At 65.2% G+C, this 169,044-nt stretch carries 147 protein-coding genes and 8 pseudogenes; 59 read left to right on the top strand and 96 right to left on the bottom strand.

Annotation, left to right across the window (positions count from 1 at the left end; all coding sequences use genetic code 11):
• Positions 1 to 205 precede the first annotated feature (205 nt).
• From OP498_RS06135 to OP498_RS06115, 5 genes are all read left to right on the top strand, one after another.
• A complete protein-coding gene (locus OP498_RS06135) occupies positions 206 to 679 on the top strand; it encodes a TRAP transporter large permease subunit (RefSeq protein ID WP_280552960.1) in 474 nt (157 codons plus the stop codon).
• A gap of 7 nt (positions 680 to 686) precedes the next feature.
• Entirely contained in the window at positions 687 to 2,045 is a 1,359-nt protein-coding gene (locus tag OP498_RS06130; protein WP_280552959.1) for a hypothetical protein, read from the top strand.
• Between the two features lie 17 nt (positions 2,046 to 2,062).
• Positions 2,063 to 3,454 (top strand): biotin carboxylase N-terminal domain-containing protein, encoded by a 1,392-nt coding sequence (locus tag OP498_RS06125; RefSeq protein WP_280552958.1) that lies wholly within the window; start codon positions 2,063 to 2,065, stop codon positions 3,452 to 3,454.
• 246 nt (positions 3,455 to 3,700) lie between these two features.
• Entirely contained in the window at positions 3,701 to 5,272 is a 1,572-nt protein-coding gene (locus tag OP498_RS06120) for an AMP-binding protein (RefSeq protein ID WP_280552957.1), read from the top strand.
• 162 nt (positions 5,273 to 5,434) lie between these two features.
• Complete coding sequence (locus tag OP498_RS06115) at positions 5,435 to 6,235, top strand: enoyl-CoA hydratase-related protein (protein ID WP_280552956.1); 801 nt, start codon at positions 5,435 to 5,437, stop codon at positions 6,233 to 6,235.
• 504 nt (positions 6,236 to 6,739) lie between these two features.
• Here OP498_RS06115 and OP498_RS06110 read toward each other — a convergent pair.
• The 11 genes from OP498_RS06110 to OP498_RS06060 all read right to left on the bottom strand — a co-directional run bounded on the left by OP498_RS06110 (position 6,740) and on the right by OP498_RS06060 (position 16,495).
• Positions 6,740 to 7,057 (bottom strand): carboxymuconolactone decarboxylase family protein, encoded by a 318-nt coding sequence (locus OP498_RS06110; protein ID WP_280552955.1) that lies wholly within the window; start codon positions 7,055 to 7,057, stop codon positions 6,740 to 6,742.
• Positions 7,058 to 7,130: 73 nt separating this feature from the next.
• A complete protein-coding gene (locus OP498_RS06105; RefSeq protein ID WP_133481940.1) occupies positions 7,131 to 7,517 on the bottom strand; it encodes a SirB2 family protein in 387 nt (128 codons plus the stop codon).
• Positions 7,518 to 7,604: 87 nt separating this feature from the next.
• Positions 7,605 to 8,819 carry an NnrS family protein gene (locus OP498_RS06100; RefSeq protein ID WP_280552954.1) on the bottom strand — a complete coding sequence of 405 codons (1,215 nt, stop codon included), beginning with the start codon at positions 8,817 to 8,819 and terminating at the stop codon, positions 7,605 to 7,607.
• Positions 8,820 to 8,915: 96 nt separating this feature from the next.
• Positions 8,916 to 10,499, bottom strand: a complete 1,584-nt coding sequence (locus OP498_RS06095) for a nitrite reductase (protein ID WP_280552953.1) — start codon at positions 10,497 to 10,499, stop codon at positions 8,916 to 8,918.
• Positions 10,496 to 11,344, bottom strand: a complete 849-nt coding sequence (gene cobA / locus OP498_RS06090) for a uroporphyrinogen-III C-methyltransferase (protein WP_280552952.1) — start codon at positions 11,342 to 11,344, stop codon at positions 10,496 to 10,498. Before cobA ends, OP498_RS06095 begins: the two co-directional genes overlap by 4 nt.
• A gap of 19 nt (positions 11,345 to 11,363) precedes the next feature.
• Complete coding sequence (gene nirJ, locus OP498_RS06085; RefSeq protein ID WP_280552951.1) at positions 11,364 to 12,581, bottom strand: heme d1 biosynthesis radical SAM protein NirJ; 1,218 nt, start codon at positions 12,579 to 12,581, stop codon at positions 11,364 to 11,366.
• A 51-nt stretch (positions 12,582 to 12,632) separates the two neighbouring features.
• Positions 12,633 to 13,232: an Lrp/AsnC family transcriptional regulator gene (locus OP498_RS06080; protein WP_280552950.1), complete on the bottom strand. Its 600-nt coding sequence runs from the start codon at positions 13,230 to 13,232 to the stop codon at positions 12,633 to 12,635.
• Positions 13,207 to 13,665, bottom strand: a complete 459-nt coding sequence (locus tag OP498_RS06075; protein WP_280546941.1) for an AsnC family transcriptional regulator — start codon at positions 13,663 to 13,665, stop codon at positions 13,207 to 13,209. Before OP498_RS06075 ends, OP498_RS06080 begins: the two co-directional genes overlap by 26 nt.
• Complete coding sequence (locus OP498_RS06070; RefSeq protein WP_280546940.1) at positions 13,662 to 14,195, bottom strand: AsnC family protein; 534 nt, start codon at positions 14,193 to 14,195, stop codon at positions 13,662 to 13,664. The genes OP498_RS06075 and OP498_RS06070 overlap by 4 nt, the downstream gene beginning before the upstream one ends.
• Entirely contained in the window at positions 14,192 to 14,707 is a 516-nt protein-coding gene (locus OP498_RS06065) for an Lrp/AsnC family transcriptional regulator (RefSeq protein ID WP_280546939.1), read from the bottom strand. The genes OP498_RS06070 and OP498_RS06065 overlap by 4 nt, the downstream gene beginning before the upstream one ends.
• A gap of 57 nt (positions 14,708 to 14,764) precedes the next feature.
• Positions 14,765 to 16,495, bottom strand: coding sequence for a nitrite reductase (locus OP498_RS06060; protein WP_280546938.1), 1,731 nt, complete (start codon positions 16,493 to 16,495; stop codon positions 14,765 to 14,767).
• 362 nt (positions 16,496 to 16,857) lie between these two features.
• On the opposite strand from OP498_RS06060, the gene OP498_RS06055 reads away from it, so the two are divergent.
• The gene (locus tag OP498_RS06055) at positions 16,858 to 17,193 is read left to right on the top strand and encodes a cytochrome c (RefSeq protein WP_280546937.1); all 336 of its coding nucleotides are present in this window, start codon (positions 16,858 to 16,860) and stop codon (positions 17,191 to 17,193) included.
• A 30-nt stretch (positions 17,194 to 17,223) separates the two neighbouring features.
• Entirely contained in the window at positions 17,224 to 18,432 is a 1,209-nt protein-coding gene (locus OP498_RS06050) for a cytochrome D1 domain-containing protein (protein WP_280552949.1), read from the top strand.
• Positions 18,433 to 18,499: 67 nt separating this feature from the next.
• Here the strand turns inward: OP498_RS06050 and OP498_RS06045 are convergent.
• Positions 18,500 to 19,102 (bottom strand): annotated as a pseudogene (locus OP498_RS06045) (IS1595 family transposase); the annotation flags it as partial.
• On the opposite strand from OP498_RS06045, the pseudogene OP498_RS06040 reads away from it, so the two are divergent.
• A pseudogene (locus OP498_RS06040) lies at positions 19,100 to 19,342 on the top strand (integrase core domain-containing protein); the annotation flags it as partial. The pseudogenes OP498_RS06045 and OP498_RS06040 sit on opposite strands and share 3 nt — an antisense overlap.
• Positions 19,343 to 19,395: 53 nt before the next feature.
• Here OP498_RS06040 and OP498_RS06035 read toward each other — a convergent pair.
• The 5 genes from OP498_RS06035 to OP498_RS06015 all read right to left on the bottom strand — a co-directional run bounded on the left by OP498_RS06035 (position 19,396) and on the right by OP498_RS06015 (position 26,370).
• On the bottom strand, positions 19,396 to 21,648 hold the full coding sequence (locus tag OP498_RS06035; protein WP_280552948.1) for an FTR1 family iron permease: 2,253 nt from the start codon (positions 21,646 to 21,648) through the stop codon (positions 19,396 to 19,398).
• A gap of 14 nt (positions 21,649 to 21,662) precedes the next feature.
• Entirely contained in the window at positions 21,663 to 23,204 is a 1,542-nt protein-coding gene (locus OP498_RS06030) for a multiheme c-type cytochrome (protein ID WP_280552947.1), read from the bottom strand.
• A 15-nt stretch (positions 23,205 to 23,219) separates the two neighbouring features.
• Positions 23,220 to 23,702: a hypothetical protein gene (locus OP498_RS06025; protein WP_280552946.1), complete on the bottom strand. Its 483-nt coding sequence runs from the start codon at positions 23,700 to 23,702 to the stop codon at positions 23,220 to 23,222.
• Between the two features lie 142 nt (positions 23,703 to 23,844).
• The gene (locus OP498_RS06020) at positions 23,845 to 24,930 is read right to left on the bottom strand and encodes an imelysin family protein (RefSeq protein WP_280552945.1); all 1,086 of its coding nucleotides are present in this window, start codon (positions 24,928 to 24,930) and stop codon (positions 23,845 to 23,847) included.
• 258 nt (positions 24,931 to 25,188) lie between these two features.
• Complete coding sequence (locus tag OP498_RS06015) at positions 25,189 to 26,370, bottom strand: cytochrome P450 (protein ID WP_280552944.1); 1,182 nt, start codon at positions 26,368 to 26,370, stop codon at positions 25,189 to 25,191.
• Positions 26,371 to 26,508: 138 nt separating this feature from the next.
• On the opposite strand from OP498_RS06015, the gene OP498_RS06010 reads away from it, so the two are divergent.
• Positions 26,509 to 26,631, top strand: coding sequence for a hypothetical protein (locus tag OP498_RS06010; RefSeq protein WP_280546933.1), 123 nt, complete (start codon positions 26,509 to 26,511; stop codon positions 26,629 to 26,631).
• A 63-nt stretch (positions 26,632 to 26,694) separates the two neighbouring features.
• Positions 26,695 to 26,979: a hypothetical protein gene (locus OP498_RS06005; RefSeq protein WP_280546932.1), complete on the top strand. Its 285-nt coding sequence runs from the start codon at positions 26,695 to 26,697 to the stop codon at positions 26,977 to 26,979.
• An 82-nt stretch (positions 26,980 to 27,061) separates the two neighbouring features.
• Here OP498_RS06005 and OP498_RS06000 read toward each other — a convergent pair whose 3' ends face one another.
• The 4 genes from OP498_RS06000 to OP498_RS05985 form a co-directional block, all read right to left on the bottom strand.
• Entirely contained in the window at positions 27,062 to 27,766 is a 705-nt protein-coding gene (locus OP498_RS06000) for a succinate dehydrogenase iron-sulfur subunit (RefSeq protein ID WP_280552962.1), read from the bottom strand.
• 95 nt (positions 27,767 to 27,861) lie between these two features.
• On the bottom strand, positions 27,862 to 31,005 hold the full coding sequence (locus OP498_RS05995; protein WP_280552943.1) for an efflux RND transporter permease subunit: 3,144 nt from the start codon (positions 31,003 to 31,005) through the stop codon (positions 27,862 to 27,864).
• The gene (locus OP498_RS05990; protein ID WP_280552942.1) at positions 31,002 to 32,402 is read right to left on the bottom strand and encodes an efflux transporter periplasmic adaptor subunit; all 1,401 of its coding nucleotides are present in this window, start codon (positions 32,400 to 32,402) and stop codon (positions 31,002 to 31,004) included. The genes OP498_RS05995 and OP498_RS05990 overlap by 4 nt, the downstream gene beginning before the upstream one ends.
• Positions 32,399 to 33,016, bottom strand: coding sequence for a TetR/AcrR family transcriptional regulator (locus tag OP498_RS05985; RefSeq protein ID WP_280552941.1), 618 nt, complete (start codon positions 33,014 to 33,016; stop codon positions 32,399 to 32,401). Before OP498_RS05985 ends, OP498_RS05990 begins: the two co-directional genes overlap by 4 nt.
• A 219-nt stretch (positions 33,017 to 33,235) precedes the next feature.
• Between OP498_RS05985 and OP498_RS05980 the strand changes: the two genes are divergently transcribed.
• The 8 genes from OP498_RS05980 (at position 33,236) to OP498_RS05945 (ending at position 41,416) form a co-directional block, all read left to right on the top strand.
• Positions 33,236 to 34,438: an aminotransferase class I/II-fold pyridoxal phosphate-dependent enzyme gene (locus OP498_RS05980; protein ID WP_280552940.1), complete on the top strand. Its 1,203-nt coding sequence runs from the start codon at positions 33,236 to 33,238 to the stop codon at positions 34,436 to 34,438.
• A gap of 208 nt (positions 34,439 to 34,646) precedes the next feature.
• The gene (locus tag OP498_RS05975) at positions 34,647 to 35,642 is read left to right on the top strand and encodes a peptidase U32 family protein (protein ID WP_280552939.1); all 996 of its coding nucleotides are present in this window, start codon (positions 34,647 to 34,649) and stop codon (positions 35,640 to 35,642) included.
• Between the two features lie 10 nt (positions 35,643 to 35,652).
• Positions 35,653 to 36,573: a U32 family peptidase gene (locus tag OP498_RS05970; protein ID WP_280552938.1), complete on the top strand. Its 921-nt coding sequence runs from the start codon at positions 35,653 to 35,655 to the stop codon at positions 36,571 to 36,573.
• Positions 36,574 to 36,578: 5 nt separating this feature from the next.
• Positions 36,579 to 37,319, top strand: coding sequence for an anaerobic ribonucleoside-triphosphate reductase activating protein (locus tag OP498_RS05965; protein WP_280552937.1), 741 nt, complete (start codon positions 36,579 to 36,581; stop codon positions 37,317 to 37,319).
• A gap of 24 nt (positions 37,320 to 37,343) precedes the next feature.
• The gene (locus tag OP498_RS05960) at positions 37,344 to 38,486 is read left to right on the top strand and encodes an AraC family transcriptional regulator (protein WP_280552936.1); all 1,143 of its coding nucleotides are present in this window, start codon (positions 37,344 to 37,346) and stop codon (positions 38,484 to 38,486) included.
• A gap of 218 nt (positions 38,487 to 38,704) precedes the next feature.
• Complete coding sequence (locus OP498_RS05955) at positions 38,705 to 38,938, top strand: heavy-metal-associated domain-containing protein (RefSeq protein ID WP_169956356.1); 234 nt, start codon at positions 38,705 to 38,707, stop codon at positions 38,936 to 38,938.
• 61 nt (positions 38,939 to 38,999) lie between these two features.
• Entirely contained in the window at positions 39,000 to 40,859 is a 1,860-nt protein-coding gene (locus OP498_RS05950) for a cation-translocating P-type ATPase (protein WP_280552935.1), read from the top strand.
• A gap of 62 nt (positions 40,860 to 40,921) precedes the next feature.
• Positions 40,922 to 41,416, top strand: coding sequence for a hypothetical protein (locus OP498_RS05945; protein ID WP_280552934.1), 495 nt, complete (start codon positions 40,922 to 40,924; stop codon positions 41,414 to 41,416).
• 98 nt (positions 41,417 to 41,514) lie between these two features.
• Here OP498_RS05945 and OP498_RS05940 read toward each other — a convergent pair.
• Positions 41,515 to 41,625 (bottom strand): annotated as a pseudogene (locus tag OP498_RS05940) (ribonucleoside-diphosphate reductase); the annotation flags it as partial.
• 64 nt (positions 41,626 to 41,689) lie between these two features.
• On the opposite strand from OP498_RS05940, the gene OP498_RS05935 reads away from it, so the two are divergent.
• The gene (locus OP498_RS05935; protein WP_280552933.1) at positions 41,690 to 42,283 is read left to right on the top strand and encodes a DUF6448 family protein; all 594 of its coding nucleotides are present in this window, start codon (positions 41,690 to 41,692) and stop codon (positions 42,281 to 42,283) included.
• A gap of 142 nt (positions 42,284 to 42,425) precedes the next feature.
• On the opposite strand, the gene OP498_RS05930 is transcribed toward OP498_RS05935, so the two are convergent.
• From OP498_RS05930 to OP498_RS05920, 3 genes are all read right to left on the bottom strand, one after another.
• On the bottom strand, positions 42,426 to 42,752 hold the full coding sequence (locus tag OP498_RS05930) for a hypothetical protein (RefSeq protein ID WP_169956375.1): 327 nt from the start codon (positions 42,750 to 42,752) through the stop codon (positions 42,426 to 42,428).
• Between the two features lie 341 nt (positions 42,753 to 43,093).
• Complete coding sequence (locus OP498_RS05925) at positions 43,094 to 44,419, bottom strand: HAMP domain-containing sensor histidine kinase (RefSeq protein WP_280552932.1); 1,326 nt, start codon at positions 44,417 to 44,419, stop codon at positions 43,094 to 43,096.
• A complete protein-coding gene (locus OP498_RS05920; RefSeq protein ID WP_169956371.1) occupies positions 44,416 to 45,075 on the bottom strand; it encodes a response regulator transcription factor in 660 nt (219 codons plus the stop codon). Before OP498_RS05920 ends, OP498_RS05925 begins: the two co-directional genes overlap by 4 nt.
• A 166-nt stretch (positions 45,076 to 45,241) precedes the next feature.
• On the opposite strand from OP498_RS05920, the gene OP498_RS05915 reads away from it, so the two are divergent.
• From OP498_RS05915 to OP498_RS05905, 3 genes are read left to right on the top strand one after another with little or no spacing between them, the layout of a single operon-like run.
• On the top strand, positions 45,242 to 45,643 hold the full coding sequence (locus OP498_RS05915; protein ID WP_280552931.1) for a PepSY domain-containing protein: 402 nt from the start codon (positions 45,242 to 45,244) through the stop codon (positions 45,641 to 45,643).
• 58 nt (positions 45,644 to 45,701) lie between these two features.
• Positions 45,702 to 46,178: a DUF2271 domain-containing protein gene (locus OP498_RS05910; RefSeq protein WP_280552930.1), complete on the top strand. Its 477-nt coding sequence runs from the start codon at positions 45,702 to 45,704 to the stop codon at positions 46,176 to 46,178.
• 22 nt (positions 46,179 to 46,200) lie between these two features.
• Positions 46,201 to 48,426, top strand: a complete 2,226-nt coding sequence (locus OP498_RS05905) for a PepSY domain-containing protein (protein ID WP_280552929.1) — start codon at positions 46,201 to 46,203, stop codon at positions 48,424 to 48,426.
• A 143-nt stretch (positions 48,427 to 48,569) separates the two neighbouring features.
• On the opposite strand, the pseudogene OP498_RS05900 reads toward OP498_RS05905, so the two are convergent.
• Positions 48,570 to 48,683: pseudogene (locus OP498_RS05900) on the bottom strand (ribonucleoside-diphosphate reductase); the annotation flags it as partial.
• Between the two features lie 223 nt (positions 48,684 to 48,906).
• Here OP498_RS05900 and OP498_RS05895 point away from each other — a divergent pair.
• A complete protein-coding gene (locus OP498_RS05895) occupies positions 48,907 to 50,193 on the top strand; it encodes a ferric reductase-like transmembrane domain-containing protein (RefSeq protein ID WP_280552928.1) in 1,287 nt (428 codons plus the stop codon).
• A gap of 22 nt (positions 50,194 to 50,215) precedes the next feature.
• Here the strand turns inward: OP498_RS05895 and OP498_RS05890 are convergent, their stop codons facing one another.
• The 3 genes from OP498_RS05890 to OP498_RS05880 all read right to left on the bottom strand — a co-directional run bounded on the left by OP498_RS05890 (position 50,216) and on the right by OP498_RS05880 (position 54,807).
• Complete coding sequence (locus tag OP498_RS05890; protein WP_280552927.1) at positions 50,216 to 50,968, bottom strand: ribonucleoside-diphosphate reductase; 753 nt, start codon at positions 50,966 to 50,968, stop codon at positions 50,216 to 50,218.
• A 75-nt stretch (positions 50,969 to 51,043) separates the two neighbouring features.
• Positions 51,044 to 54,286, bottom strand: a complete 3,243-nt coding sequence (locus tag OP498_RS05885; protein WP_280546886.1) for an LAGLIDADG family homing endonuclease — start codon at positions 54,284 to 54,286, stop codon at positions 51,044 to 51,046.
• Between the two features lie 35 nt (positions 54,287 to 54,321).
• Positions 54,322 to 54,807: an SCP2 sterol-binding domain-containing protein gene (locus OP498_RS05880; RefSeq protein ID WP_280546884.1), complete on the bottom strand. Its 486-nt coding sequence runs from the start codon at positions 54,805 to 54,807 to the stop codon at positions 54,322 to 54,324.
• A 478-nt stretch (positions 54,808 to 55,285) separates the two neighbouring features.
• Between OP498_RS05880 and gdhA the strand changes: the two genes are divergently transcribed.
• Positions 55,286 to 56,638, top strand: coding sequence for an NADP-specific glutamate dehydrogenase (gene gdhA / locus OP498_RS05875; protein WP_280546883.1), 1,353 nt, complete (start codon positions 55,286 to 55,288; stop codon positions 56,636 to 56,638).
• 79 nt (positions 56,639 to 56,717) lie between these two features.
• Here the strand turns inward: gdhA and hemN are convergent, their stop codons facing one another.
• Both hemN and OP498_RS05865 read right to left on the bottom strand, forming a co-directional pair.
• Entirely contained in the window at positions 56,718 to 58,103 is a 1,386-nt protein-coding gene (gene hemN / locus OP498_RS05870; protein WP_280552926.1) for an oxygen-independent coproporphyrinogen III oxidase, read from the bottom strand.
• Between the two features lie 115 nt (positions 58,104 to 58,218).
• Positions 58,219 to 59,385: an NnrS family protein gene (locus tag OP498_RS05865; protein WP_280552925.1), complete on the bottom strand. Its 1,167-nt coding sequence runs from the start codon at positions 59,383 to 59,385 to the stop codon at positions 58,219 to 58,221.
• Positions 59,386 to 59,534: 149 nt separating this feature from the next.
• On the opposite strand from OP498_RS05865, the gene OP498_RS05860 reads away from it, so the two are divergent.
• From OP498_RS05860 to OP498_RS05820, 9 genes are all read left to right on the top strand, one after another.
• On the top strand, positions 59,535 to 59,996 hold the full coding sequence (locus OP498_RS05860) for an Rrf2 family transcriptional regulator (protein ID WP_280552924.1): 462 nt from the start codon (positions 59,535 to 59,537) through the stop codon (positions 59,994 to 59,996).
• 172 nt (positions 59,997 to 60,168) lie between these two features.
• Entirely contained in the window at positions 60,169 to 60,486 is a 318-nt protein-coding gene (locus OP498_RS05855) for a cytochrome c (RefSeq protein ID WP_280552923.1), read from the top strand.
• 84 nt (positions 60,487 to 60,570) lie between these two features.
• Positions 60,571 to 62,733, top strand: coding sequence for a NosR/NirI family protein (locus tag OP498_RS05850; RefSeq protein ID WP_280552922.1), 2,163 nt, complete (start codon positions 60,571 to 60,573; stop codon positions 62,731 to 62,733).
• Positions 62,734 to 62,736: 3 nt separating this feature from the next.
• Positions 62,737 to 64,623 carry a TAT-dependent nitrous-oxide reductase gene (gene nosZ, locus OP498_RS05845; protein ID WP_280552921.1) on the top strand — a complete coding sequence of 629 codons (1,887 nt, stop codon included), beginning with the start codon at positions 62,737 to 62,739 and terminating at the stop codon, positions 64,621 to 64,623.
• Positions 64,624 to 64,708: 85 nt separating this feature from the next.
• A complete protein-coding gene (locus OP498_RS05840) occupies positions 64,709 to 65,998 on the top strand; it encodes a nitrous oxide reductase family maturation protein NosD (protein ID WP_280552920.1) in 1,290 nt (429 codons plus the stop codon).
• The gene (locus OP498_RS05835; RefSeq protein ID WP_280552919.1) at positions 65,995 to 66,915 is read left to right on the top strand and encodes an ABC transporter ATP-binding protein; all 921 of its coding nucleotides are present in this window, start codon (positions 65,995 to 65,997) and stop codon (positions 66,913 to 66,915) included. Before OP498_RS05840 ends, OP498_RS05835 begins: the two co-directional genes overlap by 4 nt.
• Positions 66,912 to 67,736, top strand: a complete 825-nt coding sequence (locus OP498_RS05830; protein WP_280552918.1) for an ABC transporter permease — start codon at positions 66,912 to 66,914, stop codon at positions 67,734 to 67,736. Before OP498_RS05835 ends, OP498_RS05830 begins: the two co-directional genes overlap by 4 nt.
• Positions 67,737 to 67,778: 42 nt before the next feature.
• Positions 67,779 to 68,336, top strand: coding sequence for a nitrous oxide reductase accessory protein NosL (locus tag OP498_RS05825; protein WP_280552917.1), 558 nt, complete (start codon positions 67,779 to 67,781; stop codon positions 68,334 to 68,336).
• Positions 68,337 to 68,543: 207 nt separating this feature from the next.
• Positions 68,544 to 69,110: a hypothetical protein gene (locus OP498_RS05820; RefSeq protein WP_280552916.1), complete on the top strand. Its 567-nt coding sequence runs from the start codon at positions 68,544 to 68,546 to the stop codon at positions 69,108 to 69,110.
• Between the two features lie 77 nt (positions 69,111 to 69,187).
• Here the strand turns inward: OP498_RS05820 and OP498_RS05815 are convergent, their stop codons facing one another.
• The 15 genes from OP498_RS05815 to ltnD form a co-directional block, all read right to left on the bottom strand.
• Positions 69,188 to 69,979: an EAL domain-containing protein gene (locus OP498_RS05815; RefSeq protein ID WP_280552915.1), complete on the bottom strand. Its 792-nt coding sequence runs from the start codon at positions 69,977 to 69,979 to the stop codon at positions 69,188 to 69,190.
• Positions 69,980 to 70,106: 127 nt separating this feature from the next.
• Entirely contained in the window at positions 70,107 to 71,678 is a 1,572-nt protein-coding gene (gene ahpF / locus OP498_RS05810) for an alkyl hydroperoxide reductase subunit F (RefSeq protein WP_280552914.1), read from the bottom strand.
• A gap of 173 nt (positions 71,679 to 71,851) precedes the next feature.
• The gene (ahpC, locus tag OP498_RS05805; protein ID WP_280552913.1) at positions 71,852 to 72,415 is read right to left on the bottom strand and encodes an alkyl hydroperoxide reductase subunit C; all 564 of its coding nucleotides are present in this window, start codon (positions 72,413 to 72,415) and stop codon (positions 71,852 to 71,854) included.
• Positions 72,416 to 72,551: 136 nt separating this feature from the next.
• Positions 72,552 to 72,944 carry a ribonucleotide reductase subunit alpha gene (locus tag OP498_RS05800; RefSeq protein WP_280552912.1) on the bottom strand — a complete coding sequence of 131 codons (393 nt, stop codon included), beginning with the start codon at positions 72,942 to 72,944 and terminating at the stop codon, positions 72,552 to 72,554.
• Between the two features lie 140 nt (positions 72,945 to 73,084).
• Entirely contained in the window at positions 73,085 to 74,017 is a 933-nt protein-coding gene (locus OP498_RS05795) for a DMT family transporter (protein ID WP_280552911.1), read from the bottom strand.
• A 13-nt stretch (positions 74,018 to 74,030) separates the two neighbouring features.
• Entirely contained in the window at positions 74,031 to 74,909 is an 879-nt protein-coding gene (locus OP498_RS05790; RefSeq protein ID WP_280552910.1) for an NAD(P)-dependent oxidoreductase, read from the bottom strand.
• A 14-nt stretch (positions 74,910 to 74,923) separates the two neighbouring features.
• Entirely contained in the window at positions 74,924 to 76,384 is a 1,461-nt protein-coding gene (locus OP498_RS05785; RefSeq protein WP_280552909.1) for an aldehyde dehydrogenase family protein, read from the bottom strand.
• Positions 76,385 to 76,426: 42 nt separating this feature from the next.
• Positions 76,427 to 77,701 carry a TRAP transporter large permease gene (locus OP498_RS05780; protein WP_280552908.1) on the bottom strand — a complete coding sequence of 425 codons (1,275 nt, stop codon included), beginning with the start codon at positions 77,699 to 77,701 and terminating at the stop codon, positions 76,427 to 76,429.
• Complete coding sequence (locus OP498_RS05775) at positions 77,698 to 78,318, bottom strand: TRAP transporter small permease (protein WP_280552907.1); 621 nt, start codon at positions 78,316 to 78,318, stop codon at positions 77,698 to 77,700. The genes OP498_RS05780 and OP498_RS05775 overlap by 4 nt, the downstream gene beginning before the upstream one ends.
• A 64-nt stretch (positions 78,319 to 78,382) precedes the next feature.
• Entirely contained in the window at positions 78,383 to 79,384 is a 1,002-nt protein-coding gene (locus OP498_RS05770; RefSeq protein WP_280546864.1) for a TRAP transporter substrate-binding protein, read from the bottom strand.
• Positions 79,385 to 79,444: 60 nt separating this feature from the next.
• Positions 79,445 to 80,407 carry a D-erythronate dehydrogenase gene (denD, locus tag OP498_RS05765; protein ID WP_280552906.1) on the bottom strand — a complete coding sequence of 321 codons (963 nt, stop codon included), beginning with the start codon at positions 80,405 to 80,407 and terminating at the stop codon, positions 79,445 to 79,447.
• Between the two features lie 60 nt (positions 80,408 to 80,467).
• Positions 80,468 to 81,274, bottom strand: coding sequence for a 2-oxo-tetronate isomerase (otnI, locus tag OP498_RS05760; protein ID WP_280546860.1), 807 nt, complete (start codon positions 81,272 to 81,274; stop codon positions 80,468 to 80,470).
• Positions 81,275 to 81,298: 24 nt separating this feature from the next.
• Entirely contained in the window at positions 81,299 to 81,946 is a 648-nt protein-coding gene (gene otnC / locus OP498_RS05755; RefSeq protein WP_280546858.1) for a 3-oxo-tetronate 4-phosphate decarboxylase, read from the bottom strand.
• The gene (gene otnK / locus OP498_RS05750; RefSeq protein ID WP_280552905.1) at positions 81,943 to 83,238 is read right to left on the bottom strand and encodes a 3-oxo-tetronate kinase; all 1,296 of its coding nucleotides are present in this window, start codon (positions 83,236 to 83,238) and stop codon (positions 81,943 to 81,945) included. Before otnK ends, otnC begins: the two co-directional genes overlap by 4 nt.
• A gap of 2 nt (positions 83,239 to 83,240) precedes the next feature.
• Positions 83,241 to 84,176, bottom strand: a complete 936-nt coding sequence (ltnD, locus tag OP498_RS05745; protein WP_280552904.1) for an L-threonate dehydrogenase — start codon at positions 84,174 to 84,176, stop codon at positions 83,241 to 83,243.
• Positions 84,177 to 84,300: 124 nt separating this feature from the next.
• Here ltnD and OP498_RS05740 point away from each other — a divergent pair, with 124 nt between their 5' ends.
• Positions 84,301 to 85,341, top strand: a complete 1,041-nt coding sequence (locus OP498_RS05740) for a LacI family DNA-binding transcriptional regulator (RefSeq protein ID WP_348533475.1) — start codon at positions 84,301 to 84,303, stop codon at positions 85,339 to 85,341.
• Positions 85,342 to 85,485: 144 nt separating this feature from the next.
• Here OP498_RS05740 and OP498_RS05735 read toward each other — a convergent pair.
• From OP498_RS05735 to OP498_RS05705, 7 genes and pseudogenes are all read right to left on the bottom strand, one after another.
• Positions 85,486 to 85,644 (bottom strand): annotated as a pseudogene (locus tag OP498_RS05735) (formyltetrahydrofolate deformylase); the annotation flags it as partial.
• An 80-nt stretch (positions 85,645 to 85,724) separates the two neighbouring features.
• A complete protein-coding gene (soxG, locus tag OP498_RS05730) occupies positions 85,725 to 86,375 on the bottom strand; it encodes a sarcosine oxidase subunit gamma family protein (protein ID WP_280552902.1) in 651 nt (216 codons plus the stop codon).
• Complete coding sequence (locus OP498_RS05725; protein ID WP_280552901.1) at positions 86,368 to 89,418, bottom strand: sarcosine oxidase subunit alpha family protein; 3,051 nt, start codon at positions 89,416 to 89,418, stop codon at positions 86,368 to 86,370. The genes soxG and OP498_RS05725 overlap by 8 nt, the downstream gene beginning before the upstream one ends.
• Complete coding sequence (locus OP498_RS05720) at positions 89,415 to 89,771, bottom strand: sarcosine oxidase subunit delta (protein ID WP_280546849.1); 357 nt, start codon at positions 89,769 to 89,771, stop codon at positions 89,415 to 89,417. The genes OP498_RS05725 and OP498_RS05720 overlap by 4 nt, the downstream gene beginning before the upstream one ends.
• 10 nt (positions 89,772 to 89,781) lie before the next feature.
• Positions 89,782 to 91,032: a sarcosine oxidase subunit beta family protein gene (locus OP498_RS05715; protein WP_280552900.1), complete on the bottom strand. Its 1,251-nt coding sequence runs from the start codon at positions 91,030 to 91,032 to the stop codon at positions 89,782 to 89,784.
• A gap of 46 nt (positions 91,033 to 91,078) precedes the next feature.
• Complete coding sequence (gene glyA, locus OP498_RS05710) at positions 91,079 to 92,386, bottom strand: serine hydroxymethyltransferase (RefSeq protein ID WP_280552899.1); 1,308 nt, start codon at positions 92,384 to 92,386, stop codon at positions 91,079 to 91,081.
• A gap of 148 nt (positions 92,387 to 92,534) precedes the next feature.
• On the bottom strand, positions 92,535 to 93,641 hold the full coding sequence (locus tag OP498_RS05705) for a hybrid-cluster NAD(P)-dependent oxidoreductase (protein ID WP_280552898.1): 1,107 nt from the start codon (positions 93,639 to 93,641) through the stop codon (positions 92,535 to 92,537).
• 325 nt (positions 93,642 to 93,966) lie between these two features.
• Here OP498_RS05705 and OP498_RS05700 point away from each other — a divergent pair, with 325 nt between their 5' ends.
• On the top strand, positions 93,967 to 95,253 hold the full coding sequence (locus OP498_RS05700; RefSeq protein ID WP_280552897.1) for an aromatic ring-hydroxylating dioxygenase subunit alpha: 1,287 nt from the start codon (positions 93,967 to 93,969) through the stop codon (positions 95,251 to 95,253).
• A gap of 63 nt (positions 95,254 to 95,316) precedes the next feature.
• Here OP498_RS05700 and OP498_RS05695 read toward each other — a convergent pair whose 3' ends face one another.
• The 7 genes from OP498_RS05695 to OP498_RS05665 all read right to left on the bottom strand — a co-directional run bounded on the left by OP498_RS05695 (position 95,317) and on the right by OP498_RS05665 (position 101,677).
• Positions 95,317 to 97,344, bottom strand: a complete 2,028-nt coding sequence (locus OP498_RS05695) for an ASKHA domain-containing protein (RefSeq protein ID WP_280552896.1) — start codon at positions 97,342 to 97,344, stop codon at positions 95,317 to 95,319.
• A 100-nt stretch (positions 97,345 to 97,444) separates the two neighbouring features.
• Positions 97,445 to 98,359 (bottom strand): dihydropteroate synthase, encoded by a 915-nt coding sequence (locus tag OP498_RS05690; RefSeq protein ID WP_280552895.1) that lies wholly within the window; start codon positions 98,357 to 98,359, stop codon positions 97,445 to 97,447.
• A gap of 55 nt (positions 98,360 to 98,414) precedes the next feature.
• Positions 98,415 to 99,479 carry a methylenetetrahydrofolate reductase gene (locus tag OP498_RS05685; RefSeq protein ID WP_280552894.1) on the bottom strand — a complete coding sequence of 355 codons (1,065 nt, stop codon included), beginning with the start codon at positions 99,477 to 99,479 and terminating at the stop codon, positions 98,415 to 98,417.
• Complete coding sequence (locus tag OP498_RS05680; protein ID WP_280552893.1) at positions 99,476 to 99,958, bottom strand: methylenetetrahydrofolate reductase C-terminal domain-containing protein; 483 nt, start codon at positions 99,956 to 99,958, stop codon at positions 99,476 to 99,478. The genes OP498_RS05685 and OP498_RS05680 overlap by 4 nt, the downstream gene beginning before the upstream one ends.
• 74 nt (positions 99,959 to 100,032) lie before the next feature.
• Entirely contained in the window at positions 100,033 to 100,338 is a 306-nt protein-coding gene (locus tag OP498_RS05675) for a virulence factor (protein ID WP_280552892.1), read from the bottom strand.
• Positions 100,326 to 100,961 carry a DUF1638 domain-containing protein gene (locus OP498_RS05670; RefSeq protein ID WP_280552891.1) on the bottom strand — a complete coding sequence of 212 codons (636 nt, stop codon included), beginning with the start codon at positions 100,959 to 100,961 and terminating at the stop codon, positions 100,326 to 100,328. Before OP498_RS05670 ends, OP498_RS05675 begins: the two co-directional genes overlap by 13 nt.
• A gap of 17 nt (positions 100,962 to 100,978) precedes the next feature.
• Positions 100,979 to 101,677 carry a B12-binding domain-containing protein gene (locus OP498_RS05665; RefSeq protein WP_280552890.1) on the bottom strand — a complete coding sequence of 233 codons (699 nt, stop codon included), beginning with the start codon at positions 101,675 to 101,677 and terminating at the stop codon, positions 100,979 to 100,981.
• A gap of 320 nt (positions 101,678 to 101,997) precedes the next feature.
• Between OP498_RS05665 and purU the strand changes: the two genes are divergently transcribed.
• The 4 genes from purU to OP498_RS05645 all read left to right on the top strand — a co-directional run bounded on the left by purU (position 101,998) and on the right by OP498_RS05645 (position 107,443).
• On the top strand, positions 101,998 to 102,876 hold the full coding sequence (purU, locus tag OP498_RS05660; protein ID WP_280552889.1) for a formyltetrahydrofolate deformylase: 879 nt from the start codon (positions 101,998 to 102,000) through the stop codon (positions 102,874 to 102,876).
• 15 nt (positions 102,877 to 102,891) lie between these two features.
• Positions 102,892 to 103,815: a bifunctional methylenetetrahydrofolate dehydrogenase/methenyltetrahydrofolate cyclohydrolase FolD gene (gene folD, locus OP498_RS05655; protein ID WP_280552888.1), complete on the top strand. Its 924-nt coding sequence runs from the start codon at positions 102,892 to 102,894 to the stop codon at positions 103,813 to 103,815.
• 79 nt (positions 103,816 to 103,894) lie between these two features.
• Positions 103,895 to 105,451, top strand: coding sequence for a trimethylamine methyltransferase family protein (locus OP498_RS05650; RefSeq protein ID WP_280552887.1), 1,557 nt, complete (start codon positions 103,895 to 103,897; stop codon positions 105,449 to 105,451).
• 177 nt (positions 105,452 to 105,628) lie between these two features.
• Complete coding sequence (locus OP498_RS05645; protein WP_280552886.1) at positions 105,629 to 107,443, top strand: BCCT family transporter; 1,815 nt, start codon at positions 105,629 to 105,631, stop codon at positions 107,441 to 107,443.
• Positions 107,444 to 107,643: 200 nt separating this feature from the next.
• Here OP498_RS05645 and OP498_RS05640 read toward each other — a convergent pair whose 3' ends face one another.
• From OP498_RS05640 to fdhA, 4 genes are all read right to left on the bottom strand, one after another.
• Positions 107,644 to 107,991 (bottom strand): hypothetical protein, encoded by a 348-nt coding sequence (locus tag OP498_RS05640; protein WP_280546843.1) that lies wholly within the window; start codon positions 107,989 to 107,991, stop codon positions 107,644 to 107,646.
• A gap of 158 nt (positions 107,992 to 108,149) precedes the next feature.
• The gene (locus OP498_RS05635; RefSeq protein WP_280552885.1) at positions 108,150 to 111,134 is read right to left on the bottom strand and encodes a molybdopterin-dependent oxidoreductase; all 2,985 of its coding nucleotides are present in this window, start codon (positions 111,132 to 111,134) and stop codon (positions 108,150 to 108,152) included.
• Positions 111,135 to 111,145: 11 nt separating this feature from the next.
• Entirely contained in the window at positions 111,146 to 112,891 is a 1,746-nt protein-coding gene (locus OP498_RS05630; protein WP_280546840.1) for an NADH-ubiquinone oxidoreductase-F iron-sulfur binding region domain-containing protein, read from the bottom strand.
• 130 nt (positions 112,892 to 113,021) lie between these two features.
• Positions 113,022 to 114,215 carry a formaldehyde dehydrogenase, glutathione-independent gene (gene fdhA / locus OP498_RS05625; RefSeq protein WP_280552884.1) on the bottom strand — a complete coding sequence of 398 codons (1,194 nt, stop codon included), beginning with the start codon at positions 114,213 to 114,215 and terminating at the stop codon, positions 113,022 to 113,024.
• A 253-nt stretch (positions 114,216 to 114,468) separates the two neighbouring features.
• Here fdhA and OP498_RS05620 point away from each other — a divergent pair, with 253 nt between their 5' ends.
• The gene (locus OP498_RS05620; protein WP_280552883.1) at positions 114,469 to 114,993 is read left to right on the top strand and encodes an invasion associated locus B family protein; all 525 of its coding nucleotides are present in this window, start codon (positions 114,469 to 114,471) and stop codon (positions 114,991 to 114,993) included.
• A gap of 74 nt (positions 114,994 to 115,067) precedes the next feature.
• On the opposite strand, the gene OP498_RS05615 is transcribed toward OP498_RS05620, so the two are convergent.
• The 12 genes from OP498_RS05615 to OP498_RS05560 form a co-directional block, all read right to left on the bottom strand.
• Positions 115,068 to 115,874, bottom strand: a complete 807-nt coding sequence (locus OP498_RS05615) for an electron transfer flavoprotein subunit beta (protein ID WP_280552882.1) — start codon at positions 115,872 to 115,874, stop codon at positions 115,068 to 115,070.
• Positions 115,864 to 117,156: an electron transfer flavoprotein subunit alpha/FixB family protein gene (locus tag OP498_RS05610; protein ID WP_280552881.1), complete on the bottom strand. Its 1,293-nt coding sequence runs from the start codon at positions 117,154 to 117,156 to the stop codon at positions 115,864 to 115,866. Before OP498_RS05610 ends, OP498_RS05615 begins: the two co-directional genes overlap by 11 nt.
• A complete protein-coding gene (locus OP498_RS05605; protein ID WP_280552880.1) occupies positions 117,153 to 119,213 on the bottom strand; it encodes a (Fe-S)-binding protein in 2,061 nt (686 codons plus the stop codon). Before OP498_RS05605 ends, OP498_RS05610 begins: the two co-directional genes overlap by 4 nt.
• A gap of 94 nt (positions 119,214 to 119,307) precedes the next feature.
• A complete protein-coding gene (gene dgcA, locus OP498_RS05600; RefSeq protein ID WP_280552879.1) occupies positions 119,308 to 121,380 on the bottom strand; it encodes a dimethylglycine demethylation protein DgcA in 2,073 nt (690 codons plus the stop codon).
• 12 nt (positions 121,381 to 121,392) lie between these two features.
• On the bottom strand, positions 121,393 to 121,941 hold the full coding sequence (locus OP498_RS05595; RefSeq protein WP_280552878.1) for a DUF5943 domain-containing protein: 549 nt from the start codon (positions 121,939 to 121,941) through the stop codon (positions 121,393 to 121,395).
• Between the two features lie 195 nt (positions 121,942 to 122,136).
• On the bottom strand, positions 122,137 to 123,114 hold the full coding sequence (locus OP498_RS05590; protein WP_280552877.1) for a dipeptidase: 978 nt from the start codon (positions 123,112 to 123,114) through the stop codon (positions 122,137 to 122,139).
• A 198-nt stretch (positions 123,115 to 123,312) separates the two neighbouring features.
• Positions 123,313 to 124,449 (bottom strand): GlxA family transcriptional regulator, encoded by a 1,137-nt coding sequence (locus OP498_RS05585; RefSeq protein ID WP_280552876.1) that lies wholly within the window; start codon positions 124,447 to 124,449, stop codon positions 123,313 to 123,315.
• Positions 124,450 to 124,679: 230 nt separating this feature from the next.
• Positions 124,680 to 127,055, bottom strand: coding sequence for a diguanylate cyclase (locus OP498_RS05580; RefSeq protein ID WP_280552875.1), 2,376 nt, complete (start codon positions 127,053 to 127,055; stop codon positions 124,680 to 124,682).
• A 215-nt stretch (positions 127,056 to 127,270) separates the two neighbouring features.
• The gene (locus OP498_RS05575) at positions 127,271 to 129,586 is read right to left on the bottom strand and encodes a heavy metal translocating P-type ATPase (protein ID WP_280552874.1); all 2,316 of its coding nucleotides are present in this window, start codon (positions 129,584 to 129,586) and stop codon (positions 127,271 to 127,273) included.
• 104 nt (positions 129,587 to 129,690) lie between these two features.
• Positions 129,691 to 131,031, bottom strand: a complete 1,341-nt coding sequence (locus OP498_RS05570) for an APC family permease (protein ID WP_280552873.1) — start codon at positions 131,029 to 131,031, stop codon at positions 129,691 to 129,693.
• A 16-nt stretch (positions 131,032 to 131,047) separates the two neighbouring features.
• Complete coding sequence (locus OP498_RS05565; protein ID WP_280546826.1) at positions 131,048 to 131,206, bottom strand: hypothetical protein; 159 nt, start codon at positions 131,204 to 131,206, stop codon at positions 131,048 to 131,050.
• A 203-nt stretch (positions 131,207 to 131,409) separates the two neighbouring features.
• Positions 131,410 to 131,901 (bottom strand): plastocyanin/azurin family copper-binding protein, encoded by a 492-nt coding sequence (locus tag OP498_RS05560; RefSeq protein ID WP_280546825.1) that lies wholly within the window; start codon positions 131,899 to 131,901, stop codon positions 131,410 to 131,412.
• 211 nt (positions 131,902 to 132,112) lie between these two features.
• Here OP498_RS05560 and OP498_RS05555 point away from each other — a divergent pair, with 211 nt between their 5' ends.
• The 4 genes from OP498_RS05555 to OP498_RS05540 all read left to right on the top strand — a co-directional run bounded on the left by OP498_RS05555 (position 132,113) and on the right by OP498_RS05540 (position 133,835).
• A complete protein-coding gene (locus OP498_RS05555) occupies positions 132,113 to 132,745 on the top strand; it encodes a Spy/CpxP family protein refolding chaperone (RefSeq protein ID WP_280546823.1) in 633 nt (210 codons plus the stop codon).
• Positions 132,746 to 132,862: 117 nt separating this feature from the next.
• On the top strand, positions 132,863 to 133,165 hold the full coding sequence (locus tag OP498_RS05550; protein ID WP_280546821.1) for a hypothetical protein: 303 nt from the start codon (positions 132,863 to 132,865) through the stop codon (positions 133,163 to 133,165).
• Positions 133,166 to 133,242: 77 nt separating this feature from the next.
• Positions 133,243 to 133,398 (top strand): hypothetical protein, encoded by a 156-nt coding sequence (locus OP498_RS05545; protein WP_280546819.1) that lies wholly within the window; start codon positions 133,243 to 133,245, stop codon positions 133,396 to 133,398.
• A complete protein-coding gene (locus OP498_RS05540) occupies positions 133,395 to 133,835 on the top strand; it encodes a DUF411 domain-containing protein (protein WP_280546818.1) in 441 nt (146 codons plus the stop codon). Before OP498_RS05545 ends, OP498_RS05540 begins: the two co-directional genes overlap by 4 nt.
• Before the next feature lie 34 nt (positions 133,836 to 133,869).
• Here OP498_RS05540 and OP498_RS05535 read toward each other — a convergent pair whose 3' ends face one another.
• From OP498_RS05535 to OP498_RS05465, 15 genes and pseudogenes are all read right to left on the bottom strand, one after another.
• Entirely contained in the window at positions 133,870 to 134,325 is a 456-nt protein-coding gene (locus tag OP498_RS05535) for a thioesterase family protein (RefSeq protein WP_280546817.1), read from the bottom strand.
• Positions 134,325 to 135,281, bottom strand: a complete 957-nt coding sequence (locus OP498_RS05530; RefSeq protein WP_280546815.1) for an L-carnitine dehydrogenase — start codon at positions 135,279 to 135,281, stop codon at positions 134,325 to 134,327. Before OP498_RS05530 ends, OP498_RS05535 begins: the two co-directional genes overlap by 1 nt.
• Complete coding sequence (locus OP498_RS05525) at positions 135,278 to 136,198, bottom strand: 3-keto-5-aminohexanoate cleavage protein (protein ID WP_280546814.1); 921 nt, start codon at positions 136,196 to 136,198, stop codon at positions 135,278 to 135,280. The genes OP498_RS05530 and OP498_RS05525 overlap by 4 nt, the downstream gene beginning before the upstream one ends.
• 265 nt (positions 136,199 to 136,463) lie before the next feature.
• Positions 136,464 to 137,246: a ZIP family metal transporter gene (locus OP498_RS05520; RefSeq protein ID WP_280552872.1), complete on the bottom strand. Its 783-nt coding sequence runs from the start codon at positions 137,244 to 137,246 to the stop codon at positions 136,464 to 136,466.
• 31 nt (positions 137,247 to 137,277) lie between these two features.
• A complete protein-coding gene (locus OP498_RS05515; protein ID WP_348533474.1) occupies positions 137,278 to 137,826 on the bottom strand; it encodes a helix-turn-helix domain-containing protein in 549 nt (182 codons plus the stop codon).
• Between the two features lie 132 nt (positions 137,827 to 137,958).
• Positions 137,959 to 138,376 (bottom strand): annotated as a pseudogene (locus OP498_RS05510) (ATP-binding protein).
• 32 nt (positions 138,377 to 138,408) lie between these two features.
• Positions 138,409 to 138,750, bottom strand: a pseudogene (locus OP498_RS05505) (transposase); the annotation flags it as partial.
• A 231-nt stretch (positions 138,751 to 138,981) separates the two neighbouring features.
• Entirely contained in the window at positions 138,982 to 140,478 is a 1,497-nt protein-coding gene (locus tag OP498_RS05500) for a CoA-acylating methylmalonate-semialdehyde dehydrogenase (RefSeq protein WP_280552871.1), read from the bottom strand.
• A gap of 57 nt (positions 140,479 to 140,535) precedes the next feature.
• Entirely contained in the window at positions 140,536 to 141,438 is a 903-nt protein-coding gene (iolE, locus tag OP498_RS05495) for a myo-inosose-2 dehydratase (protein ID WP_280552870.1), read from the bottom strand.
• Positions 141,439 to 141,519: 81 nt separating this feature from the next.
• Positions 141,520 to 143,367: a 3D-(3,5/4)-trihydroxycyclohexane-1,2-dione acylhydrolase (decyclizing) gene (gene iolD / locus OP498_RS05490; protein ID WP_280552869.1), complete on the bottom strand. Its 1,848-nt coding sequence runs from the start codon at positions 143,365 to 143,367 to the stop codon at positions 141,520 to 141,522.
• Positions 143,364 to 145,316 carry a 5-dehydro-2-deoxygluconokinase gene (gene iolC / locus OP498_RS05485; protein WP_280552868.1) on the bottom strand — a complete coding sequence of 651 codons (1,953 nt, stop codon included), beginning with the start codon at positions 145,314 to 145,316 and terminating at the stop codon, positions 143,364 to 143,366. The genes iolD and iolC overlap by 4 nt, the downstream gene beginning before the upstream one ends.
• Positions 145,317 to 145,413: 97 nt before the next feature.
• Positions 145,414 to 146,211, bottom strand: a complete 798-nt coding sequence (locus tag OP498_RS05480) for a TIM barrel protein (RefSeq protein WP_280552867.1) — start codon at positions 146,209 to 146,211, stop codon at positions 145,414 to 145,416.
• A gap of 64 nt (positions 146,212 to 146,275) precedes the next feature.
• Positions 146,276 to 147,130, bottom strand: coding sequence for an ATP-binding cassette domain-containing protein (locus OP498_RS05475; protein ID WP_280552866.1), 855 nt, complete (start codon positions 147,128 to 147,130; stop codon positions 146,276 to 146,278).
• Position 147,131: 1 nt separating this feature from the next.
• The gene (locus OP498_RS05470) at positions 147,132 to 148,262 is read right to left on the bottom strand and encodes an ABC transporter permease (RefSeq protein ID WP_280552865.1); all 1,131 of its coding nucleotides are present in this window, start codon (positions 148,260 to 148,262) and stop codon (positions 147,132 to 147,134) included.
• Between the two features lie 52 nt (positions 148,263 to 148,314).
• Complete coding sequence (locus OP498_RS05465) at positions 148,315 to 149,259, bottom strand: sugar ABC transporter substrate-binding protein (protein ID WP_280552864.1); 945 nt, start codon at positions 149,257 to 149,259, stop codon at positions 148,315 to 148,317.
• 203 nt (positions 149,260 to 149,462) lie between these two features.
• Between OP498_RS05465 and OP498_RS05460 the strand changes: the two genes are divergently transcribed.
• The 11 genes and pseudogenes from OP498_RS05460 to OP498_RS05410 form a co-directional block, all read left to right on the top strand.
• On the top strand, positions 149,463 to 150,326 hold the full coding sequence (locus OP498_RS05460; RefSeq protein ID WP_280552863.1) for a MurR/RpiR family transcriptional regulator: 864 nt from the start codon (positions 149,463 to 149,465) through the stop codon (positions 150,324 to 150,326).
• Positions 150,327 to 150,371: 45 nt separating this feature from the next.
• A complete protein-coding gene (iolG, locus tag OP498_RS05455; RefSeq protein WP_280552862.1) occupies positions 150,372 to 151,367 on the top strand; it encodes an inositol 2-dehydrogenase in 996 nt (331 codons plus the stop codon).
• 40 nt (positions 151,368 to 151,407) lie between these two features.
• On the top strand, positions 151,408 to 152,211 hold the full coding sequence (gene iolB, locus OP498_RS05450) for a 5-deoxy-glucuronate isomerase (protein WP_280552861.1): 804 nt from the start codon (positions 151,408 to 151,410) through the stop codon (positions 152,209 to 152,211).
• A 46-nt stretch (positions 152,212 to 152,257) separates the two neighbouring features.
• Positions 152,258 to 152,392 carry a hypothetical protein gene (locus OP498_RS05445; RefSeq protein WP_280552860.1) on the top strand — a complete coding sequence of 45 codons (135 nt, stop codon included), beginning with the start codon at positions 152,258 to 152,260 and terminating at the stop codon, positions 152,390 to 152,392.
• A complete protein-coding gene (locus OP498_RS05440; RefSeq protein WP_280552859.1) occupies positions 152,389 to 152,523 on the top strand; it encodes a hypothetical protein in 135 nt (44 codons plus the stop codon). The genes OP498_RS05445 and OP498_RS05440 overlap by 4 nt, the downstream gene beginning before the upstream one ends.
• Before the next feature lie 129 nt (positions 152,524 to 152,652).
• Positions 152,653 to 153,675 (top strand): substrate-binding domain-containing protein, encoded by a 1,023-nt coding sequence (locus OP498_RS05435; RefSeq protein WP_280552858.1) that lies wholly within the window; start codon positions 152,653 to 152,655, stop codon positions 153,673 to 153,675.
• A 103-nt stretch (positions 153,676 to 153,778) separates the two neighbouring features.
• Positions 153,779 to 154,513 carry a sugar phosphate isomerase/epimerase gene (locus OP498_RS05430; RefSeq protein WP_280552857.1) on the top strand — a complete coding sequence of 245 codons (735 nt, stop codon included), beginning with the start codon at positions 153,779 to 153,781 and terminating at the stop codon, positions 154,511 to 154,513.
• Positions 154,514 to 154,539: 26 nt separating this feature from the next.
• Complete coding sequence (locus tag OP498_RS05425) at positions 154,540 to 155,514, top strand: sugar kinase (protein ID WP_280552856.1); 975 nt, start codon at positions 154,540 to 154,542, stop codon at positions 155,512 to 155,514.
• A gap of 10 nt (positions 155,515 to 155,524) precedes the next feature.
• Positions 155,525 to 156,514: a D-glycerate dehydrogenase gene (locus OP498_RS05420; RefSeq protein ID WP_280546781.1), complete on the top strand. Its 990-nt coding sequence runs from the start codon at positions 155,525 to 155,527 to the stop codon at positions 156,512 to 156,514.
• Positions 156,515 to 156,603: 89 nt separating this feature from the next.
• Positions 156,604 to 157,287 carry an HAD-IA family hydrolase gene (locus tag OP498_RS05415; RefSeq protein WP_280552855.1) on the top strand — a complete coding sequence of 228 codons (684 nt, stop codon included), beginning with the start codon at positions 156,604 to 156,606 and terminating at the stop codon, positions 157,285 to 157,287.
• Positions 157,274 to 157,369, top strand: a pseudogene (locus OP498_RS05410) (2-deoxy-D-gluconate 3-dehydrogenase); the annotation flags it as partial. The gene OP498_RS05415 and the pseudogene OP498_RS05410, both read left to right, overlap by 14 nt.
• 158 nt (positions 157,370 to 157,527) lie before the next feature.
• On the opposite strand, the gene OP498_RS05405 reads toward OP498_RS05410, so the two are convergent.
• The 4 genes from OP498_RS05405 to OP498_RS05390 all read right to left on the bottom strand — a co-directional run bounded on the left by OP498_RS05405 (position 157,528) and on the right by OP498_RS05390 (position 164,728).
• A complete protein-coding gene (locus tag OP498_RS05405) occupies positions 157,528 to 158,697 on the bottom strand; it encodes a cation diffusion facilitator family transporter (RefSeq protein WP_280550394.1) in 1,170 nt (389 codons plus the stop codon).
• 256 nt (positions 158,698 to 158,953) lie between these two features.
• Entirely contained in the window at positions 158,954 to 160,753 is a 1,800-nt protein-coding gene (locus OP498_RS05400; protein WP_280552854.1) for a restriction endonuclease subunit S, read from the bottom strand.
• Positions 160,750 to 162,234 (bottom strand): class I SAM-dependent DNA methyltransferase, encoded by a 1,485-nt coding sequence (locus OP498_RS05395; protein ID WP_280552853.1) that lies wholly within the window; start codon positions 162,232 to 162,234, stop codon positions 160,750 to 160,752. Before OP498_RS05395 ends, OP498_RS05400 begins: the two co-directional genes overlap by 4 nt.
• A 46-nt stretch (positions 162,235 to 162,280) precedes the next feature.
• On the bottom strand, positions 162,281 to 164,728 hold the full coding sequence (locus OP498_RS05390) for a DEAD/DEAH box helicase family protein (RefSeq protein ID WP_280552852.1): 2,448 nt from the start codon (positions 164,726 to 164,728) through the stop codon (positions 162,281 to 162,283).
• Between the two features lie 523 nt (positions 164,729 to 165,251).
• Here OP498_RS05390 and OP498_RS05385 point away from each other — a divergent pair.
• The 4 genes from OP498_RS05385 (at position 165,252) to OP498_RS05370 (ending at position 168,390) form a co-directional block, all read left to right on the top strand.
• Positions 165,252 to 165,464 (top strand): type II toxin-antitoxin system HicB family antitoxin, encoded by a 213-nt coding sequence (locus OP498_RS05385; protein ID WP_280550391.1) that lies wholly within the window; start codon positions 165,252 to 165,254, stop codon positions 165,462 to 165,464.
• A gap of 273 nt (positions 165,465 to 165,737) precedes the next feature.
• Complete coding sequence (locus OP498_RS05380; protein ID WP_280552851.1) at positions 165,738 to 167,225, top strand: AAA family ATPase; 1,488 nt, start codon at positions 165,738 to 165,740, stop codon at positions 167,223 to 167,225.
• Between the two features lie 220 nt (positions 167,226 to 167,445).
• Positions 167,446 to 167,955 (top strand): hypothetical protein, encoded by a 510-nt coding sequence (locus tag OP498_RS05375; RefSeq protein WP_280550389.1) that lies wholly within the window; start codon positions 167,446 to 167,448, stop codon positions 167,953 to 167,955.
• A 99-nt stretch (positions 167,956 to 168,054) separates the two neighbouring features.
• A complete protein-coding gene (locus OP498_RS05370) occupies positions 168,055 to 168,390 on the top strand; it encodes a hypothetical protein (RefSeq protein ID WP_280550386.1) in 336 nt (111 codons plus the stop codon).
• A gap of 309 nt (positions 168,391 to 168,699) precedes the next feature.
• Here the strand turns inward: OP498_RS05370 and OP498_RS05365 are convergent.
• On the bottom strand, positions 168,700 to 169,044 hold a 345-nt coding region (locus tag OP498_RS05365; protein ID WP_280552850.1), incomplete at its 5' end, for an ATP-binding protein.

The following is a 169,044-nucleotide window of genomic DNA, read 5'->3' as shown; positions in this document are numbered from 1 at the left end:
TTCACACTGACTGAGCAGCCCCTGAATGTAGCGTAGGGCACGATCGCGCGTCTCAGAACGTGGGAAGAGCGGGCCTAATCGCGCTGCCAAGTCATCCATTAATGCTGAGACAGAGAGATCCAGCTCTTGCATCCTTCACCTTATGATCGCTTCCATATCAGTCACATGAATTATAGCGCATTCAGTTACGGCTGTAGTACTAGGCTTGGACCCGCTGGTGGCTCACTTCTTCGTGTTCTACTCAGCTCTCTTGTCGGCGCTCACACCGCCTGTATGTACCGCAGTATTTACCGCTGCTGCGATTGCCCGAACACATTGGTGGCCGGTGTGCGTAGACAGCATGCGACTGGCGCTGATGAAGTATCTGCTGCCCTTCTTCTTCGTGTTCCGCCCTTCAGTGTTGCTGGAGGGTGCTTGGCAAAACATTGCCTGGACCGCCATTATGGCTTTTGTGGCATCCTGGCTACTGGCGGTGGGCTCTGGCCGTTTCTTCCGCCGACGCATCCCGACGCTCGTCGCCCTGGTGCTGGTGCTAGCAGGTATAGGAGTAGCAGCGGACTACATGCTAGCCGACGCGTTCGCGTTGGCTGTTGCCATAGCTACCGTGACGGTACAGCTGCTGAAGAAGGCCCCGGACGATGCGGAGCTTGGCAAGCCCTCCCGCGCTAGGGGGTTGTGAGACCGTCATGAGCTTCGCGACCTCCAGCCTAGCTTGGCAGCCCAGTCCGGTGATCACCGGACTGATGGGGCGGCTGCTTTTGGTGCTATGGCCAGCGGAGCTGATCCGCCTCCTGTTCGATCCACCTTGGTTGGGCGGCATGGCAATCTTCGGTTTCTCGATATATCTACTGCTGGCCTTCGCAGCGACTGGCTGGGCCAACCGGATCCTCGGGTTTGCCCTGCTCCTGGCCATCGCCGCGCTGGTGGCGGTGGATGAGGCCTGGCCGGCGCTGCTGGCCGGGCTGCAAGCCTCACTGGTGTTCGCTGCCTTCCTTCCGGCGGTATATCTGCTGCGCAACGTCTTGGCCTCCGACGAGAGCGTGCTTTCCTACCGCAGCCGGGTGATGGCGGCGCCACTGGCGGAGCGGCCGGGCTGGATGCTAATCGGTTCGCATGCATTAGGCGCGGCGCTATCAGTCGGAGCTTTGGCCATCATGTCTCCGATACTGGAGGCAGACGCCGATGCCGAAACCCGCCGTGCCACCGCTTTGGCCACCGTCTCCGGCATCGCTCTCTCGCTGCTGTGGTCACCGATGTTCGTGGCCATGGCCGTCGTCTCGGAGTTCATGCCGCAGGTGCCGCTGTGGCAAAGCGTGCTGTTAGGCCTCGGGATGGCTATGATCGGCCTGTTGGTGGCCCTGCTGCTGCTGGGCCTGCGCAATAAGCGTCGCGTGGTGCTGCGGGCGGTAGCGTCGCTGAGGCCCATCATTCCCATGGTGCTAGTGGCCTCTGCTAGCGTGGTGGCGGTACGGAGTCTGACCAGCCTGTCCACCCTCGAATCGGCTTCTTTGACGCTGCTGCCGCTAGCGCTGCTGTTCTTGTTGAAGCAGCCGGGGGGCGGCCGCGCTCAGGCTATCGCGGTTACCCGTCGCGGGCTGGATGGGCTGGGCGCGGAGATCACCATCGTAGCACTTGCCTTCGCGCTGGGCGCCGTTATGCGTGCTAGCCCAAGCGTGGAAGGGCTGGTGGAGGGACTGCTCGGGGCGGGGCTGCCGCTGCTGCTACTGATAGCACTTGTCGTCGGCGGCATGATCGCGGCCGCCGCCGCCGCTATCCACCCGATCGTCGCGGGCTCAGTACTCCTGGCGGTGTTTACTTCTGCCGACACTGGTATGGCGGACCTGATCCTGGCCGGCGCCGTGCTACTCGGCTGGTCTTGCGGCGCCATGGTGGCCGTGGCCGGCCTGCTGTTAATGGTGGCCGCCGACATGCTTTCTATCACGCGCCAGGAAATGATTCTCGGCCGAAACATGGTGCTCGTACTGCTGTTCGCGGCCACGGGCACGCTCATCCTGGCGGCACTCAACGGCGTCTTCACTACTTGAAAAGTTTGGGAGTTTTCATGCCTACTATCGACAAACTGTTAATCGCTAACCGTGGTGAGATTGCGTGTCGTATCATTCGTAGCTGCCGCGCCTTGGATATCCAGACTGTAGCTGTCTATTCCGAGGCCGACCGCGAGGCGATGCACGTAGATATGGCCGACGAATCCGTGGAGGTTGGTCCGGCTGCAGCCCGTGATAGCTATCTCAAGGCCGAGGTGATCCTGGACGCCGCCCGCCGCACCGGTGCCGATGCCATCCACCCCGGCTACGGCTTTCTCTCTGAAAGCGCCGATTTCGCCCGTGCGGTGATGGCCGCCGAACTGGTCTGGGTGGGGCCGGCGCCCATCTCCATTGAGGACATGGGTGATAAGGAGCGGGCGCGAGATATCGCCAAGGCCGCGGGCGTGCCGATTCTGCCGGGCAGCCCGCGCTTCGCCCTCGGCGACATGGCCGGTCTGGCGGAGGCCGCCGAGGAGGTGGGCTTTCCGCTGCTTGTTAAGGCTGCCGCGGGCGGTGGCGGCATCGGTATGCGGCGGGTAGACGATCCGGCCCAGTTACAGAACGTGGTGGAAGCGACGCAATCCATGGCCGGCAAGTCTTTCGGTGACTCCAGCGTTTATTTGGAGCGCTACGTGGCTAACGCTCGACACATCGAGGTGCAGGTGTTCGGCTTCGGCGACGGCCAAGGCGTGCACTTGTACGATCGCGACTGCTCGGTGCAGAGGCGCTTCCAAAAGATCATCGAGGAAGCCCCGGCACCGAATGTTCCCGTTGCGGTGCGTGACGAGCTCTTCCGTGCTGCTATCTCGCTGGTGCACAAGCAGCGGTACAGCGGTGCCGGCACGGTTGAGTTCATCTACGACACTGACCGGGAGCAGGCCTATTTCTTGGAGATGAACACCCGCATCCAGGTCGAGCACCCCTGCACCGAGTTGATCACCGGAGTGGACCTCGTGGCCTGGCAAATTCAGCAAGCCGCCGGCACCTTGAAGCCGGTGCCACAGGAGCGAATCGAGGTGCGAGGTCACGCCGTTGAGTGCCGGCTGTATGCCGAACGCCCAGAGAAAAACTTCCTGCCCTCGCCGGGGTTAATCGCGGGCCTACATTGGCCGAACCAGGACGACGCGCTGCGGGTGGATACCGGCGTGCGTGCTGGCGATCGAATCACGCCGTTCTACGATCCGATGGTTGCCAAGCTGATCGCCCACGGCGCCGATCGGGCACAGGCGATCACTCGGCTCAGGCAAGCACTGGATGAGTTGGTGGTAGAGGGTCTGTCCACCAACGCACACTTTCTCCGCGAGGTGCTAGAGGACAGCCGTTTAGGCACAGGTGGCGTGACGACCGGCTTCGTCGCCGAGTTTCTGGCAGATCGCCAGGCGGCTCCTATGAGCAAGGTTGGCAGCTGAGGAGCGGGGGCGGTTCTGTGTCCATGTGTAGGGGCGCGGAACTGTCTCACCGCTTTGCTAACGCGTGGGGCCGCCGCGTTCTGCGGCCCCCGTCGTGGCCGCTTTTCATAGGAGCGCTTTGCAGCGCCAACTTTCGGAAAACTGGTACAGGTAACGTCGACCTCCGTGATGAACGGACGGGTCTCAATACCCTTGAGAATACTATCGTATCGTGGTGTTCGGCGCCTCGGTGTGGAGGCCTAAAAAATGGTGAGCGATCTGGAGCGTAATCTTATCGAACGGGTAGCGGTAGGCGACATTCTCACCCGCAGTGCCGACCTCTTTCCCGATCGTCCGGCCCTGATCGAGGCCAGCGGCACCTTGAGCTATCATGAGCTTGCTGCACGCTCCGACCACTTGGGGCACGCGCTGCTCGCGGTGGGCTTGAAGCGCCAAGACGTGGTGGCGATCATGGCCGGAAATTGCTGTGAACTGCTGATCAGCTACTTCGCCTGCGCCAAGGCTGGGCTCGTCTGCGCGCCGATGAACTTAGGTCTGCGCAGTGAGGAGATCGCTTACTGCCTGAACGACGCGCGGGCCAAGCTGCTGATTGCCGAGGCCGACCTAGTCAAGATAGCTCGGTCGTTGCCTAAGCAGGCGCCCTCATTACAGGCCGTGTACTGGATCGGTGACCCGCCGACGAAGGGGGACAAATGTGCCGGCTCCTTCGAGGATCTGCTGGCCAGTGGCTGCGATAGAGAGTTGGGGGTTGTGATAGGTGATCGCGACCCGGTGCAATTGCTCTATACCAGCGGAACCACTGCCATGCCGAAGGGCGTGCTCACCAGCCACTTGGCGGTGACGTTGACTGCCATGTCGAATGCGCTGGTTAACCGGATGAGTCACGAGACCAGTGCTCTGGGGGCGCTGCCGCTTTTCCACGTCGCCCAGCTCAATGCCACCAGTCTGCCGGTACTGCTCGTCGGCGGAATGCTGGTGCTGGAGCGACGCTTCGAGGCAGCACGGGCAGCGGAGCTGATCGAGTGTTATGGCATCAACATGCTGGTGCTCCTGCCGATGATGTACGCTGCCCTGCTGACGACGCGAGGGGACCAGCAACTACCCACAGTGACCCGTGCTATCTATACCATAGCTACCATGCCGGTAGAGCGGCTGGAAGCCATCCACACTCTATTTCCCCGAGCCGACGTGGTGTCGGGCGCTGGCATGACCGAGCTGCCTCGCAGCACCTATCAGCGCCCCGAACACCAATGGAGCAAGGCTGCCTCTTGGGGCACGGCTACCGCCGTTACTCGCATCTCTATTATGGACGGTGAGGGACGGCATTTGCCCCGCGGCGAGATCGGCGAGATCGTCTACCGTGGACCGCAGGTGATGAACGGCTATCTAAATTTGCCCGAAATGACCGCCAGCGTGTTCACCCATGGCTGGTTCCACAGCGCTGACCTAGGCTGGATTGATGATGATGGCGCCGTGTGGTTCACCGATCGTAAGAAAGACTTGATCAAGACCGGTGGCGAAAACGTCGCCTCGGTGGAAGTCGAGCGCTGCCTACTGAAGCATCCGGCGGTATCCGAGGCCGCCGTGGTGGGCGTGCCACATCCACGTTGGAGTGAGGCGGTGGTGGCCGCAGTCATCCCCAAGCCGGGCGAGCAGGTGGACGAGGCAGAGTTGATCGCCCACTGTCGCGAGCATCTGGCGAGTTTTAAGGTGCCCAAGGCAGTACGGGTGACGGATAACCTTCCTCGCACTGGCAATGGCAAGATGCAGAAGCATCGGATCCGTAGTGAGTTGTTTGCACTGTTCGCGGGCGCCTAGACGGGTGGCCGCCACCGAGTCCTGCGCCTAAAAGGCTTCATACCGTTCCAATGAACGGAGCCGATAGGCAAACACCCGGCGTGACAGCTATCACAAGAGTACATCCAGTCGACGAAAGTTGCCGCTAATCAAACAAAACTAACAACTAACAAAGAGGTACATATGAGCCACGAGACCAATGAATATTCCACCATAAACGTTCAGCGACACGATGACAGTATTGCAATTTTGACCCTTGACCGTCCTGAGGCGCTCCATGCGCTTAATAGTGTGATGGCCACTGAGCTGGTTCGACAGTTCAGCGACTGGGTAGTAGACACCCAGCTGCGCTGTATAGTGATCACAGCTACTGGGACTCGGGCTTTCTGTGTGGGGGCCGATCTCAAGGAGAGAAATCACCTGGACGATGATGGTATCCGGCGCCAGCATGCTCTTTTCCGGTTGTTTCTGACGATTCGTCAGAGCTTGGACGTTCCGGTAATAGCTGCAGTTCAGGGAGTGGCACTTGGAGGCGGTGCGGAATTAGCACTGGCCTCTGACATTGTGCTTGCGGCAGAGGAAGCAGAATTCGGCTTACCGGAAATTGGCCTTGGCATTATGTCAGGACTCGGTGGAACTCAATTCCTACCTCGAATTATTGGACGCGGTAGGGCTCTTGAGATAATGCTGACTGGCGACAGGTTAAATGCGGAAGAGGCTCGGGAGTGCGGTATCGTTTCGCGAATTTTTCCTCGGGCAGACTTGCTCAACCACGCATTGGAGAGAGCTGAGCAGATCGCCTCGATGCCGCCCTTGGCAGTCCGCTCGATACGGCGGGCTGTACAAATCGGAGGCGAGCTCGATCTCAATAGTGGGCTCGCTTATGAACTTGCGCTGCATCAGCGACTGATGGCTAGCGAGGACCGAGCAGAAGGGGTGCGCGCTTTCGTCGAGAAACGCCCGCCCACATGGAGGGGTCGATGATGGGCGGTGGACACCCCTGCAGCCTATGAAATTTGGTAGCTGTTAGGGGGTGTTAACAATTAGGCCAGCCATATAAAGAGGACCCCATCGTCAAGACAGAAAACGAGTGAGTTTAAGTTATCGTCTCGGCCATGATTGTAGCAGCACAGCGCTGCCCTGTGTTCTGGTCTTGAACGGTATCCCGCTGATGACCAAAGTGGTCAGGAATGGAGGCACCACCGCCGAGACCCGACTGGTAAACGGTACAGTGGACCCCATGGTCAACAGCAGCGCTACCAGAGCAACAGTATCCGGCACCGGAACGTGCTGTCCGTGTGGCGCCTGGGACTGGAGTGGCTTCGGCGTCAACGGCCCGGCGCCGTGCCTTGGCCCTCCTGGAAAATTCTCCGAGAGAGCCTTCGCGAAGAGGTCAAGGAGCAGGCATTATGCGGCGAATAGCACAGAATTCGTGGGGATCCCCCAGGATTAAACGCTTGTCCCAGCCGCCCCTGGGCCTACCGGGGGTCAGGACTCGGTGATGTCCTCGATCCAGGTCAACGCCGCGACGCCGCTGGGCAGGCCCAGGGTAGGGATGGCCAGCATGGCCACCTGCTTGAGGGCCTGGGCAGATTCCCCCTCCTCCAGGCCACGCCGTACATGGGAGTGCACGGCACCCTCGGAACGCGCGCCCACCGCCAGCGCCAGCTTGACCAGGCGCCGCGTGCGCGCGTCCAGCGGGCCGGACTCGGCACAGGCCCGGCCCAACTCAGCGTAGGCTTCCCAGATCTCGGGATACTGCTCGGCTACCTGGCCGGCGCCGGCGGGAAGTTCCTGTTTCGACATGAGATCGTCCTTCTGAACAAGAGTGGCCGGGACAGTATAGGCCAGCCATGGTCCAGCACGCTCATCCCTTGCGTCAGGCCAGCCAGGAAAGCGCGCTATGACGGATCGCCGCGCCCAGCATGTAGGCGAAGGTGAGTACCGCCGCCAGGGCGGCAATGGCTCTTGCCCGCGGTGTCCGGCCGCGCTTGATCGCCACCGTGCCCAGGCCGATGTAGGCCAGCAGGGCGATCAGCTTGGCGGCCAGCCAGGGATGCTGGTGGGGCCATAGCGAGAGCATCACCATCAGTGTCACGCCCAGCGCCAGCAAGGTGCTATCGATGAGGTGGGGCAGCACCTTCACCCAGCGACGCTGCAGCAGGGGGATCTCCCTCACCGACCACCAGGCCCGGAGCATGAAGAACAGGATGCTCAGGCTGGCCGCCGTGACATGCAGCTGCTTGATCAGGACATAGTGTTCCAGCAAGTCTGCCTCCTTGCGTCGGGTAACGGCGGAATCATCGGTGCGAGGCGCGACGCCTGCGGCGCGCCGCTGGCATGAGGCGTCCGGCTAGCCATCCTTGCCGTCGGGACGCGCCGAGAGCAGCGGCCCCGTAAAGTGAAACAGGAAGATGACGTAGGCCAGGCACCAGAAGATGATGCCCAGGTTGTAGGTCCAGTGGGTGATCTGCGGGAAGAGCGCCAGCACCGGCGAGCGCAGCAGCGCCGCGGCCACCATCAGCCCCAGGGCCACGCCGATGCCCGGCAGGGTGCGGATGGGGCGCGCGGTATGGCCCAGCGAGACCCGCGACATCATCGCCAGCATCATGGTGCCCATGCCGCCGATGGTCAGGGCGTGTACCGCCAACTCGGCCCGAAAGGCCCCCAGCAGCGCCAAGGCCCACATGGCCAGGCCCACGGGAATGAAGGCGTAGCTCAGATGCAGTGCCCAGAGCAACGGCTCGCGCCAGCTGTGAAGGCCTCGCCAGCGCGACAGCCGCACGGCATTGGCCAGGGCGGCCAGGCCCATCAGCGCGGCCAGCAGGACGCCGGGGACCGCCACGCCGAGCACCACCAGCAGCTGGCCCAGCACCACCGCCATGACGCTGCCCAGGCTCAGGGTTTCGAGGGCCGGGATCGGTGGCTTACGGGCCAGCCCCAGGCGGTTGGCGGTAAACATGGCGATCACCCGGCCGCCCACCACCACCATCAGCAGGGTGAACAGCAGCACCGCCAGGTAGGCGGCCTGGCGAATCAGCTCGGCGTCGCCGGTCAACGCCCCCAGGTGCATGGCCAGGTTGGCCAGGGTCAGCAGCGCCAGGGTCGGCAGGAAGACCAGGTTGCGCCAGCGCTTCGCCTCGATCACCAGCATGGCCATGACCCCCGCCACCACTGGCAGGAAGGCCAGGTCGACCAGCATCGGCAGCCAGGCCGGCAGGCCCAGGGGAAAGGCCATTAACACCCGCCCGGCCAGCCAGAGCCCGACCAGCGCCAGCAGCCGCCCCCCCTTGAGGCTGGGCAGCCCGGTCCAGTTCTGCACCGCGGTGAGCAAAAAACCCGCCACCACGGCGGCGGCGAAGCCGAACAGCATCTCGTGCTGGTGCCAGAACATCAGGCCACCGACGGGACGCAGCAGGATATCGCCATGCCAGAAGGCGAACCATACCCCCATGGAGAGCACGCTGAACAGCGCGGCCAGCAGGAAGAAGGGCCGGAAGGCCAGCCGCGCCACCGGCAGGCGCGACAGCGTGGAGGAGCGGACGGAAGAGGAAGAGCTCGATTGCATGGTGCCATACCCGACTAAAACGCTTGGTTATGGCCATTGTGCCCCACTCCCGGCGCGCCTTCCATGACAGGCATCAAGAATACTTCTTATGATACCTCAGTGGCTGGTGCCTTCCTCATAGTGTGTCTTGTTCCAGACATTGTACTTGCCCGACGGCTTGCTCATGGGAATGCGCTGGAGCTCCTCCAGGGTATCGGCGTCATAGACGATCACCGCGCCGTCGTCCTCCCAGAGGCTCAGCAGCAGCTTCTCGCCATAGCGATCGAACTCCACGTGGGCGGCGGTCTGGCCGGGTTCGGGGATCAGCGTCTCGACGATCTCCAGGGTGGCCTTGTCGATCACGTGTACCCGGTCGCGGTTGGGGCCGAAGAAGACATCCACCCAGGCGTAGGGCGAATTGGCATGGCTGCGCATGAAGAAGCCGGGGCCATCGGTCTCGAGGGTCTTGATCACTTCCCAGTTCGTCATGTCGATGATCGATACCGCCGCCTTGCCCAGATGGGGAAGGGCCATCACCCGGCGACCCTGATACTCCCAGGTGATGCCCGAGCCGAGGTGGGGCATTCCCTCCAGCGGCAGGTCGGCCACCTTTGCGCCGCTATCCAGGTTGATCACCATGCCGCCCTGGCCGTCACTCTCCCCACCTCGGGAGGCGCCGATGACGTGTTCATATTCGAGATCGAAGAAGAAGTCGTCCAGGTAGTCGGGTACCGGGATGCGCCGCACCCGGAAGTTGGGCGTGTCATGCCCGCGGTGCTGATCCAGCGGCGTCGCCATATGGCCGGTGGCGACCACTGGCTCGGTGGGCAGTGGCCAGGGAATCTCCCACACCTCCTTGAGGTCCTTGAGGGCGGCGATGAAGCTGCCCCGCGGCGGCGCGGCATAGACGGCACTGACCCGCGAGCTCTCGCCATCCTCGCCCACCGCCGGGTAGACCTTCATCATGTCGAGGTTGTGCGCGTCGAACAGCACCAGGCTGTGGGGCAGGTAGTTGGCGGCCATCACGTAGCGGCCATCGGCGGAGACGGCGATGTTGCGCATGTTGATGCCGGCGCGTACCTCGGCCACCACCTCCAGGTTGTAGAGGTCGACCTTGGTGATCCAGCCGTCCCGGGAGCCGAAGAAGACATGGCGCCCACCGGGGGTGAACTTGGGCCCGCCGTGCAGGGCGTAGCGGGTCTCGAAGCGGTGGATGCGCTCGAAGGTGTCGCCGTCGAGCAGGCTGGCATGGTGATCGCCGGTCTCCACCACGATGAACAGGTTGAGCGGGTCGGCATCGAAGCGGGGCTCGTCGGGCAGGCTGCCATCCGGGTGGGTAACCTCCTGGCTGGCGAGGATCTCATCACGTCCCCAGGTGGGTTCGACCTCGGGCGCGCGGTAGATCCACTCGGCCAGCGAGGCGATCTCGGCCTCGTCGAGCTGCGCGCCGAATGCCGGCATCTGGCTGGCCGCTCGCCCGTCGCGGATCACCGCCTCGGCGGCCTGCGGCTTTAGCCGCGAGAGGTTGCCCGGCAGCAGCGCCGGGCCGATGCCGCCCAGGCGCTCCTCGCCATGGCAGGACGCGCACTGGGCCTGGTAGAGCGCGCGGGTGTCGTCGGCAATGGCGGGTACCATGGCCATGGCCAGCAGCGCCACGGCGAGAGACTTCAGGGCGGTCTGGAGGGAAGCGACGCATCTCACAGGGCAATCCGCTCCCGCACCAGTTCCAGGGTCTCGCCCTCGGCGAAGGTCGCCTCCTTGGGGGCCGGCTGAGCCAGGATGTTAGCCAGGCGCACCACCTCGCCGACCACGATCAGAGTCGGCGGCTTCAGCCCTTCCCGCGCGATGGTCTCGACCAGCTCACCCAGGCAAGTGATCACCTGGCGCTGCTCGGGGGTGGTGCCACGCTCCACCAGGGCCACCGGATGGTCCGCGGGCAGGCCGTGGTCCTGCAGTTGCTGGCTGATCAGCTCGGCGTTGGCCAGCCCCATGTAGAAGACCGCCGTGTGATGCGGCACCGACAGGGAGGTCCAGTCCAGGGCCAGGTCGCCGTCGCCCTTGCAGTGACCGGTGACGAAGGTAACGCTCTGGGCGTAGTCGCGATGGGTCAGCGGGAAGCCGCCGTAGGCGGCACAGCCCTGGGCCGAGGTGATGCCCGGCACCACCCGGAAATGGATGCCGTGGCCGATCAGCACCTCGGCCTCCTCGCCGCCGCGACCGAAGATGTAGGGGTCGCCGCCCTTGAGCCGCACCACCCGCTTGCCCTCCTCGGCCAGGCGCACCAGCAGGGCATTGGTCTCGTCCTGGGTCAGGGCATGACAGCGCGAGGCCTTGCCCACGTAGAAGCGCCGGGCCTTGGGGCTGGCCAGAGCCAGGACCTCCTTGGAGACCAGGCGATCGAAGACCAGGCAATCGGCCTGTTCGAGCAACGACAGGGCGCGCAGGGTGAGAAGCCCGGGGTCGCCGGGCCCGGCACCGACGATGGCCACCTCGCCGGGCGCCAGAGGTGACTCGGCGAGGTCATAGGAAACGCGACGTGACGGCATGGCGGAATTCCTCGCAAGCCTACGGAAGTTCGACGGCCTGGATGGCCTCATGGGGTGGGGAGACATAGGGGGCAAAGATACGGCGCTCGCCCGCGTCGGCGACCCCGATCTCGCCGTTGGTCAGGTAGCAGCCGGGATCCTCTTCCCAGGGGTCGCCGCTGACCTTCCAGGCCCGCACCCGGGTGTTGCCGTTGCAGATCGGCAGGTAGCGGCACTCGCCGCAGCGCCCCTTCACCGGCCGCGGTCTCTGGCGCAAACCCAGCATCAAGGGGTCCCGGGTGTCGCGCCAGATCGCGGAGAAGGGCCGCTCCCGGACGCTGCCCAGGTCGTGGTCCCACCAGAAGGTGTCGGGGTGGACGTGGCCCAGGTTGTCGATGTTGGCGATATGCTCGCCGGAGGCGTTGCCGCCCCAGTTGATCAACCGCCGTTCCAGGGCCTCGGCCTGCTCGGGGAAGTGCTCGCGGGCCCACATCAGCAGGAAGGGGCCGTCGGCGTCGTTGTTGCCGGTGACGTACTCCCGCTCCACCCCGCGCTCGAGCTCCTCGCGGCAGTGGTCGAACAGCCGGGTCATGGCGTCGCGGGTCATCTGGTGCCAGGCGTCCTGCTTGCTGTGGCGTCGGCCGCGGCCGCCGTAGTTGAGGTGCGAGAGGTAGAACTTGTCGACGTCGTGTTCGTCGATCAGCGCCAGGATGTCGCCGAGCTGCTCGTAATTCTCGCGGGTCAGGGTGAAGCGCAGGCCGACCTTGATGCCGCGCGCCTTGCACAGCTTCACCGCGTGCATCGACTCGCGGAACGCCCCCTGGCGCTGGCGGATGACGTCGTGGGTGGCCTCCAGGCCGTCGATGCTGATGCCCACGTAGTCGTAGCCGACCTCGGCGATCCGATCGATGTTCGCCTCGGTGATCAGGGTGCCGTTGGTGGAGAGCCCGGTGTAGATACCCAGCTCACGTGCGCGGTGCGAGAGCTCGAAGATGTCGGGGCGCATCAGCGGCTCGCCGCCGGAGAGGATCAGCGCCGGCACCCGGAAGGCGTGCAGGTCGTCGAGCACGGCGTGGGCCTCGGCGGTGGAGAGCTCGCCGGCGAAGTCGATGTCGGCCGAGGTGGTATAGCAGTGCTTGCAGGTCAGGTTGCAGCGGCGGATCAGGTTCCAGATCACCACCGGACCGGGCGGCTTGCGAGCGGAAGGGATGGGGCCCGGCTCGAGCAGCGACTTGATATAGCGGGTGACGCGGAACATGGCGTTCTCCTGCTGGGTATTGCTGGGCTGAGGAATACAGGCGGACGCGACTCAGCCCCGCCGTTCGGTGTCCGTCGAGGCGGCGTCCGGCCGGGCACCGGCCAGGCGCAGCCCGGTCTTCTTGAGGATGCGCGAGCTGTAGAGGATGCGATGGTCACGGCACGCCTCGCCCAGGTGCTCGCGCAGCACCGCGGCCTGGCGCTCGACCTCATCGACGCTGTGGCCGTGGAGCATGGCGAACAGGTTGTAGGGCCAGTGGGGCAGGTGCCGCGGGCGGCGATAGCAGTGGCTGACGCCCTCGATGGCGGCCACTTCGCGGCCCAGGCGGGCGATCTGGGCGTCGTCCACGTCCCACACCGTCATGCCGTTGGCCACGTAGCCGAGCCGATAGTGGTTGGGCACCGCGGCGACCCGGCGGATCACCCCGCTCGCCTGCATCGCCTGCATGCGCTCGAGCACCGCCTCGCCGCTCATGCCCACCTCGCGACCCACCGCGCCCCAGGGATCGGGCACCAGCGGCAAGCCGGCCTGGGTGGCCAGCACGATGGCGCGGTCGGCGGCGTCGAGCCCCTGGACCCCACGGTCAAGGGCCTCATGATTCTTCTCGTCGCCTGTCGGGGCCGAGCTAGACGGGCAGATGGAGACGGACATGGAACTCCTCCTCCTTGGGCATGTTGAAGACGGGCAGGCCGGTGGCCGCCTCGATGCCGGCGATGGTCTCGGCGATGCGCTCGGGGGTCTCGGTAGCCAGCACGAACCACATGTTGAGTTCGTGCTCGCGGCGGTAGTTGTGGGCCACCTCGGGGAAGGCGTTCACCACCTCGCTGACGCGATCAAAGTCGGGCTCGGGCACCGCCAGCGCCGCCAGAGTCAGGCCACCGCCCAGCCGCTCGGCGTGGTACATGGGGCCAAAGCGGCTCAGCACGCCGCCATCGCGCAGACGCGAAAGGCGCCCGAGCAGGTCGTCCTCGGCGATACCCAGCGCCTCGGCCACCGCCGCATAGGGGCGCGCCACCAGCGGCAGGCCGTCCTGCAGGCGGTTGATCAGGTGACGGTCGGTAGCGTCCAGGTCGTCGAGGGTCATGCTGCGCCCTCCCGCACGTAGCGGCCACCGCACTGACGATAGGCGTGGGTACTGAACAGCACCCGGTGCTGCAGGTCATCCAGGCCCAAACGCTCGACGATGGCCGCGAGCTCCGCCAGCACCCGCTCGCGACGGGTGCCATGGATCATGCAGAAGAGATTGTAGGGCCAGTCGGGCAGGCGCCGTGGCCGTCGGTAGCAGAGTGTGACCGCGGTCTCCCGGGCAAGCCGGCGCCCGACCAGGGCGACCCCCTCGTCCGGTACGTCCCACACCACCATGGCATTGGCCTGGATCCCCAGGCGGCGATGACGCACCACCAGGCCCAGACGCTTGATCAGCCCCTCGGCCTGCCAGCGGCGCACACAGGCCATCACCTCCTCCTCGGCCATGCCTGCCTGCTCGGCCAGGGCCTGCCAGGGCCGCGGGGTGAGCGGCAGCCCCTGCTCCAGCAGGGCGCGCAGGCGGCGGTGGGCATCCGGCTCGCCGGGCGCGCGGGCGGTATCGAGGGACAGCGGGGTCACGGTGCTCATATGCGCTCCAGTTCGGCCCAGGGAATGGGGAAGGAGAGGTCGATATGGAAGCCCTCCAGCATCGGCAGGCGCAGGAGCGGCACACCCAGACGCGCCTCCAGGGCCCCCAGCCGCGCCTCGAGCTCGGGCGCGTCCGGCGCGGTCATCACGAACCAGAGGTTGTAGCCGTGTTCACGGGCCTGATCTTCACGAGCATAGTTGTGGTTGACGCCGGGGGCGGCGTTGATGAGCTCTGCGAAGGCATCGCGTTCGGCCTCGGGCACGGCCACGGCGGCGAGCAGACTGGCACCGGCTCGAGAATGGTCGAAGACCGGCCCCACGCGGCTGAGCACGCCCAGCGACTGCAGCCGCTCCAGCCGCGCGATCACCTCGGCCTCGGAAGTGCCCAGGCGTTCGGCCACGGTGTGGAAAGGGCGGGTGCGGACCGGCAGGCCACGCTGGTAGCTGTCGATAAGGCGACGGTCCAGCGCATCGAGGTCTTGGGCTTGAAAATACGGGGCTCGGCAATGCATCGGCACAGCTCACTTGCGGCGGGTGGCGGCGGGCTTGCGCCCGCCGCCGGTTCCCGATCAGTAGATGTCTTTCTGGGTGTTGAGCACGTTGAACTTGCCGGTCGGGGTGACCAGGCGCTCATCCTTGATCACATGCTTCAGCTCTCGGGTCTCGTCGTCGACGACCACGATCGCGGAGGTGTCTTCCATGGTGTTCCACACCGAGAACCACACCTCGTCGCCGGCCTGGTTGTACTCGGGTTGGACCACGCGCTTGGGACCTTCGCCCACATCGGCCCACTCGGCGATCGGCAGCACTTCGAAGCCGGCCTCCAGGTCGTTGATGTCGAAGACTGCCACGCTCTGGCTGATCGCTTCGGTGGGGTTGAGCGCGGTGTCGACGTAGAGGTTCTCGGACGCCGGATGGGTCTTGATGAACAGCGAGCCACCGCCCTGACCCTCCAGGGTGCGCACTACTTTCCAAGCATTGTCGGCATGCCCTTCCGGGTCGGTGCCGATCAGCGAGATGGTGTTGTCACCGAGGTGGCTCGTCGCCCACACCGGACCGAACTCGGGATCGACGAAGTTGGCGCCACGGCCCGGGTGCGGGATCTTGCCCACATCGATGATCTTCTCGAGTTCACGCTCCTTGGCATCGATGACCACGATCTGGTTGGACTCGTTGGCCGCGGTCAGGAAGTAGCGGCCCGAGGCATCCCAGCCACCGTCGTGCAGGAAGCGGGAGGTGTCGATCTCGACGGTGGAGAGGGCATTGAGGTTCTCGTAGTTGACCAGCTGGACCTTGCCGGTCTCCTTGATGTTGACGATGAACTCGGGGTGCTGGTGGGAGCCGACGATGGCCGCCACCCGGGGTTCGGGATGGTATACCTGCTCGTCCACCGTCATCCCGCGGGTGCTGACGATCTTCAACGGCTCCAGGGTCTGGCCGTCCATGATCACGTACTGGGGCGGCCAGTAGGCACCGGCGATCGCATACTGGTCTTCATAACCCTTGTACTTGGAGGTCTCGACGGAGCGCGCCTCCATGCCGATCTTGAGCGTCGCCACGATGCTCGGCTCTTCCATCCACAGGTCGATCATGTCGATCTTGGCGTCGCGGCCGATGACGAAGATATAGCGACCGGAGGCGGACATGCGCGAGATGTGTACCGCATAGCCGGTGTCGAGGACCTTGACGATCTCCTTGGTGCCACCGTCGATCAGGGCCACCTGGCCGGCGTCACGCAGGGTAACCGAGAACAGGTTCTCGAGGTTAAGATCGTTCATCTGCTCGGTGGGGCGGTCCTCCGGCGCGACCGCCACCTCCCAGGTCTCCATCATCTTGGGCATGCCGAACTCCGGCGGCACCGGCGGCTCGTGCATGACGTACTTGGCCATCAGCTCGACCTCATCCTCGGTCAGATCGCCTGAGGTGCCCCAGTTGGGCATGCCGGCGGCGGAGCCGTAGGTGATGAACGCCTTGAGGTACTCCAGGCCGCGTTCCTGGGTGATGTCGGGGGTCAGCGGCTTGCCTGTCGCCCCCTTGCGCAGCACGCCATGGCAGCCGGCGCAGCGCTGAAAGTAGATCTGCTTGGCCTTCTGGAACTCGGCGTCGGTGAGATCCGGGGCACCGGGAGAACGCACCACCTTGGCGGCCTGCGGATCGACGGTCGAAGGCGAGCCCTGATAGGCCCCCTGGGATTCGTCGACACCCTTGTGGCCATCCTGTGCCTGAGCCGCGCCGATGCCCAGCGCGACGGTGGTCACCGCCACTGCCAGGGGCTTGAGATACCAGTCTTTCTTCATCATCGTTCCACCTCTGTCATGATCCTTGAGTGCGCTGTCGCCAGGACATGGGCGAGTCGTTGTTGTCGTTCGCCGGATGGCCACCCTGCGTTGCACGGCCGATGACCTTCCTCGACGAAGAGTGGCCCAATAACGCGTATAATTCATGCATCTTTAACGGGTCTCGCGCCGCTTTCCCCGACAAGATTGACCTGTGTCAAAGGGGCTCAGGCCTACCTCCAAAGAGACATTGCGAGTCTGGAGGGATCATGTTTCATGGGCCCTGCAGGACGACGCTTTGACCCCCGTCAAGGCATACCCGGCCGCCAGCAGTGACACTGCCACCAGCCACGACACCGGACCCCGCCGCGCCCCGAGGAGATGCCATGTCCCTGCCCGCCCCCCGCCATTTGCTGCTGGCGCTCTGCTGGCTGCCGGTGGCCGCCCTGGCCGACGGCTCGCTCTCCGCCGAGCGCGAGCAGGCGCTCGAGACACTGCTCTACCAGGACTGCGGCTCCTGCCACGGCATGACCCTGCGCGGCGGCCTGGGCCCGGCGCTACCCGAGTCACGCATGAACGCCTACAGTCGCGACGGCCTGGTCGCGCTGATCCTCAACGGCGTTGCCGGCACCGCCATGCCCGGCTGGGCCGGCCTGTTGACCGAGGAGGAGGCCCGTTGGCTCGCCGACCACCTGCAGAACGACAACCCCCTGGATGAGTGAGCAATCTCGATGACCCCACAAGGAAGGAGAATGGCCGTGCGTCCCCTAGCCCTTCGCAAGCCCCTCGCCGCCGTCGCGCTGCTCGCCCTGCTGGCCGGCTGCCAGGTCACCCCCAACGCGGAACTGCGCGGTACCGGCGACCTCGGCGTGGTGGTGGAGCGCGCCACCGGTAGCCTGGCGGTGGTGGATACCAGCCACCACCGGATTCTCGAGCGGGTGGAGGGGCTGGGTGACCTTTCCCACGCCTCGGTGAAGTTCTCCCGCGATGCCCGCTACGCCTTCGTCTTCGGCCGCGACGGCGGGTTGAGCCGCGTCGACCTGCTCACCGGCGAGATCACCCACCGGGTGATGCAGTCCGGCAACAGCATCGGCGGCGCTATCTCCCAGGACGGTTCGCTGGTGGCGGTGGCCAACTATGAACCAGGCGGGGTGCGCATCTTCGACAGCGCGACCCTCGCGCCGGTGGCCGACATTCCGGCGACTTACCGGGACGAGAACGGCCAGACGCAACGCTCCAAGGTGGTGGGCCTGGTCGACGCCCCCGGCAACCGCTTCGTCTACAGCCTGTTCGATGCCGGCGAGATCCAGCTGGTCGACATGAGCGGGGGCGCGCCCGAGGTGACCCGCTTCACCGCCATCGGTGAGCAACCCTACGATGCCCTGATCAGCCCCGAAGGGCGCTACTACATCGCCGGGCTGTTCGGAGAGGACGGCCTGGCGCTGCTCGACCTGTGGCACCCGGAGCAGGGCGTGAAACGCATCCTGCCGAACTACGGCCGCGGCGAGGAACGCCTGCCGGTCTACAAGATGCCCCATCTGGAGGGCTGGGCGATGGCCGATGACGCGGCCTGGCTACCGGCGGTGGGCCGCCACGAGGTGCTGGTCGCCGACGCCGATGACTGGTCGCTACTCGACCGTATCCCGGTCCATGGCCAGCCGATCTTCGTGATGAGTCGGCCCGACGAGCGCCAGGTGTGGGTCAACTTCGCCCATCCCGACAACGACGTGGTGCAGGTGATCGACACCGAGCGCCGCGAGATCGTCGCCACCCTGGAACCGGGCGAGGCAGTGCTGCACATGGAGTTCACCCCGCGGGGCGAGCAGGTATGGATCTCGGCCCGCGACAGCGACCGGGTAGTGGTCTACGACACCCGCACCCTGGAGGAGGTCGCCCGGCTGCCGGCCGAGTCGCCCAGCGGCATCTTCTTTACCGACCGGGCCCATCGCATCGGGTTGTGAGCAGGGCTATCGCAGTGACAGTAAGCATCCCCCGGCAAAGCCGGGGGGTTACCTTATTTATTCCTGATTACGCATAAGGCTCAGCCATCTTCAGGAACCGGTATGGCATCGGCGGCGTTCTCGCTGCTACCGAGAGAAAGCGCGGGATCATGGCCTTGAGGTCATAGCGCCGATTGAAGCGATACTCGAATTCGGCCAGGTAGCGCGGGGCATGCTGCCCGCGGATGGCATGGTACGTGCCGGTGATCGCGGTCTTGACGTTGCCCAGCACCGTGTTGACCCAGTTGAACTCGGGGTTCGCCACACTGGCATGCCCACCGCCGGTGATATGGCGCTCATATCCGAGGCCGTCGCTGATGACCTGGCTGCCAGGCACAATGGCCTGTTAGGCATAGCGACGCATCTCGTCAAGGGTAAAGCCGCTCACACGGCGCAGCTGAACCCGCTGCGGATGGCCTTCCTCATCGGTTTGCACGGCGGCGACAAACGGGAACTTGTGCTCAGCGCCGCGCCCGCGCTTTCCGGGCCGCTCACCGCCCAGGTAGGCGTCATCGATCTCAATGCGCCCGGAGAGCCTCTCGCCCTGGTTGCGCTCGTGCATGACCTGCAGCAGCTTGTGCTTGAGCTTCCAGGCGGTGTTGTAGGCGACGCCGAGCTCCCGGGACAGCTGGCCGGGCATGGATTCCAGGCTTCGATAAGCCGCAAGGGGAACTGCTGGGACAATGCCGTCATGAAGCGCTTCTTCGGCTCACTGAAAAGCGAGTGGCTGGCGGGCCAGCGGTATATGAGCCGACAGGCAGCACGGCGGGACGTGATCGACTACATCGAGATGGAGTACAACAGCTGCCGGCTCCACTCTACCTTGGGGTACCAGACGCCGAGGGAGATTGAATTGGCAGCTGCGGCTTGAAAATGTGTCCGCTCTGACTTGACCAGAACATCTGCCTCGGAACCAATGTGCGTTCACGTCTTGGCTGGGGCCACAGTTCGGTACCCCAGTAGCAGGTTGCCCAGGTACAAGGCGATGACTGCCCCCTGAGCTGCCAGCGCCTCGGCGATGGGAAACAGGCCAAGCCAGAGCTGCAGCCCCTCCCGGTCTGGGAACCAGCTGACCGGTGTCGCCGGCAACAGCGCGGCCGTCTGCAGGCCGCGAACGCCCACACCGACCAGCATCACCGAGAGCAGTGCCAGCAGTACGCCGGTAATGCGAAAGAACGGCTTGAGAGGCAGCCTGAGGCCCAGCCCGAATACCAGCCAGCCGACAAATAGCGCCACTGCACCGCCCAGGGCAAGGCCGGTGAACACGCTCCCCGAAGGCGCATCGACCAGCAGGGCCTCGTAGAACAGCACGGTTTCGAAGCCCTCGCGGAAGACGACGAAGAACGCCAACACGAAGATGCTGGTAACCGAAAGACCGCTCTGGCGCAGTGTGCTGCGCAGCCGCTCGAGGTGACCGCCCCGGGCGCGCGAAAGCAGAGTCTGCGTGACCCAGATCAACACCGCCGCGGCAATCAGCGCAGTGACGCCCTCGAGCAGTTCGCGCTGCAGGGTGGAGATGGTGATGAGCTGGCGGGCGGCGAACCATAGGGCGAAGCTACCGGCGACCGCCAGTGCCACACCGGCAATCACCGGACGGCGCCAGGCGCGCGAGGGCACACCCTCGGCGCGCAGCGCGCCCATCAGGGCGGCCAGGATCAGTACCGCCTCGAGCCCTTCGCGGAGAATGATGCCGCTCGATTGTACCAGCGCGCCCAAGGCGGAAAGCGGGGTCTCGATGCGCTTGCGAGCGTCACCGAGCCCTGCCTCGATGGCCGCCACCTGGTCGGCCAGGGCGTCGACGGGCCCTTCGCTGGCAATGATCTGACCTAGGCCAGGCAGCGCCGCGCTGCCCTCCCAGAAATGTGCCTCCAGACGCAAGGCCTGACCCGGGGCACGTGGTATCAGGCGCTGCTCGATGTCCGGGTCGAACCAGGAGTAGGCCTCGAGGCGCTTCATCTCCGCTTCCTCCCAGTCGCCCGAGCGGGCCATGAGCAGCATTTCATCGAGTACTGCCGGCAGCGTTTCGATGGCCAGCTCATAGCCGCCCTGAGCGGTTTCGGCGCCGAATGTCCGGTCGATGAGTGTGAGTGCCTCGTTGGTCAGCCCCCGGATCCGTTCGGGGTCGCCCTTGGCAGCCATATGGGTGCCCATCTCACTCAGAATGTCGGCCAGCCGTTCGGCAGCGTCAGGGGCGGCCTCGGCCAAGGTCGGGCGCAGGTCGCCGAAGATCATGGCCGCGCGACCACGAAACAGCAGAGCCTCGTGGTACTCCATGGGAATCGAAATTTCTCCATTGCGCACGCCGTCCTGGTATTCGATCCACACCAGGTCGAGAAAGCGGCGCAGCAGCCGTGCGCGACGCAGGCGTTCGGCGTCGGACAGCGAGACCGGCGCATAGTTGGCCAATGCCGCCCGTAACGGCTCGATCGCTGCCGCCGAGCGTGCTTCGCGAGCGGCGGCGAGATCGGCCTCAAGCCGTTGCGTCGCTTCGACGCCCAGCTTGTCTTCGAGGCTTTCGCGTAGAATCGTCATCAGGCCCTCGGCACGGCCCAGCTCACCGGCCAGCTGGATCCGGTGGTTGGCCTTGGCGTCTTCGGCGGCACGGGCCAGTGAAAGGCGCAGCTCGGCGGCGTGGATGCCCAGCAGCTCACGGCGCACGATGGGCAGTGCCTCGCTCGCCTCGAGGCGGCCGGCGAGCAGCTCGGCCATGGCCAGTTCGGCGGCGGTATCGCCGGAGGCACGGGCGTATTCGCGAATGTTTAGCCACTCGGTCGCGGTATCGGCGTCACCCTGCTCCAGGGCGCGGAAGGCGTGGCGCTGGGCACCATTCAGCAGGCGTGTCCACAGCAGTTCCCGTGCCCGGGCGGCCTCCTCGGCATCACCGCACCGGGCAGCCGTGTCGAGTGCCTCGAGCGCCGTCGTGACCGGCTCGGCAGTGTCCTGGTAAGCCGCCTCGGGACCGGCGTCCCAGGTGGCATGGAGGCGTGCCAGCCGCGCGTCGATGGCTGCGTCTCGCTCGGCGGAGGGGGCGCGGTAGAGCAGCCGTCCGAGGCGTGCAGCGTCGCTGCGCATTGTCTCTGCCGACAGCCAGGGAACATCGGCACTCGCCAGGCCGCTGGATAGCCACATCAGGATGGTGACGAAGAGTGTCAGGGTGGAACGGGAGGCGAGTGGCATCGTGGAAGCTCTCGTCATGGGCGGGAAATCTCGGCCGAGAAATCGGCCAGCTCGAACGGCGGTACCGGCATTTCGACGCGCAGGTTGTTGAACAGCAGCTCGGGCAGTGCGACGGTGTACCAGAGGTGTGCTTCGATCGCGTAGGGGCCGGTGTCGCCCTCGGGAAGGGGGATGTCGTAGCCGACCACGTCCTCGCCTCGCGGCGGAATGGTCTTGCGCTCCCAGTCGATGGCGGCCGTGCGGAAGGTGAGATGGTCGAGGATGGGCTGGCCGTCGCGGTTGCGGAATACCTCCATCCAGCGCACCGCGGCTGCGTCCACGTTGCCCGTGTCGGCGTCGTAGGCGCCGGAGTGGTACACGACCCGGCCCTCGGTGTTGCGCAGTTGGACCTCGAGCCACATGTGCTTCTGATCAAGCACACCGGTAGGCAGATTGTGCCCGGCGCCGAGGTTCTGCACGGCGATATCGACGTGCAAGGCGCCGTCATCCCGGCGCGCGTTTCGCAATTCGAGGCCGGCAGCGGCGCGCAGCAGCGCACGCGTGGCTTCGCCCTGCTCTTCGATCAGTTCGAGTTGGCGCTCCTGGCTCATGCCGGGCAGGAAACCGCCGCGCAGGAATGCCAGATTGGAGCCCAGCGAGGTATCGAACAGCAGATAGTTGGCGCCGACGAAGCGGTGTGTATAGCGCTCGGGCTTGGCGATATGGCCGTTGCGCAACTGCTGTACGTAGCTAGCGGGATCGGGCGCCATGTGGCAGTCCTGGCAGGTAACGTTGTTCTTCTCGTACCAGCTGCCCTGCCACTCCTGGAAAGTCGCCTGAGCGTAGTGTGATTCGCTCGATTGCGACATCGAGGCATCGAGGATCTCGGTGTGGCAGCTGCCGCAGAACTCGGGGGTCTTGATCAGTGCGTTGGTGCGCTCGGCGCCGAAGGCGTGGGCGTGATCCCGTGGAGCGGCGACCAATAGCGGCCCGGACAACTGGTCGAGGCTGCTCTCGAGGGTCAGCGTCAGCGCGCCGTTGCCCTGCTCGGGATCGGCATGCACGGCGGTGTGGCAGGCGATGCAGTTGACCCCCTCCGCCGCGGCATCCGATGGCATGACCGAGGCGAAGCGATTGGTGCGGCCGGTCAGCAACTCGGCGGGGGAGTGGCAGCCCTCGCAGAAGCGCCCCTGTTCGACGCCGTGGCGCAACAGGTCTTCGTTGGCCTCGACGGTTTTCTCGTAGACGTTGTCGAGTCCGGCGTAGGCATGTAGCGACGGCAGCCATTCGTCAAATTCCTGCTGGTGACAGGTGGCGCACTCCGCCGATGAAGAGATCGCTTCGGGGTCGGCGAACCGGCCGGAGGCCGTCTGCATGCGCGATGGCCAGAAGGGGCGGGGGTCGCCCGCCGCGTCGGGGCCGAACGGCAACTGGTAGTAGGGTACGTCCTCGAGCGCCACCCCGGGTTCATCTGGGGCGGATAGCGTGAGCGAAAGGCCGGCGATCACGATGCCGGACAGTATGAGGCTCAACACGATGGGGCGGGCATGGTAGCGAAATTGAGACTTGAAGGGCATGACGACGTGTCCTGTCTATGGCTGGCCCTGAGGGCGGTGTTCGCCGATCGGCAAGGCGGATTGCTGCCAGTGACGGAGGTTCAGGTGGAATGCCAGTCCCATCCCGGCGGCGATGGAGAGCCATAGGTGAAGAAAGGTCAGTAGATGCGTCGTCTCGAAACGCCAGAACCAGATGTGGCCCAGCAGGTAGAGCGCCGCCGGGAGTGCCATCAGCAGCCCGGTGGCGATGACGAGAAGGTAGTTGCCCAGTAACAGCCAGCCGAGCAGGGTGAAACGTCGGCGTTGGCTGCGTACCGGTCCGCTGCGGACGTGGCTCACCAGCCAGGGCGTGAGCGCCAGAGTGAAAAGGACGCCACCCAGCAGGTGCAGGATGAGTATCGGCTTGCCGGCATGCCAGTGGCTGGCCGCGAAGAACTCGAGGTACAGGCCGCTGCACAGCAGCAGCGTAAACGTCGCGGTAAGCGTGGCCGAGTAGACGCTGCCCCCTCGATGGGGCATGGTTTTGCGATGGCTCGACTCGACTAGCGGTGTCGTGAGCGAATGCCTGTTCATGTCGTTCCTCATGGCGAGACCCGATGGCACGCCATCACTCGGGAGCGGAGTCCAGGGCGATGGCGGAGTGCCAGGCGGCCAGCGATGATCAGCCGCGGATGGTCACGTCATTCTTGGCCGCCGCTTGCAGCACCATGGCGACGATGCGGTCGGCGATGTCCTGGGCGTCGTTGCCCAGGGCATCGGCTTCCTCGGCGGTGAAGCGCTCACCAGCCCGTTCGCGCTGGTAGGTCTCTTCCACCAGGCCGAGCAGCTCTTCGAAGCCATGACGAATCGAGGTGTCGAGGGCGGCGTCGCTCTCGGCGACTACCGGAGAGATGGCCTCGAAGTACATCTTCCGGCAGCCGCCCATGATGCCCTGGACGTCCACCAGGCGGCTCTGGGCGACGAAGGCGCCGATCTCGCCATCGATGAACTGAGACTCCTTCCACTCTCCGAAATAGTCGCCCACGGTGGGCGTCATGGTAACGACGGCGGTGAAGGCGTCGTCGCGATTCGGCACCCAGGCCGACATGTCCTTCTCCAGCTCTTGGGACCAGTGGACGATGGCTTGGGTAGCGCCGAGAGCGAGGTTGGCGTCGAAGAGAACCTCGCCGCGGGTGATCGTGCCGTTGCCGTCGAGATCGGCTTCCAGCATCACGTGTTCGGGGTCGGTTCCCCAGAACATGGGCTCGGTGATGCCATGGAAGAGGTTGCCCGGGCGCTCGAGTACGCTTCCGTCGGGTAAAGTCAGGTCGTATTCGGCCACTTCCTCGTCGGCCGAGCCAGGATTGCCCGCATCGAGGATCAGGTCGTACTTGGCGGTCTCGGGAATGCCGGCGACGATCCCCTCGATGGTTTCGTACTCATTGGAGGTATCCAGCCAGACCGCTCGGATCTCCTGAACCGTTGCGGCCAGCGTCTTGCCCTCGGCCTGCCAGGCGGCGGCATAGTCGCCGTCATGGGCCGCGATCACATCGGCATAGGTCTCCACCGCGTCGAGGAGCTCGCTGGCCTGGTCGATCAGCTGGGCATTGTGGGTCAGAGTGAACTGCTTGACTTCCTCGAGCCCCCGTTGCTCATCGCCGGTAGCAGCGAGCGCTGGCGAGGCGAGAAGGCCGGCGGTGACGGCAGTGACGGCAGTGACGGCAGTGACGGCAGTGACCAGAAGCGTGCGGGCATGATGATGAAGCATGGACCTCTCCTCGTTCTTCGGTTCGGCAGCGCTCGAACATTGGGCGAAGCAGCAGGAGCGCCACGGGGCATTTGCCATTCTCCTTCACTTCCCCTTCTTGAACAAGAAGGATTTTTATTTGTATTCACAATTTTTTGATCTAGTGCAAGTTTTCGAGCCCCCACACGGCTGGCCCAGGTTATAACCGCACCATGGCATCACGCGCGGCAAGACCTTTGCTTGCCCGAGGCCGACAGGAGCCTTTTTAACGGAACATGTTCAGCGTGCCCTGCCAGCGGGCTTGCGAGTGTAGACTCTCAGCGGCACCTCGGCGTAGCCGCCGGCAGGATAGCGGGCGCGCACCGCGGGATGGCCGGGCAGCAGGGCGATATCGACCGTGGCATCGAGCAGCGCCACCATGAAGTCCCTGAGTTCCATGCGCGCCAGGGGCGCCCCGGGGCAGATGTGGATGCCGGCGCCGTAGAGCAGGTTATCCCCGGGGTCACGATCCAGGCGCACTTCGTCGGGGTTGCCGAACACCGCCTCGTCGCGGTTGGCCGAGCCCCACAGGAGCGTCAGGCGCTCGCCGGCCTCGAGGCGACGGCCGCCGATCTCTACCGGGCAGGTGGTGATGCGCCGGTTGGACATCAGCGGGGCGTCGAGGCGCAGGATCTCGTCGATGGCCGCCGGCAGCAGGTCATGGTCGGCGCGCAAGCGAGCCTGCAGTTCGGGGTTGGCCGCCAGGTAGCGCATCAGGATGCCGATGCTCGCCGAGATGGTGCCGAGCTCGCCTACCGTCCAGTTGCGCAGAATGCTGACGATCTCCTCGTCGCTGAGTGCGCGCCCTGCCACCGTCTCGTTCATGATCCGCGTGGTCACGTCGTCCGGGGCGCCGTCGCCGGCCTCGCGGCGGCTTTCCAGCAGCTCGCGGATCACCCCGTCGAACTCGAGCGCCAGCTCGCCCAGCGCCTCGCGGTCGCCCGCCAGGGTGGCGGCCTGCTGGCGCTTCACCCAGGCACGCAGCGGCTCGTGCAGGCTGGTCGGCCAGCCCATGAAGGCGCACTGGATCTCCAGGGCGAAACCCTGACCCATCTCGGTGATCGCCTCCACCTCGCCGTCGGCGGGCAGGCGGTCCACCACGCGCTGGGCGATGGCCTGGCACTGCGGGGCAAAATCGGCCATGGCGTCGGGGCCGAAGTAGGGCTCGATGAGGCGGCGAAAGCGGGTATGCTCGGGCGGATCCATGGCGTTGGGTACCGACAGGTGACGGCTCGCCGCGTTGCTGAAGGTCTCATGATCCTCGAGCACGCGCCTCACGTCCGCATGGCGGAAGAGCGACCACTGCAGGTAGTCGCTGAAGGCCACCGGGCAGCGGCGGCGCATCTCGTCGTAGGCGACTATTTGGTCATTAAGCACGCTCTCGGCGCGTGGGTCCCAGTCCTGTGCTTGTCTATCGCTCATGCCGTCTCCTGAATAAGGGGATTCATGGCTGCCTAGGAGAGCAGAAGCCGCCGAAAGTCGCATTGACCCAAGTCAGTGGCTTCTGCAGGCGGCTCAAGAAAATTCGGGCCAGCCGATCAGGGGGAACGCCTCCTGCCGGTGACGCAGTTCCGGCTGATGCAGCTCGGCGATGCGCCGCGCAAGCTCGGCACCGCGAGGCAACAGGTGCACCTCGATACGTCGACGGTCGCCGCGGCTCGCGCGGCGTTCCACGAGGCCTAGGGTCGACCCGCATCACAGTGCCGTGGTGCTTGGTATGGAGCCGCTCGGCCAGCTCACCTATCGATGCCCATTCGCGCCCATCGAATCCGATCAGGTGCAGCAGGAGCCTGCAGCCTGGTCTACCACGGCCTGCAGGCGTTGTGTGAGCGCGGCGATGAGGCCGACCTTAGCGGCCGGATCGGCCGCGAGCTGCTCGCCAGCCTGCTGCCCGAGGATGCCCGCTGCTACTTTGTGGGCCCACAGGGCTTCATGACCGCCATTGACCGGGCACTCGCCGACCTAGGCGTGCCCGGCGAGCGTCGCCACTACGAGCACTTCGGCCCCTCGCGCCCCCTCGACGCGGCCTGAGACCCGCCCCACACCTACCACACCCACGACGCCCCGGCATGGCCGGGGCGTCGTCGTGCTGTCTGGGTGCTGGAAATGGGTCTTAGCTGCCGCGCGCCAGCAGCATTGCCTTGATATGGCCGATGGCGCGCATCGGGTTGAGCCCCTTGGGACACACCCAGGTGCAGTTGGCGATCTGCCGGCAGCGGAACACGCTGAAGGGGTCGTCGAGCTCGGCCAGCCGCTCGTCGGTGGCGGTATCGCGGCTGTCGATCAGGAAACGGTAGGCCTGTATGAGGCCGGCCGGGCCGATGTACTTGTCCGGGTTCCACCACCAGGAGGGGCAGGCCGAGCTGCAGCAGGCGCACAGGATGCATTCGTAGAGGCCATCGAGCTTCTCGCGATCCGCCGGGCTCTGGCGTCGCTCCGTGGCAGTGGGTGGCTCGTCGTTGATCAGCCAGGGGCGGATCTTCTCGAACTGGCGGAAGAACAGCGTCTGGTCGACGACCAGGTCGCGGATCACCGGCATGCCGGGAAGCGGACGCAGGGTCAGGGTATCGCCGCGTCCCAGCACCTCCACCACCGGCGTGATGCAGGCCAGGCCGTTCTTGCCGTTGATGTTCATGCCATCGGAGCCACACACCCCCTCGCGGCAGGAACGCCGATAGGCCAGGGTGGCATCGCGCTGCTTCAGGTGCTCAAGCACGTCGAGCACCATCGCCTTGCGGAAGCGCTCCTCGACCTCCAGCGTCTCGAGGCGTGGCCGGTCATCCTCATCGGGGTGGTAGCGATAAAGCTCTACCTTGATCATCACGCCCCCCCGCTTGGCCTCGACTCGACCCTAAGAGTGATACTGCATGCATCTTTCAGACTAGTCCTGATGCCGCTTCCGTCAAGGTCCCGTCATCCCCGGCCGCCACTAGCGGGATCATTTTCCGACGGGCTCTCCGCCCCACGGGTCCAGCCCCAGTCGTCGAACAGCACGTAGAGCGGCGGAATTATCAACAGCACCAGCACGGTAATGGTCAGCAGCCCGAACACGACCGACACCACGAGCGGCTTGATGGCGTCCGCCTGGGTGCTGGTCTCCAGCAGCAAGGGCAACAGGCCAGCAATGGTGGTGGCCGAGGTGATCAGGATGGCGCGGAAGCGGTCACGGCTGGCCTGACCGGCGGCCTTTGCGGCCGCCATTCCCGATACGCGGTTCTCCTTGATGAACTGAACCAGCAGGATGGCGTCGTTGACCGCAATACCGGCGAGGCCGGCGGCGCCGATAAGCGAGGGCATCGACAGGTAGTAGCCCATGACCACATGCCCCCAGATGGCGCCGATGAAGGTCAGCGGGATCGCCAGCATGACGATCACCGGCTCCACATAGCTGCGGAACTGGAACGACAGGATCACGAAGATACCCACCAGGCCGATCAGCAGGGCACGGCCGATGGAACTTCCTGTCTCGGCGGAGCTGGCCACCTGCCCCTCGAAGGTAACCGCCACCTCGGGATGGCGCGCCTCGAAGTCGGTCAGCCAGCCGCTGTCGATCAGGTCGTCGACGATGGCCTGGCCACTGGCCTGGCGGGCGTCCACATTGGCCTCCACCGTGACCGTGCGCCGCCCGTCGATGCGGGTGATACGCGCCCATTCGCGGCGCTCGGCCACTTCTGTCACCACCGAGAGCGGCACCCGGCTGCCATCGGGAAGCAAGAGCGTCTGGTCTGCCAGGTCATCGAGACCATCGCGGTCGGTCTCGATCTGACGCACCAGTACCTCGACCTCCTGCTCGCCGATGCGCTGGGTATCGGCGATCTGGCCGAGCAGGGCAGCGCGCAGCTGGCTGGCCACCTCCTCGGCGGTCAATCCAAGGCCATGGGCGCCCGAGGCCAGGGAGTAGGCGCGCTGAGGCTTGCCCAGGCGCTGGTCATCCATGACGTTGTAGACCGCCGAGTAGCCCACGAGCTGCTCGGACAGCTCCCGTGCCGCCGCCTTCATGGCCTCGAGGTTCTCACCGGTCAGGCGCACCGCTATCGGCACCCCGGCGGGGCCGAAACCCGGCTCCTGGATGATCAGGCGCTGCACCCCGGCGATATCGCCAATCGCCTCTCGCCACTCGGCGGTCAACGCATCCAGGGTCAGGGTGCGCCGCTCGGCGGTGAGCAGGTCGATGCTGACCGTGGCCACATGGGGACCCGCCTCGCCGGCACTGAGGTTGTGATTGAACCGCACCTGGATTGCCTCGACCAGCGCCGCGCCCTCCGGCTGCCCGGGCGAATGGCGTTCATCGAGCTCGCGCATCGCCGTCTCGATGCGCTCGGCCACCGCCTCGGTGCGCTCGAGTGGTGTGCCCTGGGGCATCAGGATGCGCGCCTCGAGCACATCGCCGTCGATGTCGGGCATCGCCTCGCTGCCGACATGGCCACCGGCCATGAAACCGACGGAGGCCAGCATCACGGCCAGCACCGCCCCCAGCACCAGATGGCGGAAGCGGATCGCCCGATCGGCCAGCTGCCCCACGCCTTCACGGAAGCGCTCGAAGCCACGGTCGAAAGTGGTTCGAAAACGGGACTCATGGCCCTGCTGCAGGTGTTTCACGCTGCCCTTGAGACTGCCCTTGAGATGGTGAGGCAGGATCCAGAACGCCTCGACAAGGCTCGCCGCCAGCGCGGCGATCAGCACCACCGGCAGCACCTCCAGCACCGCCCCCAGCTCGCCGGCCAGGAAGGAGAGCGGCACGAACACCGCGGCAGTGGTCAGGAACGACGACAGCACTCCGGGCAGTACCTGTCGAGTCCCCTCCACCACCGCCTCCAGTGGTGTGGCACTCTCACCGGCATGGGCGGCGATGTTGTCGGTGATCACGATGGCGTCGTCCATGACGATACCGATGGCCATCAGCAGCGCCACCAGGGTGATCATGTTCAGCGAGAGGCCGGCAAGCCCCATGACCAGGAAGGCCCCCATGAAGGCCGCGGGCAGCCCAAGCACCGCCCACAGCGCCAGACGCGGGCGGAAGAACAGGCTCATCACCAGCACCACCAGTGCCAGCCCCATGACACCGTTGCCCACCAGCATCTGCAGGCGATCGCGCACGATGCGGGTCATGTCCTGGGTCAGGGTCAGCGTGATGCCATCATCGAAGCGGCGGCGCTCTTCCTCGATCAGCCCCTCGAGGCGCTCCTTCACCGTCAGGGAGTCGTCGCGCAGGCTCTTGCTCACCTCCAGCACCAGCGCCGGTTCGCCGTTGAAACGAAGCTTCTCCTCGTCGCGTTCACCGGCCTCGCTCAGGCGGGCAATGTCACCCAGGGTCAGCTCGCCGCCGGCCGGGTCGGAGATCACCACCAGGCGCGACAGCTCCTCCAGCGAGCGGCGCTGGTCGGTGAAGCGCAGCAGGAGTTCGCGCTCGGGGGTCTCCAGAGTGCCCAGCGGCAGGTCCAGGCTCTGAGCCGAGATCCGCCGAGCCAGCTCGCGGGCCGAGAGGCCATGCTGGCCGAGCACCTCGCCGGGCACCTCCACCTGCCACTGACGCTGGGACATGCCGTGGATCGCCACGTCCGCCACGCCGGGCAGCGCCATGATGCGCTCTTCCAGGCGCAGGGCGTACTCCTCGAGCTGGCCGGCGGGCATGTCGGCCGACACCGCGACCGCCGCCACCGCGTCGCTGCGGTGCAGCTCGCGCACCACCGGTGGGTCGGCACGCGTCGGCAGCTCGCTGATGGCGGAGACCTCGGTGTCGATCTCGCCGAGAAAGCGCAGGGGATCCCCTCCGGCCTGCATGGTGGCGGTGGCGCTGGCCAGGTTGTCCTGGGCCACGCAGACGAACTCGTCGAGGAACTCCACCCCCTTCACCGCCTCATGCAGGCGGCGGCAGACGGCATCCTCCACGTCCGCGGCGCTGGCCCCGCGGTAGACCACCTCGACACCCACTTCCACCGGACGGTAGTCAGGGAAGGTCTCGCGCTTGAGCGACGGGGCGGTGAAGAGGCCGGCGGCGAGCAGCAGTACCAGCAGCAGGTTGGCGGCGGTGGGGTGGGCGGCGAACCAGCGGATCATGGCCGGGCTTCCTCATGTCCCTGGCCCAGCGCCTGCTCGGCGACTCGCGCCTCCAGGGCCTCGTCGCGACGCGGGTCGAGGGCCATCCCGGCGATCGCCGCGGGCAGATCATCGACCACCAACCGCTCGCCGGGCTCGAGACCGTCCGCGACCACCGCCAGGTTGCCCTGCTCGAAGGCCACGCTCACCGCGCGCCGCTCGAGGCGATCCTCGCTATCCACCAGCCACACCTCGCCCTGATGCACCGCACTGGCCGGTATCACCAGGCGAGGCTCGGGGCTGGGCGCGGACAGCCGCGTGCGCACGTACATGTCGCGCTGTAGCGGCGGGCGATCCGGCGGCCGCGCATCGCGATAGGGATGCTCGACCCGCACCACCGCACGCACGGTACGGGTGGCGGGATCCAGGCCGCTGGCCACGCGCACCAGCGTCCCCGTCCAGCCGACGCCCTCGGCGCCGGCCAGGAAGAGTTCGGTCTGCACCGCCGGGAAGTCCAGCCGCTCCGCCAGGTCCAGCCCCTCGGCCAGGACCGGTGCCGCATCGCTGGCCCCCGCCGGCATGGCCGCGGCCAGCAGGCGGCGCATCATGGCGATGGGGATATGGGCCTCCACCTCGGCGGCGGCCAGGCTCTCGGCTTGGAACAGCCGCTGCCCGGTGCCGACAAACTGGTGCAGCTCCACCTCGACATCGGCCAGGCGCAGGTCGTAGGGCGCCTCGAAACGCGTATCGGCGAGGTCCTCCCGGGCCTGGGCCAGGCGCACCGCGGCCCGCTCGCGCTGCGCCTCGAGTACGTCGCGCCGCGCGGGCAGCAGTGCCAGGCTGTTCTCCAGCGAGGCGACCGCCTGACGCTGACCCAGGGTGCTGCGGCGCTGCTCGTCGCGTCGTGAGCTGGAGACCGAACCGCTGGCCGCCAGGCGCTCGATGCGTGTCAGCTCCTGCTCGGCCAGGGCGAGTGCCTGCTGCTCCAGCCCCAGCAGGCGACGGGTGTTCTCCTCTTCGGCCTCGAGCTGTGCCAGCTCGCCGGCCAGGCTGGCGAGCTCCGCCTCGGCCTCGGCGATGGCCAGTTCATAGCGGCTGGGATCCAGGGCCACCAGCAGGGTGCCCTCGGGCAGCAGGGTGCCGCTCTCCAGTTCCGGGTGGCGTTCGACGACGCGCCCCGCCACATTGGCCGTCGCCTGCCAGGTCTCGGCGGGGCGCGCCACACCGTGGCCGCGCGCCTCCAGGCGCAGTTCCAGGGGGCGGACTTCGACGAACCTGACCGGAGTGGCGGAGGCCGCCGCCTCCTGGCGCTCGGGGGCCTGCCGGTTGGCCACGAAGACCACCAGCAGCGCCACGCCCACGGCGACGCCGATCAGCACCGCCAGGCCCCGCCCCAGTCGCCGAGTCCAGGGTCTCATGCGCCACCTCCCGCATCCGCCCGGATGCCGTGTCGGTAGAGCTCGAAGGCCGCCGGCGCCCGGTCGACGATGCCCGCCACGTCGTCGGCGATCAGCGACTGCAGCACCAGCCCCTGGACGCAGCCGATGAATTGGGTCGCCGCCGTATCCAGGTCGAGCCCGGCTCGCAGCTGCCCCCGACGCCCGGCCTCCTCGAGCAGGCCAAGCAGGCGTCGCCGATAGCGCTCCATCAGCTCGCGCACCAGGCGGCTGGCGGCGGTGGGCCGGGGGTGCTGCAGCTGGCCCATCAGCAGCCGCGGCACCCCCGGGTGCTCGGCGATGAAGGCCACATGGGCCAGGAACATCGCCTCAAGCGCTTCCAGGGGGGCCTCGCTGCCCTCGGCAGCGGCGGCGACCCGCGCCATCACCCGCTCGGCGATCCAGGCCACCGATGCTTCCCAGATGGCCTCCTTGCTGGCGAAGTGGCGAAACAGCGCCCCCTGGGTGACGCCCATGCGGCGGGCGATGCGCCCGGTGGTCAGGGTAGCGGGCTCCTCACGGCCGCAGAGCTCGATGACGGCCTCCACGGTGCGCTCCCGGCGCTCGTCGGCGGGGAGATGCTGACGCTGCGACATGCTCGAGCCTCTAAAGATAGTAATTGGTTACTATCTTAGGCGCGGAGCCGCCTTTCCGCCAGGCGTGATTGTCACACCTCTGATCACGATCAAGTTAGCCGAGAAAGCGACTGAAAATCCGGACAACAAGAAACCGGATGGCAATATAACTCATTGAAAATAAATGAATAGATTGAAAAAAGAGACTAACGTCAAGGGAAGCCCGTTCGGAGATCCGCCATGTCCCAATCGCAATCGCCACACTACGGCCCCGCCACCCTGGCCATACATGGCCAGCAGCAACGCGATGCCTTCGGCAGCCCCCACATGCCGATCTACGACACCACCACCTTCGCCTTCCCGGATACCGCCGCCCTGCTGGAGGTGACCGAAGGACGTCGGCGAGGCCCTCTCTACTCCCGCTATGGCCACAACCCCACGCTATTTGCCCTGGAAGAGACGCTGGCCGCGCTGGAGGGCGCCGAGGCGGCATGGGCCTTCTCGTCCGGCATGGCCGCCATCAGCACCCTGCTCCTGAGCCACGGCCGGCGCGGTATCGCCTGCCTGGGCGAGGTCTATGGCGGCACCCTGGGCCTGCTCGAGCAGCAGCTTCCCGAACTGGGCATCGAGACACATTTCATGCTCGAGGGGTACGACCCCGACGCCCTGGAACGGCTGCTGGCGTCGGGCATCGGGCTGATCTATCTGGAGACACCGACCAACCCGACGCTGCGCCTGATCGACATCTCAGCGGTGGCCGACCAGGCCCATCGCCACGGCGCCCTGGTGGCGGTGGACGGCACCTTCGCCACGCCGATCAACCAGCAGCCACTGGCGCTGGGCGCCGACCTGGTGGTGCATAGCGCCACCAAGTACCTGGGGGGTCATAGTGACCTCACCGCCGGCGCCGTGATGGGGTCGGCCGAGTTGCTCGCCCCGCTGTGGCGCTGGCGGCAGAACCTGGGCAGCGTGCTCTCTCCTCAGGTGGCGTCACTGCTTTCGCGCAGCCTGCGCACCCTGCCGCTGCGCATGCAGCGCCACAACGCGTCGGCCCAGACCCTCGCCGAGACGCTGCGCGAACACACCGCCATCGAGCGAGTTCTCTACCCCGGCCTGGACTCACACCCCGGTCATGCCCTGGCGCAGCGCCAGATGCGTGGCTTCGGCGGCATGCTCACCCTGGAGATTGCCGGCGGGCGCGATGCCGCCACAGGCGTCGCCGACCGACTGGAGCTCTTCACCCTGGCCCCGAGCCTCGGTGGCGCCGAAAGTCTGGTCACCCAGCCCTGCACCACCTCCCATGCAGAACTCTCCGCCGAGGCGAGGCAACGGCGCGGCATCACCGACAGCATGCTGCGCCTCTCGGTCGGCCTGGAGGATGTCGAGGACCTGCTGGAGGATCTGCAACGCGCCCTGGCCCCACTGGAGGCGAGCCGACCCTGACACTGCTCGGATGACCGACCCTGGCGTGACTACTTGAGCCCCAGCCGCCTGGCCAGCACACCAGTCTGCGTCTGGGCCAGAGTGAGCAGGCCGACTTCTGCTCGCTCTGCGATGCCAGAGCCGACTACGCCTCCTTATGACCCGCGTCAAAAGGCCAGGCGGGATAGTCGACTAGCATGGTCGGGATTCCCACGACAGGAGGCTCACCATGGAGCTCGTCTGCCCCGCCGGCAACCTGCCTGCCCTTAAGCGCGCCGTGGATGAAGGGGCCGATGCCGTCTACTTCGGCTTTCAGAACACCACCAACGCCCGCCAGTTCGCCGGCCTCAACTTCACCGACAAGCGCGCCAGGGAGGGCATCGACTACGCCCACGCCCGCGGCAAGCGGGTCTTCTGCGCCATCAACACCTACCCGCAGCCGGATGGCTGGGACCAGTGGACCCGCGCCGTGGACCAGGCCGCCGACCTCGGCGTCGATGCCCTGATCATGGCCGACATGGGGCTGCTCGACTACGCCGCCCGCCGCCACCCCGACCTCGCCCGCCATCTCTCGGTACAGGGCTCGGCCACCAGCCACGAGGCGCTGCGCTTCTATCACGACCAGTTCGGCATCAAGCGCGCCGTGCTGCCCCGGGTGCTCTCCATCACCCAGGTGCGCGACCTGGCCAAGCAGAGCCCCGTGGAGCTGGAGGTATTCGCCTTCGGCAGCCTGTGCATCATGGCCGAGGGGCGCTGCTACCTGTCGTCGTATCTCACCGGTGAATCGCCCAACACCCGCGGCGTCTGCTCGCCGGCGGCCCATGTGCGCTGGGAGGAGACCCCGGAGGGCCTGGAGTCACGCTTGAACGGTGTGCTAATCGACCGCTACGGCGAGGGCGAGAACGCCGGCTACCCCACCCTTTGCAAGGGGCGCTTCGAGGTGGGCGGCGAGACCTACCACGCCATCGAGGAGCCCACCAGCCTGAACACCCTGGAGCTGCTGCCGGAGCTCAAGGAACTGGGCATCGCGGCCGTCAAGATCGAGGGTCGCCAGCGCAGCCCGGCCTATGTATCAAAGGTCGCCGGCATCTGGCGCCAGGCCCTGGATCGCCTGGAGCGCGCCCCGGGCCGCTTCCATACCGAACCCGCCTGGATGACCGGCCTCGGCGAGGTCTCCGAAGGCAGCACCACCACCCTGGGCGCCTACGAGCGCCGCTGGAAATAGGAGAGAGCCCATGTCCGCTACCCCCACCCTCCAGCTGTCGCTCGGCCCGGTGCTCTTCTACTGGACCCGCGAGCACTACGCCGACTTCTATCGCGAGGCCGCCGACTGGCCGGTGGAGATCGTCCACCTGGGCGAGTCGGTCTGCTCTCGGCGCCGCGACATGAAGCTCGACGACTGGCTTGGCATCGGCCGCGAACTTGCCCAGAGCGGCAAGCAGGTGGTGCTCTCGAGCCAGACCCTGATCGAGTCTGAGGCCGACCTGCGCGACCTGCGCAAGCTGTGCGACAACGGCGAGTTCCTGGTCGAGGCCAATGACCAGAGCGCCCTGCAACGCCTTTCGGCGGCGGGCCAGCCCTTCGTGGCCGGTGCCGCGCTGAACCTCTACAACCCGGCCACCCTTGCCGTGCTCTCCCGCGCCGGCATGCAGCGCTGGCAGGCGCCGGTGGAGATGTCCCGGGACGACCTCGCCCGCCTGCTGGAGGACTGCAGCGAGCAGGGGATCGAGGCCCCCTGCGAGGTGTTTGCCTACGGCCACCTGCCGCTGGCCTGGTCATCGCGCTGCTTCACCGCGCGGCGCTACCAGAAACCCAAGGACCGCTGCCAGTTCGTCTGCCAGAAACATCCGGAGGGCCTGGCCCTGCGCTCCCAGGAGTCCCAGCAGGTATTCACCCTGAACGGCATCCAGACCCTCTCGGGGGCCTGCCAGGACCTGCGCCACGAGGTGCCGGACATGGCCGGGATGGGCGTCGGCGTGGCACGCCTGAGCCCGCGCCCCGAGGGCATGGCGGAGGTGGTCACGGCCTTCGATACCGCCCGCCGCGGCGAGCTGCCCACGCCGGACCCGCTCTCTCTGGTCGACGCCGAGATCTGCGACGGCTACTGGCACGGCCGCCCCGGCATGGATCACAGCCGAGCCGCCAGCCTGGGGTGAGCGCCATGGTGATCCCCCTGGTCCCCGAGCCCGGTGCCGTGATCCGTCTGCCCATTGCCGGCTTCGAGGCCCGGGACGACCACGCCTTCCCGGGTCGCCGGGCGGCGGTGGTCTACCTGCAGGGTTGTCCGCTGCAGTGCGGCTACTGCGAGACGGCGAGCAGCATGGGGCCGGCCCGCCGCGCCGCCCCGGGGGAGTGGCCGGCCATGGAGGCACTGCTCGCCACCCGGCTGGGCGAGATCGATGCCGTGGTCTTCAGCGGCGGCGAGCCCACCCTGCACCCCGACCTGCCCGCCGCCGCCGACGCCTGCCGGTCACTCGGACTGGCGGTGGGCCTGCATACCGCCGGGCCCTACCCGGAGCGCCTGGAGGCGCTGCTGCCGCGGCTCGACTGGGTGGCCCTGGATACCAAGGGGCGCGGTGCCGACTTCGACCGCATCGGCGGCCGGCACGGCATCTGGCAGCACCACGCCCGCAGCCTGTCGCTGCTGCTGGAAAGCGACGTCCCCTTCGAGTGCCGCACCACGCTGCACTGGCGCGACTTCACCCTGGAGGAGCTCGAGCGTCTGGCCATGACCCTGGCCGACTGCGGCGTACGTCGCTACGCTATCCAGCTGGCACGGCGGGAACACTGCCTCGACCCCGGCTACCGGGAAGCGGTGGAGGACGCCCCGCCCCGGGAGGCCCTGGAAACCCTGGCCAGGCGACTCAAGCGCCACTTCGAGCACCTCGAGCTGCGAGGCTGACGCGAACCATCAAGGCGAGCCATCATGTATCTGACCCTGGTCGATCTGCTGCTGGCCACCAGCATCATTCAGTCGCTGGGACTGGCCGTCTTCCTGCTGTTGCCCGAGACGTTCCGGCTGATCAGCAACCGCCTGCTGGCGGCCAGCGTCCTGACCTTCGCCGCCGGGCTCGGTGAGTTCTTTCTCTACTCCACCGGTCTGGCGCTGGAGCACCCGAACCTTGCGTATCTGGGCACCCTGGTCGGCCTGCTGCAGGCGGGCCTGCTCTATATCTATGCGCAATCTCTGATGTATCGCGACTTCCGCCTGCTGCCCCGGCACGCCCTGCACACCCTGCCGTTCTGGGTGATATCCGCGATCTTCCTGGTCGAATACTACCTGCAGCCCACGGAGGTGAAGCTGGAGATTCTTGTCGACCGCGACCACCCAGGGGTCCTCACCTCACCACTGCTGGCGGTGGCCATCCATCTGGTATTTCTCGGCTATCTGTGGGCCACCATCCACGCCCTGACCCGCTTCGGCACCACGGTACGGCAGCTCTTCTCCAACCTGGAGAACAAGCAGCTGGCCTGGTTGCGCACCCTGCTGATCCTGTACGCCATCGCCTGGCTTATCAGCCTCTTCTACTGCCTCTCCGCCCATGTCTACAGGGATCTTGTGAGTGTCACGGCGGTATCTGCCGTCGGTGCCATTTCTGGCTTCCTGTTTATCAACTATCTGCTGATAAACGCCCTCCACCAGCCGAGCATCTTCTCGGGATTGAGCGCCGACGAGGTGCAGCTGGCGGAAAGCGAAGCGCCGGGCCGGGCCGCCCTGATCAGCGCGGAGAACGCCGCGCTGCTGCGCCACCTCGATCGCCACATGGCCGAGGCCCGGCCCTACCTGGACGCCAACCTCAGCGTGGACCAGCTGGCCCGCCAGCTCGGCGTCCCCTCCCGGGAGCTGTCGCGGGCCATCAACGAGGGGCTCGGCAAGAACTTCTTCGAGCTCGTCAGCGACTACCGCATCGCTGAGGCCCGCCGTCAGCTGGAAGCCGCCGAAGCCGGCACCACCATCCTCCAGGTGATGTATGACTCGGGCTTCAACTCCAAGTCGGTCTTCAACACGGCATTCAAGAAAGCCACCGGGATGACCCCCAGCGCCTACCGGGCGCAGCACTCCGCCTAGCCAGCCCTCCCCCCTCCCTCTTTCCGGTTCGACTTTCATCGCCCTGAAGTTCGAACTCTTATCTCATTGATACATAGAGACTTTTCAGCAAGAAAGAAAAGGGTTCGAGAGTGCGCTGACGAACGACCCGGAGGTCTCCGCTCCCTATCATGGTGTCAACGCTGAGCAGCCAGCCCGCTGGCCTGACTCTTCACTTCACCATGACGGAGCAGACGACCATGACGACTTCCACTCTGAAAACCACCACCCTGCGTTCCGACGAGTTCTCCTGCCCCAGCTGTGTCGACAAGATCGAAACCCGGCTCAAGGGGCTCGAGGGCGTCGAGTCCGCCGAGGTGAAATTCGCTTCCGGCCGGGTACTCGTCAGCCACGATCCGGCAAAGGCCTCGGTGCGCGCCCTGGTCGATGCCGTGGCCGAGGTCGGCTTCAACGTCAAGCCTTCGGCCATCTGATCGGAACGCTCGCTCAGGCAGGGGGCACTCCCGCCCCCTGCCAATCGTCCAGGAGAGACTCATGAAACAATGGAAGACCTGGGGCGTGGTCATCGCCTCTGGCCTGTTGATCATCGCGTCCTGGCTCACCGGCTCGGACCTGCTGATGATCGCCGCCGCCGCGGTGGCGGGCTACCGGATTGCCATCTCCGCCTACCAGGCCCTGCGCATCAAGACCATCTCCATCGACCTGCTGGTCATCGTCGCCGCGGTCGGCGCCCTGTTCATTCACAACTACTGGGAATCCGCCGCGGTGACCTTTCTCTTCGCCCTCGGCGGCGCCCTGGAAAGGGCCACCCTCAACAGGACCCGCCAGGCCCTGTCGGACCTGGTGGAGGCCGCCCCCGAAACGGCGACCGTGCTGCGTGACGGGGAGCCGCAAACCGTCGAGGTGTGGGAGCTCGTGCCCGGCGATATCGTCTTGATAAGGAACGGCGAGCAGGTGCCCGTGGATGGCACCGTGGTCTCCGGCCACGGCGGGGTGGATGAGGCCAGCATCACCGGCGAGTCGGTGCCTGCCGAGAAGGCCGAGGGCGTGGAGGTGTTTGCCGGCACCTGGCTGAGATCCGGCGTGCTGCGCGTCAAGGCCGTCGGCATCGGGTCGGACACTGCCCTGGCCAGGATCATCCACCGCGTCGAGGACGCCCAGGATGCCAAGGCCAGGACCCAGACCTTCATGGAGAAGTTCTCCCGATACTACACGCCCGGGGTGATGCTCACTGCGCTGATCATCGGCCTGCTGACGCGCAACGTGGAGCTGGCCCTGACACTGCTGGTCATCGGCTGTCCGGGTGCCCTGGTCATCTCCATACCGGTTTCCATCGTGGCGGGTATCGGCCGCTCGGCCCGGGACGGCGTGCTGATCAAGGGGGGCGAATTCCTGGAAACCGCCGCCCGGGTCAGCGCCGTGGTCATGGACAAGACCGGGACCCTGACCAACGGACGGCCCGAGCTGACCGATGTGGTGGTGCTGGATGACGCCTGGAGCAAGGATCAGGTACTCGCCCTGGCCGCCCGGGCGGAAACCGCCTCGGAACACCCCCTGGCAGAGGCGATCATTCGCGGCGCCGAACAGCACCGGCTGGCCGTGGCGATGGTCGAGCGCGCCGAACCGGTGACCGGCAAGGGTATCCGCGCCGACGTCGATGGCCATACCGTCGCCGTGGGCTCCGCCGACCTGCTCGATCACACCCCCGACAACGAACGCATCCTGGCACTGAATGCCGCCGGCAAGACCGCCATGTTCGTCGGCGTGGACGGCCGCGCCGTGGGGATCGTGGCGGTTGCCGACACCATCCGCGACGACGCCCCGGCCGCCATCCAGGCCCTGCATGACAGCGGCATCAAGGTGGTCATGGCCACCGGTGACGCCCGGCGTGTCGCCGAAAGCGTGGCGACGGAGCTTGGCGTGGACGAAGTGCACGCCGAGCTGCTGCCCGAGGACAAGCTGACGCTGGTCGAGGCGCTGCAGCGCCAGGGACATACCGTGGCCATGGTGGGCGACGGCATTAACGACACCCCGGCGCTCGCCCAGGCCGACATCGGAGTGGCCATGGGCGCCGCCGGCTCACCCGCCGCCATCGAAACCGCCGATATCGCGCTGATGGCCGACCGCCTGCCCCGCCTGCCCTATGCCCTGGGCCTGGCCAGGCGGACGGTGAACACCATGCGACTCAATATCGCCATCGCCCTGCTGACCGTGGCCGTGCTGCTGGCCGGGGTGCTCTTCGGCGGCGTGACCATGGCCATCGGCATGCTGGTTCATGAAGCGTCGGTACTGCTGGTCATCCTCATCGCCATGCTGCTGCTGCGTCCCACCCTCAAGGAGAACAGACAGACAACAACGCAGCACCATGAACCCGCGGATGCCCTGGCGTCATGATCACCGGCAGCATCCTTCCTTACCACCACCAATCCATCCATACCGAGAACGGGAGATTCAAGATGTCGATCAAGCTTTCCACTGCCCTCATCCCCTTTACCCTGGCGGCCGCACTGGCGGTTTCCGGAGCCGGCCTGGCGGCCGATACGGCGGTGCACGACCATGACCATGGCGACGTCCCCTTCGAACTGCAGCTCAACGACGGCGAAAAGTGGGCAATCGACGCCCCGCTGGCTAAGGCCATGGGCGATATCAGCCTGGTGATGCGCGGATCCATCGACACCATCCATGAGGACCAGCTGCCGGCAACGGAGTACGTCCCCCTGGCCGAGCAGATCAATGACAGCGTCGCTTACATGGTGGAGAACTGTGAACTTCCGCCCGCGGCCGACGCCCAGCTGCACATGATCATCGCCCAGCTGGTGACCGGTGCGGACAAGATGGCCGGCAACAATGTCGACGCCACACCCGGGGGGGGAGCGGTTCAAGTGCTGGGGGCACTAGAGGCCTATGAGCGCTATTTCGATGACCCGGACTTTGTCGCTGTCCTTCACTGAGCCACACCCCGGCAACAACGAAATCCGGCGTGCCTTGCACGCCGGATTTTCTGGTTGCTGCCAGTCAGGAAAGGCGACTCACCCGCCGAGCCGATGGCTCAGCCGCACTTCGACCAGCCGCAGCCGGAGTAGCAGGTGGGGCAGCCGTCCATCATGATCAGCTCGCCGTTGCACTCGGGGCAGTGGCCGACCACGGCGTCTCCACTCCCTAATATGGAAGCACAGTCGAGCAGTACCTCGACTGGCCCATCCACGATTTCGGAGCAAGACACCATGACCCTGCCACTTCGCAAACACCTTCTGGCCATCGCTACCACTTCCGCCCTCGCCCTGCCGCTGGCCACCCCCGCATTCGCCCACTGCGATGCCTTGGACGGCCCGGTGATCTCGGAAGCACGACTCGCGCTGGAGTCGGGCGATATCACGCCGGTTCTCAAGTGGATCCCCGCCGACGATGAGGCAGAGCTCGCGTCCATGTTCGACAAGACCCTGGAGGTGCGCGCGCTCGGTGACAATGCCCGGGAGCTGGCTGACCAGCAGTTCTTCGCCAAGTTGGTAGCAACTCACCGCGCCTATGAAGGCGCGCCTTTCACCGGCATCAAGCCGGCCGGTGAGATTGACCCTGCGGTTCAGCTCGCCGACAGGGCGTTGGAAGAGGGCGAGATCGATACCTTGCTGGCTCGCCTCGTCGAGAAGTTCGAACAGGAGACACGCTCGGCCTTCGAGACCACCCTGGCAGCCAGGCAGCGAGCCGGTGATAACCCCGAGCTGGGACGAGAGTTCGTCGATCACTATGTGCACTACGTCCACTATCTGGAGGATGTACACAATGTGATCGCGGGCAACGCCAGTGCTCATGATCACTGAGCGCCAGCCCCCAGAAACGCCACCGCCCCGGGCCACTCTCGTGACCCGGGGCGGTGCGCTCTAACGGCTGACGGCCAGCGGTGCACTCAGCGTTTTTTCAGTTCTCCTTATTTTTCCCTTCCCCATGGCCCATCACGAACGATCAGAGATCATGCAGCGTGACACCGAGCCCCCGCGACCATTCCTGCAGCTTGTTGCGGTGCTCAGTGACGGCGCTCTGCGGTAGCCGGGACATGGGCTCAGGGGAAGACGACGTGGCCTTCACGACGGGCGCTGGCGCAGCCGCCAGGGGCAGCGTGACGCCCAACCCCCTGGACCACTCCTGAAGCTTGTCGTGATGCTCCATGAAGGCGACCTGCGGTATTCGGGGCGTGGTCTCCCAGGAAGCCTGCTCTGCTGCCGCGGGGACGACAACGCCAGCCAGGAGCATTACACCGCTAACGAGACCAATGATATGACGACGGCTCATGATGTTATCCTCCTTCCTCATCGATCGAGGAAGTTTGACTGCCGAGCGGAGGGTTCCACCCGGCTCATCAACAGTCTGGCAAGGCAGGCTTACACGGCGCTGAAAGAACCCAAATATCGATGCATTTTTTCGGCTCGCGCCATGCGCAGTGTCTACCGGATGGAATCGCGACTGCCTATCAGGCCATAGGCTTGCGAACATGCGGGACACTGCCAGCGCCGAGCGCTCCTTGAGCCATGAAGCGACCATAGCAGGTCCATACCGCCGCCCTTAAGGAAGACGTCGTGCATGATGATCAGGTGTCGGGTTTCCATCAGCATACCTTTGACACTTGTCAAGGCTCACGGCGGTAACCGCAGACTCGCCTCGAAACCATCCTTTCGTCCTGACGCAGGGGCGAGGAGCGTCAAGGTGACACCAGCCCCCTCGGCGATCGCCTGGGCGATGGCGAGTCCCAGGCCGGAGCCGCCGGCCCGGGTATTGCCCCGGGTGAAGCGGTCCGTCAGCCGAGCGAGCACCTCCGCCGGAATCACCGGTCCCGCGTTGACCACCCGCAACACGCCTTCGCTCGACAGGGCGACCTCGACGGGCCGATCGTCCTGCCCATGCTTCAGGGCATTTTCGATCAGATTACGCAGCAGAATCGCCAAGGCATCCGGATCGATCGATGAAAGGATTCGCGCTTCCTTGGGCAGTGAAAGTTCGAGGCGCACCGCGGAAACACGGCGAAAGTCGTCGACGACATGAGCGATGATCGGCCGGACGTCCTGGGGTGTTTCGGCCAGGAGGTCACTGCCCTCCGCCTTGGCCAGCTGCATCAGCTTCTCCGACAGCCGCGAAAGCTGGCGCAGCGACGCCTCGATGCGAGCCGCCCGATCCTGCAGCCGCCCCGGCGGCGCTTCATGGCGCAGACGCTGCACCTGGGCCAGGGTCGCCGCCAGGGGCGTGCGCAGCTCATGGGCGCTGTTAGCCGTGAAGCTGCGTTCGGACTCCAGCGCACGGCGCAATCGCTCCAGCAGATGGTTCACCGCCTCGGCGATGGGCACGAGTTCCGCCGGCAGGCGCTTGCCCTCTACCAGCGACAGATCCCCTGCTCCGCGCGCCTCGAGCGCATCACGATACGCTCTGACTCCACTCAAGGCATGACGCACGAACCACCAGATGCCCATCAGGCTCAGGGGAATCAGACCCGCCAAGGGCAAGAGCAGCATCACGATCGCTTGCCCTTTTGCCTGGCGTCGAGAGGCAAGCGGCTCGGCGACCTCGATGAAAAGGGTATCGCTGATCGCGGTGGTGCCGTAGAGCCGATGCGTTGCCGTGCTGCGAAGCCCCGCTTGAGGCGTCTCCGGAAAGGTGGACGGATCGACGTCATGCGATGCGAGCAAGGCGTTGCCGGACGCATCGCGCACCAGATATGTCAGATATTCCTCGTGGACACGCAAGGGGGCGACATACTGCACCAGGTCGAGATTATCCCGATTGACGATCTCGACGACGGCCAGGGACAGGATGCGTTGCGCGGTCTCTTCCAGGGAACTATCGAGGGTCCTGTCGATGGTATGTTCGACGATCAGCGCCGTGACCGTGGTGGCGACCAGCCAGAACAGCGTCACCCCGAGGGTCAAGCCGAGGCCGAGACGACGCTGCAGGCTAATCGGCCGGCTCATCTCCGCCCCAGCCGATAGCCCATGCCACGTACGGTCTCGATGCTGGCATGTCCCAACTTCTTGCGCATGCGGCTGATATGAACCTCTACGGTGTTGCTTTCGATCTCCGCGCCGAAGGCATACAGGTGATCCTCGAGTTGAGCCCGGGACAACAGCGCTCCGGGATGTTGCACGAGCGACTCGAGCAGCGCCCATTCCCGTGCCGTCAGCTCGACGCCGTGTCCGGCCCGGAGCACCGAATGATTGACCAGATCGATCTCCAACTCACCCACGCGGATCAGCGGATTGGGATTGCCACTGTAACGCCGCGCCACGGCGGCGATCCGAGCGGACAGCTCCGACAGGTCAAAGGGCTTGACCAGGTAGTCGTCCGCGCCGGCGTTCAGCCCTTCAATACGGTCAGATATCTGATCCCGTGCGGTCAAGATAATCACCGGCGTGGTATCGCCTGCCTTGCGTCGGCGCCTCAGAAAATCGAGTCCTCGGCCATCGGGCAGCATCAAGTCAAGCAGAATCAGATCGTAGGCGGTCGTCGCGACGCTCGCTTCAGCGTGCTTCAAGCACTGCATCCAGTCCACGGCATGGCCATCTTCGCTGATCTGTTCGCGCACCGCCTCGCCCAGAGAGGGCGCATCCTCGATCAGTAATATGCGCATATCCCATTTTCTCCTGAGGTCACAGACACCCTGAGCCTAACGGGTCTGCCTGACGGCAACCTGAACGGGACCGACTCGCCCATACATCGAAGCAGTCGTATCCACGTCAGATTCCTGTCAGGTGATCCGCTTACAGTGACAACGTGAACATCATCTGGAGAAAACCATGAAAACGCCACTGTTTGTCACCACCACGCTGGCCACCATCCTGGCGAGTGGAATGACCCTAGCCGATGACGACTGTCGTGATCCGGTCGCCGACTGGCAGCCTCGCGACGCCCTGCGCCAGCAGCTCGAGGCCAAGGGCTGGGAGGTACGCCGCATCAAGGTCGATGACGGCTGCTACGAGGTCAAGGGCCTCGATCAGGAGGGCAACGAGGTCGAGGCGGAGTACGCCCCGGCATCGCTGCGCCTGCGCAAGCTGGAAATCGAATACGACTACGACGACAAGGAATACGACCGCTCTGATGACGACGACGACAGCGAAGCTACCAGCCGGCGCTCGGAGTCTCGCACCGGCCCCGACAGCGGCATCGTCAGCGGCAAGCCGTCCGTCCGCATCGAGTGATGCGTTGTTTCATAAGGACACTAGATTGCCCGAGACCAACATGTGACGGAGACAGACGATGAAAAGACTCACCCTTGCTCTTGCCCTCAGCCTTGCCGCCGCCATCGCGCTACCGGCCCTCGCCCAGGCGCGGGAGGTGACCTTCAATACCGAGCTGAAAAACTACGGAGGCGACGGCGCCTATGTGGCGCTCTACCTCACCGATGCCGACGGCCAATACCAGGGCACACTCTGGATCGCCGGAGAGAAGTCGAAATACTACAAGCACCTGCGCGACTGGGCGCGAGGCAGCGGCCAGCGCAGGAGTGAATATGACGGACTGAGCGGTGCCAGCGTCGGCAACGGACGTACCCTGAATATCACCCTGGATCTTGCCGATGAGCTGTTCGACGCGGGGTATGAGGTGCGAGTGGACACCGCCGTCGAGGACCAGCGTGACAATCGTTACGACGTCGTCGCCCCGCTGACCACCGAGGGCGCAGGCAAGCCGGTCTCGGGCCGCGGCTACGTGCAGTCGTTCCGCTACACCTTCTGATTGATCGAGGAGCACAGCTACCATGCTACGCCAGTTTCATTCGCTGCCCGGCCTGATCGCGGCGCTGTTCGTCATCGTTCTCTCGGTGACCGGGGCGATCCTGTCGCTCAACCCGGCGCTCGAGCGGGCGGGGTCCGTAGTTCCCGCCACCGGGCAGATCAGCGTCGCCGAATTGGCAGGCAAGGTGGCGGAGCATTACCCGGGGGTCGATCAGATCGAGCGCACGCCCTCGGGCACCCTGATCGTCTATTACACCCGAGACGGCCAGATGGGGGCCGATCGGGTGGATCCGCGCACCGGGCAATCCATCGCCGCCTATGAACCGTCATCATTCTCGGCCTGGGTGAAGAACCTGCACCGCTCACTGCTGCTCGATATGCCCGGTCGCGCGGTGGCAGGCATCATGGCGCTGGCGATGGTGGTGCTGGCGATCTCCGGTGCGCTGCTGCTGGCCGCTCGCCTGGGTGGATGGCGCCAGCTGCTGCGTCCGGTGCGCGGCACCCTGAGCCAGCGACTGCACATCGAGCTCGGTAGAGCAGCGATGCTCGGCCTGCTTCTGTCGGGGCTGACCGCATCCTACCTCTCCGCCACCACCTTCGGCCTGGCTCCGGAGGGCGTGGCGGCCGAGCCCAAATTCCCGATGGAGGTGAGCGGGGGTCCCCCCGCCGCCGTCGACACCCTGTCGGCCTTGAAGGCAACCGACCTCAACGACCTGCGGGAGTTGGTCTACCCCTATCCGAACGATCCCACGGACATGTACTCACTGAGTACCGATCAAGGCGCCGGTTATATCGACCAGGCCAGCGGCGAGTGGCTCTCCTACCAACCCCATGATGCGACCCACAGGCTCTATGAGTTCATCTATATGCTTCACACCGGCGAAGGTCTCTGGTGGCTTGGCGTCATCCTCGGCCTGGCCTCCCTGACGGTGCCGGTGATGGCCGTGACAGGTCCGATAATCTGGTGGAAGCGCCAGCAGTCGAAACCCAAGCTCGCCGCCAACAGCGGGCCAAACGCCGCGGACAGCATCATCCTCGTCGGCAGCGAAGGCAACACGACCTGGGGCTTCGCCAGGACGCTGCACGACAGCCTGGCGCGGAAGGGCCACCGCGTGCATACCGCTCCCATGAACCAGCTGGCCTCCGGCTATCGCGGCGCGAAACGGCTGTTCATCCTCACTGCGACCTACGGGGATGGCGATGCGCCGGCCTCGGCCAGCCGGTTCCTGGCACGGCTCGAGAAGATGTCCAACACGCCCGACCTCCCGGTTGCCGTGCTGGGCTTCGGTGACCGGCAATTCCCCCGGTTCTGTGGGTTCGCGAAAGAGGTCGAGGCGGCGCTCGCCGCCAAGGGTTGGCCACAGCTGCTGCCGCTCGACACCATCAACCGGCAATCACCGCAGGCGTTCACCCGCTGGGGAGACGCGGTGAGCAAGGCGATCAGTACCGAGCTGACACTGATCCACACCCCCACTCGTCCCCACACCACCACCCTGAAACTCGGCGAGCGGGTGGATTACGGCGCCGACGTGCAGGCTCCCACCGCCGTGTTGCGCTTCAGGGCGCCCGAGAACGGCAGCCAGCCCAGCCTGCTGAACCGTTTGCTGGGGCGAACCGGCCTGCCGCCTTTCGAGGCCGGCGACCTGGTCGGCATCCTGCCGCCGGACAGCCACGTGCCGCGCTTCTATTCGCTGGCTTCCGCCTCGAAGGATGGCACCCTGGAGATCTGCGTGCGTCATCATCCTGGTGGCCTGTGTTCGAGCTTCCTCCATGCGCTGCCGGTAGGCGGTACGATCGAGGCCTTCATCCAGCCCAACCCGGACTTTCGCCCTGCCGCCGGCAAGGCGCCGGTGGTGCTGATCGGCGCGGGCACCGGGATCGGGCCGTTGGTCGGCTTCATCCGTCACAACAGGTCGCGTCACCCCATGCACCTCTATTGGGGCGGCCGTAGTCCACAGTCCGACTTCCTCTATGAACCTGAACTGAACACCTATATGGAGGACAGGCGGCTGACAGAGCTGAATGCCGTCTTCTCCCGCGTCAGCGATAGCGCCTATGTTCAGGACAAGATCTCCGTGGATGCGGCGCAACTACGCCGATTGATCGAGAAGGGCGCACAGATCCTGGTCTGCGGCGGCCGGGATATGGCAGCAAGCGTCATGGCGGCGATGGACGAGGTCATTGCACCGCTTGGCATGGACGTCGCAACGCTCAAGGCCCAGGGGCGCTATCGTGAAGACGTCTATTGACCCCATGCCCCTGAGCCACCATGGCGGCTTGCCCCAACGCAGACGCCCCAGGACGCGCAAGCGACCCGGGGCATCTCCATGGCCATAAGGGCGGGGTCAGCTCGGCCGGCCCGACTTATCCACAGCGCCTTGCTCGAGCTCTCTTATCCACACTTGGACCAGCCGCAGCCGGCGTAACAGGTGGGGCAGCCATCCATCATGATCAGCTCACCGTTGCACTCGGGGCAGTGGCCCACCACGGTGGGGCCGTCACCCTTGGCATGATCGGCATGCTGGGCCTTACGCTCGGCCTGCTCGATCTCCTCGGGGGTGGGCGGCTGCCAGGGATGGCCGCGGGCCAGGTGCTGGGCAATCACCAGCCTCAAGCCAAAGTGACAGTTTCGAAGTAGAAGTGAATATTGTCGTGGTTCACAGAGACGTTTAAGGCTGGTGTCAGATTAAAGCTGCAGAATTCAAACAAACTCAAACCGGAGTTTGTTTGTGCCTAACATACGTACCTTTATCATCCTTTGCCTGCTTTTGGCGACTCAGATCAGCTTCTGGGGCCCGGGGCTGAGCTATGAGCAGTTACTGACGCTCAGTGGATACCTTGCCATCAATTTCATGTCCATCACCATGGTGCTGGCTACCCGGCCTGGATGGCTGGAATCGCCGCTGGGTGGTCTGGACAGTATGTATCAGCTGCATAAATGGACCGGCATTCTGGCCGTAATTTTTGCGCTGACACACTGGCTGATCGAAATGGCGGATGATGGTCTCGAAGCGCTGTTTGGCTCGGATCGGAGCTTGCAGGAAGCACACTTTTCGGGCCTGCTGGGCAGCCTTCAGGATGGTGCTGAAGACTTGGGCGAACCCGGCCTGTATCTGTTGCTGTTTCTGGTTGTCATTACCCTGACCCGGTGGGTGCCCTACTATTACTGGCGTTACTTGCACCGGGTGATGCCACTGATTTATCTGGCACTGGCCGCCCATGCAGTGTTGTTGGCTCCTCTGAAGTGGTGGCAACAACCCACCGGCTGGCTGATGACACTGTTGGTTGTGGGTGGTGCCGTCGCAAGCCTGCAATCGCTGACCGGGCAAATCGGGAGGAGTCGCCGCTACAAAGGGCTGGTTAAGGCCGTCAAGCAGACATCAGCCAACATCACGGAAGTCGTCTGTGAGATGGGCAAGCGGTGGCCAGGGCATCAAGCCGGACAATTCGCCCTGGTGACCTTCGACCGGATTGAAGGGGCGCATCCTTTCAGCCTGTCCAGTGCTGACAACGACAGCGGACAGCTCAGTTTTCACATCAAGGCACTGGGAGACTACACCCGCAAGCTCCCGCAGCAGCTAAGCAGTGGCCAGGCAGTTACGCTCGAAGGCCCTTATGGTCGCTTTGGCCCCGACAGCGGCAGAAAAAACGCCCAGCAGATCTGGGTGGCCGGTGGCATAGGTATCACACCGTTTCTGGCTGCGCTGGAAAACCGCCTGATCAAGACCGAACCAAAACATTCAGCGGTCACACTTCATTACTGCACTGCCGGCGCCATGGATGACCCAATGGTGACGCGTCTGCAACAACTGACGGACCAACTTCCGGACATATTGCTGCACATCCACGACAGCCAACAGGGGCAGCGATTGACTGCAAATCAACTGCAAATCCATGACCGCAGAGTGGATATCTGGTTTTGCGGACCGCAGGGCCTGGCCAAAGCCTTGCGAAGCGGCCTAAAGCAACGGTCAATTTCTTTACGCTTTCATCAGGAAAGTTTCCAGTTCCGCTGAATGAGTAGTGAAGCGGACCCTCTTATCCACACTTGGACCAGCCGCAGCCGGCATAACAGGTGGGGCAGCCATCCATCATGATCAGCTCGCCGTTGCACTCGGGGCAGTGGCCGACCACGGTGGGGCCGTCGCCCTTGGCATGGGAGGCCTCCTGAGCCTTGCGCTCGGCCTGCTCGATCTCATCCGGGGTGGGTGGCTGCCAGGGGTGTCCGCTGGCCAGGCGCTGGGCATAGCGGCTGACCAGCTTCTCCACCGGCACCTGGTTGCCATCCTGGTCGAGGAAGCCACGGCGGTAAAGGATCTGCTGGATCGACCAGGCGATGGCCGCGACCTCGGAGTCATGGAACATCGGCTTGCCCCAGCGGTTCATACCGCAGCGCACCAGGCCCTTGTCCCAGGCCACCTTGCGCAGGTCGGCCACCGCCTGGGTGACGTAGCCGCCGCGGGCGGCCAGCGACAGGCTGCGCATGGTGGCGGTGATCCACTGGTGCTCGCTGGAGAGCTGGCCGGAGGGGAAGAAGAACTCCACCGGACGCTCGATCACCACCCGCTTGCCGCCCAGCACGCCCTCCACCGGCATGAACGACACCAGCAGGTAGACCTTCTTGCGCCCCTCGGCGCCGACGTAGGAGATCTTCTCCGACACGGCCTCCAGAGTGCCCTCGGGGCGCGAGGGAATGCGCACCGTGAGCGGGTTCTCCTCGGCCAGGGGCGGCTCCTCCACCGCCTTCTTGACGCTGTAGGACACGATCTTGGAATTGATCTCGACGGCCATCAGGCGGCTCCTCCGGAAAGTTGTTGATTGGCGCTGGGCATCCATCGCTCGGGGCTGATCCGGCAAGTGCCGTTACTACCATTTGCCATAGGTGCCTTCCTTGAGCCCGTCATAGAGGTTCGCCGCGTTGTGCTCCTCGCCGTCGTAGATGACCTTCTCGTCGCCGGCCAGCTCCACGGTCTCGCCGTTCTCCAGCTCGAAGACGTAGGTGGTGTTCTTGAGGTCGTCCTCGCGTACCAGCACGCCCTGGAAGGCTTCCGGGTTGAAGCGGAAGGTGGTGCAGCCCTTGAGCTTGCTGGTGTAGGCGTCGAGGTAGAGGTCCTTGAACTCATCAAAGGCGAACTCGGTGGGCACGTTCACCGTCTTGGAGATGGCCGAGTCGACCCACCCCTGGGCCGCCGCCTGCACCGCCACGTGCTGCTTGGGGCTCACCGCGTCGGCGGTGATGAAGTAGTCGGGCAGGTCGCTCTCCACGGCGTCGGCGGCGATAAAGTGGCGATAGGCCGCCAGCTCGAAGGAGACCACCTCGACCTGCTCCTTGGTCTTCTTGCCCGACTGGATGACGTTGCGGAAATAGCGGTGCGAGAAGGACGGCTCGATGCCGTTGGAGGCATTGTTGCCCAGCGACAGCGAGATGGTGCCGGTGGGCGCGATCGAGCTGTGGTGGGTGAAGCGCGCACCGTGCTCAGCGAGCTGAGACACCAGCTCCGGTTCTACCTCGGCGACCTTCTGCATGTAGCGGCTGTAGCGAGCGTGCAGGATGCGGCCGGGCACCTTGTCACCCACCTCGTAGCCGTCCTGCTTGAGCTCGGGGCGCTCGCGCATCATCCGCGGGGTGATCGCGTAGTCCTCGGCCAGTGCCGGCGCCACGCCCTTCTCGCGGGCAAGCTCCAGCGCCTGCTTCCAGCCCTCCAAGGCCAGGTTGCGGCTCACCTCTTCGGTAAAGGCCAGTGACTCCGGCGAGCCGTAGGGAATCTTGAGCATCGTCAGGGTCGAGCCCAGGCCCAAAAAGCCCATGCCGTGGCGGCGCTTGGCCTCGATCTCGCGGCGCTGGCCGGGCAGCGGCAGGCTGCTGATCTCCACCACGTTGTCGAGCATGCGGGTGAAGATCGCCACCACCTGACGGTAGCGCTCCCAATCGAAGCGCGGCTTTTTGCCGAAAGGGTCGATGACGAAGCGGGTCAGGTTCACCGAGCCGAGCAGGCAGGCGCCCTCGGGCGGCAATGGTTGCTCACCACAATTATGAGCATGAAAAGCGTTAGCATCAAAAGTATTAATGCCGGGTACCTGGACATCATAAACCTCTTCGACACCCGCATCTTCATGACCCACGACCCGGGCAACGAAACGCTCTCTATTTAGTTGGCGCTGGTACCCGTCCAGCAAGGTGTCAAGGTGATCCTGCTTGTCACTGTCCCCGAAGCCAATACGCGCAGAAAAACGCTCAAGGTTGGCACCACTGATCACCAACTCGTGCTGAGGTAGCGTCTCGTATCCGCGATGACCGCCCTTGCCATCGGGCAGGTCGCGCTTGGCGGCATTGCGCCTGTCCTGATAAAGCATGGAGATGATGCCGAAACGCTGCAACATGCGCTGTACGGCTTCGAGGCGAGGCAGGTCAGACTGCGCCAGACGCACACTGACGCCTTTCACTTGACTCCCCTGAACAGAACCATCCGCATCAAAGAAGCCACGCAGGAAACCGACATAACCGCTCGAGGACGCCTGCTCTAGCTCAGGTGTGATCGCCTTGTTACCAGGCTGCATCCCCATCTCGCGCGCCAGATTTCGCAGTGAGGCCGTGGACAGACGGTACTCGTCGCGACCACTGACCTTCTGCCAGCCTGAGAAGTCTGCACGATGCGGCAGGCTCCTGGCCGCCTTTTCTGCCAGGGCCATGACGGCACGCACACCCTCGTTCATTGCACCGTCGCTGCCATTGGCCACGGCGGCCTGTGGCCAAACAGAAAGGATGGCCTTGTCGTCCTTGAGCGTGCCATCGCCGACCAGCAGTCCCAGGAGGTAGCCCTTGGCCTCATCGAGCTTGCCGTCCCAATCTGAGGCATCACGATGGTCGTTGAGCAACACCCGATCACCTGCCTGGAGTTCTCCCGCGGCACACCATTCTGTCTCGGTGCGATAACGCGTAAAGGCCGATACCCGCCGGACGCGATGATCAGCAGTCAGCTTGAGGTTGTAGCCTTCGGCCGTGTACAGCCGAATCACCGGCTTGGTCGCAGTCTGGAAGAACCCCTCCGGCCCGCTGGGGTAGGCCTTGCCATCGATCACGGCGTCAAAGGAGCGGCCAATAAGCTGCGCAACCTGGCGCGGTCCTTCCGTGGTCTGCACCCACGTATCCGCTGTCACGCAGGGGTTGGTGGCGCGGATCTCCTCGCAGAACCAGTTGTTGTTCATGCGGTTGACCTGGTCGATCAGGATGAAGCCCGGCTCGGCGAAGTCGTAGGTCGAGGCCATGATGGTGTCCCACAGCTCGCGGGCCTTGATCACCTCGACGATCCGACAGGCCACACGCCCCTCGTCATCAACGGTATAGCCCTCCTCGATCACCGGCCAGTCGCGGTAGATCAGCTCGCTCGCCTCGACATCGTCCTTCTCGCCCTCGTGGAGCGGGAAGGCCAGCGGCCAGTCGGCATCGTGCTTGACCGCCTCCATGAACTCGTCGGTGATCAGCAGGCTGAGGTTGAACTGGCGCAGCCGGCCCGCCTCGCGCTTGGCCTCGATGAACTGACGGACGTCGGGATGGCCGACGTCGAAGGTGCCCATCTGGGCGCCACGGCGCCCGCCCGCCGAGGCCACCGTGAAGCACATCTTGTCGTAGATATCCATGAACGCCAGCGGGCCGTTGGTGCCGGCGCCGGCGCCGAACACGAAGGCCCCCTTGTGGCGAAGGGTGGAAAATTCGTAGCCGATGCCGCAGCCCGCCTTGAGGGTCATGCCGGCATCCACCACCGAGTCGAGGATGTCCTGCATGGAGTCGCGGATGGTGCGCGAGACGGTGCAGTTGATCAGGCTCACCGCCGGCTTGTAGGCCTCGGCGCCGGCATTGGACATGATCCGCCCGGCCGGGATGGCCCCATTCTCCAGCGCCCAGCGGAACTTCGGCAGCCACGCCTCGGCCTTGTCGCCCTCCACGGCCGCCAGGGCCCGTGCCACGCGATCCCAGGTGGCGGTGACGTCCTTGTCCACGGGATGGCCGTGACGATCCTTGAGGCGATACTTGGCGTCCCAGATGTCGCGGGACGGCACCTGCAGCGGCACCTCGTTGGAGGTCTTGACGGCCTTGGTGGAAGTGCTCATTCAGATGGCTCCGGAAGAAGAACATTGACAATATGTTAGATGCTGCGTTGCGCCAGTCGCTCCAGGCGGAACAGCAGTTCGCCGAAGGGACCCTGAGCCAGCCCTTCCTCGCGACCGTCGAGGAGGTTCTTGACCGTCAGGCCCAGCTCGGTGTCGCCCTCAATTAGCAGGCGACGCTGGAAGAACAGGCTGTCGGGATCCTCGCGCCGGGTGGCGAGACATAAAAACTCGCGCCAGCCGCCGCGGATGGTGGCCTCGCCCGGCTCGCGGCAGAGCACCAGGCGCTGCGCCTCGAGGCTCAGTGTCAGCGTCACGCCGAGGTCCTCGATGGCCAGGCTGATCCGGCGCCCTTCCAGGGCATCGAACTCGCCCTCCTCCAGCGGCTCGGCGAAGGTGCGGTTGAGAACCGGCTCCACCAGCCGCCGCTTGACGGCCAGGGGCACGCAGGGGTCCAGGGTGCGGATCAGACGGCTCGGCACGGGCGGGCGCGGAAGCGACAGTGACGGTAGGGGCAGGGACATGAAGGTTCTCCTGATGACGTCGACGCGGCTGGGCCGCCGAACCGCTCATCCTAGGGGCCATCTAAACCGCCTGCACTGACGTGCGTCAAGCCGTCGCCGGCACCGTGGATCCCGCTGGGCCAGTACCATATATAGACCACTGGCCAGACTCAAGCACAAGATGTGCAAAAAATGTCACCACGCCGCCCAGAGCGCCGCCGCGCCGGTGATGCGCCGCTCCGCTCGCTGTGGCGATGCCGACACAGCGGGCCGATGCGAGGAGGCGCACATCTTCCGCGCGCCTTTGGCCCGTGCATCTTCGTTGAACCACAATCTATGAATATAATCTAATGGATTAATCTGGTGCACAATTTTCGCACTTTTGAAGGTTTTAGGCTCAACATCATGTCTATTCTCCGCATGGCCCATGCAGTTGCTGCATAATGGTGCATTGCCTTATAGTGCAGCTGACCCGTTTCGACCGCACAGGAACCTTCCCATGCCCTACGTCCACGATACCCTCGAGGCCCTACGCAAGAGCAGCCCGGCCCAGACCGAATTCTACCAAGCCGCGGAGGAGGTACTGGAGTGCCTGCGCCCGCTCTTCGAGCACAGCCCCCACTACCTCGACCACAACATCATCGAGCGCATTGTCGAGCCGGAACGCCAGATCATGTTCCGCGTCTGCTGGACCGACGACGCCGGCAAGGTGCAGGTCAACAAGGGCTACCGCGTCCAGTTCAATTCCGCCCTCGGCCCCTACAAAGGTGGGCTGCGTTTCCACCCCAGCGTCACCTCGGGCACCATCAAGTTCCTGGGCTTCGAGCAGATCTTCAAGAATGCCCTGACCGGGCTGTCCATCGGCGGCGGCAAAGGCGGGTCGGACTTCGAGCCCAAGGGCCGGTCGGACGGCGAGATCATGCGCTTCTGCCAGGCCTTCATGAGTGAGCTCTATCGCCACATCGGCCCGACCACCGACGTGCCGGCCGGCGATATCGGCGTGGGGGCCCGCGAGATCGGCTTCCTCTACGGCCAGTACAAGCGCCTGACCGGCCGTTACGAGGGCGTGCTGACCGGCAAGAGCCTCAACTGGGGCGGCTCCATCGGGCGCAAGGAGGCCACCGGCTACGGTGCTGTCTACTTCGCCGAGAACATGCTCGAGGCCCGCGGCGAGACCCTGGAGGGCAAGACCTGCCTGGTCTCCGGTGCCGGCAACGTGGCCATCTACACCATCGAGAAGCTCTATGAGCTCGGCGCGATCCCCATCACCTGCTCGGACTCCCGGGGCACCCTCCATCACGCCCGCGGCATCGATCTCGACCTGCTCAAGGAGCTCAAGGAGGTCAAGCGCGTCTCGCTGGAGGCCTACCTGGAGACGCATCCCGAGGCGCGCTACCTGCCGGTCGGCGACTACCCGGCCGACGGCCATGCGGTCTGGCGCATCGAAGGCGACGTGGCCTTCCCCTGTGCCACCCAGAACGAGCTGACCGAGGCCGATGCCGAGGCCCTGCTGGGCAATGGCGTGACCTGCATCAGCGAGGGGGCCAACATGCCCTCCACTGCCGCGGCTGTGGACCGCTTCCTGGCCGCGAAGGCCGCCTACGGCCCCGGCAAGGCGGCCAATGCCGGCGGTGTGGCCACCAGCCAGCTGGAGATGGCCCAGAACAGCAGCATGGAGCAGTGGCCGCTGGAGAAGGTGGACACCAGGCTCAAGGAGATCATGGCCAATATCCACCGCCAGTGCGCCGAGACCGCCGAGGAGTTTGACGACCCCACCAACCTGGTGCTGGGCGCCAACATCGCCGGCTTCCGCAAGGTAGCTGATGCCATGATCGAGCAGGGCGTCGTCTGAGCCCGCCGCCGCTCGACTTCCATCTAATGCGACACGGCGCCCCTCGGGGCGCCGTGTCGTGTCGGCAGGTGATCGGGGCTTAGACGGTGCGCGAGTAGCGTCCCGGACCGTGGCCCAGGTAGGCATCGAAGGCCATGGCGGCGTTGCGCATCATCAACCGCCCGGCCGGCAGTACCGCGATGCTCCCGTCATCGATCGCCAGCAAGCCGTCGTCCGCCATCTCTTCCAGCTCGGCGAGTGCGTCGGCAAAATAGTTGCGAAAGTCGATATCGTGATCCGCCTCGATCGCGGCGAAGTCGATGCGGCCATGGCACATCAGGGCGTTGATCACATCGCGTCGCAGCAGGTCATCGGCGTTCAGGCGGTAACCGCGCATCACCGGCAGCCGTCCCGCCTCGAGGCGCGCCTGGTACTGAGCCGTCTCCTTGACGTTCTGGCTGTAGCTGTCGCCCACCTTGCCAATGGCGGTATTCCCCAGGCCGATCAGGTCGCAGTCGGCATGCGTCGAGTAGCCCTGGAAGTTGCGCTGCAGGGTGCCGTTCTCCTTCGCCAGCGAGAGCTCGTCCTCGGGCAAAGCGAAATGGTCCATGCCGATATAGGCATAGCCGGCCTCGGTGAGGCGACGGATGGTCAGCTCCAGCAGCTCGATCTTGCGCTCCGGCGGCGGCATGTCCTCGGGGCGAATCAGCCGCTGGGCCTTGAACAGCTCTGGCAGGTGGGCATAGCTGTAGGCGGCGATGCGGTCCGGGCGCAGTCTGATGATCTTGTCCAGGGTGGCATCGAAGCTCGCTACGGTCTGCAGCGGCAGGCCGTAGATCAGGTCGACGCTCACCGACTGGAAGCCGGCCTCACGGGCCGCCCTCACCAGTTCCACCACCTGGGCCTCGCTCTGGACGCGGTTGACCGCCTCCTGGACCCTGGCGTCGAAGTCCTGCACGCCGAAGCTCAGGCGATTGAACCCCAGGAAATGGAGCTCGTGGATCTGCTCGGGGGTCACGGTGCGGGGATCCACCTCCAGGGAGAATTCCCGCGCCTCAGGCTCAGCGAAGTGGAAGGCGTCGTCCAGCGCGCCCATCAGCTCGCCGAGCTGGCCGTTGCTCAGGTAGGTGGGGGTGCCACCACCCAGGTGCAGCTGGGTCATGCGCCGCGAGTCGTCGAACAGCGCCCCCTGGAGCTCGACCTCACGCTTGAGCCAGGCAAGGTACTCCGCGGCCCGCTCGCGGTTGTGTGTGATGATCTTGTTGCAGGCGCAGTAGTAGCAGAGGCTCTCGCAGAACGGGATATGCACGTAGGCCGACAGCGGCTTGGGCGTCGCGGCCCGATTGCTGCGGGAGGCCTCGGCACGGTAGTCGTCCTCGGCGAAGGCCGCCTGGAACTGCGGCGCCGTGGGATAGGAGGTGTAGCGCGGCCCCGGGCGGTCGTATTTCTCGACCAGGGGGCGAATGAACGGCAGGGTGTCTTGCATGATCGAATCGAGCCTCTGGAACCGTAAGGCGGCGGCCGGGGCCGCCACCGCATGGGCGAATTATGCCAGCCATGACCGGGCGCGTCGGTACCCTTCAAGGGGTAGCTGACCTAGATCAAATCGCAGTAGAAGGCATCGTGGCAGCGGTTGCTCCCCGGCGACGCCAGTGCAAGAGCCGCCATGCCACCAGCAGCCAGGCAAGGCTCCAGGTCCCGGCGGCGCCCCACAGCGCCGGCAAACCGGCGAGTGGCAGCGCTAGCCTCAGCCCCGCCGCCAGGGTGAAGAGCCCGGCCAGGGGCGGCAGCCACCGCTCCTCCCCGGGGCGCCCCTTGGCCCTCAGGATGGCCTGACGCAGCATGATGCCGCTGGCCAGGGTGCCGAGCGCCCCCACGGTGATCGCATGGAGCCGGCCCGTCGGCGAGATCCCCGCCAGCAGGTCGCCCGCTATCAGCAGGGCGCCCACGCCCAGCCAGGTATAACCAAGCAGCAAGGCGAGCAGGTCCGGCCTGTCCCGAAGCGCCCAGGGTGTCCAGCGCCAGAGCCGCACCAGGACCAGTGCCCCGGCCAGCGTCAGCACCGCCCCGGCCAGCGGCCAAATCGGCGGCCAGATCGCCAGCAGCCCGGCCGCGCCCAGCAGGCCGATCAGGGCCGCCTCGAGCCGTGGTTGTACACCGGCCCCGGCCACCCGGTCGCGCGCCATCAGGTGTCCGTTCACCGCCGGGGCAATCACCCGTCCGCCCATGAAGGCCATCAGCAGCAGCAACCAGAGCACCCCCTGGTGGAGAAGGGGCGAGAGCAGACCCGGGAAGGCCAGGCGCGCCGCCAGGCTGGCCACCGCCAGCAGGCAGAGCAGCCCGAGCAATGGCGAGAGCAGACGGTTGCGCCACTTCTTGGCGGCCAGGAAACGCGGCACCAGTTGCCAGGCCAGCAGCAGGGCGAAGGCGGCGTCGGCCAGTAGGGCTGGCCAGGCCAGGGGGGCAACCAGAATGCCGGTGCGCCCCACCAGCCACAGCCCAGCCAGCACGACCAGCCGACGTTGAGGCAGTGGGCCCAGCAGATAGCCCGCGATCACCGCCAGGGCGAAGCCGAACAGCAGCTCGCGACCATGGGCCGCCGGTGTCGCCAGCGCCGGCAGGCCGCCGAACATCGCCGCCAGCGACAGCGGCACCGCCAGGGCCGCATGCAGGGCGGCGAGCGGAAAGAACAGCGCCCAGGCGGGACGCCGGTCGGTGCGACGGGTGCCACCGACTTGACCTGGATCACTGGCAAGGAACCATAACATGCATATAAATTACATCTTACGGGTGGCCACGCCAATCGCCCACCACGCGACCGAATGCCGCGGTCGCGAATCAAACCTAACAGGCATGATGTTAGAATAAATGGTTTTTTCACCACGCCTTGCGAGGCGTCCGACGCGCCGGGACACCCATGCACCTGACTCGATTCACCGACTATTCGCTACGCGTGCTGATCTACCTGGCCGTCAAGGGTGAGCAGCGCTCGACCATCACCGAGATCGCCGAGCGCTTCGAGATCTCCCGCAACCACCTGATGAAGGTCGTGCAGGACCTCAACCACCGCGGCTACATCACCTCCATCCGAGGCAAGAACGGTGGCCTGCTGCTCAAGCGTGCCCCGGAGACGATCCCCTTGGGCGAGCTGGTCCGCGACACCGAACGAGACCTCGCCCTGGTGGAGTGCTTCGGCGACGACAACGAGTGCATCATCACCCCCGCTTGCCGGCTGAAGCCGATCCTGGCCGAGGCGCTCGCCGCCTTCCTCGCCGTGCTCGACCACTACACCCTGGCCGACCTGCTCGGCCCGCAGCGCCCCAGACTGGTGCGGCTGCTGCAGCTCGACGATACCCCCGCGACGCCCGAGTCCTCCTGACCCCTACATTAGCACCTTCTTTTTACCTTTTGCGCTGCCGGGTCTAGGCTGAACATGACGCACGTCAAGCCTCACCCGGGCGACGGCTGGCATTATGACCTCGATCGCCCTATGGGCCCCCGCCCGACCCGGGCTTATTCAAGCACCTAAAGATGCATTTCGGAGATGTATTATGAAGTTACTGCTCGTAGCCGCCCTGCTGGGCGGGGCCTTCCTCGCCATGGACGCTCAGGCCGCCGGGGACCCGGAAGCCGGTAAGGGAAAGATCGCCGCCTGCGCCGCCTGCCACGGCACCGATGGCAAGGCCACCGCACCCATCTATCCGAACCTCGCCGGCCAGAACGTCGCCTACCTCGAGAACGCCCTCAAGGCCTATCGGGCCGGTGAACGGGGCGGTGGCATGTCCATGATGATGACCCCCCAGGCCCAGGCGCTGTCCGACGAGGACATCGCCGACATCGCCGCCTACTACGGCAGCCTCACGCCCTGACCTCGGGGCCGGCGCGCCGCGCGCCGCGCGCCGACCCCCTTCGTCAGCCGCCGCCATCTTCACCTGATGATGCGGGATCTCCTCATGTCACCACGTCGGCCCCGACTTGCCTCCACGATCAGCTGGCTGCTGTTATGCCTGATGAGCCTCTGCCTGACCTCCCCGGCCCTGGCAGTGACGACGAGTGCGTTGCAGGCCAGCTTCCCCGGGGCCGACCGGCTGGCGTCCGCCGACACCGAATGGCCGGTCAGCGAGGTCTATGCCGGCGACGAGTTGCTCGGCTACGTCTTCGAGACCGTGGATGTGGCGCCGATTCCCGCTTACTCCGGCAAGCCGGTCAACCTGCTGGTCGGCATCGACACCACCGGTCAGCTGACGCTCGCCAAGGTGCTTGATCACTCCGAGCCGATCATGCTGGTGGGCATCCCCGAGGAGAAGCTGCAGAATTTCGCCGGCGCCCATACCAATTTCAGCGTCAACGATAACCCCAAGATCGGTGACAACCTGGATGCCATCTCCGGCGCCACGGTCACGGTGATCGTCGTCAACGACACCATCATGCGTGCTGCCCGCCAGGTTGCCGCCGGCCTGGGCATCATCGAGGACCCTTCCGCCCAGCCCGCCGCCACGGTCAAGCCAAATGTCTTCGCAGCGGCCGACTGGCAGACCCTGACCGGTGACGGCACCATCCGCCGCCTTCGCCTGACGCACGGCCAGGTGGACGAGGCCTTCGTCGGCACGCCGGCGGAAGACTACCTGCGCACCCCGGCGCCCGCGGGCAAGACCTTCATCGATCTCTACTATACGTACCTGAACGCGCCCATGGCCGGGCGCAACCTGCTCGGCAAATCCCGCTACGACGCCCTGATGGAGAGCCTCGCGCCCGGCGAACACGCCATCGCACTGATGGCCAACGGCGAATACTCCTTCAAGGGCTCGGGCTACGTGCGCGGCGGCATCTTCGATCGCATCGAGGTGAGCCAGGACGGTCGCACCATCACCTTCCACGATCTGGACCATCAGCGGGTGGGCAGTTTCGATGTCGCGGGCATGCCGCGCATGGAGGAGAAGGACATCTTCATTATCCGCGAGGACGCCGGCTTCGACCCCGGCCGGCCCTGGCAACTGGACCTGCTGGTGCGTCGCGCCTCGGGCCCCCTGGACAGCGAGTTCACACGCTTCAGCGCCGACTACAGTATTCCCGACGCCTACGTCGAGCGCCCCGAGCCGGTGGTGGAGCGGCCCATCTGGGTACAGGTCTGGTACGACAAGGCCTTCCAGATCGCCGTGTTGGGCCTGGGCCTCGCGGTGCTCACCGGGGTCATGCTGTTCCAGGACGTGCTGGTGCGCTACCCGCGCATCCTCGAACCGCTGCGCATCGGCTTTCTGGTCTACACCCTGGTATTCATCGGCTGGTACGCCCTGGCCCAGATCTCGGTGGTCAATATCCTGACCTTCACCCATTCGCTGATCACCGACTTCAGCTGGAGCTCGTTCTTGATCGACCCGATGATGTTCATCCTCTGGGCGTTCGTGGCGGTCAGCCTGCTGCTGTGGGGACGCGGCGTGTTCTGCGGCTGGCTGTGCCCCTTCGGCGCCCTCCAGGACCTGGTCAACAAGGCCGCGCGCAAGCTGGGCGTCAAGCAGATCGAAGTCCCCTTCGGTCTGCACGAGCGGTTATGGGCGATCAAGTACATCATCCTGCTGGCGCTGTTCGCGCTCTCGCTGCACTCCCTGGGCACCGCCGAACGCTATGCCGAGGTCGAACCCTTCAAGACCGCTATCACCCTGCGCTTCCAGCGCGACTGGCCCTTCGTGCTCTACGCCTTGGGCCTGGTGGTGGTCTCGGCGTTCAACCACAAGTTCTACTGCCGCTATGTCTGCCCGCTGGGCGCCGGCCTGGCGATTCCTTCGCGGCTACGGCTGTTCGACTGGCTCAAACGCCACCGTGGCAGCTGCGGCACGCCGTGTCAGATCTGCGCCCAGGAGTGTGAGGTGGGCGCCATCCACCCCGACGGGCGCATCAACGCCAACGAATGCCACTACTGTCTCGACTGCCAGGTCACCTACTGGGATGACCAGCGCTGCCCGCCGATGGTCAAGCGACGCAAGCGCTACGAGAAGGCGACCCGGGTCTCCGGCAAGGGTACCGCCGGGACCTTCGACCCCGCAGCCCCCGGTGCCGAGGGTGCCGAGGGTGCCGAGGGTGCCATGCTGCAGCGTATTCCGATCCATCACGAGGAGTGAACCATGAGTGACGACAAGAAGCGGGAGCTGAAGGACATCGGCCGCCGCCACTTCCTGCGCAACAGCGCGGTGACCGGCGTGGCCGGCGCCGGGCTTGCCGGCGGTTTCGGCAGCGCGGCGGCACTGTTGCAGAGCCAGAAGGCTCGGGCAGCCAGCGAGAACGGCGAAGTCGCCATCGCCCCAGGCGAACTCGACGAATACTACGGCTTCTGGAGTGGCGGTCAGTCTGGCGAGGTGCGTATCCTCGGCGTTCCCTCGATGCGCGAGCTGATGCGCATCCCGGTGTTCAACGTCGATGGTGCCACCGGCTGGGGCATCACCAACGAATCCAAGCAGGTGCTGGGTGAGTCGGGCAAGTACCCCAATGGCGACGCCCACCACCCGCACATCTCCATGACAGATGGCCGCTACGACGGCAAGTATCTTTTCATCAATGATAAGGCCAACACCCGGGTGGCGCGTATCCGTCTGGACATCATGAAGACGGACAAGATCACCACCATTCCCAATGTCCAGGCGATCCACGGGCTGCGCCTGCAGAAGGTGCCGCATACCAAGTACGTGTTCGCCAACGCCGAGTATTTCATTCCCCATCCCAACGATGGGCAGAACATGGAGGATACCGAGAATCACTACACCATGTTCAACGCCCTCGACGCCGAGAGCATGGAGGTGGCCTGGCAGGTAATCGTCGACGGCAACCTGGACAACACCGACGCGGACTACACCGGGCGCTTCGTCGCCTCGACCTGCTACAACTCGGAGAAGGCCACCCAGCTGGCGGGCACCATGCGCGAGGAGCGCGACTGGGCGGTGGTGTTCGACGTCGAGGCCATCGAGGCCGCCGTAAACGCCGGCGAGTTCGAGACCTTGGGCGATAGCGAGGTGCCGGTGGTGGACGGTCGTCATGGCTCCAAGCTGACCCGCTACATCCCGATCCCCAAGAATCCCCACGGCCTCAACACTTCCCCGGACGGCAAGTACTTCATCGCCAACGGCAAGCTGTCGCCGACCTGCTCGATCATCGCCATCGACAAGCTGCCCGAGCTGTTCAATGATGCCATCGAGCCGCGCGATGCCGTGGTCGGTGAACCGGAGTTGGGGCTGGGGCCGCTGCACACCACTTTCGATGGTCGCGGCAACGCCTACACCACCCTGTTCATCGATAGTCAGATTGCCAAGTGGAACATCGAGGACGCCATCCGCAGCTACAACGGAGATGAGGTCAACTACCTGCGCCAGAAGATCGATGTGCATTATCAGCCTGGCCACAATCACGCCAGCTTGACCGAGACCCGAGACGCGGACGGCAAGTGGCTGGTGGTACTGTCCAAGTTCTCCAAGGATCGCTTCCTGCCGGTGGGCCCGCTGCGTCCCGAGAACGATCAGCTGATCGACATTTCCGGTGAGCAGATGAAGCTGGTGCACGACGGCCCGGCCTTTGCCGAGCCCCACGACTGCATCCTGCTGCGCGCGGATCAACTCAATCCGACCAAGCTGTGGGATCGCAACGACCCCTTCTTCGCCGAGACCCGGGCCAGAGCCGAAGAAGACAACATCGACCTGATGACCGACAACAAGGTCATCCGCGACGGCAACAAGGTAAGGGTCTACATGACCTCGGTGGCACCGCAGTACAACCTCACCGAATTCAAGGTCAAGCAGGGCGACGAGGTCACCGTGACCATCACCAACCTGGACCAGATCGAGGACCTGACCCATGGCTTCTGCATGGTCAACCATGGCGTTGCCATGGAGATCAGCCCGCAGCAGACCTCCAGTGTGACCTTCACAGCGGACAAGCCCGGCGTGCACTGGTACTACTGCAACTGGTTCTGCCACGCCATGCATATGGAGATGACGGGGCGGATGCTGGTCGAACCCGCATAAGGGTAGGTAACGATCCCCACATGTTGCTCGAAAACTGGGCCGGAGCATATTCCGGCCTTCTTTGGTTCACTGGCTCAGGAACGCCATGCGCACGCTCCTTTTGGCTCTCCTCCTTTCTGGCTTGTCCCCCGCGAGCTGGGCGGCCGACTTTCGGGCGAGCCCCGACGAACCGCTGCAGGCCCAGATCGACCGCACCCAGGCCGGGGATCGCCTGATCCTCGTCCCGGGACGCTATCCAGGATCGATCACTATCGATCATCCCCTGGACCTTCGCGGCGATGGCCAGGCCATCATCGACGGCCTGAGCCAAGGCCATGCGGTGACCATCAACGCCCCTGAGGTGACGCTCGAAGGGCTCGAGATCATCAACTGGGGCAAGAATCTCACCGAACTCGACGCCGGCATCTTCGTCACCGACCAAGGCGCCGACAGTATGATCCGCAACAACCGGATCGAAGGACCGGGCTTTGGTATCTGGCTGGATGCGGTCAGAGACGTCCGGGTCATCGACAATGTCATTCGCGGCGATACCGCACTGCGGTCCCAGGATCGCGGCAACGGCATTCACCTGTTCAACGTGCGCAATGTGCGGGTCGAGGGCAACGATATCGCCCGTACCCGGGACGGCATCTACATCGATAACAGCAGCCAGAGCACCCTGAGCGGTAACGAAATGCATGATCTGCGCTACGGCATCCATTACATGTACGCCTACGACAACCGCCTGGAGAACAACCTGACGCACGACACCCGCACCGGTTACGCGCTAATGCAGTCCAAGCGCCTGGCGGTGCTCGACAATCGCTCCGTCGACGATGAGAACTACGGTATTCTGATGAACAACATCACCGGATCGAAGCTCAAAGGCAACCGCATCGAGGGCATTCGCCAGCCAGTGAACGCCCGGGGTGAGGGCAAGATCAGCGGCGGCGACGGCAAGGCCATCTTCGTCTACAACTCCCAGTTCAACGAGTTTCTCGACAACCGCTTCGCCACCAGCGATATCGGCATCCATCTGACCGCCGGCTCCGAGGACAACGTCGTGCTCGGCAACGCCTTCGTCGACAACCGCCAGCAGGTCAAGTACGTGGCTACCCGCGCCCAGGAGTGGTCAGCAGACGGCCGCGGCAACTACTGGAGCGACTACCTGGGCTGGGACCTGGACGCCGACGGCATCGGCGACACCGCCTACGAACCCAACGACGCCATGGACCGCCTGCTGTGGCGCTATCCCGCCGCACGCCTGTTGATGAATAGCCCGGCGGTATTGGCGCTGCGCTGGGTACAGCGACAGTTCCCGGTGTTTCGTCCCCAGGGCGTCAAGGACAGCGCGCCGCTGATGACCGCTCCCACCCACGACGAGGCGGACACATGAATGACATCATCACCTTCAACGGCGTAACCAAACGTCACGGCGACGTCACCAGCCTCGCGGATCTCCATCTCGAGGTGCAGGAAGGCGAGGTGCTGGCCCTGCTGGGGCATAACGGTGCCGGCAAGACTACCGCCATGAAGCTGATCCTCGGGTTGATCGCCCCGAGCGAGGGCGAACTCAGGGTATTCGGCGCGGCGCCCCACGGCGCCGAGGCCGACCGGCTGCGCCGGCGGCTGGGCTTCCTGCCCGAGAACGTCGGCTTCTACGAGCAGTTGAGCGGCCGCGAGGTACTCGACTACTTCGCCCGGCTCAAGCGCGTCGACCGGCACCGGATCGACGACCGCCTCGAGCAGGTCGGCCTCGGCGAGGCGTCTCGGCGACGCGTCAAGACCTATTCCAAGGGCATGCGCCAGCGCCTCGGACTGGCCCAGGCGCTGCTCGGCGACCCGCGCCTGCTGCTGCTCGACGAGCCCACCACCGGCCTCGACCCGGCGGCGACCCGGGACTTCTACGCCACGGTCCGGGCACTGCGCGACCAAGGCTGCACGGTGCTGCTGTCATCCCATGTGCTCCCCGGGGTGGAGCCCTACATCGACCGGGCGTTGATCCTCGGCGGCGGCAAGCGCCTGGCGCTGGGCAGCCTCGACGAACTGCGCCGCCAGGCCGAGCTGCCACTGACCATTCGCGCCAAGGGCGACTGGTCGATCACCCCCCCACCGGCAGACCTGCCGGCCCATGAGACGCAGCGCCTCAACGGCCATGCCTGCGAGTTCCGCGTGCACCCGGCGAACAAGATGCGGGTTCTAAGGTGCCTGACCACCACGCCCGGCATCGAGGATATCGAGCTGCTGCCGCCCAGCCTGGAGAACCTCTATACCCACTTTTCCGCCACCGAATCACCGCGAGGTCAGTCATGAACGCGGTATTGAGCGTCGCGCGCAAGGAGTTCCGGGACGGCCTGCGCAACCGCTGGGTGCTGGCCATCGCCCTGGTACTGGCCATTCTCGCCGTGGGCATCGCCTACTTCGGTGCCGCCGCCAGCGGTGAGCTAGGCTTCACGTCGCTGGCCACCACCGTGGTCAGCCTATCGACCCTGGCGGTGTTCCTGATCCCGCTGATCGCCCTGCTGCTGGCCTACGACGCCATCGTCGGCGAGCAGGAGGCCGGCACCCTGCTATTGCTGCTCACCTACCCACTGAGCCGATCACAGCTGCTGCTGGGCAAGTTCTTCGGCCATGGGCTGATCCTGGCCGTCGCTACCGCCCTGGGCTTCGGTATCGCCGGCATCGCCATCGCCCTCGGCGCCCCGGGGGTCGATCTGCTGGCACTCGCCGGCAGCATCGGCCTGCTGATCGTCAGCAGCGTGCTTCTGGGTTGGGTGTTCATCGCCTTCGCCTATCTAATCAGCGTCTGGGTCACGGAAAAGGCCCAGGCCGCGGGGCTCGCCTTGATCGTCTGGTTCCTGTTCGTGCTGGTCTTCGACCTGGCGCTACTGGCGCTGCTGGTCAGCGTCGAGCGGGGCGGCGACTGGCTCCCCTGGCTGCTGCTGCTCAACCCCACCGAGTGCTTCCGCCTGATCAACCTGGCCGGCTTCGAGGCCGCCCGCAGCTACACCGGCCTCACCTCCATCGCCGAGGGTGGCACCTTCCGGCCCGCCGTGGTCACCGCCATCCTGGTGGCCTGGATCCTGGTGCCCCTGGGCCTGGCGCTGCTGCGCTTCCGGCGCCGCGCCGCCTGAGTCCGCTGCCGACCCTCTTCACCGCTCCCGTAGAGAGACCCCATGAAAAAGCTGCTTCTGCCGCTCCTCCTGATCGTCGTCCTGCTGCTCGCCGCCTGCGGCGAGTCCGAGCCCGAGGCGCTGGCCGCCGCCCAGCCCATCGAGGCCGGCGACAGCTGCCATGTCTGCGGCATGCTGATCAGTGAGCACCCCGGCCCCAAGGGCGAGGCCTTCATGGAAGCGCAGGGCGAGGCGCTGAAGTTCTGCTCCACCATGGACCTGTTCGCCTTCCTCAAGCAGCCCGAGAACGAGACCCGCCTCTCCCACGCCTATGTCCACGACATCGGGGTGACGTCCTGGGGCAAGCCCTCGGACGAGGCCTTCATCCTGGCCAGCGAGGCCTGGTACGTGGTGGGCCACGACCGGCGCGGCAGCATGGGCCACACCCTGGCGTCGTTTGCCGAACAGGCCGACGCCGAGGCGTTCCGCGAGGCGCACGGCGGCGAGCTGGTGGTCTATGACGACATCACCCTCGACCTGCTGGGTCGCCTGGGCCGCGGCGAGCTGGGTGGCGACATAGAAGGAATGGACGATCAAGGCGCGATGGAGACTGCCCACTGAGCCCTAGAAGCCTGTCGGCGCCAATCGCTCAATGAATTGAGCTCCCACAAGAGCCTGGCACTGCCACCCCGTGGGAGTGATCTTCAGATCACGATGGAGGCCGAAGGCCTCCCGGCGGCGCATCCATCGCTCCGTAAACCGAGCTCCCAAAGAGTGCCTGCGCCATGCTAGCCTCGGGCGCGTCCCCGGTCCGAGGAAGCCCCCGTCATGCCCTGCCGTACCCCATCCCTGCTGAAGCTCCTGCTGCCGCTACTCTTGACGATATGCCTGCTGCTGGCCGGCCCCGCCGCGGCCACCGACTACAATACCGGCGACGTCCAGGCCCATGGCGGCTGGCACTCCCTGGTGCTGTCGCTGGGCGAGGATCGCCACTTCCGCGCCATCGACCAGCAGAGCTACAGCGACGCCATCTTCAGCGTCAACGCCAGCGCCGGGGCCTGCGACCTGCCGTGGCTGGAGCTGCGCGTGGCGCTCGCCGAGAACCAGTCAGAGAGCGCCACGGTGAACCGGGTGCCTGCCGACCTGCGTGTCGATCTCGCGTCCATCCACAGCGGTAGTGCCGCCTTCGTCACCGAACGCGGCGACGATGGCTTCTACGTGCGCTTCGCGCTCCCCGAGCTGGACCTGCTGCTCGAGGAGATGGCCGAGGGGGAGCTGCTGCGCCTACGCATGATGCGCGGCGAGGACGATCCCTGGTTCATGGTCCTCGGCCTGGAGGGCGCCGGCGAGGCGATCGAACGCATGCGCCGCCTCTGTGAGGCGGCAGGGGGCTGAACACGCAGTGCCGTATTCGTATATAGTGCAGCGAGATCAGCAGCTTGAGGCGAGCCCGTTGGCCGGCCGAGGTCGTCTCAGGCGCGCGGCCGGCGACTCTCGTCGCGCAGCGCGGCCAGCGCAGGCCCCAGGTCCTCGGCCAGCGCGGCCACCGCCGGCCGCGCATGGAAGTAGCCCTGCTGGCGGGTGATGCCGGCCCGCGCCAGCCATAGTGCCTCCTCCCGGGTCTCCACGCCTTCGGCGATAAGCAGGATGTCGAGCTCGTCGGCCAGTGACTTCACGGCTTGCAGCAGGACCTGGCGGCGACGGTCGCCGTCGCAGCCCATGATCAGTTCACGGTCGACCTTTAGGCGGTCGGGGGTGAGGTCGGTGAGCAGGTCCAGGTTGGCGTAGCCGTTGCCGAAGTCGTCCAGCGCCGTGGCGAAGCCCATGGCGCGATAGGCCTCGATGATGCCGCGCAGGTGCTGACGGTCACGGACCCGTTCGGTCTCAGTGATCTCGAAGACGATGCGCTCGGTGGGCCAGCCGACCCGGGCCGAGACGTCCAAGGTCGCCTGGATGCAGGCCTCGGGCTCATAGACCGCATTGGGCAGGAAGTTGATCGACAGGTTCTCGCGCATGCCCAGCGCGCTGGCCATCTCGATGGCCCGCACCCGGCACGCCTGGTCGAAGCGGTAGAGCAGGTCGTCGGTGACTTGGGCGAGGACACTCCAGGCCGACTCCCCCGCCGGCCCCCGCACCAGCGCCTCGTAGGTGGTGATCCGCGCCGCGTCCACATCGACGATCGGCTGGAAGGCCATGGTGAAGTCGAAGGGCAGCTCCCCTTCGCAGCGGCCGCAGTGCCCCGCGACTCGCGCACAGCTCGACATCGGCGGCTCCTTGTCAGTGCTTGTCGGTCTCCTCCCCGGCAATCGGTGCGGGGAGCACCACTATCCCAAGCGCGAGGGGGTGACGCAATCCTCCGGGCCGGGCATCGGCGACGCCCAGGGCGGTGAGTCAGTGGCGAATGATGTAATCGAAGGCGCCCAGGGCCGCCTTGGAGCCCTCGCCCATGGCGATGACGATCTGCTTGTAGGGCACGGTGGTCACGTCGCCGGCGGCGAAGATGCCGGGCACCGAGGTCATGCCGTGGGCATCGACCACGATCTCGCCGCGCTCGGAGAGCTCGATGGGCGAGTCCTGCAGCCACTCGGTGTTGGGCACCAGGCCGATCTGCACGAACACGCCCTCCAGCTCGACCTTCCTGATCTCGCCGCTGGCGCGCTCTTCAAAGGTCAGGCCATTGACGCGCGTGCCGTCGCCGTTCACCTCGGTAGTGCGGGCGCCGAGGATGATCTCCACGTTGGACAGGCTGCGCAGCTTCTTCTGCAGCACCGCGTCGGCGCGCATCTCATCCATGAACTCGATCAGGGTGACATGACCCACGATGCCGGCCAGATCGATGGCCGCCTCGACGCCGGAGTTGCCGCCGCCGATCACCGCCACGCGCTTGCCCTTGAACAGCGGGCCGTCGCAGTGGGGGCAGTAGGCCACGCCCTTGTTGCGGTACTCGGCCTCGCCGGGCACGCCTGTCTCGCGCCAGCGGGCGCCGGTGGCCAGCACCAGGGTCTTGCTCTTGAGGCTGGCGCCGGATTCGAACTGCACCTCGTGCTCCTCGCCGGGCCGGCCGGGCACCAGCTTGACCGCCCGCTGCAGGTTCATGATGTCGACCTCATACTCCTTGACGTGCTCTTCCAGCGCCGCGGCCAGCTTGGGGCCCTCGGTGCGAGGCACGGAGATGAGGTTCTCGATGCCCATGGTGTCGAGCACCTGGCCGCCGAAACGCTCGGCGGCGACGCCGGTGCGGATGCCCTTGCGTGCGGCATAGACCGCCGCCGCGGCACCGGCCGGGCCGCCACCGATCATCAGGGTATCGAAGACCGGCTTCTCGCCCAGCTTGGCAGCCTCGCGCTCGGCGGCCCCGGTATCCACCTTGGCCAGGATCTGCTCCAGGCTCATGCGCCCCTGGTCGAAGGGCTCACCGTTGAGGTAGACGCTGGGCACCGACATTATCTCGCGCGCTTCCACCTCGTCCTTGAACAGCGCGCCGTCGATGGCCACGTGGTGGACGCCCGGGTTGAGGATGGCCATCAGGTTGAGCGCCTGGACCACGTCAGGACAGTTCTGGCAGGAAAGCGAGAAGTAGGTCTCGAAATGGAGCTCCCCCTCGAGGCCCTTGATCTGCTCGACCACCTCATCCGAGGCCTTGGGCGGATGGCCACCCACCTGCAGCAGCGCCAGCACCAGGGAGGTGAACTCGTGGCCCATGGGCAGGCCGGCGAAGACGACGCCGGTTTCGTGACGCTGGCCGGTCTCCTCGCCGGGGCGATTGAGCGCGAAGGAGGGACGGCGCGCGTCCTGGCCATCGAGCCTCAGGGTGATCTTGTCGGTCAGGCCGACGATATCGGTGAGCAGGCCGTGCAGTTCCTTGGACTTGTCGCCGTCATCGAGGGACGCGACGATCTCGAAGGGCTGGGTGACCTTTTCCAGATAGGCTTTGAGCTGGCTTTTCAGATTGTCGTCCAACATGACAGCGACATTCCTTCATGTTCGGGTGTCGGGGGTGGAGGCATGAGGGGACCGGGACGTCCCATGCGGGGAGGCCCAGTTCGCTCATGCTTCCGGAATCAGGGCCCGGGCAGGGGATACCCGGGCGGGGACGGGCGAGGCCGGAGAGGGCCTCGCCGGCAGGGGCAGATCGCTTAGATCTTGCCGACCAGGTCCAGGGACGGAGACAGGGTCGCTTCGCCTTCTTCCCACTTGGCCGGGCAGACTTCGTTCGGGTTGGCACGCACGTACTGGGCGGCCTTGACCTTGCGCAGCAGCTCCTCGGCGTTGCGGCCGATGTTGCCGGCGTTCAGCTCGATGATCTGGATCTTGCCGTCGGGGTCGACCACGAAGGTGCCGCGCTCGGCGATACCGGCATCCTCGATCAACACCTCGAAGTTGCGCGAGATGGCGTGGGTCGGGTCGGCCAGCATCGGGTACTGCAGCTTGTTGATGGTCTCGGAGCTGTCGTGCCAGGCCTTGTGGGTGAAGTGGGTGTCGGTGGAGACGCTGTAAATCTCGACGCCCAGCTTCTTGAACGCCTCGTAGTGGTCTGCCAGGTCACCCAGCTCGGTGGGGCAGACAAAGGTGAAGTCGGCCGGATAGAAGAAGAAGATGTTCCACTGGCCCTTCAGGCTCTCCTCGGTGACGTCGATGAACTCGCCATGGTGGTAGGCAGTGGCCTTGAACGGCTTGACTTCGGTGTTCAGCAGCGACATTCGGTAGTGCTCCTTTCGACTTTCGTTGAATAAGTAACGGCGATACGGGATGTATGGTAGCCCGTATCCGCTGATAGCGTAAATTGAATGGCGTCATGGACCTGATAATTCAAGCCTATGGCCCACGGGGCGGGCATCAGCCGATGTCCACCGCCTCGCCATGGCGGTCGAAGGCCAGGAACTGGGAGATGTTGCCCATCTTGAGCGACTCGACCATGCGGTTGAGGTGCTGTTCGGCCTGGGCCTGGGCGTCCTCGCCGGCCAGGGCCGCCACGAAGACGATGTCCCAGTCGGCCCCGGTCTCCCGGGATTCTTCCACCAGCGCGGCCATGTCGGAGAGCTCCTCCGGGGCCTTGTCGACGCAGACCACCGGCGTCAGCACGCCGCCCTCGCCCTGCTCGAAGCGACGCCGCTGCGCCTCGCTGGGATGGTCCGGCAGCTCGGCGCGGGTGAAGACGAACAACAGGCGCTGCAGCTCTGACTGGGCACGCGCCTCGTCCAGCAAGTCGGCATAACGGGAAATGGCCACGGGCACTCCTCCGGATCGGGATGGTATCGGGGCAGGCAGCGTAACGGGCCGGCTCCGCTTCGGGAAGGGGGATTCGCGGCCCATGCGACCCAGGTCACGTTCCGGAGCGCCGATGGACCCTCTACCCCGCCGCGGCCCGGTCAGCTGCCCGATGCCACCCGCGACGCCGCGCGCAGGCGTAGTTCCAGGCGCCGCTCATAGAGCCCCTTGGTTACCAGGGTCCCGAGCACCAGCCCGCCCCCGGCCAGGGCGATCGGTGCCGGGGTCTCGCCCAGCAGCCACCAGGCCCAGAGGGTGCCGACCACCACCTCCAGGAGCAGCAGCAGGCCGACCTCGGCGGCGGGCAGATAGAGAGGCCCGCGCTGCAGCAGGGTCACCCCCGTGGGCACGATGAACAGGCACAGCAGGACCACCAGCAACCAGCGATCGATGGGCGGCATGTCGATCCCGCCACCCCCCAGCAGCAGCACCAGGGCGGCGCCACCGCCCACAATGAGGCCGTTGAACACCAGCATCGGGCTCATGTCCACGCCGGGGCGCCGACGGCAGAGCGTGAAGTTGAGCGCCAGGGTGGTGGCGGCCATGAGGGCGAAGGCATTGCCCACCCAGGAGCCGACCCCGGTGTCGTCGATCACGATCATCCCGATGCCCAGCATGCACAGCCCGATCGAAAGCCAGGTGCGGCGCGGCAACCGCTCGGCGAGGATCGCGCGGGACAGCAGGGCGGCGATCAGCGGCGCCCCCGCCAGGATCAGCAAGACATTGCCCGCCTTGGTGTACTGGTTGCCCAGCACGAAGCCGCAGGTCGTCAGGCTGAAGAGCAGCGCCACGGCGATGCCGGTGCCGCCGCAGCGCCGGTAGGCGGCCAGGGTGCCGCGGCCGTAGCGCGCCAGGGCGATCACCAGAAAGCCCAGCGCCGAGAGGATCCCCCGCCACATCAGGATCTCGGCGTCCGGCAGGGCCGCCAGCTTGATCAGCAGGGCATCCGGCGACATGATCAGCGCCCCGCCCCCGGTCAGCAGCAGGCCCTGCTGGCGATGGGAGAGCCCGGCACCCGACCGCCCTACCCTCACGGCCGTGCCTCCCTCACGCCTTTTCCCCCTCCAGGACGCGGATGACGTCCGGCACCGTCAGGCCCTGGTCATCGATCCCCGCATACAGTGCCTCCACCGCCTCGGCGACCCGGCGACCGGCCCCCAGCTCGTCGGTCATGGCATGGTAGTAGCCCAGGTCCTTGCTGGCATTGGCCACGCTGAAGCGGAAGCCCGACGCGTCGCCCTCGGCGATGAAGGGCCGCAGGCGGTCGAAGACCACCCCGCCACCGCCGCCCTTGCCCACCACCTCCAGGAAGGCCGCATCGTCGATACCCGCCCGGCGTGACGCCGCGGTCGCCTCGGCCAGCACCGCCGAGAAGCCCAGCGAGACAAAGTTGTGCAGCAGCTTCAGAGTGTGCCCGGCCCCCACCTCGCCGGCATGGGTGATGTTCTCGGCAACGCAGGCGAGCAGAGGCCGCATCTGCGCGAACAGCGCCGGGGACGCCCCCACGATCAGGTTCAGGCGCCCCTCCTCCGCCTCACGGGGGGTCCGGGTCATGGCGGCATCCATGAAGTGGCCGCCGGCCTCCACCACCCGGGCGGCAACCCTGGCCGTGGAGCTGGGCAGCGCCGTGGAGCAGTCGATCACCACACCCCCCGGCACCAGTCCCTCCAGCACCCCACCGGGCTCGAAGAGTGCCGCCTCGACCTGGGGGGAGCCGGTCACGCAGAGCAGCACCGCATCCGCGGCCTCGGCCACCTCGCGCCCCGTGCCTGCCATATGAGCGCCCGCTTGCACCAGGTCGTCCACCGGCTGGTTGCCGGAATGCTCCAGAATCGTCAGCGGATAGCCGCCCCGGAGGATATTGCGGGCGATGCCGTGGCCCATCAGGCCGGCCCCGACCAGGCCGATACGCAGCGTCTGTGTCATCTTCTCCTCCCTGCTCATCCGTGGTGGATCGCGACGGTCTTGATGCGAGTGTAGCTGCGCAGCCCCTCGAAGCCCTTTTCGCGACCATGGCCGGAGCGACCGACGCCACCGAACGGCAGCTCGATGCCACCGGCGGCCCCATAGTTGTTGACGAACACCTGGCCGCTGCGCACGCCCTTGGCCAGGCGCAGCTGGCGACCGCCGTCGCGGGTCCAGATACCGGCACAGAGGCCAAAGTCGGTGCCATTGGCCAGTGCCAGGGCCTCGGCCTCGTCGTCGAAGACCTGCACCGCCAGGACGGGACCGAACAGCTCCTCGCGCAGCACCTCGTGACCGGCGGGGATATCGACCAGCAGCCGCGGCACCACGTAGTGGCCGCCGGCTGGCGCCCCCTCCGCCAGGCGCCCGCGGGCCAGGGTGCGAATGCCGTCGGCGCGGGCCGCCTCCAGGCGGGCCTCCAGCCTGGCCTTCTGGCGGGCGTTGATCAGCGGACCGCAGTCGGCGTCCGCTTCGCCGGCGTCGCAGCGCAGGAGCTCGAAGCGCTCGGCCAGGCGCCCCAGCACCTCATCGGCCACCTCGCGCTGCACCAGCAGCCGACTGCCCGCGGAGCAGGTCTGGCCGGCGTTCTGGATGATGCCGCGAACCACGAAGGGCAGCGCCGCCTCCAGGTCCGCATCGGCGAAGAGGAGCTGCGGCGACTTGCCGCCCAGCTCCATGGTGACCGGGACATGGTGGACCGCCGCGGCCTGGGCCACCCGGGTGCCGGTTTCCGGGGAACCGGTGAAGGAGAGATGGTCGATGGCCGGGTGCGCCGACAGCGCGGCACCGGCTTCGCTGCCAAGGCCGGGCACGACGTTGAGCACGCCCGCCGGCAGGCCGTTCTCCACGGCCAGCTCGGCCAGGCGCAGCACGCTCAGGCAGGCATCTTCGGCGGGCTTGAGCACTACGGTATTGCCGGCCGCCAGGGCCGCGGCGACGCAGCGACCGAAGATCTGCGCGGGGTAGTTCCAGGGAATGATCTGCCCACAGACCCCATAGGGTTCGCGCCAGGTCATCACCGCGAAGTCGTTCTCGAAGGGGATCGTCTCCCCGTGCAGCTTGTCGGCCGCGCCACCGTAGAAGCGGAAGTAGCGGGCACAGGCGGTGATGTCGCCGCGTGCCTGGGACATCGGCTTGCCGGTATCCACACACTCGAGGGCGGTGAGCCGTTCGTGATCGGCCTCGATGGCCGTGGCGAAGGCCAGCAGCCACTCGCTGCGCCGGCGGGCGCTCCAGTCCGACCAGTCCCCCAGACGGCCGGCGAAGGCGTCACCGGCCGCCTTGACGGCCTCGTCGATCTCCTCGGCCTGGCCGCGGGCAATCCGCGTGATGGTCTCGCCCCGCGCGGGCGCCTCGACCGCCAGGGTCTCGCCGGTGGCGACCCATTCACCGCCAATCAGGGCCTCGCGGCGGGACATCTCGGGTAATGCAGGCATGGGGTGGCCTCCGTGTCAGGCGTGTTGTCATCGTCGTTGGCGTCAGTAGAGCAGGTCGACCAGCCCCAGCGAGATCCAGGGCAGGTAGGTAATCGCGATCAGGCAGGCCAGCACCACCAGCACGAAGCGCATCAGCCAGGGCAGCAGCTGGTCGACCGAGAGCTTCGCCACGGCGCAGGCGGCGAAGAGGTTCACGCCCAGGGGCGGGGTGAACATGCCCAGCGCCAGGTTGACCACGACGATCAGGCCGAAGTGCACCGGGTCGATGCCGTACTGGATGGCGATGGGGGTGAAGATCGGCGCCAGCACCAGGATCGCCGCCGACGTCTCGATGAACATCCCCACGATCAACAGCATCACGTTGACCGCCAGCAGGAAGGCGATGGGGCTGTCGAAGACCTCGGTCACCCAGCCGGCCACCTCGCCGGGCAGTCCCGAGCGGCTGATCAGGAAGCTGAACAGCGCCGCCGCGGCGATGATCAGCATCACCGCCGTGGTCGAGATCACGCTCTGCTTGAAGATGGGCAGCAGCTCGGCCAGGGGCAGCTCGCGGTAGATCAGTCCGCCCACGATCAGCGCATAGACCACCGCCACGGCAGAGGCCTCGGTGGGCGTGAACACGCCGCCGTAGATGCCACCGATGACCACCACTGGCATCAGCATTGCCAGCCAGGCGCGCTTGAAGGCCGTAGGAAAGTCGTGGCGGTCCTCGCGGTCACGCAGGCCATAACCGCGCACCTTGCAGAACAGGTAGAGGAACAGCAGCAGGGCGCCGCCGATCAACAGGCCCGGCCCGATGCCGGCGATGAACAGCTTGCCGATCGAGGTGTCGGTGCTCACCCCGTAGAGAATCAACGGGATGGAGGGCGGGATCAGCACCCCCAACTCGGCCGAGGAGGCCTGGATGGAGGCCGCCAGCGGGCGCGGGTAGTCGTGCTTGACCATGGCGGGGATCAAAATCGAGCCGATGGCGAAGGTGGTCGCCACGCTGGAGCCCGATACCGCGGCGAACATCATGCAGGTCAGCACGCAGGTCATGGCCAGGCCGCCCTGCAACCCTCCCACCAGCGACTTGGCGAGGTCCACCAGGCGCCGCGAGATCCCGCCGGCGGCCATCAGGTTGCCGGCCAGGATGAAGAACGGAATCGCCATGAGGGGAAAGTTGTCGATGCCCACGAACATCTGCTGGGGCACCAATAACAGCGGCAGACGCGAGAAAAACTCGATGCCGATGATCGAGGCCAGCACGATCGAGACGGCAATGGGCACCCCCAGGCTGAACAGGATGATCAGCGAGAGTCCGATGGCGGCATTCATGGGCGTTCACTCCTGTCGTTGGGCTTGCCGGGGGCAACCGCATCCCGGGAGGGGCTGGCGGTCAACGGCCCCGCGCCCTCGCCAGCCACCGCCGCCGCCGCGGATGCTGGCAGGTCCTCCTCCACGACCGGGCCGATGGTCTCCTGGCCGGTGGCCTGGGCGAGCAGGCGGGCGACCACCGCGATCAGCGCGAAGCTGGCGCCCACCGGCATGGCGGCATAGGCCCAGGCAATCGATACCTCGAGACCCGACAGCATCTGGCTCTGCACGCGCAGCATCATGGCGGTGCCGAAGGTGATCAGCACGACCAGCACCACGGCGCAGCACACGGCGATAAAGGCCTCCAGCCAGACCAGGTGACGCCCCGGTATCAGCTTGTAGATGACCTCCACGGACATCATGAAGCCGCCCCGGAAGCCTGCCGCGGCGCCCAGGAAGACACACCAGATCATGGCCGAACGGGAGATGACCTCGGACCAGGTCGAGGGGGCATCGAAGACGAATCGCGTCATCACCTGGTAGAAGCCCAGGGCGACCGAGACGATCAGCATGAGGACCGCGCCGAGCAGGGCCAGACGGGTGGTCTGGCGCTCGACGCTGAGAAAGAGTTGCAGCATCGTGGCCACCATCAGTGAATCAGGGCCCCGGCCCCCAGGGGGGCCGGGGAATCGGTTCAGCGGATCAGCAGTCGCTGGCGCGCACGCGGTCGAGCATCTCGCTGCCGTACTGGTCGGTGTAGATCTGGTAGGCCGGCTTGACGGCTTCCTGGAACGGCGCCTTGTCGATGTCCGTTTCAACGGTCATGCCCTTCTCGCGCAGCAGCTCCACGCCGTCACGCTCGAGACGCGACACTTCCTCGCGGGTGGCCGCGGCGGAGGCCTCGGCGGCCTGCTCGAACCAGCCACGCTGCTCCTCGGAGAGCCCGTCGAGCAGGATCGGGGAGCCCAGCACTGCTGCCGGCGAATAGACATGGCCGGTCAGCGAGAGGTAATCCTGCACTTCCCAGAACTTGGTGGCGACGATCACCGTGATGGGGTTCTCCTGGCCGTCTACGGTGCCCTGTTGCAAGGCGGTGAACACCTCGGGGAACGCCATCGGGGTGGGATGCACGCCCATCTGCTCGAAGGCCTCCATGTGCACCTTGTTCTCCATGGTGCGCACCTTGAGGCCCTCGGCATCGGCCGGTGTCTTGACCGGCCGCTTGCTGTTGGTCATGTGGCGGAAGCCGTTCTCCGACCAGGCCAGGCCCACCAGGTCGTGCTCGCTCATCTTGTCGAGCAGGTCCTGGCCGATTTCACCGTCCAGCACGCAGCGCGCCTGATCATAGTCCTTGAACAGGAACGGCAGGTCGAGCACATAGGTCTGCGGCACGAAGTTGCCCAGCGGGCCGGTGGAGGTGATCACCACGTCCACGGTGCCGATCTGCAGGCCCTCGATCATGGCGCGTTCGCCGCCGAGGGCGCCCGAGGGATGTTCCACGACCTCGAACTCGCCGTCACTGAGGCGCTCGAGCGTCTCCTTGAAGGCATCGGCCCCGACCGAGTAGTGGGAGCTGTCGGAGAGGGTGTGGCCCAGGTTGATGGTCTGTGCCGCCTGGGCGCTGAGGGCCCCCATGGCGAGCACGGCGGTAGTGGCACCGGTGATGGCAGTAACCAGGGTGCGGCGTGCGAAAGTGGCTTTCATTGTTGTCACCTCGATTGGCATTGACACGCTTGGGAAATATCCCGGGGACGGACCCCGGGATCAGGCACGCTCGTCCAGGAAGGCCTCGACGATCTCGTGGAAGTCATGATCACTCTGGAAGCCCAACTGGCGGGCTCGTTTATTAGTGAATCGCGCCGGCCAGCTGCCGACGATGGCCTCGATGGGCGCATCGGGCTCGTGGCGGACCCGGGCCAGCGCCTCCTCGCCGGCCACCTCGCGCAGCGTCTCGAGCATCTCGGCGACGCTCACCGTGATGCCCGGTAGCATGAAGGCCCGGAAGGGGCCCAGGACGTCGCCGGGGATCTCGGCGCCATGGATCAGGGCATCGACCACCTTGGCCGGCGACATCACGAACAGGTCCAGGTCGGTGGGTACCGGACAGACAGCCTCTTCGCCATTGAGCGGTTCGCGCAGGATGCTGGAGGCGAAGCTCGAGGCCGCGGCATTGGGACGGCCGGGGCGAATGACGATGGTCGGCAGGCGCAGCACCAGCCCATCGACGAGGCCGCGACGGCTGTAGTCGTTGACCAGCAGTTCACTCATGGCCTTCTGGGCGCCATAGGAGTTCTGGGGGTGCAGCGCGGTCATGTCGTCGAGGACCTCCGGCAGGTCGCCGCCGTAGGCCGCCACGGAGCTGGCCATGATCAAACGGGTAGCGGACAGGCCCTGGGCACGGCAACCCTCGAGCAGGGCGCGTGTGGCATCGAAGTTGACCCGCATGCCCAGGTCGAAATCCGCCTCGGCCGCCGAGCTGACCACCGCGGCGAGGTGGTAGATGACGTCGGGCTGGGCCTTCAGTACCGGGTCCAGGGCTCCCGGCATGGTGATATCCAGCGCCACAGACACCACGTCGACGGCCTCCTGATCGATGGCGGGAGGCTCGGTCTGGTCGATCAGCGTCAGGCGTTGGATCGCGGCACCATTGAGCTCCCCGCGTTCGAGGAGTTGGGCAACGAGGCGCTGGCCGAGAAAGCCGGCGGCGCCGGTGATCGCTATGTGCATGGTGGTCTCGCTTACAATTGTCTGTTGTCGATGATGAAGCGGGGCGTGAGCACGACCGGCTCAGCTCAGAAGCCCGTAAGGCCTGCCCCAGCCCAGGCCGTCGCGGGTGCCCTGGGCCGGCCGGTACTCGCAGCCGACCCAGTCCCTATAGCCCAGGGCCGCGAGGCGTTCGAGCACCGCCGGGTAATGCACCTCGCCGATGTCCGGCTCGTGGCGCTGCGGCACGCCGGCGATCTGCACGTGGCCGATATGGGGCAGGAGCCGCTCGAGATGGCGGATCAGGTCGCCTTCCATGATCTGGCAATGGTAGAGGTCGAACTGCAGGCGCAGATTGTCGGCACCCACGGCCTCGAGCACCGCTAGCGCCTGGTCCTGACGGGACAGGAAGTACCCCGGCATATCACGGGTGTTGATCGGCTCGATCAGCAGGTCCCGTCCGGCCTTGGCCGCCTCACGAGCGGCAAAGCGCAGGTTGTCGATATAGGTGGCGTGATGCGCCGCGCGGGCTTCGGTCTGAGTTCGGGCATCGACGCCCTCCGGCAGCAGCCCGGCCATGGCATGCACGCGCGGGCAGTCCAGGGCCTCGGCGTAGCGCAGCCCCTCGACCACGGAATCGCGGAACTCCGCCTCGCGGCCCGGCAGGCTGGCGAGCCCCCGCTCCCCCGCCTCCCAGTCACCGGGCGGCAGGTTGAACAGCACCTGCTCGACGCCCGACGCACGCAGCGCCTCGGCGAGGCTCTCCGGCGCGTGGGCATAGGGAAACAGGTACTCGACCCCCGTGAAGCCAGCATCGGCGGCCGCGGCGAAGCGGTCGAGGAAGGCATGCTCGGTGAACAGCATGCTGAGGTTGGCGGCCAGTCGGATCATCGTCGGTTTCCTGTTTGCATCGGGTCAGCTGCGGGGGAAACGGGCCTCGAGCTCGGCCACCTGTTCCGGTGTCAGGGCGCGAGGATTTCGTCCGTGCAGCAGCAGATAGAGCTTGGCGGTCTCCTCCAGCTCCTCGGTGGCATAGACCGCGGCCTCCAGCGACTTGCCGGCGACCACCGGGCCGTGGTTGGCCAGCAGCACCGCGCTGTGTTTCCCCGCCAGCCCGCGCACGGCATCGCCCAGGCTCGGGTCGCCTGGAATGTGGTAGGGCACCAGCGGCAGGCGGCCCACCCGCATCACGTAGTAGGCGGTCAGCGGCGGGATGCAGTCGCAGGGATCCACGTCGGGCAGGCAGGACACGGCCACCGAATGGGTGGAGTGGAGGTGCACGATGGCGCCGGACTGGGGACGCTCCTCGTACATCGCCGTGTGCAGGAAATGCTCCTTGGTCGGCTTGTCACCGTCGAGCAGCCGGCCGTCCCGGTCCAGGCGCGAGATGCGTGCCGGGTCGAGGCGTCCCAGACAGGCATTGGTGGGGGTCATCAGCCAGCCGCCATCCTCGAGGCGCACGCTGATGTTGCCGCTGGAACCCATGGTCAGCCCACGATCGAACAGCGACTGGCCAAGCGTGCTGATCTGCTCGCGTAGCGCATTGATGGCGTGAGCGCTCATGGCAGCACCTCGAAGGCTCGAGTAAAGAAGTCACGGCCACCGAAGTTGCCCGACTTGAGGGCCAGGGACAGTGGGGCCTCGCGGCCTGCCAGCGGCGCCTGGGTCCAGGGCACGCCGGGGTCGATCTGGTCGCCGATGCGTAGCATGTCGATGCCCAGCGTCGACACCACGGCACCGGAGCTCTCGCCCCCGGCCACCACCAACCGGCCCACGCCTTCGGCAACCAGGGTGCTGGCCAGCCGCCCCAGAGCCTGTTCGACCAGCTCGCCGGCGCGTTCGACGCCCAGCGCCGCCTGGGCGGCCTTGACCCGCTCCGGGTCGGCGGAGGCATAGACCAGCACCGGACCGCCATCGGCGAGACGCTCGCGGGCGAAGGCCAGGGCCGCCTCCAGGTGGGCATCGCCTTCGGCGAGCTCGAGCGGATCCAGGGCGAAGCCCCGGGGATGTTCGAGAGAGTAGCGTTCGAGGAAATGATCGACCTGGCCGAGCGTGGCCCGCGAACAGCTCCCCGAGAGCACCAGGGCGCTGCCCGTCGCCGGGGCGAGGCGGCCGGGCTCGGCGACCTCGGCCAGCCAGCCCCGGCGCCGGTACTGCGCCGGCAGCGCCTGGCCGAGCCCGGAGCCGCCGGTGACCAGCGGCAGGTCGACCACGGCCTCGGCGATCACCTCGAGGTCCTGCTCATCGAGGGTGTCGCAGATCGCATGGCGCACGCCCTGTTCCGCCAGGGACCGAAGATGGACGCGCGTGGCCTCGGCGCCGCGGGCCAACACCGGCCGCGCCGCCAGGCCCACCGCATGGGGTGTCTGGCGACCCAGTACGCGCACCAGGTCGGCGTCGTGCATGGGATTCAAGGGATGGTGCTGCATGCCACTGTCGTTGAGCAGGCGATCGCCGACGAAGAGATGGCCCTGGTAGACGGTGCGGCCATTGATCGGAAAGGCCGGGACCATCACCGTCTGGGCACTCCCCGACCGCTCCAGGAGGGCGTCGGCGACTGGGCCGATATTGCCGGCGTCGGTGGAATCGAAGGTCGAGCAGTACTTGAAGAATATCTGTCTGGCGCCTTGGGCCCGCAACCACACCTGCGCCGCCAGGGACTCCGTCACGGCTTCCCCTGCCGGGCAGGAGCGAGATTTCAGCGCCACCACCACCGCATCGACATCATCCAGCGCCAGCTCTCCTTCCGGCACCCCGATCACCTGTAGGCAACGCATGCCGCTGCGCACCAGGTTGTTGGCCAGGTCGGTGGCCCCGGTGAAGTCATCGGCGATGGCGCCCAGCACGATTGTCATGGTCACGCCTCCCCGGGATCGTTGGCGGCCTCGGGCAGCGTGATGCCCGACAGGCGCTCGTAGACCTTGATCACGGCCGCGTCATCCTCGCGGCCGAAGCCGGCACCCTTGGCCGCCGTGAACTGCTGCAGGGCAGATGACGCCACCGGGGTCGGCAGGGCCAGCTCGCGGCCGGTGTCGTGGACGATGTTGAGGTCCTTGACGAAGATGTCGACGGCGGACAGCGGCGTATAGTCGCCCTTGAGGATATGCGGCACCCGGTTCTCGAACATCCAGGAGTTGCCCGCCGAATGGGTGATCACCTCATAGACGGTGTCCGGGTCCAGCCCCATGCGGATGCCCAGCGCCATGGCCTCGGCGGCGGTGGCGATGTGCACGCCGGCCAGCAGCTGGTTGACCAGCTTCATGCTCGACCCGACACCCACCTCGTCACCCAGCCGATAGACGGTGGCGGCCATGCCGTCGAGGGCCGGAGCGGCCTTGTCGAAGGCTGCCGGCGTGCCCGAGGCCATCACCGACAGCTGCCCGGCCCGCGCCTTGGCGGCCCCGCCGCTGATCGGCGCGTCGAGCATCTCGAGCCCGGCCTCGGCCAGCCGCGCGCCGAGCCGGCGGGCGATGCTGGGGGCCACCGTAGCGCACTGCAGCACCACGTTACCCGGGGCGAGAGCGCCCACCAGGCCCTGGTCACCGAACAGCACTTGCTCGACCTGATCGGCATTGACGACCACCAGCAGCACGATGTCGCAGTGAGCGGCCAGTTCCGCGGGGGTGGCGGCGCCGCGGCCTCCCTTGGCCTCGAAGGCTTGGCGTGCCTGGGCCGACACGTCGCAGCCTGTCACCGCCAGACCCTGTTCGAGCAGTGCGGTAGCCGTGCCCATGCCCATGGCTCCTAGACCGATGACCCCGATGCGAGGCGTGCTTGCGGAAATGTCGCTCACCTTTCGATCTCCCGATGGTCGCGTGATTTGCTGTGTGCTGTGATTCACGGTGGTAGCGCTACCATGTTAGCGCTAACATAGTTCTAGACGAGTGACTTCCCGGCAGCAAGCCTAGTGTGCAAGGATGAGACCAATGTCTAACTCGAACGCAGGCCCGCGACGGCGGCGAGGTTCCGATCAGCCCACTCTGAAGCAGGTGGCTGATGCGGCCGGCGTCTCTCCGATTACCGTGTCCCGCGCCCTGAACACGCCGGAGCGGGTCAACGAGGAGACCCGAAAGCGGGTCCTCGAGGCCGTCGACCAGGTGGGCTACGTGCCCAACCTCGTCGCCGGCAGCCTGGCATCCGCCAGCTCCCGCTTCATCGCGGTAATCGTGCCGTCGCTGGCCAACGCGGTGTTCATCGAGGTGATCCGCGGCCTGCAGGAGACCTTCGAGGCCCGCGGCTACCAGATCCTGCTCGGCAACACCGACTACGACCTGGACCGCGAGTATCAGCTGGTGCGCACCTTCCTGGGCTGGTCCTGCTCGGCGTTGGTCACGGCAGGACTGCGTCACAGCGACGCCTGTCTCGGCCTGCTCGGGCACTGGGACAAGCCGATCATGGAAGTGATGGAACTGGGCGAGGCCCTGGACCTCAATGTCGGCCTCGACCACCAGGAGGCGGGGCGCTGCATGGCCCGCCACCTGCTGGCGCGGGGGCACCGCTCGATCGTCTATGTGGGGGCCTGCCTGGACAGGGACTACCGTGCCGGCATGCGCTTCGCGGGACATCGCGAGGTGCTCGAGGCGGCCTGCCTGGACGCCCCCCTCATCGAACTCGATCGGCTGGGCAGCCTGGAGGCGGGTGCCGCCGGACTCGACCAGGTGCTGGGCGGCTTTCCCGGGGCCCGGGCCATCCACTTCGCCAACGATGACCTGGCGACCGGCGCCCTGCTGCATGCACAGCGCCTCGGCCTGCGGGTCCCCGGGGACATCGCCATCGCCGGTTTCAATGGCCTGACGCTGGGCCAGCACGTCACGCCCCGGCTGACCACCATCCAGTCACCCCGCGAGACCATGGGTCGACTGGCGGCCGAGCAGGTCCTGAGACGACTGGATCACCAGCCGGTGACGCAACGGCAGCAGGATGTGGGCTTCACGCTCATGGTCGGCCAGAGTACCTGAGACCGGGAGAGTGAAAGAGGTGACACGCCATCCGCCGGCCGACGCGGCTTTCCCCCTTTCCGGTCCGGCGGTACCAACTCGTGACGATAATCCCGTCAGGGAGAACGGCTATCGCTCGAAGATCACGGTGCGTCTTGCATGCAAGAAGCGTTCGGCGTGGCGGTCGTCGAAGGACTGCTGCTCGGTGATGTAGCAGCGGTTCTCCTTGAGGAAGCGGGTGACCACGTCCACGGTGCCCAACCGGCTGGGACACTGGGCCGTGAGGATCCATGTATCGGCACTCATATCGACACCATGATTCATGGGGCTCATGGGATGTCTCCTGACGAAGCAGGCCGGGGCGGGCCCCGGCCTGGAAACGCATGTGAGGGAAAAGCCCGGGATCAGCGCTCGACGCCGAGGCAGAACTCCTCGCCGGCATCCAGCAACCAGCGATAGGTGTAGTCGGCGAAGCTGCGGCGCACCACCAGCTCCCAGCACTGCTCGTCGGGGCGACGCAGGATCACCGTGGCCTTGGCGAAGACCGTGGTAACGGCCTTGCCGACCGGGAAGTGACTGGGGTGAACATCGTAGACCACCGACTTCATCAACAGCTCCCGGGCGGACTCGCCCTCGAGCTCGACCAGGGTCTGTCCGCCGCTGACGTTGCTGATGGCGAAGTGAGCGTCGCCCAGCGCCTCGCGCAGCCGATTCTCCAGCGCGGCCTCCTCGCCGCCGGGCACGATCAGCAGCCACTCGTCGGGGGAGAGCCACTGGATCGAGCGCTCGCCCGCCGCATCGCGGGTGAGCCCCTGGGGCTCACCGGGCAGCGGGACACCGAGCACCGCGCGGACCGCCTCATCGAGGACGATGGCCCCGCCACGCAGGACCAGGTGACCGAGGAAGGGCCGCTCGCGCAGCACCACGCGGCTCTCGCCAGTGGGGGCCGGGGCCCCCGTGCGACGATAGGCATAGGCCAGCGGCGATTTCACCGGGATCTTGGCCTCGGTACGGGTATCGAAGGTCCTGACGTTGGCGATGACGGGATCAGACATTCTGGCGCTCTCCCTTGGGATCGACGAAGATCGGGCTGACGATGTCGGCCTCATGGACCTGGCCGTCGGCCATGGGCAGATAGACGGTCTCGCCCATCTTCTGCTGGCCGCCCTTGACCACGGCGAGGGCGAAACCGCTGTCCAGGGTCGGGCTGTAGTAGCTGGAGGTCACATGGCCCGCCATGGGCATGGGGATAGAGTGGTTCGGGTCGAAGACGATCTGGGCGCCCTCCTCCAGCACCACCTTGGGGTCCCTGGGTTTCAGGCCCACCAGCTGCTTGCGGTCGGGGCGCTTGGTGTCGGGGCGAGACAGGGCCCGCTTGCCGATCCAGGAACACGGCTTGTCATACCCTACGCACCATTGCATACCCAGATCCTCCGGGGTCACCGAGCCGTCAGTCTCCTGGCCGGTGATGATGAAGCCCTTCTCGGCCCGCAGCACGTGCATGGTCTCGGTTCCGTAAGGCGTCAGGCCGTAGCGGTCGCCATTGGCAAACAGCGCCTCCCAGACGTGCATGGCATAGTTGGCCTGGACGTTGATCTCGTAGGCGAGCTCACCGGTAAAGGAGATGCGGAACACCCGTGCCGGGACGCCGGCCACCACGCCCTCGCGCCAATCCATGAACGTGAAGCTGTCGCGGTCCAGGTCCATGTCGGTGATCTCGGCCAGCAGCCTGCGGGCCTCGGGGCCGGTGACGGTCATGGTCGCCCAGTGGTCGGTCACCGAGGTGAAAGTGACCTGCAGTTCCGGCCACTCGGTCTGGTGCCACAGTTCCAGCCACTCCAGCACGCCGGCCGCTCCGCCGGTGGTAGTGGTCATCAGGAAGTGATTATCGGCCAGGCAGCTGGTGGTGCCGTCATCGAAGACCATGCCATCGTCCTTGCACATCAGCCCGTAGCGTACGCGCCCGGGCGCCAGCTGAGCCCACTTGTTGGTGTAGACCCGCCCGAGAAACTCGCGGGCATCCGGCCCTTGGATGTCGATCTTGCCGAGCGTGGAGGCGTCGAGGATGCCGACGGCCTCGCGCACCGCACGGCACTCCCGCGCCACCGCCTCCGCCATACTCTCGCGTTCGCCGCCGACGTCGCCGCGGCGTTCTTGTGGAAAGTACCAGGGGCGCTTCCACTGGCCGACGTCCTCGAACTCGGCGCCGTGCGCTACGTGCCACGGATGCAGGGCGGTATGACGCTCGGGCTCGAACAGCTCGCGGCAGTGGCGGCCGACGATGGCGCCGAAGGTCACCGGCGTGTAGTTGGGGCGGAACACCGTGGTGCCCACCTCGGGGATCGACTTGCCCAGGCAGCGGGCGGCGATGGCCATGCCGTTGATATTGCCGAGCTTGCCCTGGTCGGTGCCGAAGCCCATGGCGGTGTAGCGCTTGACGTGCTCGATGGATTCGAAGCCCTCGCGGGTCGCCAGCTCGACGGCCGCCGCGGTGACGTCGTTCTGCAGGTCGACGAACTGCTTGGGCGCGCGCAGGGTCGGCTTTACGTGGGGGACCTGATACAGCGCCATCGCCGCGCCGTCGCGGCGTGTCGCGACCCGTGGAAGGGCCACGGCGCCCTCCGGGAAACCGAGCTCCGCTGCGGCCTCATGCCCTGCCCGGGCACCCTCCTCCAGCACCTCGCCGGTTGGGTAGGTGCCCATGGCCCCGCCGGCGGCGCTCACCCCCTTCACCAGACCGGGCACGAAGCCCAGGAGATCGTCACGCCAGGTAGGCCGCGCGCCGGTGTGCGACGCCAGGTGGATCACCGGGCTGTAACCACCGGAGCTGCCAATGGTGTCGCAGGCCAGTGTCTCCATCTCCCCGGTGACACGAAATGCCTCCAGGTCGACGCGCGCCACCCGCGCCGCGCTGACCCGGGCATCGCCCCTGGCCTCGATCACCGCACTTCCGGTGATGATGCGGATGCCCTTGGCGCGGGCCTGCTCGACCAGCTCACCGTCGGGCTCGGCCCGGGCATCGACGATGGCCACCACCTCGCGGCCGCTCTCCGCCCAGTCCAGTGCGGCACGGTAGGCATGGTCGTTGCTGGTAGAGAGCACCAACTTCCGGCCCGGCACCACGCCGTAGCGGCGGATATAGGTGGAGACGGCGCCGGCCACCAGGTTGCCCGGCACGTCGTTGTTGGCGTAGACCAGCGGGCGCTCGTGGGCCCCGGTGGCGAGGATCACCCGGCCGGCGCGCACGCGGTGCAGGCGCGAACGCACCTGGCGCCACCCGCCCTTGCGTGGGGCGGTCTCGCCGAGATGCTCGGTGCGCCGCTCGTGCAGGGTGACGAAATGGTGGTCGTGATAGCCATTGGCCGTGGTCCGCGGCAGCAGGGTGACATTGTCCCTCTCGCCCAGCACCTTGAGCGCCTCGGCGACCCAGGCACCGGCGGGCCGGCCATCGAGGGTCTCGTGACTGTCGAGCAGCGAGCCGCCCATCTCCTCCTGCTCGTCGCAGAGGATCACCCGAACACCACTGCGCGCCGCGGCCAGGGCCGCGGCCAGCCCCGCCGGGCCGGCACCGACCACCAGCACGTCACAGTGCTGGTGCAGATGATCGTAGCTGTCCGGGTCGCGCTCCATGGGGCTGCGCCCCAGCCCCGCGCCCTTGCGGATGATCTTCTCGTAGGTCATCCACAGGGAGGCCGGGGCCATGAAGGTCTTGTAGTAGAACCCCGGCGGCATGAAGGTGCCGCCCAGCTTGCCGACCAGGCTCATCATATCGCGCTGTACATTGGGCCAGCCGTTGGTGCTGCATGCCTCCAGCCCCTCGAAGAGCGCCTGCTGGGTGGCCCGCACATTGGGCACCTGTGCCGCTTCGATACTACCCAGCTGGACCAGCGCATTGGGCTCCTCGGCGCCGGCGGCCACCACGCCTCGCGGCCGGGAGTACTTGAAGCTGCGGTTGACGATGTCGACGCCGTTGGCCAGCAACGCCGAGGCCAGAGTGTCGCCGGCATGACCCTGATAGCGCTTACCATTGAAGCTGAAGCCCAGCTTGCAGGAGCGGTCGATGCGCCCGCCCTGGCCGAGACGATGGGGTTGGCTCATGCGTGGACTCCTGCCTTGAGCGGTGCTTGCGCTTCCCGCGTTGCATCCTGGGGGCGCCGACCGTCGGGATATTCGGCGGTGAACGACGGCTGCTCGCCGATCCGATAGGTCTCCAGGATCTCGTAGGTCACCGTATTGCGCGTGATATTGAAGAACTTGCGGCAGCCCACGGCATGCACCCAGAGCTCATGGTGGATACCGCGGGGGTTGTCACGGAAGAACAGGTAGTCGCCCCATTCCTCGTCGCTGCAGGCCTCCGGGTCGGCGGGACGCTGGAGGTGCGCCTGGCCCTTGGCATGAAACTCTTCTTCCTCGCGGTGTTCGCCGCAGTAGGGGCAATGGATATGGAACATGGTGATCTCCTCAGTGGGCGACGCCAGCGGCACCGTGCTCGTCGATCAGCGCCCCGGACTGGAAGCGATCGATGGAGAACGGTGCGGCGATGGGATGCATCTCGCCCCTGGCGAGGCTGGCCGCGAACACCTGCCCCGATCCCGGGGTGGCCTTGAAGCCGCCGGTGCCCCAGCCGCAGTTGAAGTAGAGTCCCTTCACCGGAGTCTTTGAGATGATCGGGCAGGCGTCCGGGCAGGTGTCGACGATGCCGCCCCACTGGCGGTTCATGCGTACCCGGGAGAAGATCGGGAACATCTCGACGATGGCCTGCAGGGTGTGCTCCACGGTCGGGTAACTGCCTCGCTGCCCATAGCCGTTGTAACCATCGATGCCGGCCCCGATCACCAGGTCGCCCTTGTCGGTCTGGCTGATGTAGCCGTGCACGTGGTTGGACATCACCACGGTATCCAGCACCGGCTTGAGCGGCTCGGAGACCAGCGCCTGCAGCGGGTGGGACTCCAGCGGCAGCTTGAAGCCGGCCATCTTGGCCAGCACGCCGGAGTTGCCGGCCGCCACGCAGCCCACGGTCTTGGCCTCGATGTCACCGCGGTTGGTATGCACCCCGTAGACGCGGCCGTCACGGACCTTGAAGCCGGTGACCTCGGTCTGCTGGAGGATGTCCACGCCATGGGCGTCGGCGCCCCGGGCGAAGCCCCAGGCCACGGCGTCGTGGCGGGCCACGCCGGCACGCGGCTGCCAGGACGCCCCGAGCACCGGGTAGCGGGCGTTCTTCGAGCAGTCCATGATCGGCACCCGCGCCTGGACACCCTTGGCGTCGAGCACTTCACCGTCGATGCCGTTGAGGCGGTTGGCATTGACCCGGCGCTGGATATCGCGCATGTCCTGCAGGGTGTGGCCCAGGTTGAGCACGCCGCGCTGGGAGAACATGACGTTGTAGTTGAGGTCCTGGGAGAGCCCTTCCCACAGCTTCATGGAGTGCTCGTAGAGCGCCGCCGCCTCGTCCCACAGATAGTTGGAACGCACGATAGTTGTATTGCGCGCCGTATTACCGCCGCCCAGCCAGCCCTTCTCGATCACGGCGATATTGCGGACACCGAACTCCTTGGCCAGATAATAGGCTGTGGCCAGGCCATGGCCGCCACCGCCGACGATGATCACGTCATACGCCTTCTTGGGCTCGGGATTGCGCCACTGGCGCTCCCAGTTCTCGTGATGGCTCAACGCGTGCTTGACTAGCGCGAAGCCTGAATAACGTTGCATAGGGGTCTCCTCCATGGCCCCGCCGGCCAGGCCGGCGGGAACGGGCTTACGCGATGGACGTGGCAGACTCGGACATCCGCGGGGCCGACACGGCGGCATAAACGGGATGGCGCGCACAGAGCTCGGCCACCTTGCCGCGCACCTCGTCCTCGATGGCGGTCGTGTCGGCCTGCTCGGCCAGCACGTCGAGGATGTCGCAGATCCAGCCGGCCAGCGCCTCGCAGTCCGCCTCGCGGAAGCCTCGCGTCGTCACCGCCGGGGTACCGATACGCAGCCCGGAGGTCACGAAGGGACTCTGGGGATCATGGGGCACGGCGTTCTTGTTGACGGTGATGTGGGCACGCCCCAGAGCGGCATCCGCCGCCTTGCCGGTCACCCCCTGGCGGATCAGCGAGACCAGGAAGAGATGGTCGTCGGTACCGCTGGAGACCACGTCGAAGCCGCGTTCGACGACGACATTCGCCATGCACCGGGCGTTGTCGATGACCTGGGCCTGGTAGCGCACGAAGTCCTGGCTCATGGCCTCCTTGAAGGCCACCGCCTTGGCGGCGATCACATGCATCAGCGGGCCGCCCTGCTGGCCCGGGAAGACCGCACCATTGAGCTTCTTGTAGAGGGCCTCGTCGCCGCTGGCGGAGAGGATCAGGCCGCCGCGGGGACCGCGCAGGGTCTTGTGAGTGGTAGTCGTCACCACGTGGGCGTGAGGCAGCGGGCTCGGATAGTGGCCGGCGGCCACCAGGCCGGCGACATGGGCCATGTCAACCAGTAACCAGGCCCCGACCTCGTCGGCGATGTCGCGGAAGCGGCGCCAGTTGACCACCCGGGAGTAGGCCGAGAAGCCGGCAATGATCATCTTCGGCTTGTGGCTCTGCGCCAGGCGCTCGACCTCTTCATAGTCGATCTCGCCGGTCTCCGGGTTCAGGCCGTACTGCACGGCGTGGTAGTACTTGCCGGAGAAGTTGGGCGCCGCCCCATGGGTCAGGTGGCCGCCGTGGGCCAAGCTCATGCCCAGCACGGTGTCACCCGGCTTGACCAGCGCCATGAAGGCCGCCGCGTTGGCCTGGGCACCGGAGTGGGGCTGGACGTTGGCATAGTCGGCGCCGAACAGCGCGCAGGCCCGCTCGATAGCCAGCTGCTCGACCACATCGACATGCTCGCAGCCACCGTAGTAGCGCTTGCCGGGATAGCCCTCGGCGTACTTGTTGGTCAGCTGGGTGCCCTGGGCCTCCATGACCTGGGGGCTCGCGTAGTTCTCCGAGGCGATCAGCTCGATATGGGCTTCCTGGCGTGCCACCTCGTCGGCGATGGCGGCGGCGATCTGCGGGTCGGTTGTTGTAAGGTTGTTGGCGTTCATGGCATCACCCTGATGGTTGGCTTCGCAACGTTAAGATAAAGAGAAACTCGCGGTATCCTGGAAACGACACCGCCGTCATTGCGCGAGACAGGCGCGCGGAATGGACGTGAAGCGCCGCCGCAGTTCGCGCCGATACGGCGCGGAGCGGTCAATATTCCACCACCACGTTGCCCAGCGGCTTACTGCAGCAGGAGAGGATATAGCCCTCGGCCACATCCTCGTCGGTGATGCCACCATTGTGCTCCATGTCGACCTGACCAGCGCTGAGGGGTACCCGGCAGGTCCCGCAGATCCCCATGCCACAGGCCTTGGGAATATGCAGCCCCAACTTGGCCGCCGCTGAGTGCACTGTCTCACCCGGCTGTATGCGCACACTCTTGCCGGTCGTGCTGAACTCGACGCTGATCATTTCGGCGACATCGAACTCCTCGGCCTCGGCTTCCGCCTGCTCGACGTTTTCGATCACCGCCTCCTGGATATCCAGCGGCGTGGCATCGAAGGACTCCTCGTGGTAGTGACTCATATCGAAGCCGTTCTTACGCAGCAGCGTCTTGACGGCATTCATGTAGGGGGGAGGACCGCAGCAGAAGATTTCTCGATCCATGAAGTCCGGCGCCATCAGCTCGAGCATCGGCTGGCCAAGGTAGCCACGGAATCCGGACCAGGCTTCCCCCAGCTCGTCGCTTCGCTCGCACACGATATGCAGCGTGAACTCGGGAATCCGCGAGAAGATATGCTCGAGTTCCCGGTGAAAGATGATATCGCGCGGCGTACGCGCGCTATGCACGAACTGCAGGTCCACGGCCGCGTTGGTGTCGAAGAACCAGCGTGCCATCGACATGAGGGGCGTGATACCGACACCACCGGAGAGCATCAGCACCTTGTCGGCAGGGTAGTCGATGACATTGAAGTTGCCGACCGGCCCATGCACCGCCAGCTCGTCGTTCACCCCCAGATTGTCGTGCAGCCAGTTGGACACCACCCCGCCCGGAATGCGCTTGACGGTGATCGAGAAGCTGTAGGGCACGGAGGGTGAGCTGGAGATGGTGTAGGAGCGCATGACCTGCTGACCGTCGATCTGCAGTTCCAGGGTCACGAATTGTCCCGGCTTGAAGAAGAACATGACGGGCTGTTCGGCCATGAAGCAGAAGGTGCAGGTATCCCAGGTTTCCTGGATCACCTTGACGCAGCGCACCAGGTGACGGCCGTTGGTCCAGGTCTGGGTGGTGACGGGATTGAGGAAGCTCATTGTCATTGTCGTATCGCCCGGGCTGCAGCATGAAGGTCTCCGACCGCGGTGCCCCGCCTGCCGTTGAGCGAATTCTGCGCAGCCTGGCGCCACTCGACTTGCCTGTCAGCGACACGGACATGCCCATGACCTCCTGACCGGCAACTTTATCTTGTGGTCCGCGTCGCTACTGCATCATCGCGAGTCGCGACGAGACAACTGGGCTCGAAGCCGCTGATCCACACTCGCTACAATCCGCCACTGCCAACGGCCGTGAGCGGCCACCATCGGTTCCTTTTTTCCCGAACAACCGCGAGGCCGCCAAAACGGCCCAGCAAGAGGATGTATCGCAATGGACCCTATGTCTCCCGCTCGTCTGGATGATCCTTTGGCACCGGCCCGCGAGGCAACGGCCGAGATGCTGACCCACCGCCAGCATCACTTCTCGCTACCCCAACCCTTCTACAACGACGAACGGCTGTTCCGCCTGGACATGCAGGAAATCTTCGAGAAGGAGTGGCTGTTTGCCGGGATGACCTGCGAGATTCCCGCCAAGGGCAACTTCATGACCCTGGAGGTGGGCGACAACCCGGTAGTCATCGTGCGGGGCGATAACGGCAGGATCCATGCCTTTCACAACGTCTGCCGGCATCGCGGCTCCCGGCTCTGCGTCAGCGACAAGGGAAAGGTCGCCAAGCTGGTCTGTCCCTACCACCAGTGGACCTACGAGCTGGATGGCCGGCTGCTGTTCGCGGGCAGCGACATGGGGGTGAACTTCGACCTCGCCGCCTACGGACTCAAGCCGGTGAACGTGCGCACCGCCGGCGGCTATCTCTTCGTCAGCCTGGCCGATGAGCCCCCGGCCATCGAGGAGCTCCTCGAAAGCCTGGCGCACTACCTCGCCCCCTACGACATGGACAACGTCAAGGTGGCGGTGGAATCCAGCATCATCGAGCAGGCCAACTGGAAACTGGTGATCGAGAATAACCGCGAGTGCTACCACTGCAATGCGGCCCATCCGGAGCTGCTCAACTCGCTGCAAGAGTTCGACGACAGCGACGACCCCCGCGCCACCCCGACCTACAAGGCGCTGGTGGCGCACAAGCAGCAGCAGTGGGGAGAGATGGGCGTGCCCTGGCAGCTGAGGCGACTGGGCAAGCGCAACCGCCTGACCCGCACCCCGCTGCTAGAAGGCACCGTCTCGATGACCCTGGACGGCAAGCCAGGATGCAGGAAATTGATGGGCCGCCTCCCCAGCGCCGACCTCGGAGCCCTGCGCATCCTGCACCTGCCCAACTCCTGGAACCACTTCATGGGCGATCATGCCGTGGTGTTCCGGGTGATGCCGCTGGGGCCCCAGCAGACGGTGGTGACCACCAAGTGGCTGGTCCACAAGGACGCCGTGGAGGGCGTCGATTACGATCCGACCCAGCTGCGCCGCGTCTGGGACGCCACCAACGAACAGGATCGCCGACTGACCGAAGAGAACCAGCGCGGGATCAACTCCCGGGGTTATGAGCCCGGCCCCTACTCGGAGACCTTCGAGTTCGGGGTGATCGACTTCATCGACTGGTACAGCGAGCGGATGCAGGAAAACCTTAGCCACACCGCGCCCAGCCTGCAGGTGGTCGGCGGCTGACACGCCCTTCCCGCGTTTCCGGGCCCGCCGTCGCGCGGGCCCTTTCGTTGGTGGGAAGCGCGCTCAGCGGGGAAGGTCGGACGATGCACGCCGACGGCGCCGGGCGGGGCGACGCGCGGCGTTGTCGCTGGGCACGTCGAGGGGCAGCGTGACGCGCTCGCGCAGCCGCGGGAAGGGGTCGTGACGGTGGGGGATCGCCATGGCGGCGACGAAGTGTTCCTGGAAGCGCGGCTCGGTGGCCGTCTCCACCTTCTCCACACGACGCACCACCGTCTCGATCTCGCGGCGCGCCTTGCGGCTGAGCAGGGCGATGCGCGCCCCGCTGCCGGCGGCGTTGCCGGCCGAGGTCACCCGGTCCAGATCGCAGTCGGGTACCAACCCCAGGATCATGGCGTACTTGACGTCGATGTGGGCACCGAAGGCCCCTGCCAGGCGTATGCGATCGACGCGCTCGACTCCCAGCTGCTCCATCAGCAGGCGAATGCCCGCGTAGAGGGCAGCCTTGGCCAGCTGCACGGCGCGAATGTCGCCCTGGGTGACCGTCACGGTCCGCGTGGCGTCGCGGTGAAGCACGTAGGCGAAGGTGCGCCCGTCGGCAACAACCCGCGGGCTGCGCTCGGCCAGGCTACCGCGGATCACGCCGTCACGATCGAGGATGCCGGCGAGATACATCTCGGCGATCACCTCGATGATGCCGGAACCGCAGATGCCGGTGACGCCGCCGGCGCCGACCGTTTCGGCGAAGGCCGCCTCGTCGGACCAGGCGTCACAGCCGATCACCTTGAACCGCGGCTCCAGCGTCTCGGGGTCGATGCGCACCCGCTCGATGGCACCCGGGGCTGCGCGCTGGCCGCTGCTGATCTGGGCCCCCTCGAAGGCGGGGCCGGTGGGACTCGAGCAGGCGAGCAGCCGATGGCGGTTGCCCAGCACGATCTCGGCGTTGGTACCCACATCGACCAGCAACATCAGATCCTCACTGAGGTAGGGAGTCTCGGACAGGATCACCCCGGCGGTGTCAGCGCCGACGTGACCGGCAATGCAGGGCAGGCCGTAGACGCGGGCATTGGGGTGGATGACCAGCCCCATCTCGGTGGCCCAGAGCCCGTCGATCGCCTCGTCACTGGCCAGGGCGAAGGGCGCCCCGCCCAACTCCACCGGATCGATACCGAACACCAGGCTGTGCATGATCGGATTGCCGACGAAGGTCGCCTCGAGGATGGCATCGACGTCGACGCCCACGTCGGCCGCCAGCTCCACTGTCAATGCATTGAGGCCGGCACGCACCGAGTCGGTCAGGGTACGGTCGCCGCCGGGGTTCATCATGATGAAGGAGACCCGGCTCATCAGGTCCTCGCCGAAGCGGATCTGGGGGTTCATGCGGCCGGCCGAGGCGACCACCTCGCCGGTCTGCAGGTGGCACAGGTGGGCGGCCAGGGTGGTGGAGCCCACGTCGACCGCCATGCCGTAGACCTGTTCCTGAAAGCCGGGCCAGACGGCGATGAGGCGGCGGTCGTCGTGGACGGCCACGGTCACGCGCCACTGCCCCTGGCGCAGGGCGCGCTGCAGCTGCTGGACCACGCGGATGTCGCTTTCCAGCCCCTCGAGCTGCCACTGACTGGCGAGGGCCTCCTTGAGGCGGCGCAGGTCCGAGGCGGGCACGCCCAGGTCCGGTGGCGCCACCTCGACATAGTAGAGGCGCACCACGGGATCGAGCACGATATCGAGCACTTCCGCGCGCTTGCGCACGACCTGGCGATGCACCTGGCTGGATGGCGGCACGTCGATCACCGCGTCGCCGAGCAGTTGCGTCGAGCAGGAGAGCCGCCGCCCCGGTTCGAGCGGACCGCGACGTCGCTCCCAGTGCTGCTCGGCCTCGCTGGTGGCGGACAGGTGATCGGCGCGGGACTCGACGCCGTGCTTGGCGAAATGGCCCTCGCAGAGGTCCACCTGACAGCGGCCGCACAGCCCTCGTCCGCCGCAGACCGAGTCGATGTCGACCCCCAGGGCCCGGGCGGCCTCCAGCAGCGGAGTGCCCACCGGAAAGCGCCCACGGCGACCGGAAGGGGTGAAGACTACAAGCGCCTCGGACATGAGGACCTCCGCGTGCCGGGGATTCGTTCAGGAGAGCGAAGAGCCTCGTCCGAGGCTCTTGCATTTTCAGTTGTCAGGGTCTCTTGTGGCAATCCGGCCATCAGCTGACGGCGCGCCGGCGGCGGGTCTCGCGACGACCGCGCCCCTCGATGCCGTCTGCCCCTGTCGCCGGTGGTTCGCGGAACTTCTGGATCCAGCGCATGCAATCTGGGTCGTGGCCCATCATCACATCGGCACCCATGATCGCGGTCATGATCTCGGCGTGAAGCGGGTTGGTGATCGCCGAGGTCATGCCCGAGGCGATGGCCATGCTCATGAAGGCCGCGTTGATCCCGTTGCGGTTGGGCAGGCCGAAGCTGACGTTGGAGGCGCCGCAGGTGGTGTTGACCTTGAGCTCATTCTGCAGGCGGTGGCAAAGGGCGAAGACCTGGCGGCCGGCACTGCCTATCGCGCCAATCGGCATCACCAGCGGATCGACCACCACATCGCAGGCTGGGATGCCGTGATCGGCCGCCCGCTCGACGATCTTCCTGGCCACGGCGAAGCGCACGTCGGGGTCGTGGGAGAGGCCCGTCTCGTCGTTGCTGATCGCCACCACGGCCGCGCTATGCTTCTTCACCAGCGGCAGCACCGCCTCGAGGCTCTCGTCCTCACCGGTGACCGAATTCACCAGTGCCTTGCCCTTGTAGACGGAAAGGCCCGCCTCCAGCGCCTTGATGACCGAGGAGTCGATGCACAGCGGCACGTCAGTCAGCGACTGCACCAGTTCGATGGTGCTGGCGAGAATCGCCGGCTCGTCGGCCAGCGGGATGCCGGCGTTGACGTCGAGCATGTGGGCTCCGGCGGCCAGCTGGGCCTTGACATCCTGCACCACCCGGGAGAAGTCCCCGGCGGCCATTTCCGCGGCGAGCTGCTTACGTCCCGTGGGGTTGATGCGCTCGCCGATGACCACGAAGGGCCGGTCGAAGCCGATGACGACTTCCTTGGACTGCGAGCTGATAACGGTATCGGTCATGGTGATTCCTCGGGTTGTAAGGCTTGTTGTGAGAAGGACTGCTAAGAGCCGGGCCCTATTCCACGAGACACTCCGCCTCTTGGGGCAGGGCATCGGGGGACTCGGGATTGAGCTCGACCGGATTGTCGCGCCCCGGGTACCAGGGCACGCGGCCCTCGAGCACGCCGGTGGCCTCGATGATCTCGGCCACGGTGTGCTCCTGGCGGTAGGCCATGATGTGGGCGCCACTGACGCCGGGAATCTCGCGGATCTGGTGGAGCAGGTCCATGCACAGCCGCTTGCCCTCCTCCTTCTGGTTGGCGGCCCCCTCGAGACGCGCGATCACGCCGTCGGAGATGTGCACACCGGGCACGTTGTCGCGAATCCAGCGGGCGCTGCGCGCCGAGGCCAGCGGGCCGATACCTGGCAGGATGAAGACGCGGTCCGGCCCCTCAAGCAGCCCCAGGTCGTTTACCTTGAGCATGAAGTCCCGCAGCCGGGGTATGTCGAAGCAGTACTGGGTTTGGATGAACTGGGCGCCAGCGGCCACTTTCTTGGCCAGCCGGTGCGGCCGCCATTCCAGGGGCGGCACGAAGGGATTCGTAGCCGCGCCGAGAAAGATTCGCGGAGGCGTATCGATACGTCGTCCGCTTTCGAAGCGATGCTCGTCGCGCATGCCGCGAGCGATCTTCAGCAGCGACATGGCGTCGAGGTCGAACACCGGCTTGGCATGGGGATGATCGCCCGCCTGCACCCCGTCACCGGTCAAACACAACAGGTTGCAGGCCCCCATGGCTGCCGCACCCAGTATCTCGCCCTGCATGGCGATGCGATTACGATCGCGGCAGGAAATCTGCAGGATGGTCGCGTAGCCAACCCGGGTCAGCAGCGAGCAGACCCCGACACTGGACATGTGGCAGTGGGCACCGGAACCGTCGGTGGCGTTGATAGCATCGACGTAGCCGTCGAAGATCGCCGCGCGCTTGAGCACTTCCCCCGGGTCCGCGGAGTCCGGCGGGTCGATCTCGCTGGTAATCGCGAATTTGCCCGCGCGCAGCACCCGTTCGAGACGTCCCGGCGACACGTGGCCCGGCAGGATGGGTAGGGAGTAGCCCGGCACGGGCTCGTCATCGAACTTCATTTGGTGTCTCCCTCGTGGAGGACCGACGTGGGTTTATCGGCCGACTGGCGGGCCACGCGCAGCCAGGAAGAGCTTCCCTTGAGACGGGAGTCCACCGGCTGCTGTACCGCCTGGATGCGATCGCCGTACTTCATCCGGCGACTACCGGCCCAGGCTTCGACCCAGACACACTTCATCTCCGGCTTCACCTCGCAGTGTCCGTCGGCGCGCACACCGCCGCAGGGGCCGTTGCGTAGGGTCTTGGGACAGTTCATGGGACACGACATGCCAGTGGCGCTAAGCGTGCACTGGCCGCACATCCGGCAGTCGAAGAGAAACCCCTTGACGCGCTTCTCGACGGCTTTCACCGGCGCCTCGACGCGGGCATAGTCGAGCAGGTTCCACAGCGGATGCAGCCTGATGATGACCGGCTCGAAGAGCCGATAGATGATTTCGAACATTCGGGAATGGCGAACCACCCAACGTCTCACCTTGTACATCCTCTTCCTCCTTACCCGCTGTGCCCGTCACGTGGCAGCGGTGCTGATTGTTGTTGAACTGTCACTGCGCCCGCTCAGGTGGGTACAGACAGCCCCTTCTGGCGCACCAGACGATTGAGTTCCTCGTCGTCGAAGCGCGCCTCGAGCCGTGCCGCTTCGGCGTCGACTTCCGCCTGAAGGTCGTCGCCGCACTTGCGCCGGGCGCTGCGTTGCCAGTCGGCCATGTACGCATCCGAGCCGCCCTTGCCGGCGCGCATGGCCGCGCGATCGATGGCGTGCTGGAAGCGTGGTGGCAGCAGCACCTTGGCATTCTGCCGCCCCTGCTTGGCGATCACTTGGGAGGGGATGTCCCGCCAGCTGACGAGAGTCAATGTGGCCATGTGGCTTCCTCGCTGATCGTGGCATCCGCCACATCCGTCAGCTCCACCAGACGCACCAGGGTTGTCTCCAGGCTGCCATAGCCGGTATGGCGGTACTCGTAGTCCAATCTCAGGCGGCGGGCGGCTCGCTGTGCCTGGGTCTCTAGGGAGGGATCACGACGCTGCGACAGATAGACGAGCCGCCGATACTGGCCGAAATAGAGACTGGTCAGTTCGGGGTGGCGCTCAATGCCCAGCTCCTGGATGACCAGCCGATCGAAGTGGCGCACCAGGAAATCGGTCAGGTAGAAGGTGCCCGGCTCCTGCTCCGACAGGGCGGCCACCACCGCTTTCCCGGCATAGATGTCGTAGCAGTGCGCTCCCGGCAGCCGCTCGGCGCCATAGGTGGCGAGGACACGATCGAGCCCCCCGCCGGTGCCGCAGTCACCGTAGGCGACGAGAATACGCCCCTCGTGCGACGCCTTCGCCAGCTTGTCGCTCACCGCCACGGGGATGCGTTCCGGCCGGTTATGGAGGTCCGCCGGCAGACATTCCAGACGCACGTCACGCCAGCCATTGGCATCGATCAAGGCCTTGATTTCCTTGCCCAGTGCACCGCAGGCGACAATCAGTACGGATGACATCGACAGACCTCCATGTGTCAGGCCGCGCGACGCTCGGCAATGAGTTTCTTGGCCTGATCGACGGCCACACCAGCATCGCGACAGTAAACGTCAGCCCCTATCGCCTGGCCGAACTCCTCATTGAGCGGGGCTCCCCCGACCATGATAATGATGTCGTCGCGCAGCCCCTTCTCGATCAAGGTGTCGATGACCACCTTCATGTAGGACATAGTGGTGGTAAGCAGCGCCGACATGCCGAGGATGTCGGGCTTGTGCTCTTCCAATGCGGCGAGATAAGTCTCCACCGGGATGTTGATGCCGATGTCGATTACCTCGAAACCCGCCCCTTCCATCATCATCGTCACTAGATTCTTGCCGATGTCGTGGATGTCGCCTTTGACGGTGCCGATCACGATCTTGCCGACGGTCTGCGAACCGGCCTGGGCGAGGAGGGGGCGCAGCACATCCATGCCGCCTTTCATGGAGTTGGCCGCCATCAGCACTTCCGGGACGAAAAGGATACCGTCACGGAAATCAACCCCCACAATAGCCATCCCCCCCACCAAGGCTTCGTCAAGAACACGTTTGGCACTCCAGTCCCGCTCGAGCAGAATTTCGGTCCCCTCAATCACCTCGTCACGAAGACCGTTGTAAAGATCATCGTGTATCTGCTCGATGAGCTCGTCATCGGGCAGGTCGTTGAGGTCGAAGTCTTCTTCGTTGTATTGTTCTGTCATGGCACTTCGCTCCTGGTCATGTCACCCGATCGCGGTAAAGGTGAGGTTGCGAAAGCAGAGTAGGCGCACTCCGCAGGGAGCACATCCATGCAAGCGACGCTTTTATGTCAAGAAACGCCATGCACCTCGCCCCTTCAAGCGCTTCAGATATCTCCCTTCAATTTATTGATTTGAATCATGTTTTTCAAACATTAAACATTTCCCGACGCGGTCGCTGCGACAACGTTTTGGGTCGTCTTCAAGCATGCGCGCCGACGCCACCGGAGTACATTTCGTGACAGTCACGACACAACAACAATTCCACAACAGAGAGACCTGCCATGTCCGCCGTGAGCGAAGGAAAGAACATCTATGTACTCAAGGCCAGTTGTCAGGGCGCGATCGGTACCGTGTCGCGTATCGCTACCTACCTGGCCAATTGCCACTGCTACATCATGGAAATGTCACAGTTCGACGAAATTGCCACCGGTAACTTCTACGTGCGCTGCGTCTTTTCCACCACCCCGGGGCTCACGCCGTGCTTCAACGAACTTCGGAACGAATTCGGCACCTGCGTGGCGGAACACGACGACATGCAATGGGAAATACACGACACCCTGACGCCCCCCAAGGTAATGATCATGGTGTCGAAATTCGACCATTGCCTCGACGACCTGCTCTATCGTCAACGCACCGGCGAGATAAAGATGGCGATACCGGCCATCGTCTCCAATCACCCGGACCTCCAGTCACTGGCGGACTGGTACGAGATTCCCTTCTTTTACCTCCCCGTCACTCCGGAAAATAAGCACGAACAGGAACGCAAGATACTGGCTATTGCCAGGGAAACCGGTACCGAACTGGTGGTACTGGCGCGCTACATGCAGATCCTCTCCCCCGCCATGTGCGAGGCACTGGTGGGCCGTGCGATCAACATCCACCACTCCTTCCTGCCAGGCTTCAAGGGCGCCAAGCCCTATCATCAGGCCTTCAAGCGTGGGGTAAAACTGATTGGGGCCACCGCCCACTACGTCACTAGCGACCTCGACGAGGGTCCGATCATCGAGCAGGTCGTGGAGCGGGTCGACCATACCTACAGCCCCGTTCAACTCGCTGCCGTGGGTCGCGATGCCGAGAATATGGCACTCTCCCGTGCCGTGCGCTTTCACCTCGAACACCGGGTCTTCACCAACGGCAACAAGACCGTGGTATTCCGCTGACGGCAAGGGGACGACATGACCAATATCATCGACGGCAAGGCGCGAGCAGCACGGTTACGGGCAGAGATCGGCCGCCAGATCGGCATATTGCGACAGCGTGACCTGATCACTCCGGGACTCGCGGTGATTCTCGTGGGCGAGGAGCCGGCCAGCCAAATCTACGTGCGAAACAAGGCGAACCAGGCACGCGAAGCGGGGATGTCCTCCTTTGAATACCGTCTCGCCAACAGTGTGCCCCAAGACAAGCTGCTCGGCCTGATCGAGCGACTCAATGGGGACCCGGAAGTACACGGCATCCTGGTGCAGCTGCCACTTCCGCCCCAGGTCAGCGAGGCCCGGGTCATCCAGGCCATCGACCCGGTCAAGGACATCGACGGCTTTCATCCGATCAATGTCGGCTTAGTAGCCACCGGCAGTGGTGAAGGGGTGGTCCCCTGCACGCCGCTGGGCTGCATGATGCTGCTCACCCACCACCTCGGCGAGATGCGCGGCAAGCGTGCCCTGGTGCTCGGCCGCTCGAACATCGTCGGCAAGCCCATGGCCAGCCTGCTGCTTCAGGCCGACTGCACGGTCACCACGGCGCACTCCGCCACACACTCGCTCGCCGACGAGTGCCGGCGCGCAGACATCCTGGTGAGTGCCGTGGGGCGCGAGTCCATGATCGGAGGCGACTGGATCAAGCCCGGCGCCACAGTGATCGATGTCGGCATCAACCGGGTCGAGCGCGACGGCAAGGTCCGTCTGGTGGGCGACGTGGACTTCGATAGCGCCCGCGAGGTGGCCGGCGCCATCACGCCGGTGCCCGGTGGCGTCGGCCCCATGACGATCGCCTGCCTGCTGCTCAACACCCTCGCCGCAACCTGCCGCCAGTACCGTCTCCCCTTTCCCGACGACATCGTGTCGCGCGCCTGGGAAGACGAGGTGGTCGAAGCACCATGAGCCTGACGTGATCGCGCATACCCCTGCCGGTACAGCGAGTCGCTGCTCTGACGCCCCACAACAACGCCCGGAGACTGCCATGACCACCACTACCACACGCCGTCGTTCACGCCCGGCCGGCGGTGCACGCCGCGCCGGCCGGGGCGGCGCCGCCGAACTCGCCGCCTACGCCACCCGCCGCATTCCCCGCATGGAAGTGCTAGACGACGCGGGCCTTGCGATCATCGAGGACAACACCGACACCATCCTCGAGGAGATCGGCATCGACTTTCGGGACGACCCGGAGGCGCTGCAGATCTGGCGTGACGCCGGTGCAGACGTCCAGGGGGAGCGGGTACGCATCCCGCGCGGCCTGTGCCGCCGCCTGATCCAGGCGAGTGCCCCGCGCCAGTTCACCCAGCACGCTCGCAACCCCGCGCGCAACGTCGAGATCGGCGGCGACCATACCGTCTTCGTGCCCGCTTACGGCTGCCCCTTCGTCCACGACATCGATCGCGGACGGCGTTACGGGACCCTCGAGGACTTCCAGAACTTCGTCAAGCTCGCCTACCGGCTGCCGAGCCTGCACCATTCCGGCGGCACCATCTGCGAGCCTGTGGACCTCCCGGTCAACAAGCGTCACTTCGACATGATCTATGCGCATATGAAGTACTCCGACAAGTGCTTCATGGGCTCGGTGACCCATCCCGATCGCGCCCACGATACCGTGGAGATGGCGAAGATCCTCTTCGGCGAGCGCTGGATCGATCCTGACACCGGCAAGCCGCGCACCTGCGTGATCAACCTGATCAACGCCAACTCGCCGATGACCTTCGACGACACCATGCTGGGCGCCGCCAAGGTCTACGCCCGGGCCAACCAGGCCTGCATCGTCACGCCCTTCATCCTCGCCGGTGCCATGTCACCGGTCACGGTGGCGGGTACCGCCGCCCAGACCCTGGCCGAGGCCATGGCCGGCATGGCCTTCATCCAGCTGGTCAACCCCGGCGCCCCCGTGGTGATGGGCAGCTTCGCCAGCTCCATGTCGATGCAGTCGGGTGCGCCCACCTTCGGCACACCGGAACCGGCGCTGGTGCTCTACGTCATGGCCAACCTGGCGCGACGTCTCGGTGTGCCCTTCCGCTCCGGCGGCTCGCTCACAGCATCGAAGCTCCCCGACGCCCAGGCCGCCAGCGAGAGCGCCAACACCCTGCTCCCCACCGCCCTGGGTGGGGTCAACTTCGCCCTGCACTCGGCCGGCTGGCTGGAGGGTGGGCTCGCCATGGGATACGAGAAGTTCATCATGGACGCCGACCAGACCGGCATGATGCAGACCCTGCTCACAGGGGTGGACCTCTCCGAGAACGGTCAGGCAATGGACGCCATCCGCGAGGTCGGCCCCGGCCAGCACTATCTGGGCTGCAGCCACACTCAGGCAAACTTCAAGTCTGCCTTCTATCTCTCGCCGATCACCGACAACAACAGCTTCGAGCAGTGGGACGCCGACGGCCGTCTGGACATGGCCCAGCGCGCCAACGCCCGCTGGAAGAAACTGCTCGCCGAGTACGAGGCCCCGCCGCTGGACCCCGCCATCGACGAGGCCCTACTCGAGTACATGGCGACGCGCAAGGCTGCCTTCCCCGACGCCAATGTGTGACCGCCATCGGCCGGGCCTCGCCCGGCCGACACTTTTCCAGAAACCAGAGGAGACCCCCGCCCCGCACCTATCAACACGCCCCGAACCAGAGTCCTGACACGCTCACGACGTCGTCAGGCCGTATCACCGTGCGCCCGACAGTCGGGCAGACAACAACAACAGCCGAGAAACCCCTCCATGGAACCGAGAATCCCTCCCACTCCACCGGATATCCAGAACACCCCTGGCGTGCCCGCTCCCGACGGCCCCGCCAACCTGATCAATACCGACTACGTCATCGGACAGGACAACATCACCGGCCAGTTCAGCTTCAGCCTCGACATCCACGGCAAGGTCTTGGGGGTTTCCGCCCTGGTGACGCTGTTCTTCGTCATCCTCACGCTGGTGTATCACAGCGACGTGGAACCGATGTTCACGGGCCTGCGTAACTGGCTGACCGGCCATTTGACCTGGTTCTTCCTGCTCGCGGCCAATCTCTTCGTGGTGCTCTGTCTTGCGCTGATCGTTTCCCCGCTGGGCACGGTGCGCATCGGTGGCGCCCGGGCAAGACCCGACTTCTCCTACCTGTCGTGGTTCTCCATGCTCTTTGCCGCCGGCATGGGCATCGGGCTGATGTTCTACGGCGTCTCCGAGCCCATGTCGCACTTCGCCAGCGCCATGGGTGGTACTGCACTGGAGAACGGGGCACGCACTGACTGGGCGCCGCTGGGTGCTGCCTTCGGTGATCCGGAAGCCGCCGCACGCCTGGGCATGGCTGCCACCATCTTCCACTGGGGGCTGCACCCCTGGGCCAACTACGCGGTGGTCACCCTGGCGCTGGCGATCTTTGCCTACAACAAGGGGCTACCGCTGACCATGCGTTCGATCTTCTATCCCATCCTGGGGTCGAGGATCTGGGGATGGCCGGGCCATGTCATCGACATCCTGGAGGCGGGCGACAACCCGGTAGTCATCGTGCGGGGCGATAACGGCAGGATCCATGCCTTCCACAACGTCTGCCGGCATCGCGGCTCCCGGCTCTGCGTCAGCGACAAGGGAAAGGTCGCCAAGCTGGTCTGTCCCTACCACCAGTGGACCTACGAGCTGGATGGCCGGCTGCTGTTCGCGGGCAGCGACATGGGGGTGAACTTCGACCTCGCCGCCTACGGACTCAAGCCGGTGAACGTGCGCACCGCCGGCGGCTATCTCTTCGTCAGCCTGGCCGATGAGCCCCCGGCCATCGAGGAGCTCCTCGAAAGCCTGGCGCACTACCTCGCCCCCTACGACATGGACAACGTCAAGGTGGCGGTGGAATCCAGCATCATCGAGCAGGCCAACTGGAAACTGGTGATCGAGAATAACCGCGAGTGCTACCACTGCAATGCGGCCCATCCGGAGCTGCTCAACTCGCTGCAAGAGTTCGACGACAGCGACGACCCCCGCGCCACCCCGACCTACAAGGCGCTGGTGGCGCACAAGCAGCAGCAGTGGGGAGAGATGGGCGTGCCCTGGCAGCTGAGGCGACTGGGCAAGCGCAACCGCCTGACCCGCACCCCGCTGCTAGAAGGCACCGTCTCGATGACCCTGGACGGCAAGCCAGGATGCAGGAAATTGATGGGCCGCCTCCCCAGCGCCGACCTCGGAGCCCTGCGCATCCTGCACCTGCCCAACTCCTGGAACCACTTCATGGGCGATCATGCCGTGGTGTTCCGGGTGATGCCGCTGGGGCCCCAGCAGACGGTGGTGACCACCAAGTGGCTGGTCCACAAGGACGCCGTGGAGGGCGTCGATTACGATCCGACCCAGCTGCGCCGCGTCTGGGACGCCACCAACGAACAGGATCGCCGACTGACCGAAGAGAACCAGCGCGGGATCAACTCCCGGGGTTATGAGCCCGGCCCCTACTCGGAGACCTTCGAGTTCGGGGTGATCGACTTCATCGACTGGTACAGCGAGAGCCTGCTGGAGAACCTCGGCCATACCGCCCCGCACCTAAAGCTGGCGGAAGGCTGACCGCTTGCTTGCCATGCTCGCCGGGTCCGGCAAGGGTTTGGCAAGCCGCTGCGTCTCTACGCGAAACCCTACAAGGAAGCAGGTATAGATAAGTACTTCCAAAGAACAAGCACTTACAAAAAGGACGCCCCCGATCTCGGGGGCGTCTTGCTTTCACTGGCGTGAACCGCCAATGCTAGGTGCTATGAATCGGCAATATCTCACTCATCGTCCACCGGGTTGGCCGCCGAATCCGTGGCCTTGACCCGGTCAGGCACCTCATCTTCGCTCAGCGTTTCACCATTGGGTCCTACCGCCTCATCGAGATCACCTTCTTCAACCGGGTTGGCCGCCGAATCCGTGGACTTGACGCGGTCAGGCACCTTGTCTTCACTCACCATTTCGCCATCCCTAAGGGTTTCGTCCAGATCACCCTCTTCCACGGGATTGGCCGCCGAATCCGTGGCCTTTGCTGCTGGCTCATCGGCAGCAAAGGCCTGTGGACCTAGGACCAAGCCAAATGCGATACCAAGAATACCGACCTTCTTAAGTACGTCCTGTGGGATCATATATGTGACCTCCGTTGGCTTCGGAAAATGCGCCTCAATAGGCGAATGCAACATCATATCTTGCTAATCAGGTTAGACACCCTTGGCGCAAAATGTTGCAAGTCATGCACAACGCGCATACACCGGTGGGTGTCTAATTTATACCAGCCTCACGGACCTCAGTCGCCCTCCGCCAATGCCGATGCGGCATGACCCAAGTGGCATGCGGCATACTTGAATTCCGGGATCTTGCCGTACGGGTCGAGCGCCGGGTTGGTCAGGATGTTGGCCGCCGCCTCCACGTAGCAGAAGGGCACGAAGACGATCCCCTCGACCATCAGCGGGTCGACCCGCGTCTTCAGGGTGATGGCGCCCCGCCGGGTGGTGATGGTGATCGGCTCGCCCGGCGTCATGCGCAGGCGCACCAGCTCGGCGGGCGCGAGACTCGCCACCGCCTCGGGCTCGAGGTCGTCGAGCACCCGGCTGCGACGGGTCATGGAACCGGTATGCCAGTGCTCCAGCTGGCGCCCGGTGATCAGCACCGTGGGGTAGTCGCCGTCGATGGGCTCGTCCGGCGGCAGCGGGCGGGTCGGGGTGAAGGTCGCTCGCCCGCTCGCGGTGGGGAAGGCCTCACTGAACACCACGTCCGCCCCGGGGGCGTCGTCGGCGGGACAGGGATAGGTCACCGAGCTCTCGCGCTCCAGGCGCTCCCAGGAGATGTGGTCGAGGGAGGCCATGCCCTGCTTCATCTCGGCGAACACTTCACGCGGGTGCGTATAGGCCCAGCCCAGGCCCAGGCGGTTGGCGATCTGCTGGATGATCCACCAGTCGGGCCTGGCATCAAAGGGCAGCGGCACGGCGGCGCGGCCCAGCTGCACCTGGCGATTGGTGTTGGTGACGCTGCCGTCCTTCTCCGGCCAGCTTGAGGCCGGCAGGATGACGTCGGCGAACTGGGCGGTCTCGGTGACGAATAGGTCCTGCACCACCAGGTGCTCGAGCCTGGCCAGGGCCGCCCGGGCATGGTCGAGGTCCGGGTCGGACATCGCCGGGTTCTCGCCGAGGATGTACATCCCCTTGATGGTCCCGGCCGCGATGGCGTCCATGATTTCCACCACGGTGAGCCCCGGCGTGGCGTCGAGCGGGGTGTTCCACAGCTCCTCGAAGGCGGCACGCACCTGGGCGTCGCTCACCGGCTGGTAGTCGGGCAGCACCATGGGGATCAGGCCGGCGTCGGAGGCGCCCTGGACGTTGTTCTGGCCGCGCAGCGGGTGCAGGCCGGTGCCGGGGCGGCCGGTGTGGCCACAGGCCAGGGCCAGGGAGATCAGGCAGCGGGCATTGTCGGTACCGTGCACGTGCTGGGAGATGCCCATCCCCCAGAAGATCATCGCCTTGTCGGCGTTGGCATAGAGCCGGGCGAGCTCGCGGATCTGTTCGGGGGCGACGCCACAGGCCGGCGACATCGCCTCGGGGGTCAGGTCCTGCACATGGGCCTTGAGCGCCTCGAAACCCTCGGTGTGGGCATCGATATAGGCCTGATCAAAGAGCCCCTCGCTGACGATGACATTGAGCATGGCGTTGTAGAGCGAGATGTCGCCACCGGGGGTGAAGCGCACGCTGCGGTGGGCATAGGCGTCCAGCGCCTGGCCACGGGGGTCGAGGATGATCAGCTTGGTGCCGTTTCTGGCCGCCTGCTTGAAGTAGGTGGCCGCCACCGGGTGGTTGATCGCCGGGTTGCAGCCGGTGAGGATCACCACCTCGGCCTCGAGGGCCTGCATGAAGGAGGCGGTCACCCCCCCCGAGCCGATGCACTCCATCAGCGCCGCCACGGAGCTTGCGTGACAGAGCCGGGTGCAGTGGTCGACATGGTTGGAGCCGAAGCCGGTGCGCACCAGCTTCTGGAACAGCCAGGCCTCCTCGTTGGAGCACTTGGCGCTGCCGAAGCCGGCCAGGGCGTCGGGACCATGGGCCGCCTTGAGATCGCCGAGTCTCCGGGCGGCGAGGTCCAGCGCCTCCTCCCAGCTCGCCTCGCGGAAATGGGTCAGCGGGTCGAGGGGGTCGAAGCCGGGATCGAGCCCCTTGGGCACGCCCGGCCGGCGGATCAGCGGCCGAGTGAGGCGTGCGGGATGGTAAGGGTAGTCGAAGCCGAAGCGGCCCTTGACGCACAGCCGGCCCTGGTTGGACGGTCCATTTCGACCCTCGACGAAGAGTATACGTCCTTCGCTCGGGGCTGACCCGGCGACAGTACTGCGGGGAGGCGCTGTGGATCCTTCCCTGGACGCTACCTCGGCCGTCCCTGGTCCTCGGACCTCCCCTTCGCCCTGCCCCCGGTGCCCCTCGCGGTCACTGGGGCCCTCCTGAATATGGTAGGTGAGCTGACAGCCCACCCCGCAGTAGGGGCAGACCGAATCCACGGTGCGATCGGCCGCCTGCGAGTCGCCGTGCCCCGCGGCATCGACCAGGGTCGCCGGCATCAGCGCCCCGGTGGGACAGGCCTGGACGCACTCGCCGCAGGCCACGCAGGTGCTCGCGCCCATGGGGTCGTCGAAGTCGAAGACGATCTTGGCGGCGGCGCCGCGATGGGCCAGGCCGATGACATCGTTGCCCTGGACCTCGCGGCAGGCGCGCACGCAGAGGTTGCACGCGATGCAGGCATCGAGATTGACGTTCATCGCCGAATGGCTGGCGTCATGGCCGTGGGCATGGGGGAGCGCGGCGTCGCGTTCGGCGACATGGTGCACCGTGGGGGCGCCTCGCTCGGCACGCGCCGGCAGCCATTCGCGCACCGCGCTGGCGTCGATGGCCAACTGGTCGGCCATGGCCCAGAAGTGGCTCGAGCGGTCGGGGCTGTCATCGCGCTCGGGCTGGTCGGCCATCAGCAGCTCCATGACGCCCTCGCGGGAGACTCGCGCCCGCTCGGAGCTGGCGCTCTTCACCACCATGGCGGGGGTCGCCTCGCGCAGGCAGCTCGCCGCCAGCACGCGCTCGCCCTCGATCTCCACCATGCAGGCGCGGCAGTTGCCGTCGCTGCGGTAGCCGGGGGCATCCTTGAAGCAGAGGTGCGGGATGGTCTCGCCGGCGCGCCTGGCCACCTGCCAGAGGGTCTCGCCGGGACGGGCGCTGACCTCGGCGCCATCCAGGGTCAGGGTAAAGGTCTCTTGTGCCATCGTCAGTCTCCCTACCCTTTCACGATCACGTTCTGGCCGGCGAGCTCGCCACGGAAATCCTTGAGCAGCCCCAGCACCGGATTGGGCGCCGCCTGGCCCAGGCCACAGATGGAGGCGTCCATCATCACCCGGGACAAGCGCTCGAGCTCCTCGACGCGCCATTCGTCGCGCTCGAGCAGGGTCAGCATCTTCTCGGTGCCCACCCGGCACGGCGTGCACTGACCGCAGGATTCGTCGGCGAAGAAGGCCAGCAGATTGGTGGCCACCGCCCTGAGGTCGTCCTGGTCGGAGAGCACGATGATCGCCGCCGAACCGATAAAGCAGCCGTGTTCCTGAAGCGTATCGAAATCGAGGGGAATGTCCGCCTTGCTGGCCGGCAATATCCCCCCGGAGGCGCCGCCGGGCAGGTAGCCGGCGAGCCGGTGCCCCTGGGCCATGCCGCCGCCGTGCTCCTCGACCAGCTCGTTCAAGGTGATGCCGGCAGGCACCAGGTGGACCCCAGGACGCCGCACCCGGCCGGAGAGCGAGAAGCTGCGCAGGCCCTGGCGGCCGTGGCGACCCTGGCCAGCGAACCAGTCGGCGCCCTTCTCCCAGATCAACGGGATCCAGGTGACGGTCTCGACGTTGTTGACCAGGGTCGGCTGGCCGAAGAGGCCCTGCTGGGCGACGAAGGGCGGGCGATGGCGCGGCTTGCCGGGCTTGCCCTCCAGCGACTCGATCATCGCCGACTCCTCGCCGCAGATGTAGGCCCCGGCGCCGCGGCGCAGCACGATATAGCCCGGCGGCACCAGGTCGGCGGCCTCGAGCTCGCCGATCGCCTCGTGCAGCACCCGGTGCAGGCCGGGGTACTCGTCACGCAGGTAGATATAGAGCGCGCAGGCCTCCACCGCCCAGGCGCTGACCAGGGCCCCCTCGAGGAAGCGGTGCGGCGAGCGCTCCAGGTAGTAACGGTCCTTGAAGGTGCCGGGCTCGCCCTCGTCGGCATTGATCGCGCAGTAGCGCGGCCCCCGCTCCTGGCGCACGGAGCGCCACTTCTTGAAGGTGGGGAAGCCGGCGCCGCCCAGGCCGCGCAGGTTGGCGGTCTCGAGCATCGCCATCAGTGCCTCGACGGTGATGCGTCCCGCGCGGCAGTCAGCGAGCAGCCCGTGGCCGCCCTCGCCGCGATAGTCCGCCAGGCGCTGCCAGACGATCGCCTCGGGATGGAAGTGGCCGGTATCCACCACCGCCTCCACGCCCTCGGCGGTGGCGAAGAGCACATGGTGGTGCCCCACTTCCACCACCGGTGCCGTCTCGCAGCGCCCCATGCAGGGCGCGCGCAGCACCCGCACCGCCTGCGGGTCGACACCGGCCGCCAGTTGCGCCTTGAGCGTCGCCGCGCCGGCCAGCTGGCAGGAGAGTGAATCGCAGACCCGCACCGTCACCGCCGGCGGCGGCGACTGGTCGTCATGCACCACGTCGAAGTGGGCGTAGAAGGTCGCCGTCTCGTAGACCGCCGCCATGGGCAGGTTCATGTAGGCGGCCAGCGCCCGCAGGTTCACCAGCGAGAGATGGCCATGGGCGTCCTGGAGAGCGTGCAGGTGCTCGATCAGCAAATCACGGCGCCGCAGCCCCGGATCGCTGCGCTCGTCGCCGAGCAGCTGACGCAACGAGGCGAGGGCGACGGGGGGCAGCTCACGGCCACGGGGCCTGCTGCGGAAACGGCGCTTGGGGGTGACGGTCTCGACGGTCATGGCGTGCTCGTTGTTATCGGTTGGCACTTGCCTATCCTGCATGTTGGCACCGGCCCCGGGCAGGGGCAATGCCCGGCTGGTCCGGGAGGCAACCGACGGATATGCAGGAGCCGTTTCGGGAATGGCCCGGCCTGGGGCCGGGGCAGGTCACAGGTAATCAGGCGGCGACGCTGCCGTGGGGGTCGATGACGAATTTCTTCGCCGCACCGCCATCGAAATCGGCGTATCCCTGAGGCGCCTGGTCCAGAGTGATCATCTGGACATTGACCGCATCGGCGATATTCACCTTGCCGAACAGGATCGCCTGCATCAGCGGACGGTGGTACTTCATCACCGGACACTGCCCGGTGTGGAAGCTATGCGACTTGGCCCAGCCGAGGCCGAATTGCATGCTCAGCGCGCCATGCTTGGCGGCATCGTCGGTGGCGCCGGGGTCCTCGGTCACGTAGAGGCCGGGGATGCCGATCTGGCCGCCGGCCCGGGTCAGTGACATGGCGGAGTTGAGCACGGTGGCGGGGGCCTCCTTGCCATGGTTGCAACCACAGGCATGGGCCTCGAAGCCGACGCAGTCGACGAAGGCATCGACCTCGCGCTCGCCGAGGATCGCCTCGATCCGGTCGGCCATGTCGCCTTCCTGGGTCAGGTCGAGGGTCTCGCAGCCGAAGCTGCGCGCCTGGGCCAGGCGCTCCTCGATCATGTCGCCGACGATCACGCAGGCGGCCCCCAGCAGCTGGGCGGAGACCGCCGCCGCCAGGCCTACCGGACCGGCACCGGCAATGTAGACGGTGCTGCCCGGCCCGACGCCCGCGGTCACGCAGCCGTGGAAGCCGGTGGGGAAGATGTCGGAGAGCAGGGTCAGGTCACGGATCTTCTCCATGGCCTGGTCGGCGTCCGGGAACTTCAGCAGGTTGAAGTCCGCATAGGGCACCATGACGTACTCGGTCTGGCCGCCGACCCAGCCGCCCATGTCGACGTAGCCGTAGGCCGCGCCGGGCCGCGCCGGGTTGACGTTCAGACAGATGCCGGTCCGGCCCTCCTTGCAGTTGCGGCAGCGCCCGCAGGCGATGTTGAACGGCACCGAGACCAGGTCACCGGGCTTGATGAACTCGACGTCGCGGCCGGCTTCGATGACCAGGCCGGTGATCTCGTGGCCCAGCACCAGGCCGGACGGCGCGGTGGTGCGGCCACGCACCATGTGCTGGTCGCTGCCGCAGATGTTGGTGGTGACGACCTTCAGGATCACGCCGTGGTCGCACTTGCGGTTGCCGAGGGCGAGTTCCGGATAGGCGATGGCTTCGACGGCGACTTGGCCAGGGCCCTTGTAGACGACTCCGCGGTTGGCTGCACTCATGGCTGGCTCCTCGATATTGTTGTAACGGACGGCGTTGTAACGTGGCGGAGGCTTCCGCTGCTCCAGCCTAAGGCCTGCGAGGCGGCCCACTTGTCCCACAGAGGCACCCGCATGCCTGTTCGAGACACGCCTCCAGGACAGGGGCCTTCAGGCCCCCGTCCACGGCACGGCGGGACTCGACCTCGCGAGGGCGAACAGGCATGGTTGTGTACTCTGTACAGTCACGGCCCCTGAAACCAAGGAGGAACCACCGATGTCGAACCGTCTCGCAAGACGCCTGTGCATGACCGCCCTGCTGTCGCTGCTGGCCCTGGGCTCGCATGCCGTCGCCCAGCAGACAACGCCGGGAGCCGATGTCCGCACCGAGCAATTCCGGGACTGGGAGGTCATCTGCCCGCCCGCCGGGAGCCAGGGCGCCTGCACCATGAGCCAACTGGTCACCAATCCGGGCAGCAACGATCCCTTGATGCGGGTGATCGTGGGCTATCCCCCCGAGCTCGAGGGCCGGCCGGCGATGACCTTCCTGCTGCCGCTGGGCGTGCGTCTCGCCCCGGGCCTGCAGCTCAGCGTGGGAGGCGGCGAGCCGGCCCAGTTCCCCTACCAGGTCTGCCTGGAACAGAGCTGCCGCGCCGACCTGCCACTTGAACCACCCCTGCTGCAGGGACTGCGCAGCGGCAGCAGCGCGACCCTCAGCCTGATCGGGCCGCGCGGCAATCGCATGGACCTGGACATCTCCCTGATGGGCTTCACAGATGCCAGCGAGCGCATCGCGCCCTGACGTTCTCGCCTGCCCCGCACGGACGACAGCCCCGGCAAGGTGCCGGGGCTGTCGTCGTCTGGCCGACCGCATGATCAGCGGCGCAGGACGCCCTCCTCGCGCAGCAGCCTGAGGATTGCCTCGGCCCCCTGCTCCGGGGTCACGTCGGTAAGCACCTGTCCCCTCCCGCCCTCGGCCTTGGCCGCCGCGGCCTTGAACCGATCCCGCGCCGAGGCCGCCTTGATGATCTTCAGGCGCTTGGGCCGCTTGCGAGCCGGCTGAACCTGCCACTTGGCCAGTTCCTCGTCGTGGACCACCTGAGCCTCCTCTAGCACCAACTGACCCCGCCGGGCCGGGCCATAGGCGCTCTGGCGCGGCGACGGCGCGGCGGCGTTCACGGTGACGATGACCGGCAGGCGGACCCTCAGGCGCCGCCGCTGTCCGCGGGGCAGGGCCAGCAACAGGGTGGCGACGCCCTCCGCGACCTCTTCCACGGCCGCCAGGCCGCTGACCAGCGGCCAGCCCAGGCGCTCGGCAAGCAGGTAGGGCAGCAGGCCGGAGCCCTCGCCCTGCTCGGCCCGCTCTCCGGTGATCACCAGCTGCGGCGCGGCCGCCTCGAGGCGCTCGGCCAGGGCCGGCAGCACGTCGGCCCCATCGGGCTGCTCGAGCAGCAAGAGGGACTCGAAGCCCATCCCCAGATAGCCGCGCAGGGCCGTCTCGCTGGCATCGCCCAGAGGGCCCGCATGCAGCAGGCTCACCTCGGCCTGCGGTATCGAGCGGGCCAGTTCCACGCCCCGGGCATCCTGATCGGCCTGCCTGCCGCGGCCGGTCAGCGGGTGGCGACCGACCGAGACCAGCACGGTCACCGCCAGGCTCGGGGCCACCTGTGTCTCAGGCCGCATGACGCTTCTCCTCCCTTGACTGCTCCACCAGGGCCACCAGCGCCTCGAGCACCCTGGCCGAGTCGCCGATCACCGCCAGGTCGGCGCGCTTGATCATGTCGCAGCCGGGATCCATGTTGATGGCCACCACCTTGTCGCAGCGCTGGATCCCCTGCAGGTGCTGGATGGCCCCGCTGATGCCCACGGCCACATAGACCCGGGCGCTAACCCAGGTGCCGGTGGCGCCGACTTGCCGGTCCCGGGCCATGTGGCCGTCGTCCACCGCCACCCGGGAAGCCCCCTCGGTCGCCCTCAGCACCTCGGCAGCATGATGGAAGCCCTCCCAGTCCCGCACGCCGTTGCCGGCGGAGAGGATGAACTCGGCCTCGGACAGCGCCACCCCGGCCGGGTCGACTGCCACCTGGCCGAGGTCCTCGAGGCGCGCCAGTTGCGGCGGCAAAGCCTCGGGCAGGGCCAGAAGCCGGGCTGCGTGGCGGGTCTCGCTGACCGGCTCGGCGCACTCGGCCAGGATCAGGGCCAGGCGCGGCAAGGGCCGCCGGATATCCAGGCTGTTCGCCGCGCCTCGGGCGGTGCAGCACCAGCCCAGCGGACTCCCGGCGTCGGCCTCCAGCTGCCAGACGCCGGTGGCCGGTCGCTCGCCGAGCCGCGCCGCCAACCGCCGGCCCAGGTCGGCACCGCCCAGCGGGGAGTCCGGCAGCAGCCAGTGCCTGGGTGTCCAGGCCTGCTCCACCGCCGCCAGGGCGCCGAGCCGGGCCTCGGGGGAGAAGCCGGCAAAGGCCTCATCGTCGAAATGCAGCACCCGATCGATTCCCGCGTCGCCGACGCCATTCTCCTTGTGCCCGCCGAAGACCACGGCCAGCACTGCTCCCCGGCTATCCGGGTCGGCATCGGCCAGCTGACGGGCGAGCCCCAGCAGGTCGCGGTCGTGGGAGGTCAGGCGCCCGCCGGCCATGTCCGGCACCACGGCCACCAGAAAGGCCGGCGCCTCGATCTCGACCAGCGGCTTGCACGCGGCGGGCGATGCCTGGGCACCGGCGACGACCCTGCCCTGCTGGACGCCACTGCGGTCGATGCGCTTTACGCCATGGGGCCCGATAAAGCCCACGGTACGCGGATTCCGGCGAATCAGGCCATTTGGCCCCAGCCATTCACTGGCCGCCTCCTGGCCGCCCCCTGTGCCCAGTTCAGCCAGCACCTCGAGGTGCCGGGGATGCAGCCGGTTTCGGGCGATCCACGCCTGGCGGGGATCGCGACGCAGCATCTCGCTGTTGGACTCACTCATAGCGGGACCTCCTCGGCCAGGTGTCTTATCGACCGCGCATCGTGGCCAACCGCATCGGTGGCTACCGATGTCGAGGGTTCCACCAGGGCCTCGGCGACCAGCTCGGCGATATCGCGAACCTCGGCACCGGCATCGACGACGCCTTCCAGCATGGCGGTGCATTGCGGGCAGCCCACCGCCACCAGCTCGGCTCCGGTCTCGCGGACATCGTTCATACGCATATCGGGGATCCGCCGCTTGCCGGGAATATCGGTGATCGGCGCGCCACCGCCGCCACCGCAGCAGCGCGAACGGAAGCCGGAGCGTTCCATCTCGGCGACCTCGATACCCAGTGCACGGAGCACCTGACGCGGGGCCTCGTACTCGCCGTTGTAACGGCCGAGATAGCAAGGGTCGTGCCAGGTCACGCGCCCGCCCTTCCAGGGCCGGAAGGCCAGGCGACCCGCCTCGTAAAGCTCGGCGATATAGGTGCTGTGGTGACGCACTTCATAGACGCCACCCAGTTCGCCGTACTCATTGCCCAGCACGTGAAAGCTGTGAGGGTCGCAGGTCAGGATCTGCTGGAAACGATATGTCGCCAGGGTGGCGATGTTGCGCCGCGCCAGGCTCTGAAAGGTGGCCTCGTCGCCCAGGCGCCGGGCCACGTCGCCGCTGTCGCGCTCCTCGTTGCCGAGCACGGCAAAATCCACGCGAGCGGCACGCAGGACCTTCACCAACGCCCTGAGCGTGCGCTGGTTGCGCATGTCGAAGGCCCCGTCGCCGAGCCAGAGCAGGACGTCGACCTGCTGGAGGTCGGCCATCAATGGCAGTTCCAGATCAGTAGCCCAGTGCATCCGGGCACCGGGGTCGAAGCCGCCGGGATTGTCGGTGGCGATCAGGTTATCGAGCACTTCGGGCGCCTTGTTGGGGGTCTGGCCACGCTCGAGGGTCAGGAAACGACGCATGTCGACGATGGCATCGACGTGCTCGATCATCATTGGGCACTCCTCGACACAGGCCCGGCAGGTGGTGCAGGACCACAGGGTCTCGGCGTCCACCAGGGCCTTGCCGTCATGCTCGTGAAGCGAAGCCACGATGGGCCCATGGGGGGAACCATACCGTTCAAGTGAGTGCTCACCAACGGGCTTTCCCCCAGGCTCTTGTGAAGGATAGGGGCTGCCGGCATAGGCCGCGTCACTGCCCCCGGCCATGCCCACCACCATGTCCTGGATCAGCTTCTTGGGATTGAGCGGCTGGCCGGCGGCGAAGGCCGGGCAAACCGCCTCGCAGCGGCCACACTGTACGCAGGCATCGAAGCCGAGCAGCTGGTTCCAGGTGAAGTCGGCGGGCGTCTCGACGCCTAGCGGCGCCTCGGGATCGTCCAGGTCCAGGGCCTTGAGGCCGGTGGAACGCCCCTCACCGCCGGCCTTCGTGGAAAAGCGCTCCGGACGGCGATGGAAGGCCAGGTGCAGGGCACCGGCGAAGGCGTGCTTCATGGGCCCGCCCCAGGTCATCCCGACGACCATCTCTGCCAACCCCCAGGTGACGACCGCCGCCAGAACCAAGGCCAGAATCCAGCCACCCGCCCCTTCGAGCAGGCCCTCGGGCAACAACCCGACGCGGAGCAAGGTGATGGCGAAGACGCCGAGAGAGAAGGCCATCAGGCTCTTCGGCAATCGCATCCAGACTCCCTTGGAGAGCCGGGCGGGCGGGTTGCGGCGGCGCCGATAGACGAACAGGCTGCCGAGGAACATGGTGGCGCTGGCCACCAGCAGTGCCCAACCGAGCACGCCGCCAGCCAGACCAGAGCCCAGCCCCAGGCCGTGGACCAGGATCAACAGCACCGCCGCGGCGACGAAGCCGCCGGCGGTGGCCACGTGGGTGTTGGACATCGCCTTGTCCCGGGCCACCACATGGTGCAGGTCCACCAGATAGCGGCGCGGCATGGCCGCCAGCCCCTTGAGAATCGGGACAGGCGATGGCCGCCCCTGGCGCCACAGACGGATGCGCCGCCCGGCGCCGAGCAGCGCCAGGCCCAGGGCAGCGAAGATCAGTATCGGTAGCAAGGTCTCGAGCATCTCGGCTTCCTCGATGAGGAGCCGTAAGCCTTAAGCTATAAGCGGCAAGTTACCCCCACACTTACAGCTTCCGGCTTACAGCTTACGGCTGGGTTTAAAAGTCCTTGCAGATCCGCAGGGCGTCATAGATGGCCGCATGGGTGTTGCGCGGTGCACTGCAATCACCCAGCCGGAACAGCAGGAACCCCTCGCCCTCCTCCGACAGGCAGGGCTGGGGCTGGATGGCGTAGAGCGCCTCCAGATCCAGCTGGCCGCGGTTGCGCGACGTTCCCTTGAGGGCGTAGTAAAGCGCTTCATCGGGCCGCACGCCGTTCTCCACCACCACCTGGTCGACTACCCGCTCTTCCTGGGTACCGGTGTACTCATTCTCGAGCACCGCCACCAGGCTCGTCCCCTCGCGATAGACCCTATGCAGCGCGAGGTCGGAGGTCATGATCACTTCCTTCTTGTAGAGGCTGCGGTAGTAGGTCGGGAAGGTGGTGCCCCCCACCGCCGCGCCGGGCTTGATGTCGTCGGTGACGATCTCCACCTTGGCCCCCTTGTCGGCCAGGTAGTCGGCCGCGGACATGCCCGAGAACTCGCAGATGGCGTCATAGACCAGCACATTGCTGCCCGGCGCCACGCGGCCAGAGAGGATGTCCCAGGTGCTGACCACCAGGCTCTCCTCGGGATTCTCGGCATAGCCCCACCCCGGATGCTGGCTCATGAACGGCTGGCCGCCGGTAGCCAGCACCACGATGTCGGGTCGCAGATCAGCGATGGTGGCCTCGTCGGCGCGGGTCCCCAGGCGCAGGTCGACGCCAAGCCGCGCCAGCTCCAGCTGGTACCAGCGGGTGATGCCGGCGATCTGGTCGCGTTGGGGGGCCTTCGAGGCGATGGTGATCTGCCCGCCCAGCTGCTCCGCGGCCTCGAACTGCGTCACGTCGTGGCCGCGCTCGGCGGCCACCCGCGCCGCCTCCATGCCGCCGGGGCCGCCGCCGACCACCACCACCTTGCGCTTGGTGCCCTCACTCTTCTCGATGATGTGCGGCAGGCCCATGTACTCTCGAGAGGTGGCGGCGTTCTGGATGCACAGCACGTCCAGGCCCTGGTACTGACGGTCGATGCAGTAGTTGGCCCCCACGCACTGCTTGATACGGTCCACCTGGCCCATCTTGATCTTGGCAATCAGGTGCGGGTCGGCGATATGCGCCCGGGTCATGCCGACCAGATCCACATAGCCACCCTCCAGGATCCGCTCGGCCTGGTTGGGGTCCTTGATGTTCTGGGCATGGATCACCGGCGCCTTGACCACCTCCTTGATGCCCGCTGCCAGGTGCAGGAAGGGTTCCGGCGGATAGGCCATGTTGGGAATGACATTGGCCAGGGTATCGTGAGTATCGCAACCCGACCCCACCACGCCGAAGAAGTCGACCTGGCCGGTGGCATCGTAGTAGGCGGCGATCTGCTTCATGTCCTCGTGGGAGAGGCCGTCCGGATGGAACTCGTCACCACAGATGCGCATGCCCACCGCGAAGTCGTCGCCGACCTCGGCGCGCACCGCCTTGAGCACCTCCATGCCGAAGCGCATGCGATTCTCGAAGTTCCCGCCCCACTGGTCGGTGCGCTTGTTGACCCGCGGGCTCCAGAACTGGTCGATCAGGTGCTGGTGGACGGCGGATAGCTCGACCCCGTCGAGGCCACCCGCCTTGGCCCGCCGTGCGGCCTGGGCGAAATCACCGATGATGCGCCAGATCTCCTCCTCCTCGATGGTCTTGCAGGTCGAGCGGTGGACCGGCTCGCGAATGCCGGAGGGCGACAGCAGGGTGACCCAGTCGTGACCATCCCAGCGCGAGCGACGCCCCATATGGGTGATCTGGATCATGATCTTGCCGCCGTGCTGGTGCACGGCATCGGCGAGGTTCTGGAAGTGCGGGATGATGCGATCGGTGGCCAGGTTCACCGAGCTCCACCAGGCCTGGGGGCTGTCGATGGAAACCACCGACGAGCCGCCGCAGATGCAGAGCCCGCAGCCCCCCTTGGCCTTCTCCTCGTAGTACTTCACGTAGCGCTCGGTGGTCATGCCGCCGTCGGTGGCATACACCTCGGCATGGGCCGTGCTGACCACCCGATTGCGGATGGTCAGCTTGCCGATCTGGATCGGCTGGAAGAGTGCGTCGAATGCCATGGTGATGAGTCCTCAGCCCTGGGAGTGGGAGGTAAGCGGCCGGGTGATGAAGATGCCCACGTCGCAGCCTTCTTCGGCCGCACTCTGGACCTGCTCGGCGAGGGTGCGCAGATCGCTGCCACGCGCGGCAAGAATCTGGTCCATGGCCCCGGCGAACCAGCCGGTAAACATGTACTCGATTTTCCGATCGACCTTGCCCAGCTGGTAGACGAAGGCACTGTGTTCGAGTCGCACCCGGCAGGTGCCCGCCTCGAGATCGATGGCCTCGGTCACGAACTTGCCCCAACCGCGCTGCGAGAGGCGCGTCATGTAGTGCTCGAAGACCTCCACCCCCTGGAGGCCATGGCATTCGGCCTCTTTCTCGCACCAGTGCCAGGCACTCCTGTAGCCGGCGTGGTAGAGGATCTCGGCGTAGGTCTCGGCACCCAGGGCCTCTTCCACCGCCAGATGGTTGTTGATGAAGAAGTGCCGGGGCACGTAGAGCATGGGCAGGGCGTCGGTGGTCCAGACGCCGGTCTCGGCGTCCACCTCGATGGGCAGTTCGGGGGCCATCTTGGTCACGATCGTGTTCCTCTAAATCATTGTTGTGTGTGAGGTGTGAGGTGAGCGGCGCCGGGGATAGGTCGTAGAGGGGGTCTTTTGCCATGGATGGCAAAAGTAGCGTCCAGGGAGGGATTCACAGCGCCCCCTCGTAGACCTATCGCCGGTAAAGCCGCGACTTCGGGCAGGGGACATCCCCGCCACGGTGGCTGCCCGTCAGCTGCCCCAGACGTCCTTGAGCACACGTACCCAGTTCTCGCCCATGATCTTGCGCACCTGGGGCTCGCTGAAGCCGCGACGCGAGAGCGCCTCGGTGAGGTTGGGGAACTCGCCGATGGTACGAATGCCCTCGGGGTTGATGATCTCGCCGAAGCGGGTCAGGCGGCGGGCGTAGCCCTTGTCGTGGGTCAGCCACTCGAAGAAGTCCTGGTCGTGGCCCTGGGTGAAGTCGGTGCCGATGCCGATGGCGTCCTCGCCGACGATGTTCATCACGTACTCGATGGCCTCGACGTAGTCGTCCACGGTGGCGTCGATGCCGGCGCGCAGGAAGGGGGTGAACATGGTCACGCCGACGAAGCCGCCGCGGTCGGCGATGAACTTGAGCTCGGCGTCGGACTTGTTGCGCGGGTGCTCCTTGAGCCCGGAGGGCAGGCAGTGGGAGTAACAGACCGGCTTTTCGGAGGCCTCGATGACCTCCCGGGAGGTGGTTTCGCCGACGTGGGAGAGGTCGCACATGATGCCGACGCGATTCATCTCGGCAACGATCTCGCGGCCGAAGCCGGAGAGGCCGCCGTCGCGCTCGTAGCAGCCGGTGCCCACCAGGTTCTGGGTGTTGTAGCACAGCTGCACGATGCCGACGCCCAGCTGTTTGAACACCTCCACGTAGCCGATCTGGTCCTCGAAGGCGTGGGCATTCTGGAAGCCGTAGAGGATGCCGGTCTTGCCCTCCTCCTTGGCCCGGGTGATGTCGGCGGTGGTGCGCACGGGACGCACCAGGTCGCTGCATTCGGCCATCAGCGCATTGGACCTGACGATGTTGTCGACGGTGGCCTGGAACCCCTCCCAGACGGACACCGTGCAGTTGGCCGCCGTCAGCCCGCCGCGCCGCATGTCCTCGAACAGCTCGCGGTTCCACTTGGCGATGATCAGGCCATCGATGACGATGGCGTCGTCGTGCAGCTCTCTTGGGGTCATGTGTGCCGCTCCGGGGATGTGTTCGACTCGACGGCAGCATAGCGCTGGCCTGCCCCGGCCCGGCGCCTGGAAGCGACGGAGAGGATTCCAAAAACGTCATGACTATCGTGGTTACGACGAACGCTGACACAGGCGCCATGCCTGCCGGTCAAGGGCAGGCATGGCGACCCGGCAGGGGGGGACTCAGGAAGGCATCGCTCAGGAACGCAGCAGGACGCTGGCGTAGGTCGGCTCTCCGCGCGCCTGGTCGAGCGCCATGATCGCCGATGAGACCGGCTCGACCGGGTAGGGCTCGAAGGTCAGCAACTCCAGGTTGGCCCCTTCCCGCTCGCAAGGCGGCACCGGCGACCTGACGGGACTCGTTCCCAGCCGCTCGTCGCGAGGCGGGCGGCCGAAGAACTCCCGATAGCACTTGGAAAAGTGCGGCGTGGACACGAAACCGCAGGCGGAGGCCACGTCGATGATCGAGATCGACGTCTGCTTGAGCAGCTGGCGTGCGCGGGTCAGTCGCAGCTTGAGGTAGTAGCGCGACGGCGAGCAGAGCAGGTATCTCTGGAAGAGCCGCTCGAGCTGGCGACGCGACACGTCGACGTAGGCGGCCAGCTCCTCGAGCGCGATGGGCTCTTCGAGGTTGGCCTCCATGAGCCCCACGATCTCCAGCAGCTTGGGCTGAGTGGTCCCCAGGATATGCTTGAGCGGCACACGCTGGAGGTCCTGCTCTCCGCGTACCCGGTCACAGATGAACATTTCGGAAATGCCTGCCGCGAGTTCACGGCCATGGTCCCGTCCGATCAGGGTGAGCATCATGTCCAGGGGGGCAATACCCCCTGACGAGGTCGCCCTTTCGCGATCGATGGTAAACAGCCGGGTCGTCAGCACGGCCCGGGGAAAGGACTCCTGCATGGCAGCCAGGCACTCCCAGTGGACGCTGGTCTCATAGCCATCCAGCAGGCCCGCCTTGGCCAGCGCCCAGCTACCGGTACAGATGCCGCCCAGCCGACGGGAGAGGCGTGCCTGCCCCTGCAGCCAGACGACATGCTCGCGCTGCACCGCGCGCGCCGGCCCCACCCCGCCACAGACCACCACCATGTCCAGCGCCAGCGGCACCGTGATCGCCGCATCCGGTGTGACCTTGAGACCATCGCTGGCGGAGATCGGGTCGCCATCGATGCTCAGGGTGAACCAGCGGTAGAGTTCACGACCGGCCAGCTGGTTGGCCATGCGCAACGGCTCGATGGCCGAGGCCAGGGAAAAGAGGGTGAAGTTTTCCAGCAGCAGGAACCCGATGGCTTGGGGAGCGGCTGGCTTTTGCGGCGGCGGGGGAGAGGTCGTCATGGCAGGACTCCTGTACGGATGTCGTACACATTTTGTTGTTATGTCGGTATCCGCACGCCCGCTGGTGTCTGGCTGTCGCGATCAGGCAAGTCCGTACGAAAAGGTACCGCTTGGTGTCGTGATCTGGCATGTCACAATGGCCTATCAGCCTGGGGGAGGCCAGGTGATAACGGTAATGATGTCGCGTTCAGAGAGGCGGGGGTCGCTGACAGGAAAAGACGCAAAGCGAACTACCGGGGCACTGCCGCTAGCCCGCCGCCTCGCGGCGCATGGGTGATGCCGACGGCCTGCTCAGGGTCGCGCATGAAATCGCTCTCGGTGAGCTCCAGGCCGATGGCCGAGGCGGGGATGCCCCGAGTCAGGGTGGCGATATGCTCGGCCAGCTGCGGATCCACGAATTGCTGGGCGGAGACGTTGAGGGAGAGCCGACCGGGCAGGGCCATGCCCTCGCGCCGCCAGGCGGCCATCTGCCGGGAGGCCGCCTGCAGCACCCAATCGCCCAGCGGTCGAATCAGTCCGCGCTCCTCCGCCAGGGGGATGAACTCCCCCGGGCTGACCCAGCCCCAGGCCTCGTCGTGCCATCGACACAGCGCCTCGGCGCCCACCAGCTCGCCGGTGCGTAGGTCGACCTGGGGCTGGAAGTGGAGCTCGAGACGCTGGCCGCTGATCGCCGCGCTCAGCCGTTCCGTCATCTGCTGGCGGCGCTGGAGCGCCCGGGTCATCGATTCGTCGAAGGGGCAGGTCCCGCCATCCTGCTGCTTGGCGTGATAGAGCGCGATGCTGGCGGACTTGAAAAGCTCCCCGGGGGTGACGGCATCCCGCGGGTAGCGGGCCGAGCCGATGCTGACCTCGAGCACGAAGCTGCGATGCCCGAGCTCGATGGGCCTGCTCACGGCGGCCTGCAGCCGCCGGATGCTCTGCTCGAGCCCGCTCGCCTTCGCTTGCGGCACCAGCACCGCGAACTCGTCGCCGGAGAGCCGCGCCAGCACCTCATGCGGCCCCATGGCACGCGCCAGGCGCCCGGCCGTGGTCGACAGCAGCTGGTCGCCGACCTGATGGCCGTGGAGGTCGTTGATCTCCTTGAAGCGGCGGATGTCGAGGAGCAGCAGCAACAGGGGATGCTGGCCCTTCTCGGCCTCCTGCCTCAGGCGCATGAGCTCCTCCATGAAGCGCACCCGGTTGGGCAGGCCGGTGGTACCGTCGGTATAGGCCAGCTGGTGCATGCGACGGTGGTCGCGTCGCCGTTCCAGTTCGGCCGCGGCGCCGGTGGAGAGGATACGCAGCACCGAGGTAGCGAAGGCGTTGGCCTCCAGCGGACGGCAATAGAGCACCATGACGACGCCGATCGGCTCGCCCTTGGCGTTGTCCAGGCGACGGCCGATCCAGGCCCTGGCCACTCCAGCCCCACCCGGCAGCCGCGCGGTGCTGCCGTCCTGGACCATGGCCTCCCGCTCGCCGAGGATCTGCTCGCAGGAGGTGCCCGCCAGCGCATAGGCGTAGTTGTCGAGCCGCTGCCCCTCCGCGACCACGCTGACCATGCTCATGGTCGCGGACGCGCGACCGCTCAGGGGGTCGACGTCCGGCCGGGAGGAGTCGAGCAAGGCAATGAAGCCGGCATCCGCCTCGAGGATCTCGACCAGGGTGCTGACCAGCTGATGGAAGTAGTCGTCGCCGATACGGGTGGTGACGGTCGAGGCCACCTGCATCACCGCCTCCTGGACACGCTGCGCCTCATGCTGCTCGGTGATGTCGGTGATGAAGCCCTCCAGATGGAGCAGCTCACCGGCGGCAGCGAAGACCCCCTGGCCCTGCTCCCACATCCAGCGGGTGTCGCCCCCGGCATGGTGCAGACGATAGATCACGCGAAAGGGCGCCCTGCGTGCCACGGCGGCCTGGACCTCCTCGAACACCCGCTCTCGGTCGGCGGGATGGATCAGCGCAGCATAGCTGGTGACCCGATTGTCCTGCAGCTCCTCGGCCCGGTAGCCCGTCAGCGCTTGTGCCCCCTGGCTGACGACCCTCATGGTCCAGTCGCGATCATTCAGGCAGCGATACGCCATGCCGGGCAGGTGATTGAGCAGGGTGTCGAGACGACGCTCGCTCTCCTTCACCGCCAGCTCGGCCCGGCTGCGGCCCAGCTCGGCACCGGCCTGGACCGCGGCGATGCGCAGCACCTCCTTCTCCAGGCCAGCGGCCTTCATGGGCGTGTTCTTGAGCACCGCGAGCAGGCCCAAGGGTGTCTCGTCCGCGGCAAGGAGCGGCAGGCCGAGGTAGCTGACCGCGCCCAGTTGACGCAGGAGTCGATCGTCGGGAAAGCGGGCCTGGAGGCCTTCCGCGTAATGACAAGTCGCCTCGCCGACCACGACGATCTCGCAGGGCGTGCCCGCCAGCGGATAGGTGATGTTCGGTCGAGGCTGGCCATGCGACCAGACCGCCTGGGTGCGGACCATGGCATCCTCGGTGACCCGGGCCACCAGTACATGGTCGACCTTCAGAATGGTCGCGAGCCGCGCCACCAGGGTGTCGTAGAAGTCGGGGGCCCCGCTCCGGCCGAGGCCCTCCGCCAGCTGGCGAAAGGCCTCTTCAGCCTCCATCCGTGACTGCATTGCCGTGCTCCCTCATAGCCCTCTCCATATCGCTGCCCGGCCCGTGATACCGGCTCCGTCCCGGGATTCGGCTCACAAGATGACAGGAATGGCCGGCGGGGTAAAACGCGCCCCCATGCCATGAAGTTCCCGCCGTGACCAAGGCCCAGCGTGGCGGGAAACACTGGGGGAACATCCTGCTACCCGGGGCCTCGGCGCCGGACGTCCGCGAGGCCTCATCCCGTTTTCAGGGCCACCATCCGCAGTCGCAGGGCATTGGCGATCACGCTGACCGAGGAGAGCGACATCGCCGCGGCGGCGATGATCGGCGACAGCAGCAGGCCGGTGAAGGGATAGAGGATGCCGGCGGCGATCGGCACCCCCGCGGCGTTGTAGACGAAGGCGAAGAAGAGATTCTGGCGGATGTTGCGCATGGTGGCCCGCGACAGCCGGTGCGCCTCAACGATACCCATGAGGTCGCCACGCAGCAGGGTCACGCCGGCGCTCTCGATGGCCACGTCGGTGCCGGTGCCCATGGCGATGCCGACGTCGGCGGTCGCCAGGGCGGGGGCGTCGTTGACGCCGTCGCCAGCCATTACCACCACACGCCCCTCATCACGCAGGCGCTGCACCACGCGGCCCTTGTCCTCGGGGAGCACCTCGGCCTCGACCTCGTCGATGCCCAGGCGGCGCGCCACCGCCTCGGCGGAGGTGCGGTTGTCACCGGTCAGCATGACGACCCGGATACCGTCCGCCTGCAGGGCGCGGATGGCCGCCTCGGTGGTCTCCTTGACCGGGTCGGCGATGGCCACCAGCCCCGCCAGGCGGCCGTCCACGGCGGCGAAGATCACGGTGGCGCCATCGCCCCGCAGCCGCTCGGCCTCCTCCTCCAGTTCGGCCAGGGCCACCTTCTCGCTCTCCATCAGCAGACGATTGCCGAGCGCTATACGCTGGCCGTCAATCCGCCCGGTCACGCCCTTGCCGTTGGGGGAGTCGAATTCCGTGGCCTCAGAGAGCGTCACGCCCACCTCCCTGGCCTTCTCGACGATCGCCTGCGCCAGGGGGTGTTCGCTGCCGCGCTCCAGCCCCGCGGCCAGCTGCAGCAGCTCTGTTTCGTCGACGCCTTCCGCCGGGCGCAGTTCGGTCACTTGCGGCTTGCCTTCGGTCAGGGTGCCGGTCTTGTCGACCACCACGGTGTCGACCTTCTCCAGGCGCTCTAGCGCCTCGGCGTCGCGGATCAGTACGCCGGCCTGGGCACCGCGGCCCACGCCCACCATGATCGACATCGGCGTCGCCAGCCCCAGCGCGCAGGGGCAGGCGATGATCAGCACGCTGACCGCGGCGATCAGGCCGAAGGCCATGGGCGGCGCCGGCCCCCACAGCGACCAGGCAATGAAGGCCACCACGGCCACCAGGATCACCGCCGGCACGAAGACGCCGGCCACCTTGTCGGCCAGCCCCTGGATGGGCGCCCGGCTACGCTGGGCGCTGGCCACCATCTGCACGATCTGCGACAGCATGGTGTCGCGCCCCACCTTGTCGGCGCGCATGATGAACGAGCCCTGGCCGTTGATACTGCCGCCGATCACGCCATCGCCGGCCTCCTTGCGCACCGCCAGCGGCTCGCCGGTGACCATCGACTCGTCGATGTTGGAGCGTCCCTCAAGCACCTCGCCGTCCAGCGGCACCTTGTCGCCAGGCCGTACGCGCAGGCGGTCGCCGACCTCGACCTTGTCGAGGGAGACTTCCTCCTCCTGGCCGTCATCGTCGAGGCGCCGGGCGGTGGCCGGGGCCAGGTCGAGCAGGGCGCGGATCGCCCCGGAGGTCTTCTCCCGGGCCCGCAGCTCCAGGACCTGCCCCAGCAGCACCAGCACCACGATCACCGCCGACGCCTCGAAGTAGACGGCCACCGAGCCATCGGCCTGGCGGAAGGTCGCGGGGAAGATGCCCGGCACGATCGTCGCCAGCAGGCTGTAGACCAGCGCCGCCCCGGTACCGATGGCGATCAGGGTGAACATGTTGAGGCTTCGGCGCACGATGGAGCGCCAGCCGCGCACGAAGAAGGGCCAGCCCGCCCAGGCCACCACCGGCGTGGCGAGCAGCAGCTGGATCCAGTTCGAGACCTGGGGGGCGATCAGGTGATCGAGCCCGACCAGATGACCGCCCATCTCCAGCACCAGCACCGGCAGGGCGAGGGCAAGACCGATCCAGAAGCGGCGCGTCATGTCCGTCAGCTCTTCGGAAGGCCCGGTATCGGCGCTGACCGTCTCGGGTTCCAGCGCCATGCCGCAGATGGGACAGTCGCCGGGGCCCTCCTGGCGGATCTCGGGGTGCATCGGACAGGTATATATCGTGCCGGGCGGCGCCGGCTCGGCCGCTGGCGTGTCGCCCAGGTAAGCCTCGGGGTCGACCTCGAACTTCTCCCGGCACGTCGCGGAGCAGAAGTACCAGGTCGTGTCGGCGTGGGAGGCCCGGTGCTCGGTCTCGTGCGGGTCGACATCCATGCCGCAGACCGGATCCTTGACCACCCGGTGGGAAGCGTTATCAGACATCACTCACCCTCCCCGTCTGCCAAGGCAGGTGTCGGTGCGACTGGCGGGCCCAGTGGATCGATATGCCGATGCTCTTGATGTCCATCTGCCGACTCCCGGGGAGGTCAGTGGGAATGCGAATGGCCGTTATCGTCCGACGATTCACGCGATGACAGGAAAAACAATTCGCCGATCAGGATGAGCGCCATCCCTGCAACGGCAACGACGAGAACCATCGGGTCGGTGGTTGCCTTCACCCATATGAACCCCGCCAGGACGACCGCGTCCAGCAATAGGGCGACGACCAGAACGGCAGGGTTGGCGCCGACATCATGCCGAAGATGACGATAGACCCCCCAGTGAATCGCCATATCCATGATCAGATAGAAGATGATGCCAAGCGCCGCGATGCGGCTGAGATCGAAGAACACCGTCAACAGCAGGCCGAGCACGATGGTGTAGACCAGGGTATGTTTCTGGATGCTGCCCGGCATGTGGAAATGGCGATGGGGCACCAGCTTCATCTCGGTCAGCATCGCCAGCATGCGCGACACCGCGAATACGCTGGCGATGATGCCGCCTGCCGTGGCCAGCATGGCCAGGATGACGGTGAACCAGACGGCGGCCTCCCCCAGCGCGGGCCGGGCGGCGGCTGCCAACGAGTAATCCTGCGTCGCGATGATCTCGCCGAGCGACAGGTTACTGGCGACAGCGAAGCCCACCAGCGCATAGATCACCACACACAGGGCGATCGAGATCATGATCGCCCGGCCCAGGTTGCGATGGGGATCCTGGATCTCCGAGCCGCTGTTGGTGATGGTCGTGAAGCCCTTGAAGGCCAGGATGCCCAACGCGGTCGCACCCAGGAAGCCTGAAAGAGACCCTTCAGGAGCCGAAGACGAGGCCTCCATCTCCAAGGCGTCGGCGACCAGGACACCGACCACCCCGAACACGATGATGCCGCCGATCTTGATGACGCCAAGTACTGACGCAACGCCCTGGATCCACTTGTTGGCAGAGAGGTTGATCAGGAACGCGGAAAGCAACAGGGCAACGCCCAACGAGGGGACAAGCAGTGACCTGTTCTCCACATCGAAAAGCTCGAGCGTGTAGGAGCCGAAGGTTCTCGCCAGGAAGCTCTGGGCGATCACCATGGAGAAATACATCAGCAACGCATGGAAGGCGGTAGGGAGCGTCGGGCCATAGGCTTTCTGCAGATACATGCCGATGCCCCCTGCCGACGGATAGGCACGTGACATCTTGACATAGGAATAGGCGCTGAAAGAGACGATCAGGGCAGCCGACAGGAAGGCCAGCGGGAACAGGCGCCCCGTCATCTCCGCCATCTGTCCCGTCAGGGCAAAGATGCCTGCCCCGATCATCACACCTGTGCCCAGGGCAATCGCACCGACTAGCGTGAGGCTTCCTTCCTCGTACTCAGGAGTTCGATCCGTGGAGTCGGTCATCCATATCTCCTTGTCATCACAGGACGAGCTGTTTCAGGGGCATCCAGATGCCCATGGCCATCATGATCAGGTTCTCGGTCAGGGAGACGAACGGGCAGAGGTGCTCCCTGGTCTTCATGCGGAAGACGCGAGCCGTCTCGTGCTGTGCAGAAGACGCCGAAGTGACAGTGCTCATGGGTATCAACCTCCTTGCGGTACCAAGAGATAACTCGAACCCTGCGCTCACTGACGGATGGGCACATCCCCCCCCCCTCTTATTGGTTTCATCCTAGAACCCTTGGGTCACCCAAGGGTCAAGGCCTTTCTCACCGAAGCCCGTCAAGAAACCCGCCAGAGCAGGTCGTCATCTTCGAGGAGCAACAGTTTCATGCGGGAGAATCATCCCTGGAGATCGATGTTTCCGGACATGCCGGCCTCGTAGTGCCCCGGGATGTTGCAGGCGTACTCCAGGCCGTCGACGTTCTGAGGGGCGGTCCAGATGAGTTCTGCCGTCTCGCCCGGCGCGATGGTCACGGATGGCATGCTGGCAACTTGCTCCCCCTCGGCCATGCCATGGCCACCATTCCCGCCATCTCCGTGGCCACTTCCCGTCATCGCCTGCATCATTTCGCGATGCTCTTGCTGTGCGTGGGCATCGCCGATGACGAATTCATGCTCGAGGTTGCCGGTGTTGACGATCTCGAACTTGATGGTGTCGCCTGGCGCGATGTCGAGATTCTCGGAGTCGAACCACATGTCACCCGCCTCGAGCCGAACGGTGCGATCGACGTCTTCATCGCTAACCAGGGCATTGGAGCCGCCGTGCCCAGCGCCAGCGAAGGCAGTCGTCGTGGTCAGGCCCAGTGCCAGAGCCAGCAGTGTCTTGCGCATGATATGACCTCTTTGAGTCGAGTCGGGAAGGTTCACTTGTAACGTATAAACCTGAAAATAGGCTGAACTCAGCAAAAAATAGTGTCAATTCATCTCACGCCTTGACATTGGGGCTACCCATAGGTTGTAAGCTCATAGCGAAAGCTAGCCCACGCCTTGCCCAACCGGGGAAGACGACTTTTCTACCACCAGCAAGATGAGGGGAAATACCATGGTCAAGAACAAGCAGTTTCTCGCCATCATTCTGGCCGCCAGCATGGGGGTCGCCGCAAGCGGCGCTGCCTCTGCTCAAGGCATGCAGCAAGGCGGCATGGGCTACGGCCAGGGCGGCATGGGCCCCGGCATGATGGGCTACGGTCAGGGCGGCATGGGCCCCGGCATGATGGGCTACGGCCAGGGCGGCATGGGCCCCGGCATGATGGGCTACGGCCAGGGCGGTATGGGCCCCGGCATGATGGGCTATGGTCAGGGCGGTATGGGCCCCGGCATGATGGGCTACGGTCAGGGCGGTATGGGCCCCTGCATGATGATGGGCTACGGCATGATGCAGGGACTCGGCCCCGAGCAGCGTAGCGAGATGCGTGAACTGATGCAGCAGCATCGTCCCGCCCAGTTCGAACGCATGGGGCAAATGATGGACCTGCGCATGGCGCTTATGGAAGAGATGCACGCCGAGGCGCCCGACCCCGAAGAGGTGAAGTCTCTTCATGGCCAGATGGCCGAGCTTCAGGGCGAGATGATAAGTGAGATGGTACGCATGCGTAACGCCATGCTCGATTTGCTGAGCGACGAGCAGCGCGAACAGTTGAGGCAGGGCGCCTCTTCCCCCAATAGCCAACAATGACACCCGGCGCCCGCCGCCTGGCGGGCACCTCTCAGCCATCCCGCTCTCTTGCGCTGGATCAATGTGGCGACTCGCAAAACTGGCACAGAATGACGTATCGATGATGAGGACATCAGCATGACCGGCAAGGCCAGGCACCCACATCTCATCCGAGGAGGACGCCTACTGGCGTTGCTGCTCGCGGTGCTGTTGTCGATGTCCAGCCTGGCCGGCCATGCGGCCATGGACGCCTGCGCTTCCGACTGCTCGACGGCCCAGGTCGAGATCGTGGATGACACTGACCCCGAGTGCAGCGCCTGTGTGGCCTTGACCGAGTCGCCCCTCGTCACCAGCGCGCACTCTGACACCTTGGCCGGCATATCCAATCCGGCCGTGGTCGAGCACACCTCCTCACCGCCGTGCCAACCGCCAAGATCCTGACCATGCAGCCAGCACCTCGGTAACGCTGCTGGCTGCCCGTTACCGGCAATTCCTCCCCCTCTGTCAGGAGTCTTACCATGTTCAGCAACGAATGCTTCGCCCTCATGGGCTCAATGAGCTGGATGGGTTGGCTGATGCCGCTGACCATCACGCTCTTGCTTGGCCTCGGCATCGCCTCGCTCATCAAGTACCTCGTCTCATCCAACCATTCCCACCGGGAGGACCGCTCATGAATCGCCCCACCACGTCCATGTTGCTCGCCGGCGCCCTGCTGTTCGGCGCCACCAGCGCCCAGGCCGCCCTGCCGGCCGAGGCGACCCTCTACAAGAATCCCCAGTGCGGCTGCTGCGATGGCTATGCCAGACATCTCGAGGAGATGGGCATCGCGGTCACCGTCATCGACGACAGGGATCTCGGCCAGATCAAGGAAGCCTCTGGCCTCCCCTACGGACTCGGCGCCTGCCACACCATCGAGATGGGCGAGTACGTGATCGAGGGCCATGTGCCGCTGGCGGCGGTGGAGAAGCTGTTCGAGGAACGGCCGGACATCGATGGCATCGGCCTGGCCGGCATGCCCCTCGGTACACCCGGCATGCCTGGCCCTCAGCAGGCGCCCTACGAGGTCTACCAGTTCAGCGACCGGCAGGACACGGCCTTCATGACGCTCTAAGGGCCGATCCGACTCACCTCCCACGAGGGTTCGCTCAGCGGCGGATGCCGATGGTGCGCCCGGCCAGTTCCGGCCAGGCCTCGCGATCAACATGGGGAAGCTCCGTGATGGCGGGCACCACGGCCGCCGGGAACGGCGCCGGGCGGCCGGCGTCGCTGTCGATGCCCATCAGCATCTGCTCGCTGGTGGCCAGCAGGCTCTCCTCTTCGTCGAGCAGCTCGAAGAAGACGTGCAGCCGCTTGGCATCGCGATCCAGCAGGGTCAGAGCGACCCTGAGCGGCTGCCCCTCGTGGGCCTCGCGGCGGTAGCAGAGGTGCGTCTCCAGGGTATAGAGGGTGTAGCCATGGCGCGCCCGGCCTGCCTCGTCCAGGCCGATATGGTCCATCAGCGCCTCCACCGCCAGGGAGAAGACCCGGGCATATTCGGCGTCGTTCATGTGGCCGTTGTAGTCGACCCACTCGGGGGCGACGCGGCTCTCCAGGATCACCATCAGATGCGTCCCTCCAGGCCCTCGGCCTCGGGCCAGTACTTCTGCACCAGATCGAGCAGCTCGACCAGGAAGTCGTCGCGGCGGCGATCGAGCTCGGCCACCGGGCGATCGGCGGCCTGGTACTCGCAGCCCTCGACCACCTTGTCGATCAGCTCATCGGTGAGCTCCGGGGCCTCGAGCTTGGTCCAGGGCAGCTTCAGCGCCGGGCCGAACTGCTCGAGCATATGGCGCATGCCCGGCTCGCCGCCGGCCAGGTGGAAGGTCAGGAAGGTGCCCATCAGCGACCAGCGCAGGCCGCAGCCGTAGACCACGGCGGCATCGATCTCCTCGGTGGTGGCCACGCCGTCGTTGACCAGGTGCAGCGCCTCGCGCCATAGCGCCTCCATCAGGCGGTCGGCGATATGCCCCTCGATCTCGCGACGCACCACCAGCGGGCGCATGGCCAGGTCCTGGTAGAGGGATCGAGCGTGCTCGATATGCCCGGGCTCGGTGGCCACGCCGCCGACCAGCTCGACCAGCGGCAGCAGGTAGACCGGGTTGAAGGGGTGGGCGACGATCACCCGGCCCGGCGCCCGGGTGCAGTCGCGCTGCAGGTCGCTGGGCTTGAAGCCGGAGGTGGAGGAGCCGATGACCACGCCATCCTCGGTGGCGGCGTCCAGGGCGGCGAGGATCTCGCACTTGAGTTCCAGGCGCTCCGGCACGTTTTCCTGGATCAGGTCGGCACCCTGGACGGCGGATTCCAGGCTATCCGCGAAGGTCAGCCGCTCGGGGCTGGCACCCTCGGCCAGGCCCAGGCGCTCAAGCGATTCCCAGGCATTGGCGACGAAGGCGCGGGTGCGCGCGGGGGCCTCGGGGTCGGGGTCGAAGGCCACCACGTCCCAGCCGCGGGCCAGGGCGCGGGCGATCCAGCCGTTGCCGATCACCCCGGTGCCGATCACGGAGAGTTGCTGGCTCATGCCTCACCTCCTGCGGCCCGTTCAACGATCTGGCCGGTGCGCGGATCGCGCAGTGCGAGGTGGGCGCGGGTCTCGGCCGGCGTCATCACGCGGCCGCCGAGTTGCTCGATGATGGTCCCGGCCTTCTCGACCAGCTGGGCGTTGGTCGCCAGCACCCCCTTCTTCAGGTAGAGGTTGTCCTCCAGGCCGACCCGGGCGTGGCCGCCAAGCAGCATCGCCTGAGCGACCATGGGCATCTGCTGGCGGCCGATGCCGAAGGCCGCCCAGTTGGCGGTCGCCGGCAGCCTGTTACGCATCGCCAGCAGGGACTCGGTGTCGGCCTCGGCGCCCCACGGAATGCCCAGGCAGAGCTGGTAGAGGGGGTCGCCGTCGATCAGGCCCTCTTGCTGCAACTGCCGGGCGAACCAGACGTGGCCCAGATCGAAGCACTCGAGCTCCGGCTTGACCCCGGCGGCCTGCACCAGGCGGGCGTGCTCGCGCAGCCAGTCGGCGGGGTTCACGTAGACCATGTCGCCGAAGTTGAGGCTGCCGCAGTCCAGGGTGCACAGCTCCGGCAGCAGCGCGCCCACCGGCTCGTGGCGCTGGGCCGGGGTCTGGATGTCGGTACCCGGGCCGCCGCGGGTGGGGTCCTGGGCGCCGGGGATCCAGTCGCCGCCGCCGCCGGCGGTGATGTTCATGACGATGTCGACGTCTGCCTCGCGGACGCGCTCCATCACCTCACGGAAGTGGTCGACGGAGTGGCTGACGGCGCCGCTCTCGGGGTCGCGCACGTGGATGTGCGCCACGCTGGCGCCGGCCTTGGCGGCCGCGATGCAGTCGTCGGCGATCTGCCTGGGGGTGACCGGCACATTGGGGTTCTTGCCGGTGGTATCGCCGGCGCCGGTGACGGCGCAGGTCAGGATGACATGGCGGTTCACGTTCGGCCTCCTGTGGCTCAACGAGGATGTGCCTACAGTGTGCGGTCATCTTGACGTGGCGTTTTGACCAAGAACGACGAAAAATCCACACAAAACGACATTCATGCTGGCGTCAGGCCTTTACGGATCGCTGCTGCCTGGGTTCATGAATCGGAGGTGCGGGCTTCTACATGTAGGGATAAGGTGCGACAGCCAGCCAGGGGGAGGTAATGTATCGAATTGGAGCGCATGCTGGGCTACCTCCTGTCCTGGGAATTTTCTCCATTCACCCAAGTGAAACATCAAGAAACAGCATGATAACCAAGCCGACCGAAAGGCCAAACGTCGCCTTGTTCTGATGCCCGTTGCGATGGGTCTCAGGAATGATTTCGTGGCTGATAACGTAGAGCATGGCGCCGGCGGCGAACGCCAAGCCCCAAGGTAGCAGCGGCTGGGATATGCTCACGACGCTTGCGCCCAGCAAGCCGCCGATGGGTTCGACCAGGCCGGTCAGTGAGGCAATAATCCATGCCCTCCATTTGGAGTATCCTTCACCCAGCAGAGAAACCGCCACCGCCAGCCCCTCCGGCATGTTCTGCAGGCCAATCCCTAACGCCAACGGCAACCCTTTTTCGTATCCGCCAGCGCCGAAGCCAACGCCTACAGCAAGCCCTTCCGGAAAATTGTGGATGGTGATGGCAATGACGAACAACCACACTCGGCGCAGTGAATCGGCCTCGGGCCCTTCTCGTCCCTGCTGGAAATGCTCATGGGGAAGTCGTTCATTCAACAGTGCGACCGCTCCAATGCCCAACAGAATCGAGAGGCCGGCAATGGTGGCTGGCAAAGCCGTGCCACCATAGAGCAGCTCCGCTGCATCCAAGGAAGGAATTATCAGCGAGAAAAAGGAAGCTGATAGCATCACCCCGGCTGCGAAGCCCAGCGCCAGATCGCGGAAAGCGCGGTCGGGTACCTTGCCGAACAATGCGGGAAGTGCCCCAACAGCAGTGAGCAACCCGGCTGACAGGCTGCCAACAAACGCCAGGACAATCGGTGAGGCGGTTTCCATGTAGCTATCCTATTAAAGGTTCATATATGTTTTAGTCGCGGGCATTGCCATCGGCGTCATGGCCATGATATCGGCATAGCCGATGGTCACTGAGTACCTCGATGATTCGGCACTCTCCGACGTTGCCTCCCTGACACAGCAGGATCATGCGACGCAGCTCATCGCGTAAGACAGAAAGGCGCGCCAGCCTCGCTTCGACTTCCTCCAGATGGCGCTTGGCCAGGCCGTCGACGTGATCACAGGGCATGTCAGGCTGATCCGACATGTCGAGCAGCTCGCGTATCGCCTCTACGGTGAAGCCGAAGTCGCGGGCATGACGAATGAAAGTCAGTCGCTTGACGGCGTCTTCCGTATAGCGCCGCTGGTTGCCGGCATTCCGCTCGGGCGGTGGCAGCAAGCCAATCTGCTCATAGTAACGGATCGTCTGGACCTTGCATTCCGCGCGCTGGGCCAGCGTGCCGATCGACAGACTCGAAGTCTCGAAGCCAGTGGTGTCTACATTCACAGCTTGAACCTCTAGTGGCTGTAGGGAATATCCTGCGGAGAAACAGCCCTGAACGCAATGCTCGAGGATCCCCATGGTCGATCAATCGCGAAGCATGACCGCTGGAGACACCTATCGGTTCCGTATCGAGGGCGTGGTCTGTGGCGGCTGTGAGCGCAGAGTCGAGACGGCTGTAGCGCGTCAATCTGGATGAGAAGCCAGCGACAATCAGGATGAGAACCGGGGTGTCGCGGCCCCTTCGCTATTAGCCTGCCTCGCCAGGTGAACCAGGCAGTCGACGGCGGCCAACGTCATGGCGGGATCGGGAAAGATCTTGCCCCACTCGCCGAACGGCTGGTTGGCGGTGATCAGCAGCGAGCGTTGCTCATAGCGCGCTGATCAGCTCGAACAAGACGCTGGTCTCGGCCTGGTCCTTGGTGACGTAGGCCAGGTCATCGAGGATAAGCAGGTGATACTTGTCGAGCTTGGCGATGGCGGCCTCGAGGGTGAGCTCCCGACGGGCCACCTGGAGCCGCTGCACCAGGTCGGTGGTGCGAGTGTAGAACACTCGATAGCCCGCCTCCACCAGGGCCAGGCCGATGGCCGCCGCCAAATGGCTCTTGCCTCCGCCGGGGAGACCGAACATTCACGATCCTGTGTCCAGGACTTAGGCAATTACAGAGCACGATCCAGGAAGGCATGCCCTGCCGGATTGGCGTAGAGAAGAAAGACTCCGATCTGACTATTTTCGATAGGCCCGGCGGTGCCACTGTACTGGCGTTGCACCCCGGCCGAGTGCTGACCTTTCTTGATAAAGCCGGTCTCGTACAGGACCAGGACACAGTCTGGGGAGCCCAAGGTGTCGATGACCCATTGGGGAAGGACATCGCGTGCCACCTCAGCATCCCAGCGGGCACGATCCAACAAGTGCCTCACCCCATCAGGGGTGACATCTCCAAGCCACTCGGCAAGATCCCAGCCATTCTTTCGTTCGCACTGACTGAGCAGTCCCTAGAGGTAGGGTAGTCGCGATCGCACTTTTCCGAACGGGGAAAGAACGAGCCTAAACGATCCGCCTGGTCATCAAACAATACTGAGATAGAGAGATCCTTCGCTTGCATCCTTCACCATGTAATGGCTTCCATATCATTCACATGCATTTTAATTTATTCAGCTACGGCTGTAGTACTAGTCCAGATCCTTCAGCGCCGGATCATTTACCGGCGCTAAAGTGACCAGCGAGGGTGTCGATCAGTGTGTCGGCATGGTGAAGTGGTTGGTCTCCTCGCGGATGCCGCTGGGCCAGCGCTGAGTGATGGTCTTCATGCGGGTATTGAAGCGCACACCATCGGGGCCGTGCATGTGCAGCGGACCGAACAGGGAACGCTTCCAGCCGCCGAAGCTGTGGAAGGCCATGGGCACCGGGATCGGCACGTTGACGCCGACCATGCCGACCTGGATCTGCTCGCAGTACTGGCGGGCGGCGTCGCCGTCGCGGGTGAAGATGGCGGTGCCGTTGCCGAACTCATGATCGTTGATCATCTTGACCGCGTCATCGAAGCTGGCGGCCCGGGCGATGGCCAGCACGGGACCGAAGATTTCCTCGCGGTGGATGCGCATGCCCGGCGTGACGTGATCGAACAGCGACCCGCCGAGGAAGAAGCCGTCGCCCTCGATGCTTGCGTCGCGGCCATCCACCACCAGCTCGGCCCCCTCGTCCGCACCGGCCTGGATATAGCCCTTGACCTTCTCCAGGTGCTCGCGGGTGATCAGCGGGCCCATGTCGTTGTCGGGGCCGTCGACGAGGCCCGGGCCGACCCGCAGCTTGCCGAGCTCGGCCACCAGCTTCTCGCGCAGGCGGCTCGCGGTCTCCTCGCCCACCGGCACGGCCACGGAAATGGCCATGCAGCGCTCGCCGGCGGAGCCGTAGGCGGCTCCCATCAGTGCCCCGACGGCCTGGTCCAGGTCGGCATCCGGCATGATCACCATGTGGTTCTTGGCGCCGCCCAGGGCCTGTACGCGCTTGCCGTGGGCGGAGGCCGTGGCATAGATGTATTCGGCGATAGGGGTGGAGCCGACGAAGCTCACCGCCTGGACACGCTCGTCGGTGAGCAGCACGTCCACCGACTCCTTGTCACCGTTGACCACGTTGAAGACGCCGTCGGGCAGGCCGGCCTCCTGGAGCAGCTCGGCGAGGCGGTTGGAGGTGGACGGATCCTTCTCGGAGGGCTTCATCACGAAGGTGTTGCCGCAGGCCAGCGCGATGGGGAACATCCACATCGGCACCATGGCCGGGAAGTTGAACGGCGAGATGCCCGCACAGACGCCCAGCGGCTGCATCATGGAGTAGCTGTCCACCCCGGTGCCGACGTTCATGGAGTGCTCGCCCTTCTGCAGGTGCGGGATGCCGCAGGCGAACTCGACGACCTCCAGACCACGGGTCACCTCGCCCTTGGCGTCGGAGAACACCTTGCCGTGCTCGCTGGCGATCAGTCGCGCCAGCTCGTCGGCATGCGCCTCGACCAGCGCCTTGAACTTGAACAGGATGCGCGAACGCTTGAGTGGCGTGACCTTTGACCAGCCGGCGAAGGCGTCGTGTGCGACGCGCACCGCCTCGCGGGTCTCGTCGGCGGATGCCAGGTCGACCTGCGCGCTCTGCTCGCCGGTGGCGGGGTTATAGACCGGGGCGAAACGCCCGCTGCGGCCCTGGACGATGCTGCCATTGAGATAATGATGGATTTGGTGCATGGGATAAGCCTCGATGTGTCCGGTATCAATCGTGAAAAGCGCGCGTTCGTCACCCGCTCATTCGGTAACGGTGAAGCCTGCCTGCTCGGCGAGCTCCCGCAGGTTGCGATAGCCCAGGCGGGCGTAGGTCAGCGGATGCGCAACCTTGGGATCCTGCTCGGCCTCCACGACCAGCCAGCCCTGGTAGCCGCTGTCGTGGAGGTGCTTCAGAGTGGGCAGGAAATCGATGTCGCCGTCGCCGGGCACGGTGAACAGCCCGTCGAGCACGCCGTCCAGGAAGCTCTTGTCGCGGTTGCGCAGCCCTGCGAGCACCGGGAAACGCATGTCCTTGCAGTGCACGTGCTTGACGCGCGAGGAGTAACGCTGGGCGATCGCTAGGGGGTCGCCGTCGGCGCCCACCAGGTGGCCCAGGTCGAGCAGCAGTCCCACCGAGTCGCGGGTGTTGTCCATCAGTCGCTCGACATCGGCCTGGCTCTCCACCACCGTGCCCAGGTGGTGGTGATAGGCCAGGTGCACGCCCTGTGCTTTGAGATAGTCGCCGACGATGTTCATGCCCACGGTGAGGCGCTGCCAGTCGGCGTCACTGAGATGCGGCCGCTGTGACAGCGGGGTGCGCTGGTCGCCGTGAATGCAGTGGGTGACCTCGCAGAACACCATCACCTTGGCACCGCAGGCCTTGAGCAGCTCGAGGTGGTCCTTGACCGCCTCGATCTCCTCCTCCGGGCTGCGCTCCAGCAGCCGGCTGGAATACCAGCCGGAAACCAGCGACAGATCGTAACGCCCCAGCACCTTGGTCAGCGCCTCCGGCGTGCGAGGGAATTTATGGCCAAGCTCGAAGCCACTGAAGCCGGCCTCGCGGCCCTCCTCGAGGCAGACCTCGAGTGGCGTATCTCCGCCCAGGCTCGGCAGATCGTCATTGGTCCAGGTGAGGGGATTGATCCCCAGGCGTACGGTGGACATGGGCATGCTCCTGTTGGGCGGATCCAAGGCCCGCCTCGATGATTCGGAAAATGGGTAGGATCGACAAAGGCGCTGACCAGCTCAGCGATGCTGGTGCCGCTTGGCCTCGAGATACCCTTGGTAGGCCTTCTGCACTTGCTCGCGAAAGGACACCTCCGGCACGGCCACTTCCCACCAGGCGCCGCCTTCGGCGGTGCTGGGCAGAGGGTCGGTGTCCAGGGCAATCACATAAGTCTTGCTGGACTGGCGGGCGCGCTGGAGGGCCTGTTCGAGCTCGGCAATGCCGTGAACGTGTTCGGCCTGGCACCCCAATGCACGAGCATGGGCGGCGAAGTCGGTCTTGGGAGCCCCCTCGGGAACCGTTCGGCAGTCTTCGAGCAGATTGTTGAAGCCGGCGCCCCCAGTGGCCTGCTGTAGGCGGTTGATACAGCCAAAGCCCCGGTTATCGAGCACCACCACGACAAGCTTGTGTCCCAGCATCACCGAGGTAGCGAGCTCCGAGTTGTGCATCAGGTAGGAGCCATCCCCCACCATCACGAACACCTCGCGCTCGGGCCGGGCCATCTTGACGCCCAGGCCACCGGCGATCTCGTAGCCCATGCAGGAATAGCCGTACTCGACGTGGTAACTCCCAGGTCCGGCGCACTGCCAAAGTTTGTGAAGCTCTCCGGGCAGCCCCCCGGCGGCGCAGACCACGGTGCCATCCACGCCGGCCTGGCGGTTCACGGCACCGATCACCTGGGCATCGGTGGGCAGGTCGCGCCCCTCGTCAGAGGTGACCCGGGTGACGATCTCATCCCAGTCGCGTTTCAGGCCCCTCACGTGTTCGCGCCAGGCAGCGCCGGCCTCCCAGTCGCCGAGTCCGCCGGCCAGCTGCGTGAGGCCATCCCTGGCATCGCCGGTCAGTGGAAGCGCGTGGTGTTTAAGGCTGTCGAAGCGACCCACGTTCAGCGCCACCAAGGTCAGGTCGTCACGTTCGAACAACGCCCGGGACCCGGTGGTGAAATCCTGCAGGCGGGTGCCGACGGCGAGGATCAGGTCCGCCTCCTCGGCCAGCCGGTTCGCGGCGGCGCTGCCGGTGACGCCAATCGCGCCGACGGCACAAGAGTGATCATCGGGAAGGGCTCCCTTGCCGGCCTGGGTTTCGGCTACCGGCACGCCATGAACACGGGCGAAATCGGCGAGTCGCCGGCAAGCGCCGGCGTAATGAACCCCACCACCGGCGATGATCAACGGTCGCTCGGCGCGGATGAGAGCCGAAATGGCCTCCTCAAGCTCTCGAGGATCCGGCTGGGGACGTCGTATGCGGTGTATCCGAGGCGCGAAGAAGCTTACCGGATAGTCATAGGCGAAGGTCTGCACATCCTGGGGCAGTGCCAGGGTTGCTGGGCCGCAATGTTCTGGGTCGAGCAGTGTTGCCAGTGCCTGAGGCAGGCTGGTCATCAGCTGCTCAGGACGTGTGATTCGGTCGAAGTAGCGCGACACGGGCCGGAAGCAATCATTTACCGTGATTGATGGGTCACCAAAATTCTCCAGTTGCTGAAGCACCGGATCAGGGTCACGGGTCGTGAAAGTATCCCCGGGCAACAGGAGAATCGGCAGGCGGTTGGCATGGGCCAGGCCGGCGGCGGTAACCATGTTGGTGGCCCCGGGACCGATAGAGCTGGTGGCCGCCATCATCCGGCGTCGACCGTTGGCCTTGGCGAAGGCAATGGCCGTATGGGCCATGGTTTGCTCGTTATGTGCGCGAAAGGTGGGAAGGTCCTCCTGAGCGTGATAGAGCGCTTCACCGAGACCTGCCACGTTGCCGTGGCCGAAGATGGCGAAGACACCCTCGAACAGTGCTACCTCGGCACCGTCGTGCTCGATGCGCTGGGCTGCCAAGTACTTGACCAACGCCTGGGCCATGGTAAGTCGAATGGTGCTCATGACAGGGCTCCCTCGGTAGTGGGCTGGGACTGGCGCAGCCGGCGCCATGCCTCGATCAGTTCGGCATAGTTGGTCGCCACCTGGTCAATCAGTTGGGCGTCATCGAATGCACCGGCGAGCCACTTGCGGCTAGGATCGGCGAACAGGGTGCGACCTACGGTGAAGCCCTTGCACCAATCGTGGCGCGCGGCGGCGGAGAAACCACGCTTCATCTTGTCCATGGGCGCGTCCAGTCCCAGCAGGACCACACCACGGCAGTGCGGATCCTGCCTTTCAATTGTTCGGCTGACCTCTTCCCAGGCGGTATCCGACATTGCCGGCAGCTTCCACCAATCGGGGCGGATGCGCAGGTTGTAGAAGCGGTGCAGGGAGCGCGCCAGGGTGTGGTCGTCGACGTCCTGGTCGTTGGGTGGGATGACCTCGACGAGAAGCTCCAGACCGTAGGCGCAGGCCGCCCGGTAAAGCTGGCGCAGGCGGGCTTCCTGGTCGAGGCGCAGGGAGACTGGGTCGTCAGGATGGTAGAACACCAGGCACTTGATGATGTGCTCGCGCGGCCAGTGGCGCAGCTCACTGCCCAGATCGTCGCCGTGCTGGAAGCGCAGTGGCCGCGAGCTCGGCAACTCCACCGGGCGGCCGATCCACCAGCCTTTGCCAGAGGCATCGTTCAGGGCGTCCTGGCCGAAAACGTCGTCGACCAGGATGGCCGGCTTGGCGAGCCCGGTGCGGTGCGCGCCTTCCTCGGCGGCCCTGACGAGCAGTTGTTTCAACGACGGGATGCGTGCCGGGTCGGCATGGACCTCTCGGGCCATGTCGGTGAGTTGACGACGGTGGTCGAAGGCCAGGCCGCAGACCTGCGGCCAGTCCACCGGCGTTCGGGTGGTGACCCGGTGCAGGTGGTTAAGGCGGGAGTCCTGGTCGGGGCGCGGCACAGTGGCGCGGCGATCCAGGTAATCGAAGAGCTCTTCCTCGGTGGGCATGGCCGGGGCACAGCCGTGGCGCGAGACTACTAGAGCACCGCAAGCGTTGGCGTAGCTCGCGCTGGTCTCCCAATTTTCCCCACGCAACCATCCCCTCAAGAGACCGCTCATAAAGGCGTCGCCTGCGCCGAGCACGTTGAGTACCTCGACCTTGACCCCCTCGACCAAGATGCCGTCCTCGATGCACGAGGGGATCTCGCCCTCGAACACCACGCAGCCCAAGGCACCCAGCTTGCACACCAGGGTGGCGTCGCTGACCTTACGCACCGCACGCAGCGACTCCAGTGTGTCGATACTGCCACCGGCGATATGGAACTCCTCCTCGGTGCCGACAATCAGGTCGAAGTCGGAAAGCCAGGCTTGGAGATCCCCCGTCACCTGGCTATCGGCGATAAAACGGGTCTCGCCATCGCCGGGGGTAGTCAGGCCCCAGAGCACCGGGCGGTAGTCGATGTCCAGCACTCGCTTGACGCCGTGCGCGGCGGCGGCGTCCAGGGCCTTGCGGCAGGCCCGGGCGGTGGTCCCGGTGGACAGGTGGGTGCCGGTGATGGCCAGCGCCTGGGCGCTAGCGATGAAGGTCGGGTCGATGCCCTCGGCATCGATGGCCATGTCGGCGCAGTCTCGGCGGTAGAACAGCAGCGGGAAGCTATCGCGATCCTTGAGTGCCAACAGCACCAGGCCAGTGTGGCGGTCGGGGTCGGTCTGCAGGGCACTGGTGTCAACACCGGCGCGCTCGAGCTCTTCGCGCACGAAGTTGCCCATCTGCTCGTTACCGACCCGCGACAGCATGGACGACTTGAGCCCCAGGCGGGCGGTGCCGTAGGCCATGTTGCCAGAACTGCCGCCCAGGTATTTGGCGAAGCTTGAGACATCTTCCAGACGGCTGCCGATCTGTTCGGCATAGAGGTCGACGGCGACGCGGCCCAGGCAGATCAGATCCAGCGGTCTGTTGTTGGTGTTTGCTTCTTGCATATCGTCTCTCCGCGTCGCAATTGAATCGCGCCTCATCCCGAAAAGGTGACTTGGTGGAACACTACCTCGGCGCTACGACGCTGTTTTCCATTAATGGTCAAAGGGTAAAAACATCCTTGAAACGCTGAAGGGCCAATTCATCCTCTTCTGATGCCCACCCTTCCAGGCCAACGGTGCCCCGATAGCCCATGTCGTTCAGCACCCGGGCGATGGCCGGATAGTGAATCTCGCCGCTGCCGGGCTCACAGCGGCCCGGCACATCGGCGACCTGGATTTCGCCGATATAGGGTGCCGAGCGACGCAATAGCTCGATCAGGTTCCCCTCGCCGATCTGGGCGTGATAGAGATCCAGCATCACCCGCACCTCTGGCCGCTCGACGCTGGCCACTAGCTCCAGTACATCTTCGGCACGGGCGAAGGGGACACCGGGGTGGTCGACCTGAGTATTGAGGTTCTCTAGAACAAAGGTCACGTCATGCTCCTCCCCCAAGTCAGCCAGTCGGTTGAGCGTGTCGTGAGCACAAATCCACATCGATCCCGACACCTGGCTGGCCGGCTTGACTGGCAGACCTTTTCCATCGAGCCCCGTGCCATGCAGGTTTAGACGAGGAATACCCAGGCGCTTGGCCACGGCGATCGACTCCCGTGCTGTCTCCACCAGTCTCTCGGCACCTTCCTTGTCCGCCAGGGTTCCCTCGATATAGCCGGTCATGGAGGAGAAGGTGGCTCCCGTGCTTTCCAGAGCCTGGATGTCATGGCGAGTCCAGTCCCATATCTCCACCTGGAAACCTAGGTTATCGATCCTACGCACTCGTTCGGCGACGGGCAGATCCAGAAAGACCATCTCGGCGCAGACTGCCAGGGTGAAAGGGGACGTCGTTTTGCTCTCGTTCATGAGAATTGCCTTTGGAAAGAGGAAGTGGCGTGATCACGATCCTGGCCGGTTACTCCGTCTGCGATCATGCGTTCGACGCCCGACTCAGAGGCTGGCCGCCGTCTCCAGTTGCCTGTTTCTGTTGCTGGTCGCTGCGCTGGAATTCGGACAGTTCGGCATCCAGGCTCTCCAATTCGGCGCCACCAGCCATCATGTTCAGCACCTCCTCACGCGTGATCTCTGCCTTGCGGAAGGTACCCAGGCTGCCGCCGCGCGATAGCAGGGTAAAGGCGTCGGCCACCGGGAAGGCGTGATGGACGTTGTGGGTGATGAAGATCACCGCCAGGCCATCGGCACGCGCCTTGGCGATATAGCGCAGCACCACCGAGGCCTGCTTGACCCCCAGCGCCGAGGTCGGTTCGTCCAGGATCAGCACTTTGGCGCCGAAGTAGACCGCCCTGGCGATGGCGACGCACTGCCGCTCTCCACCAGAGAGGGTACCAACCGGCTGACTGGGGTCACGCACGTCGATGCCGATCTTGGCCATTTCCTGCTTGGCGATCCGGTCGGCGTACTTCCAGTCGATGCGCTTCAAGGGTCCCCACCCCACCGTGGGTTCACGGCCCATAAAGAAGTTACGGGTGATCGACATCAGGGGGATCATCGCCAGATCCTGAAAGACGGTGGCGATACCGGCATCAAGCGCGTAGGCCGGGGACTTGAAGTTCACTGGTTTGCCATCCAGGTACATCTCGCCATGGGACGGACTATGGACACCCGACAAAGTCTTGATGAGGGTGGACTTGCCAGCGCCGTTGTCACCCAGCAGGCACATGACCTCGCCGGAACACACTTTCATCGAGATGTCGCTCAGAGCGATGACGCTGCCAAAGTGCTTGCTGACATTGCACATCTCGATCATTGGAGTACGTTCGCTCATCTCACTTGGCCTCCATCGCCTTCTTGCGCATGTAATTGTTGAACAGCACAGCGACCAGCAGCATCACGCCCAGGAAGACTTGGAACCAGTCGGTGTTGACGCCGGTATAGAAGATGCCCATCTGCACCATACCGAAGATGAGCGCGCCCAGCGCCGCGCCGATGGCGGACCCATAGCCCCCGGTGAGCAAAGCACCCCCGATGACCACGGCGATGATTGCCTCGAGTTCCTTGAGCATCCCGCGAATGGTATCGGCCGAGCCGGTGTCCATTACCTGAATGCAGGCAAAGACGGTCGCCGAGAAGGCGGTGAACATGAACAGCGAGATCTTGACCCGGTGCACCGGAACGCCTGAGTTGCGCGCGGCATTCTTGTCGCCACCGCTGGCGAAGATCCAGTTGCCGTAGGGGGTGCAAAGCAGGATCCAAGTCGCCACAGCGGTGAGGCCGAGCCACCAGACGATGGAGACCGGGATGCCGGTGACCATCGGGTTATCGGCAAAATTGGTAGCGATCCAGCCCTGGGAGGCCATCCAGGCAAAAAGGCCTGTGCCCACCTCGCCGGAGAAAAGGGCCGCGAACCAGTCGCCGGGGATGTGGTCTTGCACGCCGCCGACTTGGGTCCGTCCGGTCAGCAAACGACTGATACCGATGGCCAGGCCACGCAGGATGAACAAGAAGCCTAGGGTGACGATGAAGGAGGGCAACCCCGTCTTGTTGACCAGATTGCCGTTGATCCAGCCCACCAACGCTGCACAGGAGAAGGCCAGAATGATGGCAGCCCAAAGTGGCCAGCCATACTCCACCGCTGGGATGGCGATCAAGATACCGGCCAGCCCGATCATGGAACCGATGGAAAGGTCGAACTCGCCCCCGATCATCAACAGCGCGGCGGCGGTAGCGATGATGCCTAGCTGAGCCGACACCTCGAGGAAGTTGACAATGCCGGATGGCGAGAACATGCCGGTGCCACTGGAGACAACGATGAAGAAGGCGAGGACCAGGACGGTCCCGGCCAAGGCGCCAAGCTCGGGGCGGTTCAGCGCCTTCTTCCAGAATGACACCTTCTGGAGGCGCTCATCCTGCGGCTCGGACACCGCAGCGGCAGACTGATTGGATTCATTGGACTTCATGACGATCAACTCCTAGGGCCCGGATTCGCCGGGCCCTTGGGTTAGGTGGATATCAGCGAATACCCTGATTGCTCAGCTCGATCACTTGCTCGGCATTTTCTTGGGTCACGAAGCCCGGGCCAGTAGGAACATCACCCGCCGGGAGCAACCCGTTTCTGACGAACTGGTCGAGGAAGATGACAGGCAGGTAGCCCTGCAAGTACTGCTGCTGGTCGATGGCGAAGTCCAGGTCGCCAACGTTGATGGCCTCGAGGATGCCGGGTGAGAGGTCGAAGGTGCCGAGGGTGAAGATATCGGTGGCACCCTGTTCACGCATGGCCTGAATCATAGGCTCGGCGGCCAGTGCCCCCAAGGTCAGAACACCGCGCACATCGCTGTTCTCGTTGAGGTAAGCGATAATGGCACTGCGGATCGAAGTCGGGTCGTACGTCGTTGCCAGTTGCTCGGCATTGCCGTCAAAGCCCTCTACGAAACCGTCGCAGCGTTGGTCAAGGCCTTGATTGCCCTGTTCATGGTTAACGCAGACCCCTTTCTCGACGCCCATCTCCTGCATACGCTCAGCAGCCTGCTTGCCGGCCTCGTACTCGCTCTGGCCGATATGCAGTTTCGTACCGTACTTCGACGCCACATCGCCGCCGGAGTTGATGGTAATCACCGGGATGCCTCTGTCAGTTGCATCCTGGACAGCACTGCCCAGCGCATCCTCATCGGTGAAGGAGACGACCAGGCCATCTGGATTAGAGGCCACCGCCGCATCCACCAGCTGCTGCATCTTGGCCATATCGAAGGTAGAGGGCGCGCGATATTCCAGCTCGGCGCCCACCTGTTCGGCGGCAGCCTCGGCGCCATTCTTGACCACAGACCAGAAGGGATCTGAGGGGATGCCATGGGTCACCATGACAAAGCGGTTCTCTTCTTGCTCTTGCGCCTGAGCCGAGCCGGCCATGAGGGCCGCGGCGGCAGTTGAGGCGAGCAACCATTGGGTAAGGCGTGCCATGGGTAGAATCCTCGTGGTTATCATTGTGGTGTCGACTGCGCAAAGCGCGCTGGCAAGATAGAATATAGGTTCCATTCCACGAAAAATACAAATGAAATATTCTATACTTTAGTATATATAGAATATTCATTCCATTGCGCCTAGACTGCTCGGAAGCATGTGAGCGCCAGCTTCCATGGCATGGCAACGGCGAGGAGCCTCTAATGAATCAGACGCCCAAGAGCTTCGAGGAACTCGAAGCCCGCATCACGGCCGACTACCCAGCGATGAGCCGGCGCCTGCAGCAAACGGGCCGCTTCCTGCTCGATCACCCCCAGGAGGTTGCCTTCGCCACCGTGGCCAAGCTGGCTCAAGAGGCGGGAGTGACGCCCTCGACCTTGATCCGCTTCGCCAACAGTTGCGGTTTCAAGGGCTTCTCCGAGATGCAACTGCTCTTTCGCTCGCGCCTGGTGGATGAGCTCCCCAACTACACCGAGCGCATTCGGGCCGTGCGTTCCGCGACCGGCGAGACCCCCGACAGCATGCAACTGCTATGGGAGTTCGCCGACGCCAATCGCGAGGTGCTGGAACAGCTCCCAGTCCGTATCGACCCGCGCAACCTGGAACGGGCCCTGGACATCCTCGAGAAGGCCTCTGCCATTCATGTGCTGGGCGCGCGGCGCAGCTTCGTCGTGGCCAGCTACGTGACATATGCCCTGCATCACATCGAAAAGCGTGCCTTCCTGGTCAACGGGTTGGGTGGCATGTACGGCGAGCAGGTGCGTGCTATCGGTCCTCAGGACGCCCTGGTGGTGGTGAGTTTCTCGCCGTATGCAGAGGAGAGTCGGCAGGCGGCCGAGCAGGCCAGGGAGCGTGACATTCCGCTGGTGGTGATCACCGACTCCAACCTGAGTCCCGTGGGGCGCCTGGCCGATGTCGCCTTGGTGGTACACGAAGCCGAGGTCAAGAGCTTTCGCGGCTTGACCGCCTCCCTGTGCCTCGCTCAAACCCTGGCCATCTCCTTAGGGGTACGACAAGACAAGGCGCGAGATATCCCCGAGCAGGACTCCGAAAACGAGCACGCCTGACTTACCGTCAGCAACAACATCAACAACCGACTAAGAGGAAACGCCATGAAACTCGCCCTGATTGGTGCCGGCCGCATCGGCAAGGTTCACGCTCAGGCAATCGACCGGAATCCCAAGGTGAGTCTGGCCGCCGTGGCCGACTTCCATCCAGAGGCGGCCGAGGCCCTCGCGAGCCAGTATGGCGCACGAGTTCTGAACGCCGAGGCTGACTTCGAGGATGCCGATATCGACGCCGTGCTGATCGCCTCAAGCACGCCGACCCACGCCGAGTACCTGGAGCGGGCGGCGCAGAGCGGCAAGGCGGTACTCTGTGAGAAGCCTATTGCCCTTGACCTCGAGCGGACGCGCGCGGCCCTGGCGGTGCTCGCCGACCACCCGGTGACCTGTGCCCTGGGCTTCAACCGCCGCCACGACCCGCAGTTCGCCGCGCTCCAGCAGGTCCTGGTGGAGGGTCGGATCGGCAGCCTCGAGACGCTGTCCATCATCAGCCGGGATCCGGCACCGCCCCCCGCGGAGTATGTCGGCGCGTCCGGCGGCCTGTTCCGCGACATGATGATCCACGACTTCGATATGGCGCGCTGGCTGCTTGATGAACCGATCGTTCAAGTGCAAGCGCAAGGCAGTTGCCTGATCGATCCGGCGATTGGCGAAGCCGGGGATGTGGATACCGCCATGGTCATCCTGACGACGGCCAGTGGGCGACTCTGCCATATCAACAATTCCCGTCGTGCCTGCTATGGCTACGATCAGCGCATCGAGGCCTTCGGCAGTGCCGGCATGCTCCAGGCCCAGAACGAAACCGAGACCCGCCTACGTTTCACCGGCGAAGCCGGCCAGGTGGAAGACAAGCCGAAGTGGTTCTTCCTGGAGCGTTACGCCCAGGCCTACAGCAACGAGATCGACGACTTCGTCGATGCCTGGCAGGCGCAGCGCGCCCCCTTGGCCGGTGCCCAGGACGGCCTGGAGGCCCTGAGGCTGGCCGAGGCTGCACAACGCTCGCTGCAGGAGCGCCGCCCCGTTGCCCTCAACGATATTCGCTGAGGCCCGCCACATCGTCGATTCAATCAAGGGAGGACAGCAAATGACTTCGCTACTGGTACGTCCCCACGCGCCCGACGAGCAGGGCAAGGTACTCGAGGTGACCCCGGAATCCGCCGGCTGGGACTATGTCGGCTTTCGGGTGCACCGGCTGGCCAAGGGCCAGCAGATCGAAGGCAATACCGGCGAACGCGAGCACTGCCTGGTGCTCCTGTCCGGTCGTGCCACCGTGACTAGCGGTGACAACCGCTGGGAAGACATTGGCGAGAGGATGGACATCTTCGAGAAGGTGGCGCCCTACGCGGTCTACCTGCCAAACGGCGTGAGCTTCAGCGTCGAGGCCGTAAGCGACATGGAACTGGCCGTGTGCAGTGCACCAGGACGGGGACATCATGAACCGCGATTGATTACCCCGGGTGAGGTGAAATGCAGCACCAGAGGTAGCGGCACCAACACCCGCCAGATCCAGGATATTCTGCCGGAAACCGAGCCGGCCGACAGTCTGCTGGTGGTAGAGGTCTATACGCCGGCGGGCAACTGGTCGAGCTATCCGCCCCACAAGCATGACGTAGACAACCTCCCCGAGGAATCGATTCTCGAGGAGACCTATTACCATCGCCTAAATCCGTCCCAGGGCTTCGCCTTCCAGCGGGTCTATACCGATGATCGCACGCTGGACGAAACCATGGCGGTGGAAGACGGCTGCTGCGTGATGGTGCCGAGAGGCTATCATCCCGTCGGAGCCCCACATGGCTATGAGCTCTATTACCTCAACGTGATGGCCGGCCCCAAGCGCAAGTGGAAGTTCCAGAACGACCCAGCTCATGAGTGGATCGTTAAGCAGTAACCGATTTCCCTGCAAGTAAAAGCGTCCTGACGTCTCTTCGCCCCGCTTGAGCGAGAAGCCGCTGTGCTTCAGCGTGGCACAGGCCGAGGAACTCCGTGCCCTCGCCGATGAGCGGGGGCGCATCGTCGGGGTGACCTATGGCTATGCCGGGCATCAGCTGATCCGCCAGGCAGGGAGATGATCGCCAACGGCGATCTCGGCGAGATCCGCATGGTCCACATGCAGTTCGCCCATGGCTTCCACAGCGAGGCCGTCGAGCAGACCGACCCCGGCGCCCGATGGCGGGTCGATCCGCCGATGGCCCACCAGTGAGCGGTGAAGAGGTTCTGGCAGAGCTTCCAGCCTGAGCATCTATTGGGACACCCATGTGTCTTTCCATGCGTCTTTGCATTACCACCATCGTGGGCCTACGATGGGAACGGTTCCATGCGCAGAGATACAATGACGACAACCACTCACCAACGCACGACGATCCTCGAGGTCGCGCGCGAGGCCGGCGCTTCCAAGACCAGCGTTTCCCGCTACTTCAGTGACGAGCGTGAGCGGCTCTCGCCGAGTATGCAGACACGCATTGCCGCCGCCGCCCGCCGTCTCGGCTACCGTCCCAACCAGATGGCCCGTAGCCTCAAGGGGGGCCACTCGGGACTGATCGGCATGCTGGTGGCAGACATTCGCAATCCCTTCTCGGTGGCGGTCATGCATGGCGTGGAACAGGCCTGCCGCGAGCGCGGCCTGTCGTTGATGGTCTGCAATACCGACAACGACCCGGCCCAGGAACGCGAGCACCTCGCCCTGCTCGCCTCCTACCAAGTCGAGGGCCTGGTGATCAACGCCGCCGGCAGCCCAGACCGCGAACTGCAGGCCTTGGTGGAAGAGGGCATTCCCCTGGTGTTGCTCGATCGAGAGCTTAGCGACGTCGGCGCCGAGGTCGTCGGCCTCGACAATGCTCGAGCCATCGACCTCGCCCTGGACCATCTCCAGGCTCAAGGCTATGGCGATCTTCTCTACCTCAGCGAGCCGCCGGAACAGGCCAGTCCCCGCCAGGTGCGCCTGACACGCTTCCTGCAGGGAGTGGCAGCCCTCGGCCTAGCCGGCGAGGTTCATTGTCAGCCACTCATGGAGCGCGACGCGCTACAGCGAGCCATCGGCGACTTCCTGGCGCGCCCCGGCACGCTGCCTCGTGCGCTGCTCTGCGCCAACGGCAACGCCACCCTGGCGGCGACCCGGGCCCTGCAAGCCCTCGGCGCCCGCCTCGGCGAGACCGGGCTGATGGGCATCGACGAGCTCGACTGGTGCGAGCTGGTCACTCCGGGCATCACGACACTGGCCCAGCCCACCGCGGCGATCGGTCGCGCCGCCGTGGCGTGTCTGATGCGCCGCCGCGAGGCAGATGACCGCACGACGCCGGCGCGCAGGGTGCATTTCCAGGCCAGCCTCATCCCGCGCGGTTCCACCCGCGGCTGATTCATCCAACCCTGCAGGAGCCCCCATGTCTGCCACATCTTCCAGTCCTCGAATGGTATCGTTCCCACCACTATTGACCGGCGCGGAGGATACGCCCGCCACCTTGGTCGCCACCTCTGCCTACGGCCACGCCGCCATCACTACCCACGGCCAGGCCGCGGTGCTGCCATGGCTCAACGCGGCCGGCGCCGACGGCGTGGAGATCCGCCGCGAGCTGCTACCGGCGGGCTTCACGGACTTCATCGGCCTGGGGCGAGCCTGCGCCGACCAGGGCCTGGCGGTTGTCTACTCCGCCCCATCGGGGCTCTGGGAGACCGACCGGCTCGCGGCAACCTTGGACCAGTGCCTAGACGAGGCCGCCGCCCTGGGCGCGATAGCGATCAAGGTCTGCCTTGGCCACTACCCTGGCGGGAGCCTGGCCGACTGGCCGGCACTGCGCGAACGCCTCGCGGCCGCCCCGCCGCTGCTGGTGGAAAACGACCAGACACCGGAGGGAGGCACCCTGGAGCCTCTGGCCGCCTGTCTGGAAGACGCCACGGCGGCGGGCTGCCCACTGGGCATGACCTTCGACATCGGCAACTGGCACTGGACAGACGGCGACCCGATGGCCGCAGCCAGGCGCCTGGGCCCCTTCGTACGCTACCTACACTGCAAGGGCGTCGTGCTCGATGGAGTAAACCTTAGGGCCAGTGTGCCTGACGACGGCGAACTCTCTGCCTGGCGGGCACTACTGACACACCTACCGGCCGGCCTGACGCGCGCCATCGAATATCCCTTGCAGGGCCAGGATTTGGTGGCCATCACAACCGAACAGTTGGCGCGACTGCGCCGCCTCTAACACCCTGCTCCCCACAGGAGACTGCCATGACCCAGCCATCCGACCCTCCCGAGATTCTCGCCTTCGGCGAGGCCATGACGATGTTCGTCGCCGAAGATGCCGGTGAGCTCGCCGCCGTGGAGCACTTCCAGCGCCGCATCGCCGGCGCCGACACTAACGTGGCCATCGGCCTGGCCCGTCTGGGTTTCCATGTGGGCTGGCTGAGCCGGGTCGGCGACGACGGCTTCGGCACCTTCGTTCGCCGCGCCCTGGAGGCCGAAGGGCTGGACTGCCGCCACCTGCGCACCGACGCCGAGCATCCCACCGGCCTGGTGTTCAAGGAACGCGCCAAGGGCGGCGCCGATCCTCACGTGGAGTACTTCCGCCGCGGCAGCGCCGCCAGCCACCTGTCGCCGAGCGACACCGACGGCGTCGACTTCTCGGCGCTGCGCCACCTGCACGCCACCGGCATTCCCCCGGCGCTCTCGACGAGCTGCCGCGAGCTCGCCGAGACCATGCTCGACCGGGCCCGGGACGCCGGCGCCAGCCTCTCCTTCGACCCCAACCTGCGCCCCAGCCTGTGGAAGAGCGAGGCCGAGATGCGCGACACCCTCAACGCCTTGGCGGCGCGCACTGACTGGGTGCTGCCCGGCCTGGCCGAGGGGCGGCTGCTTACCGGCCGGGACAGCCCCGAGGCAATCGCCGACTTCTACCTGGAGCGCGGCGCTCGGGCGGTGATCATCAAGCTAGGTCCCCAGGGCAGCTACTATCGGGGTAGCCTGGGCGGCGAGCAGGTGGACTTCACCGTGCCCGGTGTACCGGTGGCCGAAGTGGTCGACACCGTGGGTGCCGGAGACGGCTTCGCGGTGGGCGTGATCAGCGCCCTGCTCGACGGCCTCTCGCCCCGCGAGGCGCTACACCGCGGCAACCTGATCGGCGCCCTGGCGGTGCAGGTACGCGGCGACATGGAGGGTCTGCCCGACCGCACCCACCTCGAGCGACTGGCATCCACCCCGCAGTGAGGAGACCGACATGAAGAAGCGCATCTTGGCCTACGGCCGCCTGAGCGAGGTCCAGCTGGCCCAGCTGTCCCGCGAGTTCGAGGTCCAGCAGTTCCACGGCCTCGCCTCGGCGGACGACCCAGAGTTCCGGGCCGCTCTGCACGAGGCCCATGGACTGATCGGCTCCAGCGTGGCGATCCCCGCCGAGCTGCTGGACGAGGCCCCCAACCTCGAGGCCATCGCCAGCGTCTCGGTGGGCTACGACAATTATCCGGTGGCGGCGCTGACCCAGCGCAGCATCCTGCTCTGCAATACCCCGGATGTGCTCACCGAAACCACCGCCGACACCGGCTTCGCGCTGATCATGGCCACCGCGCGCCGGGTGGTGGAGCTGGCCGACTTCGTCAGGCGAGGCGACTGGCAGAAGAGCATTGGCCCCGCGCACTTCGGCAGCGACGTGCATGGCAAGACCCTCGGCCTGGTGGGCTTCGGGCGCATCGGCGCCGCCGTAGCCCGGCGCGGCGCCCTGGGCTTCGGCATGCGGGTGCGCTACGCCATGGCCTCGCCCAAGCCGGCCCTGGAGGCGGAGCTGGGCGCCGAGCGCCGCGAGCTCGACGAACTGCTCGCCGAGTCCGACTTCGTGTGCGTCACCGTGCCCCTCTCCGAGGCCACCCGCCACCTGATCGGCGCCCATGAGCTCGCACGCATGAAGCCCTCGGCGATCCTGGTCAACATCGCCCGCGGCCCAGTGGTCGACGAGGCGGCGCTGATCGAGTCGCTGGAGATGGGGCGCATCCGCGCCGCCGGCCTCGACGTCTTCGAGCAGGAGCCGCTGTCACCGGAGTCGCCGCTGCCGTACATGGCCAACGTGGTGGCCCTGCCGCACATTGGCTCGGCGACCCATGAGACTCGCGACGCCATGGCCCAGCGGGCGGTGGACAATCTCATCCTGGCGCTCTCCGGCGAACGCCCCATCAGCCTGGTCAACGAAGATGCCTGGGAGACGCGCCGAGGCGCTTGATCGGGCGATCCTAGACTTCGTCTGAGCCTGCCCACCGGACCCTGCTAAGATGGGCCGGCGTCTCTCCCTTCACCGACCGCGAGGACCCCATGACCCCACCGTTCTGCCTGCTCTTTGACTCCGATGGCACGCTGGTCGACAGCGAGATCCTGCTCGCCGAGGTGATGGGTGACATCCTGCCGGCCTTTGGCCTGCCCTTCTCCGCCAGGCAGTACCTGGAGGAGTTTCGCGGCGTGCGCTTCCAGACCATCATCGAGGCCCTGGAAGAGCGCCACGGCGCCCTTGCCGAGGGACGCTTCCCGACGCTGGAGGGCGAGATGCGTCACCTGATGGAACGACGCATGCGCGCCGAGCTGCTGCCCATCGACGGCATGCCGGAGGCCCTGACGACCCTGGGCGCCCACCCCAAGGCGGTGGTCTCCAACGGCCCGGCGCGCAAGATCCGCTGCGCCATGGAGAGCAGCGGCCTGGCCCGCCACTTCGGCGACAAGCTCTACAGTGCCTACACCCTGAACGTCTGGAAGCCCGACCCCGGCCTCTACCTCAAGGCCGCCGAGGCCATGGGCCAGCCCCCCGAGCGCTGCGTGGTGATCGACGATGCCGCCGTGGGCGTGGCCGCCGGACTGGCCGCCGGCATGCGGGTCATCCACCTCAACCGTTTCCCCGATGAAGAGACGACGCCTGGCGGCGCCGTCGCCATCCATCATGCCGGTGAGCTGCCCGCGGCGGTGGCCCGGCTCGCCACCCAGGAGACCGCCCATGACCCGCTTTGACCTGCATGGCCGGGTGGCCATGGTCACCGGCTGCAACAAGGGGCTCGGCCAGGGCCTGGCCGTGGCGCTGGCCGAGGCCGGCGGTAGCCGCCAGCTCGGCGACATAAGGACTCGCCAGCCCCAGCCAGATCCCGGTCATGACCTCACCGGCCAGCAGCCGTTGCTTGAAGTCGTTCGTGGGCATTTGCATGGGTCAAGATTCCTTGTTGAGGACGGGTGCCCCGGAAGGGGCCAGCAACGTCAGCCGGTCGCCGGCAGGTAGGGGGCGCCCGCCAGGCGGCGGACTTCGACGTGGGAGAGCCAGTCGATGTCCCGGGCACGGGCCTCGAGGCGGTGGATCACCGCGTCGCTGTCGCGGGGCGACTGCTCGTCCAGGCAGATCACCACCGTGACCGCGCCCTCCAGGTAGTGCAGCTCCATCTCGCGGATCTCCGGCCAGACATCCAGCGCCGCCCAGCGCTCCGCCAGGGCCGCCTCCACCTCGGGGCGCAGTGGCAGTCCCGGGAAGCGGCTGGGATCGCCCTCTCCGGCATCGTCCTCGGGGTCGATGTGGAAGGTAAGGTCGGTGAGGGCGGGGAAGGCATTGCGCAGGCAGCGGCTCACCTCGTTACCGATCTCGTGGCCCTCGGAGACGCTGATCCTCGGCGACACCACCACGTGCAGGTCGAGCATGGTGTGTCCGGCCGACTGGCGGGTGCGCAGGTCGTGGATGCCCTCGACGCCGGCCACGCTTTTCGCCACCTGGCGCATCTCCTCCTGGGTGGCCACCGGCAGGGCGGTATCCACCAGCTCCCGGCCCGACTCCCACAGCAGGTCCCAGCCCACCTTGCCGACCATCATGCCGACGATCACTGCCGCCACGGTGTCGATCCAGGAGGCGCCGAACTGGCTGCCCACCAGGGCGACCATCACCACGCCAGTGGAGAGCACGTCGCTGCGGTGGTGCCAGGCGTTGGCCTCGAGCATCTTCGAGCCGATGCGTCGCGCCACCCGGCGTGTCACGTGGAAAAGCCACTCCTTGGAGACTAGCGCCAGGGCCGTCAACAGGATCGCCCAGACGCCGGGCGGCGGGATCTCGGCGGCAGAGAACAGGCGCGCCACGCTCGACCAGGCGATACCGCCGGCCACGAAGATCAGCACGCTGCCCAGGAACAGGGTGGCCAGGGTCTCGATGCGGCCGTGGCCGTAGTGGTGGTCGTGGTCGGGCCCCTGGTGACCATAGTGGGAAGCGGCGAGCACGAAGCAGTCGGTCACCAGGTCGGAGAAGGAGTGAATGCCGTCGGCGATCAGCGCGGCGGAGCCGACCATCCCGCCGACAATGATCTTGGCCACACCGAGCAGGGTGTTGACCACCACGGACAGGAAGGTAACGCGCTGTGTCGCCTGATGCTTTTCGGGGTTGGTCTGCATGATCGTTCCTTGGGACGCTCCCCTGGACAAGCCGCCGGACGAGGCGGTCAGCAAATGGTACCGAAAAGGTCCAAATTGGCACAAGGCATCGATGTGCCCGATGTCTCCCCATGCGCTTGGTCGCCACATTTTTTCGGGATGGTGGTCAGCAGGTGATAGAAAGCCCCCGCGCCTTGAGGGTTTCCAACTGGTCGCGGTAGCTGAGCCAGGGCTTGTTATATCGCTCACCGGGATTTCCTGCCGTCGTCCTCATCGTTTACGTCACCGCCTGTTCCACCACCGCCCCGGCCAGCTGATTGCGGGTCTCGCCGGCCTCGCCCAGGCGGGCCTTGAGCCGATCGCATAGGGCCATCAGTTCGTCGACTTTCTTGACGATGCGGTGTTGCTCATTGGCAGGTGGGAGGGCGACTGGCATTCTGTTCAAAATGCCGTGGTTAAGGTTGGTCATTGTAGTGCCAATCGAATTGCCGGTTAGATAGCCACGCACTCTATCTGTGGCAAACATCATCAGGATGAATCTGCGACTGAGGGAGTCGTGAAATCGCAGTACAAAGCTACCTGTTCCGCATAGCCAACCGGCCTCTCTATCGGTGACTATTGCACATCGACCAACTTCACCCCGCCTGGCCATGACCATATCACCGGCAGCCAGCTTATAGCTGGACAGCTCTTCGGCTTTAGGGCCTGGAATGCTAACCGATCTATCTTCTTGAATTTCCCCGCTGACCATATGAGATGGATTGATCAAAGGCACCCCATCATCCACATAATCATGCTTGTGAATCATTGAGCCGAAAGGGCCTGTAGATATTTCATTGGCTATGTCTTGAAACCTGGCCCAAGCCCAGTTTGCATGAGTTAAATAGGAACGCTCTTCGTCTCTAACCGGTGCTACTGACTTCGGTTTCTTGATCCTCCCTTCCTTGACCAGCCTCGCCTTCTCCTCGGCAATCCTTTCCAGCAGCACGCTTGCGGGCTCGTCATCGGGATCCTGCGGCACCAACCGCCCCATGACCGCCAGCTGGAGGATGGTCTGCTTGAGCTTGTCGATGCTGGCTTCGGTGGTGAAGAGGGTATCGAAATGCTCGGCGATGCGGGCCCAGCTCTGGGCCACTTCGGCGGCGTCGGCGGAGCGGATGAGGGCGCCGAGGAGGGTGTCGACCAGTACCTCATGGGCTTCCAACTGGTCGCCAATCTGCTGCTCCAGGCGGTCGCAGAGGGCCATTAGCTCATCGACTTTTTCGACGATGCGATCTTGTTCTGACAAAGGAGGCAGCCATGCAATAGCATGACTTATGTCTTCCCTAGATATGCCAGGTATCGCGATTCCGACAATGTTCTCTCGAATAGATTCGCGAAGGCTATCTAATATAATAAAAGCATAACGACCATTAATAATTATTGGTGATATTGCCATTAGCTGACGGCTAATAGCAATATCCTCGTCAGCCCAGTTGAGCTTTCCTACGCCAGAGCCCTTGCAAGTGATGAGGATGTCCCTTGGGCGCGCTAAGGCTCGTCTCTCCTTTGTATGGCGAGTTGGCATTGGGTTGATGCTGCCAAATTCAGCCGGACCAGTAAGGTATGGGATTGAGTCTTGGTCTGGTGTCTCAGAGTATTCTTCACCTTTTAGATGCTGGCCTGAGGTCAGGTTGATGAACTCGCCAATACGTGTGATCTGCCATCCTGACGGTAGGTCGTATGGTTCTTCATTGTCAGTAATAGGGGGAAGCCTCTTCGGCTTCTTGATCTTGCCTTCCTTGACCAGCCGGGCCTTCTCCTCGGCGATGCGTTCCAGCAGCACGCTGGCGGGTTCGTCGCTGGGGTCCTGATCGACCAGCTTGCCGCGCACGGCGAGTTCCAGGATCAGCTCGCGCAGCTTCTTGATGCCGGTGAGTTCGATCTTCCCCCTCTTTCCAGACGAGGTGCCTCTGCCCGCTGTCGACTTGGAGGTAACCGCGCCGGTCCAGAGGTCCAGGTGGTCGATAAGCATTCCCGATACAGCGGCACTGCCGGTTTCCTCGAGGTTGGCCAGCCTTGCCTCGCGCAGGTTCATGCCCGGCCCTCCTGCCCGGTGTGGCCCAGGGCATCGCCGAGGATGGTCTTGAGCTGGTCGCGAAGTTCCTGGATCTCGGCCTGCTGCTGCGCGTATTGCGCCAGCAGTTCGTCGGGGTCGTGGCTGATCTGCTCGCCCTGGTGGGGGTTCTTGATGTCCAGGTTGTAGTGGCGGGCCTCGATCTCCTCGATGGGCACCCGCCAGGCCTGCTCGGTCTCCTGGCGGCCGGCGAAGCCGTCTGATTCGCTGCCCCACCAGTCGATCTCGGCCTGGAACTCCTGGACCTTCATCGGCCGGGTCTTGCTATAGTTCTTCACGCCCTCGGGGTAGGGGTGCTCGTAATACCACACGGCCTCGGTGGGCCGGCCCTTGGTGAAGAACAGCAGGTTGGTCTTGATGCCGGTGTAGGGATTGAACACGCCGTTGGGCAGGCGAACGATGGTGTGCAGGTGGCACTCGGTCAGCAGCTTCTCCTTGAGGCGGGTCTTCATGCCCTCGCCGAACAGGAAGCCGTCCGGCAGCACCACCGCGGCACGGCCGCTGTCCTTGAGCAGGTGGATGAACAGTGTCAGGAACAGATCGGCGGTCTCGCGGGTGCGGAAGGCCTGGGGGAAGTTGGTTTCGATGCCGTCCTCCTCCATGCCGCCGAAGGGCGGATTGGCGACAATGACATCCACCCGCTCCCTGGGGCCCCAGCTGATCAGCGGGCGCGCCAGGGTGTTGTCGTGCCGGATCTGGCTGGGCACCTCGATGCCGTGGAGGATCAGGTTGGTGGTGGCCAGCAGGTGGGGCAGCGGCTTCTTCTCCACGCCGTGGATGCTGCGCTGGAGGACCTGCTCGTCCTGGGGCGTGGTCACGTAGTGCCTGCGCTTGTGCTCGATGGTGCAGGTGAGAAAGCCGCCGGTGCCGCAGGCCGGGTCCATCACGATCTCGTCCAGCCTGGGGTCGACCCGGTCCACCATGAAGCGGGTGACCGCCCGCGGCGTGTAGAACTCCCCGGCGTTGCCGGCGCTCTGCAGGTCCTTGAGGATCTGCTCGTACATGTCGCCCAGCTCGTGGCGCTCGCTGGCCTTGTTGACGTTCACGCCCTCCTGCAGCTTGTTGATGACCTGGCGCATCAGCTGGCCGGACTTCATGTAGTTGTAGGCGTCCTCGAAGACGTTGCGGATCACCACGCCGCGGCTGTCGTCGCCGCGGGGCTGCAGCTGCTGAAGGCCGGGGAACAGCATGGTGTCGACGAAGTCCTTGAGCTCGTCGCCGGTGATGCCCTCGGGATCGGCGGCCCAGTTCCGCCAGCGCAGCGGCTCGGGAATCGGCGAGCGGTAGGCGTCATCGAGGATCTCCCACTCCTGCTCGCGGTCATCGAAGATCTTCAGGAACAGCATCCAGACCAGCTGGCCGATGCGCTGGGCGTCGCCGTCCACGCCCACGTCCTTGCGCATGATGTCCTGGATGGATTTGATGGTGCTGCTGATGGCCATGTTGTCGGGTGTTCCCTGGTCTCTGGTGCAAATAGCATAACCGCGATCAGCTGCCGGATTGGTAGAGGGCGTCTTCCAGCTCGTGCAGCGCGCGAGTATAGCCGGGCTTGCCGCCGAAGGCGGTGACCAGCTCGGTGACCGTGCCGATCTCGTTAAAGGGCGCGACGTTGAGGACGTTGATGTCCTCGATGGGCGTGATGCCGGCATCGGCGTACTTGTCGACCAGGGATTCCAGCACCTGGCGGGCCTGGCCCTCGTAGTGATTGAAGATATCGCGTTTCCTCACCTGCGCGGCACGCTCGCGGCGGGTCAGCGGCGGGCGGTCGAAGGCGATGTGGCAGATCACGTCGAAGGGGTCGGGCTCGTCGCCGAGCCTGTCGCCCAGCTCCTTGATCAGGTCCTCCCAGAAGATGCCGTTCTCCTCCAGCTCCTCGAGGATCACCTGCTTGCGCTCGGCATCCTGCCAGCGGCGCAGGAAGTCGTCCAGCGAGGCGAACTGCTCCTTGACCTTCTTGCGGGTGTAGTCGCGCAGGCTCTCGGTGATCAGCTTGCCGTCCGGGCCCAGGTACTGCACCCGCTCGGTCACCACGCTGACCGCCACGTCGTCGACCACATACTTGCGCCGCGGCTCGGGTTCCGGCGGCGGGCCGAGCGAGCCGGTATCGTCGGTCTCCCAGGTGGCGCCCTCCTCCAGCTCGTAGCCGCCCCAGCCCTCTTCGACGCCTTCTGCCTGGGCGTCGGCGAGCGCCTCGGCGCTATCGCCGGCTTCCACGCCATCCTCCGTCAGTTCATCATCCGGCGCGATGGGGTCGTCGCCCGTCGGCTGGTAGACCTTCACCGGCTCGCCGTCGAAGTCGGGGTCGGCGAACAGCTCGGTGGCCTTCTTGAAATCGAGGATGGTGAACCAGTGCTTGTGGTAGTCGTCGTTGATGCGAGTGCCGCGGCCGATGATCTGCTTGAACTCGGTCATCGACTGGATGCGCTGGTCGAGCACGATCAGCTTGCAGGTCTGGGCATCGACGCCGGTAGTCAAAAGCTTGCTGGTAGTGGCGATGACCGGGTAGCGCTCTTCCGGACTGGTAAAATTGTAGATTTCGGCCTTGCCTTCCTTCTCGTCGCCGGTGATGCGCATCACGTACTTGCGGTTCTCGGCCACGCGCTTCGGATTGAGGTTGACCAGCGCCTGGCGCATGCGCTCGGCGTGGTCGATGTCCTCGCAGAAGACGATGGTCTTCTGGTAGGGGTCGCTGCCCTCCAGGAAGTCGGTGATCCGGCGGGCCACCAGTTCGGTGCGCTTGCCCAGCACCAGCTGGCGGTCGAAATCCTTCTGATTGTAGATGCGATCCTCGATCTCCTGGCCGAGCGTGTCGCGCTGGCCCTTGCTGGGCCGCCAGCCCTGGAGGTCGCGGTCGATATCCACCCGCACCACCTTGTAGGGGGCGAGGAAGCCGTCTTCGATGCCCTGCCTGAGCGAGTAGGTGTAGACCGGCGCGCCGAAGTAATCGATGTTGGAGACCTCTTTCGTCTCCTTGGGCGTGGCGGTCAGGCCGATATGGGTGGCCGAGGAGAAGTATTCGAGGATCGAGCGCCAGGCGGAGTCCACCGCCGCGCTGCCGCGGTGGCATTCGTCGATGACGATCAGGTCGAAGAAGTCCGGCGAGAACTGCTTGTAGATGTTCTGCGCCTCCTCGCTGCCGGTGACCGCCTGGTAGAGCGAGAGGTAGATCTCGTAGGACTTGTCCACCGTGCGGTTGGTGACCTTGGTCATGGCCTGGCCGAACGGCTTGAAGTCGTTGTTCTTCGTCTGGTCGACCAGGATATTGCGGTCGGCCAGAAACAGGATTCGCTTCTTCTGCCTGGCCTTCCACAGCCGCCAGATGATCTGGAAGGCGGTGAAGGTCTTGCCGGTGCCGGTGGCCATCACCAGCAGGATGCGGTCCTGGCCGCGGGCCACCGCTTCCACGGCGCGGTTGATGGCGATGCGCTGGTAGTAGCGCGGGCTGCGGCCGCTGCCGTCATCGTAGTAGGGTTGCTCGACCACCGGGCGCTGGGCGGGGCCGATGCCCTTGTACTGGCAATAGCGCTCCCAGAGTTCCTCGGGGGAAGGGAAGTCGTCGAGGCCGAGCACCGTCTCGGTCTGGCCGCCCAGGCCGGTGCGATCGTGGAACAGGAAGCCGTCGCCGTTGCTGGCAAACACGAAGGGCACGTCCAGGGCGTCGCTGTAGGCCAGCCCCTGCTGCATGCCGTCGCCCAGGGAGTGCTTGTTGTCCTTTGCCTCGATCACCGCAATGGGCTGGTGCTTCTGGTAGCTCAGCAGGTAGTCGGCGCGGCGCCGCTTGCCGCGGGTGTGCAGCCGCCCGCGCACGATGATGCGCCCGGCGGTGAACGACACCTCCTCACGCACCTGCACCTGGATATCCCAGCCGGCACGCTCCAGCGCCGGGGTGATGAACTTGGTGCAGATGTCCCGTTCGCTGAGGGCCTTCATATCCATGGCAGCATCCTGCTCGTCGATGGCGGGTCGGGCGTTGGTTACCCAAGCTTACGCTACCCGATCAGCCTAAGCATCCTGTGCTAGGCTGGGGTCATTCGTCGTGGAGGTTGGACAAGTGCCGGATGAATTACTCAGTTGGACGTAAATGCGTTGTGATGTCAGATTTCGACCAAAGCGGCCATGCTGGAAAAGGCAGCGAGCATCCCGGTCTATGTTATGTGGCATATACTATGAACGGTGTTACGCGCCAATGGGTACAGAGATGATCAGACCATGGGAAGATATTCGAAGATAAGGCAGAGGATTCTTTCGGGAGGCTCAGACACGAATATTGAGTTTTCCCAACTCTGCCAGCTTCTGGCTCGCCTCGGCTTCGAGGAGCGAGTGAGAGGTAGCCATCACATATTCAGTCAGGATGGAGTGGAAGAGATACTGAACCTACAGCCTAAGGGGAGCAGAGCCAAGCCCTATCAGGTCAAGCAGGTTCGCAACATCCTTGTCAAGTACAGATTGGGAGAGACTGATGTCGATTAAGTACGAGTTGATTATCTATTGGAGCGATGAAGACGAGTTCTTCGTCGTTGAAGTTCCGGAGCTTCCAGGCTGCATGGCTGATGGAGAAACCTACGAGCAGGCTGTAGCAAACGCCCAGCAGGTTATTGAAGAGTGGATCGAGACGGCGCGTGAGTTAGGTCGGCCGATCCCGGAGCCGAGAGGCAGGCTTCTTTATGCATAACAAGGCTATACAGCCGAAGTTAGAACTCCGAGCGGAGGAGATGGCCGGTTTACATCAATCCTTGCTGAATGACCGCTGTCTGTCGGATGAGTAATATTATTCTATGCTGATAAAAAATTTAGGCAGCTTTCGACCCAAAGCTGACATGCAAAAAAAGCAATGAGGACAACGTAGTGAAGTCTCACGATATAGCTTCCGCGTTATGTACGCTAGATGTTAACCCATGCTTAATGACATAATACACGCCAATTTATACTGAAAAGAGTAATTAGGATGGCAATAGCTCAGCAAAAATTAGTATCTCTAAATGTGCGAAAGCTAAAAAACCTTGTTGAGTTAGATGTCGATTTTAGTGGTTCGCCAATAACCGCAATTCTCGGGCCCAATGGCAATGGCAAGTCGACAGTTCTACACGCACTTGCATGTGCTTATCAGCCGGTTTCCAATGGAGAAAACCATAAGTTTAGTAACTTCTTTCTGCCTAGTACAGATGCGCTGTGGAATGACTCATATCTAGAGATTACTCACACTTACAGAGACGGTGAAAATCTCCACGAAAATATAAAAACAGTCTACGAAAAAATGGCTCGCTGGACACCTAAGTACGCACGACAACCTAAGCGTGAGATATTCTACTTTGGGATTGATAAGTGCGTTCCAATGATTGAGCTAGAAAAAAAACAAGCCAAAATCAACTATTCGACAAATGAAGTTGATGAGAAAATATTTAATATTATACTCAGCAAAGCTTCTCAAATATTAAATAGAAAATATTTAAAGTATAATATCCATACTGCATCAGGAAAGGATTTTATCGGAGTTGATGTTGAAGGGCTGAGGTACACGGCTTTAAGCATGAGCGCTGGAGAACAAAAAGTTTTCCATATTTTGACCAAGGTCTACAATGCCCCTAAAAACGCTCTAATTTTGATTGACGAGCTAGATTTGCTTCTTCATGACAAAGCCATGACAGCGTTAATTAAAGTAATTCATGCTCGTTCGATAGAAAAAAGTCTCCAAATCGTATTCACGACGCACAGAGAGTCAGTTATTGCATTGTCAGATATTGTAAATATACGCCACTTGGTAAGCACATCTTCTAAAACATTATGCTTTAACGAGACTTACCCTGACGCTATAAATAGATTGACTGGGGAGCAGCCAAAGCCTTTAGAGATTTTTGTAGAAGATGATTTTTCTTCTGCAATAGTGAGCAAAGTTGCTGCTCAGCTAGGTGGTAAGCGTCTTGTTTCTATACAGCGTTATGGAGCTGCGATAAACAGCTTTACCGCAGTTTCAGGCTTGTTGTTTAGCAATCAAGTCATATCTGATTCTTTGTTTGTTTTGGACGGTGATGTTTACTCAACAGAGGAAAAAAAGAGAGACAGGTTAAAGAAGGTGATCACTGGCACAGATGACTTGGCAGAACGATATAGAGAAGCAGCTCTTCAGGCAATAAAGCAGTACCGGTTGCCAGAAAACATCAAGCCTGAGCCATTCCTTCATGGGGTTATCTGCAAAATTGGAAATGTGAAAAACGCTGAGCATCAAGAAATAATTGCAGCAGCTAATGATATTTGTGTTGCAGATGAAAGTCACAGGTACATTGACGATATTATCGAAAAGCTAGGCTTCGATCGCCAAGTAGGTTTAAGTAAGATTGTTGACTTAGTGTCTACAACACCTGATTGGGAAGAATATGTTGCTGATATTTATGAGTGGTTGCAGAACAAGATTCTGCCACTTATTGAGCCAAACTAAGGCGAGGCATAACAAGAAAATCAACTAAGTATCTTTGGTGCCGGAAGAGCTGCAGCGCGGAGGTAGTTTAGATGTTATATTTCAGAATTACCTCAATATCCACACTTGGCTGATAGGTGAATGTTAGGCTACGCTGATGTATGGTTGTATGCCAGTTTTTGACCCTAAGCTGACATGCAGGAAAAGGCGGCGATCACGTTCATTGGGGTTAGGAAAATTCATGCATAAAATACTGTATATTTTTGGAACCAGGCACGAGTATCAAAGGCCAGACCCTAAACTGGCTAAGAATCAAGTTGCTGCGTTCGAAGACGAACTCATTAAAATATGTTCAAAACTCTCTATCTGCGTTCTCTCAGAGGAAAACAACATAGAAGCACAGAAAGAGAGGGGATTGCCGGACTCAATAGCTTGGAAAGTTGCACAGTCCATTAGCATAAGTCATCTGTATTGCGACCCAGATAGGGCCCAAAGAAACGTAGCAGGTATTCGGCAAGCCAATGATGTTCGTATTGCAGGGTTCTTCGATGATCTAGGTGAAGATGAAATTGCTTCCCAAATCGATGAGTCCTACAAGTTACGAGAGCTTTTTTGGCTTAACGAAATAGGAAAAAAAGGTATGTGGCCAATCCTCCTTGTTTGTGGAGCAAACCATGTGCAGTCTTTGGCAGAGCAAGCTGGCTCAATGGGGATTCAGGTTCATGTTTTATATGAGGATTGGCATGCATAAAAAATCCAACCACAGCGACAGCTTTTCCGTTGCGGCTTCGCTTCCACTAAAAAGCTGCGCGTGTTGGCGGCGTTAGGCCGCTACGGTGATGGAGAACAAATGAAATTATTTGCGCCGAGAAGTGTGACCCTGAGTGTTCTTCTGTCAGGTGTGGTCCTCTCAGGGACTGCTATTGCTGAGGTTGGTGTGGTCGTCGCTGAAGATACTCCTGGCTGCGATTACTTCGTCGTTGAGACTTCTGGCGGCTATACGCTGCTTGAGTGGTACGGCGGCGTGATATCCATCTGGACGGGGGATAAGGTCTTTGGTGACCTGCATTCTTATGGATTCAAAGATATTCACATAGAGGGCAGAGGCGAAATGCAGGTCTGGCTAGAAGATTATTGGATGAGCGAAGACGACGCAGCGGAGTACTTTTACGGGAATTGTAACTAGGGCCGTCGTCCCCGTGATAAGCAGATGGGGGAATAGCATAACCATGCGCTGGAGGGCGACCGGCCAGCCCGTTAGTTCGGGACGCCCGGCGCCTCAATGTCCGCGTTACATCAGACCTTGCTGAACGACCATTTCTGGTTGGATAGCGACGGCCTAGAGGCTAAGCCGTCGCTGGTTCTCGCTAGACCTCTGTCTGCTCAGCCATGGCCAATGCGTCTTCCACCTCAATCCCTTGTCAACCCCGATTAGAACTGTCCGCCTTATACCGATCTAAGGTGTCCGGTTATTACCGATGGATGGCCAGTCCGATCAGCTCTCGGCCTCGGCTGCCTCCTCCTGGTCAGCGGTGGGTTGTGGCTCCATCTGCGGGCGCTGGTTGAGTAGACCGGCCTTGCGCTTCTCCTTCAGCCGGTAGCTCTCGCCCTTGATGTTGATGGTGGTCGAGTGGTGCAGCAGCCGGTCGAGGATCGCCGTCGCCAGTACCGGATCCCCGAACACGTCGCCCCAGTCGGTGAACGACTTGTTGGACGTCAGGATCAGGCTGGCCTTTTCGTAGCGCCGGGTCACCAGCCGGAAGAACAGGTTGGCCTCGTCCCGGGAGAGCGGCAGATATCCTATTTCGTCCAGGATCAATACCTTGGGGTAGCTGAGCTG

Origin of the sequence: Halomonas sp. 25-S5, from assembly GCF_029889845.1 — a bacterium.
Classification (GTDB): domain Bacteria; phylum Pseudomonadota; class Gammaproteobacteria; order Pseudomonadales; family Halomonadaceae; genus Halomonas.
The sequence above is the reverse complement of the archived record's forward strand: the minus strand, read 5'-3'. Positions and strand labels throughout refer to the sequence as shown.

What these genes read in the sequence shown, in the direction of transcription:
- OP498_RS06130 (WP_280552959.1), top strand. Translation starts at nt 687, where the DNA reads ATGAGCTTCGCGACCTCCAGCCTAGCTTGGCAGCCCAGTCCGGTGATC.
- OP498_RS06125 (WP_280552958.1), top strand. Translation starts at nt 2,063, where the DNA reads ATGCCTACTATCGACAAACTGTTAATCGCTAACCGTGGTGAGATTGCG.
- OP498_RS06120 (WP_280552957.1), top strand. Translation starts at nt 3,701, where the DNA reads ATGGTGAGCGATCTGGAGCGTAATCTTATCGAACGGGTAGCGGTAGGC.
- OP498_RS06115 (WP_280552956.1), top strand. Translation starts at nt 5,435, where the DNA reads ATGAGCCACGAGACCAATGAATATTCCACCATAAACGTTCAGCGACAC.
- OP498_RS06110 (WP_280552955.1), bottom strand. Translation starts at nt 7,057, where the DNA reads ATGTCGAAACAGGAACTTCCCGCCGGCGCCGGCCAGGTAGCCGAGCAG.
- OP498_RS06100 (WP_280552954.1), bottom strand. Translation starts at nt 8,819, where the DNA reads ATGCAATCGAGCTCTTCCTCTTCCGTCCGCTCCTCCACGCTGTCGCGC.
- cobA (WP_280552952.1), bottom strand. Translation starts at nt 11,344, where the DNA reads ATGCCGTCACGTCGCGTTTCCTATGACCTCGCCGAGTCACCTCTGGCG.
- nirJ (WP_280552951.1), bottom strand. Translation starts at nt 12,581, where the DNA reads ATGTTCCGCGTCACCCGCTATATCAAGTCGCTGCTCGAGCCGGGCCCC.
- OP498_RS06080 (WP_280552950.1), bottom strand. Translation starts at nt 13,232, where the DNA reads ATGTCCGTCTCCATCTGCCCGTCTAGCTCGGCCCCGACAGGCGACGAG.
- OP498_RS06075 (WP_280546941.1), bottom strand. Translation starts at nt 13,665, where the DNA reads ATGACCCTCGACGACCTGGACGCTACCGACCGTCACCTGATCAACCGC.
- OP498_RS06070 (WP_280546940.1), bottom strand. Translation starts at nt 14,195, where the DNA reads ATGAGCACCGTGACCCCGCTGTCCCTCGATACCGCCCGCGCGCCCGGC.
- OP498_RS06065 (WP_280546939.1), bottom strand. Translation starts at nt 14,707, where the DNA reads ATGCATTGCCGAGCCCCGTATTTTCAAGCCCAAGACCTCGATGCGCTG.
- OP498_RS06060 (WP_280546938.1), bottom strand. Translation starts at nt 16,495, where the DNA reads ATGATGAAGAAAGACTGGTATCTCAAGCCCCTGGCAGTGGCGGTGACC.
- OP498_RS06055 (WP_280546937.1), top strand. Translation starts at nt 16,858, where the DNA reads ATGTCCCTGCCCGCCCCCCGCCATTTGCTGCTGGCGCTCTGCTGGCTG.
- OP498_RS06050 (WP_280552949.1), top strand. Translation starts at nt 17,224, where the DNA reads ATGGCCGTGCGTCCCCTAGCCCTTCGCAAGCCCCTCGCCGCCGTCGCG.
- OP498_RS06035 (WP_280552948.1), bottom strand. Translation starts at nt 21,648, where the DNA reads ATGCCACTCGCCTCCCGTTCCACCCTGACACTCTTCGTCACCATCCTG.
- OP498_RS06030 (WP_280552947.1), bottom strand. Translation starts at nt 23,204, where the DNA reads ATGCCCTTCAAGTCTCAATTTCGCTACCATGCCCGCCCCATCGTGTTG.
- OP498_RS06025 (WP_280552946.1), bottom strand. Translation starts at nt 23,702, where the DNA reads ATGCCCCATCGAGGGGGCAGCGTCTACTCGGCCACGCTTACCGCGACG.
- OP498_RS06020 (WP_280552945.1), bottom strand. Translation starts at nt 24,930, where the DNA reads ATGCTTCATCATCATGCCCGCACGCTTCTGGTCACTGCCGTCACTGCC.
- OP498_RS06015 (WP_280552944.1), bottom strand. Translation starts at nt 26,370, where the DNA reads ATGAGCGATAGACAAGCACAGGACTGGGACCCACGCGCCGAGAGCGTG.
- OP498_RS06005 (WP_280546932.1), top strand. Translation starts at nt 26,695, where the DNA reads ATGCCCATTCGCGCCCATCGAATCCGATCAGGTGCAGCAGGAGCCTGC.
- OP498_RS05995 (WP_280552943.1), bottom strand. Translation starts at nt 31,005, where the DNA reads ATGATCCGCTGGTTCGCCGCCCACCCCACCGCCGCCAACCTGCTGCTG.
- OP498_RS05990 (WP_280552942.1), bottom strand. Translation starts at nt 32,402, where the DNA reads ATGAGACCCTGGACTCGGCGACTGGGGCGGGGCCTGGCGGTGCTGATC.
- OP498_RS05985 (WP_280552941.1), bottom strand. Translation starts at nt 33,016, where the DNA reads ATGTCGCAGCGTCAGCATCTCCCCGCCGACGAGCGCCGGGAGCGCACC.
- OP498_RS05980 (WP_280552940.1), top strand. Translation starts at nt 33,236, where the DNA reads ATGTCCCAATCGCAATCGCCACACTACGGCCCCGCCACCCTGGCCATA.
- OP498_RS05975 (WP_280552939.1), top strand. Translation starts at nt 34,647, where the DNA reads ATGGAGCTCGTCTGCCCCGCCGGCAACCTGCCTGCCCTTAAGCGCGCC.
- OP498_RS05970 (WP_280552938.1), top strand. Translation starts at nt 35,653, where the DNA reads ATGTCCGCTACCCCCACCCTCCAGCTGTCGCTCGGCCCGGTGCTCTTC.
- OP498_RS05965 (WP_280552937.1), top strand. Translation starts at nt 36,579, where the DNA reads ATGGTGATCCCCCTGGTCCCCGAGCCCGGTGCCGTGATCCGTCTGCCC.
- OP498_RS05960 (WP_280552936.1), top strand. Translation starts at nt 37,344, where the DNA reads ATGTATCTGACCCTGGTCGATCTGCTGCTGGCCACCAGCATCATTCAG.
- OP498_RS05955 (WP_169956356.1), top strand. Translation starts at nt 38,705, where the DNA reads ATGACGACTTCCACTCTGAAAACCACCACCCTGCGTTCCGACGAGTTC.
- OP498_RS05950 (WP_280552935.1), top strand. Translation starts at nt 39,000, where the DNA reads ATGAAACAATGGAAGACCTGGGGCGTGGTCATCGCCTCTGGCCTGTTG.
- OP498_RS05945 (WP_280552934.1), top strand. Translation starts at nt 40,922, where the DNA reads ATGTCGATCAAGCTTTCCACTGCCCTCATCCCCTTTACCCTGGCGGCC.
- OP498_RS05935 (WP_280552933.1), top strand. Translation starts at nt 41,690, where the DNA reads ATGACCCTGCCACTTCGCAAACACCTTCTGGCCATCGCTACCACTTCC.
- OP498_RS05930 (WP_169956375.1), bottom strand. Translation starts at nt 42,752, where the DNA reads ATGAGCCGTCGTCATATCATTGGTCTCGTTAGCGGTGTAATGCTCCTG.
- OP498_RS05925 (WP_280552932.1), bottom strand. Translation starts at nt 44,419, where the DNA reads ATGAGCCGGCCGATTAGCCTGCAGCGTCGTCTCGGCCTCGGCTTGACC.
- OP498_RS05920 (WP_169956371.1), bottom strand. Translation starts at nt 45,075, where the DNA reads ATGCGCATATTACTGATCGAGGATGCGCCCTCTCTGGGCGAGGCGGTG.
- OP498_RS05915 (WP_280552931.1), top strand. Translation starts at nt 45,242, where the DNA reads ATGAAAACGCCACTGTTTGTCACCACCACGCTGGCCACCATCCTGGCG.
- OP498_RS05910 (WP_280552930.1), top strand. Translation starts at nt 45,702, where the DNA reads ATGAAAAGACTCACCCTTGCTCTTGCCCTCAGCCTTGCCGCCGCCATC.
- OP498_RS05905 (WP_280552929.1), top strand. Translation starts at nt 46,201, where the DNA reads ATGCTACGCCAGTTTCATTCGCTGCCCGGCCTGATCGCGGCGCTGTTC.
- OP498_RS05890 (WP_280552927.1), bottom strand. Translation starts at nt 50,968, where the DNA reads ATGGCCGTCGAGATCAATTCCAAGATCGTGTCCTACAGCGTCAAGAAG.
- OP498_RS05885 (WP_280546886.1), bottom strand. Translation starts at nt 54,286, where the DNA reads ATGAGCACTTCCACCAAGGCCGTCAAGACCTCCAACGAGGTGCCGCTG.
- OP498_RS05880 (WP_280546884.1), bottom strand. Translation starts at nt 54,807, where the DNA reads ATGTCCCTGCCCCTACCGTCACTGTCGCTTCCGCGCCCGCCCGTGCCG.
- gdhA (WP_280546883.1), top strand. Translation starts at nt 55,286, where the DNA reads ATGCCCTACGTCCACGATACCCTCGAGGCCCTACGCAAGAGCAGCCCG.
- hemN (WP_280552926.1), bottom strand. Translation starts at nt 58,103, where the DNA reads ATGCAAGACACCCTGCCGTTCATTCGCCCCCTGGTCGAGAAATACGAC.
- OP498_RS05865 (WP_280552925.1), bottom strand. Translation starts at nt 59,385, where the DNA reads ATGTTATGGTTCCTTGCCAGTGATCCAGGTCAAGTCGGTGGCACCCGT.
- OP498_RS05860 (WP_280552924.1), top strand. Translation starts at nt 59,535, where the DNA reads ATGCACCTGACTCGATTCACCGACTATTCGCTACGCGTGCTGATCTAC.
- OP498_RS05855 (WP_280552923.1), top strand. Translation starts at nt 60,169, where the DNA reads ATGAAGTTACTGCTCGTAGCCGCCCTGCTGGGCGGGGCCTTCCTCGCC.
- OP498_RS05850 (WP_280552922.1), top strand. Translation starts at nt 60,571, where the DNA reads ATGTCACCACGTCGGCCCCGACTTGCCTCCACGATCAGCTGGCTGCTG.
- nosZ (WP_280552921.1), top strand. Translation starts at nt 62,737, where the DNA reads ATGAGTGACGACAAGAAGCGGGAGCTGAAGGACATCGGCCGCCGCCAC.
- OP498_RS05840 (WP_280552920.1), top strand. Translation starts at nt 64,709, where the DNA reads ATGCGCACGCTCCTTTTGGCTCTCCTCCTTTCTGGCTTGTCCCCCGCG.
- OP498_RS05835 (WP_280552919.1), top strand. Translation starts at nt 65,995, where the DNA reads ATGAATGACATCATCACCTTCAACGGCGTAACCAAACGTCACGGCGAC.
- OP498_RS05830 (WP_280552918.1), top strand. Translation starts at nt 66,912, where the DNA reads ATGAACGCGGTATTGAGCGTCGCGCGCAAGGAGTTCCGGGACGGCCTG.
- OP498_RS05825 (WP_280552917.1), top strand. Translation starts at nt 67,779, where the DNA reads ATGAAAAAGCTGCTTCTGCCGCTCCTCCTGATCGTCGTCCTGCTGCTC.
- OP498_RS05820 (WP_280552916.1), top strand. Translation starts at nt 68,544, where the DNA reads ATGCCCTGCCGTACCCCATCCCTGCTGAAGCTCCTGCTGCCGCTACTC.
- OP498_RS05815 (WP_280552915.1), bottom strand. Translation starts at nt 69,979, where the DNA reads ATGTCGAGCTGTGCGCGAGTCGCGGGGCACTGCGGCCGCTGCGAAGGG.
- ahpF (WP_280552914.1), bottom strand. Translation starts at nt 71,678, where the DNA reads ATGTTGGACGACAATCTGAAAAGCCAGCTCAAAGCCTATCTGGAAAAG.
- ahpC (WP_280552913.1), bottom strand. Translation starts at nt 72,415, where the DNA reads ATGTCGCTGCTGAACACCGAAGTCAAGCCGTTCAAGGCCACTGCCTAC.
- OP498_RS05790 (WP_280552910.1), bottom strand. Translation starts at nt 74,909, where the DNA reads ATGACACAGACGCTGCGTATCGGCCTGGTCGGGGCCGGCCTGATGGGC.
- OP498_RS05785 (WP_280552909.1), bottom strand. Translation starts at nt 76,384, where the DNA reads ATGCCTGCATTACCCGAGATGTCCCGCCGCGAGGCCCTGATTGGCGGT.
- OP498_RS05780 (WP_280552908.1), bottom strand. Translation starts at nt 77,701, where the DNA reads ATGAATGCCGCCATCGGACTCTCGCTGATCATCCTGTTCAGCCTGGGG.
- OP498_RS05775 (WP_280552907.1), bottom strand. Translation starts at nt 78,318, where the DNA reads ATGCTGCAACTCTTTCTCAGCGTCGAGCGCCAGACCACCCGTCTGGCC.
- OP498_RS05770 (WP_280546864.1), bottom strand. Translation starts at nt 79,384, where the DNA reads ATGAAAGCCACTTTCGCACGCCGCACCCTGGTTACTGCCATCACCGGT.
- denD (WP_280552906.1), bottom strand. Translation starts at nt 80,407, where the DNA reads ATGCACATAGCGATCACCGGCGCCGCCGGCTTTCTCGGCCAGCGCCTC.
- otnI (WP_280546860.1), bottom strand. Translation starts at nt 81,274, where the DNA reads ATGATCCGACTGGCCGCCAACCTCAGCATGCTGTTCACCGAGCATGCC.
- otnC (WP_280546858.1), bottom strand. Translation starts at nt 81,946, where the DNA reads ATGAGCGCTCACGCCATCAATGCGCTACGCGAGCAGATCAGCACGCTT.
- otnK (WP_280552905.1), bottom strand. Translation starts at nt 83,238, where the DNA reads ATGACAATCGTGCTGGGCGCCATCGCCGATGACTTCACCGGGGCCACC.
- OP498_RS05740 (WP_348533475.1), top strand. Translation starts at nt 84,301, where the DNA reads ATGAGACCAATGTCTAACTCGAACGCAGGCCCGCGACGGCGGCGAGGT.
- soxG (WP_280552902.1), bottom strand. Translation starts at nt 86,375, where the DNA reads ATGTCTGATCCCGTCATCGCCAACGTCAGGACCTTCGATACCCGTACC.
- OP498_RS05725 (WP_280552901.1), bottom strand. Translation starts at nt 89,418, where the DNA reads ATGAGCCAACCCCATCGTCTCGGCCAGGGCGGGCGCATCGACCGCTCC.
- OP498_RS05720 (WP_280546849.1), bottom strand. Translation starts at nt 89,771, where the DNA reads ATGTTCCATATCCATTGCCCCTACTGCGGCGAACACCGCGAGGAAGAA.
- OP498_RS05715 (WP_280552900.1), bottom strand. Translation starts at nt 91,032, where the DNA reads ATGCAACGTTATTCAGGCTTCGCGCTAGTCAAGCACGCGTTGAGCCAT.
- glyA (WP_280552899.1), bottom strand. Translation starts at nt 92,386, where the DNA reads ATGAACGCCAACAACCTTACAACAACCGACCCGCAGATCGCCGCCGCC.
- OP498_RS05705 (WP_280552898.1), bottom strand. Translation starts at nt 93,641, where the DNA reads ATGACAATGAGCTTCCTCAATCCCGTCACCACCCAGACCTGGACCAAC.
- OP498_RS05700 (WP_280552897.1), top strand. Translation starts at nt 93,967, where the DNA reads ATGGACCCTATGTCTCCCGCTCGTCTGGATGATCCTTTGGCACCGGCC.
- OP498_RS05695 (WP_280552896.1), bottom strand. Translation starts at nt 97,344, where the DNA reads ATGTCCGAGGCGCTTGTAGTCTTCACCCCTTCCGGTCGCCGTGGGCGC.
- OP498_RS05690 (WP_280552895.1), bottom strand. Translation starts at nt 98,359, where the DNA reads ATGACCGATACCGTTATCAGCTCGCAGTCCAAGGAAGTCGTCATCGGC.
- OP498_RS05685 (WP_280552894.1), bottom strand. Translation starts at nt 99,479, where the DNA reads ATGAAGTTCGATGACGAGCCCGTGCCGGGCTACTCCCTACCCATCCTG.
- OP498_RS05680 (WP_280552893.1), bottom strand. Translation starts at nt 99,958, where the DNA reads ATGTACAAGGTGAGACGTTGGGTGGTTCGCCATTCCCGAATGTTCGAA.
- OP498_RS05675 (WP_280552892.1), bottom strand. Translation starts at nt 100,338, where the DNA reads ATGGCCACATTGACTCTCGTCAGCTGGCGGGACATCCCCTCCCAAGTG.
- OP498_RS05670 (WP_280552891.1), bottom strand. Translation starts at nt 100,961, where the DNA reads ATGTCATCCGTACTGATTGTCGCCTGCGGTGCACTGGGCAAGGAAATC.
- OP498_RS05665 (WP_280552890.1), bottom strand. Translation starts at nt 101,677, where the DNA reads ATGACAGAACAATACAACGAAGAAGACTTCGACCTCAACGACCTGCCC.
- purU (WP_280552889.1), top strand. Translation starts at nt 101,998, where the DNA reads ATGTCCGCCGTGAGCGAAGGAAAGAACATCTATGTACTCAAGGCCAGT.
- folD (WP_280552888.1), top strand. Translation starts at nt 102,892, where the DNA reads ATGACCAATATCATCGACGGCAAGGCGCGAGCAGCACGGTTACGGGCA.
- OP498_RS05650 (WP_280552887.1), top strand. Translation starts at nt 103,895, where the DNA reads ATGACCACCACTACCACACGCCGTCGTTCACGCCCGGCCGGCGGTGCA.
- OP498_RS05645 (WP_280552886.1), top strand. Translation starts at nt 105,629, where the DNA reads ATGGAACCGAGAATCCCTCCCACTCCACCGGATATCCAGAACACCCCT.
- OP498_RS05640 (WP_280546843.1), bottom strand. Translation starts at nt 107,991, where the DNA reads ATGATCCCACAGGACGTACTTAAGAAGGTCGGTATTCTTGGTATCGCA.
- OP498_RS05635 (WP_280552885.1), bottom strand. Translation starts at nt 111,134, where the DNA reads ATGGCACAAGAGACCTTTACCCTGACCCTGGATGGCGCCGAGGTCAGC.
- fdhA (WP_280552884.1), bottom strand. Translation starts at nt 114,215, where the DNA reads ATGAGTGCAGCCAACCGCGGAGTCGTCTACAAGGGCCCTGGCCAAGTC.
- OP498_RS05620 (WP_280552883.1), top strand. Translation starts at nt 114,469, where the DNA reads ATGTCGAACCGTCTCGCAAGACGCCTGTGCATGACCGCCCTGCTGTCG.
- OP498_RS05615 (WP_280552882.1), bottom strand. Translation starts at nt 115,874, where the DNA reads ATGCGGCCTGAGACACAGGTGGCCCCGAGCCTGGCGGTGACCGTGCTG.
- OP498_RS05610 (WP_280552881.1), bottom strand. Translation starts at nt 117,156, where the DNA reads ATGAGTGAGTCCAACAGCGAGATGCTGCGTCGCGATCCCCGCCAGGCG.
- OP498_RS05605 (WP_280552880.1), bottom strand. Translation starts at nt 119,213, where the DNA reads ATGCTCGAGACCTTGCTACCGATACTGATCTTCGCTGCCCTGGGCCTG.
- dgcA (WP_280552879.1), bottom strand. Translation starts at nt 121,380, where the DNA reads ATGGCATTCGACGCACTCTTCCAGCCGATCCAGATCGGCAAGCTGACC.
- OP498_RS05590 (WP_280552877.1), bottom strand. Translation starts at nt 123,114, where the DNA reads ATGACCCCAAGAGAGCTGCACGACGACGCCATCGTCATCGATGGCCTG.
- OP498_RS05585 (WP_280552876.1), bottom strand. Translation starts at nt 124,449, where the DNA reads ATGACGACCTCTCCCCCGCCGCCGCAAAAGCCAGCCGCTCCCCAAGCC.
- OP498_RS05580 (WP_280552875.1), bottom strand. Translation starts at nt 127,055, where the DNA reads ATGCAGTCACGGATGGAGGCTGAAGAGGCCTTTCGCCAGCTGGCGGAG.
- OP498_RS05575 (WP_280552874.1), bottom strand. Translation starts at nt 129,586, where the DNA reads ATGTCTGATAACGCTTCCCACCGGGTGGTCAAGGATCCGGTCTGCGGC.
- OP498_RS05570 (WP_280552873.1), bottom strand. Translation starts at nt 131,031, where the DNA reads ATGACCGACTCCACGGATCGAACTCCTGAGTACGAGGAAGGAAGCCTC.
- OP498_RS05565 (WP_280546826.1), bottom strand. Translation starts at nt 131,206, where the DNA reads ATGAGCACTGTCACTTCGGCGTCTTCTGCACAGCACGAGACGGCTCGC.
- OP498_RS05560 (WP_280546825.1), bottom strand. Translation starts at nt 131,901, where the DNA reads ATGCGCAAGACACTGCTGGCTCTGGCACTGGGCCTGACCACGACGACT.
- OP498_RS05555 (WP_280546823.1), top strand. Translation starts at nt 132,113, where the DNA reads ATGGTCAAGAACAAGCAGTTTCTCGCCATCATTCTGGCCGCCAGCATG.
- OP498_RS05550 (WP_280546821.1), top strand. Translation starts at nt 132,863, where the DNA reads ATGACCGGCAAGGCCAGGCACCCACATCTCATCCGAGGAGGACGCCTA.
- OP498_RS05545 (WP_280546819.1), top strand. Translation starts at nt 133,243, where the DNA reads ATGTTCAGCAACGAATGCTTCGCCCTCATGGGCTCAATGAGCTGGATG.
- OP498_RS05540 (WP_280546818.1), top strand. Translation starts at nt 133,395, where the DNA reads ATGAATCGCCCCACCACGTCCATGTTGCTCGCCGGCGCCCTGCTGTTC.
- OP498_RS05535 (WP_280546817.1), bottom strand. Translation starts at nt 134,325, where the DNA reads ATGGTGATCCTGGAGAGCCGCGTCGCCCCCGAGTGGGTCGACTACAAC.
- OP498_RS05530 (WP_280546815.1), bottom strand. Translation starts at nt 135,281, where the DNA reads ATGAGCCAGCAACTCTCCGTGATCGGCACCGGGGTGATCGGCAACGGC.
- OP498_RS05520 (WP_280552872.1), bottom strand. Translation starts at nt 137,246, where the DNA reads ATGGAAACCGCCTCACCGATTGTCCTGGCGTTTGTTGGCAGCCTGTCA.
- OP498_RS05515 (WP_348533474.1), bottom strand. Translation starts at nt 137,826, where the DNA reads ATGGGGATCCTCGAGCATTGCGTTCAGGGCTGTTTCTCCGCAGGATAT.
- OP498_RS05500 (WP_280552871.1), bottom strand. Translation starts at nt 140,478, where the DNA reads ATGCACCAAATCCATCATTATCTCAATGGCAGCATCGTCCAGGGCCGC.
- iolE (WP_280552870.1), bottom strand. Translation starts at nt 141,438, where the DNA reads ATGTCCACCGTACGCCTGGGGATCAATCCCCTCACCTGGACCAATGAC.
- iolD (WP_280552869.1), bottom strand. Translation starts at nt 143,367, where the DNA reads ATGAGCACCATTCGACTTACCATGGCCCAGGCGTTGGTCAAGTACTTG.
- iolC (WP_280552868.1), bottom strand. Translation starts at nt 145,316, where the DNA reads ATGCAAGAAGCAAACACCAACAACAGACCGCTGGATCTGATCTGCCTG.
- OP498_RS05480 (WP_280552867.1), bottom strand. Translation starts at nt 146,211, where the DNA reads ATGAACGAGAGCAAAACGACGTCCCCTTTCACCCTGGCAGTCTGCGCC.
- OP498_RS05475 (WP_280552866.1), bottom strand. Translation starts at nt 147,130, where the DNA reads ATGAGCGAACGTACTCCAATGATCGAGATGTGCAATGTCAGCAAGCAC.
- OP498_RS05470 (WP_280552865.1), bottom strand. Translation starts at nt 148,262, where the DNA reads ATGAAGTCCAATGAATCCAATCAGTCTGCCGCTGCGGTGTCCGAGCCG.
- OP498_RS05465 (WP_280552864.1), bottom strand. Translation starts at nt 149,259, where the DNA reads ATGGCACGCCTTACCCAATGGTTGCTCGCCTCAACTGCCGCCGCGGCC.
- OP498_RS05460 (WP_280552863.1), top strand. Translation starts at nt 149,463, where the DNA reads ATGAATCAGACGCCCAAGAGCTTCGAGGAACTCGAAGCCCGCATCACG.
- iolG (WP_280552862.1), top strand. Translation starts at nt 150,372, where the DNA reads ATGAAACTCGCCCTGATTGGTGCCGGCCGCATCGGCAAGGTTCACGCT.
- iolB (WP_280552861.1), top strand. Translation starts at nt 151,408, where the DNA reads ATGACTTCGCTACTGGTACGTCCCCACGCGCCCGACGAGCAGGGCAAG.
- OP498_RS05440 (WP_280552859.1), top strand. Translation starts at nt 152,389, where the DNA reads ATGATCGCCAACGGCGATCTCGGCGAGATCCGCATGGTCCACATGCAG.
- OP498_RS05435 (WP_280552858.1), top strand. Translation starts at nt 152,653, where the DNA reads ATGACGACAACCACTCACCAACGCACGACGATCCTCGAGGTCGCGCGC.
- OP498_RS05425 (WP_280552856.1), top strand. Translation starts at nt 154,540, where the DNA reads ATGACCCAGCCATCCGACCCTCCCGAGATTCTCGCCTTCGGCGAGGCC.
- OP498_RS05420 (WP_280546781.1), top strand. Translation starts at nt 155,525, where the DNA reads ATGAAGAAGCGCATCTTGGCCTACGGCCGCCTGAGCGAGGTCCAGCTG.
- OP498_RS05415 (WP_280552855.1), top strand. Translation starts at nt 156,604, where the DNA reads ATGACCCCACCGTTCTGCCTGCTCTTTGACTCCGATGGCACGCTGGTC.
- OP498_RS05405 (WP_280550394.1), bottom strand. Translation starts at nt 158,697, where the DNA reads ATGCAGACCAACCCCGAAAAGCATCAGGCGACACAGCGCGTTACCTTC.
- OP498_RS05400 (WP_280552854.1), bottom strand. Translation starts at nt 160,753, where the DNA reads ATGAACCTGCGCGAGGCAAGGCTGGCCAACCTCGAGGAAACCGGCAGT.
- OP498_RS05395 (WP_280552853.1), bottom strand. Translation starts at nt 162,234, where the DNA reads ATGGCCATCAGCAGCACCATCAAATCCATCCAGGACATCATGCGCAAG.
- OP498_RS05390 (WP_280552852.1), bottom strand. Translation starts at nt 164,728, where the DNA reads ATGGATATGAAGGCCCTCAGCGAACGGGACATCTGCACCAAGTTCATC.
- OP498_RS05385 (WP_280550391.1), top strand. Translation starts at nt 165,252, where the DNA reads ATGTCGATTAAGTACGAGTTGATTATCTATTGGAGCGATGAAGACGAG.
- OP498_RS05380 (WP_280552851.1), top strand. Translation starts at nt 165,738, where the DNA reads ATGGCAATAGCTCAGCAAAAATTAGTATCTCTAAATGTGCGAAAGCTA.
- OP498_RS05375 (WP_280550389.1), top strand. Translation starts at nt 167,446, where the DNA reads ATGCATAAAATACTGTATATTTTTGGAACCAGGCACGAGTATCAAAGG.
- OP498_RS05370 (WP_280550386.1), top strand. Translation starts at nt 168,055, where the DNA reads ATGAAATTATTTGCGCCGAGAAGTGTGACCCTGAGTGTTCTTCTGTCA.